The sequence below is a fragment of the Parachryseolinea silvisoli genome (genome assembly GCF_021190955.1).
GTDB lineage: Bacteria > Bacteroidota > Bacteroidia > Cytophagales > Cyclobacteriaceae > Ohtaekwangia > Ohtaekwangia silvisoli.
The window spans coordinates 519,043-749,728 of the sequence record NZ_JAIOAO010000002.1; the positions used below are offsets into that span (position 1 = coordinate 519,043).

At 50.3% G+C, this 230,686-nt stretch carries 211 protein-coding genes and 3 tRNA genes (2 of these 214 running past the window's edge); 101 read left to right on the top strand and 113 right to left on the bottom strand.

Annotated elements, in window-relative coordinates; translation table 11 throughout:
- Nucleotides 1-2,364, top strand: partial view of a DNA mismatch repair protein MutS gene (mutS, locus tag K7P01_RS11970; protein WP_267293225.1) — the 3' portion only. Its footprint begins 243 nt before the window's first position; only the last 2,364 of its 2,607 coding nucleotides appear in the window; the start codon falls outside the window, past its left edge; it ends in the stop codon at nucleotides 2,362-2,364.
- 6 nt (nucleotides 2,365-2,370) lie between these two features.
- Here mutS and K7P01_RS11975 read toward each other — a convergent pair whose 3' ends face one another.
- Nucleotides 2,371-3,786: a DEAD/DEAH box helicase gene (locus K7P01_RS11975; RefSeq protein WP_267293227.1), complete on the bottom strand. Its 1,416-nt coding sequence runs from the start codon at nucleotides 3,784-3,786 to the stop codon at nucleotides 2,371-2,373.
- A 164-nt stretch (nucleotides 3,787-3,950) separates the two neighbouring features.
- Here K7P01_RS11975 and K7P01_RS11980 point away from each other — a divergent pair, with 164 nt between their 5' ends.
- The 7 genes from K7P01_RS11980 to K7P01_RS12010 all read left to right on the top strand — a co-directional run bounded on the left by K7P01_RS11980 (nucleotide 3,951) and on the right by K7P01_RS12010 (nucleotide 12,175).
- Nucleotides 3,951-4,505, top strand: coding sequence for a hypothetical protein (locus K7P01_RS11980; RefSeq protein WP_267293229.1), 555 nt, complete (start codon nucleotides 3,951-3,953; stop codon nucleotides 4,503-4,505).
- 163 nt (nucleotides 4,506-4,668) lie between these two features.
- On the top strand, nucleotides 4,669-4,980 hold the full coding sequence (yajC, locus tag K7P01_RS11985) for a preprotein translocase subunit YajC (RefSeq protein WP_267293231.1): 312 nt from the start codon (nucleotides 4,669-4,671) through the stop codon (nucleotides 4,978-4,980).
- Between the two features lie 69 nt (nucleotides 4,981-5,049).
- On the top strand, nucleotides 5,050-5,994 hold the full coding sequence (locus K7P01_RS11990; RefSeq protein WP_267293233.1) for a YbbR-like domain-containing protein: 945 nt from the start codon (nucleotides 5,050-5,052) through the stop codon (nucleotides 5,992-5,994).
- A 4-nt stretch (nucleotides 5,995-5,998) separates the two neighbouring features.
- Nucleotides 5,999-6,601: a dephospho-CoA kinase gene (gene coaE, locus K7P01_RS11995; RefSeq protein ID WP_317987613.1), complete on the top strand. Its 603-nt coding sequence runs from the start codon at nucleotides 5,999-6,001 to the stop codon at nucleotides 6,599-6,601.
- Nucleotides 6,602-6,667: 66 nt separating this feature from the next.
- Nucleotides 6,668-7,723, top strand: coding sequence for an efflux RND transporter periplasmic adaptor subunit (locus K7P01_RS12000; protein ID WP_267293235.1), 1,056 nt, complete (start codon nucleotides 6,668-6,670; stop codon nucleotides 7,721-7,723).
- Nucleotides 7,724-7,737: 14 nt separating this feature from the next.
- Entirely contained in the window at nucleotides 7,738-10,848 is a 3,111-nt protein-coding gene (locus tag K7P01_RS12005; protein ID WP_267293237.1) for an efflux RND transporter permease subunit, read from the top strand.
- On the top strand, nucleotides 10,838-12,175 hold the full coding sequence (locus tag K7P01_RS12010; protein ID WP_267293239.1) for a TolC family protein: 1,338 nt from the start codon (nucleotides 10,838-10,840) through the stop codon (nucleotides 12,173-12,175). The genes K7P01_RS12005 and K7P01_RS12010 overlap by 11 nt, the downstream gene beginning before the upstream one ends.
- 354 nt (nucleotides 12,176-12,529) lie before the next feature.
- Here K7P01_RS12010 and K7P01_RS12015 read toward each other — a convergent pair whose 3' ends face one another.
- Both K7P01_RS12015 and dxs read right to left on the bottom strand, forming a co-directional pair.
- Nucleotides 12,530-13,282 carry a DUF2975 domain-containing protein gene (locus K7P01_RS12015; RefSeq protein WP_254082450.1) on the bottom strand — a complete coding sequence of 251 codons (753 nt, stop codon included), beginning with the start codon at nucleotides 13,280-13,282 and terminating at the stop codon, nucleotides 12,530-12,532.
- Between the two features lie 163 nt (nucleotides 13,283-13,445).
- Nucleotides 13,446-15,365, bottom strand: a complete 1,920-nt coding sequence (dxs, locus tag K7P01_RS12020; protein ID WP_267293241.1) for a 1-deoxy-D-xylulose-5-phosphate synthase — start codon at nucleotides 15,363-15,365, stop codon at nucleotides 13,446-13,448.
- Between the two features lie 201 nt (nucleotides 15,366-15,566).
- On the opposite strand from dxs, the gene K7P01_RS12025 reads away from it, so the two are divergent.
- Nucleotides 15,567-16,478 carry a segregation and condensation protein A gene (locus K7P01_RS12025; protein WP_317987614.1) on the top strand — a complete coding sequence of 304 codons (912 nt, stop codon included), beginning with the start codon at nucleotides 15,567-15,569 and terminating at the stop codon, nucleotides 16,476-16,478.
- On the opposite strand, the gene K7P01_RS12030 is transcribed toward K7P01_RS12025, so the two are convergent.
- Nucleotides 16,479-17,435 carry a pyridoxal-phosphate dependent enzyme gene (locus tag K7P01_RS12030; RefSeq protein ID WP_267293243.1) on the bottom strand — a complete coding sequence of 319 codons (957 nt, stop codon included), beginning with the start codon at nucleotides 17,433-17,435 and terminating at the stop codon, nucleotides 16,479-16,481.
- Between the two features lie 169 nt (nucleotides 17,436-17,604).
- On the opposite strand from K7P01_RS12030, the gene K7P01_RS12035 reads away from it, so the two are divergent.
- Nucleotides 17,605-20,577, top strand: coding sequence for an AsmA family protein (locus K7P01_RS12035; RefSeq protein WP_267293245.1), 2,973 nt, complete (start codon nucleotides 17,605-17,607; stop codon nucleotides 20,575-20,577).
- 308 nt (nucleotides 20,578-20,885) lie between these two features.
- On the opposite strand, the gene K7P01_RS12040 is transcribed toward K7P01_RS12035, so the two are convergent.
- The 3 genes from K7P01_RS12040 to K7P01_RS12050 form a co-directional block, all read right to left on the bottom strand.
- Nucleotides 20,886-22,445, bottom strand: a complete 1,560-nt coding sequence (locus K7P01_RS12040) for an Rne/Rng family ribonuclease (protein ID WP_267293247.1) — start codon at nucleotides 22,443-22,445, stop codon at nucleotides 20,886-20,888.
- A 194-nt stretch (nucleotides 22,446-22,639) separates the two neighbouring features.
- A complete protein-coding gene (locus K7P01_RS12045; RefSeq protein ID WP_267293249.1) occupies nucleotides 22,640-23,455 on the bottom strand; it encodes a tetratricopeptide repeat protein in 816 nt (271 codons plus the stop codon).
- 46 nt (nucleotides 23,456-23,501) lie between these two features.
- Complete coding sequence (locus K7P01_RS12050; protein ID WP_254082456.1) at nucleotides 23,502-23,837, bottom strand: HU family DNA-binding protein; 336 nt, start codon at nucleotides 23,835-23,837, stop codon at nucleotides 23,502-23,504.
- A 97-nt stretch (nucleotides 23,838-23,934) separates the two neighbouring features.
- Between K7P01_RS12050 and mutY the strand changes: the two genes are divergently transcribed.
- The 5 genes from mutY to K7P01_RS12075 all read left to right on the top strand — a co-directional run bounded on the left by mutY (nucleotide 23,935) and on the right by K7P01_RS12075 (nucleotide 28,031).
- Nucleotides 23,935-24,990 (top strand): A/G-specific adenine glycosylase, encoded by a 1,056-nt coding sequence (gene mutY / locus K7P01_RS12055; protein ID WP_267293252.1) that lies wholly within the window; start codon nucleotides 23,935-23,937, stop codon nucleotides 24,988-24,990.
- A 106-nt stretch (nucleotides 24,991-25,096) separates the two neighbouring features.
- Nucleotides 25,097-25,540 carry a single-stranded DNA-binding protein gene (locus K7P01_RS12060; RefSeq protein ID WP_267293254.1) on the top strand — a complete coding sequence of 148 codons (444 nt, stop codon included), beginning with the start codon at nucleotides 25,097-25,099 and terminating at the stop codon, nucleotides 25,538-25,540.
- 22 nt (nucleotides 25,541-25,562) lie between these two features.
- Nucleotides 25,563-26,861, top strand: a complete 1,299-nt coding sequence (locus K7P01_RS12065) for a CNNM domain-containing protein (protein ID WP_267293256.1) — start codon at nucleotides 25,563-25,565, stop codon at nucleotides 26,859-26,861.
- A complete protein-coding gene (gene gldD, locus K7P01_RS12070) occupies nucleotides 26,842-27,447 on the top strand; it encodes a gliding motility lipoprotein GldD (protein WP_267293258.1) in 606 nt (201 codons plus the stop codon). The genes K7P01_RS12065 and gldD overlap by 20 nt, the downstream gene beginning before the upstream one ends.
- Nucleotides 27,444-28,031, top strand: coding sequence for a 3-keto-disaccharide hydrolase (locus tag K7P01_RS12075; protein ID WP_267293260.1), 588 nt, complete (start codon nucleotides 27,444-27,446; stop codon nucleotides 28,029-28,031). The genes gldD and K7P01_RS12075 overlap by 4 nt, the downstream gene beginning before the upstream one ends.
- 5 nt (nucleotides 28,032-28,036) lie before the next feature.
- Here K7P01_RS12075 and K7P01_RS12080 read toward each other — a convergent pair whose 3' ends face one another.
- Both K7P01_RS12080 and K7P01_RS12085 read right to left on the bottom strand, forming a co-directional pair.
- Nucleotides 28,037-28,240, bottom strand: a complete 204-nt coding sequence (locus K7P01_RS12080; protein WP_267293262.1) for a hypothetical protein — start codon at nucleotides 28,238-28,240, stop codon at nucleotides 28,037-28,039.
- The gene (locus tag K7P01_RS12085) at nucleotides 28,191-28,841 is read right to left on the bottom strand and encodes an RNA polymerase sigma factor (protein ID WP_254082462.1); all 651 of its coding nucleotides are present in this window, start codon (nucleotides 28,839-28,841) and stop codon (nucleotides 28,191-28,193) included. Before K7P01_RS12085 ends, K7P01_RS12080 begins: the two co-directional genes overlap by 50 nt.
- A 183-nt stretch (nucleotides 28,842-29,024) precedes the next feature.
- Here K7P01_RS12085 and K7P01_RS12090 point away from each other — a divergent pair, with 183 nt between their 5' ends.
- A complete protein-coding gene (locus K7P01_RS12090; RefSeq protein ID WP_267293265.1) occupies nucleotides 29,025-29,420 on the top strand; it encodes a hypothetical protein in 396 nt (131 codons plus the stop codon).
- A 103-nt stretch (nucleotides 29,421-29,523) separates the two neighbouring features.
- Nucleotides 29,524-32,373 (top strand): excinuclease ABC subunit UvrA, encoded by a 2,850-nt coding sequence (gene uvrA / locus K7P01_RS12095; protein WP_267293267.1) that lies wholly within the window; start codon nucleotides 29,524-29,526, stop codon nucleotides 32,371-32,373.
- A gap of 258 nt (nucleotides 32,374-32,631) precedes the next feature.
- On the opposite strand, the gene K7P01_RS12100 is transcribed toward uvrA, so the two are convergent.
- Both K7P01_RS12100 and K7P01_RS12105 read right to left on the bottom strand, forming a co-directional pair.
- Nucleotides 32,632-33,087, bottom strand: a complete 456-nt coding sequence (locus tag K7P01_RS12100; protein WP_267293269.1) for a hypothetical protein — start codon at nucleotides 33,085-33,087, stop codon at nucleotides 32,632-32,634.
- Between the two features lie 110 nt (nucleotides 33,088-33,197).
- Entirely contained in the window at nucleotides 33,198-33,551 is a 354-nt protein-coding gene (locus K7P01_RS12105; RefSeq protein WP_267293271.1) for a phage holin family protein, read from the bottom strand.
- 67 nt (nucleotides 33,552-33,618) lie between these two features.
- On the opposite strand from K7P01_RS12105, the gene K7P01_RS12110 reads away from it, so the two are divergent.
- Both K7P01_RS12110 and K7P01_RS12115 read left to right on the top strand, forming a co-directional pair.
- Entirely contained in the window at nucleotides 33,619-34,989 is a 1,371-nt protein-coding gene (locus K7P01_RS12110; RefSeq protein WP_267293273.1) for an exonuclease domain-containing protein, read from the top strand.
- Between the two features lie 60 nt (nucleotides 34,990-35,049).
- On the top strand, nucleotides 35,050-36,411 hold the full coding sequence (locus tag K7P01_RS12115) for a dipeptidase (protein ID WP_267293275.1): 1,362 nt from the start codon (nucleotides 35,050-35,052) through the stop codon (nucleotides 36,409-36,411).
- A gap of 506 nt (nucleotides 36,412-36,917) precedes the next feature.
- Here the strand turns inward: K7P01_RS12115 and K7P01_RS12120 are convergent.
- Nucleotides 36,918-37,970, bottom strand: a complete 1,053-nt coding sequence (locus tag K7P01_RS12120) for a PA0069 family radical SAM protein (protein WP_267293277.1) — start codon at nucleotides 37,968-37,970, stop codon at nucleotides 36,918-36,920.
- Nucleotides 37,971-38,108: 138 nt separating this feature from the next.
- Between K7P01_RS12120 and K7P01_RS12125 the strand changes: the two genes are divergently transcribed.
- Nucleotides 38,109-38,990, top strand: a complete 882-nt coding sequence (locus K7P01_RS12125; RefSeq protein ID WP_267293279.1) for a 1-aminocyclopropane-1-carboxylate deaminase/D-cysteine desulfhydrase — start codon at nucleotides 38,109-38,111, stop codon at nucleotides 38,988-38,990.
- Here K7P01_RS12125 and K7P01_RS12130 read toward each other — a convergent pair.
- The 3 genes from K7P01_RS12130 to corA are packed head-to-tail and all read right to left on the bottom strand — an operon-like array spanning nucleotide 38,979 to nucleotide 41,347.
- Nucleotides 38,979-39,755, bottom strand: coding sequence for a sulfite exporter TauE/SafE family protein (locus K7P01_RS12130; RefSeq protein WP_267293281.1), 777 nt, complete (start codon nucleotides 39,753-39,755; stop codon nucleotides 38,979-38,981). The two genes, K7P01_RS12125 and K7P01_RS12130, sit on opposite strands and share 12 nt — an antisense overlap.
- Nucleotides 39,748-40,380: a deoxynucleoside kinase gene (locus K7P01_RS12135; RefSeq protein WP_267293283.1), complete on the bottom strand. Its 633-nt coding sequence runs from the start codon at nucleotides 40,378-40,380 to the stop codon at nucleotides 39,748-39,750. Before K7P01_RS12135 ends, K7P01_RS12130 begins: the two co-directional genes overlap by 8 nt.
- A 16-nt stretch (nucleotides 40,381-40,396) precedes the next feature.
- Nucleotides 40,397-41,347, bottom strand: coding sequence for a magnesium/cobalt transporter CorA (gene corA / locus K7P01_RS12140; protein ID WP_267293285.1), 951 nt, complete (start codon nucleotides 41,345-41,347; stop codon nucleotides 40,397-40,399).
- 166 nt (nucleotides 41,348-41,513) lie between these two features.
- Between corA and K7P01_RS12145 the strand changes: the two genes are divergently transcribed.
- Nucleotides 41,514-42,377 (top strand): hydroxypyruvate isomerase family protein, encoded by an 864-nt coding sequence (locus K7P01_RS12145; protein ID WP_267293287.1) that lies wholly within the window; start codon nucleotides 41,514-41,516, stop codon nucleotides 42,375-42,377.
- Nucleotides 42,378-42,447: 70 nt separating this feature from the next.
- On the opposite strand, the gene K7P01_RS12150 is transcribed toward K7P01_RS12145, so the two are convergent.
- From K7P01_RS12150 to K7P01_RS12200, 11 genes are all read right to left on the bottom strand, one after another.
- Entirely contained in the window at nucleotides 42,448-43,635 is a 1,188-nt protein-coding gene (locus K7P01_RS12150) for a class I SAM-dependent rRNA methyltransferase (RefSeq protein WP_267293289.1), read from the bottom strand.
- 28 nt (nucleotides 43,636-43,663) lie between these two features.
- On the bottom strand, nucleotides 43,664-44,875 hold the full coding sequence (locus K7P01_RS12155) for a class I SAM-dependent methyltransferase (protein WP_267293291.1): 1,212 nt from the start codon (nucleotides 44,873-44,875) through the stop codon (nucleotides 43,664-43,666).
- A complete protein-coding gene (locus tag K7P01_RS12160) occupies nucleotides 44,875-45,531 on the bottom strand; it encodes a lipid-A-disaccharide synthase N-terminal domain-containing protein (RefSeq protein ID WP_267293293.1) in 657 nt (218 codons plus the stop codon). Before K7P01_RS12160 ends, K7P01_RS12155 begins: the two co-directional genes overlap by 1 nt.
- Nucleotides 45,532-45,649: 118 nt before the next feature.
- Nucleotides 45,650-48,586, bottom strand: a complete 2,937-nt coding sequence (gene infB / locus K7P01_RS12165) for a translation initiation factor IF-2 (protein ID WP_267293294.1) — start codon at nucleotides 48,584-48,586, stop codon at nucleotides 45,650-45,652.
- A 123-nt stretch (nucleotides 48,587-48,709) separates the two neighbouring features.
- A complete protein-coding gene (nusA, locus tag K7P01_RS12170; protein WP_267293296.1) occupies nucleotides 48,710-49,954 on the bottom strand; it encodes a transcription termination factor NusA in 1,245 nt (414 codons plus the stop codon).
- A 9-nt stretch (nucleotides 49,955-49,963) separates the two neighbouring features.
- Complete coding sequence (locus tag K7P01_RS12175; RefSeq protein ID WP_267293298.1) at nucleotides 49,964-50,428, bottom strand: ribosome maturation factor RimP; 465 nt, start codon at nucleotides 50,426-50,428, stop codon at nucleotides 49,964-49,966.
- Between the two features lie 227 nt (nucleotides 50,429-50,655).
- The gene (locus K7P01_RS12180) at nucleotides 50,656-51,282 is read right to left on the bottom strand and encodes an HD domain-containing protein (RefSeq protein WP_267293299.1); all 627 of its coding nucleotides are present in this window, start codon (nucleotides 51,280-51,282) and stop codon (nucleotides 50,656-50,658) included.
- A gap of 5 nt (nucleotides 51,283-51,287) precedes the next feature.
- Entirely contained in the window at nucleotides 51,288-52,154 is an 867-nt protein-coding gene (rfbA, locus tag K7P01_RS12185; RefSeq protein WP_267293301.1) for a glucose-1-phosphate thymidylyltransferase RfbA, read from the bottom strand.
- A gap of 20 nt (nucleotides 52,155-52,174) precedes the next feature.
- Nucleotides 52,175-53,230: a dTDP-glucose 4,6-dehydratase gene (rfbB, locus tag K7P01_RS12190; protein ID WP_267293303.1), complete on the bottom strand. Its 1,056-nt coding sequence runs from the start codon at nucleotides 53,228-53,230 to the stop codon at nucleotides 52,175-52,177.
- A gap of 17 nt (nucleotides 53,231-53,247) precedes the next feature.
- On the bottom strand, nucleotides 53,248-54,240 hold the full coding sequence (locus K7P01_RS12195; protein ID WP_267293305.1) for a UDP-glucuronic acid decarboxylase family protein: 993 nt from the start codon (nucleotides 54,238-54,240) through the stop codon (nucleotides 53,248-53,250).
- Nucleotides 54,230-55,546, bottom strand: a complete 1,317-nt coding sequence (locus K7P01_RS12200) for a UDP-glucose dehydrogenase family protein (RefSeq protein WP_267293307.1) — start codon at nucleotides 55,544-55,546, stop codon at nucleotides 54,230-54,232. The genes K7P01_RS12195 and K7P01_RS12200 overlap by 11 nt, the downstream gene beginning before the upstream one ends.
- Before the next feature lie 174 nt (nucleotides 55,547-55,720).
- Between K7P01_RS12200 and K7P01_RS12205 the strand changes: the two genes are divergently transcribed.
- From K7P01_RS12205 to hpf, 4 genes are all read left to right on the top strand, one after another.
- Nucleotides 55,721-56,890, top strand: coding sequence for an acyl-CoA dehydrogenase family protein (locus K7P01_RS12205; RefSeq protein WP_267293309.1), 1,170 nt, complete (start codon nucleotides 55,721-55,723; stop codon nucleotides 56,888-56,890).
- 52 nt (nucleotides 56,891-56,942) lie between these two features.
- Nucleotides 56,943-57,140 (top strand): 30S ribosomal protein S21, encoded by a 198-nt coding sequence (gene rpsU / locus K7P01_RS12210; RefSeq protein WP_254082487.1) that lies wholly within the window; start codon nucleotides 56,943-56,945, stop codon nucleotides 57,138-57,140.
- Between the two features lie 156 nt (nucleotides 57,141-57,296).
- A complete protein-coding gene (locus tag K7P01_RS12215) occupies nucleotides 57,297-58,175 on the top strand; it encodes a tyrosine-type recombinase/integrase (RefSeq protein WP_267293313.1) in 879 nt (292 codons plus the stop codon).
- 137 nt (nucleotides 58,176-58,312) lie between these two features.
- On the top strand, nucleotides 58,313-58,618 hold the full coding sequence (gene hpf, locus K7P01_RS12220; protein ID WP_254082489.1) for a ribosome hibernation-promoting factor, HPF/YfiA family: 306 nt from the start codon (nucleotides 58,313-58,315) through the stop codon (nucleotides 58,616-58,618).
- Nucleotides 58,619-58,718: 100 nt separating this feature from the next.
- Here the strand turns inward: hpf and K7P01_RS12225 are convergent, their stop codons facing one another.
- The 11 genes from K7P01_RS12225 to K7P01_RS12275 form a co-directional block, all read right to left on the bottom strand.
- Nucleotides 58,719-59,288 carry an OmpH family outer membrane protein gene (locus tag K7P01_RS12225; protein WP_254082490.1) on the bottom strand — a complete coding sequence of 190 codons (570 nt, stop codon included), beginning with the start codon at nucleotides 59,286-59,288 and terminating at the stop codon, nucleotides 58,719-58,721.
- A gap of 15 nt (nucleotides 59,289-59,303) precedes the next feature.
- Nucleotides 59,304-59,840, bottom strand: coding sequence for an OmpH family outer membrane protein (locus tag K7P01_RS12230; protein WP_254082491.1), 537 nt, complete (start codon nucleotides 59,838-59,840; stop codon nucleotides 59,304-59,306).
- Between the two features lie 2 nt (nucleotides 59,841-59,842).
- On the bottom strand, nucleotides 59,843-62,521 hold the full coding sequence (locus K7P01_RS12235; RefSeq protein ID WP_267293317.1) for a BamA/OMP85 family outer membrane protein: 2,679 nt from the start codon (nucleotides 62,519-62,521) through the stop codon (nucleotides 59,843-59,845).
- Complete coding sequence (locus K7P01_RS12240) at nucleotides 62,521-63,213, bottom strand: isoprenyl transferase (RefSeq protein ID WP_397311106.1); 693 nt, start codon at nucleotides 63,211-63,213, stop codon at nucleotides 62,521-62,523. Before K7P01_RS12240 ends, K7P01_RS12235 begins: the two co-directional genes overlap by 1 nt.
- 115 nt (nucleotides 63,214-63,328) lie before the next feature.
- Nucleotides 63,329-64,021, bottom strand: coding sequence for a type IX secretion system protein PorG (gene porG, locus K7P01_RS12245; RefSeq protein ID WP_267293321.1), 693 nt, complete (start codon nucleotides 64,019-64,021; stop codon nucleotides 63,329-63,331).
- Entirely contained in the window at nucleotides 64,018-65,091 is a 1,074-nt protein-coding gene (locus tag K7P01_RS12250) for a DUF6089 family protein (protein WP_267293323.1), read from the bottom strand. Before K7P01_RS12250 ends, porG begins: the two co-directional genes overlap by 4 nt.
- 52 nt (nucleotides 65,092-65,143) lie before the next feature.
- A complete protein-coding gene (locus tag K7P01_RS12255) occupies nucleotides 65,144-66,022 on the bottom strand; it encodes an NAD kinase (RefSeq protein ID WP_267293325.1) in 879 nt (292 codons plus the stop codon).
- 96 nt (nucleotides 66,023-66,118) lie between these two features.
- Nucleotides 66,119-66,964: a 50S ribosomal protein L11 methyltransferase gene (gene prmA / locus K7P01_RS12260; RefSeq protein WP_267293327.1), complete on the bottom strand. Its 846-nt coding sequence runs from the start codon at nucleotides 66,962-66,964 to the stop codon at nucleotides 66,119-66,121.
- 30 nt (nucleotides 66,965-66,994) lie between these two features.
- Nucleotides 66,995-67,756, bottom strand: coding sequence for a triose-phosphate isomerase (gene tpiA, locus K7P01_RS12265; RefSeq protein ID WP_267293329.1), 762 nt, complete (start codon nucleotides 67,754-67,756; stop codon nucleotides 66,995-66,997).
- Nucleotides 67,757-67,816: 60 nt separating this feature from the next.
- Nucleotides 67,817-68,824 (bottom strand): gliding motility lipoprotein GldB, encoded by a 1,008-nt coding sequence (gldB, locus tag K7P01_RS12270; RefSeq protein WP_267293331.1) that lies wholly within the window; start codon nucleotides 68,822-68,824, stop codon nucleotides 67,817-67,819.
- A 37-nt stretch (nucleotides 68,825-68,861) separates the two neighbouring features.
- Entirely contained in the window at nucleotides 68,862-69,353 is a 492-nt protein-coding gene (locus tag K7P01_RS12275) for a DUF6702 family protein (protein ID WP_267293333.1), read from the bottom strand.
- A gap of 226 nt (nucleotides 69,354-69,579) precedes the next feature.
- On the opposite strand from K7P01_RS12275, the gene K7P01_RS12280 reads away from it, so the two are divergent.
- The 7 genes from K7P01_RS12280 to K7P01_RS12310 all read left to right on the top strand — a co-directional run bounded on the left by K7P01_RS12280 (nucleotide 69,580) and on the right by K7P01_RS12310 (nucleotide 81,450).
- The gene (locus tag K7P01_RS12280; protein WP_267293335.1) at nucleotides 69,580-70,182 is read left to right on the top strand and encodes a HupE/UreJ family protein; all 603 of its coding nucleotides are present in this window, start codon (nucleotides 69,580-69,582) and stop codon (nucleotides 70,180-70,182) included.
- Nucleotides 70,183-70,201: 19 nt separating this feature from the next.
- Nucleotides 70,202-72,427, top strand: coding sequence for a M1 family metallopeptidase (locus K7P01_RS12285; RefSeq protein ID WP_267293337.1), 2,226 nt, complete (start codon nucleotides 70,202-70,204; stop codon nucleotides 72,425-72,427).
- A 10-nt stretch (nucleotides 72,428-72,437) separates the two neighbouring features.
- Nucleotides 72,438-74,681, top strand: a complete 2,244-nt coding sequence (locus tag K7P01_RS12290; RefSeq protein WP_267293339.1) for a M1 family metallopeptidase — start codon at nucleotides 72,438-72,440, stop codon at nucleotides 74,679-74,681.
- A 268-nt stretch (nucleotides 74,682-74,949) separates the two neighbouring features.
- Entirely contained in the window at nucleotides 74,950-76,239 is a 1,290-nt protein-coding gene (locus K7P01_RS12295; protein ID WP_267293341.1) for a M23 family metallopeptidase, read from the top strand.
- Between the two features lie 74 nt (nucleotides 76,240-76,313).
- A complete protein-coding gene (locus K7P01_RS12300) occupies nucleotides 76,314-78,617 on the top strand; it encodes a patatin-like phospholipase family protein (protein WP_267293343.1) in 2,304 nt (767 codons plus the stop codon).
- Nucleotides 78,618-78,697: 80 nt separating this feature from the next.
- On the top strand, nucleotides 78,698-80,731 hold the full coding sequence (locus tag K7P01_RS12305; protein ID WP_267293345.1) for an OmpA family protein: 2,034 nt from the start codon (nucleotides 78,698-78,700) through the stop codon (nucleotides 80,729-80,731).
- An 11-nt stretch (nucleotides 80,732-80,742) separates the two neighbouring features.
- On the top strand, nucleotides 80,743-81,450 hold the full coding sequence (locus tag K7P01_RS12310; protein WP_267293347.1) for an OmpA family protein: 708 nt from the start codon (nucleotides 80,743-80,745) through the stop codon (nucleotides 81,448-81,450).
- 11 nt (nucleotides 81,451-81,461) lie between these two features.
- Here K7P01_RS12310 and K7P01_RS12315 read toward each other — a convergent pair whose 3' ends face one another.
- The 3 genes from K7P01_RS12315 to K7P01_RS12325 form a co-directional block, all read right to left on the bottom strand.
- Nucleotides 81,462-82,295: a hypothetical protein gene (locus tag K7P01_RS12315; RefSeq protein ID WP_267293349.1), complete on the bottom strand. Its 834-nt coding sequence runs from the start codon at nucleotides 82,293-82,295 to the stop codon at nucleotides 81,462-81,464.
- 225 nt (nucleotides 82,296-82,520) lie between these two features.
- Nucleotides 82,521-84,437, bottom strand: coding sequence for a DUF3857 domain-containing transglutaminase family protein (locus K7P01_RS12320; protein WP_267293351.1), 1,917 nt, complete (start codon nucleotides 84,435-84,437; stop codon nucleotides 82,521-82,523).
- Between the two features lie 5 nt (nucleotides 84,438-84,442).
- Nucleotides 84,443-86,386, bottom strand: coding sequence for a transglutaminase domain-containing protein (locus K7P01_RS12325; RefSeq protein WP_267293353.1), 1,944 nt, complete (start codon nucleotides 86,384-86,386; stop codon nucleotides 84,443-84,445).
- A gap of 109 nt (nucleotides 86,387-86,495) precedes the next feature.
- Here K7P01_RS12325 and radA point away from each other — a divergent pair, with 109 nt between their 5' ends.
- Nucleotides 86,496-87,872, top strand: a complete 1,377-nt coding sequence (gene radA / locus K7P01_RS12330) for a DNA repair protein RadA (protein WP_267293355.1) — start codon at nucleotides 86,496-86,498, stop codon at nucleotides 87,870-87,872.
- 17 nt (nucleotides 87,873-87,889) lie between these two features.
- Nucleotides 87,890-88,795, top strand: a complete 906-nt coding sequence (locus tag K7P01_RS12335) for a UbiA family prenyltransferase (RefSeq protein ID WP_267293357.1) — start codon at nucleotides 87,890-87,892, stop codon at nucleotides 88,793-88,795.
- Between the two features lie 4 nt (nucleotides 88,796-88,799).
- Here the strand turns inward: K7P01_RS12335 and K7P01_RS12340 are convergent, their stop codons facing one another.
- Together K7P01_RS12340 and K7P01_RS12345 are read right to left on the bottom strand one after the other, a co-directional pair.
- The gene (locus tag K7P01_RS12340) at nucleotides 88,800-89,822 is read right to left on the bottom strand and encodes a sugar phosphate isomerase/epimerase family protein (RefSeq protein ID WP_397311100.1); all 1,023 of its coding nucleotides are present in this window, start codon (nucleotides 89,820-89,822) and stop codon (nucleotides 88,800-88,802) included.
- 65 nt (nucleotides 89,823-89,887) lie between these two features.
- Nucleotides 89,888-91,009: an NAD(P)/FAD-dependent oxidoreductase gene (locus tag K7P01_RS12345; protein ID WP_267293359.1), complete on the bottom strand. Its 1,122-nt coding sequence runs from the start codon at nucleotides 91,007-91,009 to the stop codon at nucleotides 89,888-89,890.
- A gap of 115 nt (nucleotides 91,010-91,124) precedes the next feature.
- Here K7P01_RS12345 and K7P01_RS12350 point away from each other — a divergent pair, with 115 nt between their 5' ends.
- On the top strand, nucleotides 91,125-91,598 hold the full coding sequence (locus K7P01_RS12350; RefSeq protein ID WP_267293361.1) for a hypothetical protein: 474 nt from the start codon (nucleotides 91,125-91,127) through the stop codon (nucleotides 91,596-91,598).
- A gap of 73 nt (nucleotides 91,599-91,671) precedes the next feature.
- Here the strand turns inward: K7P01_RS12350 and K7P01_RS12355 are convergent, their stop codons facing one another.
- From K7P01_RS12355 to K7P01_RS12365, 3 genes are read right to left on the bottom strand one after another with little or no spacing between them, the layout of a single operon-like run.
- A complete protein-coding gene (locus K7P01_RS12355) occupies nucleotides 91,672-92,904 on the bottom strand; it encodes an aspartyl protease family protein (RefSeq protein ID WP_267293363.1) in 1,233 nt (410 codons plus the stop codon).
- 53 nt (nucleotides 92,905-92,957) lie between these two features.
- Complete coding sequence (locus K7P01_RS12360; RefSeq protein ID WP_267293364.1) at nucleotides 92,958-93,500, bottom strand: LOG family protein; 543 nt, start codon at nucleotides 93,498-93,500, stop codon at nucleotides 92,958-92,960.
- A 23-nt stretch (nucleotides 93,501-93,523) separates the two neighbouring features.
- A complete protein-coding gene (locus K7P01_RS12365) occupies nucleotides 93,524-93,646 on the bottom strand; it encodes a hypothetical protein (protein ID WP_267293366.1) in 123 nt (40 codons plus the stop codon).
- A gap of 113 nt (nucleotides 93,647-93,759) precedes the next feature.
- On the opposite strand from K7P01_RS12365, the gene K7P01_RS12370 reads away from it, so the two are divergent.
- The gene (locus K7P01_RS12370; RefSeq protein WP_267293368.1) at nucleotides 93,760-94,314 is read left to right on the top strand and encodes a DUF2911 domain-containing protein; all 555 of its coding nucleotides are present in this window, start codon (nucleotides 93,760-93,762) and stop codon (nucleotides 94,312-94,314) included.
- A 19-nt stretch (nucleotides 94,315-94,333) separates the two neighbouring features.
- Here K7P01_RS12370 and K7P01_RS12375 read toward each other — a convergent pair whose 3' ends face one another.
- The gene (locus K7P01_RS12375; protein ID WP_267293370.1) at nucleotides 94,334-95,917 is read right to left on the bottom strand and encodes a TolB-like translocation protein; all 1,584 of its coding nucleotides are present in this window, start codon (nucleotides 95,915-95,917) and stop codon (nucleotides 94,334-94,336) included.
- 171 nt (nucleotides 95,918-96,088) lie between these two features.
- On the opposite strand from K7P01_RS12375, the gene K7P01_RS12380 reads away from it, so the two are divergent.
- Nucleotides 96,089-96,832, top strand: coding sequence for a 1-(5-phosphoribosyl)-5-[(5-phosphoribosylamino)methylideneamino]imidazole-4-carboxamide isomerase (locus tag K7P01_RS12380; protein ID WP_267293372.1), 744 nt, complete (start codon nucleotides 96,089-96,091; stop codon nucleotides 96,830-96,832).
- A gap of 25 nt (nucleotides 96,833-96,857) precedes the next feature.
- A complete protein-coding gene (locus tag K7P01_RS12385; protein ID WP_267293374.1) occupies nucleotides 96,858-98,021 on the top strand; it encodes an AIR synthase related protein in 1,164 nt (387 codons plus the stop codon).
- A 40-nt stretch (nucleotides 98,022-98,061) separates the two neighbouring features.
- Here K7P01_RS12385 and K7P01_RS12390 read toward each other — a convergent pair whose 3' ends face one another.
- The gene (locus tag K7P01_RS12390; protein WP_267293376.1) at nucleotides 98,062-99,864 is read right to left on the bottom strand and encodes a tetratricopeptide repeat protein; all 1,803 of its coding nucleotides are present in this window, start codon (nucleotides 99,862-99,864) and stop codon (nucleotides 98,062-98,064) included.
- A gap of 51 nt (nucleotides 99,865-99,915) precedes the next feature.
- Entirely contained in the window at nucleotides 99,916-100,581 is a 666-nt protein-coding gene (locus K7P01_RS12395) for a DedA family protein (protein WP_267293378.1), read from the bottom strand.
- A gap of 276 nt (nucleotides 100,582-100,857) precedes the next feature.
- Here K7P01_RS12395 and K7P01_RS12400 point away from each other — a divergent pair, with 276 nt between their 5' ends.
- The 4 genes from K7P01_RS12400 to K7P01_RS12415 all read left to right on the top strand — a co-directional run bounded on the left by K7P01_RS12400 (nucleotide 100,858) and on the right by K7P01_RS12415 (nucleotide 104,488).
- Nucleotides 100,858-102,144 (top strand): flavin monoamine oxidase family protein, encoded by a 1,287-nt coding sequence (locus tag K7P01_RS12400; RefSeq protein WP_267293380.1) that lies wholly within the window; start codon nucleotides 100,858-100,860, stop codon nucleotides 102,142-102,144.
- Between the two features lie 70 nt (nucleotides 102,145-102,214).
- On the top strand, nucleotides 102,215-102,790 hold the full coding sequence (locus tag K7P01_RS12405; protein WP_267293382.1) for an RNA polymerase sigma-70 factor: 576 nt from the start codon (nucleotides 102,215-102,217) through the stop codon (nucleotides 102,788-102,790).
- 233 nt (nucleotides 102,791-103,023) lie between these two features.
- Nucleotides 103,024-104,121 carry a FecR domain-containing protein gene (locus K7P01_RS12410; RefSeq protein WP_267293384.1) on the top strand — a complete coding sequence of 366 codons (1,098 nt, stop codon included), beginning with the start codon at nucleotides 103,024-103,026 and terminating at the stop codon, nucleotides 104,119-104,121.
- Between the two features lie 10 nt (nucleotides 104,122-104,131).
- Nucleotides 104,132-104,488 (top strand): hypothetical protein, encoded by a 357-nt coding sequence (locus K7P01_RS12415; RefSeq protein WP_267293386.1) that lies wholly within the window; start codon nucleotides 104,132-104,134, stop codon nucleotides 104,486-104,488.
- Nucleotides 104,489-104,581: 93 nt separating this feature from the next.
- On the opposite strand, the gene K7P01_RS12420 is transcribed toward K7P01_RS12415, so the two are convergent.
- Both K7P01_RS12420 and K7P01_RS12425 read right to left on the bottom strand, forming a co-directional pair.
- Complete coding sequence (locus K7P01_RS12420; RefSeq protein WP_267293388.1) at nucleotides 104,582-105,064, bottom strand: YdeI/OmpD-associated family protein; 483 nt, start codon at nucleotides 105,062-105,064, stop codon at nucleotides 104,582-104,584.
- Nucleotides 105,065-105,074: 10 nt separating this feature from the next.
- A complete protein-coding gene (locus tag K7P01_RS12425; protein ID WP_267293390.1) occupies nucleotides 105,075-106,055 on the bottom strand; it encodes a zinc-dependent alcohol dehydrogenase family protein in 981 nt (326 codons plus the stop codon).
- Nucleotides 106,056-106,162: 107 nt separating this feature from the next.
- Between K7P01_RS12425 and K7P01_RS12430 the strand changes: the two genes are divergently transcribed.
- Nucleotides 106,163-107,008 (top strand): helix-turn-helix domain-containing protein, encoded by an 846-nt coding sequence (locus K7P01_RS12430; protein WP_267293392.1) that lies wholly within the window; start codon nucleotides 106,163-106,165, stop codon nucleotides 107,006-107,008.
- A gap of 39 nt (nucleotides 107,009-107,047) precedes the next feature.
- Here K7P01_RS12430 and K7P01_RS12435 read toward each other — a convergent pair whose 3' ends face one another.
- From K7P01_RS12435 to K7P01_RS12460, 6 genes are all read right to left on the bottom strand, one after another.
- Nucleotides 107,048-109,075, bottom strand: a complete 2,028-nt coding sequence (locus K7P01_RS12435; RefSeq protein WP_267293394.1) for an ATP-dependent metallopeptidase FtsH/Yme1/Tma family protein — start codon at nucleotides 109,073-109,075, stop codon at nucleotides 107,048-107,050.
- Nucleotides 109,076-109,522: 447 nt separating this feature from the next.
- Nucleotides 109,523-110,047 (bottom strand): hypothetical protein, encoded by a 525-nt coding sequence (locus tag K7P01_RS12440; RefSeq protein WP_267293396.1) that lies wholly within the window; start codon nucleotides 110,045-110,047, stop codon nucleotides 109,523-109,525.
- The gene (xrtN, locus tag K7P01_RS12445) at nucleotides 110,037-111,389 is read right to left on the bottom strand and encodes an exosortase N (protein WP_267293398.1); all 1,353 of its coding nucleotides are present in this window, start codon (nucleotides 111,387-111,389) and stop codon (nucleotides 110,037-110,039) included. Before xrtN ends, K7P01_RS12440 begins: the two co-directional genes overlap by 11 nt.
- The gene (locus tag K7P01_RS12450) at nucleotides 111,386-113,968 is read right to left on the bottom strand and encodes an XrtN system VIT domain-containing protein (RefSeq protein WP_267293400.1); all 2,583 of its coding nucleotides are present in this window, start codon (nucleotides 113,966-113,968) and stop codon (nucleotides 111,386-111,388) included. The genes xrtN and K7P01_RS12450 overlap by 4 nt, the downstream gene beginning before the upstream one ends.
- A gap of 119 nt (nucleotides 113,969-114,087) precedes the next feature.
- Nucleotides 114,088-115,293 carry a hypothetical protein gene (locus K7P01_RS12455; protein WP_267293402.1) on the bottom strand — a complete coding sequence of 402 codons (1,206 nt, stop codon included), beginning with the start codon at nucleotides 115,291-115,293 and terminating at the stop codon, nucleotides 114,088-114,090.
- Nucleotides 115,294-115,648: 355 nt separating this feature from the next.
- Entirely contained in the window at nucleotides 115,649-116,431 is a 783-nt protein-coding gene (locus K7P01_RS12460) for a phytanoyl-CoA dioxygenase family protein (protein ID WP_267293404.1), read from the bottom strand.
- Between the two features lie 361 nt (nucleotides 116,432-116,792).
- Between K7P01_RS12460 and K7P01_RS12465 the strand changes: the two genes are divergently transcribed.
- Nucleotides 116,793-117,461, top strand: a complete 669-nt coding sequence (locus K7P01_RS12465) for a tetratricopeptide repeat protein (protein ID WP_267293406.1) — start codon at nucleotides 116,793-116,795, stop codon at nucleotides 117,459-117,461.
- A 100-nt stretch (nucleotides 117,462-117,561) separates the two neighbouring features.
- Here the strand turns inward: K7P01_RS12465 and K7P01_RS32105 are convergent, their stop codons facing one another.
- The 4 genes from K7P01_RS32105 to K7P01_RS12480 all read right to left on the bottom strand — a co-directional run bounded on the left by K7P01_RS32105 (nucleotide 117,562) and on the right by K7P01_RS12480 (nucleotide 119,307).
- The gene (locus K7P01_RS32105) at nucleotides 117,562-117,840 is read right to left on the bottom strand and encodes a four helix bundle protein (protein ID WP_397311107.1); all 279 of its coding nucleotides are present in this window, start codon (nucleotides 117,838-117,840) and stop codon (nucleotides 117,562-117,564) included.
- A gap of 172 nt (nucleotides 117,841-118,012) precedes the next feature.
- Nucleotides 118,013-118,098, bottom strand: a tRNA-Leu gene (locus K7P01_RS12470).
- A gap of 107 nt (nucleotides 118,099-118,205) precedes the next feature.
- Nucleotides 118,206-118,278, bottom strand: a tRNA-Gly gene (locus K7P01_RS12475).
- Nucleotides 118,279-118,368: 90 nt separating this feature from the next.
- Nucleotides 118,369-119,307, bottom strand: a complete 939-nt coding sequence (locus tag K7P01_RS12480; protein WP_267293408.1) for an acyl-CoA desaturase — start codon at nucleotides 119,305-119,307, stop codon at nucleotides 118,369-118,371.
- Between the two features lie 263 nt (nucleotides 119,308-119,570).
- Between K7P01_RS12480 and K7P01_RS12485 the strand changes: the two genes are divergently transcribed.
- Nucleotides 119,571-120,185, top strand: a complete 615-nt coding sequence (locus tag K7P01_RS12485) for a sigma-70 family RNA polymerase sigma factor (RefSeq protein ID WP_267293410.1) — start codon at nucleotides 119,571-119,573, stop codon at nucleotides 120,183-120,185.
- Nucleotides 120,186-120,249: 64 nt separating this feature from the next.
- Here the strand turns inward: K7P01_RS12485 and recG are convergent, their stop codons facing one another.
- Nucleotides 120,250-122,343 carry an ATP-dependent DNA helicase RecG gene (gene recG / locus K7P01_RS12490; protein WP_267293413.1) on the bottom strand — a complete coding sequence of 698 codons (2,094 nt, stop codon included), beginning with the start codon at nucleotides 122,341-122,343 and terminating at the stop codon, nucleotides 120,250-120,252.
- A 165-nt stretch (nucleotides 122,344-122,508) separates the two neighbouring features.
- Here recG and K7P01_RS12495 point away from each other — a divergent pair, with 165 nt between their 5' ends.
- Entirely contained in the window at nucleotides 122,509-122,802 is a 294-nt protein-coding gene (locus K7P01_RS12495) for a hypothetical protein (protein WP_267293415.1), read from the top strand.
- 3 nt (nucleotides 122,803-122,805) lie between these two features.
- Here the strand turns inward: K7P01_RS12495 and K7P01_RS12500 are convergent, their stop codons facing one another.
- Nucleotides 122,806-123,744: an NAD(P)H-dependent flavin oxidoreductase gene (locus tag K7P01_RS12500; protein WP_267293417.1), complete on the bottom strand. Its 939-nt coding sequence runs from the start codon at nucleotides 123,742-123,744 to the stop codon at nucleotides 122,806-122,808.
- Between the two features lie 368 nt (nucleotides 123,745-124,112).
- Here K7P01_RS12500 and K7P01_RS12505 point away from each other — a divergent pair, with 368 nt between their 5' ends.
- Nucleotides 124,113-124,583: a TlpA family protein disulfide reductase gene (locus tag K7P01_RS12505; protein WP_267293419.1), complete on the top strand. Its 471-nt coding sequence runs from the start codon at nucleotides 124,113-124,115 to the stop codon at nucleotides 124,581-124,583.
- 42 nt (nucleotides 124,584-124,625) lie between these two features.
- Nucleotides 124,626-125,240 carry a thioredoxin family protein gene (locus K7P01_RS12510; protein ID WP_267293421.1) on the top strand — a complete coding sequence of 205 codons (615 nt, stop codon included), beginning with the start codon at nucleotides 124,626-124,628 and terminating at the stop codon, nucleotides 125,238-125,240.
- Between the two features lie 80 nt (nucleotides 125,241-125,320).
- Here K7P01_RS12510 and K7P01_RS12515 read toward each other — a convergent pair whose 3' ends face one another.
- Nucleotides 125,321-126,019: a ComF family protein gene (locus K7P01_RS12515; RefSeq protein WP_267293423.1), complete on the bottom strand. Its 699-nt coding sequence runs from the start codon at nucleotides 126,017-126,019 to the stop codon at nucleotides 125,321-125,323.
- 64 nt (nucleotides 126,020-126,083) lie between these two features.
- Between K7P01_RS12515 and K7P01_RS12520 the strand changes: the two genes are divergently transcribed.
- The 9 genes from K7P01_RS12520 to K7P01_RS12560 all read left to right on the top strand — a co-directional run bounded on the left by K7P01_RS12520 (nucleotide 126,084) and on the right by K7P01_RS12560 (nucleotide 137,998).
- On the top strand, nucleotides 126,084-126,425 hold the full coding sequence (locus K7P01_RS12520; protein ID WP_267293425.1) for a carboxymuconolactone decarboxylase family protein: 342 nt from the start codon (nucleotides 126,084-126,086) through the stop codon (nucleotides 126,423-126,425).
- Nucleotides 126,418-126,801: a hypothetical protein gene (locus K7P01_RS12525; protein WP_267293427.1), complete on the top strand. Its 384-nt coding sequence runs from the start codon at nucleotides 126,418-126,420 to the stop codon at nucleotides 126,799-126,801. The genes K7P01_RS12520 and K7P01_RS12525 overlap by 8 nt, the downstream gene beginning before the upstream one ends.
- Before the next feature lie 76 nt (nucleotides 126,802-126,877).
- Nucleotides 126,878-130,306 (top strand): DUF4175 family protein, encoded by a 3,429-nt coding sequence (locus K7P01_RS12530; protein ID WP_267293429.1) that lies wholly within the window; start codon nucleotides 126,878-126,880, stop codon nucleotides 130,304-130,306.
- A gap of 16 nt (nucleotides 130,307-130,322) precedes the next feature.
- On the top strand, nucleotides 130,323-130,727 hold the full coding sequence (locus K7P01_RS12535) for an ATP-binding protein (protein WP_267293431.1): 405 nt from the start codon (nucleotides 130,323-130,325) through the stop codon (nucleotides 130,725-130,727).
- Complete coding sequence (ybeY, locus tag K7P01_RS12540; RefSeq protein ID WP_267293433.1) at nucleotides 130,727-131,152, top strand: rRNA maturation RNase YbeY; 426 nt, start codon at nucleotides 130,727-130,729, stop codon at nucleotides 131,150-131,152. The genes K7P01_RS12535 and ybeY overlap by 1 nt, the downstream gene beginning before the upstream one ends.
- Before the next feature lie 248 nt (nucleotides 131,153-131,400).
- A complete protein-coding gene (gene mnmG / locus K7P01_RS12545; protein ID WP_267295332.1) occupies nucleotides 131,401-133,263 on the top strand; it encodes a tRNA uridine-5-carboxymethylaminomethyl(34) synthesis enzyme MnmG in 1,863 nt (620 codons plus the stop codon).
- Entirely contained in the window at nucleotides 133,260-134,144 is an 885-nt protein-coding gene (locus tag K7P01_RS12550; RefSeq protein ID WP_267293435.1) for a class I SAM-dependent methyltransferase, read from the top strand. Before mnmG ends, K7P01_RS12550 begins: the two co-directional genes overlap by 4 nt.
- A complete protein-coding gene (locus K7P01_RS12555) occupies nucleotides 134,141-135,838 on the top strand; it encodes an Ig-like domain-containing protein (protein ID WP_267293437.1) in 1,698 nt (565 codons plus the stop codon). The genes K7P01_RS12550 and K7P01_RS12555 overlap by 4 nt, the downstream gene beginning before the upstream one ends.
- Before the next feature lie 366 nt (nucleotides 135,839-136,204).
- On the top strand, nucleotides 136,205-137,998 hold the full coding sequence (locus tag K7P01_RS12560; protein ID WP_267293438.1) for a tetratricopeptide repeat protein: 1,794 nt from the start codon (nucleotides 136,205-136,207) through the stop codon (nucleotides 137,996-137,998).
- Between the two features lies 1 nt (nucleotide 137,999).
- Here K7P01_RS12560 and K7P01_RS12565 read toward each other — a convergent pair whose 3' ends face one another.
- Entirely contained in the window at nucleotides 138,000-138,509 is a 510-nt protein-coding gene (locus tag K7P01_RS12565; protein WP_267293440.1) for an MOSC domain-containing protein, read from the bottom strand.
- A gap of 141 nt (nucleotides 138,510-138,650) precedes the next feature.
- Here K7P01_RS12565 and K7P01_RS12570 point away from each other — a divergent pair, with 141 nt between their 5' ends.
- From K7P01_RS12570 to K7P01_RS12590, 5 genes are all read left to right on the top strand, one after another.
- Nucleotides 138,651-139,100: a MarR family winged helix-turn-helix transcriptional regulator gene (locus K7P01_RS12570; RefSeq protein WP_267293442.1), complete on the top strand. Its 450-nt coding sequence runs from the start codon at nucleotides 138,651-138,653 to the stop codon at nucleotides 139,098-139,100.
- Nucleotides 139,101-139,154: 54 nt separating this feature from the next.
- A complete protein-coding gene (locus K7P01_RS12575; protein ID WP_267293444.1) occupies nucleotides 139,155-141,554 on the top strand; it encodes a 3-hydroxyacyl-CoA dehydrogenase/enoyl-CoA hydratase family protein in 2,400 nt (799 codons plus the stop codon).
- A gap of 13 nt (nucleotides 141,555-141,567) precedes the next feature.
- Entirely contained in the window at nucleotides 141,568-142,743 is a 1,176-nt protein-coding gene (locus K7P01_RS12580) for an acetyl-CoA C-acyltransferase (RefSeq protein ID WP_267293446.1), read from the top strand.
- Nucleotides 142,744-142,767: 24 nt separating this feature from the next.
- Nucleotides 142,768-144,570 (top strand): acyl-CoA dehydrogenase family protein, encoded by a 1,803-nt coding sequence (locus tag K7P01_RS12585; RefSeq protein ID WP_267293448.1) that lies wholly within the window; start codon nucleotides 142,768-142,770, stop codon nucleotides 144,568-144,570.
- Between the two features lie 232 nt (nucleotides 144,571-144,802).
- Entirely contained in the window at nucleotides 144,803-145,087 is a 285-nt protein-coding gene (locus K7P01_RS12590; RefSeq protein WP_267293450.1) for a hypothetical protein, read from the top strand.
- A gap of 1 nt (nucleotide 145,088) precedes the next feature.
- Here the strand turns inward: K7P01_RS12590 and K7P01_RS12595 are convergent, their stop codons facing one another.
- The 5 genes from K7P01_RS12595 to K7P01_RS12615 all read right to left on the bottom strand — a co-directional run bounded on the left by K7P01_RS12595 (nucleotide 145,089) and on the right by K7P01_RS12615 (nucleotide 150,341).
- Complete coding sequence (locus tag K7P01_RS12595; RefSeq protein ID WP_267293452.1) at nucleotides 145,089-145,472, bottom strand: hypothetical protein; 384 nt, start codon at nucleotides 145,470-145,472, stop codon at nucleotides 145,089-145,091.
- Between the two features lie 141 nt (nucleotides 145,473-145,613).
- Nucleotides 145,614-147,626, bottom strand: a complete 2,013-nt coding sequence (locus K7P01_RS12600) for an OmpA family protein (RefSeq protein WP_267293453.1) — start codon at nucleotides 147,624-147,626, stop codon at nucleotides 145,614-145,616.
- Between the two features lie 59 nt (nucleotides 147,627-147,685).
- The gene (locus K7P01_RS12605) at nucleotides 147,686-148,180 is read right to left on the bottom strand and encodes a hypothetical protein (protein ID WP_267293455.1); all 495 of its coding nucleotides are present in this window, start codon (nucleotides 148,178-148,180) and stop codon (nucleotides 147,686-147,688) included.
- A gap of 40 nt (nucleotides 148,181-148,220) precedes the next feature.
- Nucleotides 148,221-148,988 carry a (Fe-S)-binding protein gene (locus K7P01_RS12610; RefSeq protein ID WP_267295333.1) on the bottom strand — a complete coding sequence of 256 codons (768 nt, stop codon included), beginning with the start codon at nucleotides 148,986-148,988 and terminating at the stop codon, nucleotides 148,221-148,223.
- A 48-nt stretch (nucleotides 148,989-149,036) separates the two neighbouring features.
- Nucleotides 149,037-150,341, bottom strand: coding sequence for a (Fe-S)-binding protein (locus K7P01_RS12615; RefSeq protein WP_267293457.1), 1,305 nt, complete (start codon nucleotides 150,339-150,341; stop codon nucleotides 149,037-149,039).
- A gap of 114 nt (nucleotides 150,342-150,455) precedes the next feature.
- On the opposite strand from K7P01_RS12615, the gene K7P01_RS12620 reads away from it, so the two are divergent.
- Together K7P01_RS12620 and K7P01_RS12625 are read left to right on the top strand one after the other, a co-directional pair.
- A tRNA-Phe gene (locus K7P01_RS12620) sits at nucleotides 150,456-150,528 on the top strand.
- Nucleotides 150,529-150,625: 97 nt separating this feature from the next.
- Nucleotides 150,626-152,008: a sensor histidine kinase gene (locus tag K7P01_RS12625; RefSeq protein ID WP_267293459.1), complete on the top strand. Its 1,383-nt coding sequence runs from the start codon at nucleotides 150,626-150,628 to the stop codon at nucleotides 152,006-152,008.
- A 34-nt stretch (nucleotides 152,009-152,042) separates the two neighbouring features.
- On the opposite strand, the gene K7P01_RS12630 is transcribed toward K7P01_RS12625, so the two are convergent.
- The 3 genes from K7P01_RS12630 to K7P01_RS12640 form a co-directional block, all read right to left on the bottom strand.
- Nucleotides 152,043-153,683, bottom strand: a complete 1,641-nt coding sequence (locus K7P01_RS12630; RefSeq protein WP_267293461.1) for a pseudouridine synthase — start codon at nucleotides 153,681-153,683, stop codon at nucleotides 152,043-152,045.
- The gene (gene scpB, locus K7P01_RS12635; protein ID WP_267293463.1) at nucleotides 153,670-154,395 is read right to left on the bottom strand and encodes an SMC-Scp complex subunit ScpB; all 726 of its coding nucleotides are present in this window, start codon (nucleotides 154,393-154,395) and stop codon (nucleotides 153,670-153,672) included. Before scpB ends, K7P01_RS12630 begins: the two co-directional genes overlap by 14 nt.
- Nucleotides 154,396-154,473: 78 nt before the next feature.
- Nucleotides 154,474-154,890 (bottom strand): TraR/DksA family transcriptional regulator, encoded by a 417-nt coding sequence (locus tag K7P01_RS12640; RefSeq protein WP_254082886.1) that lies wholly within the window; start codon nucleotides 154,888-154,890, stop codon nucleotides 154,474-154,476.
- A gap of 558 nt (nucleotides 154,891-155,448) precedes the next feature.
- Between K7P01_RS12640 and K7P01_RS12645 the strand changes: the two genes are divergently transcribed.
- The 3 genes from K7P01_RS12645 to K7P01_RS12655 are packed head-to-tail and all read left to right on the top strand — an operon-like array spanning nucleotide 155,449 to nucleotide 158,344.
- Entirely contained in the window at nucleotides 155,449-156,480 is a 1,032-nt protein-coding gene (locus K7P01_RS12645) for an isoaspartyl peptidase/L-asparaginase family protein (protein WP_267293465.1), read from the top strand.
- Between the two features lie 42 nt (nucleotides 156,481-156,522).
- On the top strand, nucleotides 156,523-157,626 hold the full coding sequence (locus K7P01_RS12650; RefSeq protein WP_267293467.1) for a type III polyketide synthase: 1,104 nt from the start codon (nucleotides 156,523-156,525) through the stop codon (nucleotides 157,624-157,626).
- A 4-nt stretch (nucleotides 157,627-157,630) separates the two neighbouring features.
- Complete coding sequence (locus tag K7P01_RS12655) at nucleotides 157,631-158,344, top strand: methyltransferase domain-containing protein (RefSeq protein WP_267293469.1); 714 nt, start codon at nucleotides 157,631-157,633, stop codon at nucleotides 158,342-158,344.
- A gap of 51 nt (nucleotides 158,345-158,395) precedes the next feature.
- Here the strand turns inward: K7P01_RS12655 and K7P01_RS12660 are convergent, their stop codons facing one another.
- A complete protein-coding gene (locus K7P01_RS12660) occupies nucleotides 158,396-159,166 on the bottom strand; it encodes an acyl-CoA desaturase (RefSeq protein ID WP_267293471.1) in 771 nt (256 codons plus the stop codon).
- 109 nt (nucleotides 159,167-159,275) lie between these two features.
- A complete protein-coding gene (locus K7P01_RS12665) occupies nucleotides 159,276-160,214 on the bottom strand; it encodes a DMT family transporter (RefSeq protein ID WP_267293473.1) in 939 nt (312 codons plus the stop codon).
- Between the two features lie 159 nt (nucleotides 160,215-160,373).
- Between K7P01_RS12665 and K7P01_RS12670 the strand changes: the two genes are divergently transcribed.
- Nucleotides 160,374-161,492: a glycosyltransferase family 4 protein gene (locus tag K7P01_RS12670; protein WP_267293475.1), complete on the top strand. Its 1,119-nt coding sequence runs from the start codon at nucleotides 160,374-160,376 to the stop codon at nucleotides 161,490-161,492.
- Here K7P01_RS12670 and K7P01_RS12675 read toward each other — a convergent pair.
- On the bottom strand, nucleotides 161,485-162,291 hold the full coding sequence (locus K7P01_RS12675) for an SDR family oxidoreductase (RefSeq protein ID WP_267293476.1): 807 nt from the start codon (nucleotides 162,289-162,291) through the stop codon (nucleotides 161,485-161,487). The two genes, K7P01_RS12670 and K7P01_RS12675, sit on opposite strands and share 8 nt — an antisense overlap.
- 118 nt (nucleotides 162,292-162,409) lie before the next feature.
- Here K7P01_RS12675 and K7P01_RS12680 point away from each other — a divergent pair, with 118 nt between their 5' ends.
- Complete coding sequence (locus K7P01_RS12680) at nucleotides 162,410-163,300, top strand: lysophospholipid acyltransferase family protein (RefSeq protein WP_267293478.1); 891 nt, start codon at nucleotides 162,410-162,412, stop codon at nucleotides 163,298-163,300.
- 105 nt (nucleotides 163,301-163,405) lie between these two features.
- Here K7P01_RS12680 and K7P01_RS12685 read toward each other — a convergent pair whose 3' ends face one another.
- The 3 genes from K7P01_RS12685 to rbfA form a co-directional block, all read right to left on the bottom strand.
- Entirely contained in the window at nucleotides 163,406-166,348 is a 2,943-nt protein-coding gene (locus K7P01_RS12685; RefSeq protein WP_267293480.1) for a DEAD/DEAH box helicase, read from the bottom strand.
- Nucleotides 166,349-166,470: 122 nt separating this feature from the next.
- A complete protein-coding gene (locus K7P01_RS12690; protein WP_267293482.1) occupies nucleotides 166,471-167,697 on the bottom strand; it encodes an ABC transporter permease in 1,227 nt (408 codons plus the stop codon).
- Nucleotides 167,698-167,715: 18 nt separating this feature from the next.
- The gene (gene rbfA / locus K7P01_RS12695) at nucleotides 167,716-168,081 is read right to left on the bottom strand and encodes a 30S ribosome-binding factor RbfA (protein ID WP_267293484.1); all 366 of its coding nucleotides are present in this window, start codon (nucleotides 168,079-168,081) and stop codon (nucleotides 167,716-167,718) included.
- A gap of 116 nt (nucleotides 168,082-168,197) precedes the next feature.
- Between rbfA and K7P01_RS12700 the strand changes: the two genes are divergently transcribed.
- Nucleotides 168,198-169,604, top strand: coding sequence for a glycosyltransferase family 39 protein (locus K7P01_RS12700; protein WP_267293486.1), 1,407 nt, complete (start codon nucleotides 168,198-168,200; stop codon nucleotides 169,602-169,604).
- 22 nt (nucleotides 169,605-169,626) lie between these two features.
- Here the strand turns inward: K7P01_RS12700 and rpiB are convergent, their stop codons facing one another.
- From rpiB to K7P01_RS12735, 7 genes are all read right to left on the bottom strand, one after another.
- Nucleotides 169,627-170,061, bottom strand: coding sequence for a ribose 5-phosphate isomerase B (gene rpiB, locus K7P01_RS12705; RefSeq protein ID WP_267295336.1), 435 nt, complete (start codon nucleotides 170,059-170,061; stop codon nucleotides 169,627-169,629).
- Complete coding sequence (gene tatC, locus K7P01_RS12710) at nucleotides 170,055-170,927, bottom strand: twin-arginine translocase subunit TatC (RefSeq protein WP_267293488.1); 873 nt, start codon at nucleotides 170,925-170,927, stop codon at nucleotides 170,055-170,057. The genes rpiB and tatC overlap by 7 nt, the downstream gene beginning before the upstream one ends.
- Nucleotides 170,928-170,984: 57 nt before the next feature.
- The gene (gene glyA / locus K7P01_RS12715; protein ID WP_267293490.1) at nucleotides 170,985-172,253 is read right to left on the bottom strand and encodes a serine hydroxymethyltransferase; all 1,269 of its coding nucleotides are present in this window, start codon (nucleotides 172,251-172,253) and stop codon (nucleotides 170,985-170,987) included.
- A 130-nt stretch (nucleotides 172,254-172,383) separates the two neighbouring features.
- Nucleotides 172,384-174,168, bottom strand: a complete 1,785-nt coding sequence (locus K7P01_RS12720; RefSeq protein ID WP_267293492.1) for a DUF885 domain-containing protein — start codon at nucleotides 174,166-174,168, stop codon at nucleotides 172,384-172,386.
- A gap of 25 nt (nucleotides 174,169-174,193) precedes the next feature.
- On the bottom strand, nucleotides 174,194-175,129 hold the full coding sequence (locus K7P01_RS12725; protein WP_267293494.1) for a TPM domain-containing protein: 936 nt from the start codon (nucleotides 175,127-175,129) through the stop codon (nucleotides 174,194-174,196).
- 16 nt (nucleotides 175,130-175,145) lie between these two features.
- On the bottom strand, nucleotides 175,146-175,934 hold the full coding sequence (locus K7P01_RS12730) for a TPM domain-containing protein (protein ID WP_267293496.1): 789 nt from the start codon (nucleotides 175,932-175,934) through the stop codon (nucleotides 175,146-175,148).
- Complete coding sequence (locus K7P01_RS12735; protein WP_267293498.1) at nucleotides 175,931-176,596, bottom strand: TPM domain-containing protein; 666 nt, start codon at nucleotides 176,594-176,596, stop codon at nucleotides 175,931-175,933. The genes K7P01_RS12730 and K7P01_RS12735 overlap by 4 nt, the downstream gene beginning before the upstream one ends.
- 108 nt (nucleotides 176,597-176,704) lie before the next feature.
- Between K7P01_RS12735 and K7P01_RS12740 the strand changes: the two genes are divergently transcribed.
- Complete coding sequence (locus K7P01_RS12740; RefSeq protein ID WP_267293500.1) at nucleotides 176,705-177,313, top strand: DUF2179 domain-containing protein; 609 nt, start codon at nucleotides 176,705-176,707, stop codon at nucleotides 177,311-177,313.
- A gap of 5 nt (nucleotides 177,314-177,318) precedes the next feature.
- On the opposite strand, the gene K7P01_RS12745 is transcribed toward K7P01_RS12740, so the two are convergent.
- From K7P01_RS12745 to K7P01_RS12780, 8 genes are all read right to left on the bottom strand, one after another.
- Complete coding sequence (locus K7P01_RS12745; protein WP_267293502.1) at nucleotides 177,319-178,809, bottom strand: GH3 auxin-responsive promoter family protein; 1,491 nt, start codon at nucleotides 178,807-178,809, stop codon at nucleotides 177,319-177,321.
- A gap of 97 nt (nucleotides 178,810-178,906) precedes the next feature.
- Complete coding sequence (gene lptB / locus K7P01_RS12750) at nucleotides 178,907-179,659, bottom strand: LPS export ABC transporter ATP-binding protein (protein ID WP_254082585.1); 753 nt, start codon at nucleotides 179,657-179,659, stop codon at nucleotides 178,907-178,909.
- A gap of 3 nt (nucleotides 179,660-179,662) precedes the next feature.
- Nucleotides 179,663-181,363: a single-stranded-DNA-specific exonuclease RecJ gene (recJ, locus tag K7P01_RS12755; RefSeq protein WP_267293505.1), complete on the bottom strand. Its 1,701-nt coding sequence runs from the start codon at nucleotides 181,361-181,363 to the stop codon at nucleotides 179,663-179,665.
- Nucleotides 181,364-181,368: 5 nt separating this feature from the next.
- Nucleotides 181,369-182,025 carry a hypothetical protein gene (locus K7P01_RS12760; protein ID WP_267293507.1) on the bottom strand — a complete coding sequence of 219 codons (657 nt, stop codon included), beginning with the start codon at nucleotides 182,023-182,025 and terminating at the stop codon, nucleotides 181,369-181,371.
- A 273-nt stretch (nucleotides 182,026-182,298) separates the two neighbouring features.
- Nucleotides 182,299-182,937 carry a coiled-coil domain-containing protein gene (locus K7P01_RS12765; protein WP_267293509.1) on the bottom strand — a complete coding sequence of 213 codons (639 nt, stop codon included), beginning with the start codon at nucleotides 182,935-182,937 and terminating at the stop codon, nucleotides 182,299-182,301.
- A gap of 55 nt (nucleotides 182,938-182,992) precedes the next feature.
- Entirely contained in the window at nucleotides 182,993-184,390 is a 1,398-nt protein-coding gene (fumC, locus tag K7P01_RS12770; protein WP_267293511.1) for a class II fumarate hydratase, read from the bottom strand.
- 92 nt (nucleotides 184,391-184,482) lie between these two features.
- Nucleotides 184,483-184,878, bottom strand: a complete 396-nt coding sequence (locus K7P01_RS12775) for a hypothetical protein (protein WP_267293513.1) — start codon at nucleotides 184,876-184,878, stop codon at nucleotides 184,483-184,485.
- Complete coding sequence (locus K7P01_RS12780; protein ID WP_267293515.1) at nucleotides 184,875-185,438, bottom strand: RNA polymerase sigma factor; 564 nt, start codon at nucleotides 185,436-185,438, stop codon at nucleotides 184,875-184,877. Before K7P01_RS12780 ends, K7P01_RS12775 begins: the two co-directional genes overlap by 4 nt.
- Nucleotides 185,439-185,574: 136 nt before the next feature.
- Between K7P01_RS12780 and K7P01_RS12785 the strand changes: the two genes are divergently transcribed.
- Nucleotides 185,575-185,934, top strand: coding sequence for a DUF6249 domain-containing protein (locus tag K7P01_RS12785; protein WP_267293517.1), 360 nt, complete (start codon nucleotides 185,575-185,577; stop codon nucleotides 185,932-185,934).
- 61 nt (nucleotides 185,935-185,995) lie between these two features.
- Here K7P01_RS12785 and K7P01_RS12790 read toward each other — a convergent pair whose 3' ends face one another.
- From K7P01_RS12790 to K7P01_RS12825, 8 genes are all read right to left on the bottom strand, one after another.
- Nucleotides 185,996-187,390 carry a M16 family metallopeptidase gene (locus tag K7P01_RS12790; RefSeq protein ID WP_267293519.1) on the bottom strand — a complete coding sequence of 465 codons (1,395 nt, stop codon included), beginning with the start codon at nucleotides 187,388-187,390 and terminating at the stop codon, nucleotides 185,996-185,998.
- Complete coding sequence (locus K7P01_RS12795) at nucleotides 187,387-188,775, bottom strand: M16 family metallopeptidase (RefSeq protein WP_267293521.1); 1,389 nt, start codon at nucleotides 188,773-188,775, stop codon at nucleotides 187,387-187,389. Before K7P01_RS12795 ends, K7P01_RS12790 begins: the two co-directional genes overlap by 4 nt.
- Before the next feature lie 205 nt (nucleotides 188,776-188,980).
- Nucleotides 188,981-190,222 (bottom strand): BaiN/RdsA family NAD(P)/FAD-dependent oxidoreductase, encoded by a 1,242-nt coding sequence (locus K7P01_RS12800; RefSeq protein WP_267293523.1) that lies wholly within the window; start codon nucleotides 190,220-190,222, stop codon nucleotides 188,981-188,983.
- 134 nt (nucleotides 190,223-190,356) lie between these two features.
- Nucleotides 190,357-190,794 carry a response regulator gene (locus tag K7P01_RS12805; protein WP_317987615.1) on the bottom strand — a complete coding sequence of 146 codons (438 nt, stop codon included), beginning with the start codon at nucleotides 190,792-190,794 and terminating at the stop codon, nucleotides 190,357-190,359.
- Nucleotides 190,795-191,013: 219 nt separating this feature from the next.
- Entirely contained in the window at nucleotides 191,014-191,664 is a 651-nt protein-coding gene (locus K7P01_RS12810; protein ID WP_267293525.1) for a response regulator transcription factor, read from the bottom strand.
- Complete coding sequence (locus tag K7P01_RS12815) at nucleotides 191,651-192,448, bottom strand: sensor histidine kinase (protein ID WP_267293527.1); 798 nt, start codon at nucleotides 192,446-192,448, stop codon at nucleotides 191,651-191,653. Before K7P01_RS12815 ends, K7P01_RS12810 begins: the two co-directional genes overlap by 14 nt.
- Nucleotides 192,394-193,068: a hypothetical protein gene (locus tag K7P01_RS12820; protein WP_267293528.1), complete on the bottom strand. Its 675-nt coding sequence runs from the start codon at nucleotides 193,066-193,068 to the stop codon at nucleotides 192,394-192,396. The genes K7P01_RS12815 and K7P01_RS12820 overlap by 55 nt, the downstream gene beginning before the upstream one ends.
- 24 nt (nucleotides 193,069-193,092) lie before the next feature.
- Complete coding sequence (locus K7P01_RS12825; RefSeq protein ID WP_254082599.1) at nucleotides 193,093-193,467, bottom strand: hypothetical protein; 375 nt, start codon at nucleotides 193,465-193,467, stop codon at nucleotides 193,093-193,095.
- A gap of 99 nt (nucleotides 193,468-193,566) precedes the next feature.
- Between K7P01_RS12825 and K7P01_RS12830 the strand changes: the two genes are divergently transcribed.
- On the top strand, nucleotides 193,567-194,706 hold the full coding sequence (locus tag K7P01_RS12830) for a trans-sulfuration enzyme family protein (protein ID WP_267293531.1): 1,140 nt from the start codon (nucleotides 193,567-193,569) through the stop codon (nucleotides 194,704-194,706).
- 5 nt (nucleotides 194,707-194,711) lie between these two features.
- Nucleotides 194,712-195,284 (top strand): DNA-3-methyladenine glycosylase I, encoded by a 573-nt coding sequence (locus K7P01_RS12835; RefSeq protein ID WP_267293533.1) that lies wholly within the window; start codon nucleotides 194,712-194,714, stop codon nucleotides 195,282-195,284.
- Nucleotides 195,285-195,360: 76 nt separating this feature from the next.
- Here the strand turns inward: K7P01_RS12835 and K7P01_RS12840 are convergent, their stop codons facing one another.
- Entirely contained in the window at nucleotides 195,361-196,950 is a 1,590-nt protein-coding gene (locus tag K7P01_RS12840) for a M20/M25/M40 family metallo-hydrolase (RefSeq protein WP_267293535.1), read from the bottom strand.
- Between the two features lie 130 nt (nucleotides 196,951-197,080).
- Between K7P01_RS12840 and K7P01_RS12845 the strand changes: the two genes are divergently transcribed.
- Both K7P01_RS12845 and K7P01_RS12850 read left to right on the top strand, forming a co-directional pair.
- Nucleotides 197,081-197,314, top strand: a complete 234-nt coding sequence (locus K7P01_RS12845) for a Kazal-type serine protease inhibitor family protein (RefSeq protein ID WP_267293537.1) — start codon at nucleotides 197,081-197,083, stop codon at nucleotides 197,312-197,314.
- An 87-nt stretch (nucleotides 197,315-197,401) separates the two neighbouring features.
- Entirely contained in the window at nucleotides 197,402-197,638 is a 237-nt protein-coding gene (locus K7P01_RS12850; protein ID WP_267293539.1) for a Kazal-type serine protease inhibitor family protein, read from the top strand.
- Here the strand turns inward: K7P01_RS12850 and K7P01_RS12855 are convergent.
- Nucleotides 197,632-198,132, bottom strand: coding sequence for a transposase (locus K7P01_RS12855; RefSeq protein ID WP_267293541.1), 501 nt, complete (start codon nucleotides 198,130-198,132; stop codon nucleotides 197,632-197,634). The two genes, K7P01_RS12850 and K7P01_RS12855, sit on opposite strands and share 7 nt — an antisense overlap.
- A gap of 114 nt (nucleotides 198,133-198,246) precedes the next feature.
- Here K7P01_RS12855 and prfA point away from each other — a divergent pair, with 114 nt between their 5' ends.
- Nucleotides 198,247-199,326: a peptide chain release factor 1 gene (prfA, locus tag K7P01_RS12860; RefSeq protein ID WP_267293543.1), complete on the top strand. Its 1,080-nt coding sequence runs from the start codon at nucleotides 198,247-198,249 to the stop codon at nucleotides 199,324-199,326.
- Between the two features lie 44 nt (nucleotides 199,327-199,370).
- Complete coding sequence (locus K7P01_RS12865; RefSeq protein ID WP_267293545.1) at nucleotides 199,371-199,961, top strand: LemA family protein; 591 nt, start codon at nucleotides 199,371-199,373, stop codon at nucleotides 199,959-199,961.
- Between the two features lie 125 nt (nucleotides 199,962-200,086).
- On the opposite strand, the gene K7P01_RS12870 is transcribed toward K7P01_RS12865, so the two are convergent.
- Nucleotides 200,087-201,082 (bottom strand): aspartate-semialdehyde dehydrogenase, encoded by a 996-nt coding sequence (locus K7P01_RS12870; RefSeq protein ID WP_267293547.1) that lies wholly within the window; start codon nucleotides 201,080-201,082, stop codon nucleotides 200,087-200,089.
- A gap of 160 nt (nucleotides 201,083-201,242) precedes the next feature.
- Here K7P01_RS12870 and K7P01_RS12875 point away from each other — a divergent pair, with 160 nt between their 5' ends.
- The gene (locus K7P01_RS12875) at nucleotides 201,243-203,477 is read left to right on the top strand and encodes a lamin tail domain-containing protein (protein WP_267293549.1); all 2,235 of its coding nucleotides are present in this window, start codon (nucleotides 201,243-201,245) and stop codon (nucleotides 203,475-203,477) included.
- A 13-nt stretch (nucleotides 203,478-203,490) separates the two neighbouring features.
- Here the strand turns inward: K7P01_RS12875 and K7P01_RS12880 are convergent, their stop codons facing one another.
- Complete coding sequence (locus K7P01_RS12880) at nucleotides 203,491-204,207, bottom strand: pyridoxine 5'-phosphate synthase (protein ID WP_267293551.1); 717 nt, start codon at nucleotides 204,205-204,207, stop codon at nucleotides 203,491-203,493.
- Nucleotides 204,208-204,287: 80 nt separating this feature from the next.
- Between K7P01_RS12880 and K7P01_RS12885 the strand changes: the two genes are divergently transcribed.
- The 4 genes from K7P01_RS12885 (at nucleotide 204,288) to K7P01_RS12900 (ending at nucleotide 206,759) form a co-directional block, all read left to right on the top strand.
- Entirely contained in the window at nucleotides 204,288-204,740 is a 453-nt protein-coding gene (locus tag K7P01_RS12885) for a GatB/YqeY domain-containing protein (RefSeq protein WP_267293553.1), read from the top strand.
- Nucleotides 204,741-204,746: 6 nt separating this feature from the next.
- Nucleotides 204,747-205,244, top strand: coding sequence for a CvpA family protein (locus K7P01_RS12890; protein WP_267293555.1), 498 nt, complete (start codon nucleotides 204,747-204,749; stop codon nucleotides 205,242-205,244).
- Nucleotides 205,245-205,307: 63 nt separating this feature from the next.
- Nucleotides 205,308-206,060: an alpha/beta fold hydrolase gene (locus K7P01_RS12895; RefSeq protein WP_267293557.1), complete on the top strand. Its 753-nt coding sequence runs from the start codon at nucleotides 205,308-205,310 to the stop codon at nucleotides 206,058-206,060.
- A 60-nt stretch (nucleotides 206,061-206,120) separates the two neighbouring features.
- Entirely contained in the window at nucleotides 206,121-206,759 is a 639-nt protein-coding gene (locus K7P01_RS12900; protein ID WP_397311101.1) for a CBS domain-containing protein, read from the top strand.
- 12 nt (nucleotides 206,760-206,771) lie between these two features.
- Here K7P01_RS12900 and K7P01_RS12905 read toward each other — a convergent pair whose 3' ends face one another.
- Nucleotides 206,772-207,551 (bottom strand): alpha/beta fold hydrolase, encoded by a 780-nt coding sequence (locus tag K7P01_RS12905; protein WP_267293561.1) that lies wholly within the window; start codon nucleotides 207,549-207,551, stop codon nucleotides 206,772-206,774.
- A 76-nt stretch (nucleotides 207,552-207,627) separates the two neighbouring features.
- Between K7P01_RS12905 and lysA the strand changes: the two genes are divergently transcribed.
- The 10 genes from lysA to K7P01_RS12955 all read left to right on the top strand — a co-directional run bounded on the left by lysA (nucleotide 207,628) and on the right by K7P01_RS12955 (nucleotide 217,478).
- The gene (lysA, locus tag K7P01_RS12910) at nucleotides 207,628-208,860 is read left to right on the top strand and encodes a diaminopimelate decarboxylase (protein WP_267293563.1); all 1,233 of its coding nucleotides are present in this window, start codon (nucleotides 207,628-207,630) and stop codon (nucleotides 208,858-208,860) included.
- Nucleotides 208,861-208,959: 99 nt separating this feature from the next.
- Nucleotides 208,960-211,074 carry a protein-disulfide reductase DsbD family protein gene (locus K7P01_RS12915; protein WP_267293565.1) on the top strand — a complete coding sequence of 705 codons (2,115 nt, stop codon included), beginning with the start codon at nucleotides 208,960-208,962 and terminating at the stop codon, nucleotides 211,072-211,074.
- Between the two features lie 131 nt (nucleotides 211,075-211,205).
- Entirely contained in the window at nucleotides 211,206-211,709 is a 504-nt protein-coding gene (locus K7P01_RS12920) for a hypothetical protein (RefSeq protein ID WP_267293567.1), read from the top strand.
- Nucleotides 211,710-211,783: 74 nt separating this feature from the next.
- Nucleotides 211,784-212,080, top strand: a complete 297-nt coding sequence (locus K7P01_RS12925) for a hypothetical protein (protein ID WP_267293569.1) — start codon at nucleotides 211,784-211,786, stop codon at nucleotides 212,078-212,080.
- Nucleotides 212,081-212,122: 42 nt separating this feature from the next.
- The gene (locus K7P01_RS12930; RefSeq protein ID WP_267293571.1) at nucleotides 212,123-212,539 is read left to right on the top strand and encodes a hypothetical protein; all 417 of its coding nucleotides are present in this window, start codon (nucleotides 212,123-212,125) and stop codon (nucleotides 212,537-212,539) included.
- Between the two features lie 336 nt (nucleotides 212,540-212,875).
- On the top strand, nucleotides 212,876-213,796 hold the full coding sequence (locus K7P01_RS12935; protein ID WP_267293573.1) for a pirin family protein: 921 nt from the start codon (nucleotides 212,876-212,878) through the stop codon (nucleotides 213,794-213,796).
- A 41-nt stretch (nucleotides 213,797-213,837) separates the two neighbouring features.
- Complete coding sequence (locus K7P01_RS12940) at nucleotides 213,838-214,314, top strand: hypothetical protein (RefSeq protein ID WP_267293575.1); 477 nt, start codon at nucleotides 213,838-213,840, stop codon at nucleotides 214,312-214,314.
- An 82-nt stretch (nucleotides 214,315-214,396) separates the two neighbouring features.
- The gene (locus K7P01_RS12945; protein WP_267293577.1) at nucleotides 214,397-215,479 is read left to right on the top strand and encodes a DNA alkylation repair protein; all 1,083 of its coding nucleotides are present in this window, start codon (nucleotides 214,397-214,399) and stop codon (nucleotides 215,477-215,479) included.
- Between the two features lie 82 nt (nucleotides 215,480-215,561).
- Nucleotides 215,562-216,422 carry a DUF2306 domain-containing protein gene (locus K7P01_RS12950; protein WP_267293579.1) on the top strand — a complete coding sequence of 287 codons (861 nt, stop codon included), beginning with the start codon at nucleotides 215,562-215,564 and terminating at the stop codon, nucleotides 216,420-216,422.
- Nucleotides 216,423-216,536: 114 nt separating this feature from the next.
- On the top strand, nucleotides 216,537-217,478 hold the full coding sequence (locus K7P01_RS12955; protein ID WP_267293581.1) for a proline dehydrogenase family protein: 942 nt from the start codon (nucleotides 216,537-216,539) through the stop codon (nucleotides 217,476-217,478).
- A 55-nt stretch (nucleotides 217,479-217,533) separates the two neighbouring features.
- Here the strand turns inward: K7P01_RS12955 and K7P01_RS12960 are convergent, their stop codons facing one another.
- From K7P01_RS12960 to K7P01_RS12980, 5 genes are all read right to left on the bottom strand, one after another.
- Nucleotides 217,534-218,073, bottom strand: a complete 540-nt coding sequence (locus K7P01_RS12960; protein WP_267293583.1) for a DUF4199 domain-containing protein — start codon at nucleotides 218,071-218,073, stop codon at nucleotides 217,534-217,536.
- Between the two features lie 102 nt (nucleotides 218,074-218,175).
- Nucleotides 218,176-218,655 carry a response regulator transcription factor gene (locus K7P01_RS32000; RefSeq protein WP_317987616.1) on the bottom strand — a complete coding sequence of 160 codons (480 nt, stop codon included), beginning with the start codon at nucleotides 218,653-218,655 and terminating at the stop codon, nucleotides 218,176-218,178.
- Between the two features lie 396 nt (nucleotides 218,656-219,051).
- Nucleotides 219,052-219,834, bottom strand: a complete 783-nt coding sequence (locus tag K7P01_RS12970) for a creatininase family protein (RefSeq protein ID WP_267293585.1) — start codon at nucleotides 219,832-219,834, stop codon at nucleotides 219,052-219,054.
- Nucleotides 219,835-219,845: 11 nt separating this feature from the next.
- A complete protein-coding gene (locus K7P01_RS12975) occupies nucleotides 219,846-220,799 on the bottom strand; it encodes a lytic transglycosylase domain-containing protein (RefSeq protein WP_267293587.1) in 954 nt (317 codons plus the stop codon).
- A 75-nt stretch (nucleotides 220,800-220,874) separates the two neighbouring features.
- The gene (locus K7P01_RS12980; RefSeq protein ID WP_267293590.1) at nucleotides 220,875-221,402 is read right to left on the bottom strand and encodes an NADPH-dependent FMN reductase; all 528 of its coding nucleotides are present in this window, start codon (nucleotides 221,400-221,402) and stop codon (nucleotides 220,875-220,877) included.
- A 117-nt stretch (nucleotides 221,403-221,519) separates the two neighbouring features.
- On the opposite strand from K7P01_RS12980, the gene K7P01_RS12985 reads away from it, so the two are divergent.
- On the top strand, nucleotides 221,520-222,344 hold the full coding sequence (locus tag K7P01_RS12985; protein ID WP_267293592.1) for a toxin-antitoxin system YwqK family antitoxin: 825 nt from the start codon (nucleotides 221,520-221,522) through the stop codon (nucleotides 222,342-222,344).
- On the opposite strand, the gene K7P01_RS12990 is transcribed toward K7P01_RS12985, so the two are convergent.
- A complete protein-coding gene (locus K7P01_RS12990; RefSeq protein ID WP_267293594.1) occupies nucleotides 222,337-222,693 on the bottom strand; it encodes a YraN family protein in 357 nt (118 codons plus the stop codon). The genes K7P01_RS12985 and K7P01_RS12990 overlap by 8 nt on opposite strands.
- Before the next feature lie 132 nt (nucleotides 222,694-222,825).
- Here K7P01_RS12990 and K7P01_RS12995 point away from each other — a divergent pair, with 132 nt between their 5' ends.
- Genes K7P01_RS12995 through K7P01_RS13015 form a run of 5 tightly spaced genes read left to right on the top strand, consistent with a single transcriptional unit; the run spans nucleotide 222,826 to nucleotide 225,650 of the window.
- Nucleotides 222,826-223,017, top strand: coding sequence for a hypothetical protein (locus K7P01_RS12995; protein WP_267293596.1), 192 nt, complete (start codon nucleotides 222,826-222,828; stop codon nucleotides 223,015-223,017).
- A gap of 15 nt (nucleotides 223,018-223,032) precedes the next feature.
- Complete coding sequence (locus tag K7P01_RS13000; protein WP_267293598.1) at nucleotides 223,033-223,836, top strand: hypothetical protein; 804 nt, start codon at nucleotides 223,033-223,035, stop codon at nucleotides 223,834-223,836.
- Nucleotides 223,817-224,533 (top strand): lipoyl(octanoyl) transferase LipB, encoded by a 717-nt coding sequence (gene lipB, locus K7P01_RS13005; protein ID WP_267295339.1) that lies wholly within the window; start codon nucleotides 223,817-223,819, stop codon nucleotides 224,531-224,533. The genes K7P01_RS13000 and lipB overlap by 20 nt, the downstream gene beginning before the upstream one ends.
- Nucleotides 224,530-224,931, top strand: a complete 402-nt coding sequence (locus tag K7P01_RS13010; RefSeq protein WP_267293600.1) for a hypothetical protein — start codon at nucleotides 224,530-224,532, stop codon at nucleotides 224,929-224,931. Before lipB ends, K7P01_RS13010 begins: the two co-directional genes overlap by 4 nt.
- Before the next feature lie 2 nt (nucleotides 224,932-224,933).
- A complete protein-coding gene (locus K7P01_RS13015; protein WP_267293602.1) occupies nucleotides 224,934-225,650 on the top strand; it encodes a 3'-5' exonuclease in 717 nt (238 codons plus the stop codon).
- A gap of 7 nt (nucleotides 225,651-225,657) precedes the next feature.
- Here K7P01_RS13015 and K7P01_RS13020 read toward each other — a convergent pair whose 3' ends face one another.
- Entirely contained in the window at nucleotides 225,658-226,347 is a 690-nt protein-coding gene (locus tag K7P01_RS13020) for a metallophosphoesterase (RefSeq protein WP_267293604.1), read from the bottom strand.
- A gap of 99 nt (nucleotides 226,348-226,446) precedes the next feature.
- Here K7P01_RS13020 and K7P01_RS13025 point away from each other — a divergent pair, with 99 nt between their 5' ends.
- Nucleotides 226,447-227,433 carry an AAA family ATPase gene (locus K7P01_RS13025; RefSeq protein ID WP_267293606.1) on the top strand — a complete coding sequence of 329 codons (987 nt, stop codon included), beginning with the start codon at nucleotides 226,447-226,449 and terminating at the stop codon, nucleotides 227,431-227,433.
- A 405-nt stretch (nucleotides 227,434-227,838) separates the two neighbouring features.
- Nucleotides 227,839-230,686 carry the 5' portion of a TonB-dependent receptor gene (locus tag K7P01_RS13030; RefSeq protein ID WP_267293608.1) on the top strand. It continues 20 nt past the right edge of the window, so only the first 2,848 of its 2,868 coding nucleotides appear in the window; it begins with the start codon at nucleotides 227,839-227,841; its stop codon lies beyond the right edge, outside the window.

A 230,686-nucleotide genomic window follows, 5' to 3' on the forward strand; every position in this document is an offset into this window, starting at 1 on the left:
CTCGTGCGGGCCGGCCACCGGGTGGCCATCTGCGACCAGCTGGAAGACCCCCGCTTTGTAAAGGGCATTGTGAAGCGCGGCGTGACCGAGCTGGTAACGCCCGGTCTGTCATTTAACGACAACGTACTCAACCGCAAGCAAAACAACTTCCTGGCATCCGTCTTTTGTACAAAAGACGCCTTTGGCGTGGCCTTCCTCGACCTGTCTACCGGCGAGTTCTATGCCGCGCAAGGCAACGAGACGTACATTCTCAAGCTCATTCAGGGCTTTGCGCCGTCGGAAGTAATTTATTGCAAGCAGTTCCGCGCCAGGTTCGACAGCCTCTTCAGCAACGACTACAGCACGTATGCGCTGGAAGACTGGATTTATGGATACGACTATGGATATGAAAAGCTAACCAAGCATTTTAAGACCAGCACACTGAAGGGCTTTGGCGTAGAAGACTATACCGAAGCCATCGTCGCAGCCGGCGCCATCCTGCATTACCTCGAAGACACCGAACACAAAGATACATCACACATTGCGTCGATCGCCCGCATTGACGAAGACCGGTATGTGTGGCTTGATAGATTTACAGTACGCAACCTGGAAATCGTTACGTCTCAGCAAGACGGCGGCGTGCCGCTGATCGACATCGTCGACCGCACGGTTACACCCATGGGCTCACGCCAGCTGCGCAAGTGGATGATCCTGCCGTTGAAAGAGAAGGATGCCATTGAAGAACGGCTGGCGATCGTAGACACGTTTTATGCAGACAACAACCTGACCGAAGCGCTCATAGAGCCGCTCAAGCAGATCGCCGACTTAGAGCGCCTCATCTCAAAAGTAGCCGTAAACCGCATCAACCCGCGCGAGATGTTGCAGCTGAAACGCTCGCTGAAAGCAATCGAGCCCATCCGCCACGAGCTTAGCCAACAGACTACACCCGGCTTACAACGCTTGGCCAGCCAGCTCCACCTGTGCGAATCATTGGTAGCGAAAATCGAGCAGGAGCTGCGTGAAGATGTTTCCATTGCTATCAACCAGGGCAACCTTATAAAGGAAGGCATCGACGCTGAGTTGGATGAGCTGCAAAAGATCTCTTATTCGGGCAAAGACTACCTGCTGCAGATCCAAAAACGCGAAGTAGAACGCACCGGCATTGGCTCCCTCAAGATTTCCTATAATAAAGTCTTTGGCTACTACCTCGAAGTAAGCAACGCCAACAAAGACAAGGTACCGACCGATTGGATCCGGAAACAAACGCTGGTAAATGCCGAGCGCTATATCACCGAAGAGCTGAAGGTCTACGAAGAAAAGATCCTGAATGCAGAAGACAAGCTAATCGTGATCGAGCAGCGCATCTTCAACGGCATCATTGCCGCCGCGTCAGCCTTTATTCCGCAGATCCAGCTCAACGCGCGCGTGCTCGCGCAACTCGACTGCCTGCTTTCCTTTGCTGTTGTGGCGCGGGCGAATCGTTATACCCGCCCGCAAATCAACGACTCGTATATTCTCGACATCAAAGCAGGGCGTCACCCGGTCATTGAAAAACAACTGCCGGTAGGCGAGTCCTATATTCCCAACGACATATACCTCGACAGCGAAAAGCAACAAGTACTGATTATCACGGGCCCGAACATGGCTGGTAAGTCGGCGTTGCTACGCCAAACCGCGCTCATCGTGTTGCTGGCACAGATGGGAAGCTTTGTACCCGCAGATGCAGCATCCCTCGGTATTGTCGACAAGGTCTTTACGCGCGTCGGCGCGTCGGACAACCTGTCGAAAGGAGAGTCGACATTTATGGTGGAAATGATCGAGACCGCCAGCATCCTGAACAACCTCAGCAACCGCAGCCTGATCCTGATGGACGAGATCGGCCGTGGCACCAGCACCTACGACGGTGTATCGATTGCCTGGGCCATCGTGGAATATTTACATAACCACAAAGACTATAAGCCTAAGACGCTTTTCGCCACACACTACCACGAGCTGAACCAGCTTGAAGAAGACCTGACGCGCGTGCGTAACTTTAACGTGTCGGTAAAGGAGGTGGGCGACAAGATCATCTTTATGCGCAAGCTGAAAGAAGGCGGAAGCGAGCACAGCTTTGGTATACACGTAGCACAGCTGGCGGGCATGCCGAATCGTATCGTGCTACGTGCGAACGAAATCTTACATTTCCTCGAAAAAGACAAACACAAGAACGAGGACAAAAAGCGAATGGAAAATATACCGGTGGCCACGCCGCAGATGAGCCTGTTCGCGGCCGATCCGCGCTTCATAGAGATCGAAGAAAAACTTGGTAAGATCGATATCAACACCATCAGCCCCGTAGAAGCACTACTCAAGCTGAACGATCTGATTACCGTACTAAAAAAATAAAGGGGCTTATACCGCCCCTGTGTTTCCTGTATTCCCTCCGGCATTGCCGGTATTTCCTTTGTTATCTCCACCGCCGCCGTTGCCACCTCTGCGTCGCTTGGGACGACGACGGCCACTGTTATCGCCACCGCTGGCATTCGCATTTGCACCACTGGCATTGCCTTCGCCGCGGCTCTTGCCGTGACCGCCTCGATTACCACCACCTGAGCGGCCACCACCACCCGGGCGACCACCGCCACTCCCGCGACCATGACCCGAGATGGCTCTCTTTTTCTGGGGCTCGTATTCCGGTCCTTCGCCCGCTTCAGGCGGCAAAGGCAGTTTTGGAATAACGGTCTCAATAAGCGTTTCGATGCTATAGAATTTCCGCTGGTCGCGCTCGTTGATAAACGTTACCGCAGTGCCAGTGGTCTCGGCACGCGCCGTACGACCGATGCGGTGAACATAATCTTCCGGATCGGGCGGCACATCCCAGTTTATCACCAGGCTGATTCCTTCTACGTCAATACCCCGTGACAGCACGTCGGTACCAATCAGTATGTTTACTTGTTTATTCTTAAACGCGCGGAGGATTTCTTCACGCTCTTGTTGTTCCAAATCGGAGTGAAAGGCACGGGCCTGCAAGCCACTGCGTTGAAACACTGTGTCGAGCTTCTTAACGGTCTCTTTCGTAGAGGCGAAGATGATAGCGCTTTTCCACGCCACAGTCTTGAGCACATGCTTAAACACAATGCCTTTCTGCGCATCGTGTACCACGTAGGCCTGCTGTAAAATGCCGGCAGCGGGCTTGGCAATAGAGATGCTGATCTCTTTTGGATCTTGCAGGATCTTGCCTGCCAGCGTGCGGATTTTGGGCGGCATCGTGGCGGAGAACAGCAGCGTCTGCCGCTTTTTGGGCAGGTAATTGATGATCTTTACGATATCGTCGTAGAAACCCATGTCGAGCATGCGGTCCGCTTCGTCCAGCACGAGATGCTCCAGGTGATCGAACTTAATCGTGCCAGCCGCCAGCAGGGCAATAAGCCGGCCGGGTGTGGCAATGATGATGTCGGCGCCTTGCTCGAGCGCTTTCCGCTGCTGGTCCCACGTGGCGCCGTCTCCACCACCGTATACGGGAATGGAGCTTACGCCCAGGAAGTAAGCAAAGCCTTCGATCTGTTGGTCGATCTGTTGTGCCAGCTCGCGCGTGGGCGCAATGACGAGCGTATTCAGATGCCGGTGCTCGGCGTGCAGTATTTTGTTCAGGATGGGCAGAATGTAGGCAGCGGTCTTTCCTGTGCCGGTTTGTGCACAGGCTATCACGTCGTGATTCTCCAGGATCATCGGAATGGCCTGTCCCTGAATTGGTGTGGGCTTAGTATAACCCATCGACGACAAGCCGTCCAGCAGCTTCTCATCGAATTTAAAGTCCTCGAAAGTCAAGAAAAAAAATTTTACAGTTCAGTGTGTCAATCAATCTTTACAAAACAAACTATGGCAGGCGCGGGGCTGAATGTTTATGCGATTTACTTCAATTTTTCCACCCAGCCAAGAACTTGCCATCTCTGGCACAATTTTTCGTACTTTTAAACGCACAAACCAGCTTTATGCAGACGCTTTGTCGATTAACCACCGTGCTGTCCCTGGCCTTGCTCACAGCCTGTGCCTCGAGCCCCTTCGGTACGAAAGTAAAAGAGCCTTTTCAAGGCAATGCTTACCAATCCAACAATCGCTTCTGGCGGGCCTCCGGCAAGGGCGTCAGTTCGCAGGATAACATTGCCCACGGCAAGGCCGACATCGACGCCAAAGCCGAGCTCGCAGGCCAGATAAACACCACCATGAAGCAGGTGGCCGACCAGTACCTCGGCCAGACCGAAAACGCCAATGCCGCCGACGTAGCGGATAAATTCCAAAGCCTGGTGCGGCAGGTTATGAACACCAACATGGCCGACCTGCGCAAGATGGACGAGAAGAAATACTTCAACAGCAAGTCCAACGAATATACCGTCTTTATCGCCTACGAGATCAAGAAGAACGCCATGCTGCGTTTTATGAAGAAGCAGGCGAAAGTAGACAAGACCATCGACGAGCGGCAGCGCGAGACCATCGAGAAGATCGTCGACGAGGAGCTCGAAAAGGCAGACGCCGCCGACCAGGATTAAGGTCTAACGATTTTTATTTACAGGTTAAAGACACCCGGCCGGGCTTTTGCGCCCGCCGGGTTCTTTTTTTTACCGAAAGCACGGCGCGCCCAATTCCCGCGGGCGGGCTGGTATGTTTGTCGTAATTAGGATACCTTTGAACCCTTAAAACTTATAAATTCTTATGTATTCAATTCTGGCACAAGCACAGGGATTCCAACCACAGAGCCTCATTGTCTTCGGCGCGATCATCGTCATATTCTATTTCTTCATGATCCGTCCGCAGCAAAAGAAGCAAAAGGACCAAAAGAAATTCAATGAGGAAGTCAAGCGCGGCGATTATGTTATCACCATCGGCGGTGCCCACGGCACAGTAGCCGAGACAGAAGGCGATACCTTTATTCTCGAAGTTGAAAAAGGCGGCCGCATTCGCTTTAACAAATCGGCCATCTCGATGGAAGCAACCAAAGCTTACACAACCAAGAAGGCATCCTAACCCGTTGACCTCACCACCCGGTCGATACCCGCGCCGGGCACGGGTGTTGCAGGGATACCGCGCAAAAGAATGAGTGTCATCAATTCCATATTCAATCTTTTACGGTTTAACCGGAGAAACTGGAAGCCCGTGGTGTTATGCGTCTTCGCCGCCACGATCTTCTGGTTTTTTAATGCGCTCAACAAAAAGTATACTACCAACATCAGCTTTCCGCTGTCGTTCGACTATGTGGAAGAGGACTACGTAGCGATACACCCGCTCCCCAGGAGCGTCCGTATCAATGTTACCGGTCCGGGCTGGGATCTCTTTCGCCGCAGCCTCGGACTGAAAGTGCCACCACTGGTGATTCCCCTGGAACGCCCGTCGGAGATCAGAAAAATTGTAGGCAGCACACTGCCGCCGTTGTTTGCTAACCAGCTCGAACGCTTCGAGATCAACTTCGTATTATCCGATACACTGCGCATTGCGTTGGAGCCGAAGGGCACACGTTGGATAAGCCTCGCCCTCGACTCGCCAAACATTCTGTTTCGAAAGGGATATGCCATAACTAGCAATGCGACAATCTCGCCAGACTCCATCTTCATTGAAGGTCCCTGGAAACTGGTCATGGCGCTGTCGGAGCCGGTATACCTGAAACTACCCCAACGCAACATCGACGAAAACTTTTCGGAAGATGTAGAAGTGAAGTTTGTAAACGAAGACCTCATTCGCCGCGACCCACCGACCGTGGCAGTACAGTTTAACGTTGACCCGCTCACCGTCATCAAAGATTCTATTACACTAAAGATCATCAACCTGCCGAAAGGCGCCCGGCCGTCGCTGGGTGTGCGCCAGCTGCCATGCACACTGGCCATTCCCCAACGTTTTTTAAAAAGCTATAACCACGACTCGGTCAATGCCGTAGTAGATTTGAAGAGCTTCTCGAAAGGTGTTAAGCGGGTGTTACCGGTTATACAGGGGCTGCCGCCGTACAGTCGGGTGCTGTCGGTAGATTCCATCGTCGTTAAATTCTAATATTGTGCATAAACCTCTGCAGATCGGCATTACCGGCGGCATTGGCTCGGGGAAATCCCTGGTCACCAAAATCTTCGCATGTCTGGGAATTCCTGTGTATGATGCCGACAGCCATGCGAAAGAACTAATGACCACCGATGGAATTCTCATATCGCAGATAAAGAAAGAATTCGGTGATTTGTCGTACTTAAACGATGGTACGCTGAACCGCAAGTACCTGAGCGAAGTGGTCTTTAACCAGCAAGAGAAGCTGGATATACTCAACGGCCTTGTACACCCGCGCGTGCGGCATGACTTTGTTCAGTGGACTGATCGGTATAGGGACAAGCCCTATGTCATTCGTGAAGCCGCGCTGTTATTTGAGACCGGTGTGTACCGGCTGCTGGACCGGACAGTCGTGGTGTATGCACCGGAAGATGTACGCATCCGCCGGGTGATGAAACGCGACAACAGACCCGAAGCACAAGTGCGGGCCATCATCCAGAAGCAGCTGTCAGAAGAAGAAAAAAAGGCCCTTGCCGACGATATTATTTACAACGATGACTCGATCCTTGTCATTCCTCAGGTGCTCGCATTACACCATCGCCTTTTACAGGGGAATGCCTGACCGCACACACTTCAATCCCGTAGGATTAGTGTGACGACCGCCAACAGTAGTACAGACACCAACAGCATGAAACGTAATATAGCAATCGTACTGATCGCCGGAGCCCTTATCGCCGGTGCCTGCCATTCGAAAAAGAAAGACGCCCCCGGCGCTGGCGGCCGCAGCCGCAACAGCGGCCCGGTAATGGCCGACGGATTTCTCGTAGGCGTAAGCTCGGTGAGCGAAAAGATCGAAGTACCGGGCTCGCTGCTGCCCTTTGAAGAAACACAGATTCGCGCCGAAGTGAACGGACGCATTGTCAAGCTCAACATTCAGGAAGGAAGTGTGGTAAGCAAAGGATCGCTGCTGGTAAAGCTCTTTGACGAAGACCTGCAAGCCCAGCTGCGCAAGCTCGAAGTACAACTCAAGATCAAAGAAAAAACCGAAGAGCGTAACCGCGAGCTGGTAGCGATCAACGGCATCAGCCAACAAGACTACGACCTTGCCGCGCTCGATGTGGAGAATCTCAAGGCCGACATCGAGTCCACGCGCATTGCCATTGCCAAGACGGAGATCCGCGCACCGTATACTGGCAGCATCGGTCTGCGCAACGTTAGTCTGGGTGCGTTTCTTGCACCAACGGATATCATTACCACGCTGCGCCAGGTAGATCAGCTCAAGCTGGAATTTTCCGTGCCGGAGAAATATGCAAAAGACATTACAAAAGGGTATACCGTACGATTTACAGTGGATGGTGGCAACCAAACACATAAAGCTACGGTGCTTGCAACGGAGAGCAGCGTAGACCAAAACACGCGCACCCTGAAAGTACGCGCCGTCGTAAACGCTCGCCACCCGGAGCTGGTGCCGGGTGTATTTGCGCGGGTGAACTTACAACTGGGTAAAGACAACCAGGCCATGATGGTGCCATCGCAAGCGATCATACCGACAGCGCGCGACAAGCAGGTTATTGTATTGAGAAAAGACAGCGTGCAGTATACCGTGGTGGAAACCGGTCTGCGCGACTCTGCCTACGTGCAGATCCTGAGTGGACTAAAGGTCGGTGATACTGTTATCACATCAGGACTGATGGCCATACGGCCCAACTCGAAAGTGAAGATTGGAAAGGTTAAGACGTTCTAACACGGCTACACGCAATGAACATTTCTGAAATAAGCCTTCGCCGGCCAGTATTGGCATTTGTGATGAACATCATCCTGGTACTGTTTGGCGTAATCGGCTTTAACTTCCTGGGCGTACGCGATTATCCCGCCATCGACCCCCCCAACGTAAACGTCAGCACCAGCTACTCCGGTGCGAACGCCGATATCATCGAGTCGCAGATCACCGAGCCGTTGGAGAAATCCATCAACGGCATTGCCGGTATCAAAAACATGACCTCCATCTCCAGCATGGGTCGAAGCAACATCAACGTTGAATTCGAGCTGGGCGTAGACATGGAAGCCGCCGCCAACGATGTGCGCGACAAGGTATCACAAGCTAGTCGCTCCCTTCCGGAAGATCTTCCCAGCCCGCCGATCGTTTCAAAGGCCGATGCCAACTCAGATGCCATCATTACCATGACGGTGCAAAGCAACACTAAAAACCCGCTGGAGTTGACCGAATATTGTAACAACGTACTGGTAGAACGCCTGCAGACCATACCCGGTGTTAGCAGCATACAGATATGGGGGGAGAAAAAATATGCCATGCGCATCTGGCTCGACCCCGGCAAGCTCAGTGCCTATAGCCTTACCCCGCTCGACATACAAACAGCCCTGAATAAAGAAAACGTAGAGCTGCCCTCGGGCAAGATCGCGGGCGATGCTACCGAGCTTACCGTGCGCACGTTTGGCCGGCTATATACGGAAGAAGACTTTGCCAATGTCATCGTACGCTCCACACCACAAGGGGATATACGCCTGAAAGATGTAGGCCAGGCGGTACTTGGACCGGAGAACGAAGAGTCGATCCTGCGTGAAAGTAATATCCCCATGGTAGGCCTGGCATTGGTGCCGCTGCCAGGCTCCAACTACGTGGAGATCGCCGAGGAGTTTTATAAACGCCTGGAACAAATCAAGAAGGAAGTACCCGCCGACATCACCCTCTCCATCGCGATGGACCAGACGATCTTCATTACGCGCTCGATCTCGGAAGTACAGGAAACGCTGCTCATCTCTTTCTTGCTGGTCGTCTTGATCATCTACTTATTCTTCCGCGACTTTGTCATCGCCATTCGCCCGCTGATCGATATACCGGTGTCCCTCGTGGCCACCTTCTTCATTATGTATTTGTGCGGGTTCTCCGTGAACGTACTGACCATGCTCGGCATCGTACTGGCTACAGGCCTGGTGGTGGACGACGGCATTGTAGTGACAGAGAACATCTATAAAAAGCTGGAGCAGGGTATGAACAAATACCAGGCGGCAGCGGAAGGCTCCAAAGAAATCTTCTTCGCCGTCATTGCCACATCGATCACCCTGGCAGTTGTATTCCTGCCGGTTGTCTTTATGCAAGGATTTGTCGGCCGGCTATTTCGCGAGTTCGGTATTGTCGTAGCCGGTGCGGTGTTGATCTCCTGCTTTGTATCGCTCACCCTTACGCCTGTATTGAGCGTGAAGCTGACGCGCACGCACCACGAGCACTCGTGGTTCTACCGGGTAACCGAACCTTTCTTCCGCGGTATGGAAGATGGCTATCGCCGCCTCCTCGGAGGCTTTATGCGCGTACGCTGGGTGTCGTTCATTGTCATTCTGGCCTGCGTGGGCGGCTTTTTCCTGATCTCCTCGATCATACAATCAGAGCTCGCCCCGATGGAAGACCGCAACCAATTCCGCTTGACGCTGCAGGCAGTAGAAGGTACATCGTATGACTTCATGGACAACTACGTGCAGCAAATGGTAACGTATGTACAAGACTCCGTGCCCGAATATGAAACAGCCCTGTCTGTTACAGCCCCGGGCTTCTCCGGCGCCGGTTCGGTAAACAGCGGCTTTGTGCGTGTTACCTTAACGGATCCGAGCGAGCGCACCCGATCACAGCAAGAGATCGTGGACGCAGTAAGCAAGAACCTGAATAAATTTCCCAGCGGTCGGGCCTTTGCCATACAAGAGCAAACCATCGCTGTAAACCGTCGGGGTGGTCTGCCGGTACAGTTCGTTATTCAGAATAACAATTTCGACAAACTGCGCGAAGTGTTGCCGAAGTTCCTGGAAGCCGCGTCTGCAAACCCGGTACTCCAGGGTATAGATTCAGACCTCAAGTTCAACAAACCCGAGCTGCGCGTAGCCATCAACCGCCTCAAGGCCACACAGATGGGCATTAGCGTACAAGACATTGCGCAAACGCTGCAACTGGCCTATAGCAACCTGCGCTTTGGTTACTTTACCAAGGAAGGTAAACAATACCAGGTCATGGGGCAGGTAATGCGCATTGATCGCGACGATCCGGACGATCTGAAGAACCTGTACGTACGCACCGGCTCGGGTATGCTAATTTCGTTGGACAACGTCGTGAGCGTAGTGGAGTCTACTACACCGCCAGCACTATACCACTTCAACCGCTATAAATCCGCCACGATCTCCGCCGGCCTTGCGCCAGGCAAAACCGTGGGCGACGGCATCCGCGAGATGCAGAAGATCTCCGACGAGTTACTCGACGAAACCTTTACCACCTCCCTCTCTGGCTCTTCGCGCGACTATGCCGAAAGCTCGGGTAATACATCCTTTGCGTTGATCCTTGCCTTGTTGCTGATCTACCTCATTCTGGCAGCACAGTTTGAAAGTTTTATTGATCCCCTGATCATTATGATCACCGTGCCGCTGGCGTTCTGCGGCGCGTTCCTGTCGCTGTATCTCTCTGATCAAACCAACAACATCTTCTCGCAGATCGGTATGATCATGCTGATTGGTCTGGTGACAAAGAACGGCATCCTCATTGTGGAGTTTGCCAACCAGAAACGCGAGGAAGGCATGAGCAAGATCGAAGCCGTACTGGAGGCATCGCGCATGCGTCTGCGCCCCATCCTCATGACAAGCCTTGCCATGGCGCTGGGCTCGCTGCCGCTGGCCCTGTCGCTGGGCGCTGCCTCCACGAGCCGCAAGCCCCTGGGCATTGTTATTGTCGGCGGTATCATGTTTTCGCTCATTCTCACACTGTTTGTTATTCCTGCTGTATACTCGTATCTCTCACGTGCCAGAAAGCATGTAGAGTTCGGCAGCAACACACCCGCAACACCTTCGCATAAGGAACTGGTATATGAAAATTAAACTTCCGGCCTCGCTCGTAACATGCTTCTTTCTTACAGGCTGTTTGTACGCACAACAGGCCACGCCACAGGCTGAGCAGGTAACGCTCGACCAGGTCATTGGCATGGCGCTCGAGCGTAACTTCGACGTTATCCTGGCCCGCAATACCGCGGAAGCATACGCCACCGACCGCCGGTATGCAACGGGTGCTTTTATGCCTCAGGTGAACGCACAAGGCGCCGTAATCTGGAATAACAACGAGCAAAGCCTCCGCTTTGAAGACGCCACCCGCAACAACAGCGGTAAAGCCGAATCAAAAAATACATCAGCGTCCGTCGCACTCAACTGGACACTGTTTGACGGTACCAAAATGTTCGCTACGCTAGACCGTATCAAAACGATCGATGCCATGGGCCAGTTGGCCGTCAAAGACCAGATGGTAAACACGATCGCCAACGTTATCGTCAGCTATTACGACGTCGTACGACAAAAGCAACAACTCAAAGCCATCCTGGAGCAAATGGCTGTAAGCGAAGAGCGCGTAAAGCTGGCGGACCGCAAGCTGCAGGTCGGCACCGGCGGCAAACCCGAGCTGCTACAAGCGCGTGTCGACTACAACGCGCAACGCACACAGGCACTGCAACAGGAGGCGGCCATCACCAGCCTGAAGGAACAACTTAATACAATGGTCGGCCAGCAGCTGCCGTCGGCATACGAGGTAGCAGATACTATTGTCGTAAACCTCGAGTTGAAACTGGAAGACATTCAGACTAGTATTGAAACCACCAACTTCGCGTTACAGACATTGAACCTCAACACAGAAGCGGCACGCCTGTCATTGCACGAACGTCGTGCCGAGATGTCGCCCGTGCTGGCATTCAATGCCGCCTATAACTGGTCAGAGACCAACAACACACTTCTCATCAATCCATTCTCAGCACTCTTCAGCCGAAGCAACGGCTATAACTATGGCTTTACGCTGACCTTGCCGATCCTTAACAACTTCGTTACCCGCCGCAATATCCAGCAGGCCAACATCTTCCTGGACCGCCAGCGTGTGTTATACAGTCAAGCCAAGGTGGTTATCGATTTCTCTGTCCGCAATGCCTACGTGAACTACGACAACGCTCGCAGAGTCCTGCTGGTAGAAGAGGAGAACATACTCTTTGCAAAAGAAAACGTTTACATCGCACTCGAAGGCTTCAAGCGGGGCATCATCACCTACATCGAGCTCCGCACAGCCCAGCAAAGCCTGGCCGACGCCTACAACCGCCTGATCAACGCACGCTACCTTTCCAAAGCCGCCGAGACTGAGCTACTACGCCTCAAAGGCGCACTGCTCCGGTAAGAACTTAAAACAACCCAATTAAATCGACGGGCTCGTTCCTTTGGAACGGGCCGGTTTTGTTTTGATGGTAGTAGGCATCTGGTTCAAGTCTTCCGACCGAAGGGAGGACGTTCCGATAGCTATCGGAATGGACCAATCCCAATGCCAGTCTTCAGACTGGCGTCGGGCACCTCGGCAGTCCAATACCACTGGTCGACAGGTTCGCACCCATCGACACCGACAAATCAATCCACCGAAATTGTCGTCAAGACAATCTCAACTGTTAGACCTACAGTTGCCACGACCCGCCCCGAAAAGACGCAAAAAAAACCCGAAGGAAATCCTTCGGGTCTTTGATAATATATACTCGACAGCTTATACCGTCGCAGCAGAAGACTCTTCAAACTTACCAGAGATTCTCAGCGTAACAGTTTTCTTAGCCTTATAACCGCAGTAGCCGCACTGATAGTGCTTCAGCAGCTCGCCTTCTTCAACCGGTGTGGGGTTCTTCAGAATTTCTTCGCGAACCACTTTAAAGGTCTGGTAGTTACACTCAGGGCATTGCAGGGCGTGCAGGTGACCCGAGTAACGCTCGATTTTCACGTAGCCAGTTTCTTCGTCTTTCCACACGTCATAGTCGATGGAGAATACGTTCTCTTCCGCCTGCATACCTTCGTCGAGGTAAGCATCTTCTTCTTCTTCGCTCAGCAGCTTCATAGCCTTACCGGTTTTCGGAGAAACGCGGGGCTTATAGCGCAGAACTTTAAGACGTTTTTCGATAAAGAACGGATAGTAGAATTTCAGGAGGTTTTGGATGATCAATGCTACGATCATACCCATGGCGAAGGTAGTGAAGCCGCGCACGAAGATCCACAGCGGACCTAACTCTACGATGTTGGCGTTGGCATAGAAACAGCAGCCGATGACCAGAATAACCGCTGCAATCCACAGGGTACGGATCTCGCTTTTGTTGATGTAATCATACTTCGATTTGGCATCGCTCATCGTCAACAGACGGACCACATGATACAAGATGATCAGGATGGCAATCGCCCAGCCCGCAAAGGCAATATTTCGGGCCATCTCATTCCAGGAATCATACTGGTGTGGATCTACTATTTCGTTCATGATTATCGGTTGGTTATTATTGTTCCTGATAGCAAATATAAAAGTCGGTTTTTATTAAACCTAGCGCGAAAAGTGCGTTAACAGAGAAATCAACACAATTTAATACAGTTTTAGCGATTTTTGTAGGATGAATGAAAAAATGATCCACCGCTTTTCAACAGTACTAGCGCGACACTAATTCCAACATTTCGGCCACGGCACGTTCAATGCCAGCCACGTCAAATCCACATTCGTGGTGCAGTTCGGACTGCTCTCCATGTTCCACCACCTTGTCGGGAATGCCGAGGCGCCGTACCTCTGCGTTGTAATGATGATCGGCCATGAATTCGAGAATGGCGCTGCCAAAGCCGCCCGGCAGACAGCCGTCTTCAATCGTCAGCACTTTCTTATAACGGGCAAAAATGGCATGCAGCAGCGCTTCATCCAGTGGCTTCACAAACCGCATATCGTAATGGCCAATGCGGATGTTCTGTTCCGCCAGCGCGTCACAAACCTCCACGGCGTAGTTGCCGACATGACCTATCGACAGGATTGCCAGGTCGTGACCTTCGCGCAAAATCCGGCCCGTGCCGATGGTAATAGCTTTCATGGCTGTGCGCCATTCCGGCATCACGCCTTGCCCGCGGGGGTAGCGAATGGAAAACGCTTGCTCGGCGCGCGGCAGCTGCGCAGTATATAACAGGTCACGCAGTTCTTCCTCATTCATCGGCGCCGACACGATCATGTTGGGCAGACACCGGAAGAATGACAGGTCGTATGCACCGTGGTGCGTGGCGCCGTCGGCACCGGCAAAACCGGCGCGATCCAGGCAGAAGTTCACCGGCAGGTTTTGAATGCACACGTCATGTATAACCTGGTCGTAGGCCCGCTGCATAAACGAGCTATAGATGTTACAGAATGGGATTAGCCCCTGCGTTGCAAGACCCGCTGAAAACGTAACAGCATGCTGTTCGGCAATGCCCACATCAAAGGCGCGGTCGGGCATCTCCTTCATCATGATGTTCATGGACGAACCGGACGGCATAGCGGGCGTAATACCCACGATCTTGTCGTTGGCGCGCGCCAGCTCCACCAGCGTATGGCCAAATACATCCTGGTATTTGGGCGGCTGCGGAACGTCTTGTACTTTCTTGAAGATTTCGCCGGTGATCTTGTCAAAGGTGCCGGGCGCATGCCACGTCGTGGCGTTGCCCTTTTCAGCGGGTGCATAGCCCTTGCCTTTTACCGTCACACAGTGGAGAATCTTGGGGCCTTTGATATTCTTGAGGTCCTGGAAAATGTCCACGAGATGATTTACATCGTGGCCGTCTACCGGACCGAAATAGCGCAGGTTAAGCGACTCAAAGAAGTTGCTCTGGCTAAGCAAGGTCGACTTAATCCCGGTTTCAACCTTCGACGCAATCTCCTGGGCGCTCTTCCCAAAATTGGAAAGCTTACCAAGCAGGTTCCACACCTCGTCCTTCAGCTTGTTATACGCGCGCGACGTGGTGATGTCGGTCAAATAGTCTTTCAGCGCACCCACATTGGGGTCGATCGCCATGCAGTTATCGTTCAGGATGATCAGAATGTTGGAATCTGACACCCCGGCGTGGTTCATACCTTCAAAAGCAATACCTCCGGTCAGCGCACCGTCACCGATGACGGCAATGTGCTGGCGGTCTTCTTCACCCTTGTATTTGGACGCTACGGCCATGCCCAGCGCCGCCGATACAGACGTAGACGAATGGCCTACGCCAAAGGCATCGTATGGGCTTTCATGACGGCGTGGAAATCCGGAAAGGCCCTTGTACACGCGGTTTGTATGAAACTCGTCACGGCGACCCGTCAGAATCTTGTGGCCATAAGCCTGGTGGCCTACGTCCCATACCAGCTGGTCGTACGGTGCGTTAAAAACGTAGTGAAGAGCAACCGTAAGCTCAACTACCCCGAGGCTGGCGCCAAAATGGCCGCCATAAACGGAAACGTTATCAATGATAAAGTGGCGGAGCTCGTCGCTCAACTGGACCAATTGTGCTTGGTCCAACTTCTTTAAATCGTCTGGTGAGTTGATCTGCGCCAGCAATTTTCCCGGAGTTATCAGCATAGAGGGAATTATAGACAAATTATAGCTCCTTTAACACGTAAAACGAAGATAAGGGTTTTATAACACAACCCCGCACGTTGACCGGAAACGAGAAAAATGGTCCGGAATGCCGCTTTTTGGGGAAAACCTATATACAAAATTAGTATTTCTTTTCGATCGGGGCTTTTTGTAGGATTATAAATAAATTTGCCGGCTACGCTTATGACGACACAGGAAAATTTTGAGGTGAAACTCCCCCTTTTCGAGGGTCCGTTCGATCTGTTGCTGTTCTTCATTGAACGGGATGAATTGGATATCTACGATATTCCGATTTCCACCATTACCAACGATTTCCTGGCGTACATCCAGCAAATGGAAGAGCTCAACATCGAAGTTGCCAGCGAGTTTATTCTCGTAGCCGCCACGCTGATGCGCATCAAGTCCAAAATGCTGCTGCCGCGTCCGCAATTGGATGAGCAAGGCAACGAAATTGACCCCCGCGAAGAGCTCGTACGTCACCTGCTGGAATACAAAAAGTACAAATCGGTCGTAGATATCTTCCACCAGATGGAGGAAACCGAGCTGCAAAAAGAAAAGCGTGGCAACCTGGCAAAAGAGCTCAAGGCGCTGGCCGAAACCACCAACGTCGAAGCCGAATTACAAGATGTAACAGTCTTCAAGCTGATGACGATTTTCGAGCGCGTCTTAAAGCGCTTCGAGGCAGAGAAAAATAAACCCGTGCACCACGTAGTGCAATATCCCTATACCGTCGACGGCCAAAAGAAGTATTTGATAAGCGAAGTGACCAAACATGGCCGTTTGTCTTTTGCCGAGCTGCTGGAGAAATTTCCCACCCGCTTAGGACTCATCTTTAACTTTCTGGCCATCTTGGAAATGCTGGCAATCCAGCTCCTGGCCGTTCAGGTCGGAGAGGGCTTTAACAACTTCTGGATTACCAAGTATCAAGGCGACCAGCTGGAAATTTCCAGCATTGTGGAAGAGGACAATGTTCCGTTCGAGCAATCCGATGTTATCGCCTCCGCCAACAGCGATGCCGTACTCGACAGTGAAAACACAGATGAGGAAGAGGACGAAGACGAACCGGAAGCCGATACCGACAATAACGAAGCGTAATTACTTACCCTGCTCCTGAAACAGCAGCAGCGCCCGTTCGAGATCCACATTCCCGCCCGACAGGATTATACCGGTGCGTTTACCCCGAAACACGTCACCTGCCTTTAGCACGGCCGCCACAGGTACGGCACTGGACGGTTCTATGATAATTTTCATCTTTTCCCATATGTGGCGCATAGCCCGCACGATCTCATCGTCGGTAACGGTAATAATCTGCTGTACGTTTTCGCGTACAATAGGAAAAGTCTTGTCACCTAGGGAAGTCAACAACCCGTCGGCAATAGAATTTGCCTGTGATATTTCAGGCTGCCCACTGAGCATCGAGCGATAAGCATCGTCAGCTCCGGCCGGTTCCGCCGCGATCACCACCGTACGAGGCGAGAAATATCGTGTAGCCATGGAGGTACCACTCAGCAATCCACCACCCCCGACAGGCGCCAGGATGATGTCGAGGTCTGTAACCTCCTGGTATAGCTCCAGTGCAGCCGTAGCCTGACCGGCCATAACTTCATAGTTGTTAAAGGGATGTATTTCTGTCGCGCCGGTCTTGGCAATGACATCCTGTAACATACTTTCACGTGCCTGCAGCGTGGGCTCGCATTCGAAGATCTCGCCGCCATACCCCTCCACACCGCGTTTCTTAATGGCGGGTGCCGTGCGGGGCATGACAATATAGGCACGTATACCCAGCAACCTGGCCGACCGGGCGATGGCCTGCGCATGATTACCGGACGAGTGCGTAGCCACCCCCGCCGCCCGTTGCTCAGGCGACAGCTGTAAAACTGCGTTCATAGCACCGCGGGCCTTAAAGGCGCCGACCTTTTGAAAATTCTCACACTTGAAAAACAGCGATCCGCCCGCCAGTTGGTCCATGCCCCCGGAGGTCATGACCGGGGTGCGGTGAATATAGGGCCGGATACGGCCATGGGCGGTAAGAATAGTGGCGGAAGTGATCATGGAACAGGTATAAAGTCGGGGCATAATAAACATTTCTATACGTTTACCACAATCTAACCCCTTAATATTCTTTTGGCAGAAGCTTTCCCCAATCGGACAAAAAAGACAGCCGCCGTTTAGTAAATTTGGCCTCCTCTTGTCAAATTTAGTAAGGGATAAATCATTAGGTATGAAAAAAGCACTGAAATGGACATTCATCATCATCGGCGGACTTATCGTGTTGCTCCTGGCGGCAGCCTTCATCGTTCCGATCGCTTTTAAGGACGATATCAAAGCCGCCATTGACAAAGAAATCGCTAAGTCTGTCAACGCCGATGTATTGTTTGACATTGATAAATTCGATCTGACCCTCTTTAAGAACTTTCCCAATATCACCGCGCAGATGCGCGAGTTTGGTGTAATCAACCGTGCGCCGTTCGAGGGAGTGCCGCTTTTTGTTGCCGAAGAATTTGAAGTAGAGGTAAACCTGAAAGATATTCTCTTTGGCGACGAGCTGCGGGTAAAGGGTATATCGATCATCAATCCCATCATAGAAATTCATGTGTTGGCCGACGGCAAAGCCAACTATGATATTGCCGTGCCGTCAACCGACACTACGACAGCAACCGAAGAGCCCGGTGGAGACTTTTCATTCGGCATTGACCACTGGGAAATTGTAAATGGCGAAGTGACCTACGACGACAAATCACTGCCGTTCCTGATGACACTGAAAGGCCTGAATCACTCCGGCTCCGGCGACTTCACCCAAGACGTATTCGACCTGCGCACAAAAACTGTAGCCGATACACTTACCATGGCGTACGGCGGCGCAGAATACCTCAGCGACAAACGCGTAGAGATCGACGCTACTATTTCCATCAGCGAGCAATACACCAAGTATACCTTCAAGGAAAACACCGCCAAGCTTAACGACTTTGCCCTGAGCTTCGACGGTTGGTTTAAAATGAACGAGAAGGACTTTGGTATGGACATCAACTTTAAGAGCCCGGAAACAGAGTTCAAAGACATTCTTTCGCTCGTTCCAGGTATGTACTCGGAAAGCTTTAAGAATATCGAGACCAAAGGTGAGCTGGCCTTTAACGGCTTTGCCAAAGGTACCTATAGCGAAACCCAGATGCCGGCGTTCAACCTGAACCTGCTCGTCAAAGACGCGATGTTTAAATACCCCGACCTGCCGACACCGGTGAACAATATCAATGTAGACCTGCTGGTGGACAACAAAGACGGCGTGATTGACAACACCATCATCGACCTCAAAAAACTCCACCTCGACCTGGGCTCAAACCCCATTGACGCGAGAGCCCTGGTGACAAAAATGTACCCCACCAACGTAGACGCTACCGTGTCTGCCAAATTTAACCTGGCCGAGCTGAACAAGATGTTCCCCATGCAAGGCCTGGACATGAAGGGCAGCTATGCGCTGAACCTGAACGCCAAAGGTGTATACGACAGCCTGAAGAAAACCATTCCGGCCATCGACGCAACGATGTCGCTGGCGGACGGCTTTGTAAAATCAGCCGACTTCCCGATGCCCCTCGAAGACCTGAAATTTATGTCAACGATCAAGAACACTTCGGGCAAACTAGCCGAGACCTTCATCACGGTAAAAGACCTGTCGTTACTCCTCGACGGCGAGCGGTTCAACGCCAACCTGGCGCTGGAAAACCTCGACGACTATACCTGGGACCTGAAAGCTAAAGGTGGTGTAGACCTCGAGAAGATCACCAAGATTTTCCCGCTGGAAGGCATGACACTCGCAGGTAAAGTAAAGGCCGACATCGCAACAAAAGGTAAATACTCTGACGTACAAGCCTCGAAATACGATCGCCTGCCTACCAGTGGTAGCGCCTCGCTGCAAAACTTTAAATACCTGACCAAAGACCTGCCGCCGGTAGGCATCTCGCAGGCATCCATGAGCTTTGATCCAAAACAGATTCAGCTGCAAAACCTCAAAGGCACAATTGGTAAAAGTGATTTTGCTGTGACCGGTTCTGTATTAAACTACATCGCCTATGTCTTTAGTGAAAACGCCACCATCAAAGGTGTCGTAAACTTCAACTCGACGTTGTTCGACCTGAACGAGTTCATGACCGAATCAGAAACAACCACGACCATCACGGATACCGCCGCCCTCAGTGTCATTCCGGTGCCGAAGAACATTGACTTTGTGTTGAAGTCAGACATCAAAACGGTGAAGCTCATGAACTTTACCATGACCAATGCCAGTGGCGACATCATCGTGAAAGACGGCGTGGCCAACATGAGCGGCCTGAAGTTCAACATGCTGGGTGGTGGCTTCGTCGTAAACGGCACCTATAACACCAAAGACCTGGCCCACCCCAAGTATGACATGGTGTTAAACATCAACAACGTATCGATGAAGGAAGCCTCCAGCGCGTCATCGCTCGTAACTACCTACGCGCCAATTGCCGGCCTGGTGAACGGCAACTTCTCGACCGACTTTAAGCTCAGCGGCGAGCTGCTGCAAGACATGATGCCGAACATGGCAACAGTCTTCGGCGATGGCAACATCAAGATCGCACAGGCAGCCCTGACAGGCTCCAAGCTCGTGTCGAGCATCACCTCCATCACCAAGCTGAACGATACCGACCAGGTAACATTGAAAGACGTTCTGATGAAAGCATCCATTAAAAACGGGCGCCTGACTGTAGAGCCGTTTGATGTGAAGTTTGGCACCTATAAAACGGTGGTAGCCGGCAGCACAGGTCTGGACGGCTCCCTGGACTACACCCTGAAGATGGATGTGCCCGCCGGCAAGTTGGGATCTCAATTCAACAGCCTGGTGTCGAAATATAGCAGCACCAAGTCCGATCCCAATGCGCCAATCCCTGTAACAATCGGCGTGGGGGGCAACTATGCTAACCCGTCGACCAAGCTGGTCATGGACGATCAAAAACAGCAGGTGAAGGACGCTGCCGCTACCGCGGCGAAAGAAGAAGGCACCAAGGCCCTGGAGAAAGCTGTGAAAGGCACCGAAGCTGAAAAAGTGATCGGCAAACTGTTAGGCAAAGACACTGCCAAAGCAACCACGAAAGCCGACACCACCAAGGCCACGCAGGAAAAGCAGGTAGAGGATGCGAAAAGCTTGATTAAAGGTCTGCTGAAAAAGAAAAAGAACTAGCACATACCGCTAACCCATTTGGAAAGGCCACCTTGCAGAAGGTGGCCTTTTTGCTTTTCAGACCCCGGCTAAAGCAGTGTTGTCCTAGTTTTGAGCTAGACGTAAGCTAGACGTAAGCTAGTGATAAGCTAGTCCTATAAGGACTAGGACATGACCCGGGCATCTCGTTCATATCTCATAAACCAATCAGGAATCCAAGGGCTGTGCGTCGCCTGATAAGGGCAACCTAAACCAACAAAAAAGCCGCTTCAAATAATGAAGCGGCTTCTTACAGCCGGCCATATGCCAGGCTTATGATCTCTTAATGATTAGCTCGCAGTGAGCTGAATTTCTTCGCCTTCCTTGTTCAGGAATTTAAATTCTGTCACGGCCATGGAAGAGTCCATGACGATGTTCACCCAGCGCTTGTACTTGAAGTACCAACGCATGCGCTGAGAGATAATGCCCTTGGTAAAATAGGCGTGCAGATAAGGATGCAGGGCCAATACCAGGTCTTTTTCATTTTGCTTGACCAACAAGTGCTCGACGTTCTTCTCGATGAGGTCGGACACCAGGATAGAGGCAGTAATTTTACCGGTACCGTTACAGGTAGGGCAAACCTCTTTGGTAGCAATATTCATCTGCGGACGCACACGCTCGCGTGTGATCTGCATCAGACCAAACTTAGACAAGGGTAACACAGTCGACTTGGCTTTATCATCGGCCATCTCATCCTTCATAATCTTCTGGATGAGCTTCTTGTTATCGATATTGCGCATATCGATAAAGTCGATCACGATGATACCACCCATATCGCGCAACCGCAACTGGCGGGCGATCTCCTTGGCAGCTTCTATATTGACTGAAAGCGCAGTAGTCTCCTGGTTCTCTTCGCGGTTGGATTTGTTACCGCTGTTGACGTCGATGACATGGAGTGCTTCGGTATGTTCGATGATCAGGTATCCACCGCCTTTGAGGCTGACCGTCGTCCCAAAGGCCGACTTGATCTGCTTCTCAATACCGTAGTGCTCGAATATCTTGGCCTTGCCTGTATACAGCTTTACGATTTTCTCCTTGTCGGGAGCGATCGTGTGTACATAGGCTTTGACCTCTTCGAAAATCTTTTTATCGTCGACATGCAAATTGTCAAAAGACTCGTTTAGCATGTCGCGCAACAGAGAGGATGTCTTATTGATTTCGCCGATGACCTTATCGCGGGGTTGTGCCGTCACGAGGCGCTCCATGCCGTCTTCCCAGGTCTTCACCATATTGCGCAGGTCACGGTCGAGCTCAGCCACCTCGCGGCCTTCGGCCACAGTGCGGATGATCACACCAAATTTTTCCGGCTTGATGGATTGGATCAGGCGAAGCAGGCGCTTACGCTCCTCGTTCGAGGTTATTTTCTTCGATACACTGACAGCGTTGGAAAAAGGTACCAACACCAGGTAACGACCGGCTAAGGATAACTCACAGGATAATCGGGGGCCCTTTGTTGAGATTGGCTCTTTAACAACCTGTACAGGAATTAATTGACCCTTGGTAAGCTGTTGGGTTATTTTCCCGTGCTTATCAATGTCCTGTTCCAGGTTGAATTTGTCGAGCTTGGCGCCGTTGATTTTCTTGGCCCGGACCAGCTTGGTAAACTTTGAAAGTGAACTGAACTGCGGACCCAGGTCGAGGTAATGCAAAAAGGCATCTTTATCATAACCGACATCTATAAATGCTGCATTCAGGCCCTGCACTACTTTCTTGACAGAACCTAAATAAATGTCGCCTACTGTAAATTTGCTGCCTTCTTCCTCGTTATGGAATTCAACCAGCGTCTTGTCTTTAAGAAGGGCTATACGACATCCGTTCTGAGTGGCACTAATGATTAGTTCATTACTCAAAACAAGAAATTGTTAAATAAAAAAATGATGTGTATAGACACACTGCTTCACTTCTGCGAAGCAGTGCTAATCGGTGGCCCGACTATTTCTTCTTATGTCTGTTTTTTCTAAGACGCTTCTTACGCTTGTGCGTGGCCATCTTATGCTTCTTTCTTTTCTTTCCGCTTGGCATAGTAATGCTTTAAATGGTGCTATTATTTCAAATCCTTCAGATAAGAATCTACCGTCGCTTGTACGGCTGGATCCTTGTCCATTTCTTTTACGCGTTCAAATTGTTTTTTCGCCCCCTGGTTATCTCCAGTATTCATCAACGCAATGCCAAGCAGTAATTGACCTTGTGTGTGATTTGGGTTTACCTTCAACAGCTCTTCCAACCGCTCCACGGCTTTCTCGTGCTGCCCGGATTGAATGGAAAGCATCCCCATGTTATAGAGGGCTAACTCATTCTTAGGATCTTCTGCCAGGACCTCGCGCAGCAACGTTATGCCCTGCATGGGGTTTGTCGAGCTTAAGTAGGTCATGGCTAGTTTTGTTTTTACATCCAGGTTCTTGGGATTTTCATCCAGTACCTTTTTGTAAAGCTCCTGTGCCTTACCTGCCAGCCGATTTTGTTTGGCTTCTTCCGTCGCAAAACCGAAGGCCTGGTAGTAATCATCACCTGCTTCGATCCAGCTTCCCGTTGTGTTAAAGAACTTCGCTGCTTCTTCGGAAAACCACGCCGCACTGTCAAATTTGCCAGCAATTCGGTATAGGCCCGCCAAAGAGTCGGCAAAGATAGCATTTTTTTCCTTTTCCGAGCCTGTTTGGTATTGAATGCGCAAAGATGCAATGGATTGAACCACCGCACGGGGTGCGGCGGCATGCACATCGGCATGCTGGCCTACAGAATCGGGCCCCTGGGCGCCTGTTGCCACGGTACCGTCATTCTCTACTACTACCTTCGGCAGCAAAAAAAGAGCTACGATGACCGCCACACTGGCGACTATTAAGAATATACGCGTTTTTAGCATGTTTTGGAAGGAATTCCCGGGAACGTCTCAGGAATGAGTCCTGCTCTTAGTCTACGTCCTCTTCTTTGTATTTCTCCGCCGTATCGGCTAACTGCTTAACTTTTTCGCTGCCTTTGATTTTGCTGACAAAGATTTTTGCAGGCTTAAAGCTGGGAACATAGTGCTCATCGATCACCAGAGCCGTATTTCGCGATATGTTACGAGCAATCTTCTTCTTTCTTTTTTTGTTGATGAAGCTGCCGAAACCCCGGATGTAAATATTATTACCATTGGCCATGGAATTCTTAACCACGCTGAAGAAAGCTTCCACCGATGCGGTGACATCTGCTTTATCTACTCCGGTCTTTTCAGCAATTTCGTTGATGATGTCTGCTTTGGTCACTGTGTTATATTTTTATGTCGAATTTTTTGGGTTGGCAAATTTATATGCCGCTCGTAGATTTAAAAATGAATATTGAAAAAATCTGATAATCAGGAGGATGGACAAACGATATTTCTCTGATAAAGTCGTTGAATGGTATCACACGCGTAAACGTAACCTGCCCTGGCGGGATACCCAAGACCCCTATAAAATATGGTTATCCGAGATTATTCTGCAGCAGACGCGGGTCGCCCAGGGGCTGCCCTACTACCTCCGGTTCATCGAAAAATTCCCCACCGTCCAGGCCCTGGCCGCCGCCTCTGAACAGGAAGTACTGCGCTTATGGCAAGGATTGGGCTATTATACGCGTGCCAGGAACCTGCACAAATGTGCCAAAGAAGTGGTGGCTCGATTTCAGGGCGCCTTCCCCGACAACTTTCAAACACTTAAGACCCTCCCCGGCATAGGCGATTACACCGCCGCCGCCATTGCGTCCTTTGCGTTTCGCGAATCCGTAGCCGTGGTGGACGGCAATGTGTTCCGCGTGCTCTCTAGAATCTTTGGCATTGATACAGAAATCAACAGTCCGGAAGGAAAAAAGGTTTTTGCGGCGCTGGCGAATGAGCTGATTAGTGCAAAAAAACCCGATCAGCATAACCAGGCCATCATGGAGTTTGGTGCCTTGTATTGCACACCCGGCAAACCGGAGTGTCCGGAGTGCACTTTTGTCAACACCTGTTTTGCTGCCAAAAACGAATTACAAGACGTATTACCCGTCAAAACCAAAGCAAAAGCAGCACGGCCCCGGTACTTCTATTATTATGTGATCCGCAAAGGGAAATCGATGCTGATGAAAAAGCGCGAACAAAAAGACATCTGGCACGGGCTGTACGATTTTTACGTCGTCGAAAAAGTAAAACCCGCCAACCCGGTAAAACTGATGGCGCAAGATTCCCTGCTTAAAAAATTTAATCCGGACGACGCCACCGTCTCAAAAAAATACAAACACGTCCTGAGCCACCAGATCATTCACGCCACCTTCATCACGTTGGCCGACCAGAAGTCGCAGGCATCCGGTGCCGATGGACTAAAATATTATTCTTCTCAAAAAATTTCCGATCTGCCTAAGCCGGTGTTGATTAGTCGGTTCCTGGAAGACTATCAGCTTTTATAGTTGACCCAAGATTGGTATTTTTGTTTACCTCCATGCACCACATGATACTGGCCGTACCGCGCATTCCGCGTGGAGGGATAAAAGCTGTAAATAAATAATAACATATATGTCAGGAGTAAACAAAGTAATCTTAGTTGGACGCCTTGGTAAAGATCCCGAAGTACGCAACCTTGAAAACGGTGCGGTAGTAGCAAACTTCAGTATTGCCACCTCTGAAAGTTATAAGGACCGCACGACCGGTGAAAAAAAGGAAATAACAGAATGGCACAACATCGTGCTGTGGCGCGGGCTGGCGGAGATCGCACAGAAGTATCTGCACAAAGGCGACATGGTATACATCGAAGGGAAACTGCGCACGCGCTCATGGGAGAAAGAGGGTGTAACGCGCTACACCACAGAGATCGTCGGCGATAACATGAACATGCTTTCGCCCAAAGGTAACGGTGGCGGTGGCATGGGCGCCGACTACGGTTCATCAGACCGTCCCACGGGCGACAACATGCGCGTAACGGCGCCCGCCGATACCAGCACTGACGACCTCCCGTTCTAATTCGTCACTGAGTACTTTTTACGTGGACGAACCCCCCGGGAATATCGAATTTCTAAACATACTCACCGGCCCCGAGCTGGTGAGTATGTTTTTATATAGCGCAGGCTTGTTGGTACTGCTCATATTGGCCATCATGATCACGCTATCAAAGACCGCATTGCTGTCACTGACCACAGACGATATGCTCACGCTTCGTCTGCAGCCCGGCCGACGCGCATATGCTGCCTTGATCTTGCTGGAGCGACCCGAATTATTTATCACCACCGTTACGTGGGTAAACACAGCCGTCTGGCTCACCCTCATCGTGTTTCTGGGCAAATATATGACCGCGGCGTTGTGGGTAATACCCGTGGTGGCCCTGGTTGCTTTTACCAGCGAAATGTTGTTAAAAGTATATGCTGTCAAACACAACATGCGGCTCTCCATGCGCGCCGCCCCCACCTGGCTCGTGTTGACGCGTCTTTGCAAGCCTGGTACCTGGCCCTTGCGCAGATTCCGTTCGTGGATGCAGCGCTTACTCCAGCAAGAGAGTAAAGAACCTACAGCCGAAGAACTGGCAGAAGTACTGGGCCTTTCCTTGAAAGGAGACAATGCAGAAGAAGATAACGAAAAAGAAATTCTACGCGGCGCGCTGACATTCACCCGGCTCAGCGTGCGGCAGGTTATGATCCCGATCAAAAATGCTTCCGCGGTTAGCAGTCGGCTGACCTTCACACAGCTCCAGGACCACATCGCCCGGGTGCGCTTTGCACGCTTACCGGTGTATGCCGAAAGCGCCGACAAGATCGTGGGCATTTTATATGTCAAAGACCTGCTGCCGTTCATACACGAGCCGGGTGACTTTGGCTGGCAGAACCTGATTCGTCCGCCCACCTTTGTGCGGGAGTCGAAAAAAATCGACCTGCTTTTAATAGAGCTGCTGGAGAAAGCCATCAAAATGGCAATCGTCACCAACACCGCCGGGCGCACCGTGGGTTTAGTAACGCTGCACGACCTGAGCGAAGAAATTGTAGGTGATATTAATAATGAGTTCGATCATGCCGTCGCCTTCTATCGCCGCGTGGACGACCATACCTGTCTGTTCGCCGGCGATGTCTCGATGACAGACCTGTACAAAATGCTCTTGCCGGACACCGAGCCCTTCCCGGCGGTGGAACCGGCAAATAAGTCGCTGCACGAGCAACTTCTCGAATGGCACGGTAAAATGCCGGTCTCAGGTGATGTTATCAGTCATGAACAATTTACCTTTACCGTAGAATCACTCGAATACAAGGAGATCAAACAGGTTAGGGTTTACATTCATGAGCGGCAAAAGCATTAACATTCTCGGCCTCGGCCTGATCACCGTATTATTTACCACTTCTTGTACGCGTGAGTACCTTCCCAAGCCATTGGGCTACAATCGCCTGGAGTTGCCGGAACAGTCGTACATTTCGCTGCCCGATTCACTGCCCTACACATTTGAATATTCAAAACACGCCCGACTGCTACCCGACTCCTCACGCATACGCGAAAAATATTGGATAGAGATCTATTACCCAATGCTAAAAGCAAACGTGCACGTTACGTACAAGCCGTTGCGTCACGACGAAAAGTTATTGAAGGAGCTGTTAGATGATGCATACACCCTCACGGCGAAACACCAGATCAAAGCATCGGCTATTAACGAAGTCATTACGACAACACCCAGCGGCAAGACGGCTGTCATTGCCGAATTAGAAGGCGAAGTACCCAGCCAGTTTCAGTTTACTGTTACCGACTCCGTTGACAACTTCATGCGCGGGGCGCTATACTTCAATACCCAGGTGGCCAATGACTCACTCGCGCCGGCCATCGACTACATGAAAAAAGATATCATGCACATGATCAATACAATTGTATGGAAAAAACCGGCATCATCGTTATGAAAAAAATACAGGCATTCTTCTTTTGTATCCTCACGGTTGCCGGCGTGCAAGCACAGGATCTCTTCAACAAAAAGGACCTTACCGGCTGGGATGTGTACGGTACGGAGAAATGGTATGTTGAAAACGGCGAGCTTATTTGCGAAAGCGGCCCCGACAAACAATACGGTTACCTGGCAACGCAAAAAGAATATAAGAACTTTGAATTGACCGTCGAGTTCAAGCAGGAATCGAACGGTAACAGCGGAGTGTTCTTTCATTCATCGATCGAAGGCACGCGCGTAACGGGCTGGCAAGCCGAAGTAGCACCGGCGGGCAAACACACCGGCGGCATCTACGAGTCGTATGGACGCGGTTGGCTGATCCAGCCCGATGCACAGGCTGAAAAACTCTTAAAAGAAGGTCAATGGAATAAGATGGTCGTCCGTGTGGAGAACGACCAGGTAACAACCCACCTGAACGGACACCCGGTGGTTATCTTAAAGGACGACAAAATAGGCGCCAGCAGCGGCAAAATAGCCCTGCAAATCCACGACGGCGGCGGCGTGAAAGTCCGGTGGCGCAAGGTGCACCTGAAGGCGTTGTAAAAAAGCTACCGCTGCCTTTCCTGCAGGCTGCGCGAGTAGCTTAAAATGTTCAGCACCGTAGCGGGTGAGGGCTGGAGGTCGGCAGTGTCGATCTCGTCCATCATGCTACGCAATTCATTGAACAACGACTTGAGCTCGTTGTCGCACAGCAGTGCACGGTCAATTTCCTGGCTCTCCTCCTCCGTAATCTCGCGGTATAGGTACCTCACCAGGTCGGTTTGCGTAAAAGTTTTTATCATAGGCTCTGTTATTGATCATCTTCTTACGCAGGTTTATCAACGCATACCGCATACGGCCCAAAGCAGTATTAATGCTCACTCCGGTGCGGCCGGCGATCTCCTGAAAGCTCATCTGTAGGTAGTGACGCATAATCAACACCTGTTTTTGTTCCTTCGGCAAGTCCTTAATGTAATCCCGGAGCTTCATCCGTGTATCACGACGGATAGTTTGATCCTCCATGGATTTTTCCGCGAACTTCAACGAATCGAATACGCGGCTTCCATCCTCCAGTACTATCTCCGGGTAGCGTTTGTCTTTTCTGAAATGGTCGATTGCCAGGTTGTGGGCAATGCGACTGATCCATGGCAGGAATTTCCCCTCCTCGTTATACCGTCCACTACGGATGGTATTGATCGCTTTCACGAAAGTCTCCTGCAACAAGTCTTCTGCCGTGTAGCGGTCTTTTACAATTAAGTAAATAGCCGTGTAGAGCTTCGATTTGTGGCGGTGCAAGAGCATCTCAAAAGCCTTCTCGTTACCGTTACGATAGAGCGACACTAACTGGCTGTCGCTGAATCTGCTGTCAATCATTCTGTCTCATTTAGGTAACGTAGAGATCTCTGTCGATATTGTAGGGGTTAGATTTAGAATTAGTCGGAATTAGAATGAAAAGATAGATGGTTTCTCGTAAAAGCGCAAAAAAATTTCTAAAAATTCTTGCCTCTCATACTATTTCTTTAGCTATTTGCTCGAAGATTTGCGTCACCATAAAGTATGGCAGTTAGTAAGAAAAAAGTTATCAAAAGCCTTGAAAATCTTTCAGAAGATTTGAAGGATTTAATTCATGAGCAATATCCGAACGGATACGAAGCGAGCATCACGCGCATCACCAATGCGAAGAAAGAGCCTATCTTCGTATTTCCACTGGAAACTGAGGATTCGACCTACCTGATCAAAGTGCCCGTCACCAAGAACAGTGAAGGTGAATACGACGTGGAATCATCCAAAACGGAAAAAGAATTCGACAATTCCGACGATGCCGGCGCCGACTTCAACAACAATGAAGACGACTTCGAGAGTAGCAGCGGCGCCAGCACTGACGACGACTACGACGAAGAAGGTGGCGGCAAACGACGGGAAGCCAGCTATGATCCTGATTTTGATGCCTGATCGGCTGATCAAAAAATATTGCGTAAAGGCCGGAACACCATCCCCACGGATGGTGTTTGTTTTTTGGATAGATTGATTACTTTGACACCTTAAAGACGAAACTTTGAGCCAGGCACTGACTGCAACCGAAAAACAAATCGAAGACCTCGACCCCCGCGAATACATCATCATCAAACGTGCACGGGTAAACAACCTCAAGAATCTCAGCGTCGCCATTCCCCGCAACAAGCTGGTGGTCATCACCGGCCTTTCCGGCTCCGGAAAATCATCGCTTGCATTTGACACGCTCTTTGCCGAAGGACAGCGCATGTACGTAGAGAGCCTCAGCTCCTATGCACGCCAGTTCCTTGGGCGGATGGAAAAACCCGAAGTGGATTACATCAAAGGCGTTTCACCCGCCATTGCCATTGAGCAAAAGGTCAACACCCGCAATCCCCGGTCCACCGTCGGCACCACTACCGAAATTTACGACTACCTCAAGTTGCTATTCGCCCGCATCGGAAAAACCTATTCGCCCATAAGCGGCAAAGAGGTGAAGCGCGACACGGTCAGCACTGTTGTGGATTATATCAACGGCCTGCCCCAGGGCACCCGTGTCATGGTTGCCTGCCCCCTGTTGATTAAAAAAGGGCGGAAGCTTCACGACGAACTCAACCTGCTGCTCAGCAAAGGTTTTGCACGCATATTAGTAGACGGCGAGATGAAATTCATTGAAGAGGTTCTTACGCCGCCAGTTCCGGAAGGAAAGAAAAAAGCACCCGCCAAGGCGGCTAAAATCACTGGTGAAATTGAGATTCTGATCGACCGCGCCAGCGTACAGCCGGATGACGAAGACACCACGTTCCGCCTGTCCGACTCCGTGCAAACAGCCTTCTTTGAAGGCGAAGGCGATTGCATTATCTATGCAGAGGGGTCGAAAAAGACACACTTCTCCGACCGCTTCGAACTGGACGGCATGACCTTTACCGAGCCGTCGATCAACTTCTTTAGCTTCAACAACCCCTATGGTGCCTGTCAGACCTGCGAAGGGTTTGGCAAAGTACTGGGCATTGATGAAGACCTGGTTGTTCCCGACAAATCACTGTCGGTGTACGAAGGCGCCATTGCCCCATGGAGAAGCGAAACGATGGGCGAGTGGCAAAAGCCGCTGATCAAAAACGGCATCAAGTTCGACTTCCCCATACACCGTCCCTACAACGAGCTCACCAAAGCACAGCAAGAAGTATTGTGGAATGGCAACACCTACTTCTCCGGCATTCACGAATTCTTCCGTTACCTGGAGTCGAAAACGCACAAGATTCAATATCGCGTACTGCTGTCGCGTTACCGTGGCCGCACCAACTGCCCCGATTGTAAGGGCACTCGCCTGCGGAAGGATGCACAATACGTACGGATCGCCGACACATCCATTACCGACATCGTGCTGTTGCCGATTGAAGAAGGATTGATCTTCTTCAACAACCTGAAACTTCCGGTACACGACCAAAAGGTTTCAGATCGCATCCTGACTGAAATAAAATCACGCCTGGAATATCTGACAAAGGTCGGCCTGGGATACTTAAACCTGAACCGGATCACCTCCACATTGTCAGGTGGTGAATACCAGCGCATCAAACTTGCAACATCGTTAGGTAGCGCGTTGGTCGGCTCGATGTACATACTCGACGAACCCAGCATCGGTCTGCATCCAAAAGACACCGATCGCATGATCCAGGTACTAAAAACCCTGCGCGACCTGGGCAATACGGTGATCGTTGTAGAGCACGAAGAAGAGATTATGCGTGCAGCCGACCAGATCATCGATATTGGTCCTGACGCAGGAAGCCATGGCGGCGAGCTCGTCTTCCAGGGCACGTTAAAAGAGATCAACGGCAAGGTGCGCACACATACAACGGACTACCTCTCTGGCCGTGAAGAAATTACAACGCCCAAAATGCGTCGCAAATGGAAAGACTCTGTAACCGTTTTTGGCGCACGCGAAAACAACCTCAAGAACCTGACCGTGAAATTCCCGCTGGCAGCATTGACCGTCGTTACCGGCGTGAGCGGCTCGGGAAAATCTACCCTGATCAAAAAGATCTTGTATCCCGTACTGGGTCGTCTAAATGGCTCAGTATCAGAAGTACCAGGCAAATACGATAAGATCGAAGGCGATTTTGGCAAAATCACGCAGGTGGAGTTTGTGGATCAAAACCCCATTGGCAAATCGTCACGGTCGAACCCGATCAGCTACGTAAAGGCCTATGACGCCATCCGCAACCTTTTTGCCGAGCAAGCGCTTTCCAAACAACGCGCCTACAAGCCCGCGCATTTTTCCTTCAACGTAGAGGGCGGGCGCTGCGAAACCTGCGAAGGTGAAGGCGAGATTCGGGTAGAAATGCAGTTCATGGCCGACATCTTCCTGAAATGCGAAAGCTGCCACGGCAAACGCTTCAAGCAAGAAGTACTGGAAGTGGAATACAACGGCAAGAACATTGCCGACATCCTGGATATGACCGTGGAAGATGCGTTGACATTCTTCCAGGACAAGAAGGCCGTCCATGACAAAATCTTTCCCCTGTTCGATGTAGGATTGGGATATGTCAAACTGGGTCAGTCTTCCAACTCATTGAGTGGGGGTGAAGCCCAGCGCGTGAAGTTGGCGTCCTTCCTGGGCAGGAACTCGACGGAAGGTCACATACTCTTCATCTTTGATGAACCGACCACCGGCTTGCACTTCCACGACATTGCCAAGCTGCTGAAAGCGATCAACGCACTCGTAGACATTGGCCATAGTGTAATCATCATTGAGCATAATCTTGAAGTCATCAAATGCGCGGACTGGATCATTGATCTGGGCCCGGAAGGCGGCGAAAAGAAGGGAGGCACGCTGATGTTTGAAGGGACACCAGAGGACATGGTGAAAAAAGGAAAGGGCTTTACCGCTGATTTTCTTCGCGAGAAGCTTAAATAGTCATCAGGGCCATGTCAACAGACCGGAGTAGAGACCTATGACAATAGCGACAACGATGCCCACAATCAGTAAAATGTTCTTTTTCATGAATGTATGCGCAAGGGGGTTTGCATCTGAAGACACAACAAGTGTCGGGAAAGTTGTAGACAGCGCGGGATTTCTTTCACTTTCTTTCGGCCAACATCCCCATATACCCCACACTACGGTAGGCAGCCCATCGCTAATTCCATGTTTCAGGATTAGCGATGGGCTACTGTATTAACGTCTTACATAAACACGGCCACCGGGTCTGCTCGTATCGAGGTAAGTGTTGAAATCGTCATCGTAGTACTCGTCCACTTCCACGTAGGTGGCGTGGTGTACATCTACGTGGCGCATGGCCACCGGCAACCCGGCACTTACGTTCCAGTTTCTACCGCCAAACGATATATATACCTGGCGTTGGTAGTCATAGTATACGTCATAGTCCTGGTAGTATACATACCGCACCGGACGGGGATGGTGATAAACAACACGACGTTCGACCGGCGCATGGTGGTGATGATGGACGACGCGCACCTCGTGGCCGCAATGACGGTCGTGATGATGCACATGCTTGTCGTGATGATGGTGCTCACGATGATGGCCACCACGATTACCCTGTGCATATACGCCTATACTGGAACCGGCTAACAACACTATCGATGCTGCGCGTAAAAAGATCGTCGTTTTCATAAGTGCTCGTTTTTAATCTCGGAGGTAAACCCCCTTGACCCTACAAATGCAAACGCAATGCCAGTTGTAAAACGTGCTGAATCAGGCCTGAGCACCAAGCAATTACAAGTCTAACGGCGATCCTTCTTTTCCTGGCTCAAGTCGCCCAGGATACTGTTAAGTAGGGAAAGTAGAAGGCTAAACGCAAGCGCCCACCAAAAACCATCGACGCGAAAGCCGGGTGTTAGGAAATCTACCAGCTGGATCATGAGTGCGTTGATCACCAACAGAAAAAGTCCCAGCGTAAAAACCGTAACTGGTATTGTGAACACAACCAGAATCGGTTTTACGATAGCATTTACCAGCGCCAGCACGACGGCGACCAGCAACGCGTACCCATAATGATCTACGTGCACACCTGGCAACAGGTACGCGCCAATTAAAACTGCGAGTCCGCTTAACAAAAAACCGATGATTCCGTTCATTTTAGGGCTTCAAAAATTTGGTTGAAGTTCTGCTTTTACCTTTAGAAGTCAAACTCTAAATTTGAACATGTACGCGATTGTTGACATCGAAACGACGGGAGGATTTGCGGCGAGTCATCGCATTACCGAGATCGCGATTTATCACCATGACGGTATTCGCATTACGGACAGCTACCGCTCATTGGTAAATCCGGGTCGCGAAATTCCATACTATATCACGGGCCTTACCGGCATCACCACGGAAATGGTAATGGACGCGCCTTCGTTTGAGGAAATTGCCGAAGAGGTGTTCGCAAAACTTGACGGCCGGGTGTTTGTCGCGCACAATGCACACTTCGACTACTCTTTCATCAAACAGGAATTTGAGCTGATTGGCGTGAACTGGCAGGCACGCAAGCTTTGTACCGTGCGGCTGAGCCGTAAGATCGTACCGGGACTGCGCTCGTATAGTTTGGGTAGCCTGGCCGAAAGCCTCGGCATACAAATTGAAAACCGCCACCGCGCAGACGGCGACGCACATGCCACCGTCAAGATCTTTCACGAACTGCTGGAGCGCGATCGTGAAAGCCATATCTTGAAGGCACTCAAGAAAAATTCGGGCGAAACCATTTTGCCCCCCAACCTGCCAAAAGAAGAATTTGACAAATTACCATCCCTGCCCGGTGTATACTATTTTCTGAACGCACGTGGACAAGTGATCTATGTCGGCAAAGCCATCAACATCAAGAAACGTATTGCCGGACACTTCACCGGTGACGCCCGCGAGTGGAGCCGCTCGAAGATCCGGAACGAAATACACCACGTCACCTTCGAGCTTACCGGCAACGAATTGATTGCCCTCATTCTGGAGTCGCAGGAAATTCGCCGGCTATGGCCGAAGTATAACCAGGCACAAAAACAAAAAGTGGAAGAGTGGGGCCTTTTCAGCTACGAAGATCGCAACGGATACCTGCGATTTACAGCAAACATTATTACCAAAGGCACCGTTCCGCTGATCCGTTTTGGCAACAAAAGCGATGCCTGGAATTTTCTGTGGGAGAAAGTGCGTGAGTTTGAGCTTTGTCCCAAGCTTTCCGGACTCCAGATTGCCAAAGGACTCTGCTTCGCCCATCAGACGGGCGAATGCCATGGCGCCTGCGAAGGAGTGGAAAGTGCTGCAGAATATAACAATCGCTTAACGCAAGCTGTTGGCTCATTTAAAGCTTCGGGTAGCAGCGTGGCGCTTATCGGCAGAGGTCGCAATATAGAAGAACAATCTCTCGTGCTGGTAGACAAAGGTGTGTATTGTGGCTTTGGTTATTTCGGCCGCGACGTAGCCATTACCGATTTTGAATCCGCGCGCACCTACGTGCGGGTAAGCCCCGAAACACCCATTGTACAAAACGTTGTTAATTCGTACCTCTCCAATCCGCGCGACGTTGAATTGGTTGTTTTTTAGGGGAAAAATTCGTGACAATCCGGCGCAAGGGTTAAGTTTGCAGCAGTCAACTAACCCAACATGACAACAAAAGAATTTATTACCGCCAACAAGGATAGATTTCTTTCCGAGCTATTCGACTGGCTGCGCATTCCTTCTGTCAGTGCCGACAGCAAACACAAGCAAGACGTGCGAGAAGCGGCCGAGTTTTTAAAAGAAAAGCTCACAGCCGCGGGTGTAGACAACGTGGAGATCAATGAAACAAAGGGTCACCCGATTGTATACGCCGAAAAACTAATAGACCCCTCGTTGCCCACGGTGCTGGTATACGGCCACTACGATGTACAGCCGCCCGACCCGCTCAACCTGTGGGATACACCGCCGTTCGAACCGGTCATCCGCAACGAAAAGATTTATGCACGCGGCGCCTGCGACGACAAAGGTCAGGTATACATGCACGTGAAAGCCTTCGAGGCCATGATGAAACTGAACCTGCTGCCGTGCAACATCAAGTTTATGGTAGAAGGCGAAGAGGAGGTAGGTTCTGACAACCTGGGCGACTTTGTAAAAGCAAACAAAGCCAAGCTTAAGTCCGACGTCATTCTGATCTCCGATACAGCCCTCATCTCTCTGGAGCATCCTTCCATCACCACCGGCCTACGCGGCCTGAGCTATATGGAAGTGGAAGTAACCGGCCCCAACCGCGACCTGCATTCAGGTGTGTATGGCGGTGCCGTTGCTAACCCTATCAATGTGCTCTGCAACATGATCGACTCACTGCACGATAAAGACGGCAAAGTGACCATTCCCGGCTTCTATGATAAAGTTGCTGAGCTCACCGCAGCCGAACGCACAGACCTGAATAAAGCGCCGTTCAACCTGAACGACTACAAAAAGGAGTTGGGCATTGACGAGATAAAAGGTGAGAAAGGATATACTACCCTCGAGCGAACCGGCGTAAGACCCACACTGGATGTTAACGGCATCTGGGGCGGTTACACCGGTGAAGGTGCTAAGACCGTGTTGCCGTCAAAGGCAAGCGCCAAAATCTCGATGCGCCTGGTACCGAACCAGGTCAGTGCCGAAATTACCGAGCTCTTCACGAATCACTTCAAAGCAATCGCTCCGCCCTATGTAAAGGTTAAAGTAATGGCACACCACGGCGGCGAGCCGGCGGTAACGCCCACGAACTCGGACGCATACCGTGCTGCAAGCAAAGCGTTTGAAGAAGTATTTGGCAAGAGCCCCATTCCGACGCGTGATGGTGGAAGTATCCCGATTGTAGCACTGTTCAAAAAAGAGCTGGGACTTGATACGGTATTGATGGGCTTTGGCCTCGATACAGATGCGCTGCACTCACCCAATGAACACTATGGAGTGAATAACTTCCTGGTAGGTATTGAAACCATCGTGGCATTCTACAAACACTACGCGAAAAAATAACCTGCAGCGAACGCTTAAAAACAAAAAGCTCCTCCTTTCTTTCGAAGGGAGGAGCTTTTTGTTTAGGAGAAAGCTTATTTCCGCTCAAACACAATTAAGCTTTCTCCACGGTTCTATAAATCAGAACCGTCGTGCCCTGTTCAGATGTCTGCCCTTCAATTCCACCACACGGTATCTGAACCAGCTAACGAGAGAGTTTCTTTCTTCCCAACACCCACCGTCTCTATTACCGAAACTTTCTGTTTAGTTCCGAACGTCGGAACCACTCACGCTGCGTCCAGGTGTCTCCACCGCAAGCCCATCGTTCCCCGACCGGTTGGGGCTACACCACACCTGAACCAGACTGCTCTACTCCGTCACTCCTAACTATTTATACTCTACTCCATTCCGCTGCGTCCGACAGTTGTGACTACACAATACCTAAATCGGATCACCACACCCTAATCTCAACCATTTTCCATTCTCCAGCGAGAATATAGGCTTCATACTATTCAGGAATATTCTCATCAAAACAAGCTCAAATTCCCGCCCTTCCTAAATTTTGTCAAATCGATTGGCGGCATGGTTTTGTCTCCAAAGTATTTTTTCTTCGATGCCCGAAACAATTGATGTATAACCTGTGCGAAATTCCCTTCGCCAGTCATACGTCGTCCAAAGTTTGAGTCGTTCACTTTGCCGCCGTGCATCTCACAGATCTGGTGCCACACCTTCTCAAAGCGATCTGGAAAGTTCTTGCGCAACCAGTCCTCGAAGATCTGCCCGATCGAACCATTCAGCCGCACGACAGTCATACCCGCGCTCAAGGCACCGTGTTCACTTGCCGCTTTTAGTACCTGTGGAATTTCATGGTGATTTAAACCCGGTATAATCGGCGCATTCATAACGCCGACTGGTATACCCGCCTTCGCCAATACTTCCACCGTCTTTAGCCGTTTGATCGCGCTTGCCGTACGTGGCTCCATCACACTGCGCAATTTCTCATCCAGCGTGGTGATAGAAATGTATACATGCACGAGGTTGTCTTGCGCAAGATCTTTTAACAAATCCAAATCGCGCAGTATCAAACCGTTCTTTGTAATCATTCCCAACGGATGGCGATAGCGCGCAAAGACCTTTAACATATTGCGCGTAATTTCCATCTTACGTTCGAGCGGCTGGTAACAATCCGTATTACCCGATACACTGATCGGAACAGCCTGCCATGTCGGACTCAACAACATCTTCTCCAACAACTGAGGAGCATTTTTCTTTACAATGATCTTGCTCTCAAAATCGATCCCCGCACTAAAGCCCCAATACTCGTGCGTATTGCGTGCATAACAATAGATACAACCGTGCTCACATCCCTGATAGGGATTGGTTGAATACATCATGCCCAGGTCCGGACTTGTCACCTTGTTCACGATGGTCTTAGATGTTTCAAAGAACACCTGCGTAGTGGGCGCCTCCATCAGCGGTTCATCCAATCCCTCCACATGGTCCGTGACATACTGAGCCTTCAGAAATTTATTACCTGTTCTGATCTGGGCACCCCGGCCTTTGAAATACTCGTCTTCCATGCTCGTCCTCTTTTCTGATAACCCGTAACCAACACCACATAGTTATCTAATTTAATTAGTATTGTCAACTAATTTCATTAGAATAAATTATCCCGCCTCGCGTGTTCCAATTGCTTATTTTCGACCAAATTCAGCAGCTTGCTACCGTATCATACTACTCCCGTCATACCGATCCACGACGACGCGCTCGCAGCTGCCGGCGTTACGCTCCACGTAAAGCGCGAAGACCTGAACCACCCGCACATCTCCGGCAACAAATGGTGGAAGTTGAAATACAACCTGGAAGCCGCACAACAACAGGGCCATAACACCGTGCTCACGTTCGGCGGTGCTTATTCGAATCATCTCTACGCCAGCGCCGCCGCCGCACATGCACTGGGTCTGAAAAGCATCGGCGTTGTACGCGGTGAAGAAACTACACCGCTTAACCCCACCCTGGCTTTTGTGCAAGCCATAGGGATGCATTTGCGCTACAGTAGCCGGGAAGCATATCGCCAAAAGACGAAAGAAGGGTTTCTGAAAGCACTACAGGAACAGTTCGGCGAGTTTTATACTATACCCGAAGGCGGCACCAATGCACTCGCCATAAAAGGCACACGCGAATTTGCAACGACATTTCCTACCGAGCCTTTCGACTATATCTGCCTGGCGGTAGGCACCGGCGGTACAATAGCGGGAATTATCCAAGGGGCTTCCTACGGAGAGATCATCGGATTTTCAGCACTCAAAGGAAGCTTTCTCACAGACGAGGTAAAGACGCTACTGGACGCCGGTCAACCCGCACGCCCCTGGCACATCAACGACCAATATCACATGGGTGGCTATGCAAAAAAGAATGATGCGCTGATTGCATTCATAAAAAGCTTCCAGGCTAAACACAACATTCCGCTCGATTTCGTTTATACAGGAAAGATGATGTGGGGCATTTATGATCTTGTTCAACAAGGCTACTTCGCTCGCGGCAGCAGAATCCTCGCGATTCACACGGGCGGGCTACAGGGAAACGGGCTAACGCAATAGCATAAGCACCGCCGCCAGCACTGTCATGCCTTTGATAAACCAACGGTACGTCTTGTCTTTCAAATGCTTTACGATGACAACACCAATATAGGCGCCGAGGCCAATGGCCGGTAACGTCATCAAATCAAGCAAGAGACTATTCCAGGTAATCGTATGCCAGCTCCATACATGAAAGGGTACCTTAAACAAGTTCATCACCATAAAGAACCACGCCGTCGTACCAATGAATACATTCTTGGGTAGACGCATGGAAAGAAAATACACCGCCATGACGGAACCGGCCAGGTTACCCACCATCGATGTAAAGCCGCCGGTAGTTCCGGCAAGTCCGGCAAACCAGGGGCTGTCGGGAACATCTTCCTTCCGCCCGTGCTCCAACCAAATCATGATGACTACAATCAGGATGATGGTCACCGCCATGATCAGCCGGAATACATCGTCGGGTATATTCTTGCCGACAATCGTGCCCAGGATGGTACCCGTTACCGCCCAGGGGAAAAGCTTGCGCAGGTATTTCCACTCGGCATGACGATGGTAGTACACCACGCCCAGGATATCGGCCATACAAAGAATAGGCAGCATTATACCACTGGAAAGCTGACCACCAAACACCGATGCCAGCAACGGTACCGCCATCATGCCCATGCCGTGTACACCCGTCTTGGACATACCAATAAAGACCGCTACCAGGAAAAATATAAAAAGATCGGCAACCGAAAGCTCAAACGAAAAAAGAGAGATCATACCGGGGATGACATCAAACATGAAATAAGCTGTTCAGCTCGAGGTCGATCTTATTGACGATAAAAGAAAAATCCTCTATACGTTCAACAAAGTCCAGCTCGTTCACATCGATTATCAGCAAACGGCCCGGCTTGTAGTGTTGAATCCAGTTTTCGTAGTGTGTGTTGAGATTCTTCAGATAATCAAGCCGGATGGAATATTCATAATCACGACCCCGCTTTTCGATCTGACGCACCAGCTTGGGAATGTCCGCCTTTAAATAGATCAGCAAATCGGGCGGCTGCACAAACGCGATCATCGACTGAAAGGTGTCCAGGTAGCAGGCATAGTCACGCTCCGACATAAAGCCACTACGGTGCAAATTCGCCGCAAATATGTAAGCGTCTTCGTAGATGGTACGGTCCTGTACCGTGATCTTCTCACTGGCGCGTATACGGGCCACTTGCTTGAACCGGCTTGTCAGGAAATAAATTTGTACATGAAATGCCCACCGTGGCATGTCGCCGTAAAAATCGCGCAGATAAGGGTTGTCCTCTACAGATTCGAGCAGCGCTTCCCATCCGTAGTGTCGTGCAAGTTTTTGAGACAGGGTGGTCTTGCCGCACCCGATGTTACCACAAATGGCAATATGCTTCAGTTCCTGCATACAGATCGGTGCCGGCTTACAGCCATTTCTTGCGTTTAAAATACCAAAGGAAGGCAAGCGAAGAGAAGATCATCAACCCAATAGCAAATGGATAACCACCTGTCCACCCGAGTTCAGGCATGGCCTTAAAGTTCATCCCATAGATACTCGCAATGAGTGTAGGCGGCATAAACACAACGGTCACCACCGTAAAGATCTTAATGACCGTGTTCTGCTCGATGTTGACGAGACCCAGGAAAGTATTCTGCAAGTATTCCAGACGCTCGGAGCTGAACTGCGCGTGTTGCAACAGCGAGCCAATATCTTTGATGATTACTTTTAAACGCTCGTTCTCGATCTTGTTGAATTCCGGGATACGAATGAGGGAGCTTACCACCCGCTGCTTTTCCGTGATGGTTTCGTGTAGCAGCATGGTGTTCTCCTGCAACTGGGCAATGTTCAGCAGCATGTCCTCTTTCAATGACTCGCGAGCGATAAGCTCCTTGCTGATGGCATTAACTCGTCGGTTGATGCTTTCGATCAGGTCGGCGTCGCTGTCGATGCGGCTCTCTAAGATTGTCAGGAAAATATCCAGGCCATGCTCTTTGGTCTCGGCGTTCATGGACTTCAGCTTGCGCACCGCTTCCGCAAATGTCTTGAGATCGCCCTGGCGATAGGTAAAGAGAATATTCCCTTTTAAAATGAACGTGACGTTCTGCACCGAAAGCTCCACGTCACTGGAGATGAAACCCAGGTTAATTTCGATAGTTTCCTCCGTTTCGAGAAATCGCGAGCTGCTTTCGATCTCTTGTGCCTCCTGGTGGGTAAAGAATTCGATCTTAAAATTACGCTCCACAAACACCTTCTCCTGTTGCGACGGAGACTGCAGGTCTATCCAAATGATATTGGACAACTTCATGATCTCCTCGTGCGGCGGGTTTTTATGCTGCTCCAGCTTTCCTTGTCGAAGGGTGTATACTCGGATCATAGTCTTCTAAGCAGCCTGCAAGTTAGGGCCATTCTTTTAAATACAAACCATTAATCTGTCAGGACGGCCGCAGTTAAAATAACGTTTCCGGAACTCGTTCCATTTTTGGCACAAGCATTGGGTTTTCAAACGTAAAGTAGTAAATCGTATATCTTATCCTACAACCATGAACCGTAAAGAAGCATTAAAAACTATGGCCGTGGCGGGGATCGGGTCGCTGGCACTGCCGGCATTCGGATCGTCTGCTCAGCCCCTTGAACCCATACCCATGAAAGGAAACATCAACCATTCCGTATGCCAGTGGTGCTACAACGGCATGCCCCTGGAAGACCTTGTCAAAGCCGCAAAAGCCATGGGCATTAAATCGGTCGAGCTCCTCAACGCAGAGCAGTGGCCTGTAGCCTTGAAACACGGCCTGACATGCGCCATGGCCTACGGCAGCCCCATCGGCCTGACAAAAGGATTTAACGACCCGTCGCTGCACGCGCAACTCCTCAAAGACTATACCCTCAACATTCCCAAAGCAGCCGACGCCGGCCTCAAGAATGTCATTTGTTTTAGCGGCAACCGTAATGGACTGACTGACGAGCAAGGATTGGAAAACTGCGCCCGCGGACTCGAGCCTGTATTGAAACTGGCCGCGAAACACAACATCACCCTCTGCATGGAGCTGCTAAACAGCAAAGTAGATCACAAAGACTACCAGTGCGACCACACCGAATGGGGTGTAAAGCTGGCCGAAAAGACCGGCATGGACAACTTCCAACTACTGTATGATATCTACCACATGCAGATCATGGAAGGTGACGTAATTGCCACCATCAACAAACACAAGAAATATATCGGCCATTATCACACGGGGGGGGTACCCGGTCGTCACGAAATAGACGAGTCACAAGAGCTATACTACCCAGCCATTATGCGAGCCATCGCTGCCACCGGCTTCAAGGGATTCGTCGCACAGGAATTCATACCGGCCAAAGACCCCATGACATCACTGGCCGCTGCTGTAAAGCTCTGCGATATCTAAAGTAAAGCAGTGCGAAGAAAAAACAGCGTGAGCGTGTTCGCTCCCGCGTTCACGCTCACGCTGTTTTATGTTACTCCACAAACAACACCAACCCCTTAAGATATTCCCCCTCCGGATGGAAGATCGAAACAGGATGATCCGCCGGTTGCGACAAATGATGCAGCACCTTTATCTGCCTCCCCGCCTGTATCGCCGCCGACACAATCGTATCGTAAAAAAGCTGCCGGTCTACAACCTGCGAGCAGGAGAAGGTAAAGATGACACCCCCTGGACGAATCACTTTCATTGCCTCTGCATTCAACCGTTGATAGCCACGCACTGCCTGGTGACGTGCATCGCGGTGTTTGGCAAACGCCGGAGGGTCCAGTACAATGACATCATACGCATGATGTTTGTCCGCCAGAAAATCAAACGTGTCGATGGCATAACAAGAATGCTTTTCTGCATCAAAACCATTAAGCTCCAAATTTTTGCGTGTCAGCTGAATGGCCTTCTCCGAAGCATCCACGGAGTGTACTACCTGTGCGCCGGCCTCCAGCGCATACACCGAGAATCCCCCAGTATAACAAAATGTATTTAACACCGTTTTACCGGCACTAAACTCTCCCAGGAGCCGGCGGTTCTCACGCTGATCTAAAAAGAATCCAGTCTTCTGACCCTCCTCCCAATCAATGTAAAATTTCTTTCCGTGCTCAACAACAATATGCGGCACCGCGCTCATACCCGACAAATACTCGTTATGGTGTTCATCGCGCAGCTTGCCAGGCAACGTGCCATGACTCTTGTAATACACCGTCTGCAACCCAGCGCCTAGTGCTTTCAGCAGCGCCTCCGCGATACGGTGACGATCTTCGTGCATGCCCGCATCGTGCGCCTGAACAATAGCCACACCATCATAATAATCAACGATAAGGCCCGGCAGGCCATCACCCTCGCCGTGGATCAGTCGGAAGGCATTGGTTGTCTCCGTCGGCAAACCGGCGCTTTTCCGTAGCTGCAATGCCTGGCGAAACTTGTTTTCCCAGAAATGCTCGCCCAGTTCATCTGCACCAAATTGTAGCATCCGTACCATGATGCTACCCTTCTGATAATGACCAAAGCCAAGCCGCTTTCCTTTATAGCTCAACACTTCCACCCAGCAGCCGTCTGTCAACGAACCGGTAGATTCTTGTATCGCCCCTGAAAAGATCCAGGGGTGATACCGCTCAATGGAGTGCTCCTTTCCTTTCTTTAAAATGACTGTTCCAGATTGAACCATAATACTTATTAACCCTCAAAATTAATCGCTATTTCATTCGCGTGGCAACCGCCAGGAATTTTCTTCCCGCGCCCGAGAAGGCCACCAGGTACTTATCACCACCGTCTTGCAATCCAACCTTCTTTTTTAATGCCTCTGCTGCCAGCGGGTAATTTCGTGTGATAACATTCCCTTTGCCTTCGGGGAAGAAAGGTAACACCTCTTTTGCATCGCTTCTCACAAAAGCCTCCACTTTAAACACGCGTCCCGGAAAATCTTCCACAAGCGTGTCACTGGTATAGACGTGTGTATTGATCTGTATTTTCGATACGCCATACCGGCTGGCAAGGAGCTTGAAAGCTCCGGCCTTCAACACCGCCACGTTTGGCTCATACAAGTACGACGCAGGCGGCGTGTCGGTCACCTGCGCTTGTTGTTCTTCCGACAAGGTAAAGGAGAAGGTCTCCGGCACGTCGTGTTTCAAATTAACCGCGACGATCAAAGGCGCACCCGTATACCCTCGGCGACAAAAAAATAGCAGCTCTTTACACTCGTTATTTACTGCCACGATGTAAACGGTCTTCACACACGACAGTTCTTTTAAACCCTGTTGCACATCTAGCAATGGTGACGCTTTTATCAGTAGGTCGTTTGTCTTCGCAAAGATCTGGTCCTGTAATGTCGCCACGTCGGGTATACAGTCGCTTAGCCTAAACACCTTCTGCGTTCCCGCACGGCGCGACGGATCGATGTAAACCAAATCAAACACCGCCGGATCGTCACCGAGAAACACCTCGGCTGTCGTATTGTAGTAGTGTATATTTCGAGCACCCAGGCGATCGTGGTTGTGCCGGGCTATAGTTTGTAGCGACTCGTTAGGTTCGATGGCGTGTACATGCTGAAATGCCTGGCTGAGAAAAAATGTATCGATGCCAAAACCCTCGGTAAGATCGGCTACCGTTCCCAGCGGAACACCCTCTCGCTGAAGGATGTATTGTTTATAGCGCGCAGTCTGTTCGGAAGACGACTGCTCCAGGTTAATACCAGGAGGATATACAATACCCTCCGTCTGATAATACCCCGGCAGCTTATCCTTCGCCTTCCGGCGCGCGGCAATCTGTTCGGCCACGCGCGCCGCCGGTACACCTGCGATCGCCTTGTGTCTCAACACCAGCTGTCGCTCGTCATCATGCTCATGCGCACGAATAAACTCCTGAACGGCGACCGCAAGAAGCGAAGTATAGTCGTTACTGTTTGCCATCAGGGGGTAGCGTGTGCCCTCGCTTTGGCACGACCGTGAAGAATAATATTTCGTGTATACACAAAAATGCCAAGGCTCTGCGCCACCAGCAGCACCGGATCAATCGGTGTACGATACGCCGCATAAACAATGATCATGACCGACGCCACCAGGCTGATGATCCAAAAACCCAACGGGAGAATAGACTTTTTATACTTCTCGGAATAATACCACTGGTATACAAACCGCAGGTTCAACAACAATTGACCGATTGCCCCTAAGATCAGCAGCGGGTGTGTAAAATCCGTCTTCGTCATGAGGTTGGTCATCGCCTCCTCAGACACAACCAATACCCACACCAGTGTAAAGATGGGCAGCATGATCAGGAAAAACCGAAGCACAACGGGCATGACCCTCCAGCTGTCTTTCAACTGCAGATTGCGGATATAAATGAAATACGATAAGGTCTGGCCAAGAATAATAACCGCGTCGTCGCGAATGATACCGTATATCAAAAAGAGAAAAGAGCCCAGCAAGCTAAGCTGCCAGAAGAGCGTAGGCGATACTACACGCCCTTGCTTTTCGGAATAGAAAAGCTGCACCAGCTGCCGACACCCGAACAGCGACTGGGCGAAAAAGCCCAGCCCGTAAACCCAGTATTGCTCGACAAACTCCATTCAACTAAACTGTTATTACCTTCACAATGCCTCGAAAAAAAAGCCTGATCGAAAAGGATCAGGCTTCTTCTTATTTTCATGGGCCTCTTACGACCGCCCATACGTTGTTAACATTCGCTTACAGCGTGCGCTTCACTTCGCGTTGCTCGTAGCTTTCAATTACATCGCCTTCCAGGATGTCGTTGAAGCCGTCGATACCAATACCGCAGTCAAAGCCTGAGCGTACCTCGCTGGCATCGTCTTTATGACGCTTGAGCGAGTGGAGCTTGCCGGCATAGGTCACGATACCATCGCGGATGAGGCGTATCGGGTTGCTGCGTTTGATCGAACCATCGGTAACCATACAGCCTGCGATCGTACCGATCTTCGAGATCTTGAATACTTCGCGAACCTCCGCGTTACCCACGATAACTTCTTCGGTTTCGGGCGCCAACATACCTTCCATGGCTGCCTTCACATCGTTGATAGCATCGTAGATGATCGAATAGTGACGGATCTCGATCTCTTCGTTTTCTGCCAGGCGTTTGGCCGCTCCCGAAGGGCGCACCTGGAACGCGACGATAATGGCATCGGAAGCCGATGCGAGCAATACGTCGGATTCGGAAATCTGACCCACACCGCGGTGGATGATCGCCACCTGAATTTCCGGCGTTGACAATTTCAACAGCGAGTCGGAGAGTGCTTCCACAGAACCGTCCACGTCGCCTTTTACGATAACGTTCAGTTGCTTGAAGCTTCCGATCGCGAGACGACGACCGATCTCGTCCAGTGTAATATGCTTCTTCGTACGGATGCTCTGCTCGCGCAACAGCTGGCTGCGCTTGGCTGCAAGCTCGCGGGCTTCGCGGTCCGTTTCCATAACAGAGAACTTCTCACCCGCCTGCGGCGCGCCATCGAGACCGAGCAATACCACCGGTGTAGAAGGTCCGGCCACCGCCACTTTCTTACCAGTGTCGTCGAACATCGCTTTTACACGACCGTAGTTTGCACCGGCCAATACAATGTCACCGACTTGCAGCTTACCGGTTTGTACCATCAGGGTCGCTACATAGCCACGTCCCTTGTCAAGCGAAGCCTCGATAATAGAACCGGTAGCATGCTTATTAGGGTTTGCCTTCAGGTTCAAAATCTCTGCTTCGAGCAGTACTTTCTCCAGCAGGTCGTCGATACCCTTACCGGATTTCGCCGAGATCTCCTGGCTTTGATATTTACCACCCCACTCTTCCACCAACACGTTGATCTTCGAGAGTCCCTCGCGGATCCTGTCGGGATTAGCGGTAGGCTTATCTATTTTATTGATCGCGATAACAATGGGTACACCGGCCACCTGTGCGTGGTTGATCGCCTCTTTTGTTTGCGGCATGACGTCGTCGTCGGCCGCCACCACAATGATAGCAATGTCTGTCAGCTTGGCACCCCGTGCACGCATCGCGGTAAACGCTTCGTGACCCGGAGTATCGAGGAAGGCAATCTTGTTACCGCTCTTGGTCGTCACATCATATGCACCAATGTGCTGCGTGATACCGCCTGCTTCCGATGCCGTAACTTTGGTATTGCGGATGTAATCCAGCAATGAGGTCTTACCGTGATCGACGTGACCCATGATCGTAACGATCGGCGCGCGCGGCTCCAGGTTTTCTTCCGGCTCATTTTCTTGCTCCACTTCCAGCTCCTCTTCCGCAGAAGTAAACTGTACAGCGTAACCAAATTCATCTGTGATAACCGTGATCGCTTCAGCATCCAAACGCTGGTTGATCGACACGAACATACCCAGGCTCAAGCAAGTCGAAATGACTTCGTTCACAGAAACGTTCATCATCGACGCCAAATCGTTTGCCGAGATAAACTCGGTCACACGCAGTGTCTTCGATGCCTCCATGTCTTGCAGCATTTGCTGCTCTTGCGCATCGGAGTTCGCCTGCCGCTTTTCACGACGGTACTTCGCGCTGTTGGTTTTCTTATTACCACCGCTCAGCTTGGCCAGCGTAGCACGGATTTGATCTTGGATTTCTTTCTCCGAAGGCTCCTCTTTCTGAACACGCGCGGGGTGCGGACCGCGGCCGGCGCCGGCCGCCTGATGAGGACGTGGTCCACCACCTTGCTGATGGGGACGTGGTCCGCCACCTTGCTGCGGACGTACACCACCACCCTGGCCTTGTCCCTGACCTTGTTGCTGGCCCGGACTTTTGTCATCGGTCGCAATGCGCTTGCGCGGGCGTTTGCCCTTGCGATCATCCTTCGTGTCAGACGATGCCACAGGGGCATCTTTCTTCTTATCTACCGGCAGCTCGATTTTATCGACCACTTTCAGGCCTTTCAACCGGTCTGCCCGTGCCTTGATAACTTCTGATTCTGGCGCTTGTTGCGGCTCAGGTTGTTTTTCAACCGGCGGCACAACAACTTCAGGCGCTTTCTGTACGGGTGTTACGACTACGGGCGGCGCTACTTCTGCTACAGGCACTACTGGTTTTTCAACCTCGACAACTTTCTTCGGCGCCTCTTCTGCCACTACTTCTTTTACGACAGGCTTCTCTTCCACCTTCGGCGTTTCTATCACCTTCGGCTTCTCAACTTCGGCCACTGGCACCACTACCTCTTTGACCGGTTCAACGACCGGTTTCTCTTCAGGCTCTTTGGTAGCAGGCTTTTTCTCCAGGTCGATCTTGCCAACTACTTTGATGCCTTCCAGTTTCGGCTTGTCGCTCGTAACCTTTTCCGCCTTCGGCTCTTCTTTGGCTTTCACCTCTGGTTTTGAGCCGAGGTTCTTAATCATAATGCGCTCTTCTTCTTCGCTACGCTTCTTAACAGCGTCTTTCTCTGCCTGCGCATTATCGACATGCTTCACCCCAATGGAAAGACTGGAAGCTTCAAGCTTATCGGTGGCCGAAGAGGCAAACTCCTTGGACAAAAGATTGAATTGCTCAGGCGTAAGCTTAGCATTAGGGTTATTCTCGATGGAAAAACCCTTCTTTCCGAGGAAATCCAAAATGGTGTTGTGGCCAACATTAAGCTTCCTCGCTGCCTGACTCAACCTAATCAACTTTTCTTCTGCCATATTCAAATATCCCTGTTTTTTAAAGACTTTAAAATCTAAAGTGGCATTCGGGCGTAATTTAACGCATTGTTCACAGACTACTCCCTACATTCATGAAAAACGCAGGGGCGCTCCGCAGCAACATCATTCAAACTCGCGCCTCAGAATGCTTAAAACTCCTTCTACGGTCTCTTCTTCCAGGTCGGTGCGTCTAACCAGCTCGTCTTTTGAAAGTGCCAGTACGCTCTTTGCCGTATCGAGACCAATACGGTTCAACTCGTCAATTACCCAGCTCTCGATCTCATCTGAGAACTCGTCCAGGTCAACGTCTTCTTCTACCTGACCTTCCGCCAGTTCGCGGAATACGTCAATTTCATATCCCACCAACCGGCTTGCCAGCTTGATGTTCAAACCACCTTTACCAATGGCCAGGGAAACCTGGTCAGGCTTCAGGTATACCGACACCCGGCCGTGATCCTTATCTACCTTGATCGATGAAATCTTCGCGGGGCTCAGTGCCCGCTGGATATACAGCTCCAGGTTTTCAGTAAAGTTGATCACATCGATGTTTTCGTTCTGCAGCTCACGCACGATCGCGTGAATCCGCGATCCTTTCATACCCACGCAAGCGCCTACCGGATCGATACGGTCGTCGTAAGACTCTACCGCTACCTTGGCACGCTCGCCTGGCTCGCGTACAACTTTCTTAATAGTGATCAGGCCGTCGTAAACTTCCGGAACTTCCTGCTCGAACAGACGCTCCAGGAACACCGGAGAGGTGCGTGACAGGATGATTTTTGGATTGCCGTTGACCATGTCTACTTTGTGCACAATGGCGCGTACGTTCTCGCCCTTGCGGTAGCGGTCTTTCTGAATTTGCTCACTCCGCGGAATCGCGATCTCGTTGCTCTCGGCATCAGTCAACAGTACCTCTTTGCTCAAAACCTGGTAAACCTCGCCGGCGATGATCTCGCCCACCAGGTCTTTGTACTTTTGGAAAAGAATATCTTTTTCAAGATCCTTCACCTTCTGGATCAGCGTCTGCCGGGCCGTGGTCACAGCGCGACGACCGAAGTCCTCGATGTACACCTGCTCAGAAACTTCCTCACCCACTTCAAAGTCGGGTTCGATCTTGTGAGCATCCGAGAGACTTATCTTGTCAAAATCCCAGATGTCTTCCGAGTCGTCTTCGACAATCTCCCGCACACGGTAGATCTCAAGATCGCCCTTGTCCGCATTGATGATGATGTCAAAATTCTCGTCCGACTCATATCTCTTACGGATCATGTTCCGGAATACATCTTCCAGGATCCGGATCATGGTGGGCCGGTCGATGTTCTTTTGCTTTGCAAATTCAGCAAATGACTGAATTAATTCATGTGCATCCATGGTTTTGTCTTATTTAAAACTAACTAACACCAAAGCTTTTTCTATTTCGGAAAAGACGATGTCTATGTTCGTTACTACCTTCTTTTTGCCGCTTCCCGTCTCCTCCGCCAGCGTCATCTTCTCGCCCTCGATCGCCACCAGCTTCCCCTCTACGGTCTTTTCAGCCAGCTTCACACGCAGCGAACGCCCGATATGCTTCGGATACTGACGCTGCAGCTTGAGTGGATGATCAACACCAGGTGTCGACACTTCCAGCGTGTAAGCTTCTTCAAGCCAGGACACCTCGTCCAGATCCTGCGCCAGCGCACGACTAAGTTCAGCGCAGGCATCGATGCTGATGGCATTGTCCCCGTCCAGAAGCACAAGCACCTTGCGAGGCCCGCGTTTGGAAGAAACAATAACATCGACGATAAACAGGTTCGAATCCGTCAACTTCGATGTGGCAATCCGCTTGATCTCTTCCGCTATATCCATTTGAAAAATATTCTATAAACAAAGAGGGGACTAACCGGTCCCCTCCAAAAGAATACTCAGAAACTTTCGCAAAAGTATGATTTTTTACTTTTATAGCAAAATTCTTTGAAAATGATTAAAAACGGCCCTTTTTGAAGAAATACTTTTTGGAAGGCCTGAGCTCTTCCGGAAGGATCAACAGACAAATAAACAGATTTAGTGCTAAAAAATTCCCGACAGCACCCAAATCAATACACAATTCCACCGCCCAGCTCGCGCGCCAGGTTGATCCGGGCCTGAGCTTCGTACCGTTCGTAGAACTCGACAGTCTTAAAGAGACGGTCCATTTTCAGGAAACGCTCCAATACCTTTCGCCGCCCCGGGCGGTATAACATGTCAGGATAAATGGAATATTCCTGCCGCACCGCGATCGCGTAGCCCGAGTAAGCGGGCCCGTCGGCACCGAGGATGCAAAGGTCGGCGTCAGTAAAGTAATTGATGTCGCTTACATCGGCCGCCATATGGCCTTTCGTCGCCACGATCATATCGGCACAAAGCGCAATTCGCTCGGGTGGAAAATTCAACCTGGCCAATCGCTCCCGGGCAAAGTCAGCACTTTTCTCTTCATTGTCGTGCCGGTGCACATCGTAAATATAGTCGTGATATAAAATGGCAAAGAGTACGCTGTCCCAATCGTCTATGCGGTCTTGTACAGGAATCAGCACACGGTACACTTGTTCCAGGTGCGCCAGCGTGTGGTAGGTACGCCCACGCGACTGATAATGCCGCATCGCCTCCTGCCACAGGGCGTCCGCCACAGCACGATCACCGCCATAGCGCTGCACTGCGTCCGTAAAGGCCTCTTGTAAGGTCATGGTGGCTAGAGATACGTGGGCAGATTTTTCAGATACGTGCCATAACCACTTTTTTCAAGGGGCTTAGCCAGTGCCAGCAAAGCTTCTTTGGTAATATACCCCATGCGATACGCCACCTCTTCAATACAGCCGATTTTCAGGCCCTGGCGTTGCTCAATGGTTTGTACAAAATTGGAAGCCTGCATAAGCGAATCAAATGTGCCGGTATCCAGCCACGCTGTGCCGCGGCTCATAGGCGCCACCGTTAGCTTGCCACGCTTGAGATATGTGTTGTTCACATCGGTAATCTCCAGCTCGCCGCGGGGACTCGGCTTGAGGCTCTTGGCAATTTCTACCACATCGTTATCATAAAAGTATAAGCCTGGCACCGCATAATTAGACTTGGGTTGTTTAGGCTTCTCTTCAATCGAAATTGCATTTTTGTTGGCGTCGAATTCCACTACGCCATAACGCTCAGGGTCCGTCACGTGATATGCGAAGATCACGCCACCTTGCGGGTCGCGGTGCGATTGCAGCAGGCGCTGCATGCCCGAACCGTAAAAGATATTATCACCTAAAATAAGGGCTACTGTATCCTTACCAATAAACGACTCACCAATAATAAACGCCTGCGCAAGGCCATCCGGCGAAGGCTGCACGGCATACGTGAAAGAACATCCCAACTGCCTCCCATCGCCCAACAGTTTCTGAAACATGGGCATATCGTGCGGAGTGGAAATGATTAGAATATCTTGAACTCCCGCCATCATCAGCGCCGACAAAGGGTAATAGATCATCGGCTTATCGTACACCGGCATGAGCTGCTTGCTCACGGCCAGGGTGAGCGGATGCAGCCGTGTTCCCGATCCTCCGGCCAGAATAATGCCCTTCATGCGCTTTCTTGGTTTGGTTGCTAAATACGCTTGCCGTACATATCGCTATAGTACTTCAGGTAATCGCCCGAAGTGACGTGTTGTAACCACTCCGGATTGTTTAGATACCAGTCAACGGTTTGTTCCAGGCCCTCCTCAAAGGTGACGCTGGGTCGCCACCCGGTTTCACTGATGAGCTTCGACGCGTCAATGGCGTAGCGTAGGTCGTGTCCCGGCCGGTCTGTTACAAATGCAATCAACTTGGCAGATGTGCCGTCGGCCCGGCCCAGCTTCTTATCCAGAATACGGCAAAGCAGATTTACCAGGTCGATGTTTTTCCACTCGTTATTGCCGCCGATGTTATACACCTCACCGATTTTTCCTTTTTCAAAGATTGCCTCGATCGCACGTGCATGGTCTTCTACAAACAACCAATCGCGAATGTTCTCTCCCTTACCATACACTGGCAGGGGCTTACTGTTGAGGATGTTGTGGATCATCAACGGAATAAGCTTTTCCGGGAAGTGAAAGGGACCATAATTGTTTGAGCAACGGCTGGTAAGCGTCGGCAGGCCAAAACTGTGGTGATAGGCGCTGACGAAGTGATCACTGCTGGCCTTGGAGGCCGAATACGGCGACCGGGGATCAAGGGGAGTCTCTTCCGTAAAGAACTCTCCTTGATCGGCCGTTCCATATACCTCATCGGTAGAGATGTGGTAAAACCGCCGCTTGCCGGTGGCCCCTTTCCAGGCGCCGTGGGCGACCTGCAGTAAGTTTAGCGTACCCACAATGTTGGTATGCGCAAACTCCGCGGGGTTGTGCAACGAGCGGTCTACATGCGACTCCGCCGCCAGGTGGATCACGCCTTCAATGGCATGTTCTTTAAAAAGCTCCACCAGAAAAGCATTGTCTAAAATGTCGCCTTTAACAAAACGATAATTCGGTTTTCCTTCGACGTCCTTCAGGTTCTCCAGATTACCCGCATAAGTCAGCTTATCCAGGTTGATAATGGTCCGCTCCGGATACTTGTTTACAAACAAGCGCACAACATGCGAACCAATAAAGCCGGCCCCGCCGGTGATCAGAAGTTTCTGCATAGACATCGCCAGGAATACTATCGAATATATTTTTCGAAATTCTTGTGATCGCGCTGGTACAGCACTTCCTGCGGAAGTGACTTGAAGTACTCGTACGTGATCTTAAGACCCTCGGCACGCGAAACCTTCGCCTCCCAGCCCAAAATCTCTCGGGCTTTGGTGGTGTTCGGCTGGCGCTGCTTCGGATCGTCTTGCGGCAGCGGTTTGTATATAACCTTCTGCTTCGTACCCGTCAGCTTCACGATCTCTTCGGCAAACATGCCGATGGTGATCTCGTCCGGGTTGCCGATATTCACCGGCAAGTTATAGTCAGACATAAGCAGGCGATAAATCCCCTCTACCTGGTCGTCTACATAGCAGAACGAACGCGTCTGGCTACCGTCACCAAATACGGTCAGGTCCTCACCACGGAGTGCCTGGCCAATGAATGCGGGCAATACACGACCGTCATTCAGGCGCATGCGTGGACCGTAGGTATTGAAAATACGCACAATGCGTGTATCCACTTTGTGATACGTATGGTACGCCATCGTAATAGCCTCCTGGAAACGCTTCGCCTCGTCGTACACGCCGCGTGGACCAATGGGGTTTACGTTACCATAGTACTCTTCCACCTGCGGGTGAACCAACGGGTCACCGTATACTTCCGATGTAGACGCGATCAGGATCCGAGCCTTCTTCGCACGGGCAAGGCCCAGCAGATTGTGGATCCCCAGAGAGCCTACCTTCAGCGTCTGAATGGGTATCTTTAAATAATCGATCGGGCTGGCCGGCGAGGCAAAGTGAAGAATATATTGCAGGTCGCCAGGCACGTGCACGAACGTAGACACGTCGTGATTATAGAACTCAAAATTCTCGTGCTTGAAAAGATGCTCGATGTTGCGCAGGTCACCCGTGATCAGGTTGTCCATGGCCACAACGCTATAGCCTTCTTTAATAAAGCGGTCGCACAAGTGTGATCCTAAAAATCCAGCGCCGCCGGTAACGAGTACACGTCCCTTATTTGCCATTGATGACCTCCCTTCCGATACTGAAATATGCATAGCCTTGATCTTTCATCAAATCGAGGTCGTACAGGTTACGGCCGTCAAAAATGACTTTACCTTTTAAAATAGTATTGAGCTTCTCGAAGTCCGGTGTACGGAACTCGGGCCACTCAGTCGAAATGAAGATCGCGTCGGCGCCTTCAGCAGCGTCATAAGGCGTCTCAAAGTATTGAATCTTATCGCCCATAATACGTCTCACGTTTTCGATCGCTTCCGGATCGTGCGCACGAATCGTTACACCTTCTTGAAGCAATGCTTCGATGTTGTACAGTGCCGGCGCCTCGCGGATATCATCGGTGTGCGGCTTGAAAGACAGACCCCAGAACGCAATGCTCTTGCCTTTCAGATTGCCTTTAAAATGCTCTTTTACACGTGCGATGAGGCGAGTCTTTTGATCTTCGTTCACATCCATCACCGAACGCAAAATACGGAAGTCATACTGCGCATCCTGCGCCGACTTGGCAAGTGCCTGCACATCTTTCGGGAAACAGCTACCACCGTAACCAATGCCCGGGAAGAGGAAACGCTTACCAATACGGCTATCGGTACCAACACCTTTGCGCACGGCGTCAACGTCTGCACCCACAAGCTCGCACACATTGGCAATCTCGTTCATGAACGTAATCTTCGTCGCCAGGAAAGCATTTGCAGCATACTTTGTCAGCTCGGCCGAACGCTCATCCATAAAGATGATCGGGTTGCCTTGACGTACATACGGTGCATACAGTGTCTCCATGATCTTACGCGCGCGAGGCGACGTCGTACCGATCACGACGCGGTCGGGCTTCATAAAGTCTTCTACCGCGACACCTTCACGCAAGAACTCAGGGTTTGATACCACGTCGAAATCAACCTTTGCATGGGCCGCGATCTTCGCGTGCACCTTGTCGGCCGTACCAACAGGCACTGTGCTCTTGTCGACAATCACAGTATAATCGGACAGCAACGGCCCTAAATCATCTGCTACCTTCAGAATATACTTCAGGTCAGCAGAACCATCCTCGCCCGGAGGCGTAGGAAGCGCCAGGAAAATGATCTTTGCATCTTTAATGCCTTCCGCCAAATTGGTGGTGAAAGACAATCTTTCCTGTTTAATGTTTCTCTCAAAGAGTTGTTCCAGGCCCGGCTCATAAATGGTAATGGTACCATTCTGAAGCTTTTTAACCTTCTCTTTGTCGATGTCTACACACGTCACCGTGTTCCCGGTTTCAGCAAAACAAGTTCCGGTTACGAGACCAACGTAACCGGTGCCAACTACAGCTATTTTCATTGATTATGGGTTTTACAATCTGCGAAAATAGAACTTTTAGACGGATTTAGGCATTTAATACGACTTTCCCGCACCGCAAATCTTTGTACCTTACTTTTACAACCTAACATTCGTTTGCTAATTCCCTCCTTCTTCTTACCTTAGTCCTCTTAACCCTCAAAAACGACATTAGTTATGGATGTGCTTACAGAGAACCATCGGTTGTTAGATTTTAGCGAATCTGAAAATCAAAAGATGATCGCGCAGATGGCACGCGACTTTGCCCAACGTGAGATCGTACCTCACATCATGACCTGGGACGAAAGCCAGGAGTTTCCCATCGACGTATTTCGTAAAATGGGCGCTCTCGGCCTCATGGGCGTACTCGTGCCGGAAGAATACGGCGGAGCCGGACTGGGCTATACGGAATATATCACTGCCATTATTGAGATCGCCAGCATAGACGGCTCGATCGGCCTGTCACTGGCGGCGCACAATTCCTTGTGCACAAACCACATCTTACAATTCGGCAACGAAGAGCAAAAACGCAAATACCTGCCCCTGCTCGCCTCGGGCGAGTGGATCGGCGCATGGGGCCTGACCGAGCCCAACACAGGCTCCGACGCCGGCAACATGCGCACGACAGCCGTGCGCGACGGCGACTATTATATCTTGAACGGCGCCAAAAACTTTATTACACACGGTCGCTCCGGCAATGTTGCTGTAGTGATTGTGCGTACCGGTGCCGTAGGTGACGCACACGGCATGAGTGCCTTCATAATAGAAAAGGGTACACCCGGCTTTACATCCGGGAAAAAAGAAAACAAACTGGGCATGCGCGCCTCTGAAACAGCCGAGCTGATCTTCACAGACTGCCGTATCCACAAATCCCAGTTGCTGGGGCAGGAGGGCGATGGCTTTGTGCAGTCGCTCAAGATTCTCGACGGCGGTCGCATTTCCATTGCTGCGTTGGGTGTCGGTATTGCCACGGGCGCATTTAAAGCGGCGCTGAAATATTCGCAGGAACGCAAACAGTTCGATCAGCCCATCTCCAGCTTCCAGGGCATTTCCTTTAAATTGGCCGACATGGCCACAAAGGTAGAAGCAGCACGTTTGCTCACTTTCCGCGCCGGCGACTTGAAGAACAACCACAAGCCAGTGACCAAGGAATCGGCCATGGCCAAGCTATATTCCTCTGAAATTGCGGTAGAGGTAGCCAACGACGCCGTACAGATCTTCGGCGGGTACGGCTACATCAAGGACTTCCCAGTGGAGAAATTCTACCGCGACGCCAAGCTATGCACCATCGGCGAAGGGACGTCGGAAATTCAAAAACTGGTCATTTCGCGGGCACTTTTGAAGTAACGTTTGGATAGTCAGTGTGTTTCACCTATATTTGCAGCCCTAAATAAGGAATATGCTTATTATCAACGTAAAAGAAAACGAGTCAATCGACAAGGCACTGAAGCGTTTCAAAAAGAAATTTGAGAAAACAGGCGTTTTGAAAGAACTGCGTGCCCGCACATCTTTTGAGAAACCCTCTGTTCGTCGCCGCAATCAAATCATCCGCGCCGCTTACAGAGAACAGCAACGACTGCTGGAAACTAACGGTTAATTCCGCTTCTAGAGCTTTTACCGGGATTCTGTGGATAATTAGTTGTCCACAAAGTATCCCCATTGCATAAACATTCCCCGTAGGCACGTGCTTATGGGGATTATTTTTTTTACATTGCTTCTACACCGGCAAGTAGCGAGACTTGGTGAGGGCAGCATGGTACAATCCTTTCTTACATATCTTCAATCCGAGAAAAGGCTCAGTGCTAACACCATCCTGGCGTATGAAAGCGACCTCACTCAATTCTTAGGATTTCTCGAAACAACCTTTCCCGGTACTGCCCCCGAAAATGCAGACTACAATGAGCTTCGCTACTGGATCGTCCAGCTGGTAGAAGATGGCCTTGGCGCGACTTCCGTCAACCGCAAAATTGCGTGTCTCCGCTCATTCTACAAATTCCTCATGCGCCGCGAGGTCATCAAAAAAGATCCGACCGTCAAGATCAAGCCACTGAAGACACCCAAACGTATCCCATCATTTGTGAAAGAAGCCGACATGGTGCGCGTGCTCGACAACAAGGTATTTGACGATACACTCGACGGTCAGCGCACAAAGCTTATCCTTGAACTTTTCTACGGTACAGGTATGCGTTTGTCCGAACTACTCAACCTGCGTGAAAATCAAATTGACCTGATAAACAGGACTGTAAAAGTCCTGGGAAAAAGAAACAAGGAAAGAATCATCCCATTTTCGCTGAACCTCGTTTCAATAATAGAAGACTATAAGAACGTGAGAAACCGGGAAGTTGAAAATAGGGGACACGGCCTGTTGCTCGTTACAGATGCTGGCGAGCCCTGTTACCCAATGATGGTCTATCGCATTGTGAAGACACACTTGCAAATCTCTTCGGCCGAACGAAAAAGTCCGCACGTACTGCGTCACACATATGCCACCCATCTGTTAAACAAAGGAGCGGAAATAAACGCCGTAAAAGATCTGCTCGGCCACAGCAGCCTCGCAGCAACACAGGTATATACTCACAATTCAATCGAGAAGCTTAAGAAGGCATTCGACCTGGCGCATCCCAAGGCGTGAGGCTGCATCCCACCATCATTATACTCTACTCAGTATGACTATAACCAACCACGCATGACAGCATAATTACTTACCGAAAGCCCCGGACTTTCCAAAAACCGGCATAATTCTATTGTTCACTTTAAATTTCAACAATTATGAAGTTACAAGTTCATTCCATCCATTTCGACGCTGATCGCAAGCTGATCAACTTCATCCAGAAAAAGCTCGACAAGCTCGATACATTTTATGATCGCCTGGTGGATGGTGAGGTGTTTCTCCGACTGAATAATGAAGGTGCTGAGAACAAAACAGTAGAGATCAAGCTGCGTGTACCCGGTAATATGCTCTTTGCCACAGAAAAGGCAAAATCGTTTGAAGCCGCTGCCGGATTAGCCGCAGACGCTCTGCGCATGCAGCTCGATAAGTTCAAAACACGCGTTCGAAACAATAAAGTCTCATAATAGGACAATGCGGGGCAGCAACCTCGCAGTGTGCCAATAAAAAAGAAAGAGCCTCTCATGTTTATGAGAGGCTCTTTCTTTTTGCGCTCAGACGCAAATATTATTTCTTCGGTGCAGGTGTTGTTGTAGCAGGTGCAGTAGTAGTCGCCGGCTTCGGCGTTACACCCATTTTCTTCAACACCAGATCAGAGATATCCATCTTTTCGTCACCATACAGGATCACGTCCAGGCCGCCGATCTGCTGGTTCAGAATGAACGAAAATCCGTTCTCCTTTGCAGTTTCTTCGATGTTCTTACCTACTTTCTTGTAAATAGGATCCATCAGCTGGGTCTGTTTGTTTTGAATAGTAGTTTGAGCATCCTGCTGGAACTTCTCAATGTTTTGTTGCAGCTGTTGCAGTTCGCGCTCTGTGTTTACACGCACAGGCTCCAGCATGGTATTGATATTGGCTTGGTAGTCGGCTAGTTTCTTTTGAAACTCCTGTACCTTGGTATCACTTTGATTTTTGAGCTGTGTCTGTAGCGACTTCAGTTCGGCATCGACCTGCTTGGACTCCGGCATCTGGGCAAATATGTAGTCTACATCTGCATAGCCGACCTTCACAGGAGCCTGTGCATGAGCGACAGCAGCTGTCATTCCCAGCACCACAAGTAAAACGAGTTTTCTCATTACGGTATTCAATTTTTAGTTTTTAATCTCATCATTCGGGTCACCCAACCCAAGCTCATCCAATACGAAGTCGGTATAGTCATACCGCGGATCGGTGTAGATCATCGTCAGCTCACCTGCCTTGTCAAAGACAATATGCAGATTTTTTTGCTTGGCGACTTTGTCCACCGCATCCCACACCTTGTCCTGGATCGGCTTCGTCAACTCCTGTTTTTTCAGGAAGAACAAGCCGCCAAATCCAAACACCTTCTTCTGGTAGTCCTTTAGCTCAACTTCTTTTTTGTGAATTTCATCCGTCCGCTCTTTCCGCATGGCATCCGTCAACAACACTTGTTCCGCCTGGAGGGCGCTGTACATGGCCTGAATCTTTTTGTCCATGTCGGCGATCTCCTTTTCCCAGGCAACGGATAACTGGCTGATCTCATCCTGAGCCTTTTTATAATCAGGCATTTTCTCCAGAATGTAGTTCGTGTCAATGTATCCGAACCTCTGAGCGTTGACAAAATTCAGGCCGAAAATGAGAAAAAATATCGTAATAATATAGACCCGCATAATTATCTGAGTTGCTGACCGATAGTAAAGTGGAATTGCGACCCGCTGACAGGCCCTCTTCCATTTAACGGCACTGGATCGAAACCATATCCCCAGTTCAAGCCAATCAACCCAAATGCCGGCATAAAGATCCGGGCACCAAACCCGGCAGATTTATACAGGTTAAACGGATTAAAATCATCGTAATTGTTCCAGTTATTACCCGCTTCTGTGAAGACAAAACCATAAATCGTGGCGGCATTACCCGTCGTTACGGGATAGCGCAATTCAAGACCAAGTTTGTCGTATACAATACCCCCCGCCAGCACACCCTGGCCACTGTTCAGGCTTTGGTCGTAGTACGGAGGCGTAATGGAGTTGTTCTGGTAGCCGCGCAGACCGATCACTTCCTGACCTAACAGGAACGAATTGAAACCACCCGCCAGACCGTCGCCACCGAGGTAGAACCGCTCGAACGGTCCAATACCCGCCTTGTCCGTGTATTTGCCAATGAAGCCAAAGTGTGCCTTCGCCTCCAGCACCAATTTTTTCTTGTTGTCCAGTGGCAGGTAGTACTTCGCATCGAACATCCACTTGTGATATTCAATCCATTGATATTTCACAGCCGGCTCGGCCGTCGAGTAATTGATGTCGCGCCACAGCGAGAATGGCGGCGTGAGCGTTACGCTCAACGAAATAGTTGAACCTTGCGCCGGGTACATCGGATTGTCGATGCTGTTACGCGCCAGCGTCGTATTGAACGTAAAGCTGTTGGACACACCGTCCGTATATCCCAGACCGGAGTTCCAGTTCTGCAGAATATAACGCAGGTATGATACCGAGTTTGTCAACGTAAAGTAATTGTCAGGCCACTCCAGCAAACGGCCCAAACCCACCGTCACGCTATGTACTTGCAGACGCGAATCGTTGTCGCTGGTCGTGATACCATACGGGTAACGCTGGAATGAGCTGTTAAAGCTGACCGACAGCGAGTGCGGCTTGCGGCCGCCCAGCCAGGGCTCGGTAAACGAGAAGCTGTAGCTTTGGAAAGAACGGCCGTTTGCCTGCGCACGCAGCGACAGACGCTGACCATCACCCACCGGCAATGGACGCCAGTGTTCAAAGTGCGGTATATTACGCAACGAGAAGTTGTTGAAGGTCAGACCCAGCGTACCCACGAAGCCGTAATAACCACCCCAACCACCGGAAAGCTCCACCTGGTCGTTTGATTGTTCTTCGACAGTCCACTGAACGTCCACCGTTCCGTTCGCCGGATTCGGTACCAGGTTCTGGCCGATCTTGTCAGGCGCAAAGTAGCCCAGTTGACCCAGCTTCTGCTGCGTACGGATGATATCCGAACGTCTGAATTTCTGACCGGGAATAGTGCTTAGCTCACGACGGATTACGTGGTCACTGGTACGCTCGTTACCGGCGATCGTCACTTCATTGATTGTAGCCTGCTCACCCTCGAAGATGCGCATCTCCACGTCGATCGAGTCACCCTCTACCGCTACCTCCACCGGGTTGATCCGAAAGAACAGATAACCGTCGTCCATGTACAGACCGCTAATGTCCATCCCCTTCGGGTTGAACTGAAGCTTCTTCTGGATCATCTCATTATTATAAACATCACCCTTGCTGATGCCAAGGACCGCGCCGAGCTGCTTGTCGGTATAGATATAGTTACCGGTCCAGATGATATTGCGGAAGTAGTACTTCGGGCCTTCATATATATGCAGGTCGATGTCGATCGTGCGACCGTCGTGTGCATAGACGGTGTCGGTGACGATCTCCGCATCGCGGTAGCCTTTTGTATTGAAATAGGCAACGACCGCCTTCTTGTCGTCTTCGTAGTCGCTCTGGATGAACTTCGAGCTGCTGAAAATATTCAGTTTAACGTTGTCATTCAGAAACTCCTTCGCTTCTTTCCAGCTCACTTTGTAACTGGAGTCCATAAACTCTTTCGGCCTGATGCCGGCGATCTCTTTCAGCAGCGTACGGTGCAACGCAAAACGGGGACGCTCATGCGTGCCCTTCATTTTCTTCTTCAGCTTGGCGTCGTCAATGTTTTCGTTACCCGTAAACGCAATGTGATTAATCTTTACTTTCGACTTTGGATTAACCGCGATCCGCATAATGATCCCGTCACGCAACGTGTCGGCATCCTGGGTGATCTTTACCTCGGTATTGAGGAAGCCTTTTTTGACAAAATATTTCTTAACCGCCAGTTCGGTGTTACGCACCATGGCGTCGTTTACAATCTTACCGCGTATAAGTGTCAGGTCTTCTTTCAGACCACTCTCCTGTGACTTGGAAATACCAGTAAAGTAAAAACTGGTCAGGCGGGGCCGCTCGGCAAGCACAATATTGAGGTACACGTTTTCGCCTTCAATACGATCTACCTTGATAGTAACATCGCCCACCAGACCGTGTTTCCACAGACTGCGAATGGCCGTCGTGATTGCATCGCCCGGAATCTTGATCTTATCGCCCACCTTCAGACCCGTCAGCGACACCATGGCGTTTTTGTCCAATATGTTCAAGCCGGTCACTTCAATGCCTGCAATGGCATACTCCGCCGGGTTGGCGTAGTTCAGGTTATTTTCAGCGCCAGCCCCGGAACGTTCGCGATTTCGTCTGAATTGAGCCCATGTATCAACTGTGAAACCCAAAAGGATCATCAGGAATAAAACTTTCTTCATCAACTTACGGGATTCAATTGTTCGCTAGTTTTTCCAAATCTTCGTTCGCGCTGCTGATACGACCAAATGGCCTCATACAGGTGCTCCCTGCGGAAATCGGGCCAAAGTGTGGGTGTGATAAAAAGCTCGGTGTAAGCAATCTGCCACAGTAGGAAATTGCTCACGCGCATTTCACCACTGGTGCGGATCAACAGCTCTGGGTCTGGGATGCCAGAAGTCTGCAAATAGTTCTCAAGAACCCGCTCATTTATTTCCTCCGGCGCCAATTTCCCGCTCTTGACCTCCGCCGCCAGCTGCTTCACTGCATTTATAATCTCCCGGCGGCCCCCATAGCTCAACGCCAGGATCAGGGTAAGCCCTGTATTATTTTTGGTCTGGTTCATCGCCCAGGCCAGATTGTTCTGACAGTCCGGGGGCAGTTGCGACGTCTCACCGATCGTCGTCAGCCGAACCTTGTTGTCCATTAAGGTTTTAATCTCGCCCTTGATGGTGCTAACCAATAGCTCCATCAACCCATCTACCTCGGCCTTTGGACGCGTCCAGTTCTCGGTCGAAAAAGCGTACAGCGTCAGGTATTTTACCCCAAGCTCAGCACAACCTTCCGTCACATCTTTTACAGCCTGAATGGCGTTGCGATGCCCGAAAATGCGCATAGCACCCTTCTTTTTAGCCCATCGGCCATTGCCATCCATGATGATAGCAAGGTGCTGGGGAAGATTATTTAAATCTATATGTTCCTTTAGAGAAGCCACAAGAGGTCAAAAGTAGTAAAAAGCCGTATGGGTTAAAAGAAAAGCGACAGAAGGACTATTTATAAGGGCTTCTGGGGCAGGGAATTTCGTAAAAAGTCCGTGTCAGGCTAATTCCCAGGTAGTAGAAGGTATCGTTGTCGTTCGGGTTGCCGTATTGATAGTTCTTGTAACGAAGGTCGCCACCCGAAATATTGTCGAGGTTATCAAAGAAGGTCTTGCGCACGCCAAGCTCCAGGCCGAAATACCACTTGGGGTTGTACACATATTTTACGCCCAGCCCAAACGGTATGGACACTTGCACGTTGCTGTATTCTTCGGTCTTTTCAGCATTGCCCGAAATACCGAACAGTCCCACGCCGCCAAACAGATAAGGGTTCAACCGCACAAAGCGCTTGGAGTCGCGCCAGTCGAGAAAATGATATTCCAACACCGTCGACACTTCCATCAAAAAGATGTCGAACGAAGCATCGCGCTGCTGGGCAAAAGCATCGAGCGGTTTTTCAGAGGCGCTGAGCTGGCCGGCAGTCAGGCTGGTGCGAAAGCTCACCACGTTGCTAAGGTTGGAACGGTAAAAGACCGTTGCCGCCGGACGCGAATATTTAAAATTATAATTGTGTACGAGGTCTCCCGTATAATTAAACGTGCCAATGCCGAACCCCACTTCCGAGCGCTGTGCGTGCGCCCAATCCCATGACAACAGAAAGATTATAAAACCAAAAGACAGCCTTGTCAACGTATAACGGATCATCTGAATTTAGCCCTGTGAAATGTTTTGCCTAGTATATAAGTAAGTTTAACCGTCGTCACCATGTAAATATCCTTGTCGCTCTTGTTTCCGCGGAGGTTCTCCGGATTCTCACGGCCGTAGCCGTCCAACACCAGGTACGTGCGCCCGTCGACCGGACTGACATACGGCGGATTCGGCAGGTTCCCCGGCGTGAAGAGCTCGCTGGAGCGATACGACATCACCTTGGCCAGCTCGTTGTTACCGAACACGCCCAAATCCACGTAGTTCTGGCTTACATCGTCGATGTAGTCCGTAAACAGGTAGCGGAACCCGAACTCCACGGAAAGATCCATGAGCTGGTTGAGTCTAAAACGCGCACCAACGCCCATTGGTATAGCGATCTGAATTCTTTTATAAGGTTTTATGCCGTAGTTCACCGCCGAATCAGCCAGAGTAGCATATTGGCCTTCTGTACCGAGCGGTTGCAAGTCTACCCACTCACCGGCTTCGGCCAATGGATTGCCGTCGATGTCTGTATCAGGTGCTTTAGCTTGCGGGTTGTGGTGAAAGACCGCCACGCCGGCAAACAGGTAAGGAGTCCAGCGCACGCGGCTGATATACGTATCATTGTTCGGGAAAAGGTCGATGCTGGCAACGAGCGATAGTTCTTTTATGCGATTGCGGAACGACAGGTTACGCTGGAAGCGAAACACGCCGTTTTCGGCATCTCCAGGATCGGCTGAGTCAAAGTCCGAACCTCTCAGCGTACCATACATGAACGAAGCCGTCATCGTGTAACGCGGACCGAAGCGGTGGCCAAATGCAATACCAATACCCGGGCGCGTAAAGCTAATGTCGGTACTGAAACGGCTCGGCGCCGGCGCCAGGTCTCCATAGTAGTTCAGCCCATTGAGCGATACCGACACCATGTTGTACGACTTGGTCTTCTCGAAGGAAGATTTCCGACCGCGGTAGGTCATCATACGTTTGTTGTTGCGTTTGATGGACCTTCTGTTCATTTGGGCGACGGCCTCTTCTGCATTCGCAGCCAGAAGAACAAAAGCGAGTACGGCAAAGATTAGCTTCCTCATGTTGGTAAAAATAAGCTTCTATAGATCAGAGAATTACAAAATTACTAAAATTTCAATTACGGATGTCCAGGCCCCAGTTCAACTTATGGCGGAGGGTACGGAAGTAATGTTGCCCTTCCAATTGAACCAAATGCACAACATAATCCGATTTCGATACCTTCATAACTGCCGAAGCATCTACCGACGCCACCCGCGAATCCAATGAAACCAGAAATTTTTTACTCCGCCCCTCCACACGAAACGTGATCTCCGCCGTGTCGGGAACTACGATCGGCCGCACCGTCAAATTATGTGGACTTACCGGAGTGATAACAAAATTTCCAGATCTGGGAAAAATCAAAGGCCCCCCGCAGCTCAGGGAATAGCCTGTAGAACCCGTGGGAGTCGACACAATAATGCCGTCAGCCCAGTACGTGTTCAGGAACTCACCGTCGATGTAGGTGTGAATTGTGATCATCGACGACGTGTCCTTTTTCACCAGCGTAAAATCATTTAATGCGAAATTCTGCTTGCCAAAGGCGTCTGAGTTGGTGTCGAGCTTCAGCATGGAACGCTTTTCGGTGGTATAAGCACCCTGGCAAACCTGCAGTAAAGCCTGTTCCGTCTCCTCCTTGCTGATGGTCGCCAGAAACCCTAGCCGCCCCGTATTAATCCCCAGTACAGGAATCTTCTGCTTCGCAATATGTGTAACGGCTTCAAGAAGTGTGCCATCGCCCCCTACACTGATAAACACATCCACGCCCTTCAGCGAGTCGTCGGGATTGAATGTCTTCTTGATCTTTATCTTCTTAAAAGCCGCTGTCTTTAGATACGAACCGAACCTGGCCGAAACCCAGATCTCAACTTTCTGCTGCTGAAGGATCTCAAAAATACGGGCAATAAAAGGCGCTGACTGACGATTAAACTCCTTCCCATGAACAGCGATTCGCATGTTGACGTCTATTTAAATTTCTGACCCAGCAGGTCATTCACGCTAAAAAATCTCACGCTGGAATTAAAGATAGAAAGGATGTGGCAATGGAGCAAGCTACCGGCCGCCGCTTGCCTCTTTCTGAAAAAGTACTGATGCCCACGACTCACGTTCATCGTCGCGCACCGGGCGCAGGCCATAACGGCCCGCCTCCCCGGCAATGTCGGCAATGTCGTGTGTATAAAAGCCACTTAATAGCAGCAAGCCACCGGGCGCCAGGCAGCCCTGGTAATATTTAATTTCTTGGAGTAATACGTTCTTGTTGATGTTGGCCAGAATGATGTCGAACGTCCCCTGCGGCTGCAAGTCCTCAAACTTACCCTGCTCAAGATGAATACCCGTGCAACCGTTCACCTCGATATTCTCCTGACCGTTGATGACACTCCATTCGTCAATGTCGAATGCTTCCACCGAAGTCGCACCCAGCTTACACGCCATAATCGACAAGATGGCCGTGCCACAGCCGGCGTCCATCACGCGCTTGTCGCGATGATCCATGTCCAGCTGGCTCTTCACCATCAGGTACGTGGTCTGATGGTGGCCCGTGCCAAACGACATCTTGGGAGTGATGACGATCTCGTACGGATACGCCGCATCGGGCGCATGAAACGCTGCGCGTATAAGGCAACGGTTGTCGACGATAATAGGCTGATAGCTCTGTTCCCACTCTTCGTTCCAGTTACGCTTCTCGATCTTATCTTGTTCGAAAGTAAGCGGCGTCTGTGCGCCATAGCGCGTCTTGATCTCTTCTAATTTTTCTTTATCGTAATTCTCCAACGTAACATACGCCTCAAAACCACTGTCGGTCTCGAGAAAAGAATCAAAGCCTGCCTCCGCCATCTCAGCCATGAGGATCTCCGAATAGTCCGGAGCACAGGTCACCTGAAAACGCGAGTAGTACATGCGTAAAGAATGGAAATCGAATTAAACTGCTTAAGCTCCTTTGATGACTTCCGTGAAGTCGCGCGACTTGAGGGATGCGCCGCCCACAAGGCCACCGTCTACGTCGGGACAAGAGAAAAGCTCCTTAGCATTGGCGGCGTTTACACTACCACCATATAATATAATGATGGTATCGGCTACAGCCTGACCGTATTTGCTCGCCAGGTGCGTGCGGATTACCGCGTGCATATCTTGTGCTTGCTGTGCAGACGCTGTCTTACCGGTGCCGATAGCCCATACAGGCTCATAAGCAATCACCACTTTCTTCAACGCGTCAGCATTGAGGTGGAACAGGCCTTCTTCTACTTGCTTCTTCACCAGTGCTTCGTGGGTGTTCGCCTCGCGCACCTCCAGCGGCTCGCCGCAGCAGAAGATGGGAGACAGGCCGTGCTTCAACGCTACGTCTACTTTCTTCGCCAGCAGCTTGCCGTCTTCACCAAAGTATTGACGGCGCTCGCTGTGACCCAGGATAACGTAGGGGATACCCATCGACTTGAGCATCGGTGCCGACACCTCGCCGGTATACGCACCTGACTCGTGCTCGCTGCAGTTTTGTGCACCTACAGAAATCCGCGCGTTGTTGCCCAACTGATTTTTGATCGGCAGCAAATAGGGGAAGGGCACGCAAAAGATCACTTTCGCATCACCTTTTACTTCGTCTGCCACCATACCCGTTACCTCTGAAGCAAGGATGTTTGCTTCTTCCAGGGTCTTGTTCATTTTCCAGTTGCCGGCTACGATTTTCTGACGCATAGTTCTGTAGATTTAGATTTGAGGCCCCAAAGATATTTTTTTCCCCCTGTTTTCCCAACCCTATTGCGGACGGTACCGCGACTCCTTGAAAAGCTGTTGGGCATCTTCCGTCGCCATGAGCTGCGGCAGGGTCTTGTCGGCGTGTGATTTCATATAACTGTTGACAATGCGCCAACCCACCCACTGGCCAATGCGGCCCGGGCATTTCTCACCTACTTGTACCGTGATCGGTCGCTCGCCGAGATAGTCTTTCTTCACCACGTAACTGGTTTCATACAGCACCTTGCTTTCAATAAACCGCGCCCAGATCAGGTCCTCGTGCGCGCGCGACCCGTTGATCTCCGCCGGCGTATACCAGATCAACGTGCTGTCGGGCAAACACGGCATCATGTGTTTGGCAAAATAAAACGACTTGCCATAGGCAATCATGTCGGCCAGTACCGTCTTGTCTTGCAAAGAGGTTTTGTTAAACTGGTCGCTGATGCCAAACATCAACAGGCACGAAGGAACAATATCGTCCGGATCGTATTTGCGCAGCAGGTAATCGTACGTCTTGGGCCGGTACTTGGCACCGGCACCGAGGTAAAAGTCGAGGCTGACAAGAATGAGCGTATCCGACACCAGCAAGTCCGTGTCGAGGCCCGAGATCAGCGTCTTGACCTTCGGCGGGGTAAAGTCGGGATAATAATATTGAATGTGCGCAAAGGCATCTTCGAAGCTTTTACGCAGTCCACTGCCATCGCCAAACACCCGCTTGACCTCCATCGCCAGCGTATCGAGGTGTGGGTTGGCGAACCGTGCGTACAGTTCGTTAATAAAGACCGAGTCGTCGGGGTACTCCGTCCGCCGGAACATATAGTCCCGCACCAACGGCTCACGCGAGAGCAGCGCCACCAGCTCCTGCTTGCTTTTCACCTGCACCAACGCGTCCTGTAATTGATCGAACGTGATGGCTACACCTTCGCCTGCCAGATTGGGCTCAAACACACAGCCCTCTTCGCGTTCCTTATCACTACAACCACTCAAAAAAATCAAGGCGGCAAATAAGCCGATCAATGCGCTCCTCATAATCCGTGTAAAATATCCAGTGTTGTGCTGCTGTCATTTAAAAATCTAATTGCCCGGTCGATTCATCCGCTGTCAGTCGCAGACTCTTCACCTTGCCCTGCACCGTAACATGCACCAAATTGGACTGGTCGCGATAAGTCTCCATAATGACAGAGTTTGTCACCTGAATTTTTTTCCACCGTTTCACCGGGCTCACCTCCACATAAAAAATAAATGCCTCGCCCTCCTTTTCGTGTCCGAGGTATTTAACCTTCTGCGCCTTACCATCAAGCTGAATGGTAAAATGCTCCGCCAAGTACGGTCCCATCATCTCATCCACTGTAATACCTTTCGGCACCGTAATATCCAGTTCCGGCTGTTTAAGCCGGTTGCGCATAACCACCTCCAGGTCGTCAACAAAAACCCGCATCATAATTTCCAGCGCCTTGTCCTTCTCATCAAACGCAACCTCCGTCACCGACACATGCAACGGATGCGCCACGACAACCAGCACCAGCCATTGAACAAAAGAAAGAACACCTGAAACCATTCGCGCACTTTTTTAAAGGCCAAAAATAGTGAATAAGAACAAAAGGAGGGGAGGAGATCCCTACAACACCCCCCACAGAACCTGCCAAAACCCACAAAACACCTCTTCATAGCCCCATACCAGCATCCAGCCACCCCCATATTCAGGTATCCGTGCTCCGTGCAATCAACAGAACAATGCACAATTCAAACTTATCTCCTATAATTGTGCCCCTTTATCACAAACGATGAGCGAGTTTAGAGTTTATTTCGAGATCGGCAGGGATCATATTTTGGATTACCAGGATGGGTACGACCACATTTTGTTTGTCGTGTCTTTGTGTGCTTTGTATCTCATGCGCGACTGGCGCCAGATTCTTGTACTGGTCACAGCCTTCACGATCGGCCACTCCATCACACTGGCCCTGTCGGTGCTCAACATCGTCACGGTGAAATCCGAGCTGATCGAATTTCTGATTCCGCTCACCATTTTCATCACGTCGGTCTCGAACCTGTTCAAAGACGAAGAAAATCCAGGTACCGGCACGCTGCAGTTGAACTATCTGTTTGCCGCGGTCTTTGGCCTGGTTCATGGCCTTGGATTTTCGAACTACCTGCGAGGCATCCTTGGCAAAGACGATCGGATCGTATCCCAACTATTAGCCTTTAATCTGGGCTTGGAGGTTGGCCAGATAATTATTGTTGTGCTGTTTCTGGTCGCCGCCTTTATTATGGTAGATTTATTTGGTGTGAACCGTCGCGATTGGAAAATGGTAATTTCTTCAGCCATCGCCGGCATGGCCCTGATGCTCATGAAAGATACTTTCGAGCATTTAAAACAAAGCCTTTGACTAACTCAAAAAACCTAATATGACACGTATCTTAACCTTGTCCTGCCTCGCCCTTCTTGTGCTAACAAGACTGCAAGCGCAGGACGCACCCAAATGGAAAGGCAAGTTCGAGCAGTTGGACCAGCTCCTCCCGACTCCCAACGAATACCGCTCAGGCTCGGGTGCTCCCGGCCCCAAATACTGGCAGCAAAAAGCCGACTACGTCATCAACGTCGAGCTGAACGACGACAACCAAAGCGTAACCGGTAATGAAACGATTACCTACACCAACAACTCGCCCGACGCGCTAAAGTACCTGTGGCTGCAGCTCGACCAAAACAAACTGGCCGATGGCAACATGACGCAGAAGACAAAAGCCGGTACCATTAAGGATTCTGTCGACACCCGTACCGCCGCGGCAAACCTGAACCTCTATGACTTCGACGGTGGCTTTAAGATCAAATCCGTAAAAGATGCCAGCGGCAAAACGCTGCCCTACATGGTCAACTACACCATGATGCGCATCGACCTGCCCCAGGCCCTCGCACCGGGTCAGAAGTTTACTTTCTCCATTGACTGGGGCTACAACATCAACGACGGCATCCGCTTCCGCGAACGCACGCAGTTTGAATACTTCCCTGAAGATGGCAATTACTCCTATGTGATCGCCCAGTGGTACCCCCGCATGTGCGTGTACGACGACTATGAAGGCTGGCAAAACAAACAGTTCCTCGGCCAGGGCGAGTTTGCATTGACCTTCGGCGACTATAAAGTAAAGATCACCGTTCCGGCCGACCACATCGTCGGCGCAACTGGCCAGCTGAAGAACGCTGACGCGGTATTGAGCAAAGCCCAACTGGAGCGCTGGCAAAAAGCCAAAACCACGTTCGACAAACCCGTGATCATTGCCACACAAGACGAGGCCGTTCAACGCGAAAAGACCAAGGTAAAAGAGAAAAAGACGTGGGAATTCCACGCCGAGAACGTACGCGACTTTGCCTTTGCCACCTCCCGTAAGTTTATCTGGGATGCCCAAGCGGTGAAAATCGGCAACTACACGCCCCTGGCGATGTCGTTCTATCCAAAAGAAGGCAACCCCCTGTGGGAAAAAGAATCAACCAACGCCGTAAAAAATGCGCTGGAAGTATACTCACGCATGACTATTGACTACCCGTATCCGGTAGCTATATCCGTACACGCTGCAGCCCAGGGCATGGAATATCCCATGATCTGCTTCAACTACGGCCGACCGGCAAAAGATGGCACGTATAGCGCGGCCGTTCGCAAAGGCATGGTCGGCGTCGTGGTACACGAAGTGGGCCACAACTTCTTCCCGATGATCATCAACAACGACGAGCGCCAGACCACCTGGATGGACGAAGGTGTCAACACCTTTGTGCAGCTCGTGACGGAAATCGAACGCTACCCCGACATTGACTTCGACCGCGGCAAGCCGGCCGCTCTGGTACCTTACATGAAGGGCGACCAGAGCAACATGCGCCCGCTGATGGTAAATTCCGAACAGGTCATTCAGTTTGGTGCTGAACAATATGCAAAAGCTGGCACCGGCCTCTTCATGCTGCGCGAAACCATCATGGGCCGCGAGCTCTTTGACAGAGCCTTTAAGGAATATGCACAACGTTGGGCCTTCAAACATCCCAAGCCTGCAGACTTCTTCCGCACACTCGAAGACGCTTCTGCCGTGGACCTCGACTGGTTCTGGAGAGGCTGGTTCTATTCAACAGACGCAGTAGATCAGTCCATCGATCAGGTCAAATGGTTCAAAATGCGCAAAGAGGAAGTCGACCCGGAAAAGAAAAATGTGAAGACCAAGCCCGGAGACCTGGCCCAGAACGAAGAGAAATACCAGAGCTTCAACAGCGGCGCTGAGCCGTTCTCGCTTAGCAACACCGACCCGCGCATGTACGGTGAGTTCAGAAGCCAGATCGACGACAAGGCTGTCATGGCGAAACTGCAAGACAAAAACATCTACGAAGTAAGCCTCAGCAACAAAGGTGGAATGGTAATGCCCGTGGTGATCGAGTGGACCTACAAAGATGGCTCGAAAGAGATCGAACGTCTGCCCGCCGAAATCTGGCGCACGAACGAAACAAAGGTGACCAAGGTGTTTGTGAAAGACAAAGAAGTGACAGGCATCGTACTCGATCCACAAAAAGAACTCACAGACATCAATACACAGGACAACGTGTTCCCCAAAACACAGGCGCCCTCGAAGTTTGAGGAGTTTAAAAAGAAGACCAAATAAAGTGGGAAACATGACCACGCGTGTATTAACCGCACTTGCCCTGCTATTGATAGTAGGCTACGCATCGGCTCAAAATCAGCCGGCCGGCTGGAAAGGAAAATTCGAGCAGCTGGACAACCTGCTGCCGACACCGAACAGCTATCGTACAGGCTCCGGTGCCCCCGGCACCAGCTATTGGCAACAACAGGCAGACTACACCATTGATGTGGAAGTCAATGACAAGACGCAACTGCTGACCGGCACGGAGACCATTACCTATCACAACAACTCGCCCGAAGCGTTGGGCTTCCTGTGGCTGCAGCTCGACCAAAACATCCTGGCCGATAACAGTATCACAAACCAAACCCGCACCGGCGCCGTACGCGACTCCGTGCCCGCAGGTTTCTTTTCGGGAATGGCTGGCGTAAAAACCTCCGACTACAAAGGCGGCTGTACCATTAAGTATATAAAAGACGCTACCGGCAAGGCACTGCCCTACGTCGTCAACAACACCATGATGCGTGTAGACTTGCCTGTACCCCTCAAAAGCGGCGAAAAATATACGTTCTCCATCGCATGGAGCTACACCGAATACAACCGTCAGATCTTTGGCGAGCGTGGCGGCTATGAATACTTTCCCGACGACGGCAACTACGTCTATACCTTTGCGCAGTGGTTCCCGCGCATGTGTGTGTTCGACGACTACGAAGGTTGGCAAAACAAACAGTTCCTCGGCCAGGGCGAGTTTGCCCTCGTCTTTGGTAACTACCGCGTACGCATCACCGTACCGGCCGACCACATTGTAGGGGCCACCGGCACCATCCAGAACGCCCGCGAAGTGTTGACAAAAGATCAATTAGAGCGTTACGAACGTGCTAAGAAAACCTTCGACAAACCCGTTGTCATCGTAACACAAGATGAGGCCACCCAAAAAGAAAAGACCCACTCCGAGAAAAAGGCCACATGGGAATTTGCCGCAGAGAACGTTCGCGACTTCGCATTTGCATCGTCACGTAAATTCATTTGGGATGCCCAGGCTGTAAAGATCGGTGACAAAACGCCGATCGCGATGTCACTGTATCCCAAGGAAGGCAACCCGCTGTGGGGAAAAGAATCGACCAAGGCGATCAGGAACGCCCTTGAGCTATACTCCGAGCGCACCTTTAACTACCCATACCCGGTAGCATACTCGGTGCACGCTGCCAATCAGGGCATGGAGTATCCCATGATCTGCTTTAACTACGGCCGGCCGAACAAAGACGGCACCTACTCCAAACAAAAGCTGGAGGGCATGGTAAGCGTGGTGGTGCACGAAGTGGGCCACAACTTCTTCCCGATGATCGTAAACTCGGACGAGCGTCAGTGGACCTGGATGGACGAAGGTCTCAACACCTTCCTGGAAAAAGAAACCATTCGCACCCGCTATCCCGATCTGTTCGAAAGTCACGGCACACCCAAAGGCATCGTCCCTTTTATGAAAGGCGAAAAGAGCCAGATGCGCCCCATTATGGCGAACAGCGACGACCAGCGCCCGAGCGAATTTGGCGCCAATGGCTATACCAAACCCTCCGCCGCACTGACCCTGCTCCGCGAAACTGTCATGGGCCCTGAGCTTTTTGACAAAGCCTTTAAGGAATATGCCCAGCGCTGGGCCTTCAAACATCCCAAACCCGGCGACTTCTTCCGCTCGCTGGAAGACGCCTCAGCGGTAGACCTCGATTGGTTTTGGAGAGGCTGGTTCTATTCCACCGATAACGTCGACCTGGCCGTGGACGATGTAAAGTGGTTTCGTGTAAAGAGCCAGCAAGTAGATCCGGAAAAGAAAACACCCCGCGCAAAAAAGGGTGACCTCGCGGCGTCACAGCAGACAAACAATGGCACCGACTTCAGCGGCGGCGCACAAGAGTTTACCATACTCAATACCGATCCTAAGGCCTATGGCGAGTTCCGCGGCAATCTGAACGACGCCGAGATCCGGAAGCAAGTCGACGGTAAGAACCTATACCAGGTCCGCCTCAGGAATGTAGGCGGCCTCGTGTCGCCCGTCATTATCGAGTGGACCTTCAAGGATGGCTCGAAAGAGATCGAGCGCCTGCCGGCGGAGATTTGGCGCACCAACGAGAACGAGGTGAGCAAGGTATTTGTAAAAGAAAAGGAAGTAGTCAATATCTTACTTGACCCCAATGCTGAGTTGGCGGACGTAGAGACGGCCAATAACGTGTTCCCCAAAAGGGCCATGGAAAGCCGCTTCGACCAATTCAAAAAGAACAATTGACCAGGGCGGGTACTGTTCTCTCCACTATAGTATAGGAAGAGAACAGTACCCTGGCCGAAATTAGGTAACCCCTCCCCACAGGCACTTTAACGGCTGTAGCGTTTACCCCACAACATTTTTGTTTGTCTTATCGACCCTGCGTGTTATATTTACATCTTAGCGGTTTTGGTACACGAGCTCCATTCTATTTTTTGAACTGACTATCTTTACTGCTTCATTTTTTAAAAACCCCCCGTCACCCGTGGACGGCTTAAAACTTTTTAAGAACATGCAAAAACGCTGGTTAGGATTCTTTGGAATCGTGATGCTCATCGTCGCTGCCGTAGCTTTCAATCGCTATTACCTGCCGGGCCTTGCCTATCAGGACAACGCAGCAGATTCCGTCGGTAACTTCTCGCTGAAGCTGAACGAGCCCAGCGTATTGTACGGCATGGTGGTAGATGACTTCCTCGTCATCGAAGACAAAATCAAACGCAACGAACGCCTCGGCGACATCCTCCTCGAGTACAACGTTCCCGCTCGCCTGATCCACCAGGTATCACAAGTATCGCGCAACATCTTCGACGTGCGCAAGATCGTTCCGAACAAAAAATATACGCTCATCTGCAACCAGGACTCCCTGAAGACGGCGCAAGCTTTCGTGTATGAGCCGAACCCCATTGACTACATCGTCTTCCGCTTCGGCGACTCCCTGACCATCGACGTATGCAAACGCGACGTGGTGACGGTAGAGAAAGGCATTGCCGGCGAAATTCGCTCTAACCTGTCCGAAACCATCGAGGAGCTCGGCATCAGCCACGAGCTGACCAACAAGTTTGTCGATATTTTCGCCTGGCAGGTAGATTTTGCCCGCCTCCAGAAAGGCGACAAGTTCAAACTGATCTACGAAGAAAGCCAGGTGGAAGGCGTGACCGTCAGCATCGATAAGATCAAAGCCATCTACTTTGAGCACGTCGGCAGCCCGTACTATGCCTTCCCGCTCGACCAGGGCGACGGCGTCGACTTCTTCGACCAGGACGGCAAAAGCCTGCGCAAGGCCCTGCTGAAATACCCCATCGAATTTACCCGCATCAGCTCTCGCTACACCATGAGCCGCTTCCATCCCGTTCAAAAACGCTGGAAAGCCCACCTCGGCACTGACTTCGCAGCCCCCACCGGCACCCCCATTCGTTCGGTAGGCGACGGTACCATCGAGGAGGCCCAATACAAATCGAATAACGGTAACTACGTAAAAATCCGCCACAACGGCACCTATACCACCCAATACCTGCACATGTCGCGCATCGCCGATGGCGTACGTGCCGGCACACGGGTGCGTCAAGGCCAAACCATTGGCTACGTGGGAAGCACTGGCCTGGCTACTGGCCCGCACTTGTGCTACCGCTTCTGGAAAAATGGCGTACAGGTAGACGCCCTCCGGATTGATCTGCCGCCGTCTGAGCCTGTGAAGAAAGCATACGAGTCACAGTTCGAAACCATCAAACAAGACCTCACAAACCGCCTGCAGGCAATCCCATTCCCGGACCAAAACAAGCAAGAGCCGATCGCAGCGCTTTAATAAATTTCTACTTCGGTAGAATCCAAGACCTTTTCTCTGACGTTATTTGCCAGTGAAAAGGTCTTGTTGCTTTAATGACGCGCTGCTTCCTGCTCCTTCTGTTCCTGTTACCAGCACTGGCCAATGCGCAGAGGGTTGGTTTGGTGCTCAGCGGTGGCGGTGCAAAGGGCATTGCCCACATCGGTGTGCTGAAGGCGCTGGAAGAAAATGATATCCCCGTCGACTACGTTGTCGGCACCTCCATGGGCGGCATCATTGGCGGCTGTTACGCCGCCGGCATGAGTCCCGACCAAATAGAGGCCATGATCCTCTCCGACCAGTTTATGGGCTGGGTCAACGGCACGCCCGAGCAAGGCTTCAACTACTTCTACCACCAACACGACGTCACTCCGGCTTTTCTCAAAGTCAACCTGGGCCTGGACTCCACCTTTAACTTTCAGTTCAACTCCAGCCTGGCCCGCGACGTATCGCTCAACTTTGCCCTGACCGAACGAACCGCCCAGGCGTCAGCCATTGCCGGCAATAACTTCGACCGCCTCTTTATCCCGCTGCGGGTCGTCGCCGCCGACATCTTCACTCAAACCGAAGTGATCCTCTCAAAAGGCTCCATGAGCGACGCCCTTCGTGCTACCCAAACGGTACCATTCTTTTATACTCCCATTCGGGTGGATGGCAAATACCTCTTTGATGGCGGTATCTATAACAACTTCCCTGTTGATGTAGCCCAGCGTGAATTCCACAACCCCGACGTAATCATCGGCGTGAACGTCTCGTCAAAGGTCTTCGAAGGCTATCCCTACAAAGACGATGACAAGCTCATATCCAAGTCTCTTCTATACATGCTCATGGACAAGACCGATCCCAAAAAGATCGATGAGCACGGTGTCTTTATCCAGCCCAACCTGAATGGCTACACGGCATTTGACTTTGCCCGCGCAAAAAGCCTGATCGATAGCGGCTACCGGCAAACACTGCAACAACTGGAAGAGATCAAAGGCAAGATCGCCCGCCGCGTACCATGCGATACCATCGCGGTTAAGCGCAACGCCTTTAATGATAAGAACCCGCCCATGCTGTTTGATGGGCTGGTGTTTAAAGGATATAACTCGAAGCGCCGTCAATACATCCGGCGCCTCTTCAACACACACCTGGGTGGAGAGCGGCTTTATCCCTACAGCGATATCAAACGAGGATACTTCCGCCTGGTGGCCGAAGACTTCTTCTCCAACGCACACCCTACCATTCTATACGACAGCACGAGACGCACCTTCTCGTTACAATTGTCACGTCGGCCTCAGCATAATTTCCAGGTAGACTTCGGTGGCGTTATCGCCTCGCGCGATATCAGCAACGTATTTGTAGGACTTAACTTCTATCACTTCGCCAACACCTTGCAGCACTATTACCTGTCCTTTCAAACCGGCAGCTTTTATAAATCGGGCGTAGCCAAAGTACGAATAGACTTCCCCACGCCATTGTACCTCGAACCGTATGTGAGTTTTGACAGCTGGGATTATTTTGAAAATAATGACGTGTTCGAGGAGCTATCGCGCAACCGACCCACCGTGCTCACGCGCATCAATCGCAGGATTGGTTTTAATCTCGGTATACCCGTACAGGAATCGTTCCGCGGTAGTCTCCACATCGAATCATTCAACAACGATGACCGCTATATCAACGGCGACGTCTTTATCAGCAACGATACACTCGACGACCTCCACATACGCGGCTTCAAAACGGGCTTTAATCTTTCGGCCAACAGCCTGAACCGAAAACAATATGCCTCCACCGGAAAAGCTTACTCCCTTACAGGCGACTACTTTCAGGTATCCGTCACGCACACACCTGGCAATACATCCATACTCACGCAAGAATCCAAACAACGAAACACCTGGTTTCGCGTTCGTGGCAGCGCCGAACAGTTCTTCCGGTTGAGCCATAGCCTCAACCTGGGATATTATGCCGAAGCTACGTTCTCGAATCAGCCGTTCTTTCAAAATTATTTTGGCACGATCATCAACACTCCATCCTTTACACCCTTGCAAGACAGCCGCACCCTGGTATTGCAGAACTTCCGGTCTCCCAACTACGTGGCCGGTGGCGGCCGCGCCATCCTGGCACTACACCCGAAGATCGACTACCGCCTGGAAGGCTACATCTTCAAGCCCTTTGACTACCTTGAAGAAAATTCCCAACAAGGGGCCCATATCAGTCGCGACATCAAATCCGTCTTCCTGGCTGCCGCGACCAGCGTCGTATACCATGCACCCATCGGGCCCATCAGCCTTAGCCTGAACTATTACGACGACGATGAAAATCAGCTGGGGGTATTATTCCACATAGGCTTCCTGCTGTACAACAAACACTCGCTTGAATAACATACGAATAACCTCGCGGCTTTTATCGTATTCACAATTTTAACTAAGTTTATCTTTTGAATTTTTAACTGTATTCCTGCATGAAAAGACTTTTAATAACTACCCTTTTGCTCACCGGCTTTTCCCTCCTGTCGAAAGCCCAGGTTGTACAATGGGCCTCTTCCGTTATTGAGTTTTCATCTGAGCTTACACCCATTCAGTATTCTGCGAAGCAAGCACTCGGCAAGCCGAACGTATTGCCCGCCGGGGGCCAAAGTCCCAATGCCTGGGCACCCGACAAACCCAAACGCAAAGAGTTTCTCAAACTGGGCTTTGCAAACCCCATCAGCATTCGGCAAATCGCCATTGCCGAGTCGCATAACCCTAGCGCTATCTTCCGCGTATTGGCTTACGACCTTGCCGGAAAAGAATATGTTATCAATACACTTAACCCCATGGCCATCCCCCTCAAGGGACGTATGCTGAACATCTTTGTCGAGCAAACACCGTATAAGGTCGCCGCTGTAAAGATTGAATTTGACGGTGCCGCCGTGCCCGATTATTTCAGCATCGACGCCGTGGCAATCTCCGACTCCAACTATCCCATCATCGCTGACATCCCGCAAATGCAAATGCTGGCCTCCGGTATCCTCATCGAAGCTCTCGACAAAAACGTCAACAGCGAATACAAAGAGCTGAACCCGTTGCTATCACCCGATGGCAAGACGCTTTACTTCAGCCGCAGCAATCACCCTGAAAACGTCGGCGGCGTAAACGATAAAGAAGACATCTGGTACTCTGAGCTTGACACCACCGGCCATTGGCAGCTCGCCAAAAACATGGGGCCGCAGTTCAACAACAAAGGCCCTAATTTTGTCAACACCATTCGCTCAATCACACCCGACGGCAAAACGGCCATCATGGTGTTGGGCAACCGCTACGACAACCAGGGAAAGATGTCCGCCGGCGTATCCATCACATCAAACGTAGGCGGTGTTTGGAGCGCGCCTAAAGCGCTTAACATTAAAAACGACTACAACTTTGCCGAGAAGGCAAACTACTTCCTGGCAGACAATCGCAAGACGCTGCTCATGTCCGTACAACGCTCGGACTCACACGGCGACCGCGACCTGTACATCACCTTCATGAACGCCGACAGCACCTGGAGCGAACCGCTCAATCTCGGCGACGTGATAAACACCGCTGCGGAAGAATCCGGCCCCTTCCTGACATCTGACGACAAAACACTATACTTCTCTTCGAAGGGTTTCAGCGGTTACGGCGGCAACGATATTTATGTTTCCCGTCGTCTGGACGACACGTGGACAAATTGGTCGGAGCCAGAAAACCTGGGCCCCGAAATCAACTCACCTCTCGAAGACCTGTTTTTTAACATCCCGTCCTCCAGTGATTTCGCGTACTACTCGCGGGGTGTAACAGAGACTAATACCGACATCTTCCGCGTGAAGCTGCCGATCATAAAAAGCCCTGAGCCTTGGGTAACTGTGCGCGGCAAAGTAATCGACAAGACTACCGGTAAGCCGGTCGGCGCAAAGATCATCTACGAACAACTGCCCAGCGGCAAAGAGCTTGGTATAACACAATCCAATCCGCAGACGGGCGAGTATGAAATTCGTTTGCCGGCCGGCCAGCGCTATGGCATTCGCACCGAGGCCGAAGGCAAGATCTCCGAAAACCAGAACCTCGACCTGCGCGGCATTACTGCAGACAAGGTGATCGATCCGAGAAACATCGACCTGAGCCCGCTCATCGTTACGTCGCCGCAGCCGGAGGCCGTCATCGTGCTGAACAACGTCTTCTTTGATTTCGACAAAGCCACACTGAAACCGGAGTCATACCCGGAATTGAACCGCCTCGTAACGTTTCTAAACAACAATGCAGGAATGAATGTACAGATCGCAGGCCATACCGACTCTGTCGGCCCCGAACCCTATAACTTAGACCTTTCCAAACGCCGCGCCAACAGTGTCGTGCAGTACCTCTACGACAAAGGTGTTACAAAAGAAAAGGTCAAGACGGTATTTTTTGGTGAGACCAAACCGATTGACACCAACGCAACCAGGGAAGGAAGACAGAAAAACCGTCGCGTAGAATTTAAGATCGTGAACCTCTAATAGGCGACATCATGGCACCCTTGCACGTGAAGCTCTTCCTGGTACTTTATAGCGTCGCGATCATCACCTTCGGCCAGACCGCCGACAGCGTCATACAAGCGGAAGGGCAGATCTATAATGCCGAAACGAAGGAACCGATCAACGCCCGCATCTCGTATCAAAGCTTGCCCTATGGCAACCGTCTGGGCACGCTGAACGGCACAAGCTTTTCGTTCCCGATGTTCGACAATGAGAAGTATGCCATTACCGTAGAGGCCACAGGCTTTGCCGTGGCACGGTATATGCTCGACCCCGCCCAGGCCAATGGCAATCGGAAAGTAGTCCAGGACGTACCGCTCACCCCCAGCAACGGCACTACCGGCAAACATACCGTAGGGCAGGTAATGCGCCTGAACAACCTCATCTTTCAGGTAAGTAGATCGAAGATCGATCCGGAGTCATACCCGGAACTTGACGTAGTGGTAAATATGATGAAAGAGAATACGTCGATGATCATTCAGCTGGAAGGCCACACCGACTATCAGGGTAACGCCAACGACAACATGCGTCTGTCGCAACTGCGTGTAGCGGCCGTAAAGAACTACATCGTATCAAAGAAGATTGCCAAGAACCGTGTTAAGACAAAAGCATTTGGCGGCACGCAACCTCTTTCACGCGAAGACACACCGGAAGCCCACCGCATCAACCGGCGCGTGGAGCTACGAATACTGGAAAACTAAACGAGGGATTCTTAATGCACGGAAGCGTGCGCAACTACGTCCACCTGGCGCTTGCGAATAGCCTGCAGCTTACGGACGTAGTTTTCTTTTACAGTGTTGTCTAAGTTGCTTTCCAACACCGACAGCAACACAATGCGCGAAAACTCTTCTACCCGCGCGGAGTGATATAACGTCACCGTCTTATCCAGATACGAGATCGTCGGAACCAGCTCCTGTTTGTTGTACGTCACAATGGCATAGTTATAATACAAAAGGCCCAACACCTGGTCAAGCGTCACTTCGTTATAGAGATCGAAGTTAAAATTGTAATAATGCTTGCTGGCAACGGGGCGCTGCAAAATGTTCGCTCGGTAAGTAGCGATACGCTTTTGAATCTCCGTGTCGTTCTCTACAAAGCCGTTTGCCGGATCAGTCGCTTCCAGCAAAATAGAGCCCTCTTTCGTTTCGGCAATCAGGAAGATGTGATAGTTCGTTTCGATAATGCGATACGCAATGTTGAAGTGATCCAGCAACAAAGCATACAGCGCAGTGCCCGTCAGACAGTTGTAAGTACCCTCGTTCAACAAATCAGAAAAAGAACAATAAGACGTGTAATGTCGGAGATACTTCTGGTGGGTTTTCGTAAAAAGATAGCTTACAAAAGACTTGTCGCGCTTGAAGTTATCGCGCTTCGACTCCAGCTTGTCTATAAAGGCAGGAAGTTCAGCAGGCGACGTGATTACCTGTTGGTCCGCAGCACTATAAAGCTTTACATAGTGCATCACGTCTTTTTTACCCGAAGCAGCCCCAGGGCCCTGGGCGAGTGCCAAAACAGGCACGAAGAAAAACAACACAAATCCCCTCATATTACGCCAGTGTTAAATCTCTGTTAACAAATTTAACAGAATAGTAACACTATGCAAGCACTTGTTAGCCAAGGCGTAAGGTTTATTCAAGCATTACAGATTCATTAAAAATAGCTTAAAAACGCTGCTTTGCAGTTCTCCAACTGAAAAGGACCCGACAAAGCCAAAAAAAGGCAGCTCTCCGCGGGGGAGGGCTGCCTTTTAAATCGAGTGGACAACAAATTATTATGTCTTGGATAGTAACACTATCTTAACATGGTCGGCTCTGTTAACGCTCCTATAGAAGTCCGAAAACTCCTTGTACGACTCCGCGGGAAACTGTCCTTTCACCTGTTTCAGCCGTCGCACGTAGAGCAGGCCATGCTGATCCAGCACGCAGCTAGACTCATACTCCCCAAAGCGAGATGTGATTTTCACCGGATCGGGCAAGAACTCAGGATAGACTCCTTCCGGCAAATGGTACCGTATCGTATCAAGATCGATAAAGCCCGATTCCAAAACCACCGGCATCTTACGGCCATCAACCTTCTCGGCGACAAACGTGGAGCGGTTCATAAGATTAGGCGTAAGAAAAATGCGCTTACCATTGACCGAAGCAAACCGCCCCAGCCTTAGATCCAATACTACTTCCGCCGATGGCATCTTGTCCTTATGATTCACCAACGAGAAAGAATTCACATCGAAGCTGGGTATCTCTGTATTGTTCTGAACCCATTTTCGCTGATCATCATATTGCAAATGCACAGCGTTATCCAAATAGTTATTTTCGTATTGGAGGCCCTGATACGTGGTCTTCACTTTTGCCTTAGCATCACCAGTGGCCTCCACGGATACATCGGCTATGCGCGACTGTACATTCTTGTCAGCAGGATAGCGTTTAGTATTGACAACCTTTGCGCCTTTATCGGTAATCACAAGTGCCTTACGGTCGCCGGTAAATCTACCCATATAGCCAAATGGATTGGTCTGGCTGGTACACTCCAGCCACAACGTATCGCCCTTGTTCGGAACAGCCACAATGGCGTGATTAAACTGTGAGCTGGGAAAGTCTGTATCCATCGGAGAGGCATCGCCACCAGCACGAATCAATACGTAGTGCGCAGGAATACCGACCTCTTGCAGCATCGACACCATGTAGTTAGACAACGCTTTACAATCACCATAACCGGTTTGATCTACAACCGAAGCCTCAAACGGCTGGAAGCCACCAATCCCCAACTGAATGCTGACATAGCGCGTCTTGCTCTGCATATACTCGTAGAGAATCTTGATCTTTTCCTCGTCGGTCTTCGCCTGCGCCACTAACGCGCGAATCTTTTGTTTCGTGACCTCTGGCAGCACATTGCGACCCTGATTAAGCGAGCTGACCCACTGTCCAAACTGATCCCAGGTATCCATAGTGCCGACATAACCATCGTACTCAAACTGCGTCGGCGCCCCATCAATGTGTGGCAGCACATATGCCAGATCCGGTCCCATAGGATCGAGCTTAATGGGCATCACATTCTCAAACGTCCAGGAAAGGGTCTCCATGCCATCGGCCGACGGCTCCGCCACTGCCTTTACCTCGATGTTATAGGTCCGATGCCGCGGCGCCAGGGCCTTCGGAAATACATACTTGCAGCTGCTGTGTTGCACCGAGCAATTTTCACGGGTAAGAACATAGAAATCGGGTATGGAAAAAAGGTATTTGTACTCGACGTCGTATTCAATCTCTACTGTATAAGGATACGTACTTTGCGAAAGATCGATTGCCTTGATGCGGTTGTCGCTATACAGGCTAAAACCATCATACGCGCTTTGATCGTAGATCTCGCTCGACTTCAGGCGTTTGATCAGCATACCCTCGGCATCGTATACCGCGGCTTTAAAAGATGTCACCTTACTGAGTTTATCATAACCGACGGTCTCTTGTGCAAAGCGTTTGCCATTTGCATTCAGGATCGTAATGGCCTGGTAGACATGATGCGTAGCCCGGCTCTTGGACAGGATCGTAAACACCATTTGATCTTCTCGCATCACCACGTGCACATCCTTCTTCAAGGCCTCCGGTATGGCGCTTACCGGAAACTTCGGACTATCCTTCGCCACCGACGATACCCACAAAAGCACGCCGCATACAACTGTGAAAACTCTATTCATATACATTACAGTTTCTTGAACACAATCTGCTCAGCCTGTTTCGCGACAAGCTGGTTATAAAACTCCCGCAGGGTAGGGTACTCATCCATTGGAAACATACTTTGATTGATTTGTAACATGCTGACAATATTCAATTGGTTACCTGTTTGCGAGACGTTGTAGGTATACTTGCCGGCATTGTTCGGTAGCATAAGCACCTTGGGCTTGGGAATCTCTTCGATGGCATACCCCTCGGGTATCGTGATCCGGCACAGATAAGTTTTTTCCTCCGGCCGGCCAAAGTCAACCGGATACTCACGAGCCTCTAACTTAAATACGTTCTCTTTGATCTGACCCATCACAAAAGGATTCATGTAGATCATCCCGCCCGCCACAGTTGTATGTTCGCTAATATTCACGGCGTGAATCTGGTTCACACTTTGAGTCACTTCTGCTTGATTCTGAAACTCGCTGCTCTCTACTTCCCACGCCTTGTCTGCCAAAAAGCCCTTCACATATTCTTGTTCACCCTTGGCGAAATACACCTGGCGGAATTCGCGTGCGGCATACCCCTCATGGGTATATTTCATTTTGCCTTTAAGCTCACCCGTCGGGTGAAGAACCAATTCCGTGCTGATCACCGTTCGCGCCTTTGCCTTCGGTTGAATCGGTATCCAACGATGTTTTGTTTTTGAAATAACTAACCCGTGACTGTTAAGGCAGCGCTCTGGTAAGATTCCCATCGGCAAATAGCGATCAGTGGCATCCAGCAACAGGGTTTTGTCACCCAACGTCACCGAGCAAATCGCATAGTTGAACTGACTCGACATCGGGTACTGCTGACGCACAAAACCGTGGTCGCGCGTACTCAATAATACCATTTCTACCGGTATGTCTACCTTTTCAAGCATCGAAGCCAGGGCGAGATTGATGTCACCAGCGCTTCCTTTTTTATTCTCAAATATCGTCTTAAGATTATCCGCATAGAAATCCTTGGTGCCCGTCCACTCCACCGACTTTTGAACATAGCTAAAAATAGCAGCCACTTTCTGCTGGGGGTCGGTCACGCCCACCGTGAGTTCTTCCGCCTTCTTTTTTAAGAAATTCGAACCTGTTATCGTCTTACCAAAAGCTTCGCTCTCCAACAGATTTGTATTGAGCTTTTCCCACGTGCCCATAATCTCCTGAACTGGCTTTCCAGGGAAGTTGATATGCGAAAGCGCCAGATTTATCTTAGAGACATAGTCGTTCTTACACGTGATGAACGGCTCGTCTTTAAATGCCGGCACATCTTTCATCACCCAATGGTGTCCGTCGATGCGGAAGTCCGTACTATTTTTATTCTTTACTTCGTATACTGCAGGGGCGATGTAACCCTGCATATACTTCTCGAATATGAAAAACTCCGGAAACAACGCCCAATATTCACTCCAGCGAACTGGAACTTTATATTGAAATTGCCAATCAGGAAAGTTGGTAATAAACCCCGAAGTCAGGGTGTAGGAATACTCCAGCACCGAACCCTCCTTTACATTGGGGAAAGTAAACTTTTGCAGGTTAACATTCCGGTTAAACTTTTCTTTGAAAATGCCATCCTTGGAAAGATCGGTCTCAACAATTTTTCCATTCTCCAAATTGTAGGTAGTGGCTTTCAATTTGGTAACGCGTTCCTCCTCAGTGCCTTCGCGGAAAAGTGGTATCTCAACATCCGCCAAATCAAACCCATCTTTTTTCAGAATTTTGATGCGTACATGCCGTTCAAAGCTCAGCGACGCATTGATCGTAGTGACAGTAACGTACGCTTCGCCATAATCCGATAGGATTACCGCCGATGCCGAAGAGTCCTTATTATAGGTCTTCATCGTCATGTCATCCATTGGAATTTCGCCAAACTTAATAGGGGATTTTTGAGCCACCGCACATAGCGGCGCCAACAGGGCCAGGTGAAGCCCGAAGATTAATGCCTTCATACAACTACAGATTAGATTAGACTTTTTTGGTTATGTAAGTTTACGGAAATCGAGCTACTTTATCGCTACTTTTGTAATGGGGTAATCCTATAATCTTAATTAAATCACATTGGCCAAAATAAAAACAGGATTCTTTTGTCAGAACTGTGGGTATGAATCAGCAAAATGGCTCGGCAAGTGTCCCTCTTGTAACGAATGGAATACATTTGCGGAAGAAGTTGTAACCAAGGACGACAGCAATAATAAAAATGATTGGCGTCAGGACAATGGCCGGCAGAAAACCGTAAAAGCAAAGGCACTACACGAAGTAGAATCTTCGCGCGAAATTCGCGTCAACGCCGGCGACCAGGAGCTAAACCGGGTGTTGGGTGACGGCATCGTACCCGGCTCACTTGTACTAATCGGCGGTGAACCCGGAATTGGCAAATCAACACTGATGTTACAGGTAGGCCTGGGGATGAAATCCCTGCGGATACTCTACGTATCGGGCGAAGAAAGCGAACAACAAATAAAAATGCGCGCCGACCGCATTGGCCACAGCTCGCAAAACTTCTTTGTCCTGACCGAAACGAATACCAAGAATATATTCCTGGCCATCGACGCTGTGTTGCCGCAACTCGTCATCATCGACTCCATCCAAACCCTATACTCGCCCGTGATGGACTCCGCCGCAGGCAGCGTTGGCCAGGTACGCCAATGTGCCGGCGAGATGATGAAATTCGCCAAGGAAACCGGCATACCCGTATTTCTGATCGGCCACATCACCAAGGATGGTTTGCTGGCAGGACCAAAAGTGCTGGAACACATGGTCGATACCGTACTGCAATTTGAAGGCGACCGCCACCTGGCCTATCGCATTTTGCGCACGACGAAAAATCGTTTTGGCTCCACCTCCGAAATTGGCATCTACGAAATGCTCGGCACCGGCCTGCGCGAAGTATCAAACCCCTCGGAGATTTTAATCTCGCAGAAGGAAGGCCAATTAAGCGGCGTAACCATTGGCGCCACCATCGAAGGCAACCGACCCCTCTTGATCGAGATTCAGTCCCTCGTCAGCCCCGCCTCCTACGGCACGCCACAACGTACGCCTACCGGCTATGACCAGAAACGCCTGAACATGTTACTGGCCGTGCTCGAAAAACGCTGCGGCTTCCGCATGGGCACACAAGATGTATTCCTCAACATGGCTGGCGGTATAAAAGTAGAAGACCCTGCTATCGACCTGGCCGTCTGTATTTCGATCATCTCCTCGATGGAAGAAATACCTGTATCCGACAAGATCTGCTTTGCCGCCGAGATCGGCCTCGGAGGCGAGTTGCGCACCGTGAATAAGGTCGACCAGCGCATTTCAGAAGCCGAGAAACTGGGCTTTGAAGAAATATACGTCTCTAAATTCAGCCAGAAGTCCCTCGATCTCAAGAAGACCCGCATCCAGGTAAAGGCTTTTGCCAAATTGACGGATGTCTTCCAGGATCTTTTTGGTTAATCATATCCGCAAACAGCATGATACGCTCCCTGTTTTCACGATCCGCCTGGCTGCACCTGCGCATACCCTTCTCATACTACCTGTTGCCGGTATTTTTATTCAGCCTCGCCGTCTCGCCCAACATCAGCCCCAACCCGCTGCTGTGGACGTTCCTGATCGTGCACCTCTTTTTATACCCCGCCAGCAACGGATACAACAGCTACTTCGACAAAGACGAGAAAAGCATTGGCGGCCTCAAGAATCCACCCAAAGTAAACCTCGGGCTATACTACCTGTCCTTATTGTTTGACCTCATCACTATCGTACTGGCCGTGGTCAAGATCAGCATCACCTTCGCCATATTGATATTCATCTACGGGCTCATCTCAAAAGCGTATAGCCACCCGGCTGTACGATTAAAAAAATACCCCGTCGCCAGTTGGTTGATCGTTGGACTGTTCCAGGGGCTTTTTACATTCGTCATGTGCTACGTGGGCATAAACCGGTTTCCATTGGAAAACGCCCTGAAACCAACGGTGTTGATCCCCGGCCTGCTCAGCACGGCCCAGTTGTTGGGCACCTATCCCATTACGCAAGTATATCAACATGAGGAAGACGGCAAGCGTGGCGACCATACTTTTAGCCGCATGCTGGGTGTGCGCGGCACATTCTGGTTTGTAGGAGGAGTCTTTACACTGGTCACCGCCGGGTTCATAGCGTACTTCTATTCTTTTTATCCTGGCCAGGGTTACGAGTTTATCTTCGTGGCGGCGCTGTCGCCCGTGGTCTTGTTTTTCCTCGCGTGGTTCTGGCGGGTATGGCGGGATGAATCGCGGGCTAACCATGCATCGACCATGTGGCTGAATTTTATTTCAGCCACATGTCTAAATGCATTCTTTATATACCTGTTGCTGGACTCGACCCAGCTGACTCAACTTTTCTAACACATTATGAGATGGTAGCACCCACGCGCTCCAGCAACGCCTTCGTGGCGCGAATGCCCTCTTCCGGCGACAGCTTGGTGCCTTCATACTCTATGCCGACGTAACCTGTATAGCCAGCCGCCTTCACGATCTGCAGCATTTTGCTGTAGTCCGTCTCCACGCAGTTGCCCTGTTCATCAAAGTCGTGCGTCTTCGCGCTCACGCCCTTGGCAAATGGCATCAGCTCCTGCGTGCCTTTATAACGATCGTATTCTTCCAGACACTTGGTCTTCATCCACGCCTCCATCGTGTTGGCCTCGGGCTTCGTACGATTAACGCAGAAGTTGCCGAAGTCAGGCAATGTGCCGCAGTTGTCCATTCCCGTGCCGGAGATTACACCACTCAGCCATTGGCCGTCAGACGAGAAGCCACCGTGGTTCTCCACGATCACACCGATGTTGTGCGGCTTGGCAAACTCCGACAGTTGACGTAACCCATCCGTGGCGGACTTGGCCACTTCCTCGCGCTTGCCTTCGCCCGCAGCGTTTACGCGAATGGAATGACAACCCAGGAACTTGGCAGCCTCTACCCACTTATAATGGTTCTCCACAGCCTGCTTGCGTTTCTTGGGGTCGACATCACCGAGGTCACCTTCGCCGTCGCACATGATCAGTACGCTGGTCACGCCGAGGTCGTCGCAGCGTTTCTTCAGATCAGCCAGGTAAGCCTGGTCTTTCGCTTTATCTTTAAAGAACTGGTTGACATACTCTACAGCGGAAATACCAAAATCGTTTTTGGCTTTCGCAGGGAAATCAAGATTGTTTAACTGTCCCCCGAAGAGCGCCGGATGCAGCGACCACTGTGCTAATGAAATTTTGAAAAATAATTCCTTTGGTTTTTCCATAGTAGTAGCGGTGGAGTCTGCAAGTTTAGTTTCTGGTGTAGGCTTGCCCGTACAAGATGCCAGGAAAGAAGGCCCTACCGTTACACCGGCGGTAATAAGTCCCAGTGAGCGGATAAAATTTCTTCGGTTGGTTTCGTTACGCATGGTTGTAAGAATTTTGTGCTACGGAATATAAGAACTTCCTAACAGATAACCACACAAGCGTAACGCTAAGCAAACACCGAACCGTGTGTACTCCGCACAATGGCCTTCGCCAGCGGCCGTACATGTAACACCAGACCAATCGCCAGGCGCGAAGCCGTCTCACTTCCAAACAGCCGTTGTATCTGCCGGCCCCGCCACAAATGCACCGCGAACTGCGCACGCCATTGTGCGGTATATAGTTTCTCCAATGCCGCCCGGTTGGGAGTCGCGCTACGGTAATACGGTATCAACAGGTCCGTCAGGATCTTCGCCGAACGAATGGCCATGGCCATGCCATTGCCACACAACGGTGTGATCATACCCGCGGCATCACCCAGCATGAATATATGATCCTCCACCGGCTGTTTGGTCTCAAAGGATATTTCATTAATCGTCTCCGGTTTGGCCGAAAGAAACTCCGCTCCCATAAAGATGTCGCGCAGCAAGGGGTTTTGATATAGCACACCGTGTTCCATATCACGAATGTTGCCATATGCCTTCAGGTTATCACGGTGTGTCAGGTAACAGAGATTTACTTTACCATCCTCTACATGACTCATACCACAATAGCCGCCGGGAAAATTATGCAGCGCAATCAAGTCGTGCTGATGTTCCACGCGCACATGGTATTTCACACCCACATACGGCGATCGCTTTTGTACAAACGATCTTTTCAGCTGCACATCGATGCGCGACCGCTTGCCAAAGGCCCCAATCACTACACGCGCTTCGAACGATCGGTCAGCCGTCTTTACTTCAAAACGGTCGTTGGCAAAATGCACCGCGTGTACTTCGGTGTCAAGTAAAAATTTCACCCCTGCTTCGCGCGCACGTGTATACAAAAAGTTGTCAAACGCATAGCGGCTCACACCAAAGCCACCCAGGTCCAGCGGCAATACCGCCGAGCGCCCGGTAACCGACGAAAGTTGAAAACGGCTGATTTGTGCAGGATGTAAACTTTCCGGATACACACGCAGCGATTTCAAAAATGGGGAGACCTCGTGCGAGATGTATTCACCGCACACACGTTGTTGCGGATACGTGCGCTTTTCTATTACAATCGATGGAATACCAGCCTCCGCCAACCGGAGAGAGGCAATGAGTCCACCGAGACCTCCGCCAATAATGATGATCTTATCTTCTGCCATTCCCTCAAAATAATACGAAAAGGGGAAAACCGGGCAGTCAAAAAAATATTTCCGCGGGAATAGAATCTTTTCGGGAGGCTTTTTACGTTAGATGTTGTTACGACCCACAGTTAGCATGTCTATGGAAACAACTATACCGGCTGAGGCCACCAAACCTTTGAACGTCCTGTTGATTGGCAACAACCCAATCGAGCTCAGTGTTGTATTGGAAAAGCTACAACAAGTACGTGACAAGAAGATCATTACGGAAATTGCGTTCGACCTCAAAAGTATTCTCGAACGACTGATACGTTTTAATCCAAACTTCATTTTTATCGACGACAACCTCGGCAACTTACAATTGCGTGAGACCGTCAGCGAGTTGACAAACAATCGCAAGACGAAGGATATCCCCATCACCGTCCTGAAAAACTCCAACTACCACGAAGCCGCAGGCTCAGGTGCTGCATTGGACTATCTGCTCAAACAAAACCTCTCCGCCGACGCACTGTACAACACCGTGAAGAACTCCCTGAAGTTCCGTCGCACACAACTGTACCTGTACCAGGCATACCAAAAACGCAAAAAACAGATCGGTAAACTGATCTAAGCAAAAGAGGTTGCCAAAAACAACGTGAGCGCGAAGAAGAACGGAACATCTTCGCGCTCACGCTCACACTGGTTTAAATCTGGTCCTCCAACGTAAACTCTTTTCGCATACGCTCACCCCTGCGGTTAATCTCCAACCGGATCTTCTTACGCGGCTTGCTGTTAAAAAACCCGTTCACGTGGTTAAGACTCAGATACTGCGTCATCACACCGTTAATGCTGAGAATAACATCGCCGGCCAGCAAACCAGCCTTATCAGCGGCCGACTCCTTGCGCACTTCCGAAATCTCAAAGATGTTTAACTGCGAGCCCCGTGCCTTTAAGATGAGCCCGCTCAGGTTATAATGAAATCCTTTTTTGAACGACGAATTTTTGCGCAGGTATATTTCTTCTTTCGGAAAATTAAAGATGATGCTAAAGCGGCTCATGATCTCGCCACCCACGGCGCCGTTCCGAAAAATATTACCCGTCTTTAAGGTATCGGTATAACTATTGGGGTCGGGAAAATTCGCGATGGCATTCATCAATTTATACGACCCGATTTCGATCGATCGAATGCGGCCCACCTTTCCGGTGATCTCGCCACCCAACCCGCGACCAATCACACTGCTAATCACATGCGCCGGCGCCTGAATGCGGCTGTCCGTCGTAGGGTCTAACAACAACCCATGGCTTGCACCCGAGTCCATCAGCAGCTTGGCGTTAAACGACGTACCGTCTTGCAGCACCACCGGCGTGATGATGTAGGGTTTCGTGTCTTCAATCTTCATCGGCAGCGTCTGGTACTTGCGCGGTTTGCGGAAATATTCCGGGAGCGTGAGCGTCAACACTTTCTTCTCATAATCTACCTGCACAATAAAACGGCTGAATAGCTCATAGCCTAAAATGCCATGCACGTCGGTACCCATATAGTTGCGCAGCTGCAAGTAGTCCTCCTCCAGCACCAGCATGGCGTGGCCACGTCCCATAATGCCAGGCAGCTCGATCGTTACATTGTTGGTCACATACGCGTCAACAAGTTTTTCACCACCCGGACCGGAGATAGTATATCGACGGGAGTACGGCAGGTTAAGAATATCCGAAAAAGTCTTTTGCGTAAGAATGGCCGTGCGCACACCCGTATCGAGAATAAACTTCAGCGGCAAGGTTCCATTTAACACAACCGGTAAAACCACCAGGTTGTTATAGATCTCGATGGGCATCTGTACCTTCCGTTGGCCGTCGACAATGGAAAATCCTAAATTCTGTGCGGCCGCAGGAAAAATACCATAGCAAAACAAAACAGAAACCAGAAAATTCCTGATCATAACGTGTCTGGCCAGAAGGTTTACTGGTAAGATAAGGGAATTACGCGAATGTCCTATCGTATTGCGGTGCGGATAGCAGATAAAAGTGTTTCGGGTGTGTTTTCGCGGAGGAGTACCGCCAATTGATCGGCGTCCAGAAAGCCCTCGCTCACCATCCATTGCATTTGTGCTAACAACGGATCAAAAAATTCACGCGTGTTCAGCAGTCCCACAGGTTGTGTGATCAGGCCGAGTTGTTTCCAGGTGAGAATTTCCGCCAGTTCGTCCAACGTGCCCCAGCCGCCCGGCATGGCAACAAAGGCATCCGAAAGATCGGCCATGCGCTTTTTGCGGGCGTGCATCGTGTCTACTACCTCCAGGGTGGTAACATTTCGATGCCCGACCTCGAGCTTCAATAAGAAATCAGGGATGACGCCAATGACCTTACCGCCACCGGCTAAGACAGCATCGGCCACTACGCCCATTAACCCAACGTTGCCGCCTCCGTATACTAGCGTGTGGCCCTCTTGTGCCAACAAACTGCCAAATGTTTTTGCCGCCGCTTCGTACGCCACAGCGTGGCCACGCCGCGAGCCGCAGAAAACACAGATGTTCATAAGGGGAAAATCCCGTGTGGGGATTAGAATTTGTTGTCGTGCTTGTTCTTGCTCACCATTTTATTGGGGAAGATCCAAGGGGACACGATCGCCAGAATAAAAAGTGCGATCACAACATAAAAAGGCCACCAAGATGCGAAGTCCATAACTTTATTAATTTTAGGCTCGTAAAAATAGGGCGTGTCCCAGTATTTTGCATCAGAACCAGTAAAAAATGTTTCGGTCGCAATAATTGGGTCGGAAACCCTTGTCTTTCTGTATGAAAAAGTTTCTGATCATCTCCGGACTGGCCGTGGCCGTCCTGATTATTTTAGGGTGGGCGACCATGTATTACATGAAAAAGCAGACTAAGTCTTTTAGTCCGGAAGAGGAGGTCGTCTTCAGCCAAAACAAGCTCACCATCAACGTCTTTTATAACCGGCCCTTCAAAAAAGGCCGTGTTATCTACGGCGGACTGGTGCCCTATGGCAAAGTATGGCGTACCGGCGCCAACGAAGCCACCACCTTCCAAACCTCGCAAGACCTCAAATTCGAAGGCAAAACCCTTCGCAAAGGCAGGTACTCGCTCTGGACCATTCCCGGCGAAGACACCTGGACCATCATCTTTAACAGCGAATACGGCCAGTGGGGCGTCAGCTCCGATGGTGAAGCAAACCGCTCACCCGACCGCGACGTGCTCCAGGTACAGGTACATCCCGTCCTGCAGGACCGCGAATTCGAACAATTCACTATTGCTTTTGAAAAGCTGGGCGAAGAGGTGGAAATGGTGCTGATGTGGGACAAGACCCTCGTCGCCGTACCCTTTGCCTACTAAGCCCCGCCCCGGCAATCCATCATCCTTTTCTAACCACCGCCTTTATGGTAAGCTTTTTGTTTTCCGGCAACGCCGCCGGAATGGCGTTAACGAAATAGGTAAAGCTTCCCGGGGAAGCACCCTGCGACACCAGGTAGTTGATAATCGCCTGGGCTTGCGCCTGCGTGCGGTCATTGTGGAAAAGCTTCTTGACCATAATCGTGTCGCGCTTGTACAGCTGCCCCAATGAATCGATGTCGTCATATTTTGTATGGATCGAATCGACCGAAATTTCCGTCAGGTCGGCCGACGACCGGTTGGCATCTTCCACGTAGCCGCTCAGCAATACCTGAATCTCAAACTTAAATCCGGGGTTCGCTTTTATGAGGCGTGCCAGTTGTTTCAAGGCATTGTCAGACGTAGCCTGCAGCGTACTGGAAGAAGGCTTAAATTGCACGCCATCCAACACGATTTCGTCACCCACAGCCGGCTGTTTTAACGTCACATTTACTTTCTCTTTTTGCGGCACCTTGTCACCTGTCAAATCCAACTGCCGCGAGAAGTACGACACCTGACTTTGCTCCGGATCAACCGACAATTCATATCGTGTCCCTTCGGGCAAGTAAACGTAATACGAACCATCGCTCGCGGGGCGGCCGCTATAAACGCGTTTGCCCGTAGTCATATCAGACACGGAAAGATAGGCGGGCGTAGCTGCACCCGAGGCATCCGATATTTTGCCTTCCAGTTTCATAATACCTTTCGGCCGGAGATTGTCTGGTATCAGGAATTCTGTGATCTCGCGATTGTTACGGGTGCCTGGGGCTTCTTTCAATAGATATCGCCCGAGTGCCGCCACGCTTACATATTGATCGTCTTCGGCTGTATTGACAAAATCCAGCGGCGCCGGTGCTGACCAGCTACCATTCTTCAGGCGTGACATATACAGGTCCATGCCGCCTTTACCACCGGCTTTGTCAGACGAAAAGATCAGCGTCTCGCCATCGGCCATAATGCGTGGGGCCTGAGCGTTGCCGGTATTGATCGACGCTGGCAGCGCCACGGGTTCTTCCCATTGACCATTTGATTTTTTTACCGTGCGGAAAATCTGGCAACCACCGGCTTTACGCTGGTCCATTTTGTCGCACCGCATAAAGTATAGTGCGCTGCCATCGGGGGTAAACGACGGACAGCCATCGTTGGTTTTGGAGTTGATGGGCGCCCCAAAATTTTCCGGTGTGCTCCAGGTCGTTCCCTTCAGTTCCGAAACAAAAATATCATAACCGCCTACCACGGGCGATTTGGCACAAGTAAAGTATAGCTTTCTGCCATCGGCGCTGAGCGCATAGCCCTGGAAAAAATTGAGACGCGTACTGAGGTGCTTGGGCAATTCCACTGGGGTAGACCAATCTGTTTCACGCGACGTATACATGACTGCCAGCGCGCCATCCTGACCACTGTTCGAGACAAAAAGCAGTGCATTGCCATCATGGCTGATATAGGGCGACGACACGTCAAGCGACGGGTGGTTGATAATGCCGGGCAACTTGCGCACCTTGGATTGGGCACAGGCCGGCAACGCCGTTAAGCCTAGCAGCAGGAAAAGAAGAGGAGTTTTTGTCATAGGGTGAATACCAATAGAAACCGGGAAATAGAATGGATTAGCTAAAATTACGCAATTCCGTCCGGCAGGAAAGCAATTTTCAAGGGGGTGAATTATTTCCAGATTTTCAGTTGCCGTTCGGGGTTTTTCGGCTTAGCATCGTAACTTCGCTGCCAGAAAAAACCGTGTAAAATGATCCAGGTCATTCCATCCATTGCCATTCGCAAAGGGACCGTCGTCAAGATGCGAAAAGGCGATCCCAGCAGTGAAAAGGCATACAACGAAAACCCATTGGACCTTGCCAAGCGGTTTGAAGATCATGGAATCGACGTTGTCCACCTGGTCGACCTCGACGGCGCCGAAAAGGGCAGCCCCATAAACTGGCACGTGCTCGAAACCATTGCCGGCCATACCAACTTAAAAGTCGACTTTACCGGCGGCATCTCCACCGACGGCGACATCAGCAAAGCCTACGAATATGGTGCCGCATATATCACTGCCGCCAGCATTGCTGTCACCAATCCCGAGCTCTTTGCTTCATGGATCATCTCGTATGGCCGTGAGAAAATTACGCTCGGCGCCGACGTTGTAGACCGCAACACCAAAGAGATGCTCTTCCGTGGCTGGCAGCGGCGCACGCAGCAGGGCCTCATGGAGCACCTGGACTATTTCGCCTCCCGTGGGCTAAAGTATGTGAAGTCCACCGACGTATCGCACGATGGTACACTCGAAGGTCCGGCCTTTGAATTTTACCAGGACATACTCGATGCGTTTCCCGACATTTGTGTACTCGCCAGTGGTGGTGTACGCGGTGTGGATGACATCAAACGGCTCAACGACATGGGTATCTTTGCTGTCATCTTCGGCAAGGCATACTATGAAGGTCTCCTCAACCTCAAAGACCTGGAACAATTCCTGATCAAAAAGGAAATATAACTCGCTTTCGCTAACTGTCTTTCCATTGAATTCCGATCGCTATAATCAACGCGGCGTATCCGCCTCCAAAGAAGATGTCCACCAGGCCATCCGTAATTTAGACAAGGGACTTTTCCCCAAAGCATTCTGTAAAGTTGTGCCCGACTACCTTGGCCACGACGATGCATACTGCACCATCATGCACGCCGACGGCGCCGGTACAAAATCATCGTTGGCCTATTTATACTGGAAAGAGACGGGCGACCTGTCCGTATGGAAAGGCATCGCACAAGACGCCATCATCATGAACATCGACGACCTGCTGTGCGTCGGTGCCATTGATAACATTTTATTGTCCTCCACCATCGGCCGCAATAAACACCTTATCCCTGGCGAAGTGATCGCCGCGGTCATAGAAGGCACAGAAGAGGTACTGGCCATGCTGCGCAGCCACGGCCTGAACATCATCAGCACCGGTGGTGAAACTGCCGACCTGGGCGACCTCGTAAAAACCATTGTCGTCGATAGCACCGTCGTTAGCCGCATGAAACGCAGCGACGTAATCGACAACCAAAACATCCAGGCAGGCGACGTAATTGTAGGCTTCGCTTCGTTCGGGCAGACCTCCTACGAAAGCGAATACAACGGCGGCATGGGCAGCAACGGCCTGACATCAGCCCGTCACGATGTCTTCCACAAAGACTACGCAATAAAATATCCCGAGTCCTACGACGGCAACGTCACCGCAGGCCTCGTCTACACGGGCAAGTGCCGCCTGACCGACACCGTGCCCGGCGCGCCCATCAATGCCGGCAAGCTGGTGCTATCACCCACGCGCACCTATGCGCCCGTCATCATCGAAATGCTCAAACAACTGCGCAGCCGGATCCATGGCATGGTGCATTGCAGCGGCGGCGCACAAACCAAAGTGCTCCACTTCGTCGACGACGTACACATCATCAAAGACAACCTGTTCGATATCCCACCGCTCTTTAAGCTTATTCACGACCAAAGCGGCACCGACTGGAAGGAGATGTATAAAGTATTTAACATGGGCCACCGCATGGAAATATACCTGCCACAAGCTCACGCACAGGCCGTCATCGACATCGCCAGGTCGTTTAACCTCGACGCGCAGATTGTCGGCCGCGTAGAAGCCGGCAAAAAGCAAGTGAGCCTCCGCACACCGTTCGGAGAATTTACCTACTAATCAGAATTTAGTTACTACTTTACTGCAAAGACTCAACGACCTACGAGTGAGCCTCTGCTTCCGTATCTGTCTCCGTGTGCTCCTTACTGCGGAATTTAGACATTAGAGATTCCTTACTTTCCAACAGGCGATGCGACGTAAGATAATGAATCACTTTTTCTTCCAGATAGTGATGCAGCGGCAGTAAAATGGAGATCAACACGATTTTGATTAACATAATCTTCCACGGCTCGCCATGCGTGGCGTGGTGAATCTGATTATCGGCGATTAGAATAATAAACTCAAACAAGAAAATAAACGCAAAGAACCCCAAAATTTTGATCGTGGCCTTTGACACCCGAAAAATACCCAGCATGACCAGCACAATAAACACTGCAGCAATCGCCACGGTAATGCCCATGTACTGGAGGTTATGCCGGTCATGTAGCGCCTGCGCTTCCTTCAATTCTTCTCGCTCGCGACGTTTTGTTTCGTCCGCCACTTCCAACAACATCAGATCTTTCTCGGTAGCTAATAGTTTCAGGCTGTCTGTATACTGGTGATAGCGTTGATTATAGATGTAAGCATTCTTAAAATCACCCATCTGCTGATAAACCGAATCCAACTCTTGTGAAACCTCTTGCTTCATCTCGAGATTACCCGACCGTTCGCCAATGCGATATGCCTTCTGTAGATAAACTAATGACTTGTCGTACTTCTTCAAATCGTTGTAAAGCTGGACAAGATGCAGGTAGAAGTTATAAAGGTTGGAAGTATTTGCGCGGGCTTCCGCCAGCGGCTCCGCTTTGGTATAGAAATACTGCGCAGAATCATATCGGCCTAGCTTGGCATACGCGAACCCATACGTTTGAAAAATAATAAACTCAAGATTCGCCCGCTGCATGAAGGTAGTCAGATCAGGTGTGGCCTTGAAATAAGCTAATGCCTTCTCCGTCTGGCCGCTCTGTAAGTATTGCTCGAGGATACTGATATATCCGTTCACGCGGGTCACGCTGAAATGAATGGAATCCGATAACGCCAGCACCCGCTCGTGGTACTCCATCGCGATGTCGTACTGTTTCGCACCCATGTAAACAGTGCCGATTTGACGGTACAGCAATAGCCTGTCCAACGTCTTTCGATAGCGAAGCGTCAGCGCATGAACCTTGAATAAATAGTCTTTCGCTTTCTCATGATCATCCAGACTGTAGTAAAAGTCTGCCATGTTGTAATAACTCAATTTCAAAGGCTCATAATGAGCCAGTGCTTCGGCAATCGAAAGCGCCTGTAAATATTGCCGAAACGCTAACAACCTTTCTTTTTTGGCGAGGTAAGTATCGCCCAAAGATCCAAGACAGATCACACGCAGAGAATCGTCTTCTGTGGTAGCTGACAACGACAACGCCAGGTTACTGTAATTGAGAGCCTTGTCTGTTTCACCATTGTTTCGTGCTATCCGGGCCAGGACGACATAAGCCTCCGCCTGCGATCCCTCCAGGTTACTGGCCTTTGCCAGGGCCAGTGCTTTTTCTGCCGATACTAATGCCTTTGCCGCCTGATCGCGATTGCCAGCACCCACAGAGAAATACCGTTGCGCATCCAGCAGCAGAACGTGAACCATTAATTTCCGGTCACGCGTCTGTTCGGCAAGATCCAACATCTGCAATGCGTAACGATCCGCTTGCGCCTCATCGAGCACCATATAGAGACCCGACAGCTCCTTCAACGTAGCGAGCCGCGCGGCGTCCGTTTTGGCCAGCTCCAGATCGCGCTTCAAACTGTCTATATAACCGTTGTCTTGGGCGAGGCCAGCCGTGGCAAAAAGAAAAAACAGGATGGCAGACAATAGGCTTCGCGTCTTCATGTGGGTATACATTGAAGCACTAAGGTAAAAAAGCCAGGCAACTAAAGAAAATTAGCCTTTGCTAACACCCTCGGCCTTGGGTTTTCGTTTTTCACGAATCATTTCAATGATTGGCGGCAGAATCGATACAAAGATGATCCCAAGGATCACATAGGTGAAATTGTTCTTGATCACCGGCAGGCCACCAAAGAAAAAGCCCAGCATCAAAAAGCTGGTCACCCAGGCGATTGCACCGGCTATATTAAAAGTAGCAAACTTGCCGTACGACATCGTGCCGATACCGGCTACAAACGGTGCAAACGTGCGAATGATAGGAATAAAGCGAGCGTAGATAATAGTCTTGCCGCCGTGCTTATGATAAAACTGTTGGGTCTTCGTCAGATACTCCAGCTTCAGAAGCCTGAACTTACCGTTGAAGGCCTTCGGCCCAATAAATTTGCCGACGTGATAGTTTACCAGGTCGCCGAGAATGGCGGCAATAATTAGCAGAATCAGCATCAAGCCAACGTTCAATCCTGTCTCCGGCTTGGCGATGATCGCACCCGCTGCAAACAACAGCGAGTCACCCGGCAGGAACGGCGTTACCACCAGACCGGTCTCGGCAAAGATGATTAGAAACAGAATGAGATAGGTCCAGGTCTGGTAATCCTGAACGATTTCCACCAGGTGGTGGTCAATGTGCAGAATAAAGTCAATGAGGGATTTTATAAGCTCCATAATAGATTAAAGTCAAGACGTCGCGAAAATAACAAAAGCTTTACCCTCCACCCAACTTTCCGGTAACGAAAGCCTACCGGACTTTGCCGGTGTTGGCCATTATTACATTTATGTTATCGCATAATTTCTGACACCGGGCAAAAATACGCCGACCTGCCGCCCAACGCTTGAAGCTCTCTACTTCAGGCAATTCGGGCATGGGCCTTGCCGTTAAAAAAAGTAGGCCTCGTATATTCGTGTTTTGTGGGCTTGATATTTTAACATGACTTCAACATTATGGTCGATATTCTTATCGTAGGTGCAGGTGCCGCGGGGCTCACGGCCGCCCGCACGTTAAGTGTGGCCGGACGATCCGTAACCGTATTAGAAGCACGCGAGCGCATCGGCGGCCGCATCCATACGCTCCGCACCAACTTTACCGTGCCCGTAGCCGAGGGCGGCGCCGAATTTATGCACGGCAACTTACCGCTTACAACGGCCCTCATGCAGGAAGCTAACATGCCCTTCTACGAAGGCGACGGCGCCACATGGAACGTACAACACCACCGGCTGCAAAAAGGAGACATCATGCCCGAAGGGTGGGATGACGTTAACAACAAACTGCGAAGCCTGAAAGAAGACATCAGCATCGGCGCCTTCCTCCGTCAGTACTTTGGCGATGATGTCCATCGCGCACTGCGCGAAAACATCACGCGCCTGGTCGAAGGCTACGATGCAGCCGACGTCGACAAAGCCAGTGCGTTTGCCCTACGCGAAGAATGGGCAGCCGAAGAAAACCTGACGGGCTACCGGCCCAAACAGGGATACGGACCGCTCATGGAATTCTTACAACATAAATGCGCCGCGCAAGGAGTCGTTTTTCATTTTAAAAACAACGTAACGCACATACGCTACACGCCGGACTATGTGGAAGTTACCACCGCCGAAGGCGAACGATATATCGGCCGCCAGATCGTTATCACGGTACCGGTAGCCGTACTCAACGCCGGGGCCGTCGCCTTCTCGCCCGAGCCTGTCCAGCACCTGCAGGCATTGCGTCGCATCGAGACAGGAGGAGTGATCAAATTCCTCATCGAATTTACGGGTAAGTTTTGGGAACGGCCTCAGCCAGACGAAGGCTATGTCATGCCGGACCTGCACTTTCTGTTTTCCGACGCGTATGTTCCGACGTGGTGGACACAAAATCCTGCACAATCTACATTATTATCGGGGTGGCTATCCGGGCCCATCACCAAACACCTGCGCAAAGGTGACCATGAGCTATTACAAGAGGCATTTCTTTCGCTGGCCTATATTTTTAATTGTACCGAGGTATACTTACGGCAACATATTCGCAATGCCAGGGTCTTTAACTGGGTCACCGATCCGTTTGCCCGCGGCGCCTATGCTTATAAAAGCGTCGGCAACGACGAAGCACTCAAAATACTCGCCGTGCCCGTAGACGACAAACTTTATTTTGCCGGCGAAGCATACTATAATGGCCCGGAAATGGGCACTGTCGAGGCCGCCCTGGCCAGCGGTACCACAATCGCTGAAAAAATCCTCGCAGAAAAACACCTGTAAGATTAAAGTTTACATCGTCTATATTTCGAGTATATAACCTGCGGAAAAACCCTGATCTTCGGGTCCGACGATGGAAAGCGCTTTGCCAGCCGATTTTGCGAGCCTCTTCAGGCAACATCATAAAGGTCTATGCGACCTTGCCTATAATATTGTGTGCGATCGTGATGCCGCAAAGGACATTGTGCAAGAAGTTTTTGTTAAGCTTTGGAACAACCGGTCGCACGTCATCTTCGGCGACCAGATCAAACATTATCTTTATAAGGCCACCGTGCACACGGCCTATAATTATGTGCGTTCGCACAAACGTCTTTTTTCGTTAGACGATTACAAAGGTCTGGACATGCTGCGCGCCTTTCCGGAAACGGAATCCATTGAAATTCGTGAGCTGGAGCTCCGCACCCGGCAGGCGATCGACCGGCTGCCGGCCAAATGCAAAAGCATTTACCTCCTCAGCCGCCAGGAGGGCCTGAAATACCAGGAAATAGCGGATACCCTGGGCATATCGCTCAAAACCGTTGAAAATCAGATGGGTATTGCCCTCGAAAAGCTTCGCCAGGAGCTAAAACCCTTCCTTTCGCTCGAAATGGTCACATGGCTGGCCGCTGCCGGCCTGGCACTCTATCGGCTTATCTTTATAGAAGCGTAAAATAATTAAGAAATTTTAGGGGGGCGTTTGGGGGTAAGGTTACCCTTGCGTGCTATAAGCATACCTAATCATTAAAACAATACGCTTATGAAACGTCTGCTTGGCCTAATCTTAATCACCTCTGCCGTGCTGTTTTCAGCATGTTCGCAGTATACCTGTGCTACTTACGTTAAGAATACTCCGCCGGTAACAAAAAAGACCCAGCGGGTATAATTCCAGTATAAACTCACCCGATGAACGCAGATACACCAACCCCACGATGGAATAAAATATCCGCATACCTGTCGGGTGAGCTGGAATCTTCCGAGCGACTGGCTTTTGAGTCCTGGCTACAGGATTCGAAAGACAACCAGCGAGTCTTTGAAGAAGCCAAAAAGATCTGGGCGAGCAGCCGCCTCAAACTGACATCGGCCGACTATGGCACCGACGAAGAATTAAGCCGGCTCATGGCGCGTCTGCAGCGTGATGAGCGCAGCGAAAATGTACGCATACTTCGCAGCCCATGGTTGCGCGTCGCGGCCGCCGTTATATTCGTGGTCGTGGGGGCGTGGTTTTATACCCAGTTCCAGGGTTCGTCAACCTACCTACCCGGCTTTACACATGCCGCCGGCGATCACGTAGCGACTTTATACCTGCCCGACAGTAGCCGTGTGTGGCTCAACACCGGCAGTCGCATCAGCTACGACAAAAACTTCAACATAACCGAACGGCGGATCTACCTCGAAGGCGAAGGATATTTTGAAGTACGATCCGACTCGACACGGCCCTTCCGTGTATTGACGAAGACGACCATCACCCGTGTGGTCGGCACCGCCTTTAACGTAAAGGAGACCGATACGCTTACAACCTTAACGGTGAAGGAGGGAAAGGTTAACTTTTCGCGCATGGACAATACCCGCGGTGAGGTTCTACGGGTCGTGCATGGCGAGCAGGCAACCTTTCACCACCCCCACCAAATCTTCAAAAAATCTGCAATCATCAACAACGCGTATGCAGGATGGCGCCGGGCAAACAACCCAGCCTTTCAAAAGGAAAAAGAAAATCCGGTCGCTTTCCTGACTACGCGCTACGCCTGGCGAAAAGACCGCGCACATCAATCGGAAGTATACGGGCAGGTATGGAACCATGCCGAGCTGGCGACCTATAAAAATGTAATTCTCAAGGTCACCTACGCCACCCCCGGCGGCAAACCTAAGACCATGCGCATTAAAACGGAGCAGGTCATTTACCCGGGACAGCCCATCGACTTCCGCAAAAAACTGCGCGACCTTTCCTCCTCGACAAGTTATCTCAAGGTCGAAGTAGAATCGGCCGAACTTATTTCAGGATAGTATGGTAACCATGAACGACAACACTACCAACGCAGCCACAACGTACACGCTGCCGCAACAAGCCGAGGCCTTAATAAAGTTGGCCGAAAAAATCATCGAGCAACACGGCAACTCCGGCCCGCAAAGCCCCGTGAAGCCACACCTGATTGCCGACCTCAACTCGCGCGTCAGTCCCGCACGCGCCCGTCACGAGCAAGGCTTGCGCTACGCCCGCATGGCACAAGACGCGTTCGCCGAACGCGACGAATTACTAGGCAAAATTCCCGGCCGCAAAAGCGAGCTCGACGTGCGCAACCTGGTAGAGATGGTCGTGGAGCTGGTAAAAGAACACTACCCTGAGTCCGTGCACAAATGGGGTTTTGAATAAACGTTTGCTGAGCATACCGGGATGACACGGGATTTTTTGTTGACATCCCTGTTCTGACGATGCGAAGTTTTTGAATAAAGTAAGAGACTTGATTCATGGCCGATCCCTACCCATGAACCGTTCCCGACCATGCAGGAAATTAATAGCCCGCAGAATATTCCTATCCAAACTTTCCTTTGTCTTTAACAAAGCCAAATAGCGCACAATCTCATTTCTCCTGGAAGGACTCAACCCTTCGAATACCTGCATAGCAGCTTTATCCTTTCGCAGGGCTTTCAGAAATTCCGGCGAGTCAAATACCTCTTTTTCCGCGCCATCAAACTCAACCGTGAGCGCTATCTTTTCACCAATTCGCTTGGGTGAATCTTTCAACATCGTGGTATTAATATACAGCCGCCACTCACCGCTATATTTCACCAATGTCTGTTGGTAGGGGTCTCCGTTCACAGTCCCCTTGATGCGAATGTGACCTTTGTCCTTGCCCGCCTGGTCGAATATCTTTTTCAGAATTCGATCGGGCACTGATACATAGGGATTGATGCCGATGATTTTGATATGATCTTTAAACTTAAACATCCACCACAAGTTAAATATCAATCACCACTTTACCACACGTCGTACGATTTTGTATCGCCAGGTAAGCCTCTTCAACTGTATCAAACGTATAGCGCTTTCGGTCCATCAGCGGTCTCAGTTTCCCAACCTCGGCAATGTGTGTTGCTGCCGTGAGGATCGCGCCATGCGCGGCATGATGTTGACCCGAAATGAGCGGATACAACGTAAACACGCCCGAATAGGTCGCCCCGCGAAACGACAGCGGCGCCAGGCTATGGGTACCCCAACCCAGTGTACTTACTACATGACCCGTGTAATGCTTTACCGCTTTGAACGAGTGGTCCAATCCCGCGCCACCCAGCGTGTCGAGTACGATATCGAAACCCTCGCCGTTAGTATATTCCTGCACGTATTCCTCCAGGCCGGTGGTTGTATAATCGATCGGCGTAGCACCATAGCTTTTTACCAATTCGTTTTTGTCGGGCCGCACCGTGGTAAAAACCCGGGCACCTTTATAACGGGCCAGCTGAATCGCCACATGTCCCACACCTCCGGCGCCACCATGTACTAAAACCGTCCTGCCTTTTGATACATTCGCGCGGTCCACTAATCCTTCCCAGGCGGTGATCGTAATCAACGGCAGCGCAGCCGCCTCGCGGAAAGAGAGATTGCGGGGCTTGCGGGCCAGCAAGTTTGCATCGACTGAAATATAGTCGGCCAGGGTGCCGGGCAAACCCGCCACGCCACCAACCATGCCGTACACTTCATCGCCTGCGTTGAAAGACGTTACTCCTTTTCCCACAGCCTCCACTAAACCCGCCATGTCTATTCCAAGAATTGCCGGCGGTGTTACCTGTGCGTGAACCGCTGCACCGGACTTGATTTTCAGATCCAGCGGGTTAACGCCGCTGGCCACGATCTTCACTAATACCTGTCCGGCAGCTGGCTCCGGTGTTTCGATTTCCTCCAATACAAACGGTGTATTGTAGCTTTTTAGAACTAATGCCTTCATATACGTTTACATACGCCAGGCTTCCGTCGGCTTGGCGCACCAAAATTCCACAATATAGCCCCGAACTTTGGTGTATTCTTACATGTTTCCAGGGTACAAGTTTTCGTATGAAAAAAGACCACCTGCTCCAGCCGTTTGAGCTGGTATTGCGCGGACCCATGGATTCCTGTCCGCGTGGCGAACATGCGCATAGCTTCTTTGAAATGATATACGTGGTGGCCGGCACCGGCCGGCAACATGTCAACGAAGTAAGCCTACCTTACCACCCAGGCAGTCTGTTCCTGGTGGCACCGGGCGACGTTCACCTGTTGGAAGTCGAGACGATGTCGCGCATTTTATTCATCCGGTTCAACCCATTGTTTATACAGTCGTCCGGCGGAGGACAGGTGCTTCGGGCACAGCTGGAGATGATTCTGAATAACTCCCGCCACGAACCCGGCTGCCTCCTCAAGACCGATTCCGATAAAAAGTATGTGCCCCACCTGATGAACATGCTCATGGATGAGCACCAAAAGGGGCACCTATACCACCGCGAACTGATCAACCAGCTCGTCAATACTTTGCTGCTTGTAGTCGCACGAAACATCTCCCAACCCTTGCCCACAGCGATGGTCGAAACAAGCGAGCTGCGCATCCACGACATTCTACGCTATATACAAACCAACATTCACACCCCGCACCAGTTACGGGCGGAGGTCATCAGCGAACACTTTCAGATCTCTGAAACATACCTCGGCCGGTATTTTAAGAAACATGCCGGCGAGACGCTGCAGCAATACATTACCAACTATAGACTACAACTGGTAGAGAACCGGCTATTGCATAGTAGCATGCGCATTGGCGAAATAGCCGATGAGTTTGGCTTCACCGATAAAAGTCATCTGAACAGAATCTTTAAAAAATACCGGGGCACCAATCCATCGGACTTCAAACAACGGTGTGCACTGCGTTAAGGCTAAAAGAGCGCAGGAATAACCTGCGCTCTTAAAATATCATGCAGACAGAATTGCTTTGGCTTCCGAAACCAGACTGTCAATGTCGGCCTGTGTCTCTTCGGGCTCCAGGCTTTTGAGCTGTTTTTTGAGTGTCTCATGAAAACGGTAATACTGATCACGTTTGATAAACCCATCGCGCGCAATCCACTCTTCCTTGCCATAACGGGCCACATACTCTTCAATCATCTCTTGCTCCATGCGGGAGTTCGTGGTCAGATATTCTGCCATCTTCAGCAGCAACAACTTGTTACGGTTCAGCAGTCGCCCGGCTTCCACCTCACACGCCTTGATGATCATGATCGATTCGCTGGCATATCGATCCGACAAGAAGAAAGCATCTTCGTTGCCGGACGTATCTACCGCCAGGTGAATCGGGTCCGTGCCCATGGCGTACTGGCGCACCGCCCGGTTCGCCAGGCGGGAAGCTTCCTCAATATCAATGCTTACCCCTGATGAAGTAAACTGCTCGCCAAACACCAGGCGCTCGGCCACATAACCACCCAATGTAATTACGATATCCTTCTGCAGCGATTCGCGTGTCATGGGGCCTTCCGGAAAATCCACGAGGCAAAATCCCTCGGCATCTGACGCTGTCCGCGACACCACGACCGTCGGGATGATGCGCAACGTAAGGGCCGCCAACACAGCATGACCCGCCTCGTGCACCGCTATGTGCGCCTGCAGCTCGGGATCTACACTTTTACGAAGATTGTCGAGTTTCAACCTGGCCTTGTCCGAGATCGCCAACAGTATGGTACCGCCTGCATCCCGAAGGGTATAGACAAACGTCTCACCTTCAAACTTCCAGGCAATCGACGCGACAGGCAGTTGATACTCCAGCACCGAAACGGCCAGACTGCTGATACGCGACTCGATCAGGTTCCTGACCGTGGTGAATACCGGCCGGGTTCCTTGTGCCGGAAATACACCTTCCAAATATACCACGTCTACAATCGAATCATCAAACAGCGTCGTCCAGCCAAAACGCTCTTGTACGAAGGTGCCAATGCGTTGCAGCTCCCGTTTAATCAGCTCGCGGAAATGCTCCGTGTTGAACGAGGTATAGATCACGTGGTTGTTCCCCAACCGGGCAATCTGCTCAGCACGAAACCGCTTGCGCAAAGCGCGTTTAATATCGGCGAGGTTGATCTTTGTCGTCTGCTCGTAGAAGTCGTCTGCACTAATATCCGGATTCAGGTTTCCACTCATGGTGTATGCCTCGTCCAGGTTACCGAGTATAAAGATCAGCGCACCGGACAAGTCCAGCGTCTGCGTCAGGGGTTGTGAACGCTGAGCGTCATTTACCAACTGCATCAACCCGCGCAGGTCCAGCGTCGCGATGCGTTGCTGCAAGACCTCGTGTGTGATCTCTTCGTCGCTAAACAAGCTTGTCAAACCACCGGTAAAATCCCGGGAAAAGAAGTAGTCCGCCTCGGGATTCTTATTTCGATTTTCAAACTCAAAACAGAAGCCGTTGAAGACAGTCTTAAATTCTTCCAATCCGACGGCATCTACCCGACCCTGCGTAATTGTCACGCCGCGACGTGCTGCCTTCTCTAACTTGCTCAAGCATTTTTCAGCGCTAAAGATCGCGGAGGTATAGTGGCCGGGAACATAGTCGATCTTACCAGAGTCCAGCAAATCCCAAACCACGCGCAGCTTATCCTTACCCAGCTCGCGTCGCTCGCCATCGAGTGTACGCGCAAACTGAAATTCATCCAGGCAAAAGATGGCCGGTTTGCCATCGAAGAACTTCAGGTCGTCGGTGAGCACATTCTTCATCCACGACGCCGAATCAGACTCGAACTCACCCATGTCCATGTGCGTATACAGCTTCTGATATTGTAAGTATTCCACGATGGCTCGTACCAACGCCGTTTTACCCGAGCCCGTTAGACCCCACAGGTTAATGATCATCGGCCGTTGTTGCGCTTCCGGAAAAAGATACCAGGGCATCATCAATGACGTGACCTCGTCGATCACGGCGTCCAACCCCAGGAATTTCTCTTTCAGAGATACCGCCATGGCCTGCAATTTTGCTCTGCGCTCAATTAATAACGCATGTATATTTTTTGTGTCCATTCATTGTCTTTGTTTGCCCCACACCGGGGGACATGATCTTATAAATACATAGCTCCGCCGTCTTGCCATTCAAACACAATGGCGAGAGAAAAGGAGAATAGATTTCAGCTGCGCTTAAAACCTAAGCACAAAGGCTTATCGACATCGTGGCACGATGCGACGACCTTGTTAACTTTTCAAAAACTGTCAGGATTAAAAACAGCCGAATCGTTCCGGTAAGAAATCTACCGTGGCGGCTACTTGAAGATATGTAAACTCAAAACCAACATATTTTCCTCTATTTAAAAGTGAACAGTAGAGTGAAATGCTGATACAAGATACGGGAAAGCTTGCATACGGTTACATCTTGGGGCAAAATGCGAAAATTATTTTTGGATGGCTCAGCGTATACTAATGGGTCTGACCTGGGGCAAGCTTCTCCAACAACGCAATTTTTCTGCGGCATACCCACAGCAACAACAGTCCGATCACCCCAAACGAACAATCAATTAACTGCCAAAACAACGGTATACCCCGCACCGGTCCGGCAATAAACGCCAGCGGCAGAATCGCCACGCAAGCGATCATACCAAACTCCACCACCCAAACATTGCGTACCGGGTCGCGCCACGGCCCGACAAACGCCACTGCGATAACCAAGTGCGCAAATGCCAGCCAGTCTGTGCCATAAGCAATGAACGGATAGCGGCTATATGTTTCGTGCACGCCCAGATACACCCGTTCCAGCCACTGTGCCACGCCGTTGTTCCAATCCTGCTCCACCACCCAGGCGTGCGCAAGGTTTAGCTGCCACTCGATAGGAAAAGCTGTCAAACCACTAACAACAAGACATACCATGAATATCACCAGCAACATTTTTACCTGACGCAACACCCGCGGTTGCGAAATAGCAGGAGCCATACTATTACTTCTCATAATGAACTAAAAGATTATTGTTGTGAAATACCTCCTCTACACGGCGCAGCAGTGCCGCTTCGTCCTGGGCGGTAATGTTGATTAAACAGAATTTATTCTCTCCGCGAAGCATCCGCATGCGCCAGTCAAGCTGACTGATGGTCTCTACTTCTCCGTTGCTATACCACCATGCCGTGTGCAATACCTCGTTACCTTTTACCAGCTCCCCGCGGTAGATTGTCCTACCCGCTACAATTTGCTCTTGTATCGTGGAGAAGGTATAGCCGCTTCCGCGCCAGCAAAACAGGGGGCTGTGTTCGGCCACAAAGAATTCCGGAATGGGTTTCACATACAATAGAAATTCATTCGTGGCAATGCGGGTGACACCGCTCGGTAAATTTTCGGTTGGTAGATTTTGATACGCCACCGTCGCGTAAGAAAAAGCTGGTGCCTTCAATTGCTGGCCAAGTGTCACACCCGTAATCAACAGGGTCGCCGCGAAAAGATACTGCAACAGTTCCACTCCCGGACTCACCGGCATTGCTACCGGTACCGGCCTAAGACCTTTCCCCAGTTGCCGCACTAAAAAGACCGCCAGGAAATATACTGGTATCACCACATATACCAGCAGGCATGCCAACCCCATTCCCCCATGCAGGGCTTGCTCTGGCCCAATGCGGAACATCACCAACACCACGATGCGAAATAAGTTGGCAATAATATTCAGTACAAACACTGCCGTGAAGAATAGCACGATGTAACCAGCCGACAGTTGCTTCCGCTCCACGCGAAACCGATGTCCGAGAATAAACACACCCATCAGCAACGAGATCGCCAGCATGTTCAGGCCCATGCACGCATCGTCAACCGAAAACGTAGCGCCCTCCAATACCATGACATTTCCCGCTACGTGTATATCTACACCCACTGCCTGCAACAACCAACCCGTCCAGGCACTTAATTGCAGTCGAATGGGGAAACCCAGTATGCCGGAGATCTGCAGAAACGCCGGCGACATGCACACCACGAGGACCAGCAACAACGGATGACACTTGCCGATCATGAGCTCCACCAGCCAAAGTCCATAAAATGCCAGCGCAAAAAAGTAGAATAGCTTTAGCCCATAAAGCAAAGACAAACCACCCATGACCAGCGACAGGAATAGATAGAGGTAGTTCTTTCGCGTCTCACCGGTTATCAAACAGGCGAACGGCAACAAACAAAGTCCAATCCAAACATTGGTATTCGACACATACGACAGCGGAAACGCCGCGATACCGCCGACGATCCCCGCCAGCGCCAGGATCACGATCGGATGCCTGGCCCCTGTAGAAAGCCTGGATGACAAAATTGTCGTCATCATACGCGCGGTGCGGTTACACTCTTCAAGCGGTAACGTCTCACCACGTTGAACAACACGAAACACAGGAACACTGCAATCAATGCCCATTCGTGCGGCTCAGGCACAGCACCCGACTCGTTGTGCGTAGCGTTGCCTAAGCTATTAGCAATGTCTTTGATCCCGAAGCGGTCGTAATCTTTCTGTGTTTCCAACACGATCAGGCTCGATACCGGCGACACCACATAGGCCAAGGCCGCTTCGTTCACCAACGTTTCGTTTATAAAATCATCGCTAAAGAAATGTACTCCTACCTGGCGCATAATATTGTTATAGGCAAACAACCGGACCAGGTGATCGGGCGCCGTATCGGTCGCGCCTGCTGATGCCGGCTTTCGTTCTAACACCATCCCTGCATCGTACAGGATGATATGGTTCTCATCTTCAGCCGGTATGGGAAATTGATTGTGCTCCAACAGATCGGCCAGCGCATCAACGTCGCCTGTGGCAAAGTTGAACGCCCGCAGCTCACGCAATGAACGGATGTAAGTGGAAGTACCACCTACGAGGTTAAAGACATTAACCTTTTTATTGGCCGCAAAATACCGGCTCACGCTTTCGGCAAACGTGCTCTCTTTGATGTCCGTCAGGTACGGCGTCAACGGCCTACCCTTTGTAACAACCAGCGAATGCTCGGTGTCTTTAACATGGTGGAAAGGGAACAGCGAGAAGTTTCGTTGACGCAACTTGTTGGTAACTTCATACCAATTGTCTTCGTGCAGGCGAATAAACTCGTTGTCAAAGAAGGCGTACACATTGCACTTGGTCAACACGGCATAGGCAGCGTCTACTTCCGCGGCCTCCCACGTATTGTTGATATCCAGGAACAGGTAGCTGAGATGCAACGGTTTTGACACCGGCGTGTACGGTTTCAACGAATAAGTCGAGCCGTTAAATGTATACTGATTGTTCTCGATCGGAACCGCTTTCCACGAGATAGCGAAGTCAGGATCATAGGAGCGCTCGGCGATATATTCTCCTTTTTCGTTCTCTTCAAAACCGTGGGGTATCGTAGCATCGCCAAGGGAACCGATAAATCGGAAGCGGAACGTCTCGTTTGCATCGTGTGCATTCGGACCGCGGAACGTTGCCTGACGATATACGATGCGGCCATTTTCTTCCGGCAGGGGAGAGGTGATCCCAATTTTAAACTTCCGTTCCTCCTCCCGGGTACAAGGAAAGACGCGCACCGTCACGGTGTTGCCTTCCTGCCAATGTACAACCGAAGGGTCTCGTGCCTCTTTACCAACGATAGTAGTATACGCCTCTGTTGCCTTTTGCTTGGACGTGAGCACCGCTTTTTCTTCTTTTCCGTTTACCCACAAAGACAACGACGTAACCACGGACCCTTCCGGCAACTGAAAGGTATAGATCGCCTCCTGGCGTGAACCCCACCAGCCGGGATTATTGTTGTTTCGAATGTTCATGTATTGCTCTGTATACGCCAGGCGCAGCTGCGGATAGATATCGACGTCGGTCACGGTGTACGAGGTCGTGAGATTGTCGCCACGCCAGAGTCGTTCCTGGGTACGGTGACGGTTGTCGGTAATTGCCTGCAAAATCTTTTCGCGATCTTCGTGTGAAAGGGATGGCTTGCGCCAGAACATAGCGAGGTATACCAACGGGTCGTGCGTACGCACATCTTGCGAGCTGGACCGGCCTAGAAAATTAAATTCTCCCACACGGTCGTCGGGCGTTGTATAAGTAAAATCTGATTTCAATATGCGGTCGGAAACCCAATCGAGTTTTATGGATTGGCTGATCTTTACCCACACGGGTAGTTCGGTGTCGGCATAGATCACCGACTGGTTAGCCAGCCGCTCGATGGTACGCACGCGGGCATCCCACTCTATAATAAATATAAGCGCAAAAGTCACCGTCGTCGCCACGCCGGCCACAATCCAATTCGTCGATACCCGGTTGGTTTTTTTCGTGTAGCGAATCAGTGTTGCCGAGGCGATCAGCAAGAAGATCGGCACGAATGCCAACAGGCCAACACCCAGCACCAAAATGCCAAAGGTCGCCGGAAAGTAGACCAGGCCAATATAGAGTGCCAGGTAGGTATAAAGCACGAACGTGGCACCTAACAGGAAATGCTGTATTTTATTGATGGCGGGTGGCACGAAGTCATAATACCGGTAGCTGAGTGTGACCAACGAGCTCACCACCAGGTAAACACAGAGCCACGACGCTGAATCTTCAAATACCGGCACCGACCGATTTAAGGCATAAGCACTGACCAGAAACAGATTGAGCAGCACGATGGTGCGGTCTATGTTTTCACGAAGCCAACTTCTCCTGATCCCATAAGCGCGGTGGACTATGAGTGTAGTCATATAACCAAGCGCTATCGAGTAATGGACAACAAAAGCCGGGAACTCCATGTTATGCAGTACCTCCTGGCCGCTATACGCCAGAATGCAAAACAACAGGGTCGATGCGGCCAGAAGAAAATAGCCTGTCAAAAGAATTTTATCGGGTTTGACCACTTCGCGGGTTTCTGAAACCGGCGCGGCCTTTTTTGTTTCGTCCAGGGTGATCATAACAATCGTTCGTCTTAAGAAAAGTACTTTGAGTTACAAAGTAAAAACGGAAAGACGATACAAAGGTTGGCTTTCTACGAATTTTTTCTAGTAAGGATCAAACGCCCGGACCTGCGCTGTTAGCGGGCCGAATAGCATACCACTGGAATAGCCCCGGTAGTGGTACTCATCGTCCAGTAGTACGAGCTCATCGACGGGTCGACCCGGCCAGACTCTTTATATATAAGAGTATTCTCCCGGGGTGCTTCCGGCCGCGCCAACGACGGCGAGGTCTTTTCTTTTTTTAGACGCGACGACTTCACCGGACTGGTTTTGAGCGGCATCTCCAACGCCGGCAGTTCGATAGCAGTAGATGATTCGATAACGGTACGGCCATACGAGAAATCCGGTTGAAACATCGCTTCTTTACCCGGGGAAACTTCGGCATTAGTTGACGCTGGCGGGTCGGAAGCTGGCGTTGGCATTACTTCAGTAGCCGGTCCGTTAGCATTTTTACCCAGGTCAACATTTTCGGATGCCTTGCCTCCTAATACCATTACCACCTTGGCCGCACCGGCACGTTTTACTTCTTGTACGTTCCCTTTGTTAGAAGTAAAACCAAACCGAATACCCACCGATAGTACAAGGCTGTAGTTCGCATCCGGTGGAAGCTCACCCAGGGCTATGTCCAGCGACATGGCCTGTGCACCTTCCAGGGCGGAGTGCCAGTCCGTATAGGTACAAACCGATGGCCGGTTGTTGGTATACCAGGCCGGCGGCTGGTATTCACCCGCTTTCGGATTAAACGTAAAATTGGGCGCAACGCCTAACGTCGCCTCGATACGGAACAGGGTGTGCCGGTTGTTCGGAAAGAAATTGATATCCCGCAGCAGCCGGGGAATTTCAAGATGCGCGCTGCCGGTCGCGGCATCAACAGAAGCAACAATCGATGTGCGGAGAATAGAATCGAGTGTATATTTTTGGTTCAGGCAAAATCCTTCCAGCAATTTTGTGTGGTTGGATAGAACAATCGGCCTGCGGCCCAGTTCGTTTGCCTCGTCTTGTTTCTGAACCACCTTCATGATCTTATTGATGGGACCGCTGATATTATAGTCGGCCAGATCCCTGAGCTGTTGCATGGATTGCCGCACATGTTTGCCCATGCGCGAGCAGCCACCAAACTCCGTCATGTACAATCGCGCCGTAGCAAACGCGGGCGAGTTACGAATTTCGTCGCGGCGGGCGCCGCCTTTTTTCCGCATAACGATTTTGTCCGATCCGCGCATGCGGTATGCGCTAAAATCACCGAGCGATCCGGTAAAGGTCAGTCCTTCGAGAAGTGCCATAGTGTACCTGGGTTTATAATAACTAATTGATTTTGTCAACAGCTGCGAGGGCAACAACGGTTGTTTAGCGAATATAACGAAGGTCTATATTCAGTACACATAAATTATTCAGAAATTATTTTATAGATATAGATAACCCACTCCTTTATAAGACTAGTTCATCTCTGGTGGATAACTGGTTAGACTCTGGGTTATCTCTTCTTTATTTTCGGTAACGAGTCGAAAATTACAGTTCGTTTGTAAAAACACGGGAGGACAACGTGTATCGTTCGTTCATAAAAAGTATACCGAAGCCCGGATCGGAGCTTCGGTAGTACTGAAGAATTTATACCGGAATAGTCCGGTATCTATACCGTTACATCGCTAGTGCTATGCGCACAGCTTGCTCTACCGGAGTATAGTTTGTGTCTTCACGCTGCAAAATCAACTCTTCTCTCGACAACAGCGGTGGTTGTGCCAGGAAGCGAGGCGCTGCGCCGTGATGCGATTGCGCAGCATGTGCGATAAAGGGATGACAGAGATATACTGTTCCAGCTTTGCCGGTCGCCACAACTTCGTCGCGTGTGGGAAGTGTCGATAAACTGTCGGCTAGCGCCATGAACGACAGACCGTCATCACCTGCGGGTGCGAGCATGCGGGCAACGTCGTGGTGCGACCCTATACGAATACGTGTGGGGGCATCTGCTTCGTGTACATCCGAGAAGAGAAACAACATGAGCAATGCCCGGCCTTTTGACCGTATGTTGATCCTCCACTCAAAATAGTTACCTGGGTTAACACCTGGAAAACTGGCGTCGACATGCCAACCGGTATCACCAGGATCGTCGGGTGAGGGGAAACGGACGGGGAAGGTGCCCATACTCATGCAGGGTATCCATCGGCCCGGGCCGACCAGTTGGTTAAAGGCATTGTGGAGAACGGGAGTATTGGCCGCAGCGATAAAGGGCGGTTGATTGTACATGCCCAGGCGAATCACCGGACGTGTCCAGGTGGCGGGATCGTTCGGGTCGCAACCGGTGTCTTTCCACAAGATCGCGCGGGCTTCTGCTGCGAGGATGGGTGAGAAGGCATTTTCGAGACAGATATAACCGTCATGGATAAATTGGTGGATTTGTTGTGTATCGAGATATGCTGACATTTTTGTTCTTCTTTATGAGTTTGAAAAATTATTGCGCCCCGATCATCCACCAGCCATTGAGGTGATGAATAATCTCGTCCATCGGGAGTTCCACGACGGCGTTGTTGATAAAAGGGCAATAGGAAAAAGCTGCCTCCGGAATTAAAAGGCAGGATGTCTTTCAGACGGGGAAGAAGAAGTTACAATGTAGGTGTCATCCGCATGGACTAAAAATACCAAGAAACAGGCCGCGACGCAAGGGAGCCGGCCATGCCGGTGTATAGCGTTTGTGGTTGAGTTCTCGGGAAAATCACCGGAAAAGTTTCATTTTTGAGTACGTCTTTGTAGCCGCGCGAATCAGGGACGGTCAACTACAATAGTTATGAGTATCGAGGAGAAGAATGACTGGTTCCGAAACAAAACCTGGAGTGAAACGATCGAAAGCGACTTTCTGAGTCGCCTGGGAAATACACCAAGGGCGTTGGCGATGGCTTGTCTGAAAGTGCAAGGAGACCAATGGCTGTCGGGCCGTGACGAGGCTACGCAGCGGGCGGGTGTTAAATTGCTTGAAAAGTTGATTTCTGATTATGCGGAGGAGGTGTATGAAATCACGGCGGCGCAAGGCATCCTGGGTGACTATTATTATCAACGTGCAAACTTTGAACGGGCGGAGCCCTACCTGAAAGCCGTACTTCAATTTTACAATGACCACAAAAGAACGGGTGTGAACCGCATGGCCGATTTGATGTTAGCGGAAATTATACTTCTCCGCAACGAGACCGCCCGGTTGGAAGAAGCCTGGCAGCTGGCGATTGATTTCCCTACTACAGGAGGTAGCTTGAGTGAAGAGCACGAACAACATCGCTATTATGAATTGCTGGCACAACTCGGCTATCAGTTAAATAGAAAAACAGAAGCAGCCAAATATGCAACCAAGGCCCTTGCGTTGGCAAAAAATATGGAGTTGGACTTCTTGATTGGCAAACCGGTCGCGCTGGAAAATCTCTATCAATCATTGCCCAGTCTGGAGGTCATTGCGGAATCCGTGTAAGCATCATGACATTAAAGGGACCTTGGTCCGTGTAGGGGGGTATGCCTGGATGGAGTGATCGGTGCGTTACGCGAGCATCATTTTTTTGATGAGATCAAGTTTACTGTTGTAAGTTTTTAATCCTGGCAAACAATATCCTGAAGAGCTCTTCGGCTTGAGTGTAAAATTCACCAAACTCATTTTCTTCCATGAGCGATTCGTCTTTCAGGACGTCCAGGATTGCTATGCTTTCGAAAATTGAGCTTCGGGCAATGTAGAAATTTCTGCGGTCTGGTTTGGAGAAGCATCCGGAGCCTTCGGCCAGGTTTAAGACTATGCTGACGCAGCTCTTCTTAGCTGGTCGTTTGTAGAGGTGTCTAGTTTTGTGGTTTTGAGGAATTCCCGGATTTTGGAATTGAAAGTCTTGGCTTTTTTGTAGACATCGAGTTTTTCGAAATCGAACATAACGGGGGTGGTTTTGGGGTGAAGCTAACGAAACGAGTAGAGTGAGAGTGAGAGCGAAGAGAAAAACAGCGTGAGAGTGTTCGCTCTCACTCTCACGCTGTTTTTCGTACCCAGAGCGGGAATCGAACCCGCACGACTATTACTAGCCACAGGATTTTAAGTCCTGCGTGTCTACCAGTTCCACCATCCGGGCAGGGATGTTGTTTTAGTGCTTTGGCATTGCTCTAAAACACAAAAAGTGCGAGATAAACCCACACTTTTTATTCTTTCTGTCTCAACGGCTACTGCCGGAGCGACTTGAGCGGGAAACGAGACTCGAACTCGCGACCCCGACCTTGGCAAGGTCGTGCTCTACCAACTGAGCTACTCCCGCGGGATCTCCCCTAGCTCTTTCGCTAAGGGAGTGCAAATTTAGTGAGGGTTTGTAATATTCCAATACCCACACATTTTTTTTTGAGAAAGTTTATGCAGATTTCTTCAATTCCTGCTCATACTCCCGCTTTAGCTGGGCCGCATGGGCCCGGTTCTTCGAAAGTAGTATATGTTTGGGCACTGCCTTCAGGTCCCAGATCAGTCCGACCGCCTGGAAGCTTCGCAGTATATAGTATGTTATATCAATCTCCCACCAGAAGAAACCCTGACGTGCGGCCACTTCATAATAATGGTGGTTGTTGTGCCAGCCTTCGCCCATCGTCAGGAGCGCCAGCCAGATGCTGTTACGACTCTCGTCGTTCGACTCATACCGCTGCGTACCAAACTTGTGCATGATCGAGTTGATCGAGAACGTGGCATGGTACAAAATTACCGTGCTCAGAAAGAAGCCGATGAACAGGGACGAGAAGCCGGCCGTGGTAAACATATCTTGTATACCCTCTCCGTTGACGATGCCGCCGAGGGCCATGACCACAAGGGCCAGGATAGTCGGCGGTACGAGGTAATGTTTGTTAAGCCACATCAGCTCGGGATACTTGGCATAGTCGCCGATGGTTTTGTAGTCGGTCTCCTTAAAGTCGGGGCCGACGATCCAGCCGATGTGCGAATACCAGAAACCATAGATCTTCATGGAGTGCGGATCGGCCGGGGTGTCACTGTGACGGTGATGGTGACGGTGGTGTGCTGCCCACCAGAGTACGCCTTTCTGCGCTGTGGTCTCCGACATAAATGCGATGACGAATTGAAACCAGCGGGAAGTTGTATACGACCGGTGTGCAAAGTAACGGTGGTAGCCGCCTGTTACCCAGAACATGCGGGTGAAGTATAGTACGGCACACACCGTCCAGTCGAACCAGGTGGCACCTGTGTACAAAGCAGCCAAAGGGACCAGGTGAACGGCGAAAAACGCCACTTCCTGAACCATGATTGGTTTGCTTCTTACTTCTGGTGTTACTGATGGATTTGTCATTATGCTTATTAGGGTTGTTTACGTGTTTGATGAGGTTGCGAAGGCGCTGTTTTTTTCTTCACGCCTGCAGATCAAACACAAAGGTAACGTATTCAGTTCAAAGGAGTTTGGGGATGTAATATTCTTGCCAAACCGCCTGCATATACGCCAAAAAAGTTCACTTCTACACTGACAAGCGTCAGTTCAGTAAACCGCCGTTCTACCCGGTGGAGGGTAGTCAATTGTTTGTCCGAATTAGCGTATCTTTGCACAGGATTGACGCCATGAGCCACGCACAGACCATAGCCCTGTATCAGCCGATGCTGCATACGATCGCCTACAACCTGGTACGCTGTAAACAGGATGCGGAAGATATCGTACAAGAGACTTTTGTGCGCTGGCTGAGTGTTGATCAACAGAAGATCGATAACACCAAGGCCTACCTAATTCGCGCGGTGACGAACAACTGTTTGAATCATCTCAACTCGCTGCGTAAGAAGAAGGAGGATTGTTTCGACAACATGGCCGAGATCATCAAGCACTTTAAAGAAACCAATCTCGCGCACCTCGATCTCGACGTCCACCTCGCGGCTGCTTTTAAAGTATTGCATACCAAACTTGAACCGCTGGAGCGTGCGGTGTATCTGCTGAAGGAAGTGTTTGACTTCGACTATGAAGACCTGCAGGAGATGCTCGACAAGAAAAAAGAGCACTGCCGTCAGCTTTTCTGCCGGGCCAAGAAAAAGTTGAGCGAAGAAACGTCGCGTATCAATTTCGAACTGCCGGATACCTCGAAGCTGATGGAAAGCTTTCGCAATGCTTGCCACTTCGGTAACGCCAGTGACCTGGTGCACGAGCTGAAGAAAGACATTGCCGTCGCCATCAGCAAAAAGTTCTAGTCACCGGCTGGTCACCAGCCATCTTATTTCTCTGTTATCTTTTTGTTATGTAGACCGCAGTGGATTAGCTGATGCGACTCCAGTTGACGCCTGTTTTTCGCATGGAGTCAATTTGCGTGCGGATGAGTTTGTTTTCCGGCTTTTCGAGCTCGGGGTCATCTTTCAGAATTTCTTTCGCGAGCTCGCGGGCCTCTTGTAAAATGGCGCCGTCCGTAGAAAGGTCGGCCACGAGCAGGTCGAGCGCGCCACTTTGTTGGGTGCCCATCAGGTCGCCAGGGCCGCGCAGCTTCAGGTCGGTTTCAGCAATGTCAAAGCCATTGGTCGTGCGCACCATGGTCTCGATGCGCGTTTTGGAATCTGCGCCCAGCTTGTTGTTTGTCATTAGAATGCAATACGATTGCTCACCTCCCCGGCCAACCCGGCCGCGCAGCTGGTGCAATTGCGAAAGGCCAAAGCGCTCGGCGTTTTCAATTACCATCACTGAAGCGTTTGGAACGTCGACCCCCACCTCGATCACCGTGGTTGCCACCATGATCTTGGTTTCGGCTTTTATAAAACGGGCCATTTCGTAGTCTTTGGCCTCTGGCTTCATTTTGCCGTGCAAAATGCTGACAGCAATATCCGGAAATGCACGGCAGACACTTTCATATCCGTCCATAAGATGTTTAAGGTCCAGCTTTTCGGACTCGTCGATGAGTGGGTAAACCATATACACCTGTCGGCCCAGTGCAATCTCCTTCCGAAGGAATTCATTGACCTGCAGTCGATGGGCATCATATTTGTGTAGCGTTTTGATAGGTTTCCGGCCGGCAGGCAGCTGGTCGATCGTTGAAATATCGAGGTCTCCATAAAGTGTCATCGCCAGTGTTCTGGGGATGGGAGTCGCCGTCATGACCAATATATGGGGATACATATCCACATTTTTTTGCCACAATTTTGAACGCTGGGCGACCCCGAAACGATGTTGTTCGTCAATGATAGAGAGGCCCAGGTTGTTGAATTGCACCACTTCTTCGAGCAGGGCATGGGTGCCAATAAGTATCTTCAACTCCCCCGATAACAGTCCTTCGTGAATTACTTTTCGTTCGGACTTTTTGGTGGATCCGGTAAGCAACGCAATGGGTAGGTGCATACTGTCGGCATAGCGCTTCAGGTTCTTGTAGTGTTGTTGGGCCAGAATCTCGGTCGGGGCCATGAGGGCAGCCTGTGCGTTGCCGGCCAGAATGACCAACATGCAAATGAAGGCCACAATGGTTTTACCACTACCGACGTCGCCCTGGAGTAAGCGGTTCATCTGCTTGCCCGACTTCAGGTCGGTATATATCTCCCGGATGACTTTCTTCTGGGCATCGGTTAGGGTAAACGGCAGGTGGTCGTTGTAAAAGGCCGTCAGCAGGCGGGCGTCTTGAAACACCTGACCACGGAACTTTTCCTGTCGTACTACCTTCATTTTCAGGAGCCTAAGCTGAATATAAAAGAGCTCTTCGAACTTGAGTCGCTGTTGGGCTTGTGCCAGCTGGTCGGCTGTTTGAGGAAAATGTTTATACTGTAGTGCGTCCTTTTTGGAGATCAACTGGTACTTGTCGGTGACACTGCCAGGTAGTGTTTCACGTATATGGTCGACTGCTTTGACTAACAATTCCTGCATCAGTTTGGCGATGGCCTTACTGTCTACATGCCGGTTCTTTAGTGTTTCGGTTAGGGAATATACCGGATGTAGGGTACCACCCTTCTCATTCTTTGAGGTGAGCAACTCTATCTCCGGATGCGCTATGTTGAATTTACTTCCATAACGTGTAGGTTTGCCAAATACAACATACTGTACACCCGGTTTGATTTTATCCTGCACCCAGGCTATACCTTTAAACCATACAAGCTCCAGTTCATCGGTTCCATCACTGATATGGGCCACCAATCTTTTTTTGAAGCCTACCCCTATAATTTCTTTACGAAGCAGTGTACCTTTGATCTGTACATACGGCATCTCATCATAAATGTCACTTATGGCATAAATTTTTACACGGTCCTCATGCCGAAACGGGTAGTATTGGATCAAGTCGCCGAATGTAAAAATGTTTAATTCTTTGTTAAGCAACGATGAACGTTGTGGGCCTACGCCTTTTAGATATTCAATGGGAGTTTCAAAAAAAGAGGCCATTCGGGGAATTGCTCGAAGAAAACGTTTCAAAATAACAATTTATCAACAACGTATAATCTTTTTCTGCGTTAGAGGGCTTTGTAACACTTAATCTGGTTACAAACCGATGTTTAGTTTTATCAAGAAGCGCGAAAGAGGGGATGCGAAAAAAGCGAAGAGGGATTTATGAAAATTGATTCGAAAATCTTTAAAGGCATTCAGTACGTAGAGGTAAATCAACTCCCGTCTGAACAGTCCAACAGCATTCTGAAAACGTTTGAAGAGGATGCTTTTATCAAGATTCTCAAGGATGGAAAGATTCTCTCCGGTTGTATTCAGTATAGAGATTACGAAGCATGGTATCACACCGTGTATCGTCCCGGCACACAACCGTTTGTAGAGAAAGCTTCTAAGGTAAGGCAGCATATTGCCCCCTTGGTCGAAGAAGATACAGCGGTGTCACTTCAACACAACGAATGACTGTTAGGAGTGTAAGCGCTTGCGCAGCTCCTGATACTCCTGCCACATGTCATGCAGTATATCTGCCGCCGGCTGAACCTGGCGAAGGGCACCCGCTACCTGGCCGATCTCTAATTCACCCGCGTCGAGGTCTCCTTCAAATATACCGAGGCGAGCCCGGCGCTTCCCTAACAGTGTGCTGAGTTCTTGCACACTCGCACCTTGCCGCTCGGCGGCTTGCACTTCATCTGAAAACTTATTGCGAATCAGGCGCACCGGCGCCAGCTGTTTTAAAATCAGCACCGTTTCACCTTCTGTCGATGTGGTGACACGTTGTTTAAACCGTTCATGAGCAGAAGACTCTTCACTGACGGCAAAGCGACTGCCAACCTGAAAGCCATCGGCACCCAATGCTTCGCACGCCAACATCGCACGACCACCGGCAATGCCGCCCGCGGCCAGCAGGGGTACAGTGATAGCATCGCGCACCATGGGAATCAATACCAACGTAGTGGTCTCTTCACGACCATTGTGGCCGCCGGCCTCGAAGCCTTCGGCAACAATTGCATCGGCGCCAGCCTGCACTGCCTTTCGTGCAAACTTGACACTTGACACTACGTGTACCACTGTAATGCCGGCTTGTTTCAGAAAGCCAGTCCATGTGCCGGGGTTGCCGGCTGACGTAAAGACAATTGGCACCTGCTCTTCGACAATGATGTTCATCAGCAGATCGATCTCCGGATACAGCAACGGCACGTTTACCCCAAACGGTTTGGTGGTGGCCACTTTACACTTTTGAATGTGTTCGCGAAGCACTTGCGGGTGCATGGAACCGGCGCCGATCAGACCCAGACCGCCGGCATTGCTCACGGCCGAGGCCAGCCGCCAGCCGCTGCACCACACCATGCCGGCTTGAACAATGGGAATCTCGATCTTGAAAAGTTGTTGAATTCGCTGGTTCATACTAGTTGAAAAAATAGTTAATCCGGTTCATTTTCTGTCCCCAATTTGTGCAAAGATTTATGCACTTTTTTAGGGCTGTTTCTTAGTCGAAAAAAAGGCCCTTTTTTGGGCCTCTAAAGTTGTCCACAAATTTGAGACGGTCTGATTTGGGTTTAACTTGCTGATTATCATTACGATGAGAGGAAACATAATGGTAATGTGGATAAAAGGTTTAAAATGTGGAATTCTTTTGTTGCTTTTTTCAAGGCTATTATAACTACCTGAATTTTAAGGTTTTTCAGGGTCATAAATGAAAGCTTTTCATCAAGCGTTATAAACATTCTGGCCGGGGTTTTGAACATCCCGGTTTTCCAAACGTTTTTTACACCATGAAAAAAATAGTTGCCTTTTTGCTCCTGTCTGCGTCATATTGCTCGGTACAAGCACAGACCGCCACGGTCGTGAAGTTTGATCGCATCGAAAAGATCTTAAAGACCCAAACCGACGAGGTGCAAGTCATTAACTTCTGGGCGACCTGGTGTGCACCCTGTGTGAAAGAGCTGCCGTTGTTTGAAAAGTTAGGAGCCGAAACACCCGGTGTCAAAGTGACGTTGGTGAACCTGGACTTTGCAGACAAGATTGAAAAGGTGAACGCCTTTATGACCCGGAAAAGTATTAAGTCGGAAACGGTGCTGTTGGACGAGATTGACTACAACACCTGGATTGACAAAGTCGACGCGTCGTGGCAAGGGGCGATTCCGGCAACGCTAATTGTTAATACCCGTACCGGTCGCAGAAAATTTGTTGAACGCGAGTTAGCGGATGGCGAACTTCAGGAGCTCATCGCCTCGGTACAGTAATTTTAAAAATGTATTGATAACAACCCATAACAGTCTTCCTATATGAAAATACACAGTATTGCATCGACACTGGCGGCATTCTCCCTGCTGATCTTTTTCGCAGGCCGCCCCCCGGGCTACCAGGTAGGAGATACGGTGGCTACGTTCAAACTCAAGAATGTAGATGGCAAGATGGTGTCCTTATCAGACTATCAGTCGGGTAAGGGACTAATTGTGGTGTTTGACTGCAACACCTGTCCGTTTTCAAAAGCTTATAATGACCGGATTCAGGCATTGAATAAGAAATACGCGGTGCAGGGGTTTCCACTGGTGGCGATCAATGCCAATAGTCCGGAGCTTTCGCCGGGTGATTCCTTCGACAACATGGTGGCGCTGTCCAAACGTGAGAAATATGACTTTCCGTATTTGGTAGACGAGTCGCAAGAAGTAGCCCGGGCTTTCGGCGCCTCCAACACGCCACACGTATTTGTCCTTAAGAAAGAAGGCAACGATTTTAAAGTGGCCTATATCGGGGCGATCGACAACAACAGCCGCGACGCCGAAGCTGCAGAAAAAAAATATGTGGAAGAGGCCATTCAAGCGCTGTTAGCCAACAAACCCGTACCGACCGAACGAACCAAAGCCATTGGCTGCGGTATCAAGTGGAAGAATGTATAATTATTCATACTTCGATTAAGACAGGCCTGCCGGTGTACATAGAACCGGGAGGCCTTTTTTTTTACCTGCGTTGTGTTTTGTCAGGCTGCTGCAATACAGGCAATGCGGATTTGGCCACAACCCGCATCGGTCAGAGCCCGAACGCATGCTTCCAGGGTGGCGCCGGTGGTGACGACATCGTCTACCAGCAGCAGATTTCTGCCGGCGATTTCACGTGAAACATTTACACGAAATACATTTTGTACGTTTTCCCATCGTTCCAGCCGCGTTTTGCGTGTTTGGGTTATTGTCTTGATCGTGCGCACGACCGCTTTTTCGGAATACGGAATGTGTAAGGCTGATGCCAGTCCGGCGGCAAAACAGGCGCTTTGATTGTACCCGCGCTTTCGTTGTCGACTGGGATGAAGCGGAATGGGTACGATCAGATCAACCGATGCGGCCTGGTCGGTTTGCAAAAGTCGCGCGCCGTATAATTCCCCGAGCGCATTTCCGACGTCAGGCTGGTGGCCGTACTTGAGTGCATATAACAATCGCTGCACACGGCTGTCTTTGGAAAACTTCAAAAGCGCCTGTGCTGCGTGTATCGGCATAAAGCCCGAAAGGCGTTGGTACAACAAGTTTTTAGGGTCCAGGTGATGGTCTGTGTACGGTAACTCGAGCAGGCACGCCGAGCAAATAATGGGTTCGCCTTTGACCCGTGGGTGGGTGCAGGCTGCACAAAGACGCGGAAAGAAGAGCGAAACAAAATCGGAAAAGATAGACTCGAGAGAATTCGCCATTTTTAGAAATATATTTGCCAACAACAGTGTTGTAAAATAAAAAATATTATCAATAAAATACTTTATGGGACTCGTCGAGGATTTTAATTCGTACCGGAGCAAAATGAATGAGAAGATCATGGACTCCGACAGCCTGATCATTAAGAGAATTTTTAACCTCGATACGAACGCCTATGCGGAAGGCCACTTGGACGTGAAGTCGAAAGAACTGATCGGTTTAACCTGTTCATTGGTCCTCCGCTGCGACGACTGCGTGAAATATCACCTGGGTAAATGTAAAGAAGTGGGTTTCACCACATCGGAAGTGCACGAGGCCATGGGCGTCGCGACGCTAGTCGGTGGGACGATTGTTATTCCGCACCTGCGGCGCGCATTTGAATTTTGGGAGGAGCTGCAAAATGTTTAAGCGCGACCTGGAACTGGATCGTACCTGGGCATCCCTGCTCGCGACGGTTGAAACGATGATTGGCAAAAAGCCGAAAGACCTGAATAGCTTCCTGTTTCTGATCGGCGTTCAGGAACTGGGGCGTGGCCAGGCAACCTTTAGCAAGGAAGAAAAACAGGACCTGATGCACATTGGCATTTGCAAAGTGCTGAGCTATGCCGGGTATTATGTGCTGGAAGGAGCGGACAAAGACGGCTGGCCACATTGGAAACTGATCAAGAAGCTGCCGCACTTCGACCTGCTGGAGCAGGAGAAGTTGCTGAAAATGCTGGTGATAGAATACTTTGAAAAGGAATTTGAGTGGGTCGCCCCGCCGGGCAGCGGATTGACTTTGTAGAAGTGAAGCCCGTATCTTAGACCTTCCTCAACTTTGGAATACGTTACTGCGTTTGTTTATATAACCGAGCATCGAGATGGGAACAGGTATTGAGCAGATCCACGAAAAGATTAAGTCCTTCAAAAGGAAGTACTATCTCAACATTTTTCTCCGGGGAGCAATTCTCTCCCTGGCGATTCTGTTTTCGTATTTTCTACTGGCCGCCGTGGTGGAGTATATGTTCTGGCTGGGGCCGTGGGCCCGGTTTGTGATATTCTTCACTTTTCTGGGCGTAGCCAGTTATTGTGTTTACCGGTTTCTGAAAGATCCGCTGCGCTGGTGGATCACCCGAAAGGGTCTTGACGAAGAACAAAGCGCGCGGATCATTGGCAATTATCTGCCGAGCGAAAAAGATCGTTTAGTTAACCTCATTCAACTTTCCTCGCTTGAAAGCGGCTCGGCTCTCGCGGCCGCCAGTATTCGCCAACGTTCTCAAGACCTGGCGCCTGTACAGTTTGAACATTTCATCGATCTACGCGAGAACCGAAAATACCTGCGGTATTTATTCATTCCGGTATTTGTGATCCTGGCCATCGCCATTTTTAACCACAGCATTCTTACCCGCAGCGCCGACCGGATTGTTCACTTTAACCGGCACTATTCGCCGGAGGCTCCGTTTCAATTTGTGGTCAATGCGCAGTCGCTTCAGGCATATTACAATGAACCGTTTACGTTAAACCTGCAACTGCAGGGCCAGGCGGTTCCGCAAGATGCGTACCTGCTGCTCGGTAAAAATCGCCTGAAGTTTGAAAACCTCAGTGGCGGCAATTTTGCCTATACCTTTGAGAGCGTACAAGAGGCCATGGATTTTCAAGTGGAAGCTGCCGGATTCTTTTCGGATATGTTTCACGTGACACTGATCAGCCGACCGGAGCTCACACAATTTTCGGTGGCACTGGAATACCCACGTTATCTGCAGCGTCAAAATGAAAAGCTCGTGAATACGGGCAACCTGGAAATACCCGAAGGCACGCGTGTACGGTGGGAGCTGCAAGCAGCGAACACCGCGAACGCAAGCATTGTGTTTACGTCCGATAAAACACCGCAGGATATACAACAATCTGACAATCAATTATTTACATATCAGAAGGAATTTCGTGATCCCGATGGATATGAGATCAACCTGAACAACGCCGAGAGCCGGAATAAAGAAAAAATTTCTTACCGGGTAGATGTGATCAAAGATCAGTATCCACAGATCACGGTGAACAATTTTAAAGATTCGGTGCTCTACCAGCGCGTCGTGTTGGGCGGTACAATTTCTGATGATTATGGGCTGAGCCAACTGGCGTTGACATTCCGCGTGCGAAATGAAAATCAGAAAGAAGTATTGTCGCGTACCATAAACATTCCGATCACGCGCAACCAATCACAGCAAAGCTTCTTTTACAACTGGCCGGTGGACTCACTGAAGTTACATCCGGGTGAGCAGTTAGAATATTATTTACAGGTGTGGGACAACGACGGCGTGAACGGACGGAAGTCCACGAAGTCGACAACCTATTCGTTCATGCTTCCCTCGCAGGAGAATCTGGCGAACGAAATTGTGCGCTCGCAAAATCAGACAGAACAGAAGCTTTCACAGAGCAGCACAAAGGCTCAAAAACTTCAGGATCAAATTGAGCAAGCCAACCAGAAGTTGAAAGGGAAGCAGAACATGGATTGGCAGGACAAGAAAATGCTGGAGGACATTGTACAGCAGAAGCAAAGTCTGGACATGATGCTGGAGGAGCTCAAAGAACAGAACAAACTGTTAGAGCAAAAGAAAGATGCCTTTACTGAACAAGATGAGCGCATTCGCGAGAAGGCCCAGCAGATTCAGAAGTTGATGGACGAGCTGCTGGATGAAGAGACGAAAAAGCTGTTTGAGGAACTACAGAAACTTTTGAAAGAAAACTCCGACGCCACGCAACTGCAGAAGTTGATGGATAAGCTCAACCAGAAGACGGATAATCTGGAAAAGGAATTGGAGCGCACCCTTGAGCTCTTTAAGCAGTTGCAGTTTGATTACAAGCTGGATCAGTCCATCGAGGACATCAAAAAGCAGATTGAGAAACAGGAGGAGCTCCTGGAAAAAACTGAGTCGCTGGAGAAAAACAAAGACAATGAGAAAGGCGACAACAAAGATTCTAAGGGCGATAAAGACAAGAAGGGTGACAACAAAGACGGCAAGCAAGATGAACAGGGCAAGAAGCCTGATGAACAACAAAAAGATGGTCAGCAGGGTGCCGAGGATCAAAAGAGTGAAAACCAGAAGTTAGCGGAAGAGCAAGAGAAGCTTCAGGAGGAATTCCAAAAGTCATCTGATAAAATGGAAGAGCTCAAAAAGTTGGGAGACGAGCTGGACAAAGGTGATAAGCTTCCTTCCAAAGAGGATGCCGACAAAGTAGAGCAGGAGCAAGAGCAAAGCAAGGAAATGCTGAAGCAGAACCAGCCCTCCAAGGCTAAGCCTAAGCAACAGAAGTCCATTCAACAAATGAAGCAGATGCAGCAGCAAATGGAAGGCGCGCAAAGCTCCATGGGTATGGAAATGGATATGCAGAACATTGAGTCCCTGCGCCAGATCATTCACGGGCTGGTAAAGCTTTCGTTTGATCAGGAAAATCTGATGAAGAACTTCCATGAGCTGAATCAAAGCGATCCGCGCTTTAATGGTCTGGCTCAACAGCAAATGAAACTGAAAGACGATGCACGAGTATTGGAGGATAGTTTGCTGGCCATTGGTAAACGTGATGCGTTTATGGGTTCGATTGTTACGAAAGAGATTGGTGAGCTGAATGACCACCTGGACAAGGTTATTGCGGCCAACCGCGAGCGTAAACGCCCGCAGGCGGCCAGTGAGATGCAGCAAAGTATGACGTCGATCAACAATCTGGCATTGATGCTGGATTCTCACTTCGATATGATGATGCAGATGATGGCCAATGCAAAGCCATCCTCCAAGCCTTCTAACAAGAAGGGACAGAAGCCCAGCGTTAGTCAAATGCAGCAACAGCTAAATCAAAAGATCCAGGAATTGAAGGGGAGTGGTAAATCTGGCCGTCAGCTATCAGAAGAACTGGCGGAGATGGCTGCCGAACAGGAACGGATCCGAAAAGCCTTGCAGGAGATGCAGGACAAGATGAAAGAAGGCGGGAAGACACCGGGAGGTGATTTACCGGCGAAGATGGAGCAGACGGAGATGGAGCTGGTGAATAAACAACTGACAGACCAGATGATCAAGCGTCAGCAGGATATCCTTACCCGTTTATTGGAAACAGAGAAGTCTATGCGTGAGCAAGACATGGAGGAAGAGCGAAAAGGGGAGACGGCGAAGGATTACGACAAAGAAATTCCCAAGGCATTTGAAGAATATTTGCGTCTCAAGGAAAAAGAGGTAGAATTGCTGAAAACAGTTCCACCGAAGCTTTACCCTTACTATAAGAAAGAAGTAAACGAATACTTTAAAAGAATCGGAAACCAATAACAAGGCTATAGAGCACATGAACACCATTAGTATCCAGGTCCCGTCTATCGTAGAGAACATCCGTATGATTGAGAGCTTCATTGACAATGCCAAAGAACGCTTTCATCTCGACGATGATATTTATGGTAATATCATGATTGCCGTAACAGAAGCGGTGAACAATGCCATAAAGCATGGCAACGCCAGCGACAAAACCAAGAATGTGCATCTGAGCCTTTCCCTGGATGAGAGCATGATCCGGTTCGTAGTAAAGGACGAAGGAGTGGGCTTTGATTATCAGAATCTGCCAGACCCTACTGCCCCCGAGAACATAGAAAAGCCCGGTGGCCGTGGGATCTTCCTGATGAAGCATCTTTCTGACGAAGTAGACTTCAAAGAAGAGGGAAGAATCGTTGAACTGAGCTTTTACGTGAACTCCTGATGGCCTCTATCCGCTTCTTTTCAGAAGAAACAGAATTTAAGCTTCCGCACCCACGCAAGACATCCTCCTGGATCAAATCCGCCCTAAAGACCGAAAAGAAGACCCTGGGCGATCTGAACTTCATCTTTTGTACGGACGAGTACCTGTTACAGATAAACATGGAGTACTTGGACCACCACACCTACACAGACATCATCACCTTCGATAGCAGCGAAACGCCGGGAACTATTGAAGGTGATATTTTCATTAGCATAGAGCGGATCCAGGAGAATGCCACGAAGTTCGAGCGGCCATTTGACGAAGAACTACACAGGGTGATTATTCATGGAGTTTTGCACCTGATAGGCTATGGAGACAAGAGTAAGGCGGCAAAGGCCCAGATGAGAGGGAAGGAAGACACCTACCTATCTTTGCGAGGCATCTAATGTTCCACGTGAAACATAGAACGCAGAAATTAAGATAAAAGAAAATGTTCCACGTGGAACATTATAGATAAACGATGGTGACACTCAGAGTCAGCACAAACATCATGTTCCACGTGGAACACCATGTTCTAAACCACTGAATCCCCGATATATGTTCCACGTGAAACAAAATGTGGAAATGTGGATGGATTTTGTGGGCAACTTTGATGTTCCACGTGGAACGTAGAATAAAACAATAAGAATAGATGATGTTTCCAGAGTATGACGTCATAGTAGTAGGAGCGGGGCATGCCGGCTGTGAAGCGGCACATGCCGCAGCCATGATGGGCTCGAAGGTATTACTAGTGACGATGAACATGAACACCATCGCCCAGATGTCGTGTAACCCGGCGATGGGCGGTGTAGCAAAAGGCCAGATTGTGCGAGAGATCGATGCATTGGGGGGAATGTCCGGCATTATCTCCGACAAGTCCGCCATTCAGTTCAGAATGTTGAATAGGTCCAAGGGGCCAGCTATGTGGAGTCCTCGTACACAGAATGATCGCATGAGATTCTCTGAAGAATGGCGGCTAGCGCTGGAAAGAACTCCAAACCTTGACTTCTGGCAGGAAACCGTTAAAGAAATCCTGGTAAAGGATGGTAAAGCCATAGGAGTGAAGACTTCCTTAGGGCTGGAGATTAAATCAAAGTCCGTGGTACTCACGAATGGTACCTTCCTGAACGGAAAGATCCATATCGGTGAAAAGAACTTCGGGGGAGGACGTGCGGCGGAAACATCTGCTACTGGCCTCACTGAACAGCTCATACGCCTGGGGTTTGAAGCGGGTAGAATGAAAACCGGCACTCCCCCTCGCATAGACGGCAGAAGTCTGGACTATTCCAAGATGGAAGAGCAACCTGGTGACGAGATGCCCGGTAAGTTCTCCTATTCAGATACAACGCCCTTGGGTAAACAAGTCAGCTGTTGGATTACCTACACCAACGATGATGTTCACAAGGAGCTCCAAAAGGGATTCGATCGATCGCCCATGTTCCAGGGACGCATTAAAGGTTTAGGCCCTCGCTATTGTCCGTCCATAGAAGATAAGATCAATCGATTTGCCGAGAGAGATCGCCATCAGATCTTTGTAGAGCCAGAGGGCTGGAATACAGTCGAAATCTATGTTAACGGTTTCTCTACTTCCTTGCCTGAAGACATACAATATCAGGCACTACGAAAGATTCCGGGTTTCGAGAACGCAAAGATGTTCCGCCCGGGATATGCCATTGAATACGACTTCTTTCCACCGACACAGTTAAAAATGAGCCTGGAGACTCATTTAATAGAAGGACTATTCTTTGCCGGCCAGATCAACGGCACTACCGGCTATGAAGAAGCCGCATGTCAAGGGTTAATGGCGGGAATCAATGCCCACCACATAGCGCACGAAAGGGAGCCCTTGATTCTAAAAAGATCTGAGGCGTATATCGGCGTATTAATAGATGATCTTGTCAATAAGGGCACACAAGAGCCGTATCGTATGTTTACTTCCAGGGCGGAGTACCGCATCCTTCTGCGCCAGGATAACGCCGACCTTCGTTTGACAGAGATTGGTCATAAGATCGGCCTTGCCACCCAGGAACGATATGATTCTTTCACCCGGAAGAAGAGCGCGATTGAACAATTGCTGAAGGAGCTCAATACAGTTAAAGTAGAACCCGACACTATAAATACAGGTCTGGAAAATATCCAAACTTCCGCTATACGCGAAAAGGTTACCGCTGCACACCTGTTACGCCGTCCGCAAATAGGTATGCCTGAACTGAGGCAGTTAAGTACAGCACTAAAGGAATTATTGGACAACTATAGCATCGAAGTACAAGAAGAAGCAGAGATCGATATTAAATACGAGAGCTACATCGAACGCGAGCAAAAACTCGCAGAGAAGATTGGCAGCCTGGAAGAATACAGGATCAAACCTGATTTTGACTACGATCGGGTAAAGGCTCTCTCTTCGGAAGCCCGCGAAAAACTGAAACGAATTAAACCCGAAACCCTCGGACAGGCGACACGCATCAGCGGTGTTTCTCCGTCTGATATTTCTGTACTAACCATATACATGGGCAAATGATCGACATCAAGATATGTCCCGTATGCGGCGGACAAAATCTGCAGCATCTTCTCTCCAGCAAGGACAACACCGTATCCCAGGAAGTATTCGAGCTCCGCCAATGTCAGACCTGCAAGCTTGGTATCACCACGCCCAGGCCTTCTGACAAGGACCTACATCAGTACTACCTCTCGGACGACTACATCTCTCACTCCAACAAAGGCACAACCCTGGTTGACAAAGCATACCTGATCGCCCGGAGCTTCACCCTTAAATGGAAACTTCGGATTGTTCAGCAAGGCAATACAACACCCGGAAAGATTCTTGACTACGGCTGTGGCACAGGCGAGTTCTTATCAGCCTGTAGAAATGCCGCCTGGACCACAGTCGGAGTTGAACCGTCTCCAGCCGCAAGGGAGCAAGCGAAAAAAATCACAGGCTCACCAGTCTACGAATCTCTTCTGTCTGTCACAGATGAGAACTTCTCGGTCATAACACTATGGCATGTACTCGAGCATGTAAGCGATCTTGATCAAACCCTATCCCTCCTAAAAAGCAAGCTTGCCGAAAATGGCACAATCTTTATTGCAGTACCAAACCACAGCAGCTGGGATGGACAGCACTATAAAGAACACTGGGCAGGATATGATACTCCGCGACACCTCTGGCATTTTTCACGTGAAACAATGAAAGCACTGATAACAAAGAATGGAATGAAAGCCGTGGGAACAATCCCCATGAAGCTGGACTCCTTTTATATCAGCCTGCTGAGCGAGAAATACAAAAACAAACGGTCGTCGCTGACAGGCATGCTCAAAGCAACCTTCAATGGCTTCAAATCAAATGTAAAAGCCTCAAAATCAGGCGATTACTCAAGTCTTATCTATATCGTCAGAAAATGATCGTCAGAACAGTCTTACCCTTCCTCCTATACGCCCTCTTTCTCCTCTCGTGTGCGCGCCAAACTGCCCCGACAGGGGGTCCTAAGGACACAATCCCGCCCGTGCTGGTCAAGGCAGTGCCGTACATCAACCAAACGAATTTCAAAGACAAGGAGCTCACGCTGACGTTCAATGAACCGATCCTTCTGAATAACCCGAAAGAGCAACTCATCATTACTCCTGACATTCAAAAAAAATATAAGATCACCGTCAAAAAGAATCAGGTAAATATTGTTCTCGACACAGATCTGAAAGACAGCACCACGTATACTTTCAACTTCCGCGACGCCATTCAAGATATCACGGAAAAGAATCCGGCCAAGAATATAAAGCTTGCCATCAGTACAGGCCCTTATGTCGACTCACTTATTATCCAGGGATTAATCTACGACCCATTACGGCCGGTCCCTGTAAAAGAAGCAACCGTAGCGTTATATGAAAGCGACACATTCAACATCTTTAAACACGCTCCCGTCTACCTTACCAAAACCGATGAGACCGGACTGTACGCCATCGAAAACCTAAAGCCAGGCACATACCATGTCTTTGCCATCGATGACAAAAACAGAAACTTAATTGTCGACAGCAAAACCGAACTGTACGGCTTTATCGCAGACCCAATCGAGCTACGACGCAACCAAAAACAAATCGATATTCCCATCGTCAAACTTGACACGCGATCACTTAAGCTCACAAACTCCAGACCGTACAACACCTATTATAACATTAAGCTCTCCAAAAATCTCGCCACCTATAAACTCTCCTCCGAGGCTACCCCATGGTTATTTTCATCCTTTGGAGAAGACCAGTCGAACATTCGGATTTACAATACTTTCAACAAGGCCGATAGTACCGGCATTAGACTCCAGGGACGCGACAGTGTCTACAACCGCATTGACACCGTTCTCTTTGCAAAATTCACAGACCGCGAAGTGAAACCAGAAGCGTTCACATCCAAGAGTGAAGGCTTTAAAGTGTTTGCCCGCAAGGGACTCATCACCGGTAAAATACAATTCAACAAGCCACTCTTCGAAATCAACTACGACAGCATCCTGTATCAAATTGACTCCACCAAAACCATTACCTTTTCCAAAGCTGATATTCAATGGGATTCCCTTCGAAACAGGCTAGTCATTCAAAAGAATTTCGACCCGAAACTCATCATCGAACCGAAAGTAACCGAAAAGCCAAAAGCAAAACCTACCCAAACCGAGAAAGGCGCGGCTAAACAACAACCTAAGAAAGTCATCAAAAACAGATTCTACCTGGGAACAGCTGCTTTTGTCAGTATTGAAAACGACAGCTCAAAAGCATCCGAAGAAACCTTGCGACCCATTACCCTGGAAGAAACAGGCGTCATCAGCATGCACATCCAAACAAAAGAAGAACATTTCTTCGTCCAATTACTCGACAAATCCAATAATGTCGTTCGAGTAATTCACGACAACAAGAACGCAATCTTCGACGATGTCATGCCTGCCGAATACCAAATCAGGCTTATAATCGACCACGATGGCAACGGCGAATGGTCTCCCGGAAACTTCTTCCGAAAGACCGAACCGGAGCCAACGATCTATTATCTGAACGAAAAAGACAATCCTACGATCAATCTGAAGGCAAATTGGGAGATCGGACCTTTGTTGATAACCTATTGATAACACGCGGACATCTTGTGGATAAACCAGACGCTCTATCGGGAAAAGTCGATAAAAGCCAACAAACGGCGCACGGTCTACGTTCTCCGTGGACAACATGAAAGATACCCACAACCATTCACATTGAACCTTATACACACATCACTTGTCTACACACAATCTGGATGTTAATAACTATATTAAGTACCTGAATTAGAGAAGATTGATCTCCAATAGATATCTACATACTATTCACAGACCCAGAAACTCAAAACTTGTACACAATTGAACACCACTAATAATAACTATAATATATATAATATAATAAATACAATAAGGCCCAGCCTGATCTGGACAACCATGTTCGTGCTGCTTAGCTTCTTGTCCATGGGACAGAACCAATCGGAAATTCAGTTAGCCAACGAATACCTGCTCAAGGGCGACAAAAAAAAAGCGGCTGAGCTGTACCGCGACCTGGCCAAACAAGATTTCAACACGCCGTTTGTTTATAACAATTATTTAACCGTGCTGTTGGATCTGGGGGCGTATGATGAGGCGAGTGGATATCTGAAAAGATTGTCGAAAAGAGATCCGGAAAATTTACAATACAAATTGGATGTTGGCCTGGTCTATGTGAAGTCCGGTGATTTGAACAAAGCCGATCGATATTTTCGTGAACTGATCAGTGAAAACAAAACCGCGGTGCCACGTGCCAAGATGATGGCAGAATATTTTTCGTCGCGCTCGCTCGCCGACTACGGTATCGTAACGCTGACCGAAAGCCGCGACGCGTTGGGCAACCCCAGCCTCTTTAGCCTGGACCTGGCCATGCTCTATCGCTTGAAAGGCAACCGCGATAAAATGGTGACCGAGTACCTAAACTATGTCACCCAAAATTCCGCGAACATTCAGTACGTAAAAAATATTATGCAGGCGTTGCTAACAGAACCCGACGAGTTGGTAAGCCTTGAGAATCTCTTGTATGATCGCGTTCAGAAATTTCCGGATGTCGAAGTCTATTCGGATCTTCTCATTTGGGTGACGATCCAGCAAAAAAATTTTTACGCAGCCTTCGTCCAGGCGCGAGCCTACGACAAGCGCTACAAACGTGAAGGCGAAAAATGTATTGAGGTGGCACGGGTCGCTGTGGACAACGAAGATTTTGAGAACGCCGCGAAGATCTATCGCTACGTGGCGCGTGAATATCCGCGAACCTCCAACTACCTCATCGCGACGTTGGGGCTAATTCGTACGCGCGAAGCAAAGTTGAAAAAGATCTACCCCGTGAGTGTCGACTCGGTTCGCACGCTGATCACGGATTACAAAAAATTTATAAAACAATATCCCGACAACGCCAATGCGTTGGAAGCCACGCGCAGTCAGGCGTTACTCTTTGCGAACTATCTCGATCAAAAGGATTCTGCCGTTCATGTGTTGACAACATTAATCAAGAACCCCAGAACTTCGCTTTACCTCAAGTCGAAAGCGAAACTCGATCTCGGTGACATTTATTTGCTAAAGGGTGAGCCCTGGGAGTCGAGCCTGTTGTATTCGCAGGTTGAAAAAACGCAAAAGGAAAATCCCGTTGGCTACGAGGCAAAGTTGAAGAACGCAAAGCTCTCATACTACAAAGGAAATTTTAAGCTCGCCCAGGAGCACCTCGATATCCTGAAAGAAGCTACGACCCGTGAGATTGCAAACGACGCATTGGACTTGAGCATGCGGATAAAAGAAAATATCGCTTTTGACTCGGCGGGTGAAGCGCTGAAAGAATACGCATCGATCGAGCTACTGTTGTACCAAAATAAAACGAATGATGCTTTGAGCCGACTGGGCAAATTGAAACAAGGTGTCTCTGCCTCGGGAACAACTTTTTCAAACCAGGGTATATTGGACGATGTCTACTGGCTGGAAGCGAACATCCATATGCAGCGGGGTGAGTTTGAACCGGCGCTGGCCCTGCTTCAGAAAATTCAACAGGAATTCGGTGAAGACATTCTTGCCGACGACGCTTATTTTTTGGAGGGCGATATCTACGAGCGTCAACTAAAAAATAAAGAAAAAGCGATGGAAATCTACCGGGACTTCCTCAACAAATATCCCGGGAGCGTTTATGCTGCAGAGGCGCGCAAGCGCTACCGTGCATTGCGTGGTGACTTCACCGAGCAACCACAACTTTGATTTAATCCCGTGTTTCCGTGTCTTTTTTTGCCAACACGGACACGGTATCGCCAATGCGGATCTCTCCGCCGTGAATAACCTTAGCTGTGATGCCTCCGTGTCCACGCATCGCATTATAACCGCCCGGCCCAAAATTCTCCTCCATGCGGGAACAGGGATGACATTCGCCCGAGTATTCCAGAATGGCCTGTCCGATTTGAAACCGTTGACTTTTTAACGCCAGCAGGTTAATACCCTTGACGACAATGTTGCGACGGGTAAGTTTTGGGTCAACCGACTCCTTGCCAAGATAAGAAGCTATCGCCTGCAGGTGCTCTGCTTGGATGAGGGTCACCTGACGGCTTCCGCCGGCGTTCCTGTAGCGATCGCCCTCCAGTCCACCATCCTGTACGGCCTGAACGACATCGAGCGTCCTGACGTCCTCCAGACGTTTTGGACGGATGCTGATGAATTCGACAATTCCTGATTGGGTAAAATTTCCAAAAAGTTCCTTGAATGCTTCTACTGCCATATCTCTAAAAACGGACTAGAGCTCTTATTGTTGAAAATTTTAATGATTTGCCGGTCTGGCGAGCTGTGGGGAAAAAAATCCGAAAATACTCTGCATGCATAACAAGATTTTTCTACCTTCGCTACCACCAGGTGTAATCGTATGCGGAAAGAAGAAACGGTAGATCACCACATAAAAACGGCATGGCACGCCATCGCCCGCATGTACAATCAGCAAGCGGGCAAATACGACATTACCACTTCGATTGGTTTTGTCTTGCTAAACATCCATGCCGAAAACGGCACGCCGGCGACTAAAATTGCCCCGCTTATGGGACTTGAGTCGCGGAGCCTGACCCGTATGTTGAAGGCGATGGAGGAGAAAAAGCTCATCTACCGCGAGCCCGATCCGGTGGATAAACGCTCGGTCAGAATTTTTCTGACGCCGCTTGGCAAAACGAAACGCGAGGTTTCCCGTCGCACGGTGTTGCAATTTAACCAGGCGGTGCGCGAAGAAATTTCGATGGAAAAGCTGGAAGTGTTTTTCGAAGTTTTGCAGAGCATTAACCAAATTATCGACCGAAATAACATTTACGAAAAGGTAGAAAATTAACTTCGTGCCGGAACGCAGAAGCGTTCTCCATGCGTGATCAAAAAATAATAACTGATGAAACGTTCTATTCGCAAAGTTGCTGTCCTCGGTTCTGGTGTAATGGGTTCGGCAATTGCCTGCCATTTCGCCAACATCGGGTGCCAGGTATTGCTGCTCGACATTGCCCCGAAGGAACTTACCGACGAGGAGAAAGCCAAAGGTTTGACGACCGATAGCAAGGCCGTTAAAAACAGAGTTGTACAAGGTTCGTTCGACCGCTCGATTAAATCGAGTCCGGGTCCGATCTATAGTAAGAAATTTATTTCACGCATTGCACTCGGCAACTTTGACGACGACATGTCCAGAATCAAAGACATGGATTGGATCATCGAAGTTGTCGTTGAAAATCTCGATATCAAAAGGAAAGTTTACGAGCAGGTAGAAAAATTCCGCAAGCCGGGAACGCTGGTAACTTCCAACACATCGGGTATACCTATTCACCTGATGGCGGAAGGAAGAAGCGACGACTTCAGGAAAAACTTTGCCGGCACCCACTTCTTTAACCCACCGCGCTACCTCAAGCTATTTGAAATTATTCCGACAAAAGATACCGACGCCGAGGTTGTAAAATTCCTGATGCACTACGGCGATCTTTACCTCGGAAAGACCACTGTACTTTGTAAAGATACACCGGCCTTTATCGGCAACCGTGTTGGTGTGTGGGGTCTGTTGAAAGTGATCGACTCGATGCGCAAGTTCGACCTGAACGTTGACGAGGTTGACAAACTTACGGGCCCGGTGATTGGCCGTCCCAAGTCGGCGACGTTCCGCACGTCGGACCTTGTCGGTCTCGATACACTCATCAAAGTGGCGAATAACTTATACGCCGCGCTGCCCAACGACGAAGGCCGCGAAATGTTTAAGCTTCCCGAGGTTGTTACCCAACTCGAAAAAAATAAATGGCTCGGTGATAAGACCGGCCAGGGCTTTTACAAAAAATCGAAAAACGCAAAAGGCGAGACCGAGATTCTGACCCTCGACCTGAAGACGCTCGAGTATAAGCCGAAAGCGAAGGCAAAGTTTGCCACGCTCGAAACGACGAAGGCGATCGATAATTTGAAAGATCGTTTCAAAGTATTGCTAGCCGGAAAAGACAAAGCGGGTGATTTTTATCGCGATGCATTCTTTGGACTGTTCACCTATGCCAGCAACCGCATTCCGGAAATATCGGATGAGCTCTATAAAATTGACGACGCCATCTGTGCGGGCTTCGGCTGGGAGTTGGGGCCGTTCGAAACATGGGATGCCGTCGGCATTGAAAAAAGTCTGCCGGCGATGGAGGCCATCGGGTATAAACCGGCGGCCTGGGTAAACGAGCTGTTGGCGGCCGGACACAAATCCTTCTACCGCATAGAAAACGGCAAGCGTCAGTATTACGACATTCCGTCAAAGTCGTATAAAAATATTCCGGGCAAAGAAGAGTTTATCATTCTCGAAAACCTCAGCGACAAAGTAGTTTGGAAAAATGCAGAGTCGAAAGTGACCGACCTGGGCGACGGTGTGATCAACTTCTCGTGGCACAGCAAAAGTTATACACTGGGCAGCTCGGTGATCGAGGGGCTTAACAAAGCGATCGACCTGGCGGAAAAAGATTATCGCGGCCTGGTCGTCGGTCACCAGGGTGCCGACTTTTCACTCGGCGCGAATCTCGGTCTGGTCTTTATGTTTGCCATCGAACAAGAGTATGACGAGATCGACTTTATGGTACGTCAATTCCAAAACTCCGTCATGCGTCTTCGCTACTCCTCGATACCGGTAGTGGTCGCGCCACAAGGACGGACCCTGGGTGGTGGTTGCGAAATGACGTTGCATTCCGACCTCGCACAGGCGGCGGCCGAAACGTATATCGGCTTGGTGGAAGTAGGGGTGGGCCTCATTCCGGGTGGTGGCGGAACCAAAGAGCTGGCCAAGCGTGTAAGCGATGCGTTGGAAGAGGGCGATGTGGAGCTGAATGCTTTGCAAAATGCTTTCATGAACATTGCCACGGCGAAAGTTGCTTTGTCGGCCGAGGAGGCGCGGGAGATGGGGATCCTGCGACAGAAAGATCGTATCTCGGTGAACAAAGATCGTCAGCTATTGGATGCGAAAGCAGCCGTGATCGAGCTGGCCGATGCCGGGTATACTATGCCGGTGCCGGCAAAAAATATTAAAGTACAGGGGCGTACGGGTATGGCGCTCTTTATGGCAGGCATTGAAGGTATGCGTATGGGCAACTACATCAGCGATCACGACAAAAAAATTGCCGGATGGATTGCCAATGTTATGTGCGGCGGCGACTTGTCCTATCCGCAGGAAGTAAGCGAGCAATATCTGCTTGACCTCGAGCGCGAGGCCTTTGTTTCGTTAACAGGCGAAAAGAAAACGCTCGAAAGAATTCAATCGATCTTAACCGGCGGCAAGCCGCTGAGAAACTAAAAAGAAAAAAACTATGAACGCATATATCGTAGCTGGTTTTAGAACGGGTGTCGGCAAGGCTAAAAAAGGAGGTTTCCGTTTTACACGTCCCGACGATCTCGCCGCAGAAGTCATTAAGCACCTGGTGAAATCTGTACCAGGTCTTGAAAATAAAATGGTCGACGACCTTATCGTCGGCAACGCTGTGCCTGAAGCGGAGCAAGGCATGCAGATGGGTCGCATGATTTCGCTGCTCGCCCTGGGTATTGACATTCCGGGTATGGTGGTGAATCGTTACTGCGGCTCGGGTGTCGAAACGATCGCGATTGCGAGTCAACGCATTCAGGCTGGTCAGGCGGATGTCATTATTGCCGGTGGAACGGAGTCCATGTCGCTGGTGCCGGTGATGGGTGTTAAGACGGCTTTGAATTATACCATTGCAAAGGATCATCCGACCTATTATACCAGCATGGGCCTTACGGCCGAAGAGGTTTCGAAGCAATTCAAAATCTCCCGCGAAGAGCAAGATCAATTCTCGTACGAATCACATATGAAAGCGGCGGCGGCGTGGAAGGCTGGAAAATTTAAAGATGAGGTCGTACCGATTACGGTGAAAGAAACTTATGTGGATGAGAACATGAAGAAAAAAACGCGTGAGTTCATCGTCGATAAAGACGAGGGTATTCGCGCCGATACCACGGTGGAGGGCCTCGCGAAGCTGAAGCCTGTATTTGCTGCAGGCGGTACGGTTACGGCGGGCAACTCTTCGCAGACTTCTGACGGTGCCGCGTTTGTGGTGGTGATGTCGGAACGCATGGTCAATCAACTAAATCTGAAACCCATCGCCCGTATGGTGAGCTATGCGGCAGCCGGTGTGGACCCGCGCATCATGGGCATTGGCCCGGTGGCGGCAATACCCAAAGCATTAAAAATTGCCGGACTAAAACTGGACGATATTGGTCTGTTCGAGCTCAACGAAGCCTTTGCGGCACAGTCGCTGGCGGTTGTAAAAGAACTAGGCATTGACCGGAGTAAGCTGAACGTAAACGGCGGCGCCATTGCCGTCGGTCACCCCTTGGGGTCGTCGGGCGCGCGCTTGTCGGTTCAGCTCTTTAACGAGATGCGTCGTCAGAACAAGAAGTACGGTATGGTGACTGCTTGTGTGGGGGGTGGCCAGGGTGTTGCCGGCATTTATGAATTGTTGAATTAAGAAAATTAAAAATAGGATCGGGTTATGAGCACAGCATCAGCAACGAAACAAGCCATCAAGGGCGGTGAATTTTTGATCCGCGACACGGCAGCGGCCGACATTTTCATTCCGGAGGAATTCAATGAAGAGCAGCGCATGATCATGCAGCAGTGCCGCGACTTCCTGGCGAAGGAAGTATGGCCGCGCCTGGATGAAATTGATTCCCAGAAAGATCCGAAGCTTATGCCTTCCATCCTCGACAAAGCGGGTGAGCTGGGCTTACTGGGCACATCGGTGCCGCAAGAGTTAGGTGGTTTTGGCATGGACTTTAACACCACGATGTTGGTGGCGGAAGTTATCGGCGCGGGCCACTCGGTGGCGGTAGCGCTTTCAGCGCACACTGGTATCGGCACACTGCCCATTCTCTATTACGGAAACGAAGAGCAAAAGAAAAAATATATTCCGAAGCTGGCGACCGGTGAATGGAAGGCTGCCTACTGTTTGACAGAACCCGATTCTGGTTCGGATGCCAACAGCGGTAAAACGAAAGCAATCCTGAGCAGCGATGGTAAACACTATGTCCTCAATGGTCAGAAAATGTGGATCACCAACGGTGGCTTTGCCGATATATTTGTCGTGTTTGCCAAAATTGACAACGACAAAAACCTGACGGCATTTATCGTTGAAAAATCGTTTGGCGGCATCACCATGAACGAAGAAGAAAAGAAGATGGGGATCAAAGGATCGTCTACCCGTCAGATCTTTTTCAACGACTGCAAAGTGCCGGTCGAAAATATGTTGAGCGAACGCGAGAACGGTTTCAAGATCGCCGTGAACATTCTCAACATTGGTCGGATTAAGCTGGGTATTGCAGCCCTTGGCGGCAGCAAGCATACAACATCAATTGCCACGCGGTATGCGAATGAGCGCAAACAGTTTGGTACATCGATCTCTGCTTTCGGCGCGATCAAACATAAGATCGCCGAAATGGCTACTCGCATTTTTGCTTCGGAGTCGGCGCATTATCGTGCCGGTCAAAATATCGACGACGCCTACCATGGTTTTGTTTCCGCCGGAACAGATTCGTCAAAAGCTCGTCTGAAAGCACTGGAAGAATTTGCGATTGAATGTGCGATTTTGAAAGTGCACGGTTCAGAAGTTCTCGACTTTACGGTTGACGAAGGTGTGCAGATTTATGGCGGCATGGGCTTTTCGGCGGAAGGGCCGATGGACCGTGCGTATCGTGATGCGCGGATCAATCGGATCTTTGAAGGTACCAATGAGATTAACCGACTATTGACAGTCGACATGCTGCTGAAGCGTGCGATGAAAGGTTCGATCGATTTGATGACGCCCGCCATGGGCGTACAAAAAGAATTACTTGCCATTCCGGATTTTGGGGCTGCCGAAGAAGAAGGAGTTTTTGTGAAAGAGAAGAAGGTGTTGGCCAACCTGAAAAAAGCAGGCTTGATGGTCGCTGGCTCTGCCGTGCAAAAATTCATGATGAAGCTGTCGGAGCAGCAAGAGATTTTGATGAGCCTGGCGGATATGATGATTGAAATTTATGTAGCGGAGTCAACATTGCTACGGGTGGAGAAGATCATCGGCCAGAAGGGTGAGAAAGCAGCGGAGCTTCAAACGGAAATGGCTTTGATTTATTTGCACCATGCGGTTGGCAAAGCCGCTGCCGCCGGTCGCGAAGCAATCTCCGCGTTCGCCGAAGGTGATGAGCAACGTCTGTTGCTCATGGGCCTGAAGCGGTTCACAAAAATTGACGCCTACAATCTGAAAGATGCGCGCAGAAAAGTCGCGGACTATGTTATTCAAAAAGGAGAATATCCTTTCTAAGATTCTCATTCCTATAACCTAAACTGAAAAGGGCCGGAGTCATCTGGCCTTTTTTTATTGCCCCGGTGGACATACGGAGGTGTTCATATTTGTAAAGAGCACTGTTCGTATTTCGATCAATATGCCGAATACGAAAAAAGGAAAAGTCTGTTTTTGGCGAAATTTTGATGCTTTTTAAGCTCTACCGCAAGGTGCACGATCTTTGATGTAGCCAGATCAAACCTGATTGGATATGAAAGCGATAACAATATCAATCCTGATTTTAGTACTGGTAGTATTTGCCATTCCCTTTTCTTTTGCCATCGTTGGCCTGGTGCTGGGCGCGGTGGGCGGCGTGATCGGTTTCGTTTTTGGAATCATCGGCGCCGTGATTGGCGGCGTGTTTGAACTGCTCGGCAGTATCATCAGCCTGCCGTTTCACGGCTTCCATTGCCATGTGCCCTTTATTTCAGGCAACATCTTTACCGTGGCAGCCATCGTGCTGGTGGCCGTTATTCTGGTAAAGGCCCGCCGTTAAGCTACGCCACGGGATGCCTGTTGTACAGTGCCGGATTAAGAAAATATTTTGAATACACCGGATTTCGCTTCACCTCCACCAACGTCGGTTTGTGCGTGTTGGTAAAAATGACTTTGTATTGAAACTCAAATCCTTTTTCTGTACGAATGTCTTTGCGTACGATGTACCATTGTTTGTCATACGGGTTTAGCACTTTCACCTGTAAGTGAAACAAGCCCGGTGAGCTTCGCACGCGAACAAAATTGCCGGTCTGTTTAGTATATAGCTTACCGTTTATCGTCACCTGAATACGCGCCCCTTTGTCCGTTTGAATGGCGATGCCAGAGTCATAGGCCATAGCATGTATGGAGCCCATCAGCAGAAAAACCAACACAGAATATTTCATGGCTCGATTGTTTTACACTTATGGTATTACAACCACCGTGCCATCATTGACAATATAAAAAAGAAAAAGGCTGCGGAAAACGCAACCTTTTTCAATTCACGAGATTTTTAATCTTGTTTTGATATGGCGCCAGCGGCGCCGCTACTCTCTGAAATACCTGTCCTCTTCGAATTGTTCATCACCCTCTACCGGTTTTGTTACGGTACCAACTTCCAGGATCTTAAACTCTGTACGCCTGTTCTTCTGACGTCCTTCCGGATTGTCTGTTCCGTTCGGGTTTGTATTGCGTGCGATGGGTTTCGATTCGCCATATCCTTTGGCTTGCAAACGCTCGGCGGCAATGCCATGCTGAATCATGTATGCCACGGCGGACTCTGCGCGACGTTGTGACAGTTGGCGGTTATAGTCTTCGGAGTCGATGCTATCGGTGTGTGAGCCCAGCTCGATTTTGATCTCCGGGTTGTCGAGCAGCAGTTGCACAAGCTTGTCGAGCTCTTTTGCCGCATCGGAGCGAATGTTGGATTTATTGAAGTCGTAGTAGATGTTATCCAGTACGAAGCTCTTGTCCAGCTCGATCTTCTCCAGCACAATCATTGTGTCAAGAGTAATGTTCGTCAGCAACTCTTTGAGCGTAGCGGGATCTACAGACTTGCCTCTCGTGGTGTACCCTTGCCGTTTCACCAGGTAACCGCTGGACTCCCCGACGAGGTTATAATCCTCGTTTTCGTATACACGGAAGAGGAACTTGCCGTCGTTACCCGTGACGTAGTCTTGCATCACGTCACCCTTGCCATCGAGCAGGTTGACTTTTGTGTTAGGCAATATTTGCAGTTTGCCGTCTTTGCCAGGTGTGTACGTAATGCCCTGCAGGTAATAGTTCACCACACGCAGGTCGGGGTCTTCGTTAATGAAGGTATAGATGTCGTCATCGCCTTTACCACCGTCGCGGTTCGACGCGAAGAAACCACGATCGGGTTTGAAAAGAAACATGGCGAAGTCATCGCTGTTGGAGTTCATTGGCTGACCCAGATTTCTGATTTGGGTTTTGCCGTTCGCGCGTTTCACGACGAAGAGGTCTAAACCGCCGTATCCCGGATGGCCGTCAGAGGCGAAATACAGTTTGGCGTCTTCAGCCACATAGGGGAACATCTCGTTTCCGGATGTATTGATCTCGGGCCCCAGGTTACGCACGCGGGTGAAACGACCGCGAGTATCCATTTGTGCCGTGTAAAGATCGGTACCGCCGTAGCCACCTTTACGGTTGGAGGCAAAGTACAAGGTGCGTCCGTCGGGACTAAAGGCAGGGGTAGAATCCCAGCTGAAGTTTTTCGCGTCACCGTCGGACTCGTTTTTAAACTGCGTGTTGATGTTGATTGGAAGGGGCTCGGACCAAACGTCGTTGCGGAAGCGGGAGATATACAAGTCTACGTCGGCGCCGCCACCTTTTTTCTTTTCAGAATTGCCCTTGGCAAAGATCATGGTCTTGCCGTCGGGGGAGAACGTAATACAACCTTCGTTGCGCACATTGTCGTTGATGCCTTCGGGTAATTTGGCGAGGGTTGATAATTCGACGTTGGCACCTTTCGTGACCACTTTGAACAAATCGGTGAAGGGTTTGCCTTCGGCCTCATAAATCTTGCCGTCGCCGCGGGACGAGGTAAAGTACAGCTCGCTATTGAGATAGACCGGCGAATATTCGCTTGCGGGTGTGTTGATGGCTTCCAGGTTTTTTACCTTGTAGTAGCTTGGCGTTTCGGCAAGCTTGGCCAGGTAGCCGATGCCATTGATCTCAGCAGAAGCGCGGTCTTTCAGCGGCGTGTTGCTGGTGGAGGCTACGAGTGACTCCAGTTGCTGGCGTGCTTCGTCGTATTTGCCGTTTGCTTTGAGCGCCTGCGCATAATAAAATTTAATACTATCGGCATCGAAGGCGCGGCCACCGGCATTCGCATAAAACTGTTCCGCCTCTTTGGGTCGGTTTGACAGCCGGTACGATTCAGCTATGAAGAAGTTGGACTTGCCGGTATTACCTGTTTTTTTAAACAAGTCGATAGCGTTTTGGTACTTGCCGAGCTTAAACGCCTTAATAGCCTTCTTCTCGGTGCTGCAGCTACTGAGTATAATAACGATAAACAGTAGGAGGGAGGTAGATCTCATAACATCTTAAGATATAATCTGTTTCGCTCTGTAACGCTAAAGCTACAAAATATTCCGGCTTACGGAAGTACCGACTCCGCCGGTATATACCGCTTCAGCCAGGTGTCGCCAGCCGGAGTAATCCAGGCCTGGTCCAGTTTGCCTTTGGTGTCCACCAGATTGTCAAATGCGGGTGTTGTTCCGTTCCAGATTCCTTCCCCATACTTCTTCTTCAGATCACCCATGGAGAGCAAGGTTACACCCCCGGCCGTCTGGAACGCAACGTTGGTACGGTTAAAAAAATCTACACCTGCCGCGGTGCCGGCTTCTTTAACAGCCCGCACCGAGCTGTCGATCGAGCAGCCGCTTGCCTGGTCGTTGGCTGCCAGTATGATGAAATGATCGTGTCGAATTTCGAAGGACGTTTCCATGGGTTGGCCATGAACACTCCACCCCTGGGTAAACGCTGTGAGTACCTCGGAAATTATGCTTTTTTCAGCAGAAGTTATTTTTCTGTCGGCCTGGTATACCCAGACGCGGGATGTGGCGGGTAGTTGGTGAAATGGAATAAGCATAGTTGTACATGTTTACGCTCCCGCGTTCGCGGGAGAAGTCTTATTGCAAACCTTGCGATTCTGCGATAAGTTCGGCCAAATCCTTCACTTTTACATCGTTTTCGCGGTCTTTGCCTTTTACGCCGTCGCTCAACATCGTCATGCAGAACGGACAGGCCACGGCAATCGTAGAGGCGCCGGTCGCCAGCGCTTCTTCTGCGCGTTCGATGTTAATGTCCTTATCGCCTTTTTCCGGCTCCTTGAACATTTGTGCGCCACCCGCGCCACAGCACAGACCCGTCGTGCGGCATCGTTTCATTTCTACCAGGTCGGCGTCGAGGGCTTCCAACACACTGCGGGGAGCTTCATAAATGTTGTTGGCGCGACCCAGGTAGCAGGAGTCGTGGTAGGTAATCTTTTTGCCCTTGAACGACCCGCCCTCGACCTTGATCTTTCCTTCCTGGATGAGCTGCTGCAGAAATGTCGAGTGGTGGATTACCTCGTATGCGCCGCCGAGCTCCGGATATTCGTTTTTGATCGTGTTAAAACAATGGGGGCAGGCGGTGACAATCTTTTTGACGTTGTAGCCATTTAACACCTGAATGTTGCTCATGGCCTGCATCTGAAAAAGAAACTCGTTGCCGGCACGTCGTGCGGGGTCGCCTGTACAGGTTTCTTCGGGTCCTAAGACGGCGAATTTGACGTCTACGGCTTGCAGGATTTTTACAAAAGCTCGGGTTACACGCTTGTATCGTTCGTCGAAAGATCCGGCGCAACCTACCCAGAAAAGTATTTCGGGGCTTTCGCCTTTGGCGGCCATATCGGCCATAGTCGCTACATTCATTGTCGTCTGGTTGTTAAGTCGTACGTCGTTGCGTTAGTCCTGAGCCCATTTAAACCGGTCGCTGGGCGGAAATTTCCAAGGCGCGAAGCTGGTTTCAATATTCTGGAACATCGAGTTCCATGATGCCGGCGAGCCGGATTCTTCCATGGCCACGTACCGACGCAGCTCCAGGATAATTTCCAGCGGATTGATCATCACCGGACAAGCCTCCACACAGGCGTTGCAGCTGGTGCAGGCATTGATCTCTTCTTTAGTGATATAGTCGCCCAATAAAAATTTTCCGTCTTCGGCGCCGGGGCCACCGGTCTCCAGGCTTTTGCCGATCTCTTCCATGCGGTCGCGGGTGTCCATCATGATCTTGCGGGGCGAAAGCTTTTTGCCTGTCAGGTTGGCCGGGCATTCAGCCGTGCATCGACCACACTCCGTACAAGAGTAGGCAGCCATGAGATTATTCCAGTTCAGGTCGCGCACGTCGCGCGCACCAAAACGACCCGGCTCCGCCGGGGGTGTGGTGTTGGCCTCAGCCAACCCAAGCATCAGCTTCACTTCGTTTGTTACCACAGGCATATTTTTCATTTGCCCTTTGCGTTCCAGGTTGGCGAAGTAGGTATTCGGGAATGCCAGGAAGATGTGCAAGTGTTTGGAGTAGGTTACATATACAGCAAAGGCCAGAATGCCCAGGATGTGAAACCACCAGGCGCCACGCTCCATGACAATTAACGCCGTCTCGGACAGGGAGTCATACAGGGGTACAAGAAAAGAGCTTAGAAAAAGTTTGCCCGTGGGCATGTAATGCTCGGCATGGAGCTGTTGCAGCACCTGGTCGGCGGCGTTCATATTCAGGATGGCCAGCATCAGCACAATCTCTGTGCACAAAATAATGTTGGCATCCATGCGGGGCCAGGCGGTTAACTCCGCTGCGTGAAAGCGTTTTATCTTTAGCACATTACGCCGGATCAGGAAAAAGACGCACGCCAGTAGTACGGCCAGTGCCAGGAATTCAAAGATGTTCATCAACACCGTATAGAACCCGCCCAGGTAAGGGGCAAAAATACGGTGGGTACCGGCTACGCCGTCGATGATAAACTCCAGGACCTCAAGGTTGATGACGACGAAGCCGACATAGATAAAAAGGTGAAGGATGGCCGGGATAAATTTTTTAAACATTTTTTTCTGTCCAAAAGCAACGAGTACCATATTTGATAAGCGCTCGCCGGGCTGATCGTTAATGACACGGTCTTTTCCCAGTCCAATATTGGCCCAGAGGCGTAAAACGCGCTTTCGGATGAAGTAGATCGCCACGCCCAGTGTGATGACAAAAAGTGCTTGTTGAATCATATGCGATAATAAATGCTAATCCATTAATTTCAATAAATTCTCACAGGGTTTTGCACCAAATATAAATTTACATACTTTTGTGCCCCTGTCCGCTGAAGGTGGCAGTCAAAATTAGGTGATGTAGCTCAGTTGGTAGAGCAAAGGACTGAAAATCCTTGTGTCGGGGGTTCGACTCCCTCCATCACCACAGAAGGCCTCTACTTGGAGGCCTTTTTCTTTTTCCCCCGGGCTGGGTGCTGCTACCGGCCTAATTTTTAATATTTTAGCAAGCAATCCCTGGACCCATGGGTTTAAACCTCGCTGATAACACAGTACGCCTGCTTTATTTGTACCTGGCCCAATGTATCCTGGGGGGGATTTTATTCTTTATGTTCCGGCATTTTGGTATTCTGTACCGCCGCCGGTTTCTATACACATGGGCACTCAGTTGGGGGGCATTTGCCGTATACATGGCCTGTACGGGTGTCGTTGCGTTTTACCTGGCCCAAAGTCAGTCCCCCGTTCGCCTTATAACCAGTGTGGTCGGTCAAATGTCGTGTTTTCTGCAAGTCCTTTGGGTACTGCGGGGTACGTATGAGCTGATAACAGAAAGGGCTTTTAACCGGCGACAATTTAAAGTGATTTTGCTGGCGGTCTTTTGTATTGCCGTTGCCTCGGTTATTCTGTTCAGCCAAAATGTTCAGAATGCAAACCTGCGACACCTGGCACGCGTTGGCAGTCGTACATTGGCGATGGGCTCGGGCTTCTTATTCACCGGCATCGTGGTACTGCGCAACCGGAAGTTTTCCCGCGGCCTCGGACAACGTATGCTCGCCGCTTCGTTCATAATCTTTAGTGTATACCAGCTGTATTATTTTGCAGAGGTGGTCGTCAACCTGGCGGACCAACGCATGGAAGTGCCGGGCTTTTTTGGTGTAGCCGATCTGTTGTTGATCGCCCTGATGGGCATGAGCATGGTCATTTGGCTACTCGAAGACGAACGAGAAAAGCTAGGCCGCTCCAACAAGGAGCTCGACATGTTTCTGTACAATACTTCACACGATCTGCGTGCTCCGATTGCATCCATTCTCGGGCTGACATATTTGGGCAAGCTGGAATTTGAAGAAGAACGGGCGCGGATGTTTATGGACATGATCGAAGCCCGCATTAAAAAATTGGACATGGTCATCGGTGACATACTCAGTCTTTCACGTAGCAAAAAAACAGAGCCGCGCATGGAGGAATTGTGCCTGAAAGATCTGGTGGATGAAACGATAACCGATATTAAATTCAACAAGGGTGCATCGGCCATCGAGCTGGATTATAATCCGAGCGTCGCCGACGTTTTTGTATCGGACTACAATCAGATCAAAATCGTTTTGAATAACCTGCTGGCCAATGCTGTGAAGTATCACAACCTGGACCAGCCCAGGCCCTATATCCGTATAGGCTTTATCCGCAGCGACGACCAGGTGGAGATTATCGTGGAGGACAACGGACAAGGCATACCCGAAGAAAGCTTGCCGCGAATTTTTGAAATGTTCTATCGCGCCTCGGTCAATACCGAAGGGACAGGTCTTGGACTCTATATCGTCCGCGAGGCATTGAACAAAGTAAAAGGAACAATCGACGTTACCTCCGAGCTAGGCAAGGGCAGCATTTTCCGGATACAATTAGAAAATGCCTAAAAAAATAAAACCGGCACGGGGCCGGTCTAATCTGTTATTTGTAATGCTTTAGGCGAACTACTTCTTCTTTCTTTAAAAACCGCCACTCGCCTCGTCCCAAATCTTTTTTATCGAGACCGGCATATACGGAGCGATCAAGCTTAACCACTTCATATTCCAACGATTCGAAGATACGGCGCACGACACGATTCCAGCCGATGTGTAGTTCGATACCAATGGTCTTGCCATCGTCGGAGACAATCGCCAGGTCGTCTACCACGGCGCGGCCTTCTTCCAGGCGCACGCCTTCGGTGATCTTCAGGAAATCAGCTTTTGTCAGCGGACGGTCCAGCTCTACTTTGTAGATCTTCTTCACATTATACGACGGGTGCATCAGCTTATCGGCCAGGTCACCGTCGTTGGTTAATAACAATAGGCCCGTGGTATTTCGGTCCAGGCGGCCAATAGGGTAAATACGTTCTTTGATCGTACCACCTAAAATGTGCATAACGGTTTTACGTTCCTGCGGGTCGTTGGTGGTGGTGATATAGCCCTTGGGTTTATTCAGCAGAACGTACACAGGCTTCTCAGACCGGAGTACTTTTTCTTCGTGCCGAACTTCGTCACCCAGGTTGACTTTGTAGCCTAGCTCGGTAATAACTTTTCCATTAACCGAGATCAGGCCCATGGTGATGAGCTCATCGGCTTCACGACGTGAACACACACCGCTGTTGGCGATGTATTTATTCAAACGCACCTTGCCAGTTTGTGCCTCGGCAGGTACTTCATAGGTCTCTCCCGTTGTTATACGTTTCCGGGGGGATAAGCTTTTTTTGCTTCCACTGCCTCTATCTTCTTCGCGTCGCAGATTGCTTACACCACGCTTACCAGCAAAAGACTTTTTGTCGGAGTCGCCTTCGGCTCCACTCCGACGTGGTTTCTCTGAACGGCCGCGTTCCGAACCTGACGAGGCTCCGGCACGGGTGCCTCTTCTCTCGGAGAAGCTTTTGCCCTCGCGCTTGTCGCCAAAGGGTTTGTCCTCGCGACGACGGGACGGCTTTTCGTCACCGTCTTCTCTGCTGCGGCGAGGTTTGTCGGCACCGTCGCGTGTCGGGCGGGCAGAAGATCCTGCACGTGCACTGGATCTTCTTTCTGAAAAGCTTTCGTCACCGCGCTTGCGGAAACCGCCGGTAGACTCGTCGTCTGACTTTTTACGAAACGGCTTTTCACCATCTTTTTTGAATGCTCTTGGTCTGGCGCTTTCGCCGCCTTCGCTTTCGCGCTTGCGGAAGCCACCCGTGCGGGCCTCGCCTCTGTCGCTGTCCTTGCGGAAGGGTCTTGCACCATCTTTTTTGAATGCTCTTGGCCGGGCGCCTTCACCGCCCTCGCTTTTGCGGAAGCCACCCGTGCGGGCTTCACCGCGGTCGCTCTCCTTACGAAAAGGTTTTGCGCCACTTCTACTGGACGACTTTGCACGGCTGCCTTCCGAAGCATCGTCACCGGTACGCTTGCGGAAACCGCCGGATTCGCCACTGGTGCGTGGTCTGCGGACAGGCTTGTCGCCGTCGTCTTTTTTGAATGATTTTGCAGGGCTACCTCCACGTTTCGAGAACGACGAGGTTTCAAATTTGGGCTTTGCCCCCATGGGGCCTTTGCGGCCGCGCGATGGGCCTTCTTCTTTGTTATGCCTGGGCATCTGGTTCTTTTAAATCTTTGCTGTCTGCATCCATATCAGGCGTATTGTCCTGACCATTTGTTGCTGTGGGCTCGGCTGCGGAAGCCTCGTCAGTATTTTCCGGCGCGGCCGCTTCCGGCTCCTCCGTAGTGCTTGCTGTTGGTTCTTCTTTGGATTCGGCATTCTCGCCGATCGTGCTCACGTCGCCTGTAAACTCCTTGGGCGCTGGCAACTCTGCTAAATCGTTGATGCCGAAATACTCCATGAACTTTGTCGTGGTACCGTATAACATCGGGCGGCCAATGGTATCAGCCTTTCCGGTAATCTCGATCAGGTTTCTGTCGAGCAGTTTTTGTACGGCATAGTCGCAGTTTACACCGCGAATGTTTTCGATATCCGTTTTAGAGATAGGCTGTTTATAGGCAATGATCGAAAGCGTCTCCATGGCTGATGTGGACAAACGCTTTTTCGATTGTTGTTTGAGCATGATACCAATGCTCGTCTGATAAGCCGGCTTTGTCAGGAATTGATAACCGCCTGCCGCTTGAAAAAGCTGAAACGAAAACTCGTCGCCTTCAAACTTTTCCTGCAGTCGGTAAATGGCGCCTTCGATATCGTCGTCGGGTACGTCGGCATTAAACATTTCAGAAAGACACGCCTTGATATCGGCCAGTTTAATGGGCGTCGGCGAACAGAAGATCAACGCTTCTATATGGTTCTGAAGAAAATCCACGCTACTGTAAAGGGTATGTAATTGAGTCAGCAAAATATATCGGAGACAAAAATCCCCTCGGTGAAGAGGGGATGTTTGTTAATCGTGTTGCATCATTTTTGCCTCGATCGACTGTGTCGTATGCGGTACCGCAATGAGCCGTTCCTTTGGTATTAGCTTGCCCGTTACCGAGCAGATACCATATGTTCCGTTCTTGATACGCACCAACGCGTTCTCGAGGTTGGTAATATACTTTTGCTGGCGGGCAGCAAGTTGGCTGAGGTTTTCCTTTTCCGCTGTCTCGGCACCGTCTTCCAGTACCTTGGTATTGCCGCCAGAGGTTGCATCGGTGCCCTCGTCATTATTGCGGTTCAGCGTCTCCTTCAGGATTTTATATTCATCGCGCGCTTTGTCGAGTTTGCGATTGATCAGCGCCTCAAATTCTTTCAACTCGTCTTCCGAGTAACGGGTGCGCTCATCGCCAGCGGAGGGGGCCTTCGCCGCTTTGTGAGCAATCGGTCTTTGATTCGGCACGGGAAATATATTTAATTGTGGAGGTGCCGGCTTAGGGGCCGCTACCGGAACAGTTTTAATGGGCGGCGCGAGTTGGGTGGCCATGCGCGAAACTTTTTTCGGCGCAACCTTTTCCACCTTCTCCGCTGCTACTTTCTCTACTTTTTCAATCTTCTCAACCTTCTCGGCTTTTTTCGGCGCGGCAACGGCTACTGGCTTCTTAGGAGCCTCTTTTTTCGCTGCGACTACTTTCTTGGGTGCAGGCGCCGCTTTCTTGGCAGGAGCTTTTGCTACAACTTTCTTTGCGGGTGCTTTCTTGGCAGCCGATTTCGTGGCAGGAGCCGCCTTCTTCACTTTTGCTACAGGTTTCGCTTTTGCAGCTTTCTTGGCTGGCTTAGCGCTTGACTTCTTACTTTTAGCCATAAGGGGTTGTATCCTACTTTTAGTAAAGATTCGCAAAATTAGGAGGTCAGCCCCGAAAACAAAAATATTACACCATTTATTGCCATATCCAAAGTATAATACGATGTAATTCTCTTTCTTTTTCCTTAAAATCGAGCCATGCGTGCACGTGTTTCCTTTTTTCTATTACTGGCCTGCGCGGCGTGTAATCGGCCCACTTCTAAGTCGCCCTCTGACGATGCCGTTGGACCCATTACACTGGTCATCCATGGAGGTGCCGGCTCGATCAAACGCGAGAACATGACACCTGAACGCGAGGCCGCTTACCGTGCCGGATTAAACCAGGCACTCGACAGTGGGTATGCCGTACTCGAGCGGGGTGGCAAAAGTCTTGATGCAGTGATTGCCGCCATCAAAGTGATGGAGGATAATCCGCTGTTCAATGCTGGCAAAGGCGCCGTCTTTACGAACGAAGGAAAGAACGAGCTCGATGCTTCCATCATGGATGGTAGCAATCTCATGGCTGGCGCTGTGGCCGGCGTGACGACCATTAAAAATCCGATCACAGCAGCGTATGCTGTTATGACAAAATCGGACCATGTCATGCTGATCGGTGCAGGCGCTGAAAAATTTGCAGCAGAGCAAGGGCTCGAAATCGTCGACCCGTCATACTTTTTCGACTCGCTGCGGTACAAGCAATGGCAAAAAATACAGCAAAAAGAAGCAGATAAAGAAGCCGCTTTGTTTGATCCGTACACGAAAGATCGAAAGTTCGGAACCGTCGGCGCGGTGGCTCTTGACCAATATGGAAACATTGCAGCCGGCACCTCTACCGGGGGCATGACCAATAAAAAATATGGGCGTGTGGGGGATGCTCCTATCATTGGGGCGGGCACCTACGCCGACAACACCACGTGTGGCGTTTCCGCCACGGGTTGGGGTGAGTATTTTATACGGCTTGCGGTGGCGCATGACGTCAGCTCGCTGATGGGCTATGGCAACCTTTCTTTGCAACAAGCAGCAGACAGCGTCATCATGAAAAAGCTACCACGCCTTGGTGGCGACGGCGCGATCATTGCCCTCGACAGGCATGGTAATATCTCCATGACGTTCAACACAACAGGCATGTATCGGGGCTACATTACCAAAAAGGGAGATGGCAAAACGTTCATTTACCAGGATGACAAATAACTACGGCTGTATGCTGTTCCATTTTCAGGATATTTTGAACGCATGACCTACATCACTGCTATTGGAACCGCTAATCCCCGACACCGTTTCGAGCAGGGGGCGATAGCTGATTTTATGGTGAAGGCTATGAAGCTGGAAGCAGGCGAAAGCCGCAAGCTGCGGACAATCTTTAAAGCGGCGGGCATACACACCCGCTATTCGGTGCTGCAGGATTATGGTAAAACCGAAGACTTTACTTTTTTTTCCAATTCTCCGGATGGAGAGCCGTTTCCCGACACAGCAAAACGCATGGCGCTATTCCGCCAGCAAGCCCTCCCGCTGAGCCTGGCGGCCGTCGCGAACCTACAGACTGGCGCCTCTCTCAAAGATTTAACGTGTATTACACACTTGGTGCTGGTTAGTTGTACCGGCATGTATGCCCCCGGATTAGACATCGAACTTGTGGATGCGCTGGGATTACCCACGAGTGTGCAACGAACGAGTATCAATTTTATGGGTTGCTATGCAGCATTTAACGCACTGAAAGTAGCCGATGCATTTTGCAACGCCAGCCCGGATGCCTGTGTACTCGTGGTTTGTACAGAACTGTGTAGTATTCACTTCCAGCAACATCCGTCGGACGATAACATTTTGGCCAATGCACTTTTTGCGGACGGGTCCGCCGCCATGCTGGTGGAAGCAAAGCCCACAGGCACAAAAAACCTGCTTTGTGAAGCATTTCACAATGATTTTTCTATTTCGGGTCAGCACGACATGGCCTGGCAGATCGGAAACCACGGTTTTGAAATGATGCTGTCGTCCTATGTGCCTGATGTGATCGGTCGCGGAATTGGCGATCTCACGGCACGTCTCTTGAAAAAGATTGCCCTTGACATATCAGACATCAGTTATTTCGCCATTCATCCTGGGGGCCGAAAAATCCTGGAGGCGATCGAAGCCAAGCTCGGACTGACGCGGGAGCAAAATGCCCCTGCATATCAAGTATTAGCCGATTTTGGAAATATGTCATCCGTTACGGTAGTTTTTGTATTGCAAGAAATCTTCCGAAAAGTGGCTAAGGAAGACAATGGGAAGCATGTTTTAAGCTTTGCATTTGGACCGGGCCTGACACTGGAAAGCATGCTACTGCGCATTCAAACAACCTGATCTTATGCCCAATTTCTCAGCCCGTTCAACGGAAATCGAGATTATGGACGATCTGCTCTGTGCGGGTGAAGTCGTGCATCAAACGTTGCGCGAGTTGGAATTCATCAACAAATGGCTGGGCGGAAACGCCGTTACGATCACAGCGTTAGAGCGATTGTTAAAAGATTGCCCGACAACCGGTACCATCACCATTGTCGATTTAGGCTGTGGAGGAGGCGAAATGCTTCGCATCGTCCACCAATGGGCGGCAAAAAAAGCCATTCCTGTGAAGCTGATAGGGATTGACGCTAATCCTCACATCATTGCCTTTGCAGAACAAAACCTGCAGAATTTACCTGAAATAGAGTTTCTCTCGCTGGATATCTTTTCGAAGGAATTTAAAAACCTGCGTTTTGACGTCGTTTTGGGCACTTTATTTTATCATCATTTCAACGACGATCAACTCACTGCGTTTTTTAAAAATCTGCGCGATCAGGCTACAAAAGGCATAATTATAAATGACATTCATCGGCATCCGCTAGCGTACTATTCCATCAAATGGCTTACAACGTTATTTTCACGCTCCCCGATGGTTAAATTCGATGCGCCACTGTCGGTATTACGAGCGTTTAAAAAGAAAGAAATGGCTAGAATCCTTAAAAACGCAGGAATTCAGGACTTTCACTTGCAATGGAAATGGGCTTTTCGCTGGCGTGTGATCATCAACCTAAGAAAATAAAAAAGGCCCCAGAAATCGTTCCGGAGCCTTTTTCGATCAAAAGATTATCTTTTATGCGGCCTTTTGCACGTTTTCGATGCTTATGCTTTTGCTTTTGGCAATCCGAATGATGTGCAACTTGTCTAATATCTTAATAACAATATAAGTCGGATCGATCTCGTGCCAGCGAACACCACCGAAATTCGCACGGTTTCCGTGTTTGTGGTGATTGTTATGATAGCTTTCACCCATCATCAAAAAGTCTACGGGCAAGAAATTTCTGGAAGTATCGCCTACTTCATAATTGCGATAGCCATACTTATGGGCGAACCAGTTAATGACGGCGCCGTGGATCGGGCTCATCAGAAAGTGGACTGGCAACAGCAGGAAGAACCATGGGCTTGGTGCAAACACAACATATATGGTAATGTAGATAGCCGCCCAAAACAGGCGTGATGGCCATGAACGCGCAAATTTGTCGAAGGAATTCCACTGCGGAACGCCGTCTGTGAAACGCTTATCAACGATCATCTTGCGGTTGGCAATATCAGAATAGATCGTACGAGTCTTCCACATCATGTTCCAGATCGTTTCGTCGTATTTAGGCGAATGTGGGTCGTCCTCCGTATCGGCAAAGGCATGGTGCATGCGGTGCATCACGCCGTATCCGTAGGGGCTCAGGTAGTTCGCACCCTGAAAGATCCACGTCAGTACAAAAAAGACCTTTTCCCAGAATTTATTCATTGTAAAGGCATGGTGCGAAGCGTACCGATGCAGGAAAAATGTCTGGAAAAACAAGGACAGGTACCAGTGCCCGATAAAAAATGCAAGAATTACGGCCATTTTAAATGTCGATTGTAAGTATAAAAATGTTTTTTGCGGGCTCACCAAGAGCCTTTTGCTTGTAAGACAAGACAAGCATCGATTTGTGACAGAAAAGAAAAAGATTTTTTTATGAGCGCCCTTTCCTGCTGATCAATAGAACGCCAACAAGTATCAACATAGTTCCTACGATCTGCGCGGCATAGACAGGCTCCTGCAAAAAGATGTACGCTTGCAAAATGGTTGAGACGGGCCCGACACTTCCGACAATAGCGGCATTGTCCGACCCCATTCTCTTAATCCCCTCTGCAACCAAATAAGAGGGAATAACGGTTGAGAGAATGGCCATGATAAAGCTGTACAGGTAAATTTCTCCCGATAAATGAAATAGCGACCGATCGCTGGCCAGAAAGAAATGCAGCAACACCGCGGCGGCGGCAAAGGTCATAGCATAACTATTGAATTTTCCGGCGCCCACGATGGGGATCAACCGGCCACTACCCACGATGTATAACGCGTATGTAATGGCGCAAAGGAAAATAAGCCAAACGCCCAGGTAAAAATGTTCATCTGGCGTTTCGCTCCAATTCACTTCGCTCCAAAAGGCGAGGAGTAACCCTGCGTAGGTAATCAACAGTGCAAGCCACTGATAACCGCCGATCTTCTGCTTAAAAAAGCAGGCAGACATGAGTACCACCAGGGTAGGATAGATGAAGAGAATAAGCCGCTCCATCCCCGCTGAGATATATTGCAACCCCAGAAAATCCAGCAGACTACTAATATAATAACCCAGAATGCCAACGACGGCTACAGCCGCCCATTGTTTGCCCGTAAATTTTACATTCCCACTTTTGGAAGATGTCAGTGCGGCCGAAAACAAAAAGAAAGGCAACGAGAAAAGCATGCGTAGCGCGAGTAAGGTAATGGCGTCGACATCCGTCTCGCGATACGCCAGCTTTACGACGATCGCTTTCGTAGAAAAGCAAATCGCGCCAGCCAGGCCGATAATAACACCGCCAAGGAAATACCCGGGTGAAGGTTTTTTAGAAAGAAGGGGAGATCCTAACAAGGCCTAGTTTGTAAAGAGCTGACAATCAGATGCAAATATACTTCTCAGCGTCAGAAAAAATAATGTGGAGCAAAGGGAGCCGCCAACTTTCCCTTTATTTGCAGCGTGAAAGTTCTGATTCTCCACCAGCATTTCAACACACCTCAACACGGGGGAGCTTTGCGCTCCTATTATCTAGCCCAGGCGTTGGTGGCGGCCGGTATTCAAACCGTTGTCATCACCGGACACAGCAAGTCAGTAGAGGAGATCAAAACGATAGAGGGTGTTACTGTCCACTATGTACGCAATCCATACGAAAACCGCTTTGGTTTTTATAAAAGGGGTGTTTCGTTTGCCCGCTACATTCTTCAATCCGTGCGTGCAGCCCGTCATTACCGCGACGCCGACATCTGTTATGCTATTTCCACACCACTCACCATCGGCCTGGCAGCAAAATGGATCCAGCGGCGGTATGGCATTCCCTATATATTTGAAGTTGGCGATCTATGGCCCGATGCACCTATTCAATTAGGCGCTATTAAAAGCCCTCTTTTTAAAAAGGCCCTCTATAGACTGGAAAAGGACATTTACAATCATGCAAAATCAATCGTAGCACTTTCAGCACCCATTGCCTCTGCCATTCAAAAACGTGCCCCGGGGAAGTCTGTTCATGTTATTCCCAACATGTCCGATACGGAGTTCTTTACCCCTGAATCGAAAAACCCTGTTTTAGAAGTGAAATTTGATGTTTGTGGGAAATTGGTAATATCCTATATCGGCGCGCTGGGTATTGCTAACGGATTGGATCAGTTTCTGGAATGTGTACGTGTGAGCGAAAAAGTGGCATTACCCGTTCATTTTATCCTATGTGGTGACGGCGCAAAGCTTGACCATTTGCGCGAAACTGCGAAACACCTGGCACTAAAGACACTTACATTTGTCAATTTTCAAGATCGAGAAGGCGTACGCGAGGTTTTGAATGTTACGGACGCGGTGTTTATATCGTATAAAACGGCTCCCATATTAGAAACGGGCTCGCCCAACAAATACTTCGACGGCCTGGCAGCCGGTAAACTTGTCATCGTAAATTTTGGCGGGTGGATAAAAAGTGAGATAGAGCAACGTCAATGCGGTTTTTATGTAGACCAACAGCGGCCTGACAGCTTTGTGGAAAACATACAGCCCTACCTAAAAAACCGCGAACTTTTAAAGCAGGCGCAGAAATCAGCCCGGACACTCGCGGAAGAACGCTATTCACGCGAGCGACTATCAAAGCAGTTTGCAAAGATCTTTACTTAATAGGTGCATTGGCTTCTTTTGCCATGACGTTATAAACCATCTTGTCGGCAAAAGAAGGCAGCCATTTATTAAAAAAAACCGCCAGCTTGCCCTGGGTAGTAAGAATTAACGTGCGTTTGCGACGTATGGTGGCATTGTAAATATGAAGGGCACATTCTTCTGCCGACATCATTTTTTCCTCGGCGCGTGGCGACTCGCCTTGCGCGCTGCCGTCTTTGGCAAGTGCACGCTTCCGAATGTTAGAAGCTGTAAAGCCTGGGCATGCTGTCAGCACATGAACCCCGCTTTTCAATAATTCTGTCCGTAGAACTTCTAAAAAGCCATTTAATGCAAACTTCGAAGCAGAATATCCTGTTCGGCCGGGTAAGCCACGGAAACCGGCAATAGACGAAATACCCACAACAGATCCATTATTTCTGGTGATTTCGGGCAGGCAATAACGTGTGGCATACAATACGCCATAAAAATTAATGTCCATTACCTTCTTCACAACTTCCAGGTCTACTTCTGAAAAGAGCGCCCGCATAGAAATACCGGCGTTGTTGATCAATACATCAATGGTTCCATAGAGCTTAATAGCCTCTTCAGCCATACGGCGATTGTCATCTTCCTTACTGACGTCGGCTTGAAAACCGGCGATAGTAATGCCTTGGTTTTTCAACTCGTCGACGGTTGCCTGCAGCTCGGGTAACTGACGGCCAGTGATTAAAATACGGGAGCCTTCGCGTCCAAATTTCTCCGCCAGGGCCTTGCCGATGCCGGAAGAACCCCCGGTGATGATGACGACCTTGTCTTTCATGGAATGGGAATTGTTAAACAGACACCAACAGCTAGTAAGCTTGTTATCAGCTAGATGGGCATCTGAGGGCCCAAAAATAGCAATACTTGCGTAACTTGCCCCATATTGTTTTGCTGAGATGCTTTTTGTACGACTACTATCATCGCTTCCGTTTTGGGTGCTTTACGCGTTCTCTGATTTTTTGTTTGTGGTGAGCTACTACCTGGTACGCTACCGCCGAAAAATGGTATGGAAGAACCTAAAAAACTCTTTTCCAGAAAAATCAGCGAAGGAGCTGCAAAAGATTGAAAAGCAATTCTATCGCAATTTATGCGATTACGCGTTGGAAATGCTGAAATTGCTTACCATTAGTCGCGAAGAGCTAGCCAAACGCATGCGTTATACTGATACTGCTGCCGCCGAAAAATTTAAAGCGCAGAATCAATCCGTTTTTATACTCGCATCACATCATTTTAATTGGGAGTGGCTCCTTGTGGCATCAAGCTTTAGCTATCCGTTTCAGTCGGATTTCATTTACCAGCCGCAACACAGCAAGTTTTTTAACCGATTTTCACTGCTTTCCCGCACTCGTTTTGGGGCATTTCCCATAAAACGCGACGAGGTCGCACGGGTATCTGTTAAACGAAAGGATATTCTTCGCGGCATAGCGATCGTGGCGGACCAGTATCCAGGGTATAAAAAGGATAAAAAGTACAGTTTGGAGTTTTTAAACCAGGAAACGCTTTTTTTTTACGGTGCTAATCAGTTGGCCGTGCTGATGCAGTTTCCGGTTCTTTTCGCTGAAATACACAAAATTAAACGCGGCTACTACGAGGTCAAGCTTGTAGAAATAGCGGCGCCACCTTATGAAAAGAATAGCCACGTTGTCGTAGAGCAATACGCAAAAGCTGTTGAAAAGCTAATCCGCCAGGATCCCACCACCTGGCTATGGTCGCATAACCGCTGGAAAAAGCGGCATTTGCATCAGGATACGGTGATTGTTAAAGGTTCTACTACTGGTGACAGCTAACTGTGATCTTCCTCGCCAGTCTGAAGACTGGCGCCAAGGGTAGTCACAAGAGACGCGCTTCGCGCTAACTCTTGCGCCAGCAACCTTTGCACTCGGTTTACATATCTATACCAGCATTTGCATTATGTCATCCTTCGAAAGCTGCTTCATGAAGCTTTCTTCCGTGGTAATAAGCTCAGTCGTAAGCTTCAACTTCCGCTGCTGAAGCATCAGGATTTTTTCCTCTACTGTATTGCGTGTGATGAACTTATAGGTGAAAACCTTCTTTTTCTGCCCGATGCGGTGGGCGCGGTCTACGGCTTGAGCCTCTACCGCGGGGTTCCACCAGGGATCGAGAATAAATACATAATCAGCCTCCGTCAGGTTCAGGCCTAGACCACCTGCTTTAATAGAGATGAGAAATACCTTCAGGTTAGTGTCTTTGTTGAAACGCTCCACCTGTTCCTTCCGGTCGGTACTAGAGCCATCCAGATAGGCAAAGTCTATTTTTCGGCTTTTGAGATAGCTTCTGACTAATTCGAGGTGTTTCACAAACTGGCTAAACACAAGAATTTTGTGACCATCGCCCATAGCATTTTCCAGCATGTGCGTAATATCTTCGTGTTTGCCGGAATCGCCCGCATAGCCCTGATCGACCATTTTCGGGTGGTTGGCAAGCTGCCGTAGTTTGGTTAGACCCTCCAGGATCATAAAACGGCTGTTTCCGAGACCTTCCGTTTCGATCAATTTAAAGATCTTTTCGCGGTACACTGACTTGACCTCTTCGTAGCGCTTTTCCTGCTCGGGTGTCATCGTTGAATACTGCACGTTTTCCACCTTTTCGGGAAGTTCCGTCGCCACTTGCGATTTGTGGCGGCGTAAAATGAATGGCTTGATGATAGCGTGCAGCTTTTTGGAGCGGGTTTCGTCATTCCGCTTCTCAATCGGATTTTGGTATTCGTTGCGGAAATACGTCTGAGCGCCTAAAATACCTGGATTGATAAACGACATCTGCGACCAGAGATCCAGCGTCGTGTTTTCAATAGGCGTACCTGTTAAAACCAGTTTATGACGGGATTTGAGCTCACGAACCGCTTTGGAGATGTTGGAAGTCGGGTTTTTAATAACCTGTGACTCGTCGAGTATTGTATAATTAAAATAGAATTGCTGAAGAAGATCGACGTCCAAACGGGTAATGCCGTATGAAGTTAACACCAGGTCGTAGCTCTCAAACCGCCGGATGTCTTTATTGCGCAGTGTGCCTGTATAGTTCAAGATACGCAGGTCGGGTGTGAATTTGTTGGCCTCCATTTCCCAGTTGTAGATCAGCGACGTAGGCATAATCAGCAACGAAGTGCCAGAACCCGCTTCTTTCTCCGCGAGTAGCATTGTAAGCGTCTGCACGGTTTTACCCAAACCCATGTCATCGGCCAAACAGCCGCCCAGATTGTATTCTTGTAGAAAACGCAGCCAATTGTAGCCGGCCCGCTGATAGGGACGAAGCTCACCTTTAAAGCCCGCGGGCAGCGGATAATTCTTAATGCCACTAAAATGGCTCATAGAGCGCAGTTTTTCGCTCAAATGAACTTTTGCCAGGTTGCCTTCTTCCAGCTCCTTTATCAGATTCAAGTGATGTTTGCGCAGCACGGGCTTTTCATGATCGCCCTCCGTTTCGCTCAACGAGAACAGGTCGGCATATTTTGTCAGCCAGGCCTCTGGAATAATGGCGATTTCACCATTGGGAAGCTTAAACTCCACTTTCCGCCGCATAATGAGCCGGCGCAAATCCTTAAAGGGTACTTCAAACTCGCCAAAACGGATTTTGGCGTGAATATCAAACCAATCGATGTTTTCTTTAACCTCCACCTCAATCACCGCCTTGCCGACAAAGTATTTTTTGTCGCGACTTTCGGGCTGGCTTACTTCAAAGCCCAAATTGAGGAGGTTCACACGGTTTTCATTCAACCATGAAAATGCTTCCGATTTGGGAACTGCCACCCGGAAACCTTTCATCGGCAATCCCAGCTTTTGCAACGTGTGGAGGAAATTCTTTTCCAGGTCTGCATGGCGAGCTACCCGGTGGAAGATATAGCCCTCGCCTTGTCTTTCGAGGCTTACGCTTACAGGACCAATATTGTCACCGCGGAAGCGATGCTTGCCATATTTAAAGGAAAGATCGAATACAATCTTACCACTTTCGTCACTCGTGTCGTCAGTCTGCGCACCGCCTTCAAAAAGCGAAGGTGCCGATGCCATTTGCGTCGTGTGAAGCTCCGACAGCGTCAGCACCGGATGTGGATCGTAGGTTGTCTTGTTGATTTCAAAACCGCTAGCATCAACATCGTCAAACGACGCGATGAGGGGTGCTACGAAACGGTTGTAATATGTCTCCTCCACATTGCGTGGAATCACCACGAATTTCTTCGAAAAGAAAGGGATCAACTTTTTGCCGTCGACATGTTTCTCAAAGCCGTAGAGGTTGCCATTCAACACCATCCATGCCGGATTCTTACACACCAGGTAAGCAGACGGATCCGGCAGGTCCAACTTCTTACTCTGGAAATATAGAGTAGGGTAATAATTGGTCTGATCGTCGGTACGCATGAAGTGGAACTGAATCGTAGCGCGCTTTTCAAGCACGTCAATTCGTTTCCACGTGGGCTCGCCATCGTTCCCCATTTCGAAGAGCTGTTTGCCCTTCATCTTTTCGAGGATCTTCGCGCGACGTTTCTCCAGGTAGTCTTCGATCTGGTCCTGGATCATTTCGTTGCCCTTCGCCTTATCGTAGGTCTTGGCAAAGAATTCCTCCGGCTTCATAAATTTGGCGGAGAACTTCTTGACAATCGTCTCCTGCTGCATCGAGTCCATTAACTCGATCAGCTCGAAGTCGCGATCGTCAAGTCCTTTCGAAAACTCGCGCGCGTTCTTAGACGAAATGTTCTGGTGTTGATACGTAAGTTTACCCTTGTCATCCAAATGCACGATATACGACTCGAAAATATAGCCGAGGTATTCGTGTTGGTACAACGAATAGATAATTTGAAATGGTTGTGAAGCAGAAACTTTCATCACAAAAACGGTTTTTTGATGAAAACAGAATCCGCAATGTAGACATTAGACCGGAAAATAGCGAACATTCCGGGATTAGAATTGGATGAGAAAATCAGCAAATTTAGTGTAGAAATTACGTCCTATAATTGCTGCGGCGAGCCAAAGCGCGCGGCCAGAATAGCCGGGCGATACGAGATGATAATTGTCAGTACCGACATCACGGCCAACGTCGCCGCAAAGTCCGTCCAGTCCATTTTTACGGGATAGCCCTGTGTAATCGAGGTTTCCATACCCATCGAAACCATCCCAAAGTATTGTTGCAGCCAGCAGATAGCCCCACCAATCACGAGACCCGACAGGGCTCCTATAAAGGCAATTAAGGCGCCTTCCGCCAGGAAAATATTACGGATAAGATGTTGATTGCCGCCCATGGCTGCGAGAATGGAGATGTCTTTTTTCTTGTCCAGGGCCAGCATCATGAGGCTGAAAAAGATATTGATAGACCCCACGCCCAACAGCAGTGAGAACGCCAGAAAGGTAAATAGCTTCTCAAACTTCAGCAGACTATAGAGGTCCTTATGCTGCTCCTCCTGGTTCAGCACGCGGAATGATTCACCCAACACATTTGCCAGCCCGAGCTTTACCTTTTGTATATCGCTGCCGGCAATTGTCTTGATCTCGAGCGAGGTGCGTTTGTCGCCATAGCTCAACAGCTCTTGTGCAAAATCTAGTGGCACAAGCATATAGCTCTCGTCGATGTTCTGAATGATCGAGAATACACCCCCGGGCAAAATATTCAAACGAGCATACATACGGGAAGGATCGGTTGTACCGCCTTTCACATTTTTGATGTAATAAACCTGAATTGGAAAAGCCGTATTGCCGGCGTCAACGGTCAGGGTATTTGCAATGCCCTGGCCCAACATGGCATAGGGTATGTGGCGCTCTTTTAACCGGAGCTTGCCTTGTGTGATGTTTTCGGGGGGAATGCGGCCATGCTCAATAAAGTTTTCGCTTACGCCTTTCAGTGTTACGATCTGGTTGGCGTCGTGATACCGCACATACGCATAATCTTCAATCACTTCGGTTACAACTTTTACGCCTGGCACGGCAGCGACCTTTTTCAGCACCGCAGGGGTAGCGTGAAAAGATTTGCCCTGGGTGGCTTCGATTTTGATTTCGGGGTCGAACGAATTGTTAAGAGAACGCAACAGGTCTTCCAGTCCGTTGAACACCGAAAGCACAATCACCAGCGCCGCGGTAATAAAGGCCACGCCGACCATCGACAACATCGAAATGACATTGATGAAGTTCTTTTTACGCTTCGAAAGCAGGTAACGCCGGGCGATAAAAAAGGGCAGATTCAACGGGCGGGGGCTTAGCGGTTAAGGTTTGTCAGCAGGCGGGATGTTGAGGCTCTTGATCAGGTCATCCATCTTTTGCGCATTTTCCTCGACCTCGTCAAGGTAGAAGATCAGCTCTGGAATGACGCGCACCTGTTTGCCGATACGGTCACCCAGCGCCTTGCGGATCTCGCTTTTATGCTTGTTGATGTTGTCCATCGTCTTTTGCTTCTCCTTGGCGAGCAGCATACTGATGTAGATCTTCGCCACACCCAGGTCGGCGCTGACGCGCACATCGGCCACAGTAATGAAGGTATTCTCCAAAATACCGCGTTTATCGCGTTGGAAAATATCGCTTAATTCCTTCTGGATAAGCTTAGAATATTTTAGTTGTCGTGTCGAGCTCATAGCATTCCCCACTTAATTTACCTGACAAAGATGAAAAAACGAGCGATTCATTTCAATCTTTACAGCCACTACCCTAATTTTCGCGTTACTTTAACAAGCCACTTTAAAAAAACGCCTTGCTTCGTTATTTCCGCATAAACGACCCTTATCGTCTGCTGGGCCTGCTCATCATTATGGCCATAGCCAGCCTGCCGCTGTTCCTAAACAGCCCCGGCATGACCTACCCGGAGTTAAAAAGCATTCTGGTAGGCGAAAAAGTTCGCGATGGCCATACGCTGTATACGGAACTGATCGACTCCACGCCGCCCCTGGCTGCCTGGTTTAACGGTGTTTTTGATTGGATGTTTGGCCGCTCTATTCTGGCCCGTCACATCCTGGCCCTGCTGATCATCTTCTCCCAGGCCGGCTACCTCGGCATGGTGTTCATTTTCAAAAAGGCTTTTTCAGAAAATACCTTTATTCCGTCGCTGATCTTCGCCATACTTTCGCTCTTTTCTTTTGACGTGATTTCCCTCAGCCCCGAGCTGTTGGGTTCCGGCTTCCTGCTGTTGGCCATGAGTAACCTCTTCAAACAGATTGAATTCCGCGAGCAGCGCGCCGGCTCTATTTTTAACCTCGGTTTTTATATCGCCATCGCCTCGCTTTTTGCCTTCTCCTTTGTGGTATACCTGCTGGCCTCAGCGGTGATCCTGGCGATTTTTACCCGCGCCACTTTCCGCAGTTACCTGCTCATGATCTTCGGCTTTTTATTGCCCCACGTATTGCTGATGAGCCTGTACTACCTCTACGACGGCATGGGCGCACTGTGGACGTATTATTATCTGCCCAACCTGGCCTTTGGCAACACGTGGTACGTGCCTGGCTCGAGCCTGTGGTTGCTGGGAGCCCTGCCGTTGGGCTTCCTCGTCTTCTCGCTCATCATGATGAACCGCGACGCCCGCTTTACTAAATACCAGTCGCAACTCGTGCAAACCATGTTCTTCTGGATGCTGTTCTCATTCCTGCAGATATTTTATTCAAAAGAGCTGCGACCCCAGAGCTTCATCACACTCATCCCAAGCTTCTGCTTTTTTATAACACACTTTCTGTTAGTGATCCGCCGCAAAAAACTGGCAGAGATTGGCATCTGGGCTTTTCTGATTACCACGGTGGCGATTCAACACTTCGCACGGCGTGGCGCCATCGCTGCCGTGCACTATGAAAACCTTTTTGTAAAAGAGAACCCATACAAGGGCGCCGTAAAAGATCATCACATCCTCTTCCTGGGCAATGACCCCGCAGTCTATGCAAACAACACCCTGGCTACTGGTTTTCTCAACTGGGAGCTGGCCCGCGAGACCTTTGAGGAGCCAGAGTTCTACGATAACGTCATACAGGTGAGCGAGCTGTTCCAGGCGGACATGCCCGAAGTAATCATCGATCCCGGTAACTTCATGCCCAAATTCTTCGACCGAGTACCCGCCCTGAAAGGCCGGTACATGCCGTCAGCCCAAGGACTCTACACCCGAATCGACAAACGTTAACCTACGACCTTTCGCTTCAACATTAGCAGCTGATCTTGCCCACGCGGTTGGCGTGCCGTCCGCCTTCAAAGGCTTCCGTCAAAAATTTATTGGTGATCTTTTCCGCCAGGTCCAATGAGATGAACCGGGCTGGAATACAGACAATGTTGGCATCGTTGTGCAGACGCGCCAGCGAGGCGAGCTCTTCTGTCCAGCAAATGGCTGCACGAATGCCCTGGTGTTTATTAGCCGTAATGGCCACACCGTTGGCACTGCCACAGACCAGCACGCCCTGGTCAAACTCCTTCTTCTCCACAGCCTCTGCCACCGGGTGGGCAAAGTCTGGGTAATCGGTCGAGGCCGTGCTATAGGTGCCGAAATCTTTCACATCATAGCCGTTCTTTTCCAGCCATTGCTTCAATTCTTCTTTATACTCGAAACCGGCATGGTCGCTTCCTATCGCTATCTTTTTCATGATGCTTGTTCTTGCTCTTCGCGTAATCGTTCTTCTTCCTCTTCTTTGAGTTTCTGTTTCTGCACGCGTGCCGAAATCAGGATACTGATCTCAAACAACAGGTACAGCGGGATCGAAATGATCGTCTGGCTCAACGGATCGGGCGGGGTGATGATCGCCGCGATGATCAGGATGATAATAACCGAGTGTCTCCGGTACCTCCGCAGAAAGGCCGGCGTCACCAGGCCTAGCTTCGAGAGGAAATAGATCACCACCGGCAATTGAAAAAGCAGACCAGCACCGAATACCAGCGACACAAAGGTCTGCACATACGAGGTGATATCAAACTCGTTGCGGATCATGTCATCTATTTTGTAGTTGACCATGATATACACCATCAACGGTGCGATGACATAATACCCGAAAGAAATACCTGCTGCGAACAACGATGACACTGCGGCTACCACGCCTGTAGAATTCCGGCGTTCCTTTATGCGCAGCCCGGGCCGGATGAAGCGCCATAGCTCCCACACGATATAAGGAAACGAGAAAATCAACCCCAGCACAAACGCAGCTACGATCGTGATCGTAAACTGCCCCGTCATGTAGCGACTTTGCAGCTCCAGCGGAATGTCTTGAATACAGAGGTCTTGTGAACTAAACTTCTGGCCAAGCTTACAGAGCATACGCCAGGTCCAGAAGTCGGACTTGGCTGGTGCCAGAATGATATTTTTAAAAATCCATTTTACCTCTACAAATGCAACGATGGTAAAAACAACAACGGCTATCAATGAGCGGATAATGTGCCAGCGGAGCTCTTCGAGATGATCGAGAAACGACATCTCCACTTCGCCACTCTCTTCTTCAATCGGATCTTGATCTAAAGGCATGGTGTATAGGTAAAATGAACCTGCCCTTCCGGGGTTGAGCCAGAAGGGCAGTAATGATTAATATAGGGGGAATTTCTCCATCAGGCGGTTAACCTTTCTCTTAACAGCTTTCTGGTGTTTACTGTCTTCGGGCTTCTGAAGCGATTCATCGATCAACTCCACCACCTTCACAACGTCTTTTTCCAGCATGCCGCGCGAGGTAATTGCCGGGGTGCCAATGCGCATACCCGATGTGATCATCGGCGACTGCGTATCAAAAGGAACCATATTTTTGTTGATGGTGATGTCGGCCTGGATCAGGGCACCTTCGGCTTGTTTGCCGTTCAGTTTCTTTGAGCGCAGATCGATCAGCATCAGGTGGTTGTCAGTGCCGCCTGAAATGATTTTGTAGCCACGGTCCAGAAACGCCTGAGCCATCGCTTTGGCGTTTTTCGAAACCTGTATGACGTACTCCATGTATTCGTCCGAAAGGGCTTCCTGGAAGGCAATGGCCTTGGCAGCGATCACATGCTCCAGCGGACCACCTTGGGTGCCCGGGAATACACCTGAATCAAGCAGGGAAGTGATCTTCCGGATTTCGCCCTTGGGTGTTGTTATGCCCCACGGATTGTCAAAGTTCTTACCAACCAGGATCATACCACCGCGAGGACCGCGGAGGGTTTTGTGGGTCGTCGTCGTCACGATGTGGCAATGCTCCATGGGGTCGGCCAACAGCCCGCGGGCAATCAGACCGGCGGGGTGTGAAATGTCGGCCAGCAGCACAGCGCCTACGGCATCGGCTGCTTCACGCAATTTTTTATAGTCCCAGTCACGGCTGTAAGCAGAGGCACCGCAAATGATCATTTTTGGTTTCTCACGCTTCGCGATTTCAATTACTTTGTCAAAGTCGATCAGGCCGGTAGCTTCTTCCACACCATAGAAGTGCGGCTCGTACAGCTTGCCTGAAAAGTTCACGGGCGAGCCATGCGTCAGGTGACCACCATGCGACAGGTCAAAACCCAGAATCTTGTCGCCGGGCTTCAAGCACGCCAGCATTACGGCAGCGTTGGCCTGTGCACCCGAGTGCGGTTGTACGTTTGCCCATTCAGCACCAAAGAGTTCCTTGGCACGGTCAATAGCCAGCTGCTCGATCTCATCCACCACTTCGCAACCACCATAATACCGCTTGCCGGGAAGGCCTTCCGCATATTTGTTCGTGAGCACGGTACCCATCGCCTTCATTACCTGTTGGGAGGTAAAGTTTTCAGAGGCGATCAGCTCGATGCCATGCTGCTGACGCAGCTTTTCTTTTTCAATGAGGTCAAAAATGACTTTGTCTCTTTTCATCGTGGATGAGGTTTTTATAAGAAGGCTCAAAAATAAAAGAGTGCACGGAAACCACATAATCCGAACCCCCTAGTTACCAGAGATTCGCCGATTAATTTAGGCTCCGTACACCGGCGGTATTTTGCCCGGATTAAGGCTGGTTCTTCTGTTGTTGCGCGACCCACTGGTCGATGCGCGATTCCAGTACGTCCAGCGGCAGACAGCCGTATTTTAAAACCTCATCGTGGAAGGCCGCTATGCTAAATCGGTTGCCCAACGCTTCCGATGCTTTTTTGCGGAGGGCTAGTATCTTAAGCTGACCGATCTTATACGACAACGCCTGGCCGGGAATGGCCATATATCGCTCAATTTCGGCAACCGCGCTCTGCTCACTGATCGGCTCGTTCTCCATCATATATTGAATAGCCTGCTCGCGTGTCCACTGCTTCGTGTGGAGGCCGACATCCACCACCAGGCGAATGGCCCGGTGTATACCATCGCCCAGGTGCCCGAAATATTGATAGGGGTCGGTATACAGGCCCAGTTCTTTGCCAAGCGACTCTGTATACAGCGCCCACCCTTCGCCGTATGCACCGTACCACAAGAACCGGCGGAAACGGGGCAGCTCCTCATTTTCCATTTGCAAGGAACTTTGGTAATGATGACCGGGAATAGCCTCGTGCAGGAAGAGGGTCTCCATACCGGTGTAGTTAAAGGTCTTGGCATCAAGAATCGGTACATAAAAGATACCCGGACGCGAACCGTCGGGTGTACCCTGGTTGTATTCGGCACTGGCCGATGCCGCGCGGAAAGCCTCGGTCTGCCGTACTTCAAACTTCGACTTCGGCACCAGGTTGAAGAGCTTCTTCAGCTGCGGCTCCATGCGCGTGTTAATTGCGCGGAATCCCGCCAATACCTCCTCCGGAGTTTTATAGGGCATGAACTTTTTGTCGTTGTTCACATAGTCAAAGAACTGTTTCAAGTCACCCTTAAAGCCTGTCTCGTTTTTGACATTTTCCATTTCCGTGCGGATGCGCTTTACTTCTTCCAAACCTGTTTGGTAAATCTCTTCGGGGGTAAGGTCGGTGGTAGTCCAATACCGAACCAGGAATTTATAGTAGTCTGCACCCTGCGTAATGCCTGAGATGCCCGCCGTCGTACGGGTATGCGGAATATACTCTTGCTGCAAAAAGTCATACAGCTTTTGATAGGAGGGTACGATCTTCTCTTGAATGGCCTGGGTGTAGGCCGCTTCCAAACGCTTCCTGTCTCCGGCGCCAACGCTGTCCGGGAAACTTTTCAGCGGCATCCAGAAGGTGCTTTTAGTCACATCTTTTACCACCATGTCTTTCGCCTGCGGCAGCACCCGCTCCATCAGGATTTTGGGAAAGGTATGTCCTGTCGCCAGGCCCTTGCGCATGTTTACGATGGCCGTGTCCATCCATACAGCAAAGCCGTCGATACGGTGCAGGAAATTGTCGTAGTCTTTTACTGTCTTGAAAGGTTGCGCCCCCTGGCCACTGCCAAGCTGCGGCATTGTTAACGTCATGCCCCAGAATTGTTGCACGGGCATATAGTGCTCAGGGAACTTGAGTCGATCGAGGCTGATCTGCATTTCGCGCAGGAAGACGTCATAGCTCACTTGCTCCTGCTCTGAGAGCCTGGTGCGATCGAAAGCCCGGATGCCCGAATCGTATCGGCTATAGAACGCCTGAAGGGTATCGCGAAAGGCCTTGCTGATGTCGTTTGGCAGCAGATCGTTATACCGGTTGTCGCCGGCCTGTGTGGCTTCCAGCGGATAAAGCGGTAAGCGCTCTTCGTAGTACTGTTCCAGGAAATCATGGAGAGACTTTGCAGGCATCATGACTTCTTTTTTTGGTTCATGCGAACATGCCGCCAGCGCTACGGCCAGGGTGAGGAGAGAAAAATATTTCATGTATGTAAACGATGTTTCTAAAACACTACCACGAGCCGCTGGAACCGCCGCCCCCAAAGCTGCCGCCGCCGCCCGAGAAACCGCCCCCAAAGGAGCTGCTACTGCTGCCGCCAGACCGTCCGCTGGACCAGCTCCCTCCCGACCATCCACCGCCATTCCGGCGGCTACTGCTTTTCGCCTTCCCGGCCATTTGTTTTCCCCACGCCGTCTTGCCGGCAATGAGCCTGGCTATCGGAAAGCAAACTAAATATAAGCCAAGCAAAATCAATCCCCCGCTAGTGTTGAGAATGAACATCGGAAAGGTAGCGTAGAATGGTATGAGGAATGCATAGAGAAACCAACCGCTGCCACCCGGCACAAAAACACCGAGTACGGTAAAGATGCCAAGGATGGTAAAGACAAATACACCCATGAACAGACGCTCTTTCCAGGACAGGCCCGACTGTAAACTATCGTCGTCGTCATCGGCCTGATATTCATTCCGGATGGCTTTTATAATCGCCTGCACGGCAGCCGTAACACCTTCCTCATACTGTTGCTCACGAAAATGTGGTGCCATCTCGTTGCGAATAATACGGCTGCAGATGGCATCGGTCAGGACACCTTCTAATCCTTGTCCTACTTCGATGCGCATCTTGCGGTCATCCAACGCAATCAATAGTAACACGCCGTTGTCGCGATTTTTTTGCCCGAGCTTCCATGTGTCGTGTGCGACACGTATAGAATAACCTTCCAGGTCTTCACCTTCCAGGGAAGGAATGATCAGCACGGCAATTTGATTGGTGGTAGAATCTTCATGTTCTTTCAAGATAACTTCCAGGCGGTCGATCGTCGCTTGTGACAACACGTGTGCTTCGTCGTGCACACGGTGGCCCCACAGGTCGGGTATCGCGCGCTGTTGCGCAGCGGCACCCATGACCACTGAGAGAAGTATCAGGAAAAGAAAAAGCGTCTTTCTCATTGTTGCTATTGCATCATTACCAGGAATCACTCGATCCACCGCCACCGAAGTCGCCGCCACCGCCAAAGTCAGATCCGCCACCCGAACCCCACGAACCCGAGCTGGAGCCAAAGCCGCCGCCACCACCCACTGGAAACCAGCCACCGCCCGAAGACCAGCCGGTACCACCCCCCCCGCCCCGCCGGCGTGAGAGGAAAATGATCACAGCAATGATAATGATAATCGTAAGGATCGAGGAGCTGTTTCGTTTGGGTCGCCTGGTACGGGGTTCATCGTTCTTGTATTCGCCCTGGATGGCTTTGATAATACCTACAACACCTGCTTTAATGCCACTGTCGAAATCGCCCTGGCGAAAGTAAGGGGAAATTTCCTGCCGGTTTATGCGGCTCGAGAGCGCGTCGGTCAGACGTCCCTCCAGCCCCGTGCCCACCTCGATGCGCACGCGCTTGTCCTGAATGGAGACCAGCAACAGCACGCCGTTGTCGTTGTTGGCTTTGCCAAGCTTCCATTCGTCATAGGCTACATGCAGCGCGTATTCTTCAATCGATTCTCCTTGCAAAGAAGGGACAATCAGCACCGCGATCTGGTTAGAGGTCGAATCGCGCTCGGCTTTCAGCATATACTCCAGCTCGGCCACGGTCTGTGCCGACAATACGCCGGCTTCGTCGTGTACCCATTGGCCATTGTGGGCCGGTATTGCCAGCTGTGCAAAGAGGACGGAAGACGTCAGAAGCAACCATGCCAACAGGCAGGTGTATAGAAAGATAGGTCGGAAACGCACGTTCACGGGGTAGGGAAAATTCATTGGTCAATGCGGAGATCGTCCCGCAGCTCATTGATATCGTCGTCAGTTTTATGGAAACCTTTCTCGAGAAGAATTTCTCCGCAGCGTTTAATGGCGGTTTCCATACCATCGACAATCTTGCCGGCGCGGATGCTGCCAATGAGCCCGGCCACGATCTTGTCCCATTGCTTCTGCTCGACCACCTTGCTGATGCCGCGGTCGGCGATGACGATCACTTCGTGTTCAAAGAAGGAAATGAAGATCATTATACCGGTGCGGTGCCGCGTGTTAAAAACCTCTTCTTCCAGGAAAACATTTTCCGCGCGCTGGCGTGTGGCGTAGTCCAGTTGTACCTGGCCCACCAGCATGCGCTTCAAACCGCCAACGTAGTTCGGCAGCAGGCCACCCAGAATACCGCCCAGTGCTACCACCACAAAAACAAAGAGGGGGTCATAGTATAGGGCATACGAGGCGTCGGCAACGATGTACCGGTCAAAAATAATCGTGATCACAAACGTAAAGGCTGCAGCCAGTAACGCGCTGCGGTAGTTGGCAAGGGTGTACTGGCCGCTCCGCTCGACAATGACGGGTACGATCTCGCCTGAGATTCTATCTTCGGCCTGTTTCACCGCTGCTTTGATGCGGTCCAGGTCCTGGTCGCTGAATTTTTGTTTCAGGGTCATGATGCGCGTGGTTTGTTTCAAAGATACGGGGAAGAGTTAACAACTGAACATGCCCCCGCAGGAAGAAAGTATTCCATTATGGATGATAATTGTCTAATTTTAGCCTCTATGGAAGGCTTTTTTGTCGATACACTTGGATTCTCCGAAGACGTTTTCAGCTACGTCTTTTTGCCCCTGATGATTTTCTGCGCCCGCATTGGCGACGTCTCAATCAATACCATTCGCATCATTTACGTATTGGGCGGCCGCCGTGTTACCGCTACGGTGCTAGGCTTTTTTGAGTCGTTCATCTGGCTGATGGCTATACGCCAGATTTTCGAGCACCTCGACAACTGGATTTGTTACATTGCCTACCCCGGAGGTTTTGCCATGGGCATCTTCGTGGGCATGATCATCGAAGAACGGATTGCCTACGGCAAAGTGATCGTGCGGATCATTACCCGCAAAGAAGTGCGCGACCTGATCGCCTACCTCAACCAGCAACACTTCCGGTATACGCGGGTGCATGCCGAAGGGCCCGATGGCGACGAAAACCTGGTATTTACCGTACTGGAGCGTGAGCGGTTGGAAGACCTGTTAGGGAAGCTCAAAGACATTCTGCCGACCGCCTTCTATACTGTAGAGAAAGTAAACCGGGCTGCCGATGGTGGCACGGTAGTACAAGAAAATACACGGTGGAGCATCGGCTCGTGGTTGAAGAGTGTAAAAGGTGACTGACGTCGCTAAACTTCGGCCATCATGCGCAGAATATCGTCAACGTACTCGCGGCCGTTCGACAGGCGGGGTACTTTGTTCTGACCCCCCAATTTGCCCCGGCTCTTCATCCAATTATAGAATGTTCCTTCTTCCACGCTGTGGAGGATGGGGGCGACCAGGGCTAAATCGTGCGCACGCTTCGCGTCGTAGTCAGAATTGATCTTGCGCAACGTTTCGTCCAATATATGGGCGAACTCGTGCAAGCTATTCGGCTTCACTTTAAACTCGATGATCCATTCGTGTCCGCCTTTTTTACCCTCTGCCAGGTATACCGGGGCAGCGGTAAAGTTGTCGATCACGGCACCAGTATGGTCACACGCGGCAGTAATCGCCGCCTCGGCATTTTCAACAATTACCTCTTCGCCAAAAGCGTTGATGAAGTGTTTCGTGCGGCCGGAGATCTTGATCCGATATGGCGACAACGACGTGAACTTGATGGTATCACCGATACTATACCGCCATAGGCCCGCATTGGTAGTAATGACCATGGCGTACTGCTTGTCGAGCACCACTTCGCTGAGCGGTATTGCGCGAGGATATTCCTTGTCGATCTCACTGACGGGAATGAACTCGTAGTATACCCCGTAGTCGAGCATGAGCAACATTTCCTCCGAGTTCTTTTGGTCTTGAATGCCAAAGAATCCTTCGCTGGCATTGTAGATCTCCCAGTAACGCATGCCCTCGAAGGGAATCAATGACTTAAACAAATTTCGGTAAGGCGTAAAGGATACAGCACCATGGAAGAATACCTCCAGGTTGGGCCATACCTCCATAATATTTTTTTTCTGTTTCAGCTCAACCACTTTCTGTATCAGAAGGATGGTCCACGTCGGCACACCGGCAATGTTGGTGACGTCGTCCATGGAGCTTTCCTGTGCGAGCTTCTCGATCTTCTCCTCCCAATTGCTCATTAACGCAGTTTCTAAACTGGGCGTGCGAATGAACTGCGCCCAGGGTGGGAGGTTGCGCATGATTACCGCCGAGACATCGCCGTAATACGATGTAGCCGAGGGATCTAATTCGTTAATGCGATGGCTCCCGCCGACGGCAAGGCCCTTGCCATCAAACAACTTCGTGTCGGGGTAGTTGTTTACATAGATCGACAGCAGGTCTTTGCCCCCTTTGAAGTGACAGTCTTCCAGCGCCTCTTGCGACACCGGAATAAACTTGCTGCGAGCATTGGTAGTCCCCGACGATTTAGAAAACCACTTAATCTCCGATGGCCACAGCAGGTTTTGTTCGCCACGCATCTGGCGCTCAATATAGGGGAAAAGCGTTTCGTAAGAATGAATGGGAACACGCTCGCGGTACTGCTCGTATGTGTGAATACTGCCGAAGTCATACCGTGAGCCAAACTCGGTTAGTCGGCCGGTTTGTAAGAGCTTTTTGAATAGCTCATCCTGTACCTCATGCGGGTACTTCATGAAAAGCTCCATTTGATGGATGCGCTTTTGCATGACCCAAGTAAGTATAGAATTGATCAGCCCCATGATAGATTACAGTAATTTCAAAAATAACGAAACTTCTCTGGAATAACGTGGGTGGACAGAGCGATCAATCGTTTTTTGGTATAGTTATTTTCGCGCGTCGCAACTCAAAGTTCTGACCGAGATAAACCTTGCGTACTTGTGGATCGTTGGCCAGCTCTTCGGCCGTACCAGACTTAAACAATCGCCCATCTACCATCAGGTAGGCGCGATCCGTAATCGACAGCGTCTCGTCTACGTTGTGGTCGGTAATAAGTATGCCGATGTTTTTACTCTTAAGCTTGGAAACGATCGTCTGAATCTCTTCCACGGCAATGGGATCGACACCTGCGAAGGGCTCATCCAGCAAAACGAACTTCGGATCTACCGCCAGTGCGCGGGCAATCTCTGTGCGCCGCCGTTCACCACCCGAAAGAGACATACCCAGGTTCTTGCGTACTTTGTGGAGGCTGAACTCGTCGATCAGCTCATCTACTTTCGCCTTGCGATCAGCCTTACTAATGTCGCGCATCTCGAGCACCGACATAATGTTCTCTTCCACTGTAAGCTTGCGGAACACCGACGCTTCCTGCGCCAGATATCCCAACCCAATGCGGGCACGTTGGTACATCGGTAGGGGAGTGATCTCCTCCTTATCCAGATAAATATGGCCCTCGTTGGGTTTGATCAGTCCTACGATCATGTAGAACGATGTGGTCTTTCCGGCACCGTTCGGTCCCAGCAACCCCACGATCTCGCCTTGTGCCACTTCTACCGACACGTCGTTTACCACCGTGCGTGTTTTATACTTCTTTACCAGGTTTTCTGCCCGCAAAATCATACATCAGAGAAATTTGATATCCTTAATTCGCAATTGAATAGACGTAGTTCCGTTGAAAGTATTTTCCTCTACCGTAAAGACCATTTTAAAAATGTCGCGTTTAGAGAGGCGGTCGTAGTGCTCGATCATGTCAAAGCCCACCACCGGAAAGACATTGTCACTGCCATCCTGGCCCGCCAGGAAGCGCACGTGCTTGTCCTTAAAGCTCGACAGTGCATTGAACACATAGACATTTTCGGCCTCAAATATCGGCCGCGGGTTTTCAGGACCAAATGGTGCCATCTGCTTCAGTACATTCAGGAACTTCGGCGAGATCACGTTAAAGCTCAACGGCATGTCGATGTCGATCATCGGCGTCAACATATCTTCGGTAATGCTGGAAGAGACAACTTCTTCAAAGCGACGCTGGAACAATTCCAGGTTCTGCACATCGAGTGTAAGACCCGCGGCATATTTGTGCCCGCCAAATTTCTCCAACAAATCACTGCACTCCAGAATGGCATTGTATAGATCAAACCCGACTACACTTCGGGCAGAGCCCGTGATCTTGTTGTTGGATTCGGTCAGGATCACCGTGGGGCGATAGTATTTTTCCACACAGCGCGCGGCAACTATGCCGATCACGCCTTTATGCCAGGTGTTCTTAAAAAGCACTGTAGACTTGGCTGTGCGCAGCGAGAGGTCGCCTTCAATCATGGCAATGGCTTCTTCGGTAATATCTGAGTCGAACTGCTTTCGCAGGTCGTTCTTGATATTTATTTTCTCGGCCAGGGCATTGGCTTCCTCTTCAGTCCTTGCCGTGAGCAGCTCTACTGCTCCACGGGCGTGCGCCACGCGACCCGCAGCGTTGATGCGAGGGCCGAGGGTAAAAATGATACCCGATACGTCGAGATCGTTTTTAATGACGGCAATATCTTTCAGTGCCTTTAAACCCGGTCCGGGATTTTCGTTCAGTTTCTTCAACCCGAAGTGCGTCAGCACGCGGTTCTCGTCTACGATCGGCACGATGTCAGAAGCGATGCTAACGGCCACCAGGTCGAGGTAATGAAACACTTCCGTCTCATCGCGATAACGTTGAGCATACGCCTGCATCAGCTTAAAGCCGATGCCACAACCACTCAGTTCTTTGAACGGATAAAAGCAATCCTTCCGCTTCGGGTCAAGCACGGCCACTGCCTTCGGAATGTTATCGTCGGGCAAATGGTGGTCGCAGATGACAAAGTCAATACCTTTTAACTTGGCGATGCTCACGAGTTCGGAGGACTTGATGCCGCAATCAAGGGCAATGATCAGGCCACATTTGCTCTGCTCGGCCCATTCAATGCCTGCCAACGACACACCATAGCCTTCGGCGTACCGGTCCGGAATATAGACTTCGCAGTTGGTGTAAAAATTCTGTAAATAATTATATACCAGCGACACGGCCGTAGTACCGTCTACGTCGTAGTCGCCATAGATCATAATGCGTTCGTTCTCTTCAATCGCTTTTCGCAGGCGGGCCACGGCGGCCTCCATGTCTTGCATCAGGAAGGGATCGTGCAGGTGACTGAGCTCGGGCCGGAAGAATTTACGGGCCGTGTCAAAGTCTTCAATGCCGCGCTGAATGAGAATAGCCGACAAACAGAAGTTTACATTGATGGCGTGCGAAAGTTGCTCGACCTGCTCCTGTGGGGGCTCGGCTCTTTTTAACCAGCGTTTATCCATCTGCCTTAATTCGATTCGAAGTTTATTTTGCCCAATCCGCCGGGGATGCCGCTGGTGCTCTCTGTCCCGGGTATGCCATCTTTGCCATTTCTGCGCGACGGACCCAGGCCCGCTGCGCCATGATAACCTGCCCTGCCCGCCCTGCCGGCGTGACCACCCTGCATCTTGAAGATAATCGCTTTACCGATCCAATCTTTGATCTCAGGCTGCCTAGCACAGCTCAGCGTCAGTATGCCACCGTCGGCACCATTGCCGCCCGCGCCGGCATTACCGCCATTCGCGCCGTTGCCGCCAATGCAGTGTACCGTACCTTGGCTACCGCTGCCACCATTGCCTCCGTTACCACCATTGCCACCATTTCCTCCGGTCAGGTCGACAATAAGCGTCCCCCGTATGGTTATTCTTTCAAGATACAGAAAAAGATTGACCCCCGGTGTGCCGGCAAGTCCGTTGGTGGCATTTCTTCCCGGTGTGCCATTGTCACACGGCCCCATGGGTGTGTTTCCCGGTTTGCCATTGCGCCCTGATTTTCCATCAATGCCCCGCCCGTCAATTGTACAGTATTTTCCAAACACGGCCACCTTGACGCGGATATAGTTTTCTCGCTTCAGCTTGTTCAGGACGAGAACGGACGAATCCATCATGATAAGTGTATCCGCCACGACAATGTCCGATTGTAGGACCTCATACCTCTCCTTGGCACTGATGCGCAAGGTGCCCACACGAATCTGAGCTCGGCTTACTGTGGCGGTTATTGCACACAAAACAAAACTCAGGATTCCGGCACGACGCATAGTGGCGCAAAAATAGGGATGCAAAGGTGTTGTTGGAATTTTTAGTGCGAGTACAGTTACACTCTAAGTAAACGAAGTAAATAAATAAAAAAAGCAGTGCCAACCTAGGCACTGCTCTCCTATTGCTGAACGTTTGCGAAACTATTTTGTGCTGGCGGCCTTGTCGTTGATAACGCCTTCCAGTACATCTTTAATCTCCACGCGTTGGCCGTCACGGTACGGCACAATCCACGCATCTTTTACGCCCATGTCGCGCATATATTTCTTAAAGGTGTCGGCTTCCCAATAGTCGCGGAAAATGCCGATCGTGATCTTTTGCGGTTCGCCATCGCGGGCTTCGCCACCAAAGTTGGGGTTATTGTCAAAGTATTTCGCCAGGTCCTTGTTCTTGAAAGCACCAACCTGCACTTTAAAGACGACGCCCTTCGAAAAGTCCATCGGGTTCACCACCGGCGATTCCTTCAATTGCGCCAACTCGGCTTTGGTAGCCGTAAGCTGTCCGCGCATCTGCTGAAGCTCATTTTCCAGTTCAGCGATCTTGGCGTCCTTATCGCTGATGCTGGATTGCATCTGCGTTACTTTTGTATTCAGGGACGAAACTTGCTCGTCGGCGGTAGCTTTATCTTCGGTGAGCTGTTTCAGGTTTGCCGGGTTCTTGGCAAACTCTTTGGCCTTCTTCTTCCACTCTTTCTTTTCTTTCTTCGAGAGCTGCGCAGAGGCGGTCTGTGTCGAGACTGCTACACATATCAGGCAGAGTAGTAGTACAATTACTTTTTTCATTCTCGGATTGGTTAAAATCACATTAAAGGTACAAATAATTGTGAATAATTGTATATCAGTCGAGGCTGCCCACCATTTTCTCAGGGCGCACCCACTCGTCAAACTGCGCTGACGTGAGGAGGCCAAGCTCTACCGCGGCTTCGCGCAATGTCTTGTTTTCCTTGTGCGCCTTCTTGGCAATCTTCGCGGCGTTTTCATAGCCGATGTGTGTATTGAGCGACGTCACCAGCATCAGCGAGTTTTCGAGGTGTTGCTTGATCACTGGCTCGTTCGGTACAATACCTGCCGCACACTTGTCATTGAATGATACACAGGCATCGCCAATCAGGCGGGCGGATTGCAATACGTTGGCCGCAATCACCGGCTTAAATACGTTCAGCTCAAAATGGCCGGTAGCACCGCCGATTGATACCGCTACGTCATTACCAATCACTTGCGCGCAAACCATCGTCAGGGCTTCCGGCTGCGTCGGGTTAACCTTACCAGGCATGATCGAAGAACCGGGCTCGTTGTCGGGAATGACGATCTCACCGATACCGCTGCGGGGACCGGAGCTTAGCATACGGATATCGTTGGCGATCTTCATTAAAGATACCGCCGCACGCTTCAGCGCACCCGACAATTCCACCATCGCGTCGTGTGCCGCCAGGGCTTCAAACTTATTCGGAGCCGTCACAAACGGCAGACCGGTAAGGTCTGCAATCTTTTTGGCCACCAGTACGTCGTATCCTTTGGGTGTGTTCAACCCGGTACCTACTGCCGTACCACCCAGGGCCAGCTCACGCACCACTTCCAGTGCGTTTTTAATCGCCCGCATGCTGTTGTCGATCTGCTGTACATAGCCGGAAAACTCCTGGCCAAGCGTAAGCGGAGTGGCATCCATGAAGTGTGTACGACCGGTTTTTACAAGGGTCTTATAGGTCTCAGATTTTTTAGCCAGCGTGTCGCGCAGCTTCTTCATACCCGGCAGGGTAATATCCACCACTTGCTTATACGCCGCGATGTGCATCGCCGTGGGAAATGTATCGTTGGAAGACTGCGACTTGTTTACATCGTCGTTCGGGTGCAGTACTTTCTTCTCGTCTGTCAGTTGACCGCCGTGCAGTACATGGGCGCGGTAAGCAATCACCTCGTTCACGTTCATATTGCTTTGCGTACCTGAACCGGTTTGCCAGATCACCAGCGGAAACTCCTGGTCCAGGGCGCCTGTCAGGATCTCGTCGCATACTTTGCCGATCAGGTCGCGCTTGTCGGCGGTAAGAACACCCAGGTCGTGGTTTGCCTGCGCGGCCGCCTTCTTCAGATAGGCAAAGGCATAAATGATCTCCATCGGCATGCTGGCCTCCGGACCGATCTTAAAATTGTTGCGCGAGCGCTCAGTTTGTGCGCCCCAATATTTGTCGGCAGGAACCTGCACTTCGCCCATGGTGTCTTTTTCGATGCGATAGCTCATACATTGAATAATTTGCGGCAAAAATAGACACTGGAGCGGTGTTTTGGAACGTTAGGGGCTTCTGATTCACAGAATAGTTGCCCCAACCGCTATCAGGAGGGGTCGTGACGGTGGATCAGGCGCTTATCTACCCAGTGGAGGAGGAGCACAAACGCCACACCGAAGGCCAGCAGGCCCTTGTAGTCAGCCATATTGCGCAGAAAACCCGCTTCAAACGTAAAGCCCGTTAAGACAACCGCGGCGGCGCAGGCTCCCATCAACAGCACGATACCGGCAACCAGCCAGGCATAGGTTACCCGCAGCGAGCGCTGTTCTTTCTGCTCTACTTTGCGAAGAACCTTGTCGGCAAACGCATCGGGCAAGGTATAGCGCGGCGGAGTTGACAATGCCTGAAACACCTGCCGGTAAGCCCGGCCATCGGGATGGCTTTCGTCAAACCCCATGTTGGCTTCGATCTTTTCCTGAAATCTTTCTTCTTCGCGGTTCATAGCAGCTCCTCTTTGCCAAGGTACTTGATAACTTTATCTTTTAAAAGGGTACGCGCCCGGAACAGATAGCTCTTCACCGTGCCCTCGGGCATACCCGTTATTTCGCCAATCTCGTCATAGCGCATGCCCTCCACGTGGTATAGCATTAACACCATTTTATACTGCGGCGGAAGCTTGTCGACCATCTTCAAAACCATGCCTTCGCTGTCCTCCTCTTCCAGAATTGCCGCCGGATTGCGTTCTTCCACAAAGAGATCCGTAAAATGCTCCTCCTCGGACATGTCCAGAAACGACATCTTCTGTTTTCGCAAGTGGTTTATGGCCAGGCGATAGGCAATGGTCGCGATCCATGTGGAAAGCTTCGACTGATAATTGAAGTCGCCGATCTTTTCGAATACCCGCAGGAAGACATCCTGGCACAGTTCCTCGCGCTCTTCATCGTGCTTTACCACCCGCGCAACCATATGGGCCACAAGCCTTTCATGCTGCGTAATAAGCAGCCTGAAGGCCTGTCTGTCTCCTTGTAAGATCCGAGAGATCAGCGCCCGTTCGTCTATCATGGATGGGTTAGACAAAGCTTCGTTGCGGAATGTTGCAGGAATATAGAAAAATAGAGACCACAAAAAATAATGAAGGAAATTGCAACACCGGCCACCCGGTCTGTGTCCTACGGGCAGATCAAAAAAATAAAATATTATGGATGACTTGGTTAAAATACTAATGCCGATCTCGATCATGGGCACTTTTGGCGCCGCCCTGGTGGCATTTACCCGCGTGCTCACAGACTATATCCTCAAAAAGCGAATGATCGACAAAGGATATGTCAATGAAGATACACAGGCTATTTTTAAACAGCAGGCTGTACCTAGTTTTACAGAAAGCCGGTACCCGTCACTGAAGTGGGGCCTGATTATTTTCTTCGCGGGCCTCTCACTGATTCTGATGGAATACATTCCGCATGACGTTGAGTCTCCCCTGCCGTATGGCCTCTTCGCCCTTTCCGTTTCCCTGGGCTTCCTGATCTATTACTTCATCGTCCGGAAAGATCAAAAATAATACAGGCATAGACTGTCCGGAATCACAACGGACAGTCTATGCCCTTGGAAGTAGTGCTATACTACCGCGATTTCTTCAGCGCCTCCTCGTGTGACTTCATCTGTTTGTCCAACTGTTTTTTATCGCCCACCAGCACCAGCGTCATATTTTCGTATTTGAGATACTCCCTGGCAAGGCCCTGAATTTTCTCCGGCGTCACCGCGTAGATATTCTTCACACGGTTGCTGAGGTAATCGTCACCCAACCCGTGCAGGTCGATGAAGTTGAGCTGGTTGATGATGCCGTTCGGTGTCGAGTTCTGCAACACAAAATTGCCGGCCTCAAAATTCTGAATGCCCTCCAGCTCCTTCTTATCGACGGGCTCCGTCTGCAGACGCTTGATCTCTTTCGAGATTTCTTGCAACGACGCACCCGTGTGCTCTGTCGTCACGTCCGCGCGCTCGGCCCAATAGGCAGCCTTTACGTTCGCATTCATCGAGGCGTAAGGGGAATAGGTATAACCCTTGTCTTCGCGAATGTTGGACGTAATACGCGAAATAAACGAACCACCCAACAGCGTGTTAGTTACTTGCAGCGCCAGGTAGTCGGGTTGTGAAGGGTCGATCACCGGCAGGCCGAGCATAACGGTAGTCTGTGGTGCACCCGGGCGATCTATGATCTCGACAGGACCATTCCTGGCAGGCTTCGCCACAGGGTAGTCCACGGCAGGGCCCTTCTGCCACGGAGCGAAAGACTCGTCAATCGCCTTCGTCATTGCGCCCTCGTCAAACTTACCGACAACATATACCACCGTGCGTTGAGCGCCGAAGTTCTTATCATAGAATGCTTTGGCCTTTTCAAGGGTATAGCTATCCAGCATCGCCTCGGTTGGGAAGTACCGGCCGTAAGGCTGGTCAGGATACAGCGTCTTCCCAAAGCGTTCAAACGCCTGGCTTTGCGGTATACTTTTCTGTACAGAAAGTCCACGCTTCAAGTCGTTTTTCAAGCGGTCCACCTCTTTTGCCGGGAAAGCGGGATGCATGGCAACATCGGCCAGTACCTTTATCAGCTCCGGGGCATACTCAGACAACACGGATCCTGAAAGCGTCGTCTGATTCAGCGCGGTGGTGACATTTACTTCGCCACCCATCAGCGCGACCTTTTTCGCCAGCGCTTTGGAGTCAAGCGACGCAGAGCCTTCGTTTATCAGCTTTCCGGTAAAATCCGCCAGCCATACTTCGTTGGCACCTTCGTGTACATTGCCCGTCTTAATAATAACGCTCACCGTTACTTTCGGTGTAACACCATACTCCACCAGCGTGGATCGCAGGCCGTTGGGTAGTGTATTGACTTTTTTGGCAGGCAACTTAAAATCGTGCGGTGCGCTACCGGGAGGGGGGCTTTGCTTTTGAGCAAAGGCCGCACCTGTCAACAGCAGCGTCAGCGCGAGGGTATATACTGATAGCGAGGTTCTCATAGATTCGTGGCTTTAGGGTCAATGATCAGAACCGTGCGATTGCTAGCGCGCAGGTAGTCCTTAGCGGTCTTTTTGATGACGTCGGGTGTAATCTTTTTAAACTCGCTTTCGAGCAGGTTGATCCGGTTTGGATCATCATCGAACAAGGCAAAACAGGCCAGCAGGTCTGCGCGGCCGACACCCGACAGACGATCCATCGTGTCATAAAGGTCAGAACGGATCTTTACCAGGGCAAGATTTACATCTTCCTGCGACACGGCATCCAGCTCGAGTATCGCCTGGTCGAATTGGTGGAGGATAGAATCCGCCGGCAGAGCGTTGTCATAAATAAGGTTCGCCATCCATACCATCGGGCCATTGTAGTTATACATGTTGCCCAGGTAGTTAATGCCGCCGTTCACGCGGTCCGTATAACCTTTATCTTGTATCATGCGTTGCGCAAGCTTGCTGTCGTTGCCCTGTACCAGCAACTGGTCGATCAGACCCATGGCAAAATATTCGGGCGTGTTGCGCTCCGGCATTTTGTATGCAACGGCAATGGCAGGTCTGTTGGCAAGCTTATCTTCTTTCGTGTGGCGTTTCTCTTGCTGTTGTACCGGCTCGCTGATGTCGGGCTTCGCCGGCAATGTGGCCGCGGGTATCGGTGCAAAATATTGTTGTATCCACTTTTTAGCCTCCTCGGCAGTAAAGTCGCCGACAACGGTGATCACCGCATTGTTTGGGGCATAATACGTTTTGAAGAACTTGTCAACATCTTCTAGCCTGGCTGAGTCGAGGTCCTTCAGGTCGCCATAAAAGTTGTGCGCGTTATACCAGTTTTCGTTGGCGTACTGCGGCATGTCCAACCAGGGAAATCCACCATACGGTTGGTTGAGTACATTTACTTTTACTTCGTTCTTTACGACACCCTGCTGGTTGGTCAGATTCTCCTGGGTGATTGCCAGACCTTTCATACGATCAGCTTCTGCCCACAATGCGGTTTCGAGCTTGTGTGCGGGCATCACTTCAAAGTAATTGGTAAAATCAAAACGCGTCGAGCCGTTTAGCAAGCCCCCGTTTTGTTGTACCAGCTTGATAAACTCCATTTTGCCAAGATTCTCCGAACCCTGAAACATCATGTGTTCAAACAAGTGCGCAAAGCCGGTACGGTCCTTGGGCTCAATACGGAAGCCAATGTTATAGTATGCCGCAACGACAACTGTCGGTGCATGATGGTCTTCCGAAAGCACGACACGCAACCCATTGTCGAGCTTATAGTATTCTACGGGCACGTTAAAAGACGAAGCCGCCGCCTCTTTTTTCGCCTCAGGGCCGGCACATGCTGCCAGCAACAGCGCCAGTGCGGCTGCCGGCCAGACTTGCAAAAGTATTCTTGATCGATTCATGGAGTAACTATATATAGTTGGTTAATGATGACTAAAAATATAAAATCGTTTCTTAAACCGTGGTATTAATTTTTGATGGAATCGCAGGAATAGGGGAGAGACGGCTGAGATAACAGAAAGTTACTCCGGTTTGGGGGATATACTTTTAACACAGAAATAGGTTACACCGGTTGGAAACATACGTGTGATAACCGCGTTTCTTCCCTTATATGCCGCGTTGAATGCCTGCAGCGATCTGCCGTGCCGCCTGATGGGAGGTAGTCCACGCCGCCTGAAAATTAAACCCGCCGGTTTCACCATCGACATTTAACACTTCGCCGGCAAAGAATAGATTTTTTATCCTCCTGCTTTCCAAGGTTTCAGGATTGATCTCTTTCAGGTCCACACCACCACACGTAACAAACTCCTCTTTAAACGTTGTTTTCCCTTTTATTTGAAAGGGACAACGGATTAGATATTCCAGTAACTTATTCAGATTCTTTTGCGGCAGCTCGGCCCAGATCTTGGTTTCTTCAATCGCCGCCAGCGTGCAGAGCTTTTGCCATAAACGTTGCGGTAGAGAGAATAGCGGATTGGTATATACACGTTGCTTGCCGTGCGCGGCCTTATGCCCGTGCAACAACTGGCGGGTAGCCTCCTCCTGGGCTGGCCCGATCCAGCTGACCAGTGCGGTGCACTGATACTGGGCTTCATGCAGGTACGCCGCCGCCCAGGCAGAGAGCTTAATGACCGCCGGACCACTCAAGCCCCAGTGGGTAATCAATACCGGGCCCGTCTCCGAAAACTTAGTCGTGGCAATACGTACCTCGGCGTGGGGAACGGCAACGCCCATCAGGTCGCGAAAGTCCCTTTGCGAATCATTTAATGTAAAGAGCGAAGGTATCGGCGGTACCACGGTGTGGCCAAGTGCTGCAAGCCACTGATAAAACTGCGGGTTGGCATGGCCACCCGTCGCGACCAGGACATGATGCGCCTGCAGGGTCATGCCGTGCTGCGTCGTAAGCGTAAAACGCTCCCGTTCAGGTTGTACCGCCACCTCGCCGGTGCTTACCTCAATAGTAATGTTGTGGCGTTGCGCTTCGTGCAGAAAGCAGTCTATGATTGTTTCAGAACTGTTAGTGTCTGGGAACATGCGGCCATCTTCTTCGACCTTTAAGTGCACACCTTTAGAAGCAAACCAGGCCACCGTGTCTTTAGCCTGAAAAGAGCGGAAAAGATTCTTCAGGAGTTTTTCGCCTCGCGGGTAATGGCGGGCAAGGGGGCCCGGCTCAAAACATGCATGGGTTACGTTGCAGCGGCCGCCGCCCGAGATACGTACTTTGGAAAGAAGCTTGTTGGATTTCTCCAGAATAACAACGCGGCTGCCCGGTTTCATTTCGGCCGTTTGCAGGGCGCCAAAAAAACCTGCAGCCCCGCCACCGATCACCGCCAGGTCAAAGACTTGCATCCCCAAATGTAGGAGGCACTAACACATAAATCAATCCCCTCCTGAAACCAGGAGGGGATAGACCTAATAGAAGGGGGAAGTGTTTATTGTGTAGAGAGGGTCTTTACCAAACCAATTATATAAGATGGCGCTTACTAATTAAGCCGGGTGTTAGAAAGCAGGTCGTTCCAGTCCTTGTCTGCTTCGGGCTTTACACGCTCTTGAACGATGTCCGCCAAACGGTCGTCGACATCACGCTCTACGAGCGTGGCGGCAACGCCGAGGGCATTTCCTAAATGAAGAGTCTTTTCATTGACTTCGTCAGCAATAAAGATAACGGGAGTGTTACGGTTAACAGAATGTGTACGGATTGATCGTACTAATTCGAATCCTGTGACCACAGGCAGGTCAGTGCCGCAGATTATGAGATCGAAATGTTCGATTCGCGAGGTTAGGAGCCCATCCAAACCAGACTCGGTGTGAAGCACAACGGGATTACATCCGCTAAGCACTGACTTTATCTGCACAACTGTGTCTTTCTGCCTGTGAACCACAAGTATTTTCATTACTTCTAGGAGTGCTGAGTTAAACATCACTTGATCGTGTTGATCGTGTAATTCCTTGAACCTTTTATGAAAGTTCGCGAATTGATCTCAGTCGTTCTGGAAGAAGTGCACCGAAACGATGATTGTTGGAACAATGATCTGGTAAAAACCCTGAAAAGGAGATGAATATGTAGTTACCGACAGAACGTCGCTGGTAAAAAAGTACCATAAAAATAGTACAATTGTACTAGAGCCCTCTTTGGGGAATTAGCTCACAATGCCGGCTTCGTAGGCAAATTTCACCAAGCCAACCGTATTGTTAACACCGATCTTGTCCATCATGTTGACCCGGTGGTTGCGTACCGTATTTTCACTCAACGAAAGTTTCTGACCGATCTCTCGTATCGTCAGTTCGCGACAGATTAACACCAGGATCTCTTTCTCACGCTCTGTCAGCTCGGCAAGACGGAACTGCGGGCGTTGCCCTGACTTGCGCTCTGTAACGTTCTTGCGCAGCACGGCGGCAACGAGGTCGTTGTGATAAAAATCTTTCTCCACAACGGCATAGATAGCCTTCTCGAGCTCGTCGGGCTCCGTGTTTTTCAGCAGGAAAGCATGCACACCCATTTCCATCATGTGGAGGATGTACTTGTTGCTATCGTGCATGGTCAGAATGATGATCTTGACATCGGGGTGTTTCTTGATAATCTGCTCGCAGGTTTCGGCGCCATCCATCACGGGCATCTGCAGGTCTACGATCGCCACATCGGGTTGCTCGTATTTGATGAGCGTCAGCAGCTCCTTACCGTTCTCGGCATCCTTTACCTCCTGCACGCGGTGAAACGACCGCAGCAGGTTTACCATGGCTTTTCGGAAGAGCGTATGATCGTCGGCTATGTAAACTTTATACTTTTTCATACGGAATAACCAGCGTGATTTTGCTTCCATGCGAGCGTGCCGTGTCAAACTCGACCGTGGCGCCCAGCAGGCGTGCACGGTTCTGAATGTTGAACAGGCCCAGCCCCTTGCCACTTTGTGACGAGTTTTTGATAATTCCTGGATCAAACCCTACGCCATTGTCTTCCACCGACAACTGCAGGTTGTGGCTCGCGTGCATCTGCACGGAGATTTCGGTTGCCTGCGAATGCTTGAGCGCATTGTTGAGCAGCTCCTGAACAATGCGGTACAGCATAAGCTCGCGGCCTTTTTCAAAGCTCCTGACTTCCCCTTGCTCAATGCAATGTATGGGTAACAGTGACGTAGCGTGAAACCGTTCACATAACTCTTTTACAGCATGTGAGAAACCAAATTTTTCCAGGGTAGAGGGCATCAGGTCGCGGCTGATGCGCCGCACCGAGCCGATTGTGTCGTCCAGCATTTGTTTGGATTGCTCCAGCGCCTCCGAGTTGGAGCCCAGTCGGGCCATGGTGGTAATGCCCACCCGAATGGTCGAAAGCATCGCGCCAATGCTGTCATGCAGCTCGCCGGCCAGGCGGCGCCGCTCATTCTCTTGCGACTCCAGGGCCGCTTCCATCATTTTTTGCTGGTAGGTCAGCTCAAGCTGCTGGCGTTTGAACTGCTCCTGGATCATCTTCTTCTGGTAAAATACCATGAACAGGATAATGGCAATCGCCAGGAAGAGCATGCCTACGGTTCCAATAGCGATGATGAGGGCGATTTGATATTCCGAAGGTCCTGCCATAGTCCAATCATTACAACCAAAAGTTGTATGACATTCATGATGTTGTGAAAAGTCCAGTAAATCAATAAATCATTATGCAGAACTTCAACTAAATACGTCGTAAATAGATAAAGAAATAATGTTCCGGCATTAAAAATCAGCATACCGGCGTTGAACCAGAACATCGGCACGCGGTGCAGATGCTGTACGGGCAGATCTACCATCAGCCGGTAGAAATACAAAATGCTATAAAACAGAAATACGATGGCGCTGAACGTGTAGTTGTACGTATTGATCTCGACCTTTTGTACGAAGCACAAATTGGAGATGGCAAACATCAGGTACAAAATGGCCACAATGGTAAAACCCTTGCGGTACCGGCCGTTGAGTGCTTTGTCGTATAACAAGCTTAGCGGGATAAAGGAAACGATGCCATAAATAGTACTGGCGACGTTCACCTCCTTGCCTCGCAACGCGAGAATGTCGGCCATCTGGTCGTTGAGAAAGCTCAGCAAGAAGGTCAGCCCCAGCAGCTTGACCTCGAGCTGGCGCTTATCGAAATAGATAAACGACAGAACCGTTACAAGGGCTGCCAGGACTGTTTGAATTTTAAACGTTAACAGGTAGGTCTCCAACGTCATTGGGTGAGGTGCTTACAAAAACGCTTAGGGGCAATAGGGGGGGCACTGAAGTCCTTTATCGTAAGGATTTTGGGCATCCATTACCTTGAGTGCTGCGGCATCGGTGCCAGCTGATTTTGAGGTGGCCTTAATAGCGCCGTCTTCGTAGGTGGGGTAAAGCACCAACTGAACGGTCTTTTTGTTAGGATCTGCCTCTGTCGGCTTCAGCGCCAGGTAGAACGTAATCCCGGTGGTACCTTCTTCTGCCAGCATCTTCAGCAGCGCATCGCGTCCGTAGAAAATCGCCTTCGTGTCCACGAGCTTGTCCTTCCGCATCACGCGATCATACTCATCAATCCACTTTTGCGCTTCGCCGGCATCTACCTGGCGGCCAACATTTGGTTTAAACTCTTTTCCCATAAATAATTGTTGAGGTTTAGTGAAACATGGGCGTAAAGTATTGAAAAAATTCTAATGTAATTTTTTGGTCCCTATACGAACCTTACTTTAGTAGCATATATGATACACGGCAAAACTTCCAAAATTACCCAAAGTGTTCATGCTGGTTCGCACGAATACCTCGCGCATGGTGGGGTCGTGACCCCCATCTTTCCCTCGTCTGCCTACGATTATGAGGGCGGGCGTCCGTTGCAGTACCCCCGGTACTTCAATATACCCAACCAACTGGCTGTGGCAGGCAAGGTTGCTGCACTGGAAAACGCTGAAGCCGGCGTGGTCTTTTCCTCTGGCATGGCCGCTATTCTCACAACCCTTTTCAGTTTGCTTAAGAATGGCGATCACGCCATTTTTCAACGCGACCTGTACGGGGGTACACACCATGCCCTGGCCCAGGAAATGCCACGATTTGGTATCGCCTATACATTGGTGGACGGTGCTGATCCCGCAAACTTTGAAAAGGCCATTCGCCCCGAGACCAGGCTGATCTATATAGAGACGCCTTCCAACCCCACGCTCAAGATAACCGACATACGGGCCGTCGCCGCCATCGCCCGCCGGCATGGCCTGCTGACCGTCATCGACAACACCTTTGCATCGCCCGTCAACCAGAATCCCATCGACCTGGGCATCGACATCGTGTTACATAGTGGCACCAAATATATCGGGGGACACAGCGATCTTTGCTGCGGCTTCGCCGTAACCACCCAGGATCTTACCCAACGTATCCTCGCCAGTGCCATAAACCATGGTGGCAGTCTCGATGCTCACACGGCCTGGCTTGTCGAACGCAGCTTGAAAACTATCGTGTTGCGCGTGCGCCAGCAAAATGAAAATGCGCTGGCCATTGCCCGGTACCTGAAAACCGACAACCGCATCGGTCAGGTATACTACCCCGGACTGGAAGACCATCCAAACCATACCGTTGCCAGGACTCAAATGCCCGGGGGCTTCGGCGGCATGCTGTCGTTCGAAGTAAAGGGCGATGCACAAGTGTTCATGGCGAAACTTGCACTCATTCAACGCGCCGCCAGCCTCGGCGGTGTGGAGTCGACCATTACCAGTCCTGCGCGTACCTCACACGTTAAGGTAAGCGCTGAGGAGCGCAAAGCCACGGGTGTGACCGACGGACTTGTACGCCTTTCTACCGGAATCGAGGAAGCAGAAGATTTGATAAATGACATTAAACAAGCCCTCGCATAATCATCATGAAAGAAAAGAATAGATGTGGCTGGTGCCTGGGATTTGAAGAGTATATCCGCTACCACGACGAGGAGTGGGGCGAGCCCGTGCACGATGACAATGTGCATTTCGAGTTCCTTATTCTGGAAGGTGCACAAGCCGGTCTGAGTTGGTCCACCATCTTGAAAAAACGCGATGGCTACCGTAAGGCTTTCGCCAATTTCGATCCGAAAAAGGTAGCGCGGTTTACGGAGGCGAAGCTCGAAAAGATTCTGTTGGATCCCGGCATTGTTCGCAACCGCCTGAAGGTTTATGCCGCGGCGAACAACGCCAGGCGTTTCCTGGAGGTCCAAGAAGAGTTCGGTACGTTCGATAAATACATTTGGGGCTTTGTCGGCGGTAAGCCCATCGTTAACAAGCGGAAATCGCTTGGCGAAATACCGGCAACCACACCGGAGTCGGACGCGTTGAGCAAGGATCTGATCAAGCGCGGATTTAAGTTCGTTGGCAGCACAGTCATTTATGCGCACATGCAGGCATGCGGCCTGGTGAACGATCACCTGCTAGACTGCTGGAAGCGGACCGCACGAAAGAAATAATACATACGGTATCAACAAAAAAAGGTGTGCTGACAGATTCTTCAGCACACCTTTTTAAGGATGTATAGCGAATGCGTTACTTACGGGGCATTTTCTCATCGCGCATGGCGGCGAGCCAGGCGAACGACGCAACAATAGAGGCGTTCTGTTTCAGATCGCCCTCAACAGCTTTGTCATATACGTCCATGCTGGTGTGGTGCGTGCGCGTGCCGTACTCCAGCGGGTCTTGAATAAACTGGAAGCCGGGCAAGCCAATAGCGTCAAACGACAAGTGATCGGTACCACCGGTATTTTGCAGGGTAAGCGTCGAGGCACCCACTTTGTTGAAGGGCTTAAACCACACGCGGAAAATGTTACCGATGTTTTCATTGCCCTGCAAGTATATACCGCGGAACCGGCCAGAGCCGTTGTCCATGTTCAGGTATACCGAAAACTTCTCGGCAGCTGGTGTCACTTTGATAGAGTCATACGGGTAAGCCTTGTCGAGACGCTCGCCATACGTACGCTTTACATACGACTTCGAGCCAAGCAGGCCCTGCTCTTCGCCACCCCACAGCGCAATGCGGATCGTACGACGCGGCGATACACCCAGTGTCTTCAAAATACGGATCGCTTCCAGCATCACTGCCGAGCCTGCAGCATTGTCGGTGGTGCCTGTGCCGCTGTGCCAGGAGTCTAAGTGGGCGCCAATCATTACCACCTCGTCCTTCAGGTCAGTACCCGGTATTTCTCCAATGACGTTATAGCCAGGGGCCGACGGCGTAAACGCTGTCTCCAGTGCGAGCTCGAGCTTTACAGTCTGACCTTTCTGAATCTGGCGCACCAGGCGGTTATAGTGTTCAGCCGATACAACCACCTGCGGCAGAATCTTCGGCGCGTTTTCTTTGTAGGCAGCAACACGTTTGCTGAATGGCGTCTCCGCCGGGTAGGGTACGGTAGCGGCCGCTACGGTAAGGGTACCATCTTCGAGACGGAACGACGAGCTGGCTTCAATTACGGCTACGGCGCCTTCTTTCTGACACAGCGCCCATTTTGCATAGGCAAGACGTTGGGGTTCCTGCGGCGATGAAAAACGGCGGCCGCCTTGCGCTTCTACGACACCGGCATTGGACATCACCAGCAAGGTCGAGTCACTCAGACGCGTGGCGTCGGGTTTAAAGCCAGGCTTCACCGGTGTAGGCAAGCTAAACATCACGATCTTACCTTTTAGCTTACCCTCGTATTTCTTAAGATCTTCTTCTTTGCTGATGTCCAGGTATACCGCCTCGGCCTGAATGACACCTTTTACACCCGGCGACCAGGCTTTGGGATACGCGATCATCGGAAAATAGGCCGGTGCCAAAGAGCTCAAGCTGAACTTCTTCAGCTGCCAGCCGCGACCAAAGTCTTCCTCCCACGTATCGAAAACAACGTTTTGTACACCCCACGACTCCAGGGTGGTTTTAGCATAGTTGGCAGCATTTTTATAACCAGGGGAGTTGGTAAGTCGCGGACCGTGAATGTCGGTCAGCATGCTCAGGATATCCATCACCTGCGAGCGATTCATACCCTCGTTCTTAATTTTTGATACCATGGCGGTATCGATCTTTTCTACAGTCTGTGCGGACAATAGTAACGGCGCCGTCAGCACTGCCAGGGTCAGCAGGCTTGTAAAAGTTTTCTTCATAAACATTCGGTTTTGGTCAATGATGCCTAAATGTAGTGTCTATTCTGAAGCAGAAGGATACCGTTCATTTAAATCTTTCCAACGAAACACAGATTTTTGGTGTCTATTCAGGCATAACAAAGTAAAACGCATGCGACTAAATTGGTTTGCCAGAATGGCCGGACTGCTGTTTATAGTGTTGTCCTCATGCGAGGAGGACGGTGGCGGCATCATATCCGATTGTATCGATCCGAATAAGATCGTGAAAGATGGCGTGTGCACGATGGAGTATGCTCCCGTCTGCGGTTGCGACGGCAAGACCTATGGTAATGCATGCTCGGCCAGTACCCAGGGTGTACAGCAATGGTCGGTAGGCCCGTGTTAAGTAGGACAGCGCAACAGATAGTCCCAAGATCCTTGTTGCGGAATAGTTTTTTAGCATCTATGCCTGAGAAACTAAAGTAAAAACGTTATGAGGAAAAGTTATTATGCCATGATACTGGGCCTGCTGTTGATCACATCATTCTCTTGCGGCAGCGATGATGATAACGGCGCAACGAGTTGCGTAGACCCTGCTAAGATTGACGACCACGCCATGTGCCCCGCGGTAGTAGATCCTGTCTGCGGTTGCGATGGTAATACCTATGATAACGACTGTGAAGCAAAGGCAAACGGCGTCCTAAAATGGACGACAGGCCCGTGTCAGTGATGCGGTGCCGTGAGAACGACCTGTTTTTTGGACAGGTAAATATTCCACACGCCGTCAAGCTTTTCTACGCCGTCGGGCATGGGGCTCACCACGGGTTTGGAATATAAGATCGAGTCGTAGCCACCCTGCTTGGCGTCGGTATACAGTCGCTGCACATTATCTTGCAGTGAACCTGTCACCATGCCTGAAATATAGGCTTCAATCAGTTGCTGCTCGATTTCCTGATTAGTAGCCGTGCCGGGCACAGTCCAATGGATACGTGTTTTGTAACGCTCAGCAATCGAGTCGGCCTTCGCCGGATTAAAGTGTACTTTTTCCAGGGCCGCAAAAACCTCGCGACCGCGCTCGTGGGCAGTGGTCATAATTTCCGCATCGGTCATCTGTACGATTTTTTGCTCTTCCATGCCTTCGTGCAATTTGCGGCGTTGTTCTTCGGTCAGGGTGCCTCCGCACGCGGTGAGGCAAAGCAATAAAATGACGATCCTGGCTTTCATGACCCAAAGGTTGTGGGTAAGTGTTGAAAATCCAAATTGTTGTCTCGCGGGTGTCAACCCTCGGCCCGGGAAATCCGTATTCTTTGTCGTAACTTTGTAGGCTGATTACATGGTATGATAGAGAAATTGGAAGAAATAAAGCTCCGTTTTGAAGATGTGGGCATGCTGCTGGGCCAGCCCGACACGATGAGCGATTTGAAGAAGTTCTCGCAGCTGAGCAAAGAATACCGCGATCTGGAAAAGATCGTATTAAAATACAACCAGTTTAAGGAATCTCGTAACCACCTACAGCAAGCCAAAGACGTTTTGTCCAAGGAAAAGGACAGCGAGTTGCGCGAGCTGGCAAAGATGGAAATAGATGAGCTGGAACCGCGCATTGACGCTTTTGAAGCCGAGCTAAAAGAGCTGCTGATCCCCAAAGATCCAAATGATGACGGCAATGTGCTCCTGGAAATCCGGGCGGGTACGGGTGGAGACGAAGCCGCCATTTTTGCCGGCGACCTCTGGCGCATGTACCAACGCTTCTGCGACAAGCGCGGGCTAAAAATGGCCGTACTGGACGTGACCGAAGGCACGGCTGGCGGTTATAAAGAAGTAATCAGCAGCGTAAGCGGTGACGGAGCCTACGGTCTGTTCAAATTCGAGTCAGGAGTACACCGCGTCCAGCGAGTGCCGGCTACCGAGCAACAGGGTCGGGTACACACCTCGGCCGCATCTGTCGTAGCATTGCCCGAAGTAGACGAAGTCGAGGAGGTTGTAATCAATCCCGCCGACATAGAAATACAAACGGCACGCTCCAGCGGTGCAGGTGGACAGAACGTAAACAAGGTTGAAACCAAAGTACAGCTTACGCACAAGCCCACCGGTATTGTCATTACCTGTCAGGTTGAACGCTCACAGCACGGCAACCGGGAGCGCGCATTGCAGATGTTAAAGACCAAGCTCTACGAGATGGAGGTCACAAAACAGGCAAACGAAATAGGGGCGGCCCGCCGTTCGCTGGTACGCAGTGGCGACCGCTCAGAAAAGATCAGAACCTATAATTACCCGCAAAGTCGCGTAACCGACCATCGCATTGGCTATACGGTCTATAACCTGCCCGCCGTCATGAACGGCGATCTGGAAGACTTCATAGAACAACTGCGGATTGCCGACAGTGCTGAAAAAATGGCAGAGGGAGCTGGAGCGGCCTGATTATTGATTCTAATGCCTACATTCGATAAAGCATATAAAAAACTATGAGCAAAGGATTATTGACCGTACTGATTGTACTCGGTGTCATTGTCGTAATTGTTTTCGGATTTATTTCTTGGGGTAGCGGTGTCTATGATAAAGCCGTGGCCGCACAGGAAGATGTCAACGCCCAGTGGGCCGACGTACAGGCTGCTTATCAGCGCCGGGCGGATCTCATTCCCAACCTTGTGCAAACAGTAAAAGGTGCCGCCGAAAACGAAAAGAGCATTTTGACGCAAGTAACGCAGGCCCGTGCCGGTATCGTTAATGCCAAAACGCCGGAAGACCTTGAATTGGCCGGTCGCCAGATCAATACAGCCATCAACCTGGCGTTTGAGGCATACCCTCAAATCCGGTCAACCGAAAACTTCCAGGAATTGCAGTCGCAATTGGAAGGCACCGAAAACCGCATCAACGTAGCCCGCCAGCGCTATAACGAGGCTGTTCGAAACTACAACGTCTTCGTCCGCGGGTTCTTCAAACGCTTTGCCCTCGGCCTCTTCGGCGGTGGCGAGGACTTCAGCGTACGCAAAGGCTTCGAAGCTTCTGCCGATGCCCAAAACGCCCCGAAAGTAGATTTTAACGAAAGTAAATAAGATCCATACTCTCTGCTTGCACTAGAGAGGGCCCTTCCGGAATCGGAAGGGCTTTTTTTGTTTATATCCAAAACAAAAAAAGGCCATTCCAGCGGAATGGCCTTGATATCACAAGCTCTTAACGACTATTCTGCCACCAGGCTTCTTTCTGTCATAAATTCCGCAATCTGCACAGCATTCGTTGCAGCGCCCTTACGGAGGTTATCCGCTACAATCCACATGTTCAGTGTATTCGGTTGCGACTCATCACGACGCAGGCGGCCTACAAATACCTCGTCACGACCGTGCGAGTTGATCGGCATCGGGTAGATATTGTTTTTCGGATCGTCTTGAACAATCACGCCCGGGGTGTCGGCCAGGATCGAACGCACTTCGCTCAGGTTGAAATCTTCATCGAACTCAACGTTCACAGCTTCCGAGTGACCGCCGACAGCGGGGATACGCACGGTGGTAGCCGTTACCGCAATCGACTGGTCGCCTAGGATTTTGCGGGTTTCGTTCACCATCTTCATTTCCTCTTTGGTGTAGCCGTTATCGAGGAAAGAGTCGATGTGCGGCAACACGTTCATATCGATGTTGTGCGGGTATACCTTCGGCCCATTGATGCCCTGGCGCTCGTCCATCATCTGTTGTACAGCATCTTTGCCGGTACCGGTTACGGACTGATAGGTCGAAACGACAATGCGTTTAATGGTATATTTCACGTGCAGCGGCGCCAGCGCCATCACCATCTGAATCGTTGAACAGTTGGGATTAGCAATGATGCGGTCGTCAATGGTAATTTCATGGCCATTGATTTCGGGGACAACCAGTTTTTTAGTCGGGTCCATACGCCAGGCCGAAGAGTTGTCGATCACGATCGTGCCCACGGCTGCGAATTTCGGCGCCCACTCCAGGGAAGTGTTGCCGCCAGCCGAGAAAATAGCCACATCGGGAGCAAGCTTGACCGCTTCCTCCATGCTCTTAACGGTATATTCCTTACCCTTATACTTTATAATCTGCCCCACCGATTTGGCTGAGGCTACGAGATATAACTGGTCAAACTTAAAACTTCTCTCCTCAAGTACTTTGAGGATTTCCTGGCCCACCAGACCGGTGGCGCCTACAACTGCGAGTTTCATTTTGTTATGATTTTATTATAGTTTACAAAACTAATCTATTCCTGTTGTGCCTATGTCGAAGCCCCGACAAATATTCATTTTTTCCATCCTGAAAACGTTTACGGAAAATACTTTTATAACGTTTGCGTTTTTGCTCGCCAGCCAACAACTGTTCGCTCAAGTGTCTGATTCTTTTGCAGATGGAAACTTTACAAACAATCCAACCTGGATCGGCACCGCCGCGCACTTCACCGCATCGTCCGGCCGCCTTCGCCTGCAGGCACCCGAAGAGGCCGCCGAAGCCTACCTGGCAACCCCCAGTCAGGCACTGGCTGACGCATCGTGGGAGTTTTCCGTCTGGCTCGGGTTTGATCCCTCATCGGCGAATTATGCACGCGTATACCTGGCATCCAGTACCGCCAACCTGGGAGGTGCCCTACAGGGCTACTATGTCATGGTTGGCAACACCGACGACGAGATAAGCTTATACCGCCAAACGGGCACAACACGGGTAAAGATCATCGACGGCATGAATGGTCGCCTGGCGTTTCCCAATTCCAGCATGCGAATTAAGGTAACGCGTAACGCCACCGGTGATTGGCAACTCTATACGGACGTAGGCATAACTGGTTATTATACGTTAGAAGGAGCTACCGTGGATGTAACGCATGCAACATCGCAGTATGCCGGTGTCTTTTGCGACTACACGGCCACCCGTTCAAACCTCTTTTACTTTGACGACATTCTCATTACCGGCAAACCGGTAGCACCCGGCGCCCGGCCGGCATATAAAGACGTGATCATTTCCGAAATCATGGCAGACCCGACACCCGAGGTCGGTCTGCCCGATGCTGAATTTGTGGAAGTACACAACCGTAGCGCCAAAACATTCAACCTGGGAGGCTGGATGCTGACAGACGGAACGACGCGCGCTGCATTACCCGCGGCGATGCTACCCGCCGGTGGCTATGCCATCATCACCGGAGCCACTGTAGCCGATAGTTTTAAAGCCTATGGAGCCATCGCCGCAACGCAAACCTTTCCCTCGTTTAACAACGCCGGCGATAAAATTGTCCTGCGCCTGGCCGACAGCACCGTCATTGACTCGGTGCAATATTCCGACCGTTGGTATAGCAGTGCCGACAAGCGCGCCGGCGGATGGTCGCTGGAGATCATCGATCCAAACGACCTGTGCGGAGACGATGCAAATTGGACGGCCTCACTCGCACCTGCCGGCGGTACACCCGGGACACAAAACAGCGTATGGGCACAACGAACAGACAATATGGGTCCGGTATTGGTATCCGTTATCCCCACCGATGCCACACACGTCACGCTGCGCTTTAACGAGCGCCTGGCGGCCGAAGTGCCGGCCACTACAAACTTTACATTTTCTCCGGCAGTGCAGATCGCTTCGGTTTCTTTCGCCGACCCGTCGCTGCGCCGCGTGGACCTGCTCTTGCGCACACCGCTCGATATTGAAACGACCTACGCACTGACCACACAAAATATCTGGGACTGCACCGGTAACCCACTATTGCCGGCCAACGGCCGCGCTACCTTTCGCCTGCCCGCTGAACCCCAGGAACACCAGGTCGTGTTAAACGAAGTGCTCTTCAACCCCCGCCCACAAGGTGTAGACTTTGTCGAGATCGTAAACACTTCTACACAGTACTTTAACCTGAAAGGTTGGGCATTGGGCCACAGAAAGGATGAGCAGGTAAAAGAAGCCGAGGTCATCAGCGAAGACGATCTATTGTTGCCACCCGGCGGCTACCTGACGCTAACGGCCGATGTCACTACGCTGACGAATCATTACCCCACGGCGCAGCACCTGGTCGAAATGATACTTCCATCCTTGAACGACGACGACGGATCCATTGCCTTGACCGACAGCACGGGCCACATATTGGATAGCTTTCATTACAAAGACATCTTTCATTCACCGTTCCTGAAAGACACCGAAGGTGTTTCCCTCGAACGCATCTCGTTTAGCGGTGCCACCGATGCGCCCGCCAATTGGAAGTCCGCCAGCACAACGGCCGGCTATGCCACACCAGGATATATCAACTCGCAGGCCCGGCCCGCACGGGTGTTTGACGATGCCGTTGTTATAACACCGGAAGTTTTTATACCGCTTACCGGCCAGCCCGATTTTACGGAAATACATTATAGGCTCGACCCGGGTGGCTACGCGGCCAATGTTCGTATTGTCGATCCTCACGGGCGGGTTGTCCGCGAGCTCGCCAACAATGCCCTGCTGGGCAGCGAAGGTTTTCTGCGATGGGACGGCGACTGCGACGATGGCACGAAAGCACGGGTAGGCTACTACATGGTATGGGTGGAGCTAATAGACCCGAAAGGAAATGTACAAACCCTACGCAAGCGCGTAGCCGTGGCAGCTCGTCTTCATTAAAGGCTAAAGATACTTAGCCCTTGAGCTGTTTAAGATATAGTTGAATGGTGTTTTCCAGACCGTAATACAAGGCGTCGGATATGAGCGCATGGCCGATAGAGACCTCGTCCAGGAGCGGGATATTTTGATGCAGATACTTCAGGTTATTCAGATCCAGATCATGGCCGGCGTTGATGCCAATACCCCCTGCGTGGGCTATCTTTGCGCTCTCGATATAAGGCTTAATGGCGACTTCTTTATTGACGAGATACTCCACGGCATAAGGCTCTGTGTACAATTCAACACGGTCGGCACCAACGGCAATGGCACCCTCGACCATGCGGGGTGACGGATCCACAAAAATAGACACGCGTACACCAAGCGACTTGATCTCCTGAACAATGTCACGCAAGAACGCCGCATGTTTTATCGTGTCCCACCCGGCGTTGGAAGTAATGGCATTAGGTGGGTCTGGTACCAGTGTGGCTTGTGCGGGCTTTACGTCGTGCATCATCTTGACATAACGTTCGTCAGGATAGCCCTCGATGTTAAATTCTGTCGTCACAACGTCGCGCAACTGCAACACATCTTTGTGGCGTATGTGGCGCTCGTCGGGGCGCGGGTGCACCGTGATGCCCTGGGCGCCAAACCGTTCGCAGTCAATGGCGACCTTGATCACATCTGGATTATTTCCTCCCCGTGCATTCCGGAGTGTGGCAATTTTATTAATATTGACGCTCAGTCTGGTCATAGGTCGTTCTCCCGGATGCTTTGATAAAACTGGATCTCCGTAAATTGGTTTCGAAAAGTAGTACTTAAAAATAAATTCATATGAGCCTGAAGCAACAAATAGATGGTGATATTAAAAAAGCCATGCTTGCCAAAAACAAAGAAGAGTTGGAGGCGTTGCGCAGCATCAAGTCGATGATCCTGCTGGCCGAGACGGAGAAGGGTGGTTCGGGTGACGTGTCATCTGAGGTCGAGAACAAGATCCTCACAAAAGCGGCCAAACAACGGAAAGAATCCTCCGATATTTTTACACAGCAGGGTCGCCAGGACCTGGCCGATAAAGAAAACTTTCAGCTCGAGATCATCACCCGTTACCTGCCCAAACAGCTTTCAAATGAAGAGATCGAGGCAACCGTGAAAGAGATCATTGCCGAAGTGGGTGCCAAAGGTCCTCAAGACATGGGCAAGGTTATGGGCACGGCCACAAAAAAGCTATCCGGACAAGCCGATGGCAAAATTATTTCCGAACTTGTTAAAAAATTGCTCACCCCGTAAGGAGTCATGAGTAAAGTCGATATAACCCTCGCAATCATTATTCTGGTAGGTGCCTACAACGGATTCCGCGATGGATTCCTGTTGGAACTTATCTCGTTCCTCTCCATTTTGCTGGGTATCGTCGCAGGCTTTAAGCTCATGGGCTGGGTCATGGTGCATCTCGAAAAAAGTTATCATATCGACGCGAAGGCGCTGCCCTACATCGCCTTCACCGCTGTCCTTGTCCTCGTGGTATTTGCCGTCAATCTCCTGTCCAGGTTTATTTCCAAGAAAGTAGACCACTCATTTTTAGGGAAGGTAGACCAGGTAGCCGGAGGGCTAATGGGCCTGTTTCGCTCGGGCTTTATGATGAGCGTGTTCCTGTGGCTTTTTTATTCTATGAAATTCGGCTTTCCCGATGATTGGACGGCCGATTCCTGGGTCTTACCGATGGTCTCGAAGCTTGCCCCCAATATTATCCACGGTATCGGGTATATTTTGCCCTTTTTCAGGGGGATTTTCTAACGCTCGAATTTTTTCATTCTAATAGAATTTTTTCTTTACTTATTGACGTTTAATAGAATAACAATGGCCATCGCGGTTAAAGAGAAGGACGGGTTTAAGTTTGTCGACGAGGGGCAGGGCGAGGTTTTGCTACTCCTGCACGGTTTATTCGGTGCATTGAGCAATTGGGAAGGAGTTGTGGCCCGATTCTCTAAAAATTTTAGGGTAGTGATACCGATGCTGCCCATTTATGAAATGCCCATCAGGGAAGCGGGCCTGGAAGGACTCAACAAATTTGTAGAGGACTTTGTCGCCGCACAAAAGCTGAGCAACATGATTATCATGGGAAACAGCCTCGGTGGACATGTTGCATTGATCTATACGTTACGAAACGGCGATAAGGTAAGAAAGCTCATCCTGACCGGGAGCTCCGGCCTGTTTGAAGATTCTATGGGAGGATCTTATCCCAAACGGGGAAATTACGAGTACATCAAGGAACGCGTTGCGTATACGTTTTACGACCCGGCCGTGGCATCCAAAGCATTGGTGGACGAAGTGTTTGAAATCACCAATAGCATCCCAAAATGCATGCGGATCGTAGCAATTGCCAAGTCTGCGCAGCGCCATAACATGGCAGAAGAGATTCCCAATATCACGGTGCCGACATTATTGGTATGGGGTTTGAATGATACTATTACGCCACCCGTCGTGGCCCATGAGTTCAACAGGTTGATTCCCAATTCGACGCTTAAATTCGTCGACAAGTGCTGTCACGCGCCCATGATGGAGCACCCTGAAAAATTCAACGAAATCGTAGAAGATTTCGTCTTGCACTGAGAACTGACAAGAAACGCTAAAAATATAACCTACTTGCTGGCGGAAGACCTCATAAACCACATGATCCCTCCATTGAAGGGAACCGACGATGCTCACAAAGCCATTGTCTGGATGGAAGAGTTCCGCTGCAACTATATGCCTGTGATCGACGACGGCAAGTTGTTAGGATTTATTTCAGAAGAGATCATTTTCGAACGGAACGAAGTCGACAAGCCCGTGCGCGACTTTGCGCTGGTAGGGCAACAGTGCTATGTGCACCTCGACACACACTTTTACGATATCCTGAAGGTTGCAGCCGAGCACAATCTGCAAATGGTCGCCGTGCTTAACGAACAGCTCACCTACTGCGGTGTAATCACCGTGCAAGACACCCTCACCTCATTCGCACAAACGGCCGCCGTACAACTGCCCGGTGGCATCCTTGTGTTGTCGATGAACTTCAACGACTATTCATTGTCGGAGATCAGCCGCCTCATCGAAGAGAACCACGCAAAGATTCTTAGCAGCATTGTAAAGGAAGATCCGCTGGACGCAAACAAGATTCGCCTTACACTCAAGATCAATCAACAGGAGATGTCACGCATCGTAGCAACACTCGAGCGTTTCAACTATAAGGTTATCGGTCGCTATCAGGAAAACAAACCGATCGCAGGCGAGAAAGATCGTATTGATATGCTGCTGCGTTACCTGGACATCTAAGTCCGCCAATCGTTACGCCAACCACTTCATGACCAGGTCCACAAACTCTTGCGGCTTTTCAGCTTGCACCCAATGACCTGTTTCCAATGTTTCTAAAGTAGCCTGCGGGAATACTTGCTGTATTCGTCCAAGGTCCGCGTCGGCTATATACTTCGAGTATTTACCGCGAATAAACAAGGTAGGCTTGTCGAAGGTGCCAGGGTACTGTAAGTCTACACCAATGTTTTTAAGCTGCTCCGTAATCAGCGGCAGGTTTAGCTTCCACGAAAATCCACCTTCTGCCTTGCGTTGTAAATTCTTTAACAAGAACTGACGCACATCGGGCTCCGGCACATATGCCGACAAGCGCTCATCAGCTTCTTGTCGCGAAGTAATGGTATCGATGTCCAATGCATTCAGGCCCTTGACAATCGTGTAGTGCTCCAGGTCGTAATAACGAGGGGCAATATCGACGACAATCAACTTTGAGAGCTTATCGGCATGCGCAACAGCAAAATTCATAGCCGTTTTGCCACCCATGGAATGCCCCAGGATGACGGGGTTCTGAATATTCTGGTCGGCCAGCAGCTCCGCCAGGTCGGCTACCATGGAGGGGTAATCGAAGCGGTCGCTGTGGGGCGATTGGCCGTGATTGCCCTGGTCTACCGTGTATACACGGTAATTATGATTGGACAACACGCGGGCCTGCGTCAACCAGTTGTCGGCCGAGCCGAACAGTCCGTGCAGGATAACGATTGTTTGGGTGCTCTGGGCAGGGTTTGCAGCCGGGTACTCGCGAAAGAAAAGCTTCATGGGCCAAAAATAGAATTCAAAATCCACAAGTCAGATTAGAATCGCCCCCTTATATTTGAAACTTTTAGCTTTTTACATGGAACGATCACACGACACGTACACCCTGCAGGGCGTACCGGTTTTATCGCTGGCAGAACAGTTTGGCACCCCCTTGTACGTATACGATGCCGCCATCATCGTCCGGCAAATCAAACGCCTGAAGGACGCGTACGCCGCCGCCGATGTGCGCCTCAAGTACGCGGCCAAAGCCCTGACCAACGTGTCGATCCTCAAGCTCATGAACAAGCACGGCGTAGGCCTGGAGGCTGTGTCGCTCGGCGAAGTCTTCCTGGCACGCCAGGCCGGCTATACACCGGCAGAGATCACCTTTACACCCAGCGGCGTAGACTTCAGCGAAATCGAAGAAGGGGTGGCCCAGGGTGTTGCTATCAACATCGACAACCTGTCCACGCTGCGCAAGTTTGGCGAAAAGTATAAGGGCAACTACCCCTGCGGTATACGCCTGAACCCGAACATCATGGCCGGCGGCAATATCAAGATCTCCACAGGTCACAGTAATTCAAAGTTTGGTATCTCCGTGCTGCAGTTGTCGGAGATCCAGGCGCTGATAAAAGAGCACAATATCCGCATTCGCGGATTACACATACACACGGGCTCTGATATAAAAGAGACAGAAGCATTTCTGAAAACAGCCGAAGTATTGTTCGAGACCGCTAAACATTTCTCCGGTCTGGAATTCATCGACTTTGGCAGTGGTTTTAAAGTAGCCTACAAAGACGGCGACGTAGTGACCAATGTCGAAGACCTCGGGGCACGCCTAACAAAAGCCTTTAACGAATTTTGTACACAATATGGCCACAAGTTGGAGCTGTGGCTCGAGCCTGGTAAGTTTCTGGTAAGCGAGTCGGGTACGCTGCTCACACACGTGAATGTCGTAAAGCCTACGCCTACCGTAACATTTGTAGGCGTGAACTCCGGATTGAACCACCTCATTCGCCCCATGATGTACGATGCGTATCACCACATTGTGAACGTGTCTAATCCCACCGGCCAAGAAGCGGTATACACCGTTGTGGGGTATATTTGCGAAACCGATACGTTTGGAAGCGACCGTCCATTGAACGAAGTGCGCGAGGGCGACGTATTGGCCTTTAAAAATGCAGGCGCTTACGGCTTTTCGATGGCATCCAACTACAACTCACGGCCGCGGCCCGCGGAGGTGCTGATCGTAGACGGCCAGCCTAAGCTGATCCGGGCACGCGAACAACAGGACGACCTTTTAAAGAATCAGGTAATCATTGACTTATAAAATACAGCCGAATCGCATTAGGGTTGGCCGTATGTGTATTGTACTAAACTTTTATTCCGGCTAGTTCGTTACTTTCGGAACAGAATTCTCATTTAACTTATGCTGAAACGTATTCTCGTGTGTGCAGGGCTGTTTTTGGCCCTGGCAAGCCAGGCCCAGGTCCTGGAACCGGCCCGTCTTGTGAGTGTGCCGCTGGACAAAAAAGTCAAAGTAGGCGACATAGTAGAGCTTGTCTTCAAAGCCGACATAGATAAGACATGGTATATATACTCGGTAGGGTTTGACGCCGACTGCGGCCCGATCCCCATGACGATCACCCTCGACAAAGGCGCGGGCTTTGAACTGGTAGGCGGAGTGGATGCCATACACGACAAAGCCAAACACGACAAAATCTTCGACTGCGACGTACGCACATTCGAAGGAACAGGTGAATTCCGGCAGAAAGTAAAAATCCTCGCACCGTCGGTGACCATCAAGGGCGCGTACGAAGGTCAGGTATGTTCGGAGGTAGAAGGTAAATGCGTATTGTTTGATGGTGATGTATCATTCACCATCCAGGCCGAAGGCAAAGCGATCGCTGTGCCGCCGGCAGACGATAAAAAAGAAAATCCTAAGCAGGCTGCCACAACAGAAGCGCCGGCCCTAACAACGCCTCAGCCAACGGTCACGATCGATACGGTCCATGAAGTTGCTGCGAATACGCCAGCGGCCACCACCAACTACGGTGAGGTAAAAGGCCCCACACTGGATCCCAAGCTGGTGCAGGAAGATCCCGCCAAGCAATCATTTTTGGGTTTCTTTATCCTGGCCTTTGTCGCCGGCCTGGCAGCCCTCCTCACCCCATGTGTGTTTCCGATGATCCCCATGACGGTGAGCTTCTTCACACAAGGTCGTTCGAAAGGACAAGCATTGCTCTACGGCTTTTTTATCATCTTTATTTATACGCTTATCGGCGCGGCAATTGCTCCGCTGATGGGCCCTGAGACAGCCAACCATTTATCAACGGAGTGGATACCGAACCTCATCTTCTTCATCGTTTTTATAGTATTCGGTCTTTCATTCCTCGGTCTGTTCGAAATTGCGCTACCGGGTACACTGATCAATAAAGTGGATACACAAGCAGAAAAAGGCGGCTTCATCGGTATCTTTTTCATGGCGTTTACACTGGTGCTGGTATCATTCTCCTGTACTGGTCCGCTGGTCGGCAGCATCCTCGTGTCATCGGCTGGTGGCGAATTCCTGAAGCCAATCGTAGGCATGTTTGCCTTCTCCTTGGCATTTGCCATACCGTTTACGTTGTTCGCCTTCTTCCCGGGGTGGCTAAACGCCATGCCCAAATCGGGCGGCTGGCTCAACTCGGTAAAAGTAGTGCTGGGCTTCATCGAGATCGCCCTGGCGTTTAAGTTTCTGAGCATTGCCGACCAGGCCTTTCACTGGCGCATCCTCGACCGCGAGATCAACATCGCCATCTGGATCGTCATCGTAACATTGATCGGCCTATACCTCATGAAAGCCTTCCGGTTGCCCGGCGATACCGGTAAAGACGTAGAAGACAAACGCGTTAGCGTCCCGCGCCTGACGCTCGCCATCATAGCCTTTACATTTGTGGTATACCTGATACCCGGCATGGTAGGTGCACCGCTAAAGGCGCTGGCAGGCTACCTGCCGCCCGCATACACACACGACTTTGATCTGGCTGCCGCCACACGAAGCTCAAAGCCCAACCAAATCTGCGAAGAACCCAAATACAGCGAATTTTTACACCTGCCACATAACATCAGCGGCTACTTTGACTACAAGCAAGCCATCGCCTGCGCGCGTCAGCAAGGCAAGCCCCTGTTTATAGACTTCACCGGCCACGGCTGCACCAACTGCCGCGAAATGGAAGCCACCGTATGGCCCGACGCACAAGTGCTGCGCAAGCTGAAAGAAAACTTCGTCATCGTAGCGCTGTATGTGGACGACAAAACCGAGCTGCCCGAAACAGAATGGTACACCTCGCAATACGACCAGAAAGTAAAGAAAACCATCGGCAAGCAAAACGCCGACCTCCAAATCAAAAACCTGAACAACAACGCCCAGCCGTTTTATGTACTGGTAGGATTAGACGAACGCGTATTGGTGTCGCCCTATGGCTACAACAAGAACCCTGAGGAGTTTGCGAAATTCCTGGAATCGGGGGAGAAGAAGTTTGCTGAATTGTACAAGAAATGATATTCTGATATCGAATTGCACGAAAAAGCGACTCTGAAAGGGTCGCTTTTTTTGTTTACGCCCGAAATTTTTCACCTACGCAAAAAGGCTGCGTAGTGCAGTGCGATGTTTGTAGCTCGATTACAACCAGTATGAAAGCCTTTGAAGAATTTAAACAGAATGTTTTTAGGGTCGTGGAAGATCAGCTTCCCTTGGCAGATTTTGAGGCTTGGTTATATGTCCAGTCGGAATTGGCCGAACAAATGCATATTGATGCGATATATGAAGCATTTTGTTTCCACTATGGGAAGCGCAATGCCAACGTTGAGTTTACCAATACCCTGTTACCCTATTTCGATCAGGATGAGTTTTTACTGTGGAAGGTAAAGGCAAACTTGCAGGACGTCATTGAAGGGAAGCCGACGACAGAGCGGATCTTGTACGAATGGTACCGTACATATGATGACAAATTAGGATTTCTTAATAGCCTTGGATGGTATGTTTCGGAGTTGGAGTGTATGGAATTTACAGGACTTAAAAGGAATGAAATCCTCGATGAGGCAAAAGAGTCGGCAGCAGACTTGCTTGACCAGATTCTTCGACAAGAGAAAGGAAACCCCGACTTTAAGATTACAAATTTTAAATACCCACAATAAAACAAAGGATGGGAAACTATAAATACACCCATATGGGAGCATTGCATTAGGTACTAACCTGATGAATGCTCTCTATGAAAAAGCAGAAACGACTACAGTACGTATTTGGCGTTGACGAGTTTGGGATGATTGATTTTCCCAGGCAATTTTCAAACGTTAAGTTGTGTCGACTTATGTACGGCCGTGACGCCGGATGCGAACTTTGTTTCCCCCACGGCTATGAAACAATCAATTCAACTGTTGCAAACCGACAGCGGAACTGGAAACGATTTCGCCGGATGCAGTGGAAAAATTATGAAAAAGGCGGAGAACTCTCCGCCTTTTTTGATTCCATTCGAATTCAATGGAACGGGGATATAGATGTTACCTGAAAATATAGTATTATAGCTTCGTATTTGGATATCCTGTACCAGATGAAGCATAAAAGAACCTTTGAAAAGCTGACGTTGTATTTCGCAATCGCCATGCTGCTGATACGCTGTTCCCTTTTGCCTGTGGATCTGATGACTATCAATGAGATCCGTTCCATGTCAGGGTCTGACAATGCGACGGTTAATTGGAATTCAAAGTACGATTCTAACACCGGTACGGAAAAGCGGATAGAAGTAGTGCTTACAAATCCCGATAAGATTTACCTGGAGGATCACGAGAAGACGAAAGAGCTTTCGGAGAAGATTGTGGCGAAGTTTGTGGATGCACAGGAGGACTTCGGCGACGATTGGCGGTTTATTTTGGTCCTCAATCGGGGCGACAATAGCACGAATGTCGAGATGGATGAGAAGCACGTACGGGAAATCATCGGGAAGCAGACGGCCGAGTCAGAAGAGTAGGGGTAACCACTCCCACGGCACGCTTCGGACAGATCGCTGCCGCCACTGGTACCATCTCGCGCAAGGTCCTGCAACATCCCGACAATGCGCAGCACATAGAGTATACATTGACGCAAAAAGGCTACGACCTGATACCGCTCATTTTAGGTCTCACGGGCTGGGATAAGAAGTATTATCATCACGTATACTACGAAAATGAATCAGCCGAACATACCGACCTGCAGTTTTCAATATAAGTGCGTATCCGTACAATCTTTTTCATGACATAGACCGTTGTGCATTTCTAATTTTACATGTTATAAACCGCTATCTTTGAACCATTAACCTGATCAGTATATGCTTGACATCGTGATAGAAGCACGCAAGGCCGCCATTGCTCCTGGCATGGAAGTAAAAAGAATTCTTCCGTTTCGCCTCCGGCGTATGGTCGGTCCGTTCATTTTCATGGATCATGCCGGTCCAGTCGATATTCAGCCGCAAAATGCGTCGTCCATGGACGTACTACCACACCCACACATCGGCCTTTCTACCGTAAGCTATTTGTTTGGGGGCCAGGTAACACACCGCGATAGCACCGGCGCCCTGCAGGTCATCCGGCCCGGTGAAGTAAATTGGATGACAGCCGGAAAAGGCATTTCGCACTCCGAGCGTTTCGAAGACCCCGCCATGCTGGCCGGGGGTGCATTGGAGATGATACAGACCTGGGTAGCGCTGCCCGAGAAAGACGAAGAAGCGAATCCCACCTTCAGTAATTATAAAGAACAACAGCTGCCCATTTTCACCGAAAAAGATGTATGGATGCGGCAGATTGCCGGCAATGCGTTCGGCCTTCACAGCGACGTAAAAACACACTCACCCCTATTTTATCTGCACGTTGTATTGAAGAAAGGTGCCCGGTTCGGTCTGCCGAAAGAATATTCCGAGCGAGGCATCTATGTCGTGAAAGGAAGCATCGAGGTATCCGGACGTCCGTATATAGCAGGTCAAATGCTGGTCTTTACAAAAGGCGTAGACCCGGCATTGACCGCGCTGGAAGATACCACACTCATGATGCTCGGCGGTGAACCGGTAGGTGAACGTTACATCTGGTGGAACTTTGTATCGTCTCGCAAAGAACGCATCGAGCAGGCAAAGGCCGATTGGAAAGAGGGCCGGATCATTCTGCCTCCGACAGATAATCACGAATTCATCCAACTGCCGGAAGACCACACCCGGCCCGCGGGCGGTAGCCACCCGGCTCCCGGTTTACTCTCGTAAACACCTGCTCACGGTAAAATCCTTCACAAATTTTAGAAGTAATGAGTAAGTATTATTTTGAGACCCAGGAGTTTGGTGTTTCCGACCACGGTATACACCTGTTGCGAAGTCGGTTTAACTACAAAACCATCGATTTCTCGCAAGTCGCTAAGATTAGCATCGAACGAGGCAAGGAGTTAAACAATTGGATTGCTGTTCTCGTGCTCGGTGTGGCCCTTATCTCCTTTGCCGTGTATTATGCAGCCGGCGTGTTCACGACGATTACTGGAGGTACGCAGCGGGTGATCTATATCGAAGGGATCGTTGTCCCCATAATCCCTTTTCTCATGGGTGTTTATTGCTTGTATTCGTCCACCCGCAATGGTGTCGTAATGCGCGTTTATACGATGGAAGATAAGCATGAGCGTTTTCCATTGAAGGAACTGAAACAAGAACTCATGCCGTTTCAACAATTCCTGAAAGAAAGGGCCGGCACAAAGGTCAGGTCCTTCCAGGAAGGAGCTTGTTCAACGAGATAATGCTCAATTAGTATGTAGTGCATGTTGCTGACATACGGCTGTCACTCGCCCACGCGTTCTTTGGAAAAATATCATTGCATTTATGGAGCCACTAAAGGAAATGTTCGGCAAAGCCTACTACCAAAACCTGACACGAACGATTTCATCAGTATACAAACCATTTCCCGCAGCACCCTTCCTAAAGGAAGTCACCACAGGTCTGGAGCCCCTGTCGCTCAACGAGCGCATGCGCCACACCTCCCGGGTACTGCAAAAGCACCTTCCGGAGAAATACACCACGGCTGTTGGCATCTTGAAAGAGGTTGTGCCCCTGTTAAACACGGGATACACCACGCTTGTTTTCCCCGACTTCGTCAGTCAGTTCGGCACCAAAGACCTCCGCACATCACTGGAAGCCCTCAAATACTTCACCCAATTCGGCTCCTCGGAGTTTGCCATCCGCACATTCTTTAAACAAGACCAGGAGAAAACACTCCGCGCCATGTATACCTGGTCGGAAGACGACAACGTACACGTGCGTCGACTCGCATCGGAGGGAAGCCGCCCCCGGCTGCCCTGGTCATTTAAATTGGACGCTGTCATCGGCAACCCGGCCCTCACAGCACCGATTCTGGAAAACCTCAAAGCTGACGACGAACTATACGTACGCAAATCCGTCGCCAACCACCTCAACGACATCACCAAAGACTCGCCTGACTATGTCATGAACCTGATCCATTCGTGGGACAAAACCCACAAGCATACCGCCTGGATCATCAAACGCGGCTGCCGCTCATTGTTAAAGCAAGGCCATGAAAAATCCATGGCGGTATTCGGTCTGACGGCCGACGTACGGGTAAAACTTAGCAAGCTGAAACTCGACAGCACCACCATACAAGTAAACGACAAACTGGAATTCGCTTTTGACATCACCTCTGAAAAGACGAAGGCACAAAAGCTGATGATCGACTATCGCATTCATTATGTTAAAAAGACAGGTGTACAATTACCCAAGGTCTTCAAATTAAAGGAAATCGAGCTCGCACCGGGTGGGACAATACATATCGCAAAAAAACAACGCTTTCAGGACTTTACCACGCGCACCTTGCATGCCGGCACGCACGTACTGGAAGTAATGATAAACGGTAAAGTAGTACTAAGCAAAAAATTCGAGCTGGTACGATAGCGGTGTCTTGCCAGTCTTCCGCAGGAGAAAAAATACAGTTATCTTCGCCGTAAAGGCCGATAGCAAAACACTTTACCTCGCCATGCTTATGCAAGACGCACAGATCAGCACCGCGCCATCCGCTCCGGCAATAGCACAAAAACGTATGGACGCTAACATCGTCCGTTGGTTGGGTATTTTACTGGTGGCCACCGTCTGGACCAGTGCCGGCTTATTCGGTCTATACATCATCGCCTTCTACGCCCTGGCGCTGGTTGATGGCAACATGGTAAAGTGGAACGAGATTCTTCCCGGACTATACGAAGAAGATTCACGCACCGCGACCACCGGCATCGGCCTGCACTTCGCCATGGGTGGTATCATTCTGATATTGGGGAGCATTCAATTGGTCGAGGCCTTGCGTGTACGGTACTCGGCGTTTCACCGCTGGGTAGGCCGTATTTATGTTGTTGCTTCCTTACTGGCGGCACTCGGTGGGTTAACATTTATCTTTATCAAAGGTACGATTGGTGGGCTGGTCATGGACATCGGCTTCGGCCTATACGGCGTATTGATGTTGGTGGCAGGAGTAGAGACATACCGCCATGCTGTGGCGGGCCGCTATGAAAAGCATCGTGCCTGGGCGCTGCGGCTCTATGCGCTAGCAATAGGTTCGTGGTTATACCGCATGGACTATGGCTTCTGGTTTATGTTAGCGGGAAAGGTAGGTCACACGAACGAGTTTACAGGTATGTTCGATCGCATCATGGCCTTCTTCTTTTACATTCCCAACCTGCTGGTAGCCGAGGTTTTTATTCACCAACGAAAATATGTTGCCCCGACCATTGTAAATATCCTATCAACGATTCTGTTATTATTGATGACCGCTTTCCTGCTCACAGGTACCTATTTCTTTACCAAGTTCTATTGGGGACCAGCTATTATCGGTATGTTCGGATTCTGACGGGCTGAAATTCAGCATAAAAGAAGGTATGCGGGATCCTAGGGAGTAAAAACTTCGTACAATAAGAAACCAAACGTAAGGCCCCGCCGTTGCAAGCCAGATAACATCACGACGTTGGAAGACTTACTCAAGCTAGGATCCGCAGCGCTTAAAAAGGCTGCACTGAACGAAGAGGCCAAAACCTATTTATTGGCCAATCCGGTTTTATTCGGACTCTTAAAAAAGGCCGCCCGCCGGTATATCGCTGGCGACACATTGACAGAAGCTATCCCAATCGCCGCATCGCTAAATCAGCAGGGCCTCCGTTGCTCCCTGGAATTTATCGGCGAAAGCACCCGCAATGAACAGGAAGCAAAAGAAGCAACAGACGAATTTCTACGCGTCTGCCGAACCATTCGTGAAAATAAGCTCAACGCCTCGGTATCGTTAGACTTGTCGCACATAGGACTTGCCCTTTCAAACGATTTTTGCTATGCCAATCTCACGGCACTTTGTCAGGAGGCGGCCGCCGCCAATACCGAGGTGATCATTAGTGCAGAAGGTACAGAACGCACGGACGCCGTGCTGGCGATGTATCAGAAGATATCGACAGAGCATAAAAATGTTGGCATCACCGTACAAGCCTATTTACACCGAACCCCCGATGACTTTAAACAGCTTTTGTCATTGCCGGGGCGCATCCGGATAGTGAAGGGAGCTTTTGAAACACCCCCGGGTCTGTCGCTGCCGCGTGGCAAGGAGTTGGATGAGGTCTATCTCGGCTACGTGGAACAACTGCTCCTTACCGGTCACCGATGTTCTATCGCTACCCATGATCATACGCTACAACAATCCGCGAAGCAGCTGATTAGAAAACATCAACCGCCTGCCACATTATATGAATTTGAGAGTCTATACGGCATTCAGACGGCCCAGCTTACGGCGCTGAAAGAGGAGGGGTATCCTGCGAAAATGTATTTGGTCTATGGCAGCGAGTGGTATCTATATGTCTGCAATCGCATTGCAGAACACCCGTTGAATATTTTTCAAGCACTGAATGACATTGTTAGCGAATAAGGGCGAAGAGAAAATGGAGGCAACGAGTACCTCGCTGACGTCCCGTGTCAACACATTACCCTTGAGCCGGGATTGTTACGCCTGGTTTCTTTTTTAAGACCAGCGCGCTGACTAATGCGACGACGAGGCCGATGGGTAATACTTCCGCGTATGTAATGAGCACAACAAATAGCGGGTTCTTATACATTTCTTTGAACGTATCCATTTCTTTTACTTTGTCCGCCAACTCTGCGGCAGTAGCGTCGTTGCGCCTGGCTTCGGCCATAACGTGGAGCGTGTACTTATCCATGTAGTCGGGAACGACGAGATAGTAGTACGGCAGCCAGAAGGCAACATAGATCGTCGCACCCAGCATGGCGATCAGCGCACCCGTCTTAAAGGCTTTGCCAAATGTTATGGCACCACCCAGCTCCTTGTTGCGGTAATTTCGCGTGCCAAAGAAAACCAGGGAAAACACGACAATCAAAGCAACATAGCCCAGGGTGTCGTTGCTTTCGAACTCGGGATTGTTGTAGCACATGTTGCACATGTACACCAGATTTACCAACAGGATGGCGCCCAGAATGGAGCCGAAGATGAGGACGTTGCGTTTCATACAAATTTGGTTTTGATCTGGCCGTGAAACTAGGCCGTGATGGTCCGTTCCGACTCATACTAAAGTACCGAAATGCGTTTTCAGACCAAAGTACTGGTGTTGCTAGGGAGTGATTTTCAAGCGCTTGGCTTTTTCAATGGCTTTCGTCCGGCTGGTCACATCCATTTTAACAAATAAGTTGGATGCGTGGGTCTTGACGGTGCTAAGGGAGAGGAACAGTTCCTTCGCAATCTCTGTATTGCTGTGCCCTTTGGCCATGAGTCGCAGCACCTCGTATTCGCGGGAGGTCAGATTTAACTTTTCCAGTTCAATAGTATTGACAGAGAAAGATCCCTGCTGGGGGACAGGCACTTCCTTTTCGATAACCACGGTATGGACTTTGGGCTTGGAAAGTTGTAGCGACACACCGATGCCCAACAGAGTAAAAAAGACGGCGATCAAACCGACGTAGATGTCAATGGAATTGTCAACGATAAGGAACCGCCACTGCAACCACTTGAGCGCAAACACCAGTACGGCCATGAGAAGACCGTAGACAACGATGTACTGATATTGGGTAAATATGCTTTTAAATGGCTTCATGAAAGGCAGCGCTAACTTCAGACTAAAAATATGAAATATTTAAAATCTGTATTCTCTTGAATACAACAGAACGTAGTTTGGAAAGGTATCTGCCGTTTTGGGAAACATGGCTGCGTGGCGACAGGGTTAGGCTTTAGCTTCGGTCAAAGCTCAAACATATGACACCATATCTTAATCTAGGCGGCGATTCAGCTGTAACATCGTATCAGTACGGTCACGATTTTATTGAGGTCGAATTCAAGCACAAAGATATTTATAGATATAGCTATCTTAGGCCCGGAAGTCAACATGTCGAAATTATGAAAACGCTGGCAGACAACGGAGAAGGCCTGGGAGCGTATATCAATAAATATGTGCGGGATAAATATGAAAAAAAAATTAGGTGAGGGTTTCGCGTTAAGCATATAGATCTTTCACATCCGCCCTTGCCACCTCCAGAAAAAATGCCGCCACCTTTTCCGTAGCAGCCTTAAAATAACGTTCACCCTTATCAGCACTGGCCTGCCGCGGATCACCCACACCCGTATCTTTCGTCACCTGCGACCATTTACGTTCTGCCCAGGCCCATCCTTCGCGAATGCCACTAATGCGGAACTTCTTGGCGGCACCGTCGCCGGCTTCCGTTAACGGACTCACCAGGTGCGGCTCCAGGTGCATGATCACACTTGTCTCCATCTCGCCACCGTGGTCGTCTTTGTGTTCGAAATATGCTTTTTGGTCCACAGCCTGCCACCAGTTGCAGCTGCATAAAAACATCTTCGGGTATTGCAGCCCCAGTTCGCGAATCATCGTGCGAAAGTCGTTGCCGCCGTGGCTGTTCAGAATGACAAGCTTATAGATCCCCTGCCGGTTTAATACTTCAATAACATCGCGCAGCACCGCGAGTTGCGTGCTGGGATTCATGTTCATGTCGAGCTTAATATCGCTTTGCCCCGTGTTGACGCCAAACGGAATGACCGGCAGCACCGTAAGCTTCGCACCCTGTTCCCACGCAATACGTGCCGCCTCGGCCGCCACCCGGCCAGCTTCGAGTATGTCCGTGCCATACGGTAAATGATAATTGTGCGCCTCACAAGCGCCCCAGGGCAACACCGCCACTTCGTAGGGTGTGGCGGCTACGGTCTTCCAGGTATTTTCGGCGAGGATGTACGGACGGGGTTCGGTAGGGGTGGTGCTCATGGTCTGTATACTTATGAAGGAATAGCGATACGATAGCGTTCACCGCGTTTTACAGTAAGCCTCTCCTGCCGCAGCCACGGGTTGTGGCGCTTCAGTAATTTATAATTAATGCCCTGGCTGCGGGAAAAATCCACCAGGTCTTTGATCGTCTCGTTTACATCGACGTACCGCAGTGGCTCTTCATTGTATAGATGCTTCGGATTAATGCGAAAGCCATACTTTGCCGGGTTGTTGATGATCTCTTTAATGGCAATAATGCGGAAAACGTAGCGTGATGTTTCGTCGTTGAGGTATAGATCGTAATACGATTTTTCATGCTGGTCTGCCATGGCGCGGGCCATGCCGCCCATGCCGCGGTTGTACGAGGCGGCCACCATGGTCCAGTTGCCGAATTTATTATACGCCGTACGCAGATACTTGCAGGCCGCTTCGGTAGCCTTCAGCGGATCGTAACGCTCATCCACCTCGTTCGTAATTTCAAGGCCTAGCTCTTTGCCCGAAGTTGAAAGAATCTGCCAGTAGCCCACCGCGTTGGCCGGCGACGTGACGTTGAGCAGATTGCTTTCGATCAGCGGCAAATACTTAAAGTCTTCGGGAATATTGTATTTCTTCAGGATCTTCTCCATCTGCGGTAGCCAGCGATGGGCCCGTTTGATGAGGAAGATGGTATTACTGTGCAGGTAACAGTTTATCTGCAACTCCTTGTCCAGACGCTCGCGCACATCGGGAATGTTGAGGGGTACGGACTCGTCGGCGAAGGAAATCGTTTCGGGGATGTCAAACGATACGGCCGGCACACGCATAAGGTCGTCGGTGCCTGCTTCGATCACACCTTCATCGGAAATCACTTCTTCCATGCCGGGCGCAACGTGCGCCTGGCGGCCCTCCTGGTAAATGATGTATCCAAACAAAATCACCAGGGTGGCAATGGAGATAAATGTGGCCGTGGTAAGATCTTTCAACATAATAGAGATATGTGGTCTTTGTGCCAGAAAAGTAGTCATTGCCTATGACATGCGCAGGACAAAAAATCTAAAAGATCATTCCCGTAATGCACGCACCAGATTTTCAATGACGGTGCTCAGGCCGCGACGGGTTTCCCAGTCGACAATATTTCCGTCCGCGTCGATCTTGCTGCGAATGAACGGCACCAGCAGCGAGGCCCCTTCCGGCACGATGGCCGAAATGGCCGACAGCGTCAGCAGCAGCGAAGCGTGACCGCTTTCGCCCCGGGTAGAGGCGGTGATGAGCCCAACCGGTTTGTTGACAAATTCTCCCGAAGAGATTGTCCAGTCGAGCGCATTTTTTAATGCACCGGGCACGCCAAAGGCGTACTCGGGGGTGCAGATCAGCACGGCGTCGGCGGCCTGTACCTGTTGTTTAAAATCGGCCACCGCGGCGGGTATCTCGTCGTTGTCGTCAAAGGCCGGCAGAGACGCGAGGCCCCGGTAGCGCGTGAAATGTAGGATACCCTCGCCCAGGTTTTCGGTTGCCCGTAAAACGTGTGCTGTAGAGGAATTTTCGCGGAGGCTTCCGGCGATTGTCAGGATATGGTAGGTGTCGTTCATGCCGTGGATAGGGACAACAAACGTGAATGTCGCAAAGATGTTGGGCGCGATGTCTGCGTCATACTATTTTTTATATAATTTCGTTTTGGAGGTAACTCAAAAACATCACGATAACGTATGCGGTTAAAGGCAATTTTTGCTGGATTATTAATGGCTGGGGCCTATGCGTCGGCGTTTGCCCAGGAAGGCAGCGCGCCCGAAGAGCAGCGGTTTACAATCGACTCACCCGCCAGCCTCGACTTTAGCCAGGAAGAACAGACCGAAGAGCCTAAAAAGAAAAAGAAAAAAAAGAAAGTCTTCTACGGTATCAAGACCAAAAAAGGATTTACCCGCAAGGGCTTTGGCGACCGCACCACTTTCGAAACATTCTACTACATCAAGAAATCCGAAAAGCCTCAGACGTTTGTACGCGACATCTATTGGTACGACTTCACCCGCAAGGAAGTCCGCAAGACCTCGACGTTCGACCCCACCAAGGGCGTGCTGCTGCACGGCCCCTATGAAAAACGTCAGGGCGAAGCAATCCTCGTCAAAGGCATCTACTACAAAGGACTGCGACACGGTCGCTGGCTGTCCTACAACCGCGACAGCGTCCTGACCGACAAAGAAAAATTCTACCGCGGCTGGCCACGGGAATCAACGGTGACCTACTACGATCCCATGGAACGCAAGCGCATGAAAGAAATGACGCCCGTTGAATTTGGGGAAAAGGAAGGCTATTACTACCTGTTCCACGAAAATGGCACCCTGGCCGTACAGGGTGAATACCACTGGGACCAGCGCGTAGGCGACTGGACCGAGTTTTACACCACCGGCAAGCGCAAAAAGATCGTCACCTACTCCAAAGAGCCGTTCGACAAAGAAGTTAAGCCCTACATCAAAGTGGAATGGAACGAGAAGGGCAAAGAGATCTATCGCAACAACAAGATGGTGGCTAATTAATGGCGTCTTCGAAGTGGTCGATAGCCGGCTCGAAACCCAGCTTTACAGCCACAACGTCAAACCGCACATGTCCTTGCCAGTTAGTACTGTAGATATAATGCTCCGCCGCCCGGAAGATGTGCCGGGCCTTCAGGGCACTGACCGCCTGCTCAGGCTCGCCAAAGGCCGTGGAGCTGCGCGTTTTTACCTCGACAAAAATGATCCAGTTATCACGTTTTACAATCAGGTCGATTTCGGTATAAGAGGCGCGATAGTTTCGAACCAATATCTGGTAGCCTTTCTTTTCCAGGAAGGTCGCCGCCAGTTGCTCGCCGCGTTTGCCGATTTCCAGGTGTGTGGAAGTTTTCATAAACGGTTCTTTAGATAACGTTGTTAATAAACAGAGTAAACAAATATACGCAGATAAGCGTCAACAGAACTTGTTTAGCCCTTCTTTCGTTATACCTTTATACTAACGTTTCACGTTTTAAACGCACCCGGTATGAAAGCTCCCATGAGTGACCTTGTACGAAGAATCCTCGCCGATCGCACGCTTTCCAAGCGCCTGATGATGGTGGTTCAGTCCGAACGGCGGAATCCCGACGACATCGAGGGGCGTACCATCACCGTAGACGGCCAAAAACTAACCCTCACCCGCGCTACCGCCATCAGCTATACCCCCGGCAAGGAGTAACAGTAACGCCGAAGCATGAGTTTAGTATTCAGCTCGCTTTTCCTGTTTATTCTTATCTCGCCCGGCCTCATTTTCCGGTTTTCGTATTTACAGGGCACCTACGCCAAGCTTACCTTCAAGGTCTCGGCAGTAGAAGAAATTTTCTGGGCTCTCATTCCCGCCTTATTCTTACAGCTCGCCGCCATCCTGGTCGTCGATCATGTCACACCATATGAAGTTCGGCTAGAAGTAATCTATCAGCTGATCACCAGCAACGATGCCCTCGACTTTTTTGTGATCGAGCAAAGCCTGTTGCCTTTTCTGATATACATCGCGCTGTTGCTTTTGGCGAGCGTCTTTTTTGGCGTTGTTGCCCGCCGCCTCGTGCGTCGCTATAGACTCGATTTGCATACTAAGTTTTTGCGCTTTGGCAACGAGTGGCATTATTTATTCAGCGGCGAGGCATTCTATCTTTCCAAGAATATCAACCCTTCCTCCATTGCCTTCATTCAGATCGATGTCGTCATGGGCTCCAGCGAAGGTGACATGATCTATAGCGGCATTCTGGAAGACTATTATTTGTCGCGCGACAACAACGGCCTCGATCGACTTTATCTCACCAATGTATACCGCCGCCTGCTGAAAAACGACCTCGATGCCGACGCCCCTAACGTAGGCTTTCTGAATCGGCATCTGGACGATCGTTATTATGCCATGCCCGGCGACTTGTTTGTTGTTACCTACGATGACATCAAGAACCTGAACGTAACCTACATGATTGAAATGACTGATACCGAACTGGCGGAGGCGAATGAAAAAGATGAACCCGGTACAAAATAAAAAGACGCGCTTTATAGACATTGGTCTGAAAGACTACCAGCAAGCCTGGGATTATCAGGCTTCGCTGTTCGAACAGATCCTGGCCACCAAAACGGCCAACCGCGACCTGCCTGCCGACGCGCAGCAGCGCACCGATAACTACCTCGTATTTTGCGAGCACCCGCACGTGTTTACGCTCGGCAAAAGCGGCCACGAAGAAAACCTGATCATTCCCAAAGAAGAATTGTCAGACGTGCAGGCTACCTACTACCGTGTCAATCGCGGGGGTGATATCACCTATCACGGCCCGGGGCAGATCGTAGGCTATCCCATCATCGACATGGAAAACTTCTTCACCGACATCCATCGCTACATGCGCTTTATGGAAGAAGCTGTTATCCAAACCTTGCGCGAATACAACGTCGAAGCCGGCCGCAGTCCCGGGCAGACCGGTGTGTGGCTGGACCCCGAAGATTTCGTTCGGGCCCGTAAGATCTGCGCACTGGGGGTGCGCACCAGCCGGTGGGTAACAATGCATGGATTTGCTTTTAATGTTAACCCGGACTTGCGATATTTCGGCTACATCGTTCCCTGCGGCATCCAGGATAAGGCTGTCACCTCCCTGGAGCAGGAGCTGGGCAAAAAAGTAGACCTCGAAGAGGTCAAGCAGATCCTCAAGGAAAAGATTCGGGCGCAATTTGACATGGAGTGGCTATGATGAAGGACATCGAAATACCGGAAGTAAAAAATGTAACACTGGCCGTGGCCCGTCAGCGTACAGAAGGGCAAGACGAATGGCGGGTATACCTCATCAACAACAACGACGTCCCTATTGAAAATACACTCGTGGCCAGCCAGGGCTACGGCGAAAAAGATGGCGAACAGCAACGCACTTCCGTGTTACGCCATTTTCTCGACACCATAGCCGAGCATGCCGCCATACTGATCGAGCCCATTGACCCGTCGGTATTTCACCTGAACAATGAATACTGGGTGAGCTACTACATAGGCCGGCAGATCTTTGACAAACGTTTCATCTTCGTGCCCGACGCCATTCGCGAAGAGAACATCTCCTTTATCAAGGAATTGGAAATGGAAGGCGTATTGCATTCATAGCCATGTTGCCTGAGCTTCGCGATATACTCTTCCTCGACATCGAAACCGTTTCGGCGGTAGAAGACTTCAATTCATTAGACGACCGCATCCAGTCGCTCTGGTCGCGCAAAGCCGCCAACCTGCGCCGCGACGGTGACCTAACTGACGGCGAGCTATACTTAGACCGCGCCGCGATCTTTGCCGAATTTGGTAAGATCATCTGCATTTGCGTGGGCAAATTTGTAGACGGCGAGAACGGCGCATTGACGTTGCGCACCAAAGCCTACTACGGCGACGACGAACACGCCTTACTACTCGAATTCAAAACCATGCTCGAACGCCTCAGTGTCTCGGAGCGGCTATGCGCCCATAACGGCAAAGAGTTCGACTTTCCCTACCTGTCACGCCGCCTGCTCATCAACGGTATTCCACTCCCCAGCCTGCTCGACCTGGCGGGCAAAAAGCCGTGGGAAGTGCCGCACTACGACACCATGGATATGTGGAAGTTCGGCGACTACAAACACTTCACTTCCCTCGACTTGCTTGCCGCCGTGTTTAACATTCCTTCCAGTAAAGAGGGGGGCATCGATGGCAGCCAGGTAAACCGCGTGTACTATGTGGACAAAAATCTGGAGAAGATCAAAGACTACTGCCTGCGCGACGTAGCCGTATTGGCACAGCTGTTTCTAAAGCTCCGCGGCATACCGCTGGACCAGGAGCTGATCGTGCAGGTATCCTGACGCATCGCTAGGCGCGCTTGACACGCCCAATGATGCCGGGGTAAAGGTCCGGCACAGCGTCGCTCGTAAACACTTCTTTTGTCTCGATATTCATCATCGACAATACACCGCTCCAGCCGGCGCCGGTGTCCATCAGCCACACTTCGCCGCCTTGTATAGGGTGCAGGTACCCTGTGCCGGTATGCCCAAGATACACTTCATCAAAGCTGGTCAGCTTACCGGGAATATTGTGCGCAAAACGGTCCATGGCTTCTTTGGCCAGCGACCGATCCCACAGGAACATATCCTCGTCTTGCCGGCGCAACGGCAGCATAGGGTCAATGCCCGCATGTACAAAAAGCTTGTTTTGGCGGAGATAGTAAGGCAGCGCCTTGCGAAAGAACGCACGGTGCGAATCGGGCACACCGTCGTCGTACGACTGCAACGTAGCCAGGCCACCCTGGTCGTACCAGATGTCATTTATATAACCGGTAATCATCCACTGCCGCGTCCAGAAGTCATGGTTGCCTAAGATGAGCGTCAGGCGTTTGATGCGTAGCAACTCTTCCACACACGCGCGGGTTTCAGGCCAGCCGTCGCAGACATCGCCGAGACAGATCAGGCGATCGTGTTTATAATCGAATGCAGACCGGTCCAGACACTGCCGCAATGCACGGTATGCGCCGTGCATGTCCCCCATCACAAATGTTTTGCCCATGACTCCTTTTACGTCCTTTGTTTGCAATCCATATGCCTAAGGGGATTACTTTTTCAATATTTACACTATTTTTGACAGGTTTAAATCAAAATACTTTGTATGGAATCCGTAGCCGTTGAAAAGCACGAAGCGCATAAGGAAAAGGTAAGAGAGGTCTATGCCGAAGTAGCCAAAGTGGTCGTGGGCCAGGAATACATGGTCAACCGGTTGATGATCGGCTTGTTTACCAACGGGCACATCCTGCTCGAAGGTGTACCGGGGCTCGCCAAGACCCTGACCGTAAGCACCCTCGCCCAGGTGCTCCACCTGGACTTTCAACGCATTCAGTTTACGCCCGATCTGCTGCCGTCCGACCTCGTCGGTACGATGATCTATAATCAAAAGGACGGTAAGTTTGAAGTAAAGAAAGGCCCCATCTTCGCCAACCTCATCCTGGCCGATGAGATCAACCGCTCGCCTGCCAAAGTGCAGTCGGCATTGCTCGAAGCCATGCAGGAGAAGCAAGTGACCATTGGCGAGACAACGTTCAAGCTGGACAAACCTTTCCTCGTACTGGCCACACAAAACCCAGTCGACCAGGAAGGTACCTATCCGCTGCCCGAAGCTCAGGTAGACCGCTTTATGATGAAAGTGCACATCGACTATCCTACCAAAGAGCAGGAGATCGAGATCATGCGCCGCATCTCCAACATGAAGTTCGACTACAAAGTCAATACCATGCTCACGAAAGAAGATATCTTCTCCATTCGCGAGCAGATCAACCGTGTGAAAGTATCCGAATCGCTGGAGCGCTACATTGTCGAGCTCGTATACGCCACGCGCAAGCCGCTGGACTATAAACTAACGGAGCAGGCCCAATACATCCAGTTCGGGGCGTCACCGCGTGCCAGCATCAACCTCAACCTGGCAGCCAAGGCCATAGCATACATAGAAGGACGCGATTACGTACTGCCGGAAGATATTAAAGAGGTAGCCATCGACGTAATGGGTCACCGCATCCTGCTCAATTATGAGGCGGAAGCTGACAACGTGCGCCCGGCGGACATCGTCCGTGCCATCCTGAACAAGATTCCCATCAATCATTAAAATAACGTCCGGTGTCCCGGATTGGGAGCCCGACTCAGCCTGTAGCAGGTAGGGTCGGGCTCTTTATTTAAACATTTAGTGTTCCATCGGGAATTTTTTGACCCCGGCAGGCGTCATAAGCGGTAAAATATGGGGTTCGAGTCCACATTCCGAACGACATTTTGTTTCCTCTGCGGAAACTTTTAAAAAGTTCTATTACCTGCGGATTATGCAGATTAAAAAATCTTGTAAGAATTGTTAAGACCCCAAAACTGAACTCCTTGACAGTCATGCGAAAGCACAAAAAAGGTAGCGAAAACACATTAAACGCCTGTTAGCAAGACTTTTTGCACTTAACAATTTCGTAACAGCGGCATCCCCATCAGGTAATATTAGTGATAGACCTTTGTGGCAAATAAAAGGTTTATGTTAAGAAGCGTACTTCTTTCGCTGTCGCTAGTCGCCCTTACTGTGTTAGGTGCCGCAGCACAATCCGGCACCATCAAAGGAGCCATTAAAGACGGCATCTCCGGCGATCCGATCATCGGAGCCAACGTTATCATCGCCGGCACAGGCTTAGGCGCCGTAGCCGACGCGGAAGGCAACTTTGAAATTCCCAAGGTAAAGGTGGGTTCCTACAACCTCATCATCTCCTTTATCTCGTATAAATCAGATACGCTGAAAAACATTACGGTGTACCCCGACCAGGTAACGTTGATTAACACCACCTTGGTGGAAGAATCAGCGCAGCTGAATGAGGTGGTGATCTCAGGTGAGCGTGTACGCAACACCGATGTTGCCATCATTAGTGACATCAAATCAGCCCAGCTGGTGGTGTCGGGTATCTCAGCCCAGCAGATTTCCATGTCGCAAGATCGTGACGCTGCTCAAATTGTAAAACGTATTCCCGGCATTACCATCGTGGGCAACCGCTTTGTAAACGTGCGCGGTCTTAGTGAGCGCTATACATCGGTACTGTTGAACGGTGTGATTGCGCCCAGCACAGAGGTTGATTCACGCGCCTTCGCATTCGACCTGATTCCCAGCTCTATGATCGATCGCATGTTAGTATATAAATCAGGCGGTGCGAATCTGCCGGGTGACTTTGCCGGTGCAGTCATTGATGTTGGTACCAAGAGCGTTGTGGGTGAAGACGAGTTGTCGATCAACGTGACCGGTGGCATCCGCCTGGGCACCACGTTTGATGATTTTTACACGTCTCCGGGAAGCAACACTGACTGGCTCGGATTTGACAACAACTACCGTTCACTGCCGAGTGGCTTCCCCACACAAAATCTGCGGACGTATACAAGCGACCTGTCGCAGTATAGAAACCGCCGAATTATCGGTGAAGCAGGTGCCAGCCTGAATAATGATTGGCAAAATAAGAAAGGCACGGCGGCACCAGACTTCCGCACCACAATTAACTATGCGAAATCAGGTTATATTGGTCAAAAACGACTTGGCAATATTACCTCGATTAGCTACTCAAACACACGTCAGCGCCTGGAGCAGACGAATAACTTTTATGAGGCCTATGATCCTGCCAGCGGAGATGTGGGACGCAGAAATGAATACCGTGACATCCGTGACGCTGTCAATATTAGGTTGGGTGTCATCAGCAACTTTACGCTCGAGCTCAACCCCTCCAATAAGATTGAGTTCCGAAACTTCTATAACCAACAAGGTAGCGATCAGACTACGATACGAACGGGCGCCGAAATCGTGCAGAATTTTGATGTCTACAATACCGGTATGACGTACTCCGAGCGCTCCGTCTACTCCGGGCAATTGGCGGGCAAACATAGCCTGAATGATCATCTCAATCTTAACTGGACATTTGGCTATGGCAGCATGGCGGCAAATCAACCGGATACCCGCAGATTGCGGACACAGAGAACGCTTGGAACAGATGCTCCTTTTGCTGTTAACATTGCTCCCGGCGCAAATGCTGCCGATGGACGTTTCTTCTCAGAGCTGAACGAAAATGTGTATACCCATGCCTTGGATGTTGAGTATAAACTGAACCCGGAAGCAGAAGAAAAATCACAAGCAAAGATCTCGGCAGGCTACTACCTGTCTCAAACAGATCGCGATTTCAGCGCTCGCTGGTTCTCGTACAACTGGTTTGGTGAAGAAAGAAACCTGGCTATACTGACGCAACCATACAATACGATCTTTACGCGCGACAACCTGATCAACCCGGAGGATCGAGCAGGCTCGACGAATACATTCCCGCTGTTTAAATTAGATGAAGGAACCACGCTTGCGGACAAATACACGGCGGAGAACCTGTATACAGCTGGGTATGTCAATTTCTTTATTCCAGTCAACGCCTTCAAATTTGCCGTCGGATCACGCGTAGAATACAATCGTCAACAGTTGTCGTCGCATGACGACAAAGGCCCCATAGAAGTAGATAACCCGGTTACAAGCTTCCTGCCATTCGTCAACGTTTCGTATGACCTCAACGAGAAATCGCTGATCCGGTTGGCCTATAGCAAAACCGTCAACAGACCGGTATTCCGGGAGATTGCACCGTTCAACTATTATGACTGGGAGCGCGCCGCCAACTTCCACGGTAACGATAGCCTGAAGATTGCGGATATTCACAACGTAGACCTGCGTTTTGAAAACTATCCTACTAAGAACGAAATGATCTCCTTTGGCGTGTTCTATAAATATTTCAAGAATCCGATTGAAATGTTGTTGGAACAAGGCTCTAATATCATCTATACATTCGGCAATGGAGAAAGCGCTACCAGCTACGGCGCGGAACTTGAAGTACGTAAATCCTTGCAAGAATTCACATCCAGCAGATTTATAAACAAGCTGAACCTGATCTTTAACGCAGCTGTGATTAAAAGCGAAGTAACACTTTCTGACGCGTTCAGTAATCAGGAGAAAAATCGCGCAATGCAGGGTCAGTCGCCGTATGTTTTCAATGCCGGTGTGAACTATGTTGATCTGGAGAACGCCTTCCAGGTGAACGTAGCGTACAACGTGTTCGGTAAGCGTATTTTTGCCGTGGGCGATCTCAATCCTTCTACAGGATTTGCGAACAACGCAGCAACGCAATATGAAATGCCGAGAAACCAGATTGACCTGACAATTTCGAAAGGCCTGGGGCAGCGCTTTGAAATAAAAGGAGGTATTCAGGATTTGTTGAACCAGGAGTACAGACTGGTCCAGGACTCTAACAGTGATCAGAAAATTAAAGGTTCGGACGACGACATCATGGCATATAAGCCAGGTCAATATATCACCCTGGGCG

Excerpts from the sequence above, each read along its gene's own strand:
- K7P01_RS11980 (WP_267293229.1), top strand. The coding sequence starts at position 3,951 with ATGCAGACGCTTTGTCGATTAACCACCGTGCTGTCCCTGGCCTTGCTC.
- yajC (WP_267293231.1), top strand. The coding sequence starts at position 4,669 with ATGTATTCAATTCTGGCACAAGCACAGGGATTCCAACCACAGAGCCTC.
- K7P01_RS11990 (WP_267293233.1), top strand. The coding sequence starts at position 5,050 with ATGAGTGTCATCAATTCCATATTCAATCTTTTACGGTTTAACCGGAGA.
- K7P01_RS12000 (WP_267293235.1), top strand. The coding sequence starts at position 6,668 with ATGAAACGTAATATAGCAATCGTACTGATCGCCGGAGCCCTTATCGCC.
- K7P01_RS12005 (WP_267293237.1), top strand. The coding sequence starts at position 7,738 with ATGAACATTTCTGAAATAAGCCTTCGCCGGCCAGTATTGGCATTTGTG.
- K7P01_RS12010 (WP_267293239.1), top strand. The coding sequence starts at position 10,838 with ATGAAAATTAAACTTCCGGCCTCGCTCGTAACATGCTTCTTTCTTACA.
- K7P01_RS12015 (WP_254082450.1), bottom strand. The coding sequence starts at position 13,282 with ATGAACGAAATAGTAGATCCACACCAGTATGATTCCTGGAATGAGATG.
- dxs (WP_267293241.1), bottom strand. The coding sequence starts at position 15,365 with ATGCTGATAACTCCGGGAAAATTGCTGGCGCAGATCAACTCACCAGAC.
- K7P01_RS12025 (WP_317987614.1), top strand. The coding sequence starts at position 15,567 with ATGACGACACAGGAAAATTTTGAGGTGAAACTCCCCCTTTTCGAGGGT.
- K7P01_RS12030 (WP_267293243.1), bottom strand. The coding sequence starts at position 17,435 with ATGATCACTTCCGCCACTATTCTTACCGCCCATGGCCGTATCCGGCCC.
- K7P01_RS12035 (WP_267293245.1), top strand. The coding sequence starts at position 17,605 with ATGAAAAAAGCACTGAAATGGACATTCATCATCATCGGCGGACTTATC.
- K7P01_RS12045 (WP_267293249.1), bottom strand. The coding sequence starts at position 23,455 with ATGCTAAAAACGCGTATATTCTTAATAGTCGCCAGTGTGGCGGTCATC.
- mutY (WP_267293252.1), top strand. The coding sequence starts at position 23,935 with ATGGACAAACGATATTTCTCTGATAAAGTCGTTGAATGGTATCACACG.
- K7P01_RS12060 (WP_267293254.1), top strand. The coding sequence starts at position 25,097 with ATGTCAGGAGTAAACAAAGTAATCTTAGTTGGACGCCTTGGTAAAGAT.
- gldD (WP_267293258.1), top strand. The coding sequence starts at position 26,842 with ATGAGCGGCAAAAGCATTAACATTCTCGGCCTCGGCCTGATCACCGTA.
- K7P01_RS12075 (WP_267293260.1), top strand. The coding sequence starts at position 27,444 with ATGAAAAAAATACAGGCATTCTTCTTTTGTATCCTCACGGTTGCCGGC.
- K7P01_RS12085 (WP_254082462.1), bottom strand. The coding sequence starts at position 28,841 with ATGATTGACAGCAGATTCAGCGACAGCCAGTTAGTGTCGCTCTATCGT.
- K7P01_RS12090 (WP_267293265.1), top strand. The coding sequence starts at position 29,025 with ATGGCAGTTAGTAAGAAAAAAGTTATCAAAAGCCTTGAAAATCTTTCA.
- K7P01_RS12100 (WP_267293269.1), bottom strand. The coding sequence starts at position 33,087 with ATGAAAACGACGATCTTTTTACGCGCAGCATCGATAGTGTTGTTAGCC.
- K7P01_RS12105 (WP_267293271.1), bottom strand. The coding sequence starts at position 33,551 with ATGAACGGAATCATCGGTTTTTTGTTAAGCGGACTCGCAGTTTTAATT.
- K7P01_RS12110 (WP_267293273.1), top strand. The coding sequence starts at position 33,619 with ATGTACGCGATTGTTGACATCGAAACGACGGGAGGATTTGCGGCGAGT.
- K7P01_RS12115 (WP_267293275.1), top strand. The coding sequence starts at position 35,050 with ATGACAACAAAAGAATTTATTACCGCCAACAAGGATAGATTTCTTTCC.
- K7P01_RS12120 (WP_267293277.1), bottom strand. The coding sequence starts at position 37,970 with ATGGAAGACGAGTATTTCAAAGGCCGGGGTGCCCAGATCAGAACAGGT.
- K7P01_RS12130 (WP_267293281.1), bottom strand. The coding sequence starts at position 39,755 with ATGTTTGATGTCATCCCCGGTATGATCTCTCTTTTTTCGTTTGAGCTT.
- K7P01_RS12135 (WP_267293283.1), bottom strand. The coding sequence starts at position 40,380 with ATGCAGGAACTGAAGCATATTGCCATTTGTGGTAACATCGGGTGCGGC.
- corA (WP_267293285.1), bottom strand. The coding sequence starts at position 41,347 with ATGATCCGAGTATACACCCTTCGACAAGGAAAGCTGGAGCAGCATAAA.
- K7P01_RS12145 (WP_267293287.1), top strand. The coding sequence starts at position 41,514 with ATGAACCGTAAAGAAGCATTAAAAACTATGGCCGTGGCGGGGATCGGG.
- K7P01_RS12150 (WP_267293289.1), bottom strand. The coding sequence starts at position 43,635 with ATGGTTCAATCTGGAACAGTCATTTTAAAGAAAGGAAAGGAGCACTCC.
- K7P01_RS12155 (WP_267293291.1), bottom strand. The coding sequence starts at position 44,875 with ATGGCAAACAGTAACGACTATACTTCGCTTCTTGCGGTCGCCGTTCAG.
- K7P01_RS12160 (WP_267293293.1), bottom strand. The coding sequence starts at position 45,531 with ATGGAGTTTGTCGAGCAATACTGGGTTTACGGGCTGGGCTTTTTCGCC.
- infB (WP_267293294.1), bottom strand. The coding sequence starts at position 48,586 with ATGGCAGAAGAAAAGTTGATTAGGTTGAGTCAGGCAGCGAGGAAGCTT.
- nusA (WP_267293296.1), bottom strand. The coding sequence starts at position 49,954 with ATGGATGCACATGAATTAATTCAGTCATTTGCTGAATTTGCAAAGCAA.
- K7P01_RS12175 (WP_267293298.1), bottom strand. The coding sequence starts at position 50,428 with ATGGATATAGCGGAAGAGATCAAGCGGATTGCCACATCGAAGTTGACG.
- K7P01_RS12180 (WP_267293299.1), bottom strand. The coding sequence starts at position 51,282 with ATGACCTTACAAGAGGCCTTTACGGACGCAGTGCAGCGCTATGGCGGT.
- rfbA (WP_267293301.1), bottom strand. The coding sequence starts at position 52,154 with ATGAAGGGCATTATTCTGGCCGGAGGATCGGGAACACGGCTGCATCCG.
- rfbB (WP_267293303.1), bottom strand. The coding sequence starts at position 53,230 with ATGCAGAAACTTCTGATCACCGGCGGGGCCGGCTTTATTGGTTCGCAT.
- K7P01_RS12195 (WP_267293305.1), bottom strand. The coding sequence starts at position 54,240 with ATGGCAAATAAGGGACGTGTACTCGTTACCGGCGGCGCTGGATTTTTA.
- K7P01_RS12200 (WP_267293307.1), bottom strand. The coding sequence starts at position 55,546 with ATGAAAATAGCTGTAGTTGGCACCGGTTACGTTGGTCTCGTAACCGGA.
- K7P01_RS12205 (WP_267293309.1), top strand. The coding sequence starts at position 55,721 with ATGGATGTGCTTACAGAGAACCATCGGTTGTTAGATTTTAGCGAATCT.
- rpsU (WP_254082487.1), top strand. The coding sequence starts at position 56,943 with ATGCTTATTATCAACGTAAAAGAAAACGAGTCAATCGACAAGGCACTG.
- K7P01_RS12215 (WP_267293313.1), top strand. The coding sequence starts at position 57,297 with ATGGTACAATCCTTTCTTACATATCTTCAATCCGAGAAAAGGCTCAGT.
- hpf (WP_254082489.1), top strand. The coding sequence starts at position 58,313 with ATGAAGTTACAAGTTCATTCCATCCATTTCGACGCTGATCGCAAGCTG.
- K7P01_RS12225 (WP_254082490.1), bottom strand. The coding sequence starts at position 59,288 with ATGAGAAAACTCGTTTTACTTGTGGTGCTGGGAATGACAGCTGCTGTC.
- K7P01_RS12230 (WP_254082491.1), bottom strand. The coding sequence starts at position 59,840 with ATGCGGGTCTATATTATTACGATATTTTTTCTCATTTTCGGCCTGAAT.
- K7P01_RS12235 (WP_267293317.1), bottom strand. The coding sequence starts at position 62,521 with ATGAAGAAAGTTTTATTCCTGATGATCCTTTTGGGTTTCACAGTTGAT.
- K7P01_RS12240 (WP_397311106.1), bottom strand. The coding sequence starts at position 63,213 with ATGGATGGCAATGGCCGATGGGCTAAAAAGAAGGGTGCTATGCGCATT.
- porG (WP_267293321.1), bottom strand. The coding sequence starts at position 64,021 with ATGATCCGTTATACGTTGACAAGGCTGTCTTTTGGTTTTATAATCTTT.
- K7P01_RS12250 (WP_267293323.1), bottom strand. The coding sequence starts at position 65,091 with ATGAGGAAGCTAATCTTTGCCGTACTCGCTTTTGTTCTTCTGGCTGCG.
- K7P01_RS12255 (WP_267293325.1), bottom strand. The coding sequence starts at position 66,022 with ATGCGAATCGCTGTTCATGGGAAGGAGTTTAATCGTCAGTCAGCGCCT.
- prmA (WP_267293327.1), bottom strand. The coding sequence starts at position 66,964 with ATGTACTACTCGCGTTTTCAGGTGACCTGTGCTCCGGACTATTCGGAG.
- tpiA (WP_267293329.1), bottom strand. The coding sequence starts at position 67,756 with ATGCGTCAGAAAATCGTAGCCGGCAACTGGAAAATGAACAAGACCCTG.
- gldB (WP_267293331.1), bottom strand. The coding sequence starts at position 68,824 with ATGAGGAGCGCATTGATCGGCTTATTTGCCGCCTTGATTTTTTTGAGT.
- K7P01_RS12275 (WP_267293333.1), bottom strand. The coding sequence starts at position 69,353 with ATGGTTTCAGGTGTTCTTTCTTTTGTTCAATGGCTGGTGCTGGTTGTC.
- K7P01_RS12280 (WP_267293335.1), top strand. The coding sequence starts at position 69,580 with ATGAGCGAGTTTAGAGTTTATTTCGAGATCGGCAGGGATCATATTTTG.
- K7P01_RS12285 (WP_267293337.1), top strand. The coding sequence starts at position 70,202 with ATGACACGTATCTTAACCTTGTCCTGCCTCGCCCTTCTTGTGCTAACA.
- K7P01_RS12290 (WP_267293339.1), top strand. The coding sequence starts at position 72,438 with ATGACCACGCGTGTATTAACCGCACTTGCCCTGCTATTGATAGTAGGC.
- K7P01_RS12295 (WP_267293341.1), top strand. The coding sequence starts at position 74,950 with ATGCAAAAACGCTGGTTAGGATTCTTTGGAATCGTGATGCTCATCGTC.
- K7P01_RS12300 (WP_267293343.1), top strand. The coding sequence starts at position 76,314 with ATGACGCGCTGCTTCCTGCTCCTTCTGTTCCTGTTACCAGCACTGGCC.
- K7P01_RS12305 (WP_267293345.1), top strand. The coding sequence starts at position 78,698 with ATGAAAAGACTTTTAATAACTACCCTTTTGCTCACCGGCTTTTCCCTC.
- K7P01_RS12310 (WP_267293347.1), top strand. The coding sequence starts at position 80,743 with ATGGCACCCTTGCACGTGAAGCTCTTCCTGGTACTTTATAGCGTCGCG.
- K7P01_RS12315 (WP_267293349.1), bottom strand. The coding sequence starts at position 82,295 with ATGAGGGGATTTGTGTTGTTTTTCTTCGTGCCTGTTTTGGCACTCGCC.
- K7P01_RS12320 (WP_267293351.1), bottom strand. The coding sequence starts at position 84,437 with ATGAATAGAGTTTTCACAGTTGTATGCGGCGTGCTTTTGTGGGTATCG.
- K7P01_RS12325 (WP_267293353.1), bottom strand. The coding sequence starts at position 86,386 with ATGAAGGCATTAATCTTCGGGCTTCACCTGGCCCTGTTGGCGCCGCTA.
- K7P01_RS12335 (WP_267293357.1), top strand. The coding sequence starts at position 87,890 with ATGATACGCTCCCTGTTTTCACGATCCGCCTGGCTGCACCTGCGCATA.
- K7P01_RS12340 (WP_397311100.1), bottom strand. The coding sequence starts at position 89,822 with ATGCGTAACGAAACCAACCGAAGAAATTTTATCCGCTCACTGGGACTT.
- K7P01_RS12345 (WP_267293359.1), bottom strand. The coding sequence starts at position 91,009 with ATGGCAGAAGATAAGATCATCATTATTGGCGGAGGTCTCGGTGGACTC.
- K7P01_RS12350 (WP_267293361.1), top strand. The coding sequence starts at position 91,125 with ATGTCTATGGAAACAACTATACCGGCTGAGGCCACCAAACCTTTGAAC.
- K7P01_RS12355 (WP_267293363.1), bottom strand. The coding sequence starts at position 92,904 with ATGATCAGGAATTTTCTGGTTTCTGTTTTGTTTTGCTATGGTATTTTT.
- K7P01_RS12360 (WP_267293364.1), bottom strand. The coding sequence starts at position 93,500 with ATGAACATCTGTGTTTTCTGCGGCTCGCGGCGTGGCCACGCTGTGGCG.
- K7P01_RS12365 (WP_267293366.1), bottom strand. The coding sequence starts at position 93,646 with ATGGACTTCGCATCTTGGTGGCCTTTTTATGTTGTGATCGCACTTTTT.
- K7P01_RS12370 (WP_267293368.1), top strand. The coding sequence starts at position 93,760 with ATGAAAAAGTTTCTGATCATCTCCGGACTGGCCGTGGCCGTCCTGATT.
- K7P01_RS12375 (WP_267293370.1), bottom strand. The coding sequence starts at position 95,917 with ATGACAAAAACTCCTCTTCTTTTCCTGCTGCTAGGCTTAACGGCGTTG.
- K7P01_RS12380 (WP_267293372.1), top strand. The coding sequence starts at position 96,089 with ATGATCCAGGTCATTCCATCCATTGCCATTCGCAAAGGGACCGTCGTC.
- K7P01_RS12390 (WP_267293376.1), bottom strand. The coding sequence starts at position 99,864 with ATGAAGACGCGAAGCCTATTGTCTGCCATCCTGTTTTTTCTTTTTGCC.
- K7P01_RS12395 (WP_267293378.1), bottom strand. The coding sequence starts at position 100,581 with ATGGAGCTTATAAAATCCCTCATTGACTTTATTCTGCACATTGACCAC.
- K7P01_RS12400 (WP_267293380.1), top strand. The coding sequence starts at position 100,858 with ATGGTCGATATTCTTATCGTAGGTGCAGGTGCCGCGGGGCTCACGGCC.
- K7P01_RS12405 (WP_267293382.1), top strand. The coding sequence starts at position 102,215 with ATGGAAAGCGCTTTGCCAGCCGATTTTGCGAGCCTCTTCAGGCAACAT.
- K7P01_RS12410 (WP_267293384.1), top strand. The coding sequence starts at position 103,024 with ATGAACGCAGATACACCAACCCCACGATGGAATAAAATATCCGCATAC.
- K7P01_RS12415 (WP_267293386.1), top strand. The coding sequence starts at position 104,132 with ATGAACGACAACACTACCAACGCAGCCACAACGTACACGCTGCCGCAA.
- K7P01_RS12420 (WP_267293388.1), bottom strand. The coding sequence starts at position 105,064 with ATGTTTAAGTTTAAAGATCATATCAAAATCATCGGCATCAATCCCTAT.
- K7P01_RS12425 (WP_267293390.1), bottom strand. The coding sequence starts at position 106,055 with ATGAAGGCATTAGTTCTAAAAAGCTACAATACACCGTTTGTATTGGAG.
- K7P01_RS12430 (WP_267293392.1), top strand. The coding sequence starts at position 106,163 with ATGAAAAAAGACCACCTGCTCCAGCCGTTTGAGCTGGTATTGCGCGGA.
- K7P01_RS12435 (WP_267293394.1), bottom strand. The coding sequence starts at position 109,075 with ATGGCGGTATCTCTGAAAGAGAAATTCCTGGGGTTGGACGCCGTGATC.
- K7P01_RS12440 (WP_267293396.1), bottom strand. The coding sequence starts at position 110,047 with ATGAGAAGTAATAGTATGGCTCCTGCTATTTCGCAACCGCGGGTGTTG.
- xrtN (WP_267293398.1), bottom strand. The coding sequence starts at position 111,389 with ATGATGACGACAATTTTGTCATCCAGGCTTTCTACAGGGGCCAGGCAT.
- K7P01_RS12450 (WP_267293400.1), bottom strand. The coding sequence starts at position 113,968 with ATGATCACCCTGGACGAAACAAAAAAGGCCGCGCCGGTTTCAGAAACC.
- K7P01_RS12455 (WP_267293402.1), bottom strand. The coding sequence starts at position 115,293 with ATGGCACTTCTCGAAGGACTGACCTTTACCGGATCGCTCGGTGATTTT.
- K7P01_RS12460 (WP_267293404.1), bottom strand. The coding sequence starts at position 116,431 with ATGTCAGCATATCTCGATACACAACAAATCCACCAATTTATCCATGAC.
- K7P01_RS12465 (WP_267293406.1), top strand. The coding sequence starts at position 116,793 with ATGAGTATCGAGGAGAAGAATGACTGGTTCCGAAACAAAACCTGGAGT.
- K7P01_RS12480 (WP_267293408.1), bottom strand. The coding sequence starts at position 119,307 with ATGACAAATCCATCAGTAACACCAGAAGTAAGAAGCAAACCAATCATG.
- K7P01_RS12485 (WP_267293410.1), top strand. The coding sequence starts at position 119,571 with ATGAGCCACGCACAGACCATAGCCCTGTATCAGCCGATGCTGCATACG.
- recG (WP_267293413.1), bottom strand. The coding sequence starts at position 122,343 with ATGGCCTCTTTTTTTGAAACTCCCATTGAATATCTAAAAGGCGTAGGC.
- K7P01_RS12495 (WP_267293415.1), top strand. The coding sequence starts at position 122,509 with ATGAAAATTGATTCGAAAATCTTTAAAGGCATTCAGTACGTAGAGGTA.
- K7P01_RS12500 (WP_267293417.1), bottom strand. The coding sequence starts at position 123,744 with ATGAACCAGCGAATTCAACAACTTTTCAAGATCGAGATTCCCATTGTT.
- K7P01_RS12505 (WP_267293419.1), top strand. The coding sequence starts at position 124,113 with ATGAAAAAAATAGTTGCCTTTTTGCTCCTGTCTGCGTCATATTGCTCG.
- K7P01_RS12510 (WP_267293421.1), top strand. The coding sequence starts at position 124,626 with ATGAAAATACACAGTATTGCATCGACACTGGCGGCATTCTCCCTGCTG.
- K7P01_RS12515 (WP_267293423.1), bottom strand. The coding sequence starts at position 126,019 with ATGGCGAATTCTCTCGAGTCTATCTTTTCCGATTTTGTTTCGCTCTTC.
- K7P01_RS12520 (WP_267293425.1), top strand. The coding sequence starts at position 126,084 with ATGGGACTCGTCGAGGATTTTAATTCGTACCGGAGCAAAATGAATGAG.
- K7P01_RS12525 (WP_267293427.1), top strand. The coding sequence starts at position 126,418 with ATGTTTAAGCGCGACCTGGAACTGGATCGTACCTGGGCATCCCTGCTC.
- K7P01_RS12530 (WP_267293429.1), top strand. The coding sequence starts at position 126,878 with ATGGGAACAGGTATTGAGCAGATCCACGAAAAGATTAAGTCCTTCAAA.
- K7P01_RS12535 (WP_267293431.1), top strand. The coding sequence starts at position 130,323 with ATGAACACCATTAGTATCCAGGTCCCGTCTATCGTAGAGAACATCCGT.
- ybeY (WP_267293433.1), top strand. The coding sequence starts at position 130,727 with ATGGCCTCTATCCGCTTCTTTTCAGAAGAAACAGAATTTAAGCTTCCG.
- mnmG (WP_267295332.1), top strand. The coding sequence starts at position 131,401 with ATGTTTCCAGAGTATGACGTCATAGTAGTAGGAGCGGGGCATGCCGGC.
- K7P01_RS12550 (WP_267293435.1), top strand. The coding sequence starts at position 133,260 with ATGATCGACATCAAGATATGTCCCGTATGCGGCGGACAAAATCTGCAG.
- K7P01_RS12555 (WP_267293437.1), top strand. The coding sequence starts at position 134,141 with ATGATCGTCAGAACAGTCTTACCCTTCCTCCTATACGCCCTCTTTCTC.
- K7P01_RS12560 (WP_267293438.1), top strand. The coding sequence starts at position 136,205 with ATGGGACAGAACCAATCGGAAATTCAGTTAGCCAACGAATACCTGCTC.
- K7P01_RS12565 (WP_267293440.1), bottom strand. The coding sequence starts at position 138,509 with ATGGCAGTAGAAGCATTCAAGGAACTTTTTGGAAATTTTACCCAATCA.
- K7P01_RS12570 (WP_267293442.1), top strand. The coding sequence starts at position 138,651 with ATGCGGAAAGAAGAAACGGTAGATCACCACATAAAAACGGCATGGCAC.
- K7P01_RS12575 (WP_267293444.1), top strand. The coding sequence starts at position 139,155 with ATGAAACGTTCTATTCGCAAAGTTGCTGTCCTCGGTTCTGGTGTAATG.
- K7P01_RS12580 (WP_267293446.1), top strand. The coding sequence starts at position 141,568 with ATGAACGCATATATCGTAGCTGGTTTTAGAACGGGTGTCGGCAAGGCT.
- K7P01_RS12585 (WP_267293448.1), top strand. The coding sequence starts at position 142,768 with ATGAGCACAGCATCAGCAACGAAACAAGCCATCAAGGGCGGTGAATTT.
- K7P01_RS12590 (WP_267293450.1), top strand. The coding sequence starts at position 144,803 with ATGAAAGCGATAACAATATCAATCCTGATTTTAGTACTGGTAGTATTT.
- K7P01_RS12595 (WP_267293452.1), bottom strand. The coding sequence starts at position 145,472 with ATGAAATATTCTGTGTTGGTTTTTCTGCTGATGGGCTCCATACATGCT.
- K7P01_RS12600 (WP_267293453.1), bottom strand. The coding sequence starts at position 147,626 with ATGAGATCTACCTCCCTCCTACTGTTTATCGTTATTATACTCAGTAGC.
- K7P01_RS12605 (WP_267293455.1), bottom strand. The coding sequence starts at position 148,180 with ATGCTTATTCCATTTCACCAACTACCCGCCACATCCCGCGTCTGGGTA.
- K7P01_RS12610 (WP_267295333.1), bottom strand. The coding sequence starts at position 148,988 with ATGGCCGATATGGCCGCCAAAGGCGAAAGCCCCGAAATACTTTTCTGG.
- K7P01_RS12615 (WP_267293457.1), bottom strand. The coding sequence starts at position 150,341 with ATGATTCAACAAGCACTTTTTGTCATCACACTGGGCGTGGCGATCTAC.
- K7P01_RS12625 (WP_267293459.1), top strand. The coding sequence starts at position 150,626 with ATGGGTTTAAACCTCGCTGATAACACAGTACGCCTGCTTTATTTGTAC.
- K7P01_RS12630 (WP_267293461.1), bottom strand. The coding sequence starts at position 153,683 with ATGCCCAGGCATAACAAAGAAGAAGGCCCATCGCGCGGCCGCAAAGGC.
- K7P01_RS12645 (WP_267293465.1), top strand. The coding sequence starts at position 155,449 with ATGCGTGCACGTGTTTCCTTTTTTCTATTACTGGCCTGCGCGGCGTGT.
- K7P01_RS12650 (WP_267293467.1), top strand. The coding sequence starts at position 156,523 with ATGACCTACATCACTGCTATTGGAACCGCTAATCCCCGACACCGTTTC.
- K7P01_RS12655 (WP_267293469.1), top strand. The coding sequence starts at position 157,631 with ATGCCCAATTTCTCAGCCCGTTCAACGGAAATCGAGATTATGGACGAT.
- K7P01_RS12660 (WP_267293471.1), bottom strand. The coding sequence starts at position 159,166 with ATGGCCGTAATTCTTGCATTTTTTATCGGGCACTGGTACCTGTCCTTG.
- K7P01_RS12675 (WP_267293476.1), bottom strand. The coding sequence starts at position 162,291 with ATGAAAGACAAGGTCGTCATCATCACCGGGGGTTCTTCCGGCATCGGC.
- K7P01_RS12680 (WP_267293478.1), top strand. The coding sequence starts at position 162,410 with ATGCTTTTTGTACGACTACTATCATCGCTTCCGTTTTGGGTGCTTTAC.
- K7P01_RS12685 (WP_267293480.1), bottom strand. The coding sequence starts at position 166,348 with ATGAAAGTTTCTGCTTCACAACCATTTCAAATTATCTATTCGTTGTAC.
- rbfA (WP_267293484.1), bottom strand. The coding sequence starts at position 168,081 with ATGAGCTCGACACGACAACTAAAATATTCTAAGCTTATCCAGAAGGAA.
- tatC (WP_267293488.1), bottom strand. The coding sequence starts at position 170,927 with ATGCCTTTAGATCAAGATCCGATTGAAGAAGAGAGTGGCGAAGTGGAG.
- glyA (WP_267293490.1), bottom strand. The coding sequence starts at position 172,253 with ATGAAAAGAGACAAAGTCATTTTTGACCTCATTGAAAAAGAAAAGCTG.
- K7P01_RS12720 (WP_267293492.1), bottom strand. The coding sequence starts at position 174,168 with ATGAAATATTTTTCTCTCCTCACCCTGGCCGTAGCGCTGGCGGCATGT.
- K7P01_RS12725 (WP_267293494.1), bottom strand. The coding sequence starts at position 175,129 with ATGAGAAAGACGCTTTTTCTTTTCCTGATACTTCTCTCAGTGGTCATG.
- K7P01_RS12730 (WP_267293496.1), bottom strand. The coding sequence starts at position 175,934 with ATGAATTTTCCCTACCCCGTGAACGTGCGTTTCCGACCTATCTTTCTA.
- K7P01_RS12735 (WP_267293498.1), bottom strand. The coding sequence starts at position 176,596 with ATGACCCTGAAACAAAAATTCAGCGACCAGGACCTGGACCGCATCAAA.
- K7P01_RS12740 (WP_267293500.1), top strand. The coding sequence starts at position 176,705 with ATGGAAGGCTTTTTTGTCGATACACTTGGATTCTCCGAAGACGTTTTC.
- K7P01_RS12745 (WP_267293502.1), bottom strand. The coding sequence starts at position 178,809 with ATGCAAAAGCGCATCCATCAAATGGAGCTTTTCATGAAGTACCCGCAT.
- lptB (WP_254082585.1), bottom strand. The coding sequence starts at position 179,659 with ATGATTTTGCGGGCAGAAAACCTGGTAAAGAAGTATAAAACACGCACG.
- recJ (WP_267293505.1), bottom strand. The coding sequence starts at position 181,363 with ATGGATAAACGCTGGTTAAAAAGAGCCGAGCCCCCACAGGAGCAGGTC.
- K7P01_RS12765 (WP_267293509.1), bottom strand. The coding sequence starts at position 182,937 with ATGAAAAAAGTAATTGTACTACTACTCTGCCTGATATGTGTAGCAGTC.
- fumC (WP_267293511.1), bottom strand. The coding sequence starts at position 184,390 with ATGAGCTATCGCATCGAAAAAGACACCATGGGCGAAGTGCAGGTTCCT.
- K7P01_RS12775 (WP_267293513.1), bottom strand. The coding sequence starts at position 184,878 with ATGAACCGCGAAGAAGAAAGATTTCAGGAAAAGATCGAAGCCAACATG.
- K7P01_RS12780 (WP_267293515.1), bottom strand. The coding sequence starts at position 185,438 with ATGATAGACGAACGGGCGCTGATCTCTCGGATCTTACAAGGAGACAGA.
- K7P01_RS12785 (WP_267293517.1), top strand. The coding sequence starts at position 185,575 with ATGGATGACTTGGTTAAAATACTAATGCCGATCTCGATCATGGGCACT.
- K7P01_RS12790 (WP_267293519.1), bottom strand. The coding sequence starts at position 187,390 with ATGAGAACCTCGCTATCAGTATATACCCTCGCGCTGACGCTGCTGTTG.
- K7P01_RS12795 (WP_267293521.1), bottom strand. The coding sequence starts at position 188,775 with ATGAATCGATCAAGAATACTTTTGCAAGTCTGGCCGGCAGCCGCACTG.
- K7P01_RS12800 (WP_267293523.1), bottom strand. The coding sequence starts at position 190,222 with ATGCAAGTCTTTGACCTGGCGGTGATCGGTGGCGGGGCTGCAGGTTTT.
- K7P01_RS12805 (WP_317987615.1), bottom strand. The coding sequence starts at position 190,794 with ATGTTTAACTCAGCACTCCTAGAAGTAATGAAAATACTTGTGGTTCAC.
- K7P01_RS12810 (WP_267293525.1), bottom strand. The coding sequence starts at position 191,664 with ATGAAAAAGTATAAAGTTTACATAGCCGACGATCATACGCTCTTCCGA.
- K7P01_RS12815 (WP_267293527.1), bottom strand. The coding sequence starts at position 192,448 with ATGGCAGGACCTTCGGAATATCAAATCGCCCTCATCATCGCTATTGGA.
- K7P01_RS12820 (WP_267293528.1), bottom strand. The coding sequence starts at position 193,068 with ATGACGTTGGAGACCTACCTGTTAACGTTTAAAATTCAAACAGTCCTG.
- K7P01_RS12825 (WP_254082599.1), bottom strand. The coding sequence starts at position 193,467 with ATGGGAAAAGAGTTTAAACCAAATGTTGGCCGCCAGGTAGATGCCGGC.
- K7P01_RS12830 (WP_267293531.1), top strand. The coding sequence starts at position 193,567 with ATGATACACGGCAAAACTTCCAAAATTACCCAAAGTGTTCATGCTGGT.
- K7P01_RS12835 (WP_267293533.1), top strand. The coding sequence starts at position 194,712 with ATGAAAGAAAAGAATAGATGTGGCTGGTGCCTGGGATTTGAAGAGTAT.
- K7P01_RS12840 (WP_267293535.1), bottom strand. The coding sequence starts at position 196,950 with ATGAAGAAAACTTTTACAAGCCTGCTGACCCTGGCAGTGCTGACGGCG.
- K7P01_RS12845 (WP_267293537.1), top strand. The coding sequence starts at position 197,081 with ATGCGACTAAATTGGTTTGCCAGAATGGCCGGACTGCTGTTTATAGTG.
- K7P01_RS12850 (WP_267293539.1), top strand. The coding sequence starts at position 197,402 with ATGAGGAAAAGTTATTATGCCATGATACTGGGCCTGCTGTTGATCACA.
- K7P01_RS12855 (WP_267293541.1), bottom strand. The coding sequence starts at position 198,132 with ATGAAAGCCAGGATCGTCATTTTATTGCTTTGCCTCACCGCGTGCGGA.
- prfA (WP_267293543.1), top strand. The coding sequence starts at position 198,247 with ATGATAGAGAAATTGGAAGAAATAAAGCTCCGTTTTGAAGATGTGGGC.
- K7P01_RS12865 (WP_267293545.1), top strand. The coding sequence starts at position 199,371 with ATGAGCAAAGGATTATTGACCGTACTGATTGTACTCGGTGTCATTGTC.
- K7P01_RS12870 (WP_267293547.1), bottom strand. The coding sequence starts at position 201,082 with ATGAAACTCGCAGTTGTAGGCGCCACCGGTCTGGTGGGCCAGGAAATC.
- K7P01_RS12880 (WP_267293551.1), bottom strand. The coding sequence starts at position 204,207 with ATGACCAGACTGAGCGTCAATATTAATAAAATTGCCACACTCCGGAAT.
- K7P01_RS12885 (WP_267293553.1), top strand. The coding sequence starts at position 204,288 with ATGAGCCTGAAGCAACAAATAGATGGTGATATTAAAAAAGCCATGCTT.
- K7P01_RS12890 (WP_267293555.1), top strand. The coding sequence starts at position 204,747 with ATGAGTAAAGTCGATATAACCCTCGCAATCATTATTCTGGTAGGTGCC.
- K7P01_RS12895 (WP_267293557.1), top strand. The coding sequence starts at position 205,308 with ATGGCCATCGCGGTTAAAGAGAAGGACGGGTTTAAGTTTGTCGACGAG.
- K7P01_RS12900 (WP_397311101.1), top strand. The coding sequence starts at position 206,121 with ATGATCCCTCCATTGAAGGGAACCGACGATGCTCACAAAGCCATTGTC.
- K7P01_RS12905 (WP_267293561.1), bottom strand. The coding sequence starts at position 207,551 with ATGAAGCTTTTCTTTCGCGAGTACCCGGCTGCAAACCCTGCCCAGAGC.
- lysA (WP_267293563.1), top strand. The coding sequence starts at position 207,628 with ATGGAACGATCACACGACACGTACACCCTGCAGGGCGTACCGGTTTTA.
- K7P01_RS12915 (WP_267293565.1), top strand. The coding sequence starts at position 208,960 with ATGCTGAAACGTATTCTCGTGTGTGCAGGGCTGTTTTTGGCCCTGGCA.
- K7P01_RS12920 (WP_267293567.1), top strand. The coding sequence starts at position 211,206 with ATGAAAGCCTTTGAAGAATTTAAACAGAATGTTTTTAGGGTCGTGGAA.
- K7P01_RS12925 (WP_267293569.1), top strand. The coding sequence starts at position 211,784 with ATGAAAAAGCAGAAACGACTACAGTACGTATTTGGCGTTGACGAGTTT.
- K7P01_RS12930 (WP_267293571.1), top strand. The coding sequence starts at position 212,123 with ATGAAGCATAAAAGAACCTTTGAAAAGCTGACGTTGTATTTCGCAATC.
- K7P01_RS12935 (WP_267293573.1), top strand. The coding sequence starts at position 212,876 with ATGCTTGACATCGTGATAGAAGCACGCAAGGCCGCCATTGCTCCTGGC.
- K7P01_RS12940 (WP_267293575.1), top strand. The coding sequence starts at position 213,838 with ATGAGTAAGTATTATTTTGAGACCCAGGAGTTTGGTGTTTCCGACCAC.
- K7P01_RS12945 (WP_267293577.1), top strand. The coding sequence starts at position 214,397 with ATGGAGCCACTAAAGGAAATGTTCGGCAAAGCCTACTACCAAAACCTG.
- K7P01_RS12950 (WP_267293579.1), top strand. The coding sequence starts at position 215,562 with ATGCTTATGCAAGACGCACAGATCAGCACCGCGCCATCCGCTCCGGCA.
- K7P01_RS12960 (WP_267293583.1), bottom strand. The coding sequence starts at position 218,073 with ATGAAACGCAACGTCCTCATCTTCGGCTCCATTCTGGGCGCCATCCTG.
- K7P01_RS32000 (WP_317987616.1), bottom strand. The coding sequence starts at position 218,655 with ATGAAGCCATTTAAAAGCATATTTACCCAATATCAGTACATCGTTGTC.
- K7P01_RS12970 (WP_267293585.1), bottom strand. The coding sequence starts at position 219,834 with ATGAGCACCACCCCTACCGAACCCCGTCCGTACATCCTCGCCGAAAAT.
- K7P01_RS12975 (WP_267293587.1), bottom strand. The coding sequence starts at position 220,799 with ATGTTGAAAGATCTTACCACGGCCACATTTATCTCCATTGCCACCCTG.
- K7P01_RS12980 (WP_267293590.1), bottom strand. The coding sequence starts at position 221,402 with ATGAACGACACCTACCATATCCTGACAATCGCCGGAAGCCTCCGCGAA.
- K7P01_RS12985 (WP_267293592.1), top strand. The coding sequence starts at position 221,520 with ATGCGGTTAAAGGCAATTTTTGCTGGATTATTAATGGCTGGGGCCTAT.
- K7P01_RS12990 (WP_267293594.1), bottom strand. The coding sequence starts at position 222,693 with ATGAAAACTTCCACACACCTGGAAATCGGCAAACGCGGCGAGCAACTG.
- K7P01_RS12995 (WP_267293596.1), top strand. The coding sequence starts at position 222,826 with ATGAAAGCTCCCATGAGTGACCTTGTACGAAGAATCCTCGCCGATCGC.
- K7P01_RS13000 (WP_267293598.1), top strand. The coding sequence starts at position 223,033 with ATGAGTTTAGTATTCAGCTCGCTTTTCCTGTTTATTCTTATCTCGCCC.
- lipB (WP_267295339.1), top strand. The coding sequence starts at position 223,817 with ATGAACCCGGTACAAAATAAAAAGACGCGCTTTATAGACATTGGTCTG.
- K7P01_RS13010 (WP_267293600.1), top strand. The coding sequence starts at position 224,530 with ATGATGAAGGACATCGAAATACCGGAAGTAAAAAATGTAACACTGGCC.
- K7P01_RS13015 (WP_267293602.1), top strand. The coding sequence starts at position 224,934 with ATGTTGCCTGAGCTTCGCGATATACTCTTCCTCGACATCGAAACCGTT.
- K7P01_RS13020 (WP_267293604.1), bottom strand. The coding sequence starts at position 226,347 with ATGGGCAAAACATTTGTGATGGGGGACATGCACGGCGCATACCGTGCA.
- K7P01_RS13025 (WP_267293606.1), top strand. The coding sequence starts at position 226,447 with ATGGAATCCGTAGCCGTTGAAAAGCACGAAGCGCATAAGGAAAAGGTA.